Source organism: Rhizobium sp. ZPR4, from assembly GCF_040215725.1.
GTDB lineage: Bacteria > Pseudomonadota > Alphaproteobacteria > Rhizobiales > Rhizobiaceae > Rhizobium > Rhizobium rhizogenes_D.
The window spans coordinates 340,682-564,359 of sequence record NZ_CP157967.1 but is presented as its reverse complement, the minus strand read 5'-3'; the positions used below and the strand labels follow the sequence as shown (position 1 = coordinate 564,359).

The window sequence follows — 223,678 nt, the reverse complement described above, 5'->3', positions numbered from 1 at the left end:
GCCTCCACCCGCGGCAACGAGGACTGCCATATCATCCTGCGCGGCGGCAAAGAGCCCAACTATGATGCCGCAAGCGTGCAGTCGACAGCGGAACAGTCCCTCAAGGTCGGGCTTGAGCCGCGCATCATCATCGACGCCAGCCATGCCAACAGCAGCAAGAATCCGGAAAATCAGCCGCTCGTCGTCACCTCAGTCGCAGAGCAGGTTGCAGCCGGCGACCGGCGGATCAAGGGCATGATGATGGAGAGCAATCTGGTGGCTGGCCGCCAGGATCTCGTGCCCGGCAAGCCGCTGGTCTATGGCCAGAGCATCACCGATGGCTGCATCGACTGGCCGACCTCGGTCCGCACGCTGGAAGATCTGGCAAAGGCTATCCGGGCACGGCGTCAGGCGCGCTAACACCGTCTCCCATTCGGGAAACAGGTTCGGGTCAAATACGTCGGTAGTGCGCGAGGCTCAGATAGTTTTTTCTCGGCCCGCGCACATGCCACATCTCGGCCCAGGCATCGGGCGAGCGAAAGAACAGGCGGCCCCGGTAGAGATCGGGACTGCAATGATGGGTGACGCGCTGCGAGGCGCCTTCACCGATGCGAATGAATTCCGAAAGATTGGGGAAATGCACGACGAGATCGTCGTCTGCGTGATCGAGTCGATAGGTGCGGCTGCTTCTCAGCGTCGCGTGGTCGCTTCGCGTATCGCCGTATTCCTCGAACTGGACAGGCGTAACAAACGCCTGTCCTTCGAATGTGATCAGGGAACGGTTGAAGCGATCGATGATCCGCCGCTTCACCTCCCATGCGCCGAGGAAAAGACTCAGCCGGCCGATGGCGGCCGATTCTTTCATCAGGAGGCCGCGCGCTGCACTGCGTCGGCCTGCCGGCGGGGCAGTTTCCAGCCCGGCCGGACGAAGTGGCAGGTATAGCCGTTCGGATAGCGCTCCAGATAATCCTGGTGCTCCGGCTCGGCTTGCCAGAAGTCGCCGACCGGTGTGACCTCGGTGACGACCTTGCCGGGCCACAGGCCGGAAGCGTCGACATCGGCGATCGTATCCAAGGCGACCTGCTTCTGCTCTTCGCTGGTGTAGAAGATCGCCGAGCGATAGCTCAAGCCGACATCGTTGCCCTGGCGGTTGCGCGTGCTCGGATCGTGGATCTGGAGGAAGAATTCCAGCAGATCGCGAAAGCTGATCTTCTGCGGGTCGAAAATGATCTCGATCGCCTCGGCATGGGTGCCATGGTTGCGATAGGTGGCGTTGCGGACATCGCCGCCGCTATAGCCAACGCGCGTCGAGATAACGCCGTTATAGCGACGGATGAGATCCTGCATGCCCCAGAAGCAACCGCCGGCGAGAACTGCACGTTCCGTTGTCATCTTACATCCTCCACTTGATCGATGTAGGCACCATAGCCCTCTGCTTCCATGCGGTCACGCGGCACGAAGCGAAGCGAGGCGGAATTGATGCAATAGCGCAGGCCGCCGCGATCGATCGGGCCGTCCGGGAAGACATGGCCCAGATGGCTGTCGCCACCGGCCGAGCGCACTTCGACGCGCACCATGCCGTGCGACATGTCGGTCAATTCGCTGACATTGGCGGGCTCGATCGGTTTCGTAAAGCTCGGCCAGCCGCAGCCGGAATCGAACTTGTCGGCGGAGGCAAAAAGCGGCTCGCCCGAGACGATGTCGACATAGATGCCGGACTGCTTGTTGTAGAGATATTCGCCGGAGCCGGGACGTTCCGTGCCGCTCTGCTGCGTCACGCGATACTGCTCAGGGGTGAGCTTGGCTACTGCCTCTGCCGTCTTGCTGTATTTGCCCATTGTTGTTCTCCTTGCCCCTTGGCACGCCTTCCGAGCTTGGCCTGACGTCCTCACTGAGGACTCGGGAAGGCCGGATGAAGCTCGATCAGCGCTAAGGGAGTGGTTGCAGGGCCAATATAGGCATCGCGCGATCGATTTGCCATATCGATCACGACTGCGTGACGCTCTGCCCTTCCCGCGCCTTACCCATGCATCTCGCTCGAACCGGTATAAATAGCGGCAAGCGCCTCGATGCCGGCCTGATCGTCACCATCGAAGCGGCCGGGAAGCGGGCTGTCGAGATCGATGACGCCGAAGACCTTTCCATCGCGAAAGAGCGGCACGACCAGCTCCGACCGCGAGGCGGCATCGCAAGCAATGTGTCCGGAAAAGGCGTGCACATCCTCGACGAGGACCGACTGGGCCCTTTCGACCGCCGTGCCGCAGACGCCGCGGCCGACGGCAATGCGCACGCAGGCCGGCTTGCCCTGGAATGGCCCGAGCACAAGCTCGCTATCCTGCCGCAAAAAGTAGAAGCCAGCCCAGTTGAGATCCGGCAGCATCTGGAAGATCAGCGCGGACGTATTCGCCGCATTGGCAATCGGATCATGCTCGCCATCAAGCAGGGCTTTCAATTGATCGGCCAGTTCGCGATAGAATTCGGGCTTGCTGTCATATCGGATCGCTTTTTCTACGAACATGGGCTTACCCTTTCGAAGTTCCTGTCTTGCGGAGATATCAGTCCTTGTCGTCAGGCGGGCAAGGCCAGCTGGAAGGCGCTTTCAGCCAGGAGGGCAATATGGTCGTGTTGTCCCCGCAGGCCAGGTTGATCTGCGCCTGCTGCAGACCGCTTGCCTTCGACAGATCAAGGCCCTCGATGCGCGTCAGATACATGAAAGCGCCACTGAAGGAGGTTGCCCCGTCCATCACCGCGCCATTCAAGGTCGCCCGCGAGAGATTGGCGAAGGAGAAATTCGCACCCGTCAGCACGGCCTTGTCGAAATCGGCACGGCCGAGTTCCGCCTTCTGGAAATCGGCGTTCTTCAGCTGTGCGCCGGCAAATTCGGCGCGCTGCAATTCGGCATTGGCGAAAGACACGCCATTGGCGGAGGCATTACTGAAATCGGAGCGGTATGCCTCGATCTTTGCGAAGTTGGCGCCGTCGGCCTTGGCATTCTTCAGCCAGGCACGCACCAGAGTCGCTTTCTCGAGATTGGCCGAGGTCAGATTGGTGTCGCTGAGATCGGTGCTATCGAAATGGGCGCCGGCAAGGTTGGCACCGTGGAGGTCGCTACTCTGCAGCATGATATTGGTCTTGCTGCAGCCGCTCCAGTCGAGCCCGGGTCCGGCGACATTGCCACAATCGGCCGCACGCAGGGCATTGCTGCTGGAGCCCAGAAGAAATGCGGCGCTCAACGCCAGCACGCCAAAGCCGGTGGTGATCCCCAATCTCTTCCCAACGGCACTACCGCGCAAAACGCCGCTACGCCGCCCTATGATCGTCTCCCCAGCCAATCTGGCCACCCCGTCAACAAGATCCATTCCGTTACTCCACTCCAGCGCCTGCCAGCCGAACTCCTCCATGAGTCGGAGGCACGTCCCTCTTCCTTGTATATGGTGCTTCGGGCGACAAAAAGAGCCGGTTTTGTAAAAGCATATTTGAAGCGTGGTTTAGATCTTGGTCGATGTGGATCGGGAATGGCTTAGCGGCGTCGGAACGGCTTCTGCAAAGCCACAAATGCTCGGCCTTGAGCCGCCGACAATTGAGGCGGAAACGCCGCCATCGCATAGCGACGAAACACGGCCGAGCCTTGCGCAAATCTGGCAAATAGCGTTTTTCGGTGGGGGGCTTTTCGGGAAAAAGATCAGTGTTTTAAGCTGGTCGGAGTGGAGTGATTCGAACACTCGACCCCCACGTCCCGAACGTGGTGCGCTACCAGACTGCGCTACACTCCGTGACCAGCGGCGCTTCTATAGACCAGCCATTTTTGATGCACAAGCACCAATTTCAAAAAACCTTTTGATTTTTGACGAAAAAATTACAGTCGTATCTGCCTGTAAAATTGGCAGGAAACAGCTGTCGAAAATGCCGGCGTGCAAAAGACGCAACAGATCAAGTAAAATCCCGCTTGTACACGCGGATGGGAATTTTCTTTTGCCGGCTTTGGCGCTAAAGCCCTAAGCGGGACAGGTGGAAACGTCGTGGGACAGCACGGCTTTTCCGCAACCTTATGCGTGACAGAAGCTCAAGGACGACACGATGAATATCCGCATGATCACCGCGGCTGGACTGTTGCTGGCATTGGCCGGTTGCAGCACCACGACGACAACAACGACAGCAGCCCTTCCGCTGCTTGCGAAGAACCCGGTTCAGGATCGCTGGCAGGGCCAGTCCGCAGGCCGCTTCTTCGCCGCCTACGGCCCGCCGATCTCAGATCGCGACGAAAGCGGCAATCGCGTCTATACTTGGCGCGGCGGCTACAAGAACGTCACCGTCGTCACCAAGGACGGCAAGAAGAGCGGCAAGCGCTCCCTCAGCTGCAAGGCCGACATCGTCACCAACCAGAGCTACGAAATCCGCTCGGTTAAAATCCTCGGCGACCAGCCTGGTGTCAGCGGCCCGTCCTACTGCGCCGAGCTTCTGGCTCCGCCGGAAAAGGCGAGCTGATAACAAAGCTTCATCACGGAACAATATGAGCGGGCGGCCTGCAAAGGCCGCCTGTTGCGTTTGCGGGCGTTAGCCGTTGGCATCGGCGAGCTCGGCGCAGCTTTTCGGTCGCGGCACATCGCCAGCGGGTATGAAAGTCTTGTCGATGGCATAAAGCCTGGCAAAGGACGTTTCGGCGGCAAGTTTCACACCTTGCGGAACCACGCCGCCAAAACGGTCCTCGACATCGGCGTTGACGAGCAGAATGAAGTCGAAGCGATGCCGCCAATCCTTGAGGTAGGGCGCAATGCCGCTGAAGGCCGAAATCTCGTCAGGGCAATCCAGCAGGCTTATGGGGAACAGATTGCCTTCCGGCACGGCGATGTCGCTCCAGGGCGGCAACACGGTCAGCGGCTGCTTACCCCTGGCGGTGAAGATCGTCGGCACGAAGGCATGGGCGTAAGGGACCGCAAGCGTGGGCAAATGCCGGAAAGTGTCCTGGTTCCAGGCGAAGTAGCGATGATCCGCCGTGCCGCGCTCGCTCTGCTGCCGCATGACCGGCAGGACGGCTGCACCTTCGGGCACCGCCGCCAGGACAGTGCTGACATCAGCGGCATCGGCCTGACCCTGCCACCAATTGACACCGATCCAGGCCGTTCTGCCCAAGACGACCGTCGAGAGCACGAGCATGACCAGAAAAGCTTGCCGGCGTGGCACGCGAGGCAAGGGACAGATCATCACCATGGCAGCGAGCGCCATCATGATCGGAAAACGCCAGCTGATCCAGCCCGTCCCGAGCATATGACGCGGCACGACGCAGGACAGAAGCAGCAGGCCGGCGGCCGTCACCGCCATGCCGGCATGCGCGCTCAGACGGCGCGTGAGAGCCGCATAGATTCCAACGAATATCAACGGGATCAGGAACAGCATGTCCGCCGACAGCCCATAGCTCCAGAATGCCGACATCAGGTTGGCTACGAGCAGAATGGGTGAATCGTTCCAGGATGCATCCAGACTGCCGCCTCCATCGGGCAAGACAGGCTGATAGAGAAAAAGACAGATCGCCGGCAGGGCGCAGGCCAGCATCGCAAGCAGAAGCCTGCCGCATAAGCGCAGGAAATCGCGAGGTGACCTCAATGCTGCCGTCGTCGGCGAGAATTCGAGACCGCAGACGAGCGCCATGTAGAAGCCGAGCGAAAAGAGGTGCATAACGGTGAGCAGCAGGCCCGCCAGCAGACGCCAGCAGAACAGCGCGCCCGGATTGCGGGACTGCAGAGCATGATCGGCGGTCGCAAAGAACAGCGCCATGCCGAGCCCGATCTGAAAATTGATGAAGCCGCCAATCAGCGTCGCACACCAGGCGAAATACAATATGCCGATCTGCCAGTAATGGCCGCCGCCATGCAAGCGCCGGTGTAAAGCGATCGCCCCGAGTGGCGGCAGTACGATCGCCAGGAAAAGAAGGCCGCGAGCCAGCAGTGAAACGCCGATCAACGGCCCCAGCCAATATGCGGCAAGATCAATGCCGACATTGGTGAACGTTCTGTTCCAGTCAATCGCATAGATCTCATGAAACGGCGGCGTGTTGATGCCGCCGGCCAGCAACCACATGCGCGCATAATGGTTTGGGTAATCGAGGATCGGCGGAAACTTGAAGATGGTGACGAAAACGGCGACCAGGATGAGGAAGGCAGCGATGGCGATGCCCGGCCTCTGCCTGACGATGGCGGCATTCGCATCAACCGCGTCGTGCGCGGAAACAATATCGGAAACGACGACGCCCTCGGTCGACGATGAAGTCGCGGAAGCTTGCGGCATCAGCGGGCCGCCCTCACCTGCTTCGCGCTACCAGCCCCATCCCCGAGATTATGCAGGGCGTCATCAAGCGCGCGGCGTTTGCCTGCTGCGTCCATATCGGAAAAGCCGCTGGGAATATCGAGGGAGCGCCCGCTCTGTAGCAGGCTTTCGATCATGAAGATCGGCCGCCGCTTGTTCTCCTGCACCAGACGGCCGACATATTCGCCGATGATGCCGATGCAGATGAGCTGGATGGCGCTGAAGGCAGTGATAGCCGCCATGATGCTGGACCAGCCGACGATCGTCTCCCCCGCAAACCAACGGACGAGCGTATAGACGAGCAGCAAGGCCGCAGAGCCGGCACTCGCAAGGCCAAGCCAGGTGCTGATCCGCAGCGGTACGGTTGAAAAGCTGGTGATGGCGTCGATCGCGAAATTGATCATCTTACGCAGCGGATATTTGGTGGTGCCGGCAAAACGCGCATCGCGCTCGTAGGGGAGCGCCACCTGCCGCCCGCCGATCCAGCTCACCATACCGCGGATGAAACGATCCCGCTCCGGCATCGCCAGCAGGATATCGACGACACGTCGGCGCATCAGCCTGAAATCGCCGACATCGCGCGGGATCGCCACCGAGGCGAGCCGCGACAGCAGCCGATAGAAGAGCGAGGCGGAGGCGAGCTTGAACCAGCTTTCCCCCTGTCGGCGCATGCGCTGGCCATAGACGACATCCGCACCACGATCCATGATCGGCATCATCATCAGCAACAGTTCCGGCGGGTCCTGAAGATCGGCATCGATCAACAGCACCCGCTCGCCGCGCGAGGCGGCAAGGCCGGCGGTGGCGGCAAGCTGGTGTCCGTGGTTGCGCATGAGGCGCACGCCGAGTACCTGCGGCACCTTCGCAGCAAGCGAGGCGATGACCTCCCAGGTGCCATCTGTGGACCCATCATCCACCAGGACGATCTCGAAGGCTTCGCCGGCGATGCCCCGCGCCGTTGCCTCCGCGCGCCGGCAAAATTCGCTGAGCCCCTCCTCCTCATTGTGGCAAGGGGCAACGATGGAAAGCAGCAGTTCCTGGGGTTTCTGGTTCATGATCGTCCGCATCGAGATGACGGCGGTCAGAGTGCAGGAAAAAGGTCAAACAAGCTTTAAGGATGGGCGAATGGCGGCACACCCAATCTCGCGCAACGGTTTCACGAAGAATTGAAATCACCACTGTCGACGGGCCGCTCTCAGCGGGCATCACGGGGCGACGACGGCCTCGCCTCAATCGTTCGAAGAAGGCGCCTCTATCGATGCCGAAGGCCTCTCGGCCAGCATCATCAATCATCGTCCATCCGCAGGGAAATCCTCGTTTCAGGCGAAACACAAATACTTTAGCATCTTCAAAAATGTTTCGGTTCAACCCTTGACCCGGAAAGATTGTCGTTGAATATGCGTCCTGGGAGATGCTTGCAGTCTAAGGTTACGCGCCATCTAAATTGTTGCGGCGGCCCAAACCCATGATCTCCCGTCAGAAGGAGAGCCCCCTTGAAAAACAAAGCACTTATCGTATTGGTCGCCACAGTGGCTTCCGGTCTTGCAACCACCATTTGCGGAACTTCCATTGCCATCGCGCAGGATGCAGCAACCAGCATCGTGGTCGGAGCCGATACCACTTTCCCGCCCTTTGAAACCGAGAAGGACGGCGTCGTTACGGGATTCGACATTGACATGATCAATGCGATCGCCAAGGCCGAAAATATGACGGTCACTCTGAAGACCCTGCCGTTCAACGGGCTCATCCCAAGCCTGCAGGCAGGCTCGATCGATGCTGCGGTCGCCGGCATCACGATCAAGACCAGCCGGTTGCAGAACGCCAATTTCAGCGATGCATATTACAAGTCCGGCCTGTCGGTTCTGGTGAAGGCGGACTCCAGCATCAAGAGCTTCGACGATCTGAAGGGTCATGTCGTTGCCACGAAGAAGGCAACGTCTTCGGTCGATTACCTGACAGGCCACGGCTTCTCATCCGATTACATCAAGCAGTTCCAGAGCATCGACGCTGCCTATCAGGCACTTATGACCGGCGGTGCGGACGCGGTGATCTTCGACAACCCCGTCAATATCGACTTCAAGGCCAAGCACAGCGGCGTGCAGACCGTCGGCCCGCTGCTGACGGGCGAATATTACGGCATCGCCATCAGCAAGACGAAGCCCGATCTCGCTGCCAAGATCAATGACGGCCTCGCCAAGATCCGCAAGAGCGGCGAGTATCATCAGCTGTTCGTGAAGTATTTTGGCGGCGATACGAGCGGCGAAGTCAATGACGTGATCGACCCGGCGAAGGTCGCGCTTTCGGAATAAGATCGGCCGAAGATATTTTAGGCTTCCCGAAAGTTACGTGATTGATCCGCAGGCTGCGCGGCGCATAGTTGCGTTGCGCAGCAGCATCAATTCTCCAGTAAATAAAAGAAACAAACAAGGCACGGTTCATGGACGCCATCTGGCAAAATTTACCTGTGATCCTCAACGGTCTGCTCCTGACGATCGAATATTCGATCGTCGCAATTATCCTGATGGTCATCATCGGACTGGTTGCGGCGCTCATGCGTCTTTCGAAGGTTGCGCCGCTGCGATGGATCGCCACAGCCTATGTCGAGATTTTCCGATCGACGCCTCTGTTGGTCCAACTCTTCTTCATAGTGCTCGGACTGCCGGCAATTCTGCCTGTCAATGCGTGGTTCGGGCAGCTCACCTACCCTATCCTCGCAGCCGCCCTCACCCTCAGCCTGAACGAGGGCGCCTACGTCACCGAGATTGTACGCGCCGGCATTCTCGGCGTTGATCGCGGGCAGAAAGAGGCAGCGGCAAGCATTGCGATGACCGGCTTTCAGACGATGCGCTACATCGTTCTGCCGCAGGCCTTCAAGCGCATGATTCCGCCATTGGTCAACCAGGCGGCCCAGACGATCAAGGATACCTCGCTGCTGGCCCCGGTCGGCATTGCCGAACTGGTCTACAAGGGTGAAATCGTGATCGCCGAAACCTTCGCATCTTTCACGATATGGGGTTTCGTCGCGGTGCTATATTTCATCATGATCTTCTCCTTGTCGAAGTGCTCGTCCTATATCGAGAGGAGGCTTCAAGTTGATAAGCGTTAAAGAGCTTCACAAGTCCTTCGGGCACCATGAGATCCTGAAAGGCATCACCACGCATGTGGAGAACAACGAAGTCGTCGTCGTCATCGGACCGTCGGGAAGCGGCAAGAGCACCTTCCTGCGCTGCCTGAACGGGCTGGAAACGCCAACCAGCGGCGATATCGAAATCGCCGGAATGATGCTGACCGACCCCAAGACCAACATCCACAAGCTGCGCCAGCATGTCGGCATGGTCTTCCAGCAATTCAATCTCTTCAGGCATCTGACGATCCTGGAGAACATCACGATCGGCCCGCGCAAGGTCAAAAAGGTCGCGCCTGAAGAGGCCGATCGCGTGGCGCACGAACTGCTGGCGAAAGTCGGCCTGCGCGGCAAGGAAGCGAACTATCCCGACGAGCTTTCCGGCGGTCAGCAGCAGCGTGTCGCGATCGCCCGCGCGCTGGCGATGGGGCCTGACGTCATGCTCTTCGACGAGCCGACCTCGGCGCTCGACCCCGAAATGGTGGGCGAAGTGCTGCAGGTCATGAACGATCTGGCGCGCGAAGGCATGACGATGGTCGTAGTCACCCACGAAATGGGCTTTGCCCGCGAGGTAGGCCACCGCGTGATCTTCATGGATCACGGCCAGATCTTGGAAGAAGGCGCCCCCAAGGAGCTCTTCTCAAATCCCCAGATGGATCGAACCAAGAATTTTCTGGCGAAGATCCTTTGAACAGGGGGCCCGCTTTATGGCGGGCCTTTTTTGTTTTGATTGATGGAAAGCTCTCGACCAGAAGGATGGCGTGACAAGGTTGAGCAGCAGTCGAAGTGTTATGATTGCAGAGCAGACTGCAGACGCGACCCGTATCTTACCTTGATGCAAGGCGTCTCCGAGCCGATCCAAGCGGCATCATTTATGGCGCGCGTCTCGTAACAACCCAACGAGCGCTACCATCAATAAAATACCAAGGACAAATCCCGCGCTGCCTCCCCAGATCGCTCCGTGCCTTCCACCTGCAAGCGCGCCGATAGCACCTCCGATTAGAAGCAGGAGAAATGGCGGCAAACAACCCATTACAATGCATCCCGACTAAAGGCAGGTCTCACCCGGAATAACTCCAACATTATTTCAGTCAGTGGATATGGCTGGGGCGCCAGGATTCGAACCTGGGAATGCCGGTACCAAAAACCGGTGCCTTACCGCTTGGCGACGCCCCAACAGAGGAAATGGCCTGCTATACCAGCCAAATCGGCGTCTGATTAGCAAAGGTCGCTTGCCGCTACAATGACTAAGTGATGCGCGAATGCATATTTCTGTGTGCTTTCCGGGCGGCTATGATAGGTCTTGCTGCACTGCATTTGAAATCAGGAGGTCCGATGAGCCAGTTTCGCGCCCGCCCGCCGGCAGTGCCCACCGTACTTCTCGATGATGCCGTCTGCCGCATCACACGCTGGGATTTCGAGCCGGGCGCCGATACCGGACATCATGTCCATGGTCTTGGCTATGTCGTGGTACCGATGACGGATTGCCAGTTTCTGCTGGAAGAGCCTGGCGGCAGCCGCCGTGTCGATATCGCCAAGGGCGCCGCCTATCGGCGCGAGGCCGGTGTCGAGCACAATGTCGTCAATGCCGGCTCCGAGCCGATGTCCTTTATCGAAATCGAATACAAGCAATCATGAGCACGCCTGACTTCGATCTTGCCTTCGAACCCGGCTATGGCCGCGCCGTTCCCGTTGCGCCCGGCATCGAGCGGATGACGGTCAACAATCCCAGTGCCTTCACCTTTCACGGCACCAACAGCTATATCGTCGGCGGCTCGTCTGTCGCGGTCATCGATCCCGGCCCGGAGAACGAGGCCCATTTCACCGCCCTGATGGCGGCGCTGGAGGGGCGCGAAGTCACGCATATCTTCGTCAGCCATACCCATCGCGATCACTCGCCGCTCGCCAAGCGGCTGAAGGAGGCAACGGGGGCGCTGACCGTCGGCGAAGGGCCGCATCGGGCCGCTCGGCCGCTCCATCAGGGCGAGATTAATCCGTTCGCCGAAAGCTCCGACATGGAGTTTCAGCCTGACATCGTGCTTGCCGATGGTCAAAGCGTCTCGGGAGACGGATGGCAGATGACGGCGCTCTTGACGCCGGGTCATACGGCAAACCATGCCTGCTTCGCGCTCGATGGCACCGGCATTGTCTTCTCCGCCGATCATGTCATGGCCTGGGCGACCTCGATCGTCGCGCCGCCGGATGGCTCCATGGCGGATTATATGGCCTCGCTGGAGCGGCTTCTTACCCGCGACGACCGGCTGTTCCTGCCCGGCCATGGCGGTCCGGTGAAGGAGCCGGCGTCCTTCATGCGCGGCCTCAGAACCCACCGCCGCATGCGCGAGCGTGCCGTGCTGGAGCGCATCAAGGCCGGCGACCGGCTGATCCCGGACATGGTGCAAGCCATCTATCGCGACACGGACCCACGCCTGCATGGGGCGGCCGCGCTTTCTGTGCTGGCGCATCTGGAGGATCTGGTCGAGAAGGGTCAGGTGGAGACCGATGGACCGCCGGCGCTGCTGGGGACCTATCGACCGGCTTGAGCCACCTCAGCTTCCAGCGATACCCAGCAATTCCGCATCCAGCGCCTTCAGATAGCTATCCGCCAGATCGGCGCTGACGCCGAGATCATCCTGGCCGTAGCGGGAAGCAACGCGAATATCGACAAGCGTTGTTTCCGCCTCTTCGCGAATACGGATCAGTATGTCGCATGGCAGGCCAAAAATGCGAGTTCGCATTTCGCCCTGCAGAATGACGTCGGTATTCTGGCGAATGAGTTCCGCCACTCCGTCGCGGAGGGGGCGCGGCGTCGGCACAGGAACGATGGCGGGCACATCGCCGACGGCACTGTCATCCTGCGCCGGATTAGCCGTCTGCGGACGTGTGCGGCGTTTTGGCTTCACGTTGCCGTTCGGATCGGCGACATCGGCGCCTTCGGCCTTGACGATGGTGATGTGATAATCATGCGCGACTTTACGCACTGCCTCGAGAACACGATCGGCAGCGCCTTCGTAGCGGCGGCTGATCAAAGCGGGATAAGCATCGAACTGCGCCTCGCGTTCCTGCTGCGTCACCAGATGGCGCGGCGGCAGCCACAGCTGCCGCGCATCCGGTGTTGCCAGCCATTCCGGCGGGTCGTTGAGATCGGTCGAAATCTCGTAGATATGCGGCCGGGTCCAGTAGCGTTCGGCGCCGAAGCCGAAAATGGCGAGCGGCAGGGCGGCATAGACGAGCGCCTTGACGGCGGAGACACCACCAATGGCAGCGCTCTGCCAGAGCTGAGCAAGGCCGACCAGCGCGAGCAGAACCGCCAGGATGGCGCAGCCGGCGGAAATCAGGAGCAGCAGCACAAAATAAGGCGTTTCCAGCGGCGCGAAGCGGTGGCCGATCAGCGTCACCCCGCAGAGCACCAAGGCAAACGAAGCGATCAGACGCGCGGCGCGGGCGGCATGAGAAACTGGACGGTCGAAGCGAATGGTCATCAAGGGCTCGTCGGCGCGTCGGGTCGGAAGCCGGATGCACCGAATCCCAAAATACGACCTATGTTTAGATCAAGAAACGGCGAAAATAAATCGAATGTCACGGCACCAACATGCAATGTTCTCTCAAGGCTCAAACCAGTAACGCCTAGACCAAAAATGTGAGCGCTTGCTTAAATTCCTAAAAAAGGCCATTCTTTAGCGTTTTATCGAGGCTTTGAAAGGACTTGATGAGATGGAACCGATGCTTTCTCAAGACGTCGCTGCCAAGGCGCTGCCGGGCGCGGCGATTGCCGGAGCCGATACGGGCGATCCCATTCTGCCGTTGGAGCTCCTGGAGCTGGAGCTCTCACTCGAAGGTTTTTCCGGCGGGGAACCGGGCTTTTGCGAGGCCGTGCGGCATGCCGCCTCGGCGGTGCACGGCGACTTCCTATTCGATCTCCCCGCGGCAGGACTGATCTCCGATTGCCGCAGACTGGCTGTCATCCGGATTCCCGAAGGCGATGCGACGATGCGCACACTCTTTGCCGCGCTGGACGAAGACGGCGCGGAAATCCGTTTGCTGCAGCCGGATGAAGAGACCGACCACCTGTTGCGCTTTGCCGATGCCTTCGTCGATCTCTTGCAAAGGCTGCCGGCAAAGCCGAAGGAAGCAGCATAAGCAACCCGGCCTGCGGCGGTAATACGCCTTTCGCGCCATCACGCGCAGCGCTATAATTCGTGCCTGCACATCTGCATCAGGACACCAAGTCATGCGTATCGCTGCTTCCGCCTTCTCTCTTCTCGCTATTACGCTTGTGCTCTCCTCCTGCCAGACAGCCGAGGAGATACGCGCGGCCGACCAGGCCAGATGCAGCGGCTATGGTTTTAGGCCAGGCACCCAGAACTTCGCCAATTGCCTCATGAACCAGGACCTCAGCCGGCGCGCCGACCAACGGGCTTTCATGGAAAGCAACGATGATTTCTTCTGGGGTCCGACGGTCGTTGTCGGCGGTCCCGGATATTACTATCATCGCGGCTACTGGCGCCGCTGATACCAGTGCCGGTAACGAGCTCAATTCCACTTTAGAGAATCAGGCTCGCCCCTTGATCGCCGCCTGAGCCGCGGCAAGCCGCGCAATCGGCACGCGGAAGGGGGAACAGGACACATAGTCCAACCCGATATCCTCGCAGAAATGGATCGAGGCGGGATCGCCGCCATGCTCACCGCAGATGCCGAGCTTCATGTCGTTGCGGGTGCGGCGGCCGCGCTCCGACGCAATGCGGATGAGCTCGCCGACCCCGTCGAAATCCAAGGATATGAAGGGATCGTGCTCGATGATGCCCTTGCGCTGGTATGTCGGGATGAAGGCGGCCGCGTCATCGCGCGACATGCCGAATGTCGTCTGCGTCAGGTCGTTCGTTCCGAAGGAGAAGAATTCCGCAGCCTCGGCGATGATGTGGGCGCGCAAGGCCGCGCGCGGCAGCTCGATCATCGTGCCGACGAGATAGTCGATCTTCATCATGGCTTCCGTCATGACGGCGCGCGCCACCTCGTCGATGCGGGCCTTGACGTAGTCCAACTCCGAGCGCAGGCCAACGAGCGGCACCATGATCTCGGGCACGACAGCTGCTCCGGTCTCACGTGCAGCGAGGACCGCTGCCTCGAAAATCGCGCGGGCCTGCATCTCGACGATCTCCGGATAGGAAATCGCCAGACGACAGCCGCGATGACCGAGCATGGGGTTGAACTCATGCAGCGCATCTACCCGCTGGCGCAGCATGGCCGGTTCCATGCCCATGATCCCCGCCACTTCAGCGATCTCTTCATCCGTCTTCGGCAGGAATTCGTGCAATGGCGGATCGAGCAGGCGGATAGTCACCGGCAGGCCGTGCATGATGGTGAACAGGCCGGTGAAATCGAGCCGCTGCATCGGCATAAGCTTGGCAAGGGCGGCACGGCGCCCCTCTTCGTCTTCGGCGAGAATCATCTCGCGCATCACATGGATGCGATCGCCTTCGAAGAACATGTGCTCTGTGCGGCAAAGGCCGATGCCCTCGGCGCCGAAGGAGCGGGCCGCACGCGCATCCGCCGGCGTATCGGCATTGGTGCGTACCGTCATGCGCCTGGAACGGTCGGCCCAGGCCATGATGCGCCCGAAATCGCCCGACAGCTCCGGCTGGATCATCGGCACCTCGCCCTTCAGCACCTGGCCGGCCGAGCCGTCGATCGTGACGATATCGCCCTTCTTCAACGTGACGCCGATGCCGATCAGCTTCTCGTTGCGCATGTCGATGCGCATGGTGCCGGCGCCGACGACGCATGGGATGCCCATGCCGCGAGCGACCACAGCCGCATGGCTGGTCATACCGCCGCGCGTGGTGAGGATCGCTTCAGCGGCGTGCATGCCGTGAATGTCTTCCGGGCTCGTCTCTATACGCACGAGGATCGCCTTGCGGCCTTCCTCCTCGGCAATGATCGCCTCTTCCGCGGTGAAGACAATCTCGCCGGTTGCAGCACCCGGCGATGCAGGCAGGCCGGAGCCGATAAGTTCGCGGCGGGCGCGCGGGTCGATCGTCGGATGCAGCAGCTGGTCCAGCGTCGACGGTTCGATGCGGGAGACAGCTTCGTCCTCGGTAATCAGCCCCTCGTCGACCATATCGACGGCGATCTTCATCGCCGCCTTGGTGGTTCGCTTGGCATTGCGGGTCTGCAGCATCCAGAGCTTGCCGCGCTCGATGGTGAATTCCAGGTCCTGGACATCGCGGTAGTGCGCTTCCAGCTGTGCGCAGATGCCCCGGAACTCGGCAAAGGCCTCGGGCATCAGCTTTTCCATCGACGGCTTGTCATAGCCGGAGGCTATGCGGGCGACTTCGGTAATGCTTTGCGGCGTGCGGATGCCGGCAACGACATCCTCGCCTTGCGCATTGACGAGAAATTCGCCGTAAAGCTCCTTCTCGCCGGTCGATGGGTTGCGGGTGAAGGCGACACCAGTCGCTGACGAATTGCCGAGATTGCCGAAAACCATCGCCTGAATATTGACGGCAGTGCCCCAGGCCTCGGGAATGTTGTGCAATTGACGGTAGGTGACGGCGCGGGCGTTCATCCAGCTCGCAAAAACGGCGCTGACGGCACCCCAGAGCTGAACCTCCGGCTCCTGCGGAAAGGCTTCGCCCAACTCCTCTTCGATGACAGTCTTATAGATCGAAACGACGTGCTGCCATTCGACGGCGGTGAGATCAGTATCGAACTCATGGCCAAAACGGGCCTTCTCATCCTCGAGGATTTCTTCGAAGACTTCATTGTCGAGACCCATGACGACATCGGCATACATCTGGATGAAGCGGCGGTAGCTGTCCCAGGCGAAACGGGCGTCGCCGGCATCATGGCCGAGCGCCTGTACGGTGGCGTCGTTAAGGCCGAGATTGAGGACGGTATCCATCATGCCCGGCATCGAGGCGCGGCCGCCGGAACGCACGGACACCAGCAGCGGTCGTTCGGTATCGCCGAACTTGCGGCCGGTGATGGCTTCCATCCGCTGCAGCCCGCGCATGACCTGCGGCTTCAGCTCGTCGGGGACCTTACGGCCGTTCTTGTAATAGAAGGTGCAGACATCGCTGACGATCGTCAGGCCCGGCGGAACCGGCAGGCCGAGATTGCACATTTCAGCAAGATTTGCGCCCTTGCCGCCGAGCCGCTCAAAATCGCCGGCGCCCCCCTCGGCCTTGCCGTCGCCGAATGTATAGACCCAATTCGTCATTGTCTCCGTCCAACTCCTCCGGTTGAACTTAATTCATTGAGGCACAAATGAAAATCGACAAATATGGCAAAATGTTGCGCCGCACAATAAATAAGATCCGAAGGCTCCCGATTTCAATCGATTGATCGAAACCAGGAGCTTCCGGGTCAATTCAGAGCGGCTTGACGGCTAGAGCGGTTCAGCTTTTCACGCAATTCCGGACGGGAAAACCGCCGCGCACTTTTCCTGGAATTGCTCTAAGCTTTCGGCTCGCGCTGGGCCAGGATCTTGTCGATCCGCATGCCGTCGAGATCGACGATTTCGAAATGCCAGCCGCCGAAATTGAAGCTTTCACCGACTTCGGGCAGATGGCCGAGCTGGTAGAGAGCGAAGCCCGCGAGCGTGTGGAAATTGACTTCCTCCTCGCTGAAGCGCAGCCCGAGCCGCGCAAAGGCGTCATAGACCGGCATCATGCCTTCCATCAGCAGCGATCCATCGGCGCGCTCGACGACATCGGGCGTGTCGTTGTCCATGTCGGGCAGATCGCCGGCGATGGCTTCCAGCAGATCCGTCTGCGTGACGATGCCTTCCAGGCTGCCATATTCATCGATGACCATGGCGAGGCGGACCGGCGCGCGCTTGAAGTTTTCCAGCACCTTGAAGACTGCCGTGGATTCGTGAACGACCAGCGGCTGGCGGATGACGGCCATCGGGTTCAGCGGCTCGCCGTTCAGAAGTTGATCGAGCAGATCCTTCTTCAGGATCATACCGATCGGCTCGTCGATCGAACCGCGTCCGACGAGAAGCTGCTCGAAGCGGCTTTCGCGGATGGTCTTCTGCATTTCCTCCGGCGGGTCTTCGGCGTCTATCCACTCGACCTCCAGCCGCGGCGTCATGATATCTGAGACATCGCGGTCGCCGATATTGAAGACGCGTTCGACCAGATCCTGCTGCGCCTGTTCCAAGAGGCCTGCTTCCTGGCTTTCAGCGATCAACAGCTTGATTTCAGAGGGCGAATGCAGCGAGCCTTCGCCAGCACCCGGGCGCAGCCCGAAAAGACGGAGCACAAGATTGCCGAGACCGTTGAGTACAGTGATTGCCGGGCGCAGCAGGAAGAGAAACAGTCCGAGCGGCCGCACGACGCCGAGCGCGGTGCCTTCGCTGCGCTGCAGGGCAAGGCTCTTCGGTGCAAGCTCGCCAAGCACGATATGAAGCGCGGTGATGATGATGAAGGAAATAGCGACAGCGATCGCATGTGAACTGGCCGCAGCCCATGCTCCGGGAAGAAAATCGAGAAGCGGCTCGAGCAGATGAGCAAGTGCGGGTTCGCCGACCCAGCCAAGCGCGAGGGAGGAGATGGTGATACCGAGCTGCGTGGCCGCCAGATTGGCATCGAGATTGTCGACCGCCTTCTGCAGCGCCTTGGAATTCATCCGCCCTTCGGCAACGAGCTCCGTCACGCGGCTGCGGCGGACGGAAACCAGGGAGAACTCGGCCGCAACGAAAAAGCCGTTGGCGGCGACGAGCAGCAATACGGCGAGTATTCCGAGGACATCGAAAATACCGCCAGTCGAGTCAGACATACGTCCCTTCCGGGCGGATCAGCGCCCATGTTGTTGATCGAAAAACAAAACTAGCACGCTTTGGTGAAGTGCGGCAGCTGACGCAACAATTTCTTGTCGAAACGGGAACAGTTTTCACAATCCTTGCGCGGAATTACTCTCAGGCGATTTCGCGCAGCCGCTCGGCGGTCTGCAGATCGACCGAGACGAGCTGCGAGACGCCCTGCTCCGCCATGGTGACGCCGAAGAGGCGATTCATGCGAGCCATGGTGATCGGATTGTGGGTGATAACCACGAAGCGCGTCTCGGTCGAGGCCGCCATCTCGTCCATGAGGTTGCAATAGCGCTCGACGTTGTGGTCATCGAGCGGCGCATCCACTTCGTCCAGAACGCAGATCGGCGCGGGATTGGTGAGGAATACCGCAAAGATCAGCGCCATGGCCGTCAGCGCCTGCTCGCCGCCCGAAAGCAACGTCATGGTCTGCGGCTTCTTGCCCGGTGGCCGGGCAAGGATTTCCAGACCGGCTTCCAGCGGATCGTCCGACTCGATGAGCTGCAACTCGGCTGTGCCGCCGCCGAAAAGATGGGTGAACAGGCGCTGGAACTGCGCATTGACGATGTCGAAGGCGACGATCAGACGTTCGCGGCCTTCGCGGTTGAGGCTCTGGATAGCACCGCGCAGCTTCCGGATGGCGTCGATGACGTCATCACGCTCCTTGATCAACGCCTGCAGCCGCTCCGTCAGCTCCTTGCTCTCTTCCTCGGCGCGCAGGTTAACGGCACCGAGACGCTCGCGCTCGATCTTCAGCCGCTCCAGCTCACGCTCGACCTCGCGGAGGTCAGGCACGTTCTGGGTGGCTGACAGTCCGGTCAGACGCATCGCCTCATGTGGCTCGACATTCAAGGACTGGCGAATGCGTAGTTCGCTTTCCTGACGGCGTTCGCGGGCAGACACCAGCCGCTCCTCAACACGGCCGCGCTTCTCGCGGCTTTCCGCCAGTTCGGAGAGTGCAGTCGCCGCATGACGATCGGCCTCGCGCTGCACGACTTCGGCTTCGGCAAGGCGATCAGCGGCTCGGCGGCGGGCATCCTCGGCCTTCTGGAGCTCGCTCATCAAGGCGCGGCGCTTGTCGTCGAATTCGTCCGGAGCGAGATCGAGTTCGGCCGCTTCCTCGCGCGCTTCCTCTTCGCGGTCGCGCAGCGTCTGAATGTGTTCCTCGGCGCTGGTAGCACGCTGGCGCCAGGTGTCACGCTCCTGCCGGATCGCGAGGAGACGGCGCTGACGCGCCTCGTTCTCACGGTTCAGACCTTCATGGCGGGCGCGGGCTTCGGCCAGAACGCCGCGATCCGTCGCGACTTCGGCCTGCTGGTCACGCAGCTTCAGATCGATGGCGTCGAGATTCGGCGCATCTTCCAGTTCGATACGGGCATTTTCATCCTGCATGGCCACATCTTCCAGCTGCTCCTGCAGCCGGCTGACGGCCTCGACGATGACGTCGCGGCGGCGGATGAGATCGCCGGAAGCGCGCTCTGCGGCAGCGAGCGCTTCCCGCGCCTCGGCCAGATGCCGGGCGGCAAGCCGGCTGGCGTCGCGGGCGGTCGCCAAACGCCCCTCTTCACCTCTGATCGCTTCGGCAGCTGCCGCAAGGCGCTCTTCTGCCTCGACAAGCACATCGCGGGCAAGCTCGGCTTCAGCTTCCAGCTCGGAAAGGCGGTTCTTCTGGGCGAGCCGCAGGGCGGCGGCACTCGGCGCATCTGCGCCGGTGACATGACCGTCCCAGCGGAACACGGCGCCATCCCTTGTCACCAGCCGCTGTCCCGGCTTTAGTTCCGGCATGAGCCGCAACGCGTCTTCGGCTGAAACGATGCCGATCTGGCGAAGGCGCCGCGTCAACGCGGCCGGCGCGCCGACATGGGTAATCAGAGGGGCGACGCCCTCCGGCAAGGCTGGATCGTTGGCGCCACTGCCATTGTCGGACCAGTAGACCGGCGCCTCGGAATTCAGCGAGGATTCCAGATCGTCGCCAAGCGCGGCACCTAGCGCCGTCTCGAAGCCGCGGTCGACGCGCAGCTCCTCGGCCACGGGCGAAAAGGCACCGGAGGTATCGCCCGCCGCCAACATTTTGGAAATAGTGCGCGCTTCGGTTTCGAGCGCATTCAGACGTGCCCGCGCCTGCTCGACCGGCCCGCGCGACAGCGCCTCGGTTTCGCGCGCCTTGGCGAGAACGGTTTCAACGCGCTGAATCTCGCCTTCAGCATCCGCAACAACATTTTCGGCCGTCTCGACCATGTCGCGCTTTTCGCCGGGGTCGGGCAGATCGGCCATCTTCTCATCGATGGCGGCAAGCTCGCCATTCGCTTCGCTGGCCTGGCGCTCGAGCCGCATCTTGCGATCGGCGAGATCGCGGATGGCACGCTCCAGCTGGTTGCGGGCGGCGGCGGCTTCGGCGCGCTCCGCCGTCAGAGTGGTAAAGATCCGCTCGCTGTCGGCGAGCTTGGCAGCGGCCTCCTCGAAGGCGACACGCGTCTCCTCGGCAAGCCTGCCGGAATCGGCGAGGATGTCTGCCAGATCGGCCTCTTCGGCATCGAGCTTGGCAAGGATGGAGGCATTGTCGGTGACAAGGCGCTGCTCGCGGCTGATATCTTCGGCGAGCTGTGCCAGACGGCGGATCAACTCATCGCGGCGGCGCAGGATGCGATTGACATCCTCTTCCAGCTGCGAGCGGGCGATCTGCAGACGCTGCAGGGCGGCGGCGGCCTTCGCCTCGTCGTCGCGCAGCTCCGGCAGCTTGAAGCTGGCGATGCCCTGGGCCTTTGCCGCCTCCATCTGGTTCTGCGCCTTTTCGGCGACGAGCACGGTTGCCTGGTTGAGCGCGCTGTCGGCCTCAGCTTCGGCCTCCTTCGCCTGCACCCAACGAATATGCAGCAGCATGGCCTCGCGGGCGCGGATATCGGCAGACAGCATCTTGAAGCGGTTGGCCTGCCGCGCCTGACGCTTCAGGCTTTCGATCTGGCTTTCGAGCTGCGACGTCACATCGTCAAGCCGTTCGAGATTGCTTTCGGCGGCGCGCAGGCGCAACTCCGCCTCATGCCGGCGCGAATGCAGGCCGGAGATGCCGGCTGCCTCTTCCAAGAGCTGGCGGCGCGCCTGGGGCTTTGCCTGGATCAGCTCGCCGATGCGTCCCTGCCCAACCATGGAGGGCGAGCGGGCACCGGTGGAGGCATCGGCAAACAGCAGCTGCACATCCTTGGCGCGCGCTTCCTTGCCATTGATGCGATAGACCGAGCCTTGTTCGCGCTCGATGCGGCGCGTGACCTGGATCTCGTCGCTGTCATTGAAGGCGGCTGGTGCTGTGCGATCGCTATTGTCGAGATAGAGGCCGACTTCGGCGGTGTTGCGGGCCGGGCGATTCCCCGAACCGGAGAAGATCACGTCGTCCATGCCGGAGGCACGCATGTTCTTGTAGGAATTCTCGCCCATCACCCAGCGCAGCGCTTCGACAAGATTGGACTTGCCGCAGCCGTTCGGACCGACGACGCCGGTCAGGCCGCGCTCGATGACGAATTCTCCCGGCTCCACGAAAGATTTGAAACCGACGAGTCTAAGCTTGTTGAACTTCATAAGCTGATCTCCACCCTCGCCTTGAGGAGGAGGTAATAGAAAACAGGCGCACGACCTCGGCCGCCCGCCTGTGATCGAAAAAGGCGCGGATCAGAGCAGGCTGTCGATAAGCTTCGACATGGCAGCAACAGACATGTCCCCTGCATAGCGCTTGCCATTGATCAGGAAGGTCGGCGTGGCATTGACACCGAAATCCTTGGCTGCGCGTTCCCGTACAGAGTTGACATCATCCAGAAGCTTCTGGTTCGTCAAGCACTTCGTGAAGCTATCCTCAGTAAAACCAGCAAGTTTCGACATCTGCAGCAGTGCAGCGCGGCCGTCGACGTCAGGCGAAGCCCAGGCGATCTGCTGCTTGAACAGCATTTCGACCATCGGCATGTACTGTTCCTGCGGAGCGCAACGGGCCAGCATGAAGGCGGCAGCGGCGCGCGGATCGAACGGGAATTCGCGGATGATGAAGAGAACCTTGCCCGTATCGACGTATTTCTGCTTGATCGTGTCAAAGGTCGTAACCGCGAAATGCGCGCAGTGCGGGCAGGTCAGCGACATGTATTCGACGATCTTGACGGGCGCGTCTTGCTTGCCGAGTGCGATTTCCGGCAGCGGGCCGGGCTTCAGCACCTCGTTCATGTCGACATTGCCGTCGGATGGCGGCACTTCGTCTTCAGCGGACGCGGCGGATGCGGTGTCGGCAAAGGTAGAGAACGCCACGGAAAGGGCTGCAAAGGCGGAGCCGCCCAGCAGATGGCGTTTGGTCAAGAGCATGTCGGACATCGGCATAGAGTCACCCGTCGTTGAAAGAGGTCTTCGAATGTTTCATGCGATATAACGGCTGCTTGCCGCTAACAAGGCACGGTTGGCCAACTTTCTTCAAAGAATTGTGACCTGGCAAAGACAGACAACTTAAATTCTGCCGATAATTCACAAAACCTGCGGTTTGGTCTGGCCCTATCGCCGCTTCCAGGCCATGGCCGTGCCCAGGCGCTGAACGGCGGCCCTGATCTTCTCATCCTCGATGCCGTCCATCATATCAGCCAGCTTGCGCGCCGCCTCGCCCTTCAAGGGCGGCGGCGTACGGGAACGTCTGGACGCGACCGAGACGGGCTTCTGCACGATACGGATCTGATTGACGGCATAGAAGCCAAAGAAGCTGTTGATGCGCTGGATGAGCTCGCCCTGCGCATGGGTCAGGAAGAGCGCACGGGCGCCCTCGCAGGCGATCGTCAGCACGCCCGGCTGATAGCGGTCGTCCATGCCGGAGCCGGTTCGCTTGGCCCAGGCGATCTTTTCGGGCCGCGTGCAATCGGCAAAGTCCTCGCCGGCGATCTCGTCCCAACATCCGAGCAGCGTCGTATTGATGCCGGCGCGCTTCGCCAGCACCGGATCGACGATGCCGTTGGTCAGCTCGGAAATCTGCTTCTCGCCTTTTCGGGGATAACTCATCTCAATCGGCTTCCGGTGCGTGCTTTGTGCATCGCGGACCTTGATCGCCCGACGCAGCTTGGCCAAGTATAGAGTACTTCCCCTCGACGCGGCAAATCATGACCTCGACTTTAGAATCTCCCACGGCAGCATCCCTGCTTGCCTGGTACGACCGACACCATCGCGACCTGCCTTGGCGAGTCTCGCCACCCATGGCCGCGCGCGGCATCAAGCCTGATCCCTATCGCATCTGGCTGTCGGAAGTGATGCTGCAGCAGACGACCGTGCCGGCAGTCAAATCCTATTTCGCGAAATTCCTGGAGCGCTGGCCGACGGTCAACGATCTCGCCGCGGCGGCAAATGACGACGTCATGGCGGCCTGGGCCGGGCTCGGCTACTACGCCCGCGCCCGCAACCTGAAGAAATGCGCCGAGGCGGTGGCTGCAGATCATGGCGGCAGCTTTCCCGATACCGAAGATGGGCTGCGGGCGCTTCCCGGTATCGGCGATTACACGTCCGCTGCCGTCGCTGCCATCGCTTTCAATCGCCAGGCGGCCGTGATGGACGGCAATGTGGAACGCGTCATTTCTCGCCTCTATGCGATTTCGACGCCCCTGCCCGGCGCAAAGCCGCAGATGAAACAGAAGGTCGCCCTCTTGACGCCTGCGGACCGGCCGGGCGATTTCGCCCAGGCAATGATGGATCTCGGCGCGACGATCTGCACGCCGAAACGCCCCGTCTGTTCGCTCTGTCCCTTCAACGGTGCCTGTCAGGCGCTGGCCGGGCATGATCCCGAGCGTTTTCCGGTCAAGGCCACCAAGAAGGAGAAGCCGGTGCGCCAGGGGGCGGCCTTCGTTGCCGTCAATGACGAGGGCGAGATTTTCCTGCGCCGCCGTGTCGAGAGTGGCCTGCTGGGCGGCATGACGGAAGTGCCGACGACGAGCTGGACAGCGCGTATCGACGGCGAGACCGGCAGCGAGGCGGCTCCCTTCCCGGCCGACTGGCAGCCGGCAGGCATGGTGACGCATGTTTTCACCCATTTCGAACTGCGGCTGTCGATCTGGCGCGCGAAATCCGTCTCACACGCGGACAACCATGACGGATGGTGGGCGCCGGTTACAAATCTTGAAGAGCAGGCTCTGCCGACAGTCATGAAAAAAGCGATCGCTCAGGCTATTCCCAGTGCGTTCACAAAAATGCCTTTAGAGCAAAAATCAGGAATTCATTCATGACGACGGAAATTCGGCACATCGTTTTCGATATCGGCAAGGTTCTGCTTCACTACGATCCGAGCCTCCCCTACAGCCGCATCATTCCTGACGATGCCGAGCGCGAATGGTTTTTCACCAATGTGTGCACCAGCGACTGGAACATCGAGCAGGATCGCGGCCGCACCTGGGGTGATGCCGAGGCATTGCTGATTGCCAACCATCCGGAGCGTGAAGAACAGATCCGCGCTTTCCGCAGATATTGGCACGAGATGGTGCCGCATGCCTATGACGATAGCGTCGCGATCTTCGAAGGATTGATCGCTGAGGGACGCGACGTCACCATGCTGACCAACTTCGCCTCCGACACTTTTCGCGAGGCGCAAGAACGCTATCCCTTCCTCAAGAAGCCTCGCGGCGTGACGGTTTCCGGTGATATCGGCCTGATCAAGCCGGATGTCGCGATCTACGACACCCATGCCAAAAGCTTCGATCTCGATCCTGCCACGACGATCTTCATCGACGATTCCTATCCGAATGTCGAAGGCGCGCGCGCTGCCGGCTGGCATGCAGTTCACTTCACCGGCGCCGAGAAGCTGCGCAGCGATCTCGCCGCCTACGGCATAAAGGTTTGAGCCGATGATCTTCGATCCCGCAGAACGTATCGAGCTGTTTCACGACGCCATCAATCGTATCAACTATGAAGAGATCGAGAATTTCTTCGCCGAGAATGCCACCTATGTTTCCAACGGTGTCGGCGACCTCGCCGGCCGCGATGCGATCATGGAAGCCTTCCGCGGTTATTTCGATACCTATCCGGACCAGACCGCATCCAACTCCCTGGTGGAAACGCTGACGCCGCTGTCGGGCCGGGCCGTCTGGTCCGTGCGCGCCACCAACAGCAAGACGGGCAAGCCGCTCATTCGTGAAGGCGAGGAAACGATCACCTTCAACGAAGATGGCCGCGTCGTACGCGTCGACGTCACCGACTATCAGGACTTCTAAGATCCGAAGCTGAAAACACCCAGGGCCTTACCGTACAATATGTCCGGTAAGGCCCTGGGTGTCTCGCCTTCTTCCCAACTGGAGGTACACGACGGAAGAAGACGGATATGTCGATCCGACGGGCGTCCGACAGCCGTGGGGCGGCTTTGAAACCGGACCCGTTCAGCGGTTGAGACTACTCAACCTTCGCCAGATCGCTGCGGATGATGGCTCTGAGTTCATCGATCGGACGCAGGGAACGGCCGTCGTCGATATGCCAGAACATCCACCCATTGCATGCATCAAGGCCCTGAACTTTCGCTCCAAGGCGATGAATGGAGCCAGCCTCGCCACCCGAGGCAACCGTGCCATCGGCGCGGACGATGGCGCTATAGCGGCGCTTCGCATCGGTCAGCACCTGGCCGGGCTTGATGAGGCCGCTTTCGATGAGCGTATTGAAGGCGACGCGCACTTCGGCCTTCTTGCCGGTCATGACGGTCAGTTCCGCCTTACCGAGCGGCTCGACGGCGGCGATGCGGGCGCTTGCGGCGTCAATGTAATCCTGCTCGCGCTCGATGCCGACGAAGTGGCGGCCGAGACGCTTGGCAACGGCGCCGGTCGTGCCCGACCCGAAGAAGGGATCGAGAATGATGTCGCCGGGCTTGGACGAGGCCATGATGACGCGCGCCAATAGCGCTTCCGGCTTCTGCGTCGGATGCACCTTCTTGCCGTCATCGCCCTTCAGCCGCTCATTGCCGTTGCAGATCGGGAACAGCCAGTCCGAGCGCATCTGCACGTCGTCATTGGCGGCCTTCATGGCGTCGTAGTTGAAGGTGTAGCCCTTCGCCTTGGCGTTCGGGCTCGCCCAGATCATCGTCTCATGCGCGTTCTGGAAGCGGCGGCCTTTGAAATTCGGCATCGGGTTGGTCTTGCGCCAGACGATGTCGTTGAGGATCCAGAAATTCAGATCCTGCATGGTCGCGCCGACGCGGAAGATGTTGTGATAGGAGCCGATGACCCATATCGTGCCCGTCGGCTTCAGCACGCGGCGGCAGGCGAGCAGCCAGGCGCGGGTGAAGGCATCATAGGCTTCGAAGGATGCAAACTGATCCCACTCGTCATCGACGGCGTCGACCAGCGATTGGTCCGGACGATGCAGCGTGCCGCCGAGCTGAAGATTGTACGGCGGATCGGCGAAGATGACGTCGACGGATTGATTGGGCAGTGCCTCAAGAGCGGCCACGCAATCGCCCTTGATGATCGTGTCGATCCAGGACCCCGGAACTGCTGAAGTCCTGAGGTCGGCAAGCGGGAAAACTGACGCCATTTGATACTCGCTGTTACACTTACTCGGTGCTCTTAACTGAGTGTTATGGTTACCTAACTTGGTTACCAAAGGCTAAAGCGGCGTCATATTTTCCGCATTCCCGACGAAACCACCGGGAATGCAGGGCTCACGGATTAGCGACATGGCGGTGAGTTACCTCACATGTCGTGAACCGCGTGGCTATCATCAGGCACTTCGGCCCGTTCCATCATCCCGTAGTCGCGAAGCACCTGCGCGACACGCAAGCGATAATCGGCAAAGACCGTCTTCCGCCCCGCTTTCTGCGCGACGCGGTGTGCTTCGCGGTTTCGCCATTCGCGAACGGCGGCCTCGTCCCGCCAGAAGGACAGAGAGAGGATCTTGCCCGGTTGACTGAGGCTTTCGAAACGCTCGATGGAGACGAAACCGTCGATCGTTTCGAGTTCGGAGCGCAGCCTTGCGGCGATGTCGAGATAGTGCTGACGTTCGTCGGGATGGGGAATGACTTCGAAAATAACTGCGATCATGGCGATATCCTCGGAGCATGCGGCAGAGAGACATTTTTCAGGAAAATGCGGTCTTCCTGCAAGATGAAACGCTCGCGGCGGGCAAAATCGAGATTGGCCTGTGCCAGAGGGTCAGCGGCAAGGTTCTTGCGATAGGCTTCGTAGGCGGCGAGGTTGTCGATGTTGTAGACGCCATAGGCCGTCGTCAGCGACCCCTCATGCGGCGCAAAATAACCGATGAGATCGGCGCCGTTGCGCGGGATGATCTGGCCCCAGGCCTTGCCATATTCCGCGAAGGCTTCCTGCTTGAACGGATCGATCTGATAGCGGATGAAACAGGTGATCATTGGCTTTCTCCTTTGCTGATGCGGAGGTTTTCGCACATTGCGGGACGGAGATGGTTCGGTTACGATCGAAGTATGAAAGAAGGTCCAGACATAGCCCAGATCGGCTCGCTGATCGGCGATCCCGCGCGAGCGAATATCTTGACGGCGCTGATGGGCGGCCGCGCATTGACGGCAACGGAACTGGCGGCCGCGGCCGGTGTGACGCTGCAGACCGCGAGCGCCCATCTTTCCAAGCTCGAAGCGGGCGGCCTGCTGGCGCAACGCAAGCAGGGCCGCCATCGCTATTTCACGCTGGCGGACGATCGCGTCGGCAAGCTGCTTGAGGGCATCATGGGCTTTGCCGCAAGCCGCGGTCATCTGCGCCATCGTCCCGGCCCGAAAGAGCCGGCCCTGCGCAAGGCGCGTATCTGCTACGACCATCTTGCCGGCGATTACGGCGTACGGATGCTCGACAGCCTGATAGAGGCGGGATCGATTTCTGTCATGGGAGAAGGCCTGAGCCTGACGACCGATGGCGAGAAGCATCTGGGATCGATCGGCATCGATGTTTCCGGCCTTCGCTCCAGCCGACGTCCGCTTTGCCGCTCCTGCCTGGACTGGAGCGAGCGACGGGCGCATCTGGCCGGCAGCCTTGGCAAGGCGCTGCTTTCGAACTTCTTCGACAAGGGTTGGGCGCGGCGAACCGAAAACAGCCGCTCGATCTTCTTTACGCCCGAAGGCGAGCGCCGGTTTCTGGCGCTCTTTCCGCTCGAGTTGAGTGACGACATCACACAACCCGAGCCGGATGACAGACCTTAGAGCGGTTCAGCTCTTCGCGGAATCTCTGAACCGCTCTATCTCTTTGTTTTCACGCAATTCCGAACGGAAAACCGCTGCGCACTTTTCCTGGAATTGCTCTAGGCTGCCTTAATCAGGACACCACTGAAATTGCTCTTAGCAATGCGGCTGCAGAGGTCACCCCACTCGCAGCCGAGGCAGGCGTGACGGATTTCACCGCTGGCGAAATTTCGGCGGAGCTTGGAAAGCAGCCTGGCATCCGGCACCAACACGGTTCCCGGGCCGATCTCCTCGCCGAGCAATGCCATGATATCCGCAAGGGCAGCCGCATCCCGCTCGATGACCGAAGCCTTGAAGCAGTGCGGCTCCTCCCCATTCAGGAGCGGCGCGCAGATGTCGTCGGAGCCGGAAACCAGTTTGATCTCCTCCCCTTCCGACAGCCGCTCGGCGATGCGGCGATAGTTGTCGGTGAAGGCCGAGGTATAACCTTCACCGACGAAAGTCAGCATACAGAGCAGATGGTGGGCGCGAAGCCTGACGGTCAATTCAGACGCGCCTTGCCGCTATAGACCTGAACGGTCTTCAGCACCGTAGCCGCAAGCGCGGACTTGAGCACGGCGCCGAGGATGAAGGGTGCCACGCCAAGCAGCCAGCCCTTCTCTGCGCCGATCAGCGCTGCAAGCCATGCGCCACCGATCGCGAGGCAGAGAATGTTGGCCGAGAGATGGGCGAGGAAGCTGCGCACGACGCGGTTGCCGCTCCAGCCGCGCTCGGCAAGAAAGCCGACAAGGGCTGAAATGATCGGGAAGGATGCCAGATAGCCGGCTGTCGGCCCCATGAACGGCACAATGCCGCCTGCCCCGCCGGCCAGCACCGGAAAACCGATCGCAGCTTCGCCCAGCCAGGCAAGAACAGTGAGCGCACCAAGGCGCCAGCCGTAGAGCGCACCGATCATGGTGATCGCGAATGTCTGCATGGTGATCGGCACCGGCACCATCGGCACGGCGATTTGCGATGCCAGTGCCAGGATCAGCGTTCCCGCAAGAACGAACACAGCCTTGATAACAAGCGAACGCTGCCCGAGGCGGAGCGGATCGAAAGCGACTTCATCATGATGTTGCAACAGGGACATGGGCTCTCCTTTTAAAATTATAGATAATTTTTGAGTCTCATCTATTTTATGAGAGAGATCGCGAAATCAGGCAAGTGGCAAGCGCCCGATATTTCGACCAAGCGCAAAACTCCATTGAAAAATAAGCGCAATAAAAGCCCGGGAAACGCTGCGAATTGCAGCGGGTGCTGATCGCGGCGCGACGGTTCCTGAGCGAAAAGCCCGTCAAAGAGCGCAGCCCTTAGGCGCGCTCAACCATTCACCTCAAAATTATCTATAATTTTTAGCCGACAATTGCGAAGGCGTCGCGGGTCGATCCCGAAGGCGTGCGCACCGGCGCGCGGCCGATCCATTGCACATGCTTCTGCAGGATCGCGGCGGCCTCTTCGGCGCGCCCCTGGCGCAGCGCCGCCAGGATGGCACGATGGTCATGATCCGTGCGCTTCTCCCAACCGGATTGCCAGGCAGAGAAGAGAAAACGGGCGCTTGCGGCATGCAGGTCGTCAATCGCGGCGAGCAACCGCGCCATGCCGCAAGGCGCCAGGATCAGGCGGTGGAAGCGCCGATTCGCCTCCTCCCAGGCATGAACGTCGCCGGCAGCATCGCCATCGCGCGTCGCCTGTTCGGCCTCGTCCAGAATGGCCGCCGTCAGATGCGGGGCCGCGTGCTTGAGCGCGAGCCCCTCGAGGGCTGCGCGCATTTCCGCAACCTCACGAACTTCCTTGAGATCGAAGGAGGCGACGCGTACGCCGCGGCGCGGCAGGCTGATCGCCAGCCCCTGCGCCTCCAGCCGCCGGAACGCCTCGCGCACGGGCACATGGCTGGTACCGAACTCCTCGGCAATGTGATCCTGCCGCAGACGCGCATCGGGCGCGATCTCGCCGCGGATGATGCGGTCGGCAAGCACCCGGCTGATGCGGCTGGCAATGGTGTCGTCGCGATCCTTGGCCATGGCCGATCCTTAAAGGCGGCCCTATCCGATGTCGAGGCCCGATGGCGATCGACAAGCAACGGTCATCACCTCTTTTGCGTATTTCGACCCTTTCGCTCACTGCAGCGCAGCCATGCCTGCCAATTGGTTGAGCTTTGTCGACATATCGTGTAAAGCCCGGCGGTCATTTTTCAGAGCATGTCCCGAAACACCAATGGTTTCCTGGAGCGTGCCGAACCCAGCCACATCAAAGGCAGTAATTTCATGAGCAATGGCTTCGACCTCATCATCTTCGACTGCGACGGCGTTCTGGTCGATTCGGAAATCATCGCGGCCGAGGTCGAATCGAAGCTGCTGACCGATGCTGGCTACCCGATCAGCACCGAGGAAATGGGTGAGCGCTTCGCCGGCATGACCTGGCGCAACATCCTGTTCGAAGTCGAGCGCGAGGCGAGCATTCCGCTTTCCGCATCGCTGCTCGACAAATCCGAGAAGCTGCTTGACCTGAAGCTTGCCAGTGATGTTCAGGCTATCCCGGGCGTGCCGCAGGCGCTGTCACGGCTGCCGATGCCGCGCTGCATCTGCTCGAATTCCAGCGCCGCCCGTCTCGAGATGATGCTGACGAAGGTCGGCTATATCAAGCTGTTTGCGCCGCATATCTACTCCGCCAAGGACCTCGGCGCCGACCGCGTGAAGCCGAAACCGGACATCTTCCTGCATGGCGCCAAGCAGATGAATGTCAGCCCGGCCAACACGATCGTCGTCGAGGATTCGGTTCACGGCGTCCAGGCGGCGCGGGCTGCCGGCATGCGCGTCATCGGCTTCACCGGCGCATCGCACAGCTATCCCTCGCATGCCGACAGGCTGACCGATGCCGGTGCCGAAACCGTCGTTAGCCGCATGGCCGACCTGCCTGGCGTCGTCATGGCACTCGCCGAATGGGATGGCGTCCTCTAGGACGGATTGAAACACAGACCAAAAGAAAAGGCCCCGCAAATCGGCGGGGCCTTTTCTTTTCAGCTCATCGCAGACGCCTGCGCCGCTTGGGTACAGGCCGCAATCAAAAGTTTAGTGACGCTTCTTGCGTACCGGCTTCGCACCCTTCACAGGCTTCTGCGGACCTTGATCGAAGCCGATCTGGACGATGGTGAAGCCGCCGGAGCCGCCGGCAACCTGGATATCGTCATCGGTGAAGAGGAACTGCGCCGTGGTCTCGCCCGGCGGGATTTCCGCCGTGTACATAATGGTCTTGCTATAGAGCGCGTTGTCGTTGTCCATGACGGCAACATGGATCGGCAGGGTCACCTTGCCGGCGCTGCCCATCGGCCCGGCAACCAGGCGTCCCTGCGCCACGACGTGAATGCCGAGGCTGGTGCCGTCGGACGTGCACTGGCGGGTCGCCTGTGCCAGCGAGGCCTGATACATCAACTGGCTGGCATCGTCCTTGGCGCCCTTGGCGTAGGTGCGATAGACCGAATCCTCATCGCGGATGACAGCCTGCGGGCATTTACCGGCGACATAGGTCTGACCGCCCGTGGGCGCGGCAGTCGTGGCTCCGGTTTGCGGCGCGACGGTTACGTCCGTTGCCGGCTGTTTTTCACTGTTGCCGCCGATACCGAGAGTGCTGCAGCTCGTCAGCAATGCCAGAAGCGAGGCGGAGAAAAGACGACGCGAAACCTTGCCAAACACTATACTTCCACCCTCTCCATATATTTCACATTATCGGCCCACAGCCTGTCAAACGGGCCTTTTATGACACTTGGCGATGGTCTATACCAGCGACGCAGCGAAAAATCGATTGGGTAGACACCGTTTTGGCTCACTTTTCGAGATCGACAGATTGCCATAAACGGCCTCCGCCCGGCGCTGATCCCACGCGCCTTGCGCAAACGCGAAAACCACGCGGCTGATCCGACGCAAAAAGACAGGCCGCCGTCGTTTCGTTCCACTACCCTATCAATCGATCACTCAGGCAATTTTGCGACCAAAGGAATTCTAGACCGTGGACTACATTTCAACGCGGGGAGAAGCCCCTGCCCTTGGCTTCTGCGACGCCCTCCTGGCCGGCCTTGCTCGCGACGGCGGGCTCTATGTTCCCCATGAATGGCCTGTCCTGACGAAAAAGGAAATCCGCGGCTTTCGCGGCAAGAGCTATCAGGATGTCGCCTTCGCTGTGCTTTCGCCCTTCACCAATGGCGAGATCCCGGCCGATGTCTTCCGCGGCATGATCGACGATGCCTATGCCACCTTCCGGCACCCCGCAGTGGCGCCGCTGGTGCAGACCGGGCCGAACAGCTTCGTCATGGAGCTCTTCCACGGTACGACGCTCGCCTTCAAGGATGTCGCCATGCAGCTGCTTGCCCGGTTGATGGACTATGCGCTGGAAAAGCGCGGACAGCGGGCGACCATCGTCGGCGCGACCTCGGGCGATACCGGCGGTGCGGCGATCGACGCCTTTGCCGGCCGCGAGCGCACCGATATCTTCATTCTCTTCCCGCATGGAAAAGTCTCGCCGGTGCAGCAGCGGCAGATGACGACTTCGACGGCGGCGAACGTGCACGCGCTGGCGGTCAAGGGTAATTTCGACGATTGCCAGAACCTCGTTAAAGCCATGTTCAACGACGCCGCCTTCCGCGACAAGGTCAAGCTTTCCGGCGTCAATTCGATCAACTGGGCGCGAATCATGGCGCAGGTGGTCTATTATTTCACCACTGCCGTCGCGCTCGGTGGTCCGGACCGGAAGATTTCCTTCACGGTGCCAACGGGCAATTTCGGCGATATTTTCGCCGGCTACGTCGCCAAGCGCATGGGCCTGCCGATCGAGCGGCTCATCATCGCCACCAACGAGAACGATATCCTCGCACGCATGCTGAAGACCGGCCGCTATGAGATGCGCTCGGTCAAGGCCACGACCTCGCCGTCGATGGATATCCAGATCTCCTCCAACTTCGAGCGGCTGCTGTTCGAGGCCAATGGCCGCGATGCCTCCAAGGTGCGCGCCGCAATGGAAAGCCTGAAGCAGTCGAACGGATTTTCGATCAGCGAGGAGGCCCTGAAGCTCATCAAGAAGGACTTTCGCGCCGGCCGTGCCAGCGAAAAGCAGGTAGCCGAAACCATCCGCAAAACCCTTGCCGATACGGGCTATCTGCTCGACCCGCATACGGCGATCGGCGTTTTCATCGCTGGAAAGAACGAGCGTCCGACGAGCCCGATGGTGACGCTTGCGACCGCCCACCCGGCAAAATTCCCCGCCGCAGTAAAATCCGCATCCGGTATTGACCCGGCGCTTCCGACGTGGCTTGCTGGTCTGATGACCAGGGAGGAGCGTTTCGACATTCTCGATCCGGAACTTAAAGCCGTTGAAAGCTTTATCGGCAAGCATACCCGGACCGGCGAATAACAGACGCGGAAAGACAGGCGATGACAGTGGAGTGCACCCGGCTAGCGTCCGGGCTGACAGTAGCGACCCAATCGATGCCACACCTCGAAAGCGTGGCACTCGGCGTTTGGATCAAGTCGGGTTCGCGTAACGAGACCGAAGCAGAACACGGCATCGCCCATCTGCTCGAGCATATGGCGTTTAAGGGCACGGCGCGGCGCAGCGCCCGGGAGATCGCCGAGGAAATCGAGAATGTTGGCGGCGAAGTCAACGCAGCCACCTCGACCGAAACCACCTCCTATTATGCCCGTGTGCTGAAGGACCACGTGCCGCTCGCCGTCGATATCCTGGCCGATATCCTGACGGAATCCGCCTTCGACGACGAAGAGCTGGCGCGCGAAAAGCAGGTCATCCTGCAGGAAATCAATGCCGCGAACGACACGCCCGACGATGTTGTCTTCGACAAGTTTTCCGAAGTCGCCTATCGCGGCCAGACGCTCGGCCGCGCCATTCTCGGCACGCCGGAAACCGTTCTCTCCTTCTCGCCGGAACAGATCCGCCATTATCTCAGCCGCAACTATACGACCGACCGCATGTTCGTCGTGGCGGCCGGTGCAGTCGATCATGAAAGCTTCGTGCGGCAGGTCGAGGAGCGCTTCTCCAGCCTGCCGACCAAACCGTCCGCTCCGCCCGTTATCGAGCCTGCCCGCTACATCGGCGGCAACATTCGCGAAACGCGCGACCTGATGGACGCGCAGATCCTGCTCGGCTTCGAAGGCCGCGCCTATCACACGCGCGATTTCTACTGCTCGCAGATTCTCGCCAACATCCTCGGCGGTGGCATGTCCTCGCGCCTGTTCCAGGAAGTGCGCGAGTTCCGCGGCCTCTGTTATTCGGTTTACGCTTTCCATTGGGGCTTCTCCGACACCGGCATTTTCGGCATCCATGCCGCAACCGGTGGCGAGAACCTGCCGGAGCTGCTGCCCGTCATCGTCGACGAGTTGCACAAGTCGTCGCATGACATCCAGCAGCAGGAAATCGAGCGCGCCCGGGCGCAGATTCGCGCACAGCTGCTGATGGGTCAGGAAAGCCCGGCTGCTCGCGCCGGACAGGTCGCGCGTCAGATGATGCTTTATGGCCGCCCCATTCCGAACCAGGAGATGCTGGAGCGCCTGGAAGGCATCACGATCGAGCGCCTGACGGATCTTGCCGGCCGGCTGTTCTTCGATACAGTACCGACGCTTTCGGCGATCGGACCGCTGGAGCAGCTCGCGCCGATGGAAGACATCGTCACCTCGCTGTCGTCGCCGGCACCTGCTTCCAAAAGCGCAAGCGGCTAAGGGCACGCCGCGGGCCTATGGGTTCAATTCTCGGGGGAGTGCTTGGCGGCATGCAAAAATCTGTCTTTCGGTTTCTCTCACGTCATCCGGACGCGGTTGAACTCGAAAACGACACATATTTGCTGCGCCTGCCGCGCTATTCCGATTTCAATCAGTGGCACAAGCTTCGGGCGGAGAGCCGCCGTTTTCTTGAACCATGGGAACCGACCTGGCGGCATGATGAGCTGACAGAAGGCGCCTATCGGGCGCGCATCATTCGCGGAAAACAGGAATACAGCTCCGGCCAGGCCATACCGCTCTTCATTTTTCTCAGGGAAAACATGACGCTGGTTGGCGGCATCACGATCGGCTATATTCGCCGAGGTGCTGCACAGAGCTGCATGATCGGATATTGGATGGGCGAACGCTATTCCGGTCAGGGCCACATGTTCGCCGCACTTCAGTTGGTTATACCCTATATCTTTTCCGGACTTGAGTTGCACCGAATTGAAGCAGCCTGTATTCCGGATAACGAGCGTAGCATGCGGCTTTTGGAAAAAGCCGGTTTCCAGCGGGAAGGTCATTTGCGCGGTTATCTTAAAATCAACGGTCAGTGGCGCGACCATGTGATGTTTTCAAGGTTGGCATCAGATACCAACCTGAACCGAAGCTTAGACCAGCGATGATCGCCGGATTCATGCAGACGTGGCCGATGACCCGGCGGCTATCCGCGCTGATCGCAACGCTCACGGCCACCATGATGCTGTTGATCGCCGGAATGGCGCACGCAGCCGAGCCCGTGAAGATTTCGCGCGACGATACCGCGCTCGACCTGACGGCGACGACGGAAATCTACACCAATCAGGGCGAGGCCTTTCAGGTTTCGACCGCCGCCGGCGCGGATGGCATCCGCCGCCGCATCGAGGTTCGCTCTTCCTCTCCGAACCATCAGGGTGACTGGGCGGTTTTCGCGCTCGCCAACGTCTCCGAGGAACAGCTGGAGCGCGTCATCGTCGCCCCGCATTTCCGCCTCGTGAATTCGAAGGTCTTCTGGCCCGATCTTGGCTCGCAGCGCATCGTCGCGATCACGCCGAGCGAAGGTTTCGCGCTCGATCGTCAGCCGAGCGACGAGGCAGACGTCTTCCGCATCACGCTGAATCCCGGCGCCGTCGTCACCTTCGTTGCCGAGCTTTCGTCACCGAACCTGCCGCAGCTCTATCTCTGGGAACCCAACGCCTACAAGGATACGGTCAACGCCTTCACGCTCTATCGCGGCATCGTGCTTGGCATTGCCGGTCTGCTGGCGGTGTTCCTGACCATCCTTTTCGTGGTCAAGGGCACCTCGATGCTGCCGGCGACGGCGGCACTCGCCTGGGCGGTGCTCGGCTATATCTGCGTCGATTTCGGCTTCCTCGGCAAGCTCATCAGCATAACCTCAAGCGATCAGCGAGTATGGCGCGCCTGTGCGGAGGTGGCGCTCGCGTCGAGTTTGGTGATCTTCCTGTTCACCTATCTCAACCTCAATCGCTGGCATGCCCATCTCGGCTATGTCACGCTTGCCTGGGTGCTCGGCCTGGCGCTGCTCTTCGGCGTGGCGATCTACGATCCGTCGATCGCGGCTGGCATTGCGCGACTGTCGCTGGCGCTGACGGCCACAGCGGGCCTGCTGCTCATCATCTATCTCGGCTTCAGCCGGTATGACCGTGCCATCCTGCTCGTGCCCGCCTGGGCGCTGATCCTCGTCTGGCTGTTCGGGGCCTGGATGACGGTCATGGGCAAGCTCGACAACGACATCATCCAGCCGGCGCTCGGCGGCGGCCTCGTGCTCATCGTCCTGCTGATCGGCTTCACGGTCATGCAGCACGCCTTTGCCGGCGGTGCCTTCCAGCAGGGCCTGTTCTCGGATCTGGAGCGGCAGTCCCTGGCGCTGACAGGCTCCGGCGACACTGTCTGGGACTGGGACGTAGCACGCGACCGTGTGGTGACGACGCCTGATATTTCGATGAAGCTCGGCCTTTCGCCCGGCAGCATGCATGGGGCTGCTCGCAACTGGCTGCCGCGGCTGCATCCCGACGATCGTGACCGCTTCCGCGCAACGCTCGACGTGCTCCTGGAGCATCGGCGCGGCCGGCTGAACCATGAATTCCGCATTCGCGCGGAAGACGGCCATTTCCACTGGCTATCGATCCGCGCCCGGCCGGTGCTCGGCTCCAATGGCGAGATCATTCGCTGCGTCGGCACGATCGTCGACATCACCGAGCAGAAGAATTCGGTCGAACGGCTGCTGCACGACGCCGTCCATGACAATCTCACCGGATTGCCGAACCGCCAGGTCTTTCTCGATCGCCTGCAGGCCGTTCTGACGCTGGCTTCCGACGGAAATCAATTGCGGCCGACGGTGATGGTCATCGACATCGACCGCTACAAGCTCGTCAACGATACGCTTGGCTTCGCGGCGGGTGACAATATTCTCATCGCGCTGACCCGGCGCCTTCGCCGCCTGATGAAGCCGCAGGATACGCTGGCGCGTCTTTCGGGCGACCAGTTCGGCCTTATCCTCGTCTCCGAGCGCGATCCCGCCAAAGTCGCGGACTTTGCCGATGCGATCAGCAAGGCGATCATGGTGCCAATCAATTTCGCTAATCGCGAGATCATTCTGACGGCTTCAGTCGGCCTGACGTCGTGGGTCGACCAGCAGGAAAATGCAGCCGGCATGCTGAGCGATGCGGAACTTGCCATGTACCGCGCCAAGCGCGCCGGCGGCAATCGCGTCGAGCCCTTCCAGCCGGCGTTCCGCAGCTTCGGCACCGACCGGCTGCAGCTCGAAACCGATCTGCGCCGCGCCGTCGAACGCAAGGAACTCTCGCTCGTCTATCAGCCGATCGTTCGGCTTGAGGATGCAGAGATTGCAGGCTTTGAGGCGCTGATGCGCTGGGAGCATCCAAAACGTGGCAATATTCCGCCATCGGAATTCATCCCGATTGCAGAGGCCTCCGATATCATCGGTCCACTTGGCATGTTTGCGCTGGAGCAAGCGACGAACGATCTGAAGGCATGGCAACGACAGACCGGCGACCTGCCGCTGTTCGTCTCCATCAATCTTTCCAGCGTGCAGTTGCTCAACAACGAGCTTTATGACGATATCCGCGCCCTGCTCGCCAAGACCCATTGCGACCCGGGCCGCATCAAGCTGGAGCTGACGGAATCGCAGGTGATGGAGAATCCGGAACAGGCACGCCTCGTACTCGACAAGCTGCGAGATGCCGGCATCGGTCTGGCGCTCGATGATTTCGGTACCGGCTATTCGTCGCTCGCCTATCTCACCCGCTTCCCCTTCGACACGATCAAGCTCGACAAGGCCATGGTCCGCGACGACAGCGACAAGAAGGCCGTTCTGCTGCGCTCGGTCATCTCCATGGCGCGCGAACTCAATATGCGCGTCGTCGCCGAGGGCATCGAGTCGGAAGAGGACGCCCTGGAGCTCGCCAAGATCGGCTGCAGCTACGGGCAAAGCTTCATCTTCGGGCCGCCGATGGGATCAGATTCGGTGATACGTCTGCTGAAGGAACGCTTTCCGTTGACGAAGCGCGCCTGAGTTCCGATCAGGCGCTGTCGATCAATTCCCTTATATAGTCGAGCTTTGCGACCACCGGCGGCGAGAGGACGAAGGGATAGGAGTCCGGCTGCCCCATGCTGCGCTGGATGGAATTGATCGCCACGCTCAAAGGGATCCATGCGCTGACGAGCCGCTCGGCGCTCTCTGCCTTGTAAGGATTGAAATCCACCTCGGCCGCCATGTCGTGATAGCGATGGGGATCAATCGCCAGACCGAAGGAGCGCGCCGTTTCCAGCGTATCGACGATATGCAGATAGTGCGCGAAGCACTCTGCAAAATCCTCCCAGGGGTGGGAGCTGGCATAGGCACTGATGAAGCTTTCCTGCCAGTTCGCTGGCGGACCATTATCATAATGGGCTTGAAGGGCAGCGCCGTAGTCGGCGCGCTCGTCGCCAAAGACGGCGCGAAAGGCATCGAACTGCCCGCGGTCGCGGACGAGCTTGTTCCAGATGAAATGACCGGTCTCGTGGCGGAAGTGACCGAGCAAGGTGCGATAGGGCTCGTTCATGGAGGTCCGCGCCTGCTCGCGTGTCACGTCATCCGCCTCGGCGGCACGGATGGCGATCAACCCCTCCTCATGACCAGTCATGGCTGGGACAACGGTGCCACCTTGCACTTCATCTTCAAGGAAGTCGAATACAAGCCCGCCTTGCTGGTCCTCTGTCCGGTTAGGATGGGGCAGGTTCAAGCGCAAAAGCGAATAGAACAGATGCCGCTGCGCCTGGCCGATGCGTCGCCAGCGATCTATGCCCTGCTCCGTGTCGGTGTTCGGCACGAGGCGATTGTGCCGGCATGCGACGCAATAGGGCTGCTGATCCTCGGCATCGATGAGCCAGTTGCAGATATCGAGCTCGGCATTGGCGCAGAAGCGCAGGTGCCTGGTTGGCTCGGAAACCAGATGCCAATGCGGGCTCTCATCGGGTTCCAGCGCATGGATCGCCATAAGATCCGCGGCGAAGCCGAGCTGATGTCCGCAACGGACACATTGCCTGTTGTCGAAATGCACTGGCTGGCCGCAATGATCGCAGGTGAAAAGCCGCATGCCCCCTCGCAAAGGATGATTGCCCCATACTCAATATTAAAGAGCCTGCCACGTTTCCGTAACAGGCTCTTCCTCCCAACATCGCTGCTTCAACGTCGATTCAACGGAGCGGCGACCATGGATTCGTGGATACGGGCGACCGGTCACATCCGGTCGACTGCGCCCTTGACCTTATCCTTGGCCTTGCCAACGGCTGTTTGAACCTTGCCCTTGGCTTCCTGGGCAGCGCCCTTGGCGCGCATTTCCTTGTCATTGGTTGCCTTGCCGGCCATCTGCTTGGCCTTGCCGGCCATTTCGTTCACCTTACCGGACACCTTGTCGGTCGTGCTGCTCATGTCTGACGCCTCCTTGGCTGCGACGGCGGAATTGCCATCGCTCTGCTAGGAAAACGTCACGTACGCTATTTCGTTCCAAAATAACGCAAATCGGCTCAGCTATGGCCGGCATGCGGCGACAGCATGACCGGATTGATGCCCATGAGCGCCAACGCACGATCATACTTGTTCTCAAGGCTGCGATCGAAGATCAATTCTTCGTTTGCGGGGCAATTCAGCCAGCCATTGTTGCCGATCTCTGCTTCGAGCTGGCCGGCACCCCAGCCGGCATAGCCGAGCAGCATCGTAGCACGCTTCGGGCCGCTCCCCTTGGAAATGGCCCTGACGATATCGAGCGTCGCCGTCAGGCTGATATCATCGCTGACCGGGATGCTGCTGTCGCTGATGTAGTCATCGGAATGCAGGACGAAGCCACGACCACTTTCGACCGGACCGCCAGTCTGGATCGGAAAATCGCGGGCCATCTGCGGAAGCACGATGGCATCGTCGTCCTTGATCATATCGAGATGCAAAAGGACGTCGGTGAATGTCAGCTTCTGGGCTCGGTTAATGACGAAGCCCATGGCACCGGCATCGGAATGGGCGCAGATATAAACCACAGTCCGATGGAAGTTCCGATCCTCCATGCCGGGCATGGCGATCAGGAACTGACCGTCGAGAAAACCTCTTTCGCGTCTATTCTTCAGCGTCGATAGGGACATCGTGCCTCCTGACCGCAGTTCGCAACTGCACCGCCTCATACCAAGATGGGGCAATGTCATAAATCAATCAACTGAAAATGATCATTTGTCTTCTCGGTCGTGCTGGCTCCTCGCGCTCCAATCCGCTAAATCCTTGTTTCATGATTGAAATAAAGACCACCGCCCGCCTGTCGGCCCTCGTCGCCACTCTCCTGCTCACCATCACAACGGCCCATGCCGCAACGAGCGATTGGGTGGACAACGAGGGCGGCAGAATGCGCCTGATTGCCTTGGCTCCGGACGCCGAAGGGCACGTCCGCGCTGCCTTGCAGATCGAACCGGAACCGGGTTGGATCACCTATTGGCGCGAGCCGGGCCAGGGTGGAATTCCGCCGCAGGTGACGCCGGCGCCCGGCAGCGGCGTAACCGTGGAAAACACCGGCTATCCGACACCGAAGCCGATCAGCGTCGGTCCCATCAGGGAAATCGGTTACGATGCGCCCGTCACATTCCCGCTTGATCTTCGCGTCGCCGGCAAGGCACCGGCGAATCTCGATCTGACGGTCTTTATCGGTCTCTGCAAGGATATCTGCATTCCGTTCCAGGCCGACCTTTCGCTGCCGCTGCCGGCAAACGAACAGCCGACATCGCACGAGCTGGCGGTACTCGATGCCGCGAAGGCCCAGCTACCGCAGGCCCCCTCCCCGGATTTCACCGTCCAAAGCCATAGGATCTCCGCCGACGCCAAGAGCCTTTCGCTGCAGCTGACGCTGCCGGAAGCAAGCGGGAAGGCGCCAGACATCTATGTCACGGGTCCGTCGGGCTATGTGTTCTTTCAGCAAGCGAATGCAAAGCGGGACGGGACTACCTTCTCGGCTGATATAGAGATCGGCAAACTGCCGAAGAATTATGACCCGAAGGGCAAGAACTGGAGCATCCTTATCGTCGACGGCGATCGGGCGATGGAAACCACTCTTGCGCTCGAATAGGCCGGATCTATAGTTCCCCGAACCGTCTTCATACCATCGGCGGCCCTTCGAACGGCCCCGGAACCACGACCCAAGGAGAGAGCCATGACCATCGCAATCGGCGACAAGCTGCCTGCCGCCACCTTCAAGGAAAAGACCGCCGACGGCCCGGTTGAGATCAGCACCGAGCAGCTGTTTGCCGGCAAGCGCGTCGTACTCTTCGCCGTGCCCGGCGCGTTTACGCCCACCTGCTCGCTCAATCACCTGCCGGGCTTTCTCGAAAACCGCGACACCATTCTCGGCAAGGGCGTCGATGACATCGCCGTCGTCGCGATCAACGACTGGCACGTCATGGGCGCCTGGGCGCAATCGTCCGGCGGTATGGGCAAGATCCATTTCCTCGCCGACTGGGACGGCGCCTTCACCAAGGCACTCGGTCTCGACGTCGACCTCTCAGCCGGTGGACTTGGTATCCGCTCCAAGCGTTATTCCATGCTGGTGGAAGACGGCGTGGTGAAGACGCTGAACATCGAAGAAAGCCCAGGCCAGGCAACGGTTTCGGGTGCTGCGGCGATGATCGAGCAGCTCTGAGATTGTTCAAATGGAAAATGCAGAGCGCCTCATGGGCGCTCTTTCCTTATTCTTCTTCGTTGAAATGGGCATCGAAATCGCGATGCCCTTCGAGCACATTCAAAACCTCGAAAACATCATCGATATAGCGGAAGAAGATCACATAGCCGCGAAATGCAAAGCTGCGCATATCGTCTCCGAGCTCTGGCCGCAGGCGACCCATTTGACCCGGCAAAGCCGCGAGATGCGCGCATTTGCGACGTAGCTGCCCGGTAAACTGCACAGCAAGTTTTTGGCTGGCGCTTTGCCGGGTTATAAATACGAAAATATCAAGAATGCTGTCCTGCGCTGCGGCTGTATAACGAAGCCGGGGCACTCAATAGCCTTCCGCTGACAGTTCCACAGCCTTGGCTTCCAAAGCAGCCCCCAGTTCCTCGTCAGATATGTCGCCGCCACGAGCGATCGATACCTCCAGAGTGCGCCGCAAGGCTGCTATTTTCGCCTCACGCTCCTCCACGAGCCGGAGACCTTCTCGAACAACTTCGCTGGCAGAGCTATAGCGGCCCTCTTCCACCGTTTTCTCAACGAATTTTTCCCAGCGCTCACCGATAGAAACATTCATATGTGTCGCCTCCCGCTGCCTCAGCGAACTGCCGAATAACAGATAATGCACTATATATAGCATCAATGGTGGAGAGCGCCAATTGCTGGTGCTCAACTGCCATCAATTCACTTACCGCCTCTTTTTCGCCGCATTTCATCGGCTACTACGTGTAATGTTATTACATAATTGAAAGCCTCTGGATGCCTTTTGACCGTGATCCTTTCGCGTCGTCCCTCATGGGGCGTTCAGCTCTGATGCGTCTTGCCTATGTGGTCGTTGGCATAGCGATACTCTGGGCAGCGATCGGCTGGGCGGTGGCGCTGGCATGAGCGATATCATCCGCCTCGACAATCTCACCGTCACCTATGAGCGTCATCCGGCCGTGCACCATATCTCGGGCGGCTTTGCTGCCGGCAGCCTGACGGCGATTGCCGGGCCGAACGGAGCGGGAAAATCGACCTTGCTCAAGGCAATCGTCGGCGAATTGCGGCCGGCGGAGGGATCGATCGATCGTGGCGCGCTATCGCGCAACGATTTCGGCTATCTGCCGCAAGCGGCCGATATCAATCGCCGCTTTCCGATTTCCGTCGCCGACACCGTCATGCTCGGTGCGTGGAAAAATGCAGGCGCTTTTGGTCAGTTCTCCCGGAAAGATGCGAAGCGAGCGCACGAGGCGCTTGGCATCGTCGGCCTTTCCGGCTTCGAGAACAGGCATATCGGCGCGCTTTCGGCCGGGCAGTTCCAGCGTGTACTCTTCGCAAGGCTGCTGCTGCAGGATGCCCACGTCATTCTCCTGGATGAACCCTTCACCGCGATCGATCAGCGCACGACGCGCGATCTTCTCGACCTCGTGCTGCGATGGAACCGGGAAGGACGCACGGTCATCGCCGTGCTGCACGATTTCGAGCAGGTGCGAAGCTATTTCCCCGAAACGCTGCTGATCGCCCGCGAACTCGTGGGATGGGGCCGGACGGAGGATGTCATGAGCGCAACCAATCTCATCAAGGCGCGCGCCATGGCCGAGCGCTGGGATGAGGAGGCCGGGGCATGCCTACCGGAAGACGAGCATGACAAGGGTGAGTTGGTGAAGCGGGAGCCGGCCGAATGACCGCCTACGATATATTCCTCGCGCCTTTTGCGGATTATGGCTTCATGCGTCGCGCGCTGGTCGCCTGCGTCTGCCTCGGCCTTGGCTCCGGGCCGATCGGCGTCTTCCTGATGCTCAGGCGCATGAGCCTGATGGGCGACGCTATGAGCCATGCCGTCCTGCCCGGAGCGGCCATCGGCTATCTCATTGCCGGATCCCTATCGCTCACCGAGATGGGGCTTGGCGGCCTTGTCGCCGGCCTCTCCGTGGCGCTGCTCTCCGGTCTCGTCAGCCGCGCGACCGTGCTGCAGGAGGATGCGAGCTTTGCCAGTTTCTACCTCACCTCGCTGGCGCTCGGCGTGCTCATCGTGTCGCTGCGCGGCTCAAATATCGACCTGCTGCATGTGCTCTTCGGCACCATCCTTGCGATCGACGCGCCCGCCCTCTACCAGATCGGCGCCATCACAACCGCAACACTGCTGGCGCTTGCCGTCATCTACCGGCCGCTCGTGATGGAATGCTTCGATCCGGGTTTCCTGCGTGCCGTCGGCGGTCGCGGACCGCTCTATCACTTCCTGTTCCTGCTGCTGGTCGTCCTCAACCTCGTCGCAAGCTTCCAGGCGCTCGGCACGCTGATGGCCGTCGGCCTGATGATGCTGCCGGCGGCCGTGGCGCAGCTCTGGTCGCGCAGCCTGCCCGCCATGATGGCGATCGCCACGGGCACCGCAATGGCTTCCGGCTATATCGGCCTCATCGCCTCGTATCACCTCGAATTCGCCTCAGGCCCGACGATCATCATCACCGCCAGCCTGATCTACGGCTTCTCCATTCTCTTCGCACCCTCGGGCCTTGCCCGACGGTTCTTCCCCCGTCCCCATCTCCGGGGCTAATCCAAACAAGGAGACTCGCATGAACAAACAGAGACTGCTCCTCTCCGCCGCTGCGGCAGCCTTCGTCGCCTTCGGCATCGCCCGTCCGGCCTCCGCCGAGACGCTCGATGTCGTCGCGTCCTTCACGGTGCTTGCCGATGTCGTCAAGCATGTCGGCGGCGACCATGTGAAAGTGTCGAGCCTCGTCGGCCCGAACGGCGATCCCCATGAATTCGAGCCCTCGCCGGCCGATGCCAAGACGCTGAACGCCGCCAAGGTCGTCTTCGTCAGCGGCGAAGGCCTGGAAGGCTGGATGGACCGGCTGATCAGCGCCTCCGGCTACAAGGGAACGCCTGTTGTCGCTTCCGAGGGTATCAACACCCGCACGATGGTCGACGACGGCAAGACGGTCACCGATCCGCATGTGTGGAACAGCCCGGTCAACGTGAAAATCTGGGTCGCCAATATCGAAAAGGCTTTGTCCGCTGCCGATCCGGCCGACGCCGCCGATTTCAAGGCCAATGCCGAACGCTATACGAAGGTTCTGACCGAGCTCGACACCTATGCGCACGGCAAATTCGACAAGATCCCGGATGATCGCCGCAAGGTGCTGACAAGCCACGACGCCTTCGGCTATTTCGGCCGCGAATACAAGGTCAGCTTCCTGTCGCCGCTCGGCGTCTCCACGGAAACGGAAGCTTCGGCCGCCAACGTCGCCAAGCTGATCGAGCAGATCAAGACCGAGCATGTGAAGACCTATTTCTTCGAAAACTCGAACGATCCCCGCCTCGTCAAGCAGGTCGCCAAGGCAACCGGCGCCGAGCCCGGCGGCGAGCTTTATGTCGAGGCTCTCTCCAAGTCCAACGGGCCGGCTTCGACTTACGAAAAAATGTTCCGTTATAACGTTGACCAGCTCGCCGCAGCGATGGCGAAGTCGAGCTGACCATGGAATGAGTGTGGTCGCAGGCATGGATTGCCGGCGATCCCACCGCTTAAATGTTGAAGTCGAAGACCATCAGGCCGGCCAGACCGCCGTCCGTGGACGAAACGATACGCTCGCCGACGGCGACGTGATCGGGATGCACCAGATAAGCATCGCGCGCTTCCGCACTCTCGAACGTGACGACAAATCCATCGGCGAAGCCGCCATGCAAGCCCTCCGGCGAGACATTCGGCCCGTGTTTCACATCGACAATGCCGGGAATGACCTTCTGCAGTGCGACCACCGAGTCGAAGAGAGCCCTCTTCTCTTCCGATGTCATGGCGGATTTGAGCCGAAGGAAAACGCAATGCAGGATCATAGGTGAGCCTCCTTTGGAGCCTTTCCGCTTTTCTTTGAATGCGAAAATGCTCTGTCCATTTGTTTTTACGCAATTCCGGCCGGAAAACCGCTACGCACTTTTCCTGGAATTGCTCCAAAATCGCGGCCAGCATAAAGGGAAAGGGCAGCGGGGCAAGGCGCTGCGGCAGTGATTTCAGACCTCTGTGCCGCAACGGCTGCGGCGCGACCTCATTCAACCCAGCAGATGAGCTTTGGCTGTCGCAGTGATCTCGCGTGTCAGTTCGGCAAGCCGGTCGGCCGCGAAACGGTTCACTTGCCAATATAATGGAATGTCCAACGGCGTGCCCGGGATCAGCTCGACCAGACGCCCGGTCTCCAGATGCTCCCGTATCAGCTGGATGGGATTCATCCCCCATCCCATGCCTGAAAGACTGGCGTCAACGAAGCCTTGGGTCGAAGGCAGCCAGTGGCTCGGATAGGCGAAGTCCTCACCGAATGTCTGGCGTATCCACCGGCTTTGAAGCCTGTCCTTCTGATTGAAGGTCAAGGCCGGCGCGTTCCGGATCGCTTCAGGGGTAACGCCCCTTGCAAAATGCCGGGCCATGAAATCGGGGCTTGCCGTCGCATGATACCGGAGCGCGCCGAGGGATGTGCGCCGGCATCCCTGGATCGGCTTCTCCAGGCCGGTGACGGCTGCAATGACCCGCCCGCGCTGCAGCCATTCGGCGGTATGATCCTGATCATCGATGGCGATATTCAGCAGATAGGGGGAGCGTTTGGCAAAACCCGATATGGCCTGCACGAACCACGTCCCGAGGCTATCGGCATTCGTGGCTATGTGAAGCGTGACCCTTTGTTTTGGTTCACCCGGATCGACGAGGGCCGGCAGGTGCCCGAACAGCTCGTCTTCGAGCATGCCGACATTCTCCATATGGCGGCAGAGCCATTCGCCCTTCTCCGTCGCGGTGCAGGGACTGCCCCTGACGATCAGGACGATGCCGAGGCGTTCTTCGAGCTGTTTCACCCGCTGCGAGACGGCCGAAGGCGTGACGTTGAGAATGGTGGCCGCCTTTTCGAAGCTACCTGTCTGGACGACGATGGAAACGGCACGGAGAGCGGAATAGTCAAGCATGGATTAGTTTCTCTTAATCAAGATTAGCAACATTAATTAGCCTACATCCACTTATGTCGATACCGGAAATGCTCATTGGTTTTGGAGCATTTCGGCAGGCATGAATTTTTCGATCTATATGACGGGCCTGATGATGGGGCTCAGCCTGATTGTCGCGATCGGCGCGCAGAACGCTTTCGTCCTGCGTCAAGGTCTTCGCAACGAGCATGTGTTCGCAGTCTGCCTTGCTTGTGCGCTTTCCGATGCCGCGCTCATCGTCCTCGGGGTGACGAGCTTCCGCCAGATCTCCGCGCTATTGCCCTGGCTCGATCCAGTGATGCGCTATGCGGGAGCGGCGTTCCTCGTCTGGTATGGAGCCAAGAGCCTCTATTCCGCCTTTCGTTCATCCGCGGTGCTTGCTGCCGGAGAGACGAAATCATCCAGTTTTCGGCAGACACTTGCCATGTGCCTGGCGCTCACCTGGCTCAATCCGCATGTCTATCTCGACACGGTCGCTCTGCTTGGCACCATCTCGACCCGGTTTCCGGGACATGAGGTTTCATTTGCGGCGGGTGCCATGACGGGCTCTTTCCTGTTCTTCTTTTCGCTCGGCTTTGGCGCGAGATGGCTGAGGCCGATCTTCGCGAAACCCTCGTCCTGGCGCATTCTGGAAACACTCATCGCCTTTACCATGTGGATGATCGCCACCAAGCTGCTGAGCGGAGTATGAGATTTGCGACGGCTTCATGGATGCGCATTCGCATGAAGCGGCTTGAGAACATCCGATATTCCGATCGAGGACATATGGCTATCATCGGCGGCTGTGCGATGTTAGGCATAGGCGAATTCGGCCCCTGCCTTTCGGGACAACCGGCTTTCTATCCCCGCCATTGTCCGGAGCCTGACAGAGAAGGAAGACAGTCGTGACGCTTTTTACCGGCCTTTCAGCCTTTCCGATTACCCCGACCGATACTTCCGGCCGCCTGGACATTGCAGCGCTCACGCGCCTGCTCGAGCGCATCCGTCTCGCTGGCGCCGACTCCATCGGCTTGCTCGGCAGTACCGGCGGTTACGCTTTTCTTTCACGCGACGAGCGCCGTCGCGCCGTGCAGGCGACAATTGCCAGCGTCGGCGGCAAGATCCCCGTCATTGTCGGGGTTGGGGCGCTGCGAACCGACGAGGCGCAGGCATTGGCGCGCGATGCCAAGGCCGCCGGAGCGGACGGGCTGCTGCTAGCCCCCGTGTCCTATACGCCATTGCTTGAGGAAGAGGTCTACCAGCACTTCGTTGCCGTCGCGGAAGCCGGCGACCTGCCGCTCTGCATCTACAACAATCCCGGCACGACGAAATTCACATTCAGCGATGGACTGATTGCCCGGCTGGCAAAGGTGGCGAATATCGTGGCGGTGAAGATGCCTCTGCCGCAACGGGGCGATTTCAAGGAAGAGATGTCGCGTCTGCGCCAGGAAACGCCAAAGGGCTTCGCCATCGGCTATAGCGGCGATTGGGGAGCGGCGGCCGGGCTGCTGGCCGGTTCGGACGCCTGGTACAGCGTGGTCGCCGGCCTGCTGCCCGCCGAGGCACTGGCGCTCACAAGGGCGGCCCAAGCCGGCGATACCGCCGAGGTCGAACGGCTTGATCAAAAGTTCCAGCCGCTATGGAACCTGTTCAAAGAGTTCGGCAGCTTCCGTGTCATGTATGCGATTGCGGAAGCGCTCGACCTTTGCCGGGTCGATCCACCGCGCCCGATCCTGCCGCTCTCTGCAGCCGAAAAGCCGCGAGTGAAAAGCGCGCTCGATCATATTCTGACTTGACCGCTTCGGCGCGACGCAGCAATTTCCACCCTATCGCAAGCGGATCTACTTCCGCTTGAAAGGCTCCATGCCCTTGCGCGCCAGCTCGTCGGCCCGCTCGTTCTCCGGATGGCCGGCATGACCCTTGACCCAGTGCAGCGTCACTTTGTGCCTGTTATAGGCCTCGTCCAGCGCCTGCCAGAGCTCGGCATTCTTCACCGGTTTCTTGTCCGCGGTCTTCCAGCCGTTCTTCTTCCAGCCGAAGATCCACTTGGTGATGCCATCCTTGACGTAGACACTGTCGGTGTAGAGATCGACTTCGCAAGGGCTCTTCAGGGCTGATAGTGCGGAGATCGCCGCCATCAGCTCCATGCGGTTGTTGGTCGTATCCGCCTCGCCGCCGGACAGTTCCTTTTCCACCTCGCCGTAACGAAGCACCGCGCCCCAGCCGCCGGGACCGGGATTGCCGGAGCAGGCGCCGTCGGTGAAGATATCGACGTGCTTCATGCCTTCAGCCCATATTCGGCTGATGAGGCGATCTGGCGGTGGAAGCGCAGCTTGCGCAGATATTCGATCGGGTCCTTCTTGGTGACCATCGCGCCGGCCGGCGTCGTCAGCCAGTCATAGAGGCGGGTCAGGAAGAAGCGCAGCGCCGAGCCGCGTGCCAGCGTCGGCAAGGCGGCGATTTCCGCCTCGCTCAGCGGCCGCACGCTCTGATACCCCTCGAGCAACGCCATGCCCTTGGTGATGTTGTAGGCGTGATCCTTCTCGAAGCACCAGGCGTTGAGGCAGATCGAGACGTCATAGGCGAGCTGATCGTTGCAGGCGAAATAGAAATCGATCAGGCCGGAGAGCATGTCGCCTAAGAAGAAGACATTGTCCGGAAAAAGATCGGCATGGATGACGCCTTCGGGCAGATCCTTCGGCCAATGCTTTCCGAGGAAATCAAGCTCGCCGCGGATCTCATCCTGCAGGCCGGCTTCGACTTCGTCGGCGCGCGCCTCGGACTTTTCCCAGAGCGCCTGCCAGCCGTCGAGCGACAGTGCGTTCGGGCGGCGGATCTCGAAGCCCTCGCCGGCAATGTGCATGGCGGCCAGCGCCTTGCCAACTTCGCGGCAATGATGCGCCTCCGGCTTGCGCAGCCACATGCCTTCGAGGAAGGAGATCAAAGCCGCCGGGCGGCCGGAGAGATGGCCGAGCAGGGCGCCATCGCGGCGCGGCAGCGGCAGTGGGCAAGACAGGCCGCGGCTTGCCAGGTGCTGCATCAACCCCAGGAAGAACGGCAGATCGCCCTTGTCGACGCGCTTCTCATAGAGCGTCAGGATCAGCGGATCGCGGCTCGTATGCAGCAGGAAGTTCGAATTCTCGACGCCCTCGGCAATGCCCTTGTAGGAGAGCAACTCGCCGACATCATATTCGGTCAGGAACCACTTCAAATCGTCTTCGGTAATATCGGTATAAACGGCCACGAACTATTCCTTGATACACGCTGTCCACCGTCACCATCAGCCCTCGTGGTTCGAGACGGCCCCTTCGACAAGCTCAGGAGGGCCTCCTCACCATGAGGGCTGATCTTTGGCGCTAGGTGGCGAAACTCTTGTCCTCTCACCCTGAGGTGCCTTGTCGATGCAGCGTAGCGCAAGCGGCAAGGCCTCGAAGGGCGAGATGGCCCTCTCATTCGCCGTTGACGAAAGCCATGTCTGCTGTCGTCAGCTCTATACTGCGAAGCTCGCGATTGACGAGGAAATTCTCGGTTTCCTTCACAGTTTCAGCAAGTTCCACCACAGCATTGTAGCGGGCGCGGAAGGCTTCGATGATCTCATTGACGATGACTTCTGGCGCAGATGCACCAGCCGAGAGGCCGACCGTCTCGATATCGCCGATATTGTCCCAGTCGATCTCCGAGGCGCGCTGGACGAGAACGGATTTCTTCGCCCCTGCCCGGAGCGCCACTTCGACGAGGCGTTTGGAGTTGGACGAATTCGGAGCACCGACGACGATGAAAAGATCGCAGCCGGGAGCCGCCTCCTTCACCACTTCCTGGCGGTTGGTGGTGGCATAGCAAATCGAGTCGGCGGCCGGCGCCGTGAGATTGGGGAAGCGCTCCTGCAGCCTTGCAATAACGCCGGCGGTATCGTCGACCGAAAGCGTCGTCTGCGTGACGAAACCGAGATTGTCGGGATCAGCCGGCTCGTAGACGTCGGCATCCTCCACCGTCTCGATCAGCGACACGGTACCCTCGGGCAGCTGGCCCATGGTGCCGATCACTTCCGGGTGACCGGCATGGCCGATCAGCACGACGTGGCGGCCAAGGCGATTATGGCGCATGGCCTGCTTGTGCACCTTCGAGACCAGCGGACAGGTGGCATCGAGATAGAAGAGATTGCGCGCATCGGCATCGGCCGGCACGGATTTCGGCACGCCATGGGCCGAGAAAACGACGGGCTGGGCGCGATGCTCGGCCGGGATTTCATCCAGTTCCTCGACGAAGATGGCGCCCTTGGCCTCCAGCCCCTCGACGACATAGCGGTTGTGAACGATTTCGTGGCGAACATAAACCGGCGCGCCATAGGCCTTCAGCGCCAGAACGACGATCTGGATGGCGCGGTCGACGCCGGCGCAGAAGCCGCGCGGCCCGCAAAGCCGGATGGTCAGGTCAGGTTTGGAAACGGCTATGTTCATATCTCTTCCGAAATGCGCGACAATGGCTGAGCCATAGATAGGGCTCCCCTGCCGCCTGCTCCATTCAGTCCGCATGATTTTATCGAAAACCGCTGCGCACTTTCGGGATCATGCTCTAGCCGAATATTCCATCGAAATGAAGCTATTCTATTGCATGTCTCTATTGTGAGGGTGCGTCCGGATGGCGCTTGCGCCACCAGGATATCGCCACGATTGCCGCCAGCGCCACTGCCAACCCATACCATGTCACCGCATATTGCAGGTGATTGTTCGGCAGATCGATGATGGTAACACCGCCAATGGGCAGGCCTGCCGGATTGGGCGTCTTGTCGGCATCGATGAAGAACGGCAGCACCTTGTCCTTCGGCAGGCCGACACTGGACGCCATGACATCCAGATCCTTCCAGAAGAAGATGTTCTTGCCAAGATCATTGTCCGGCATGCCGTCGGGCCGCTCGGTAAGTTTGGCGCGGGCAAGGCCGATAACGGTCTGTTCGCCGGTCAATTCACCCTGCTTGCGTTTTTCAGGCTCCTTGGCCTCGGTAGGTACGAAGCCTCTGTTGACGAAGACGTAGCGGCCATCGTCCAGCTGCAAAGGCGTATAGATGTGATAGCCGGGATCGCCGTCATAGGTAGCGAGGAAATGCCGCTCCTTATCATTGAGGTAGTGGCCGGTCGCCGTCACGACGCGATATTCGATGTCGCCGCCGGATGTCGCCATCGTCTCGATCGCCGACAAAGGTACGGCGGGTGCGTCCTTGCGAGCGGCGATGTCGGCCAGCAGCCCTTCTTTCCACTGCAATCGCTCCACCTGCCAGGTGCCAAGCCCGAGCAGGATGACCAGCGCAGCGAGAAGAAGCAGTGCCTTGCCTATCTGCCACAAGAGATTGGCGCGGCGCACGGGCACTGCGGACTCAGTCACGGTGTACACGCCCTTCGCTGGCATTGTTGCGATACTGGAGCGCGATCAGAATGCCCTTGCACCAGCGCAGGGATAAAAGCGACAGGATGATCGTCAACGGCGCGAACAGCACTATGTAGACCCACACCGGCGGCGCATAATTGATCTGCATCCACAAGACCGAGCCGATGACGATGAAGCCGACGATCAAGATGACGAAGACAGCCGGGCCGTCACCGGCATCCGCAAAGGCATAGTCGAGATCGCAAGCGGCACAGCGCGGCTTCAGCGACAATAATCCGTTGAAGAGCTTGCCTTGGCCGCAACGGGGGCAACATCCCTGTATACCGACCTTGAACGGATCAACGGGCGCAAAGAGAGCGCTGTCGCTATGGGATGCCTCTTCCGGCGTCTTGTCTTGCTCTGAGGTCAAAGTTCTATCTCGATCGGCTACCATTGCGGGCGATCATGTGAATCCCGCCCCCTGTCATTATAACTAGCCGCGATGCGCGCATCCGTCCAATCGAAAAGCTCCCAAGCCCTCCCCATCAGCCTGAAAAACATGCGAAAAGGATTGAATTCATGGCATTCAGCGAAGGCTCGCCACCCGGCCAGATCGTCATTCTCAACGGTGCGCCGCGATCCGGAAAAAGCAGCATCGTCGAGGCGATACAGGCTGATTTCGAGGGCGTGTGGGTCAATCTCGGTGTCGACGCCTATGTGCGACACATCACGCCCGAACGCTATCGTCCGGGCATCGGTCTACGCCCCGGCGGCGAGCGGCCTGGCCTCGAACCGCTGGTTCCGCGCTTTTATGCCGCACTCTATGCTTCGATCGCCGCACATAGCCGTATGGGACTGAACGTGGTCGCCGAATTCGGCCATCACGACGCCTATTCGCAACCGCTCGGCATCCTGGCCGATTGTGCCCGGTTGCTTGCAGGGCTGCCCGTTTTGTTCGTCGGCGTGCGCTGTCCCCTCGATGTTGTGATGCAGCGGCGATTGGCGGAAGGACCGGAAAGACAAGGCACCTATGTTGCAGTCGGAGCGGATATGCCTGTCCCGGCGCCGGTCATTGCCTGGCAGGAGCATGTGCACCGGCCGGGCATCTACGATCTGGAGGTCGATACATCAGTAAAGAGCTCTAAGGCCTGTGCCGAAGAAATCCGGCAGTTACTTGCCGGAGGCCTGCCTCGTCCGACTGCATTCGAGAGAATTGCCTCAGGGGATTGAGGAAACAAAACAAAAGGCGGACGCCAAGCGCCCGCCTTTTGTTTTCCAGAGATCGATGCCGATCAACCGGCCGCGACCGGCGCACCCCAGCTGCCCCAGATGTAGATGCAGAAGAACAGGAACAGCCAGACGACGTCGACGAAGTGCCAGTACCAGGCGGCCGCTTCGAAGCCGAAATGCTGCTTCGGCGTGAAATCACCGCGGATAGCGCGAACCAGGCAAATCAGCAGGAAGATCGTACCGATCAGGACGTGGAAGCCATGGAAGCCGGTCGCCATGAAGAAGGTCGCACCATAGATCGAGTTCTTGAACTCGAAGGGTGCATGCGCGTACTCATAGGCCTGGACGCAGGAGAACAGCGCGCCGAGGAGAACCGTCAGCGTCAGACCCTGGATCAGCCCCTTGCGGTCACCATGCAGCAGCGCATGGTGCGCCCAGGTGACTGTAGTGCCCGATAGAAGCAGGATGATGGTGTTGTAGATCGGCAGGTGCCAGGGGTCGAGGACCTCAAGGCCCTTCGGCGGAAACTGGCCGCCGAGGAAGGCGGTACGCGATGCCTGGATCGCCTCGTTCGGGAACAGGCTGACATCGAAATAGGCCCAAAACCAGGCGACGAAGAACATCACCTCGGAGGCGATGAACATGATCATGCCGTAGCGCAGATGCAGCGAGACGACGCGGGTATGCGCGCCCTCATGCGCTTCCTTGATCGTATCGGCCCACCAAGCATACATGACGAAGAGAATCACGGCGAGGCCGATGAAGAACAGCCAAGGATGCGCTAGGTTCAGTCCAAATAAGTGAAACGCGCTGCCGTTCAGGTAGCGCATGAAGCCGACGCCTCCCAATGTGAGCACGAAGGCCCCTATGGCCGCGGTAATCGGCCACGGGCTGGGGTCGATAATGTGATAGTCGTGTTTTCTCTGATGCGCCTCGGCCATATCAGCAATCCCCGAATAACTTTTTCCCATATTGCTTCCGGTCAAACCGAGAAGCACTCTCCATCAAAGCTTCTTTTCCACCGGCCGCCCTGCGGCATCGTTGGATGCCACGGGCTTTGTGCCTTCCCGTGGGTAATAGGTATAGGACAATGTCAGCGCATTGATCGTCTTGGTTTCCGGAGCCTTGGCGATCTCGGGATCGACGTAGAAAACCACCGACATCTCGCGCTTCTCACCGGGCGCGAGATCCGTCTCGTTGAAGCAGAAACACTGGACCTTGTTGAAATAGACGCCTGCTTCCAGCGGCGTGACGTTGAAGATCGCCTGGCCGCGCTCCATCTTGTCCGACTTGTTCTCGATCTGGAATTTTACCTCGACCGTCTCGCCGATCTTCGGGCTCACCGACGCCTGCAGCGGCTTGAAATCCCATGGCAGGCCGGGCGCCACATTGGCGTCGAAGGAAACCTGGATCGGCTTGTCGAGAATGACGTTCGACACCTGTTCGACGCGCTGCGTCGTGCCGTTATAGCCCGTCACCTGACAGAACATGCGATAGAGCGGCACGGCAGCGGCGCACATGGCGCTCATGCCGACGACGAAGCTCAGGCACATGGCAACGACCAGCCCGTTGTTACGGCCGCCGTTTCTTGTGCTCTTTGTGACCTCCCCCTCCATGACGCCTCCTCAAACGTGTCCGGAACCGACCTTGATGATGGTGATCACGTAAAACAGCACCACCAGGCCAGCAAGCACCAAGCCGAGCGCGATGTTGCGCCCTCGCCGCGATTTCTTCTGCGCGTCCGTCAGCTTGACGACTTCGATCATAGCCAGCCTCCGGCACTGCCCGACATCAGCACGGCGATGAGCCGGTCGATCAGCAGCGCTGAAAAGATCGCGAAGAGATAGAAAATGGAAAAGCCGAAGAGCTTCTTTGCCGGCACCATCTTCACGTCGCCATCGGCCATGCGCCAGACGGCGATGGAACAGTGCACGAAGATCACGCCGAGTACGGCGGCAACGACGCCGTAGCCGAGGCTTGCAAAGCCCATGAATGTCGGCACGACGCCGACGATGGCGGTGAGCACGGCATAGACGACAATCTGGTTCTTCGTCGTCGGAATACCCGAGACATTCGGCAGCATCGGCACGCCGACGGCCTCGTAATCGCCCATCTTGAAAAGCGCCAGTGCCCAGAAATGGGCCGGAGTCCAGAGGAAGATGATGAGGAAAAGCACAATGCTTTCCATCGGCACCGTGCCCGTCACGCAAGCCCAGCCGATGACGGGCGGAAATGCGCCGGCCGCACCGCCGATAACGATGTTCTGCGGCGTCGAGCGCTTCAGCCACATCGTGTAGACGACGGCATAAAAGAAAATGGTAAAGGCGAGAATACCGGCGGAAAGCCAGTTGATCGCCAGCCCTAGGATCGTCACCGAGAAGCCGGACAGTACCAGACCGAAGGCCAGTGCTTCCGAAGGATTGATGCGGCCTGAGGGTATTGGCCGACGTGCGGTGCGGGTCATCACCGCATCGATGTCGGCGTCATACCACATGTTCAGCGCGCCAGACGCACCTGCGCCGACAGCAATGCAGAGAATGGCGATGAAGCCGAGAACCGGATTGATATGGCCAGGCGCCAGCACGAGACCGGTGAAGGCCGTAAAGACGACCAGCGACATCACGCGCGGCTTCAGAAGCTCGAAATAATCGCGCGCACCCGCTTCCGACAGGCCGGTTTCGCCTTGCTTCGCGAGCGCTTCGTGATTGTCGATGACCGTCATTCTCTCTTCCAATTGTCAGTTGAGCCGGACGCCGCTTGGCACGGCGTCCGGAAATAAGCTTACTTGATACGCGGCAGCTCTTCCCACTGATGGTGCGGCGGCGGCGACGACAGCTGCCATTCCAGCGTGGTTGCGCCATCGCCCCAGGGATTATCGCCTGCGACGCGCTTCTTCATGAAAGCATCTATAACGCCCCAGAAGAAGAAGCAAAGGCCCACGGCTGCGACATAGGAGCCGATGGAGGAGACGAAGTTCCAGCCGGCATAGGCGTCCGGATAGTCGATGTAGCGGCGTGGCATGCCCGCACGACCCAGGAAGTGCTGCGGGAAGAACACCATGTTGACGCCGACGAAGGTGATCCAGAAGTGCCAGTTGCCGATCCGCTCATTGTACATGTAGCCGGTCATCTTCGGGAACCAGTAGTACCAGGCAGCGAAGATGGCGAAGACGGCACCAAGCGACAGAACGTAGTGGAAGTGTGCCACAACGAAGTAGGTCGCGTGCAGTTCGCGGTCGAGGCCGGCATTGGCGAGCTGAACGCCGGTGACGCCACCCAGCGTGAACAGGAAGATGAAGCCAAGCGCCCAGATCATCGGCGTGCGGAACTGGATCGAACCGCCCCACATCGTCGCGATCCACGAGAAGACCTTGACGCCCGTCGGAACGGCGATGACCATCGTCGCGAAGACGAAATAGCGCTGCGTGTCGAGCGACAGGCCGGTCACATACATGTGGTGAGCCCAGACGACGAAGCCGACGGCGCCGATCGCGACCATGGCATAGGCCATGCCGAGATAGCCGAAGATCGGCTTGCGCGAGAAGGTGGAGATGATGTGGCTGATCATGCCGAAGCCGGGCAGGATCAGGATGTAGACTTCCGGATGGCCGAAGAACCAGAAGAGGTGCTGGTAGAGCAGCGGGTCACCGCCGCCTTCCGGCGCGAAGAAGGTCGTGCCGAAGTTGCGATCCGTCAGCACCATGGTGATGGCGCCCGCCAGAACCGGCAGCGACAGGAGCAGCAGGAAGGCGGTGATCAGAACCGACCAGGCAAACAGCGGCATCTTGTGCAGCGTCATGCCAGGAGCGCGCATGTTCAGGATCGTGGTGATGAAGTTGATCGCGCCGAGGATCGACGAGGCGCCTGCAAGGTGCAGCGCGAAGATCACCAGATCGATCGCCGGACCGGGGTGGCCGACCGTACCCGACAAGGGCACATACATCGTCCAGCCGCCGCCCGCGCCGTAAGCGCCCGCCGGACCTTCGACGAACATCGAAAGGATCAGCAGCAGGAAGGCGGGAACGATGAGCCAGAACGAAATGTTGTTCAGGCGCGGGAAGGCCATGTCCGGCGCGCCGATCATGATCGGCACCATCCAGTTGGCGAAGCCGCCGATCATCGCCGGCATGACCATGAAGAAGATCATGATCAGCGCGTGGGCGGTGACGAAGACGTTGTACATCTGCTTGCCGCCGTCGATCGCGGCATCGCCCGAAAAGCCGTAGACCATCGACGCCAGACCGCTGAAGATCTGGATGCCGGGCTCCTGCAATTCCATGCGGATGGCAACGGACAGAAGGAAGCCGATCACGCCCGCGAAGATCGCGAAGATCAGATAGAGCGTGCCGATGTCCTTGTGATTCGTCGAAAACAGCCAGCGGTCCGCGAAGCTTTGTTTGTGGGCGTGATGATCGTCATGCGTGTGAGCGTCGTGAAGATCATGCGAGTGATCGTCGTGTGCCGTGGATCCAGCCATTGTTCCTATCCCCTCTTACTTCGCCGTGTTTTCGGCGACCTTGACGGTCGTCGGTTGGTCGACGGCGGCCATCAGAGCCTTGTTCGCCTTGCCGACATCGGTTGCCGCAGCGGCCAGCCACTGCTTGTACTGATCATCGGAGACGACGCGGATGGCGATCGGCATGAAAGAGTGATCCTTGCCACAGAGCTCGGAACACTGCCCGTAGTACAGGCCTTCTCGGTCGGCATTGAACCAGGTTTCGTTCAGGCGGCCCGGAATGGCGTCGATCCTGACACCGAAGGCGGGCATGGCGAAGGAATGAATGACGTCGGTCGGCGCGGCCGTGACGAGGACGCGCACGTTCTTGCCGACAGGCACGACCATTTCATTGTCGACGGCGAGAAGCCGCGGATATTTCGACTTGTCGTCCTTGCCGGCGGCAGTGCGGTCCTGCTCCTTCAGCATGAAGGAATCGAAGGCGACCGGCGTCGCGCCGCTGCCCTCATACTCATAATTCCACTGCCACTGCGTCGCCGTCGCCTTGACGGTGACGTCTATCTTCTCTGGGAACGTCAGCTGGTCGGTGAGAAGATTGAAGGAGGGAATGGCCAGGAAGAGAAGAATGAGGACCGGTCCGATAGTCCAGATGACCTCGATCAGCGTGTTATGGCTCGTCTTGGACGGAACCGGATTCTTGGACGCCCGGAACTTGACCATGACCACCACTAGGAGGACCAGAACCAACAGCGTGATCGGAATGATAAACCAAAGCGTGTATGCCTCAAACCAGCGGATTTGATGCATGTTGCCGGTTGCCGCCTGCTGCATACCGGTTTCCCAAGGTCTCGGCTGATCGGCGTAGCTAGCTGTCGCAAAAAGCAGACAGATCATAGCCGCCAGAGCCGCGTAAGCTCTCTTAATCACGATGTCTCTCCCTCCAGCGTTTGATCCCAGATCTTCCTCAAACGCAGTATCCCTACAATCCATTGCGCTTCAAACCACAGTTTGGGGTGCTCCGCAACAACTCAAGACATTTGTTAGTGCGGCATTTTTGCGCGAATATCCCCCCATGCTTGTCCCGGACATGGCAAGCATTTCATCATCATACGAAAAATTGCATCGCGGTCCATGGCGCCGCCGGGACAAAATGGAGTAGACGTCGTATTTCCGCCGTAGTCGGTTGGAATCCAGCAGCCGGGGCTTTTCATTTGCCGGCCTGGGCTTCAACAATAGCGGCACTGATTCGAATCTAGAGGTTTCCATGGGTTTTCGTTCCCTCGCCCGGCTTTTGCTTGTTACCGGCAGCGTCGCTGCCGCAGTCGCCGCGCCCGCATGGGCGCAACAGGCACAGCAGACTCAGCCGCCGGCGCAGCAGACCCAACAGTTGCAGCCCCAGCAGCAAGGCCAGCCGCAGCCGCATACGCAGCAGGTTCCGACGAGCCAGGTTCCACAACCGCCAGGTACGGTCCGTTCCAGCCATGGCGCGTGGTCCGTCGTCTGCGACAAGCCGGCCGGTGCTTCGACTGAGCAATGCGCGCTGATGCAGAACGTGATCGCCGAGGATCGTCCGGAAATCGGTCTTTCCGTCGTCGTGTTGAAGACTGCCGACCGCAAGTCCAAGATCCTGCGCGTTCTGGCGCCGCTCGGCGTGCTGCTGCCGAACGGTCTCGGCCTCAATATCGACGGCAAGGATATCGGCCGCGCCTATTTCGTGCGCTGCTTCTCCGATGGCTGCTACGCCGAAGTCGTGCTCGAAGACGAATTGCTGAAGACGCTGCGCAGCGGCGCCACGGCAACCTTCATCGTCTTCCAGTCGCCAGAGGAAGGCATCGGCATTCCGGTCGACTTGAAGGGCTTTGCGGAAGGCTACGACGCCCTTCCCTGATCGGATGGGCCTTGCTCTTGCGCGGTGCGAAGCCTACATCGGCTCTGAACGGAGCACCTGACCCATGAATACCGATCTCCTTACTCTTTTCGATGCCGATGAAGCCAAGCTGCGCGGCATCGTTGCCGAGGCGCTATCGGGCGCCGATGACGGCGAGCTCTTCGTCGAGCATATCCAGGCCGAATCGTTGACATTCGACAATGGCCGGATGAAGGGTGGCAGCTTCAACACCGAACAGGGCTTCGGCCTTCGCGCCGTTGCCGGCGAAGCGGTGGGCTATGCCCATGCGGGCGATCTTTCTGAAGCCGCGCTGAAGCGCGCCGCCGACGCCGTGCGTGCGGTGACATCGGGCTATGCCGGTTCCTATGCGGCTGCGCCCCAGCGCACCAACAAGGTGCTCTATGGCGACGAGAACCCGATCGGCACGCCGAGCTTCGAGGAGAAGGCGAAGCTCCTGCAGCGGATCGACAGCTATCTGCGCGACAAGAACGACAAGGTGCGCCAGGTGACGGCATCCATCGCCGCGAGCTGGCAGGTGGTCGACATTCTTCGCGCCGACGGCCATCGCGTGCGCGATGTCAGGCCGATGACGCGCATCAACATCTCCGTTATCGTCGGTGACGGCGACCGGCAGGAAGCCGGTTCCTTCGGCACGGGCGGGCGCATCGGCTTCGGCGATTTCGTTGCAGCAGACAATTGGCACCACGGCGCCGACGAAGCTCTGCGTCAGGCGCTCGTCAATCTCGAGGCGATCGAGGCACCCGCCGGCACGATGGATGTCGTGCTCGGCTCCGGCTGGCCGGGCGTCATGCTGCATGAAGCCGTCGGCCACGGATTGGAAGGTGATTTCAATCGCAAGAAGACCTCGGCTTTCGCCGGCCTTTTGGGTCAGATGGTCGCCGCGCCGGGCGTCACCGTCGTCGATGACGGTACGATCGAAAACCGCCGTGGTTCCATTACCGTCGACGACGAAGGCACGCCTTCGGCCTATAACGTGCTGATCGAGAACGGCAAGCTGGTCGGCTACATGCAGGATCGGCAGAATGCGCGGCTGATGGGCATGAAGGCGACCGGAAACGGCCGACGCCAAGGCTATGCCCATACGCCCATGCCACGCATGACCAACACCTACATGCTCGGCGGCGACAAGACGCCGGACGAAATCATCGCCTCGGTGAAGAAGGGCATCTATGCCGTCTCCTTCGGCGGCGGCCAGGTGGATATCACCTCCGGCAAGTTCGTCTTCGGCTGCACCGAGGCCTACCTCATCGAGGATGGCAAGATCGGCGCTCCGATCAAGGGGGCGATGCTGATCGGCAACGGCCCGGATGCGATGAAGCGCGTCACCATGATCGGCAACGATATGAAGCTCGATACCGGCATCGGCAATTGCGGCAAGGCGGGCCAATGGGTTCCGGTCGGCGTCGGTCAACCGCATCTGCGCATGGACCAGATCACAGTCGGGGGCACCAAGGCTTAACCGCCCCGCCCACTATTCCTTGGGGCGAAAGAACCACTTTCGCTCGACGGCAGCGGGCAGATCCAGGCCGTTGCGATGCGCGAATAGAAGAATATGGCCGAGTACATCGGCCGTTTCATCGGCAAGTGCCGTCGCCAGATCCGCGTCGCTCATGCCCTTGCGCCGCCCGCGGCCGGTGATCCGGTTCCAGATCTGGACCAACTCGCCCATTTCCTCCTGGAGTTTCAGTACGAACCAATCGTCGTCGCGCTCCATGCCGTTGTCGGCGGCATAGGTCGCCGAAGCCGCTTCGAATTGCTTCATCAGATCTGACAACATCGACATCGTTCCCTTTATGTTCCAGCCATGAATGAACGATTCCCGCAAAAAAGTCGAGCCGGCGGAGATTTGCTCCGCCGGCTCGCTTCGATCCAATTGAGATTATGCTCAGCCCTTGCTCGGCAGCAGCATGCAATCGAAGTCCTTACGCTTCAAAGCAGAGCAGGCCGAACTTGCATCGTCACGGCTGGCAAAGCCGACGAAGCGGGCGCGATAAACCGTGTTGCCGCCCTTGCCAACGGCTTCGGTATAGGGCGAGGCGTTGGCGAGCGCATTGCCGGCCTTGGATTTCGCTTCGGAAAGCAAATCCTTGGCTGCCTGAGCCGTCGGGGTTGCGGCGATCTGCACCTGCCAACTGCCGCCCGCTGCCGGCTTGTTGGCAACGAGGATCTCGTCCATCGCAGCCGGGCGATCCATCGGAACAGTGACGTTCGAAGCCGCGGCAAATGCCATCGGGACGACCTCGGTACGCTTGCGCGCCGGCGCCGGTGTCGTCGTCGCAGTGGTCTGGGCATCGACATCGACGGCGACGTCGTCCGATGCGGAGGCCACTTCAACCTGTTTCGCGGCCCTGCCGCCACCGACACTCGCCAGCAGCCGCGATGATGCGACCGAGTTTGCCTTCGGCACATAGCGATCCAGCAGCGAGGCCATCAGCGCATCGCGGCCGCGCGCGGTGGCACCGCCCATGACGACGCCGATCACGCGGCGATTGCCCTGGCGCACGGCGCTGACGAGGTTGAAACCGGAGGCATTGGTATAGCCGGTCTTGATGCCGTCCATACCTTCATAGCGATACATCAGGTTGTTGTGACCACGAACGCTGTGGCCACGATAGTTGAAGCTCGTCTGCGAGAAGAGCCGGTATTCCTGGGGATAGTTGTTGATGAGCGCGACGGCAAGCGTCGACATATCACGGGCCGTCGTCCACTGCTGCATGTTCGGCAAACCGGAAGCATTCAGGAAGGTGGTGCGGCGCATGCCGATTTCGCGCGCCTTCTGCGTCATCAGCCGGGCGAAGCCGCTTTCGCTGCCGCCGAGCGCTTCCGCCATGGCGGCCGCGGCGTCGTTGGCGGACTTGATGATCATGCCATCAACGGCTTCGCGGACGGTCACCGTGCCGCCGGGCTTGAGGCCCAGCTTGGTCGGGGGCTTGGCAGCGGCGAAACGCGATACCGGGATCCGGGTGTTCCAGCTCAGCTTGCCGCGATGGATCGCCTCGAAGGTCATGTACAAGGTCATCATCTTGGTCAGCGATGCCGGATGGTTGAGGTCATCCGCATTGCTGGATGCCAGCACCTTGCCGGTCTTCGCATCCATGATGAAATACGCGCTGCCCGCGAAGCTCGCCGCAGGAGCGCCCAATAGCAAGACGGCCGCAGACAGAGCCATCAGAAGTCTTTTCATAATTGTCCCCAACCGAAAGAATGCCAACACACCGCATCAATCCCTGTATGATTTTGCGACAAAAAACCTGATACCGGTGCGATATTGAGGCAACAGCCTCGATAGTTCTTCAATTTTGCCTTTCCTGGTAAAATAAGCATTAACGCATTGGAAATTATGACAAAGATTCAGTAAGGTTTAACGGGGATGCGCTACAGCGTTGACATTGGTCAACCGGGTCGAGCCGCATGGAACAGGGCATCAAGGTCCGCCTCAAGCGCACGATGATCTCCAGCGGGCTGGAGGCTGCCGCCATTTTGAAGGGCGCGGGGCTTATGCGCGACGTTGCCGGCCTCGGCACGATATTCACCCTTCATCATGTCCGCCCTGCCCTTCCCCGGCGCTTCGCACCTAATGCGCATCTGGAGGTCTCGCCCGACTTTCTCGACCAGGTGATCGCACGGCTAAAGCAGGACGGTTACGAGTTCATCGCACTCGATGCCCTGCCCTCACGAGCAAAAAGCGCCGCCGGCAAGCCACCCTTCGTCGCCTTCACGCTCGACGACGGCAACCGGGACAATCTCGACCACGCTCTGCCGATCTTTGCACGGCATGATACGCCCTTCACCGTCTTCGTCGCCCAGGGGCTTTCGGAACGCAGCCATAGTTTATGGTGGGAGACGCTGGCCGAGATGCTTGGCCAGCTTGACCGGCTGACATTCGATTTCGGATCGGGAGAAGAGTTTCTGCCGCTCGGCAAGGACAGCCAGAAGCATGCCGCATTTGCCCGCTTCGCCGCCTTTGTCCATAGCCACGAGGAAAGCGAAGCCGTCGGCCGGATCGATGAGCTTGCCCGGCGCCACGGCCTGGAACCGCTCGGCATAGTCCGCGCATCGATCATGGATCGGAACGAATTGCGGCAGCTCGCCAGCCATCCTCTGGCCTCGCTCGGGGCACATACGGTGAGCCATCGGGCGCTCTCAAGGCTCACGGAAGCGGAGGCCGCAGCCGAGATGGCGCTTTCGGCCGATTATGTCGCCGACATCGCCGGAAAGCGGCCAACCACAATCGCCTATCCCTATGGCACGAACGAGGCCGCCTCGGCACGCGAAGGACGGCTTGCGGCGGAACTCGGCTTTTCCGTCGGCGTCACCACGCGCCCCGGCACGATCACGGCGACAAACGGCAATGCGCCGCTATTGCTGCCGCGACTATCGCTGAACGGTCATTACCAGAAGCCGCGCTATGCGTCGGCGCTCGCCTCCGGCATCCCCATGCGGCTGATGGGGCGCCGGGAAACGGCATAGGATTCAACGCATGTCGCGCAAAAGTGTGCAGCGGTTTTGCGACGACGACGTGCGCAACATCCAAAGACCTAAAGTGCGAGAAGCGAATCTGAAAGATCGCGACGAACTTTAGGGATACATCCGCACCTTCTGCCAGGCGCCTTCGGGCATATCGCGGCGAAACTCGATGCGATCGTGCAGGCGGAACTGGCGGTCGTGCCAAAACTCGATGGATAGCGGCCGGATGCGGAAGCCGGACCAGTAAGGCGGGCGCGGAATATCGCCGATGGCATAACGGGCGGTGTATTCGGCAACAGCTTTTTCCAATGCAAAACGACCTTCCAGCGGACGAGACTGCTTCGAGGCCCAGGCGCCGATGCGGCTGCCGCGAGCCCTTGTCTTATAGTACTCGTCGGCTTCCTTGTCGCTCACCACTTCAACCAGGCCGCGCAGTCGCACCTGCCGACGGAGCGACTTCCAGTGGAAGCACATGGCCGCTTTCTTCTGGGAAAGAATTTCTTGGCCTTTCTGGCTCTCGAAATTTGTATAGAATACGAATCCGTCGCTATCGAAACCCTTCAGAAGAACCATGCGGACATTTGGCAAACCATCCTTATCCACCGTTGCCAGCGCTACCGCATTCGGATCGTTTGGTTCGGTGGTCTCGGCTTCGCGCAGCCAGGACGCAAAAAGAGTGAAAGGTTCGTTCTGCTCGGTGAAGTCACCGCTTGTTAACTCGTTTTCCGACATATTAATTCAAATGCTCCGCAATTCCTAATAACCGCTGGCCCCTCTGGCTGGCCAAGATGTTCGGGTGGAAGTCATAGCAAAGTCGACCGTTCATACAAAGCGCAAGCTTGCAAAAGGCGTGACGATGGCTGTCGCCCTAGTCTCCCTTTTCACCCTTGGCGGCTGCGTCGGCGGCGGCATGGACTATCTGAGCTCTGCCAAGGTGGATCGCAGCGTCTCCACCGGCACAGTACCGACGGCTGCAGTGACGACCGACAGCATGTCCGACGAAACCACCGTGCGCAATGCCGTCACCTCGGCGGACCTTCATAAGCTCAACGGCCAGCCCATACCCTGGGCAAACACCTCTACCGGCAGTGCCGGCGTCATCGACGCCATCGTGGAAAGCAACGCCTCCGGCGTGGTCTGCCGTCAATTCCGCACCAGCCGACACTCCTATCAGGGCGTTGCCAATTTCTCCGGCAGGACCTGCCTTGTGGGCCTCGGCGAATGGCAGCTGCTCAGCTTCCAACAGGCGGGCTGACCGCCTTTCTCCCCTTCTCTCCTGCCTTCAAATCAGTCTACGCTGAGAAGCATTCCATTGTAATCGGCGCTACGGTTCCGACTGCAAATCCTAAGCATCGCCCGTTAGCGATCGGCTAACCATGCCTTGAAATGCAGGCCTTCGGCCCCCGTCCGCCGTAACGCCTGATTAGCAACTTTTCCCGCAGGATCGGCTGATCGGCGCATTAGCCTTGCCTCCCATGACAGGAAGCAGGATGGCGAAGCGCTATCAACTGGTTCTTTGCTTGGGGTGCTGCAATGGGGCTGAGCACATCCATGAATGATGGCGGGAAAGATGCGCGATCCTTACAAGGTGTTAGGCGTTAAGAAGGATGCTGGGGCGGACGACATCAAGGCCGCCTGGCGCAGCTTGGCGAAGACCGCCCATCCCGATCACAATCCGGGCGATCCGACGGCGTCGGAGCGCTTTGCTGAAATCGGCCGTGCCTATGAGACGCTGAAGGACCCGCAGAAGCGCAGCCGCTACGATCAGATCACCCAAATGGCCGAGGCAAAGGGCCAAAGCCGGGAACAGACGATCATGCAGCAGCGACAGGCGGCGCGCGAGGCCGCCGAGAGGGCCAAGGCAGCACGCGCCAATGCCGATAAGATCATGGAGGAGCTCGCTAGGGCCAATGCCCGCAAGGCAGCCGCGTCCGCCGCATCCGGCCAGAGGAGTAATGCCGCCGAATCTCCTGAAGATATGGTCGAGCGCATTTTCGGAGTGAAGACCGGCCAGGCACAGCAGGCACAAGCCACCGCCGCGGAAGCCAGCGCGCAGCAGACCGAAAAGCCGCAGGATCAACCCAATACCGCGGCACCGGAAGAGACGCAGATGGAAGAAGAGCAACTGGCAACAGCCTCGGCCGGCTCGCGCTCCGCATTCGGCATCCTCGGCTCCCTGGTGCGACGCATCACGGGCAGCAATGCGCCCGAAAAGCCGCCGGAAAAAACCCCGGAGGTCGCCGCCGAAGCCACGGTAACGCTTGACGACATGCTGAAGAGCCGCTGGATCACCGTTCCGTTGCCCGACAACCGCGAGGCGCGCTTCCAGGCGACGACGGATATCTCCAATGGCCAGGTCCTTCACCTGAAGGGCCAGGGACTGAAGCTCGCCGGAATGCTGCGCGGTGATGTCGCCGTCACCGTTCATCTGTCGACCGACGGACGCTTCACGCTCGACGGCAGCGATGTGCGCACGATATTGCCCGTGACCATCGAGAATGCGGTCCTTGGCTGCGAGACCATGGTAGAAGGATTGAACGGGCCGGTCAGGATCACGGTGCCGGCCTGGTCCGGTTCGGATCAGATCGTGCGCATTTCCGGGGAGGGCCTGCCCGACGGCAATGGCGGAAAGGGTGATCTCATAGTCGAATTACGGTTGATGCTGTGGGAAAAACCCGACGACAAGGTCACGGATCTCATGCGCAGCATGCGTGAAGGGCTTTTCCTGTGAAATTTTGGTGACAACAGCACCCTTTGTTACGATCCCTAACAGTTGATGATCTTTACGATGCTTGAACAGGGGAACGGCCTATGCCATAGGCAGGGTCATTCGAAAGTTCAAGGGAGCAGAATATGGCTCAATCCACTGGCCTCATGGCAGGCAAGCGCGGCGTCATCCTCGGCGTAGCAAACAACCGTTCGATAGCGTGGGGTATTGCCAAGGCCTGTTCGGATGCCGGAGCCGAAATCGCATTGACGTGGCAGGGCGATGCCCTGAAGAAGCGCGTCGAGCCGCTTGCTCAGGAACTCGGCGCCTTCATGGCCGGCCATTGCGACGTGACCGAGCCGGCAACGATCGATGCCGTCATCGACACGCTGGAGGCGAAATGGGGCAAGATCGACTTCGTCGTGCACGCCATTGCGTTTTCCGACAAGGACGAGCTGACCGGCCGTTACCTCGACACCAGCCGCGACAACTTCACGAAGACGATGGACATCTCCGTCTATTCCTTCACGGCAGTTGCACAGCGCGCCGAGCGAATCATGAATGACGGCGGCTCGATGATCACCCTCACCTATTATGGTGCAGAGAAGGTCATGCCGCACTACAACGTCATGGGCGTCGCCAAGGCTGCTCTCGAAGCAAGCGTGCGCTACCTCGCAGTCGACCTCGGCAGCCGCGGCATCCGCGTCAACGCGATCTCGGCAGGCCCGATCAAGACGCTCGCAGCCTCCGGCATCGGCGACTTCCGCTACATCCTGAAGTGGAACGAATATAACGCGCCGCTGAAGCGGACCGTCACGATCGACGAAGTCGGCAATTCCGCGCTCTATCTGCTGTCCGATCTGTCGACGGCCGTTACCGGCGAAATCCATCACGTCGACTCCGGCTACCACACCGTCGGCATGAAGGCGGTAGACGCGCCTGACATTTCCGTCGCAAAGGACTGATCAACAGGAAGCTGACCGTGTCGCCCATCCTCTATGTGATACGTCACGGTCAGACCGACTGGAATGCCGAGCGCCGCCTGCAGGGGCAGAAGGACATCGATCTCAACGCCGTCGGCCGCGAACAGGCGCGGCAGAACGGCATCGATCTCGCCGAAATCCTCGCCTTCGAAAACCGACCCTTCGATTTCGTCGCCAGCCCCTTGCGGCGCACGCGCGAAACCATGGAAATCGCACGCGATGCCATGGGCCTGCCACCCAAGGATTATCGCACGGACGAAAGGCTCGTCGAGCTGTCATTCGGCGCCTGGGAAGGCTTTACACTCAAGGAATTGAAAGCGACGGCGCCGGACCGGCTTGCCGAGCGCAAAGCGAACAAATGGGACTTCATCCCGCCTGGCGATGACGCCGAAAGCTACGAAATCCTCTCCTGGCGCGTCGGCTCATGGCTGGCATCGGTCGATCGCCCCACAGTCTGCGTCACACATGGCGGCGTCATCCGCACACTGTTCCGTCTGATAGGCGATGTCGAAAAGGAAGAGGCGGCGGAAATCCCGATCCATCAGGACCAGATTCTAAAGGTCGATCCGCAGATGAGGATCATCGGCTGGATGTAGACGGTTCCCGACTAGGCGCGGATGGCTGCGTGGTTTGGGAGCGAGCGAAGAAGAACAATCACTTTGAAGGCAAAAAACCTGCCCAAGACCGCCCGCTGTGCGGCGGCACCACTAAAGCGCATCGCGATCCTTCAGATTCGCTTCTAACACTTTAGATCCTCGATTTTATGCATATCGCCATCGCAAAACCGCTGCGCACCTTTGCGCGACATGCTCTAGTTACTGGACGATATCGAGGTCGTTGACGACGCGCTTGCCGTCGACTTCCGTATAGAAGACCACGACCTTCACACCGGCCTGCAAGCCGCTGAAATCGAAATCCTCGGGCACCTGATAGCTCTTGCCATCATCCAGAGTGATGTTGAAATTCTTCGTGTCGACCTTCTTGATGACTGCCTCGACATCCGCGCTTTCGGCAAAGCCCGCGACAGGAGCAAGCAGGCTTGCCGTGGCCAAAAGCGTCGCTACAAAGAAGCGCATCGTCGTCACCCTTCAGGTCAATTTGCTTTTCATTTCTTATTGCGATGTAGAAAACACGTCGAATATGGCGGAAGTTGCCCCCAATAATGGCTTCGCTCGCCCAATTGGTGAATGCATCGTCACAATCCACAGCGCGGATTAATCTTTGTTTACCATGATGATGAAGCGGCAGACGAAAGCTGCGACAGCCGTTTCCGCGCAGCTAGAAAGAAAGATTTTATCTTGCCGGCATCCGGCACTGGAATCAAATAGGTAGAGCATGATGTCGCCCGAAAACCGCTTACACTTTTCGGCGTCATGCTCTATGAGTGGGCCGAAATTGCAAGAGACAAGACGCAGCCTGCACGACAGGCTGCAGCAAACCGGTCGTTTTCCATGTCGCACAATACATTCGGTCACCTTTTCCGCGTCACCACCTGGGGCGAAAGCCATGGCCCGGCGCTCGGCTGCATCGTAGACGGCTGCCCTCCCGGGCTCCGCTTCAAGCTGGAAGACATTCAGACCTGGCTCGACAAGCGCAAGCCGGGGCAATCGCGCTTCGTGACGCAGCGGCGTGAGGACGATCTCGTCAAGGTTCTGTCGGGCGTGATGTTCGATGAGGATGGCGAGACGATGATCTCGACCGGCACGCCGATCTCGATGCTGATCGAGAATACCGACCAGCGCTCGAAGGATTACGGCGAAATCGCTCGGCGCTACCGCCCCGGCCATGCCGACTATACCTATGACGTCAAATACGGCATTCGCGACTATCGTGGCGGCGGTCGCTCGTCGGCCCGCGAAACGGCCGCACGCGTTGCTGCCGGCGGCATCGCCCGCCTCGTGGTACCCGGCGCGACCATCCGCGGCGCGCTGGTGCAGATCGGCAAGCACAAGATCAACCGCGCCAACTGGGACTGGGCTGAAGTGGATCAGAACCCGTTCTTCGCGCCCGATCCTGAGATCGTGCCGGTATGGGAAGAGTATCTCGACGGCATCCGCAAGGCGGGCTCCTCGATCGGCGCCGTCGTCGAAGTCGTGGCCGAAGGCGTGCCGGCTGGTCTCGGTGCCCCGATCTATGGCAAGCTCGATCAGGATATCGCTTCGCTGCTGATGTCGATCAATGCCGTCAAGGGCGTCGAGATCGGTGAGGGCTTCGCCTCTGCCGAGTTGACCGGCGAGGAAAATGCCGATGCGATGCGCATGGGCAATGACGGCAAGCGCATCTTCTTATCCAATCATGCCGGGGGCATCCTGGGCGGCATTTCCACGGGCGAGCCGATCGTCGCACGCTTCGCCATCAAGCCAACCTCCTCGATCCTGACGGAACGCCAGTCGATCGATGCCGATGGCAACAATGTCGATGTGCGTACCAAGGGCCGCCACGATCCATGCGTCGGCATTCGCGCTGTGCCGATCGGCGAGGCGATGGTCGCCTGCGCCGTTGCCGACCATTATCTGAGGGATCGCGGCCAGACCGGCCAGCAGAGGTAGGAACTTCGAAATGTCTTACGACCAGAAGCGCGTTGTCGATGCCATCCGGGCTTTCGAAGCTGGCGAGATCGTCGTCGTCATGGACGATAACGACCGCGAGAACGAAGGCGACCTCATCGTTGCCGCCGTTCACTGCACGCCGGAAAAGATGGCCTTCATCGTCCGGCACACTTCCGGCATCGTCTGCACGCCGATGCCGCGCGAGGAAGCCAAGCGGCTGAACCTCAACGCCATGGTGGCGGAAAATGATTCCGCCCATACGACGGCCTTCACCGTTTCCGTCGATTTCAAGCATGGCACCACAACAGGCATTTCCGCCGACGACCGGACCCTGACGGTTCGAAACCTCGCCAATCCGAATGTCGGCCCCACGGATTTCGTTCGTCCCGGCCATATCTTCCCGCTGGTTGCCCGCGAGGGCGGCGTGCTGATGCGTTCCGGCCATACGGAAGCCGCCGTCGACCTCTGCAAGCTTGCCGGCCTACCGCCGATCGGCGTCATCAGCGAGTTGGTCAATGACGACGGCACGGTGACACGCGGCCAGCAGGTGGTGGAATTCGCCGAGCAAAACGGCCTGAAGCTCGTCTCCGTCGCCGATCTCATCGCCTATCGCCAGCGCAAGGAAACGCTGATCGAGCTCGGCACCAGCTTCGACATCGAAACGCCGTTCGGCAAGGCACGTGCGCATACCTATTCGCTGCCCTGGGACCCGATGCAGCATCTCGCCGTGGTCTTCGGCGATATTCGCGACGGCGTCGATATCCCGGTGCGCCTGCATCCGGAAAACGTCGCCGAGGATTTGTTCGGCAAGCGCCGCCCGGTCGATTTCTACATGAAGAAGATCGCCGAGGAAGGCCGCGGCGTCATCGTCTACCTGCGTGAAGGTTCCGTCGGTGTCGGTCATTTCGACAATGGCCGCAAGGCGCGTCAGGCCGAGCGCGAGAGCCATGCCGAGGCACAGGCGCGAGACAGTGAATGGCTGGAAATCGGCCTCGGCGCGCAAATCCTGAAGGATCTCGGCGTCAGCTCGATCAAGCTGCTCACCAGCCGCGAGCGACATTATGTCGGGCTTGAAGGCTTCGGCATCAAAATCACCACGACAGAAATCTGCTGATCGTTGCCCGGTCCGGAAGCAGAAAGCTGGATGCGAGGTTTATAGCCATTGAAGCTCACCTATCGCAACGATGGGATAGAATTGCGGATCGGCGGTTTACCACCGATCTGGATGCATATGGGGATTGTGATCATTGCTTGTCTGCTCACCTTCCCCCTATGGATCAAGCTTCATGCAGGGGGACTTGCCACTGCCGGAATCATCATTCCCGGAATTATCCTATCTGTATTGGCTCACGAACTTGGACATGCCGGGACGGCCCGTTATCTCGGCTGCAAACCGACACTGATACGCCTGCATGCCGGTGGCGGCGAGGCAATTTTGGAAAGCGGCGATATTACACGAACTGAAGCGCGTTTGATTACGATCGCGGGGCCAGCCGCAAACCTCCTGATCGCGCTTGCGCTTCTGTCGGCATATTATGTTGCCATGCCAGACACGGCAGTACCCTTCGTCCCAACCCCCGAAAGTCCCTGGACTGTGCCGCCGCCCATGGCGGTACCGCCGTTTTGCCGGGCTCTTCAGTGGCTCGGCGTGCTGAATCTCATCTGGTGTGTCGTAAATCTGTTGCCGGCGTTTCCGCTCGATGGCGGACACCTATTCTATGACGTGATTGAATCTCGCCACGGCCCTCATCAAGCCCTTTTTTGGACAGGCCTGCTCGGAACGATTTTCGCGGTGATTGCCAAGATTATATTCATCGCCGGACTTTTAACGGGCTTCGTGATCTGGTCGCCACCCTATCTCAAGCCGAATTTACAGGCTCTCCAGATGGCGCGGCAACGTCAACCAACGACATGAGCGAAAGCTGGCCGTCCTCACCCTCCTCTTGAGGGGGCGGAGCAACGCTCCAGGATGGGGTGATGCCTCCCCGCACTCATAGGTCATCCCCACCCGCGCGTTCCGCTCCACCTCCTCCTCAAAGAGGAGGTGGCGAAAACTCGTAATCCAACAGACCCATCATTATGTCGTCGTACCAGCGGCCGTTGACGTAAGCGGTTTCCCGCTCCCTGCCCTCGACCACAAAGCCGCATTTCTCATAGGCACGGATGGCGCGCTTGTTGTAGGCAAGCACGCGTATTCCGATGCGGTGCAGTCCCATCTCGCCGAAAGCGTGACGCAGCAGGAGAATAATGGCCTCAGTGCCAAAGCCTTTGCCAAGCAAGGCCGGATTGCTGATACCGATCGCCATCGTCGCGCGCTTGTCCTGCGGATTGACGTTGTCCAATCTGATTTCACCGGCAAAGACACCGTTGATTTCGATGACCCAGGCATGCGGGCGATCGGCGAACCGCTGCACCCAACTGACCGCTCCCTCCCGGGTGATGGGCTTGATGTCCTCTTTGTCGACCCCATACATTTCTGCGATCTCGGCATTCGTGCCCAGAGCGAAGCGCGTATCGGCGTCGTCGGAACATGGCGGGCGGAGCCTGACGTTGCGACCCTCGAGAATTGGCGACGACAATGAACCCTCCTTTTTCAAGCGCTCTTCTGCCTATTCGACCCCAGGAGTCATGTTCTTCACCAAAGGCAGAGGTTTGAAACGCTACGCTCAAGCTACTAGAAGTGGTTTTCTATAGCTTACAAGCCTCGAACGGCACTATCACGGCCAGGAAAGCTCGGGGGTGGGGATGTTCCCCGCACTCAGGATCACCCCACCCGCCCCTGTGCGGCGACCTCCCCCCTTGAGGGGGAGGTGACAAAGCTCACGATCGATCCGGCCATGTGAAGCCGAATACGCGAAGCCAGTTGTCATAGGCGAACTTTCGCAGGGCCGGTTCATCGAACCCGCTTTTGCGCATGGCGTCCAGGAGACGCGGCAAGCCGCTTACATCCTTGATTTCACGCGGCATGACGGCACCATCAAAATCCGATCCAAGAGCAACCCTATCCGCTCCAAGGCGAGTAACGAGATAGTCAATCTGACGAACGACGGCCTCGAGCGGAGTATCTTCCTCGAGGTGAGCATCGGCGCGAATGTCATTGACGGCCAGATTTAGACCGACGACCCCGCCGGTGTCGCGGATAGCGTCCAATTGCCGATCGGTGAGGTTTCGGGTCGATGTACATATGGCATGGGCGCAGGCGTGTGTGGCCACAAGCGGGGCTGTGCTCAACGCCGCGACATCCCAAAATCCGCGCTCGTTCAGATGGGAAACGTCGATCATGATTCCGAGTTCATTGCATCTTCTGACCAGATTCTTTCCCAAATCCGTCAGCCCGGGTCCTGTATCGGGCGATCTCGGATAAGCGAACGGAACGCCATAGCCAAAGATGTTCGGGCGGCTCCACACGATCCCCAGAGATCGAAGGCCGGCATTGTAAAGGCTATCCAGATAGCCCAGATCGGGGCCGATGGCGTCGGCGCCTTCCATGTGGAGCACGATTGCAAAGGCGCCATCATATCGCGTCGTCTCGATCTCGCTGACGCTCGTTGCGAGATGTATTTTATCGCCGGAGCGCTCAATCAGCTTCTTTATGGCTGAAAGCTGTCCATCGATCTGCAACCTTGCATGGTCCGGATGCACCGCGTCGGCATAGCGAACCTCATACCCGTCATGGGTGATCGTCAGATCGTCAACCGGTTCGTGCTCCGGTGCGGCAAACATTGCAAACAATCCGCCAGCCAAGCCGCCTTCAAGCGCTCGTGGAAGATCGAGATGTCCGGCCTCCGATCGAGCCAGAAAATCGCGGCCGTCGGATTTATAGTCCAGCATGAACTGGACCGCATCATTATGCCCATCGAAAATCCGAACAGTATCCATGCGATCGCAGTCCCCAAAATCAGAGGCAATTTTGCTTACGCCACAACGCCATTCGCTGCCGATTTCCCGAAAAACGAATGTTGGTCATCCCCGCCACCCTTCGAGAAACACCACCTTCTCGACGCCGGTGAAACGGGCGACGCGCTCCAGCTCCGCTTCCAATTTCTCCAGCCGGCCGGCAGATGCCCTGACGCCCGGTTCCAGCCACAGGCGCTTGATGTCGAGAGTGCCAGCCTTGCGGTCGGCCTTCATGTCGATCCGGCCGATCAGACGGTCTCCCTCCAACAACGGGAAGACGTAATAACCGTATTCGCGCTTCGGTTCGGGCACGAAGATCTCGATGCGGTAGAAGAAGCCGAACAGGCGTTCGGTGCGGTTGCGATCCCGCAAGGTCGGATCGAAGGGGCTGAGGACACGGATGCGCGCCGGCGCTTCGGCATGACTGTCGAGCGTGTCATGGAAATCTTGGAATGCGAAGGAAGGGCGAGGCTTGCCGCCGCCGGCGGGCTCGATCAACACTTCGGTCAGTTCGTCGCGATGCGTTTCGACCCAGCTCTTGGCCTCCTGCGGCGTCACCAGATCCCAGAAGGCCGCGATCTCGCCCGACGTCGCAAAGCCGAGACGCTGCAGCGCGCTGCGGCAGGCCCAGTCGACGAATTCGTCGTGCTCGACTTCCGGCTCATGGAAATGGCTCGGCAGGACGCGTTCGACAAGGTCATAGACCTTCTGGAAATTGGTACGGCCGGCAATGGCGAACTTGCCGGTGCGCCAGAAATATTCGAGCGCCGTCTTGTTCGGGTGCCAGTTCCACCAGCCGCCGGAGACATGATCCTCCGCCTTGACCTCGCGGGCGGTGATGGCGCCATTCTTCAGCACGCGCTCGTAAGTTTCCTCGAATGCCGCCTCGAACCCCTCCCCGCGCCATTTGCGCCAGCGTGCGATGATCGCCTCGTCCTCGCGGCGGAAGCGATGCTTCCAGTAGACGAAGAAGGCGCTCGGCAGGATGGAGGCGTCATGCGTCCAGTTCTCGAACAGCGCGCCGTCTTTTTCCAGAAGTTCCGTCAAATGCTCGCGCCGATAGGTCTGGTTGCGCGAAAACAGGATCTGGTGATGGGCGCGCTCGACCGTCGCGATACTGTCCACCTGCACGAAACCGATGTCGTGGATGAGCTGCAGCAGGCCCGCCTTGGTCAAGGCGCGGTTCGGCGGATTGGCGAGCCCCTGCTTGGCAAGGAACACACGGCGGGCGTCACGATTCGAAAGCAGATTCGTCATGGGTAGATCATAGGCATAAATTCCCATGCTTTCAAAGAGGCCCTGATTTGATAAATCCGGACGATGCGCTATAGGTCCGCGATCACATTATTGCATAGGGAAACCGCTTGGATATCCGCTTCGACAATGCCGGCGTCGATTACGGCAAGCGCACCGCGCTGTTTCCGCTGGATCTTGCTCTTAAAGAGCGCCGCATCGGCGTGATCGGTCTCAACGGCTCCGGCAAGACGACCTTCGCGCGGCTGATCAACGGGCTCGTCAAGCCGACGACCGGACGTGTCGTCGTCGACGGGCTCGATACGGTCGGCGATGCCGGCAAGGTACTCGGAAAGGTCGGTTATATCTTCCAGTCGCCGCAGAACCAGATCATTTTACCCATCGTGCGCGATGACATCGCTTTCGGGCTGAAGGCGCGCGGATATGATAAGGCTGAGATCGAGGTTGCGGTAGAGGGCATTCTCGAGCGATTCGGCGTCAGCCATCTTGGAGGCCGACGCGCGCATGAGCTTTCCGGCGGGGAATTGCAGATGGCGGCGCTCTGCTCGGTGCTCGTGACCGGGCCTGACATTCTCATTCTGGACGAGCCGACGAACCAGCTCGACCTCAAGAACCGGGCGCTTGTGCAGAAGACCATCATGGGGCTACCGGAAAGCGTCATCGTCATCAGCCATGACCTGCCGCTGCTCGAGGATTTCGAGCGGGTGCTGCTGTTCGATCAGGGCCGGCTTGTCGCCGACGCTCCGGCAGCGGAAGCGATCGCGCGCTATAGGGAGATGGCAGGCTGATGCAGACGCTGCATGTCGACGTCGATACCTGGCTGCACCGGCTCTCGCCGCGCATAAAGCTTTTGGTGCTGACCGCATTCGGCGTGTTGCTGTTTCTGACGCAGTCCATCACGCTGCTTGCCTGCGCAAACCTTGTCGGTGCCGCCCTATATCTTCGCAGCGGCCTGCCGGTCGGAGAGGCGCTGAGGCGGCTGCGTCCTATCCTGATCTCGATTGCCGTGCTCGCTGTTTTCGCCGCCCTCGTCGGCCCGCTTCACGCGGCAATCGTCACGGCACTCAGGCTGACGGCGCTGGCGCTGTTTGCCGCCACGGTGACGGCGACGACCTCGATGGCCGCTTTCATCGACGAAATCACTGTTCTTACCATGCCGCTCGAAAAGCTCGGCCTGCTCAAGGCCGCCGATATCGGGCTGGCGATTGGGCTGGTGATCCGTTTCGTCCCCGAGATCCTCGATCGTTACCGCGCGATCCGCGATGCGCATCAAGCGCGCGGGATCAAGGTTCGTCTGACAACCACGCTCGCGCCGCTCATCATCCTGACACTGCGCGATGCGGACAATATTGCGGCTGCGATTGACGCGCGCGGCATTCGGCGGCAATGAACAAAGAGCTTTTTCGGAAGGAACCGCCATGAATACCCGCGATCTCGTGCTTTCGGCTCTTTTTGCCGCCATCATCGTGGCGCTCGGCCTCTTGCCGCCGATCCCGATCGGCATCATTGCCGTGCCGATCACCGCCCAATCGCTGGGCGTCATGCTTGCCGGCGTCGTGCTTGGCGCCAAGCGCGGTACGGTCGCGGTGCTGTTGGTGGTGGTGCTTGTGACGATCGGTCTGCCTGTGCTGTCCGGTGGCCGTGGCGGCCTTGCGGTGTTTGCTGGCCCGACGGCCGGCTTCTTCGTCGGCTGGATTTTCGCAGCCTTCGTCACCGGCTATCTCTCGGAGAGATTGGTGAAACCTGAGCAAAGCAGCCTCATGCAGGGTGTCGGCTTCTTCATCGCCGCCGTCGCTGGCGGTGTCGTGGTGCTCTATGCTTTCGGTATTGCCTGGCTGACAATCAATGTCGGCTTCAACAAGGCATTCGTCGGCTCCATGGGCTTCGTGCCGGGAGACCTCATTAAGGCATTTGTCGCAGCTCTCGTCGGCCGCGCCGTCATGGCCGGCTACCCGCTTCTGCCGCAGCGGAGCTAAAGCTCGGCTCAAGCCAGATATTTGTAGAGCCAGTCGCGCGTGTCTTCCGGCAGCGGCACGGGATCATGCTCGTCGCCGCGCACCGCGAGCCAGAGGATTTCCACCTCCGCCGCCAGTTCATTGCCGGTTTCGACCGCGACGACAAAGCCGATCGACTTGCCGCCGATCTTGTTGACGCTGATCGAGTAGCGGGCAAGGTCGTCATAGTGCAAGGCCCGGTGCAGCGAGCAGGACGCCTTCCTGGCGATATAGATGGGCTCGTCATCGACCAGCGGCCGCGTGCGCCAAAAGTTCGAGAGTGCGGTCTCCGCCTGCGAGATGTAAGAGGCGATAAACATCTGGCCGTGCCGATCGACATCGCGCGGCGGCACCCTTACCTCAATGACATCGGATCGTTCCACTCTCGCCATCACGCAACAACCCTGGCCGGCGCCATACTGACCTTAATGAAAGCTTAACACTGCGCCTCGATAAGTAAACGGACGCCATCCCAAAGTGGTTAAGATGGATTGTTGACATTGTAGTGACATGGTCCATGTCCTGTAATAGGCGTCACGCCTCATTTATAGATTGGTCCCATGAGCACACGTCTTTACGAACACCCGATCTTTCTTGAACACATCGTTCCGCCCGGCCATCCGGAGCGGCCCGACCGGCTGCGCTCGCTGAACATTGCGCTGGAGCATCCGAATTTCGAACGGCTGGACCGGCGAAAGGCTCCAGCCGCCCACGAAGATGCGATTCTTCTTGCGCATCCCGAAGCGCATCTGGATTTCGTGCTGCGCTCGATGCCGGACAGAGGCGACGACGGCGAAATCAACCAGCTCGAAGCCGATACCTATGCCAGCCCGAAGACGCTGCAGGCGATCATGCATGGCGTCGGCGGCGCGATGGCGGCGGTCGACGATGTCTTTTCAGGTGCAGCCGACAATGTCTTCGTCGCGGCCCGTCCGCCCGGCCACCATGCCGAGAAGACCAAGGCCATGGGCTTCTGTTTCTTCAACAATGCCGCGATTGCCGCCCGCCATGCGCAAAAGGCCCATGGCGCCGAGCGTGTCGCTATTGTCGACTGGGACGTGCATCACGGCAACGGCACGCAGGACATCTTCTGGGACGATCCCTCCGTGCTCTTCTGCTCCACCCACCAGATGCCGCTTTACCCGGGCACCGGCAAGAAGGATGAAAGCGGTACGCACAACACCATCGTCAATGCGCCGCTCTCGCCCAATACCGGAGGCGACCATTTTCGCGAGGCCTTCAAGTCACGCGTGCTGCCGGCGCTCAATGACTTCCGTCCGGATCTCATCATCATCTCGGCCGGTTTCGACGCCCATCACCGCGATCCGCTGGCGCAGCTGAACCTGACCGGAGAGGATTTCGACTGGGCGACGGGGCGACTGCTCGAGGTCGCCGACCGAAGCGCCAAGAACCGGGTCGTCAGCCTGCTCGAAGGTGGCTATGATCTGGAAGGCCTCGCCGAGTCGGCGGGGATGCATATTCTACGCATGATGAGAGGTTGACGATGAGCGAGAACGCCAAGACAGATGTTTCGAGCTATTCCTTCGAGAAGGCCGTGGCGGAGCTTGAAAGCATCGTTGCCCGTCTAGAACGCGGCGATGTGGCGCTGGACGAATCCATCGCCATCTACGAGCGCGGCGAAGCGCTGAAGAAACATTGCGAGGCGCTGCTGTCGGCTGCGGAAAACCGCATCGAGAAGATCCGGCTCGACCGGGCCGGTAAGCCGCAGGGCACGGAAGCGCTGGACGGCGCCTGAGATCGGATGGGAAGATTTGAGTTTGCTCGATATTCCCGGTAGGTTGAGTCCCAACCGAAAGGAGAGCCGATATGTCCTTCTTCCCAGGAAACGATCCCCAGGCCGGCGACGCCTTCGCCTGTGACGCGATCGAGAACCTTATCATCCCGCGCACCAGCGATCTTGGCGGCTTTTCCGTGCGGCGTGCGCTTCCGAGCAGCCGGCGGCGGCTGGTGGGGCCGTTCATCTTCTTCGACCGCATGGGTCCCGCAATCTTGCGGCCGGGCCAGGCGCTCGATGTCCGCCCGCATCCGCATATCGGGCTTTCCACCGTCACCTATCTGTTCGACGGTGAAATCCGCCACATGGACAGCCTCGGCACGGCCAAGGTGATCCGTCCCGGCGACATCAACCTGATGACGGCGGGGCGCGGCATCGTGCATTCCGAGCGTACGCCGGAGAACCTGCGAGACCATCCATTCTCCATGTCCGGCCTGCAGACGTGGCTGGCACTTCCCGACGACAAGGAGGAGATCGATCCGTCCTTCGCCCATACGGAGAAGGACGAGCTACCCGCCATCGCCGATGGCGGCGTGACCGGGCGCGTGGTGATCGGCGATTTCGAGGGCCTGAAATCCCCGGTGAAGTCCTTCACCGACACGCTTTATGTCGATCTGCAGCTACAACCGCATAAGACGTTTCCTTTTGGGGCAGCGCATGAGGAGCGTGCGGTCTACATTCTCTCCGGCTCGCTCATCGTTGCCGGCGACCGTTTCGAACAGGATCAGCTTCTCGTTTTCCGCCCCGGCGACGCGATAACGCTGGAAGCCGGCGAAAAAGGCTGTCATCTCATGCTTTTTGGCGGTGCGGCGCTCAATTCGAAGCGCTATATCTGGTGGAATTTCGTCTCGTCCTCAAAGGAGCGTATCGAAAAGGCCAAGGAAGAATGGCGCACAGGCCGCTTCGATATCGTGCCGGGCGACGAGGAAGAGTTCATTCCCCTGCCGGAGGGCTAACGGGTTCATAACACTCCCACATGTTTCTTGTTCGGGAACACCTTGAATTCGGCGTCTTTTGTCGCAATCTGTTTTGACGTAAAGGCGGACAACCGCCCAAGAATAGCAAGAAAGAGGCATCAGCCTTGACACAAATGCCACAGACGCCCCTGCTCGACCGGGTCCAATATCCTTCCGACCTGCGAAAGCTGGAAGACCGGGAATTGCCACAGCTCGCCCGCGAAGTCCGCGACGAGATGATCGATGCGGTGTCGCGTACCGGTGGACATCTCGGCGCCGGCCTCGGCGTCGTCGAATTGACCATCGCCATACACAGCGTCTTCAATACGCCGAGCGACCGCCTGATCTTCGACGTCGGGCATCAGTGTTATCCGCACAAGATCCTGACCGGACGTCGCGACCGCATCCGCACGCTGCGCCAGGAAGGCGGTCTTTCCGGCTTCACGCGGCGGGCCGAAAGCGAATATGATCCCTTCGGCGCCGCGCATTCCTCCACATCCATTTCCGCCGGTCTCGGCATGGCGGTTGCCGCCGAGCTTGACAATACCGACCGCCGCGTCATCGCCGTCATCGGCGACGGCGCCATGTCGGCCGGCATGGCCTATGAAGCCCTGAACAATGCCGGCGCGCTCGATGCGCGGCTGATCGTCATCCTCAACGACAACGACATGTCGATCGCCCCGCCGACCGGGGCGATGAGCGCCTATCTCGCACGCCTTGCTTCCGGCCGCACCTATATGGGCTTTAGGGATTTCGGCAAGAAACTGACCGCCTATCTCGGCAAGAAGGTCGACCGCGCCATCACACGGGCAGTCGAGCACGCACGGGGCTATGTGACCGGCGGCACCATGTTCGAGGAGATGGGCTTCTATCATATCGGCCCGATCGACGGCCATTCCTTCGAGCATCTGCTGCCCGTGCTGCGCAATGTCCGTGACAATGCGCAAGGGCCGGTGCTGATTCATGTGGTGACGCAGAAGGGCAAGGGCTATGCGCCCGCCGAAGCGGCTGCCGACAAATATCATGGCGTCAACAAGTTCGACGTTATTACCGGCGCGCAGACCAAGGTGAAGCCGAATGCGCCGAGCTACACAAGCGTCTTTGCGGACGCTTTGGTGCAGGAAGCGACGCTCGACGACAAGATCGTCGGCATCACCGCCGCCATGCCGAACGGCACCGGCCTCGACAAGCTAAAGGAATTCTTCCCCAAGCGCTGTTTCGACGTCGGCATCGCCGAGCAGCATGCCGTGACCTTCGCCGCTGGCCTCGCCGCCGAAGGCTATAAGCCGTTTGCTGCCCTCTACTCCACCTTCCTGCAGCGCGCTTACGACCAGGTGGTGCACGATGTGGCGATCCAGGGCCTTCCCGTCCGCTTCCCAATCGATCGTGCCGGCTTCGTCGGCGCCGATGGCCCGACGCATGCAGGGTCCTTCGACACCGCTTTCCTGGCAACACTGCCCGGTTTCGTCGTCATGGCCGCGGCCGACGAGGCGGAACTCAAGCATATGGTGCGCACTGCCGCCGCCTATGATCTCGGTCCGATCTCCTTCCGCTATCCGCGTGGGGAAGGCGTCGGCATCGAAATGCCGGAACGTGGCCAGATCCTCGAAATCGGCAAGGGTCGCGTCGTCAAACAGGGCTCGAAGGTCGCGCTACTGTCCTTCGGAACGCGGCTGGCGGATAGCCTGTCCGCCGCCGAGGATCTCGACGCTGCCGGGCTTTCGACGACGGTTGCGGACGCACGCTTTGCCAAGCCGCTCGACCACGACCTTATCCGCCAGCTTGCCGCCCACCACGAGATACTGATCACCATCGAAGAAGGCTCGGTCGGCGGCTTCGGCAGTCAGGTCATGCAGTTCCTTGCCAACGAGGGCCTGCTCGACAGCGGCCTGAAGGTCCGCTCGCTGGTCATGCCCGATATCTGGATGGAACAGGCCAAGCCTGAGGCCATGAACGCCATGGCTGGCCTTGATCGCGCTGGCATCGTGCAGACGGTATTCCGTGCACTTGGCCGCGGCCGCATCGTCGAAGCAGCTGGATAACGCGTAAAAATCAGGCGGTCTTCAAAATCAGGCAGTCTTGGGGCTGCCTAATACCATCAGGCATCGAGCGCATTGAAGACCACTACGCGATCGCGGCCTGCTGCCTTTGCCTGATAGAGCGCAGAGTCGACATTCCTCAACAGCAAGACGCGCGTCGCACCATCATGCGGCGCGAGAGCGGCGCCGATGCTGAGTCTTGCGAAAATCGACACGCCATCCACCGCAAAAGGCGCCCTGAAGGCGGCAAGCAGCCGTTCGGACAGGGACACGAGCGCATTCTTGTCGGGCGAATCCGGGATGAATATCGCGAACTCGTCGCCCCCCATGCGCACGACGATATCGTCTGCTCGGACGACCGAGCGAATGCGTGCCGACGCCTCACACAGAACTTCGTCGCCGACATTGTGACCGAAGCGATCATTGATCGATTTGAAACCGTCCATGTCGAGATAGAGCACGCCGAAATTGCTGCCGGTTGCGATCGCCGTGCTCAACGCGCCATCGACGATGGCTTCGAGCGCCGACCGATTGAAGAAACGGGTCAGCGGATCGGTCATGGCAGCCGCGCGCAGGCCATTCTCGGCTATTCCCATCAGCAAATTGGTTTTCTGCAGCCGCAGGAGCGCACTTGCGATCTGGGCGAACCGCATGAGGCTCTGCTCTTCACTCGAGGAAAATCGCCTTGGCCTCTGATCGAGAATGCAGAAGGCGCCCACGGGCAAACCGTTCTCCAATCGCACCGGCGCACCGGCGTAAAAACGAAAATGGGGATCGTCGAGCACGAAGGGAGCAGCCTTCAGTTCCGGTTCCTCCATAAGATCCGGAAGGACCAGCAGTTCGTCATCGAAAACGACCCGCGTGCAGATCGACATATCGCGCGAGCATTCGGCGATCTTCAGCCCCGCCTGCCCTGCTATGCGCTGCCAGTCCTCATCGATAATGTTGATTGCCGCATAGGGCGTCTCGAACACGCCTCTAGCCAGCTCCGCAAGGGTCGCGAGCTCCGGCGTCGGACTGCTGTGAATCGCATTCAGAGAGCGTACGGCCAAAAGTCTCTGTGTTTCATTGGCCGGAACTCGGACGAGCTGTCCCATTCGAATCTCCCTCGGCGATCACCATGCGGTTTATAGAAATGGCGGTTCGCCGCTCAGGGCAACCCTGCCGCCGATCAAATATTTAACAAATCTTGACCAAAGAATGGTCGGCCGAAAACAGGCAGGGACCCGGAGAGCCTGTCCCTCAAGGGAAAAAGCGTTCAGGCCATGACGGTGCTGCCCCAAAGCCGGACAAGCGGCGGCGAACAATGCCCTTACATAAACTGTGAAAAAACGAAGCGGCCCGCCGAAAAGCGACGGGCCGACACGATTCATGAAGGTGATTCGCCGTGCGCTGCCTTGCGGGAATATCCCGGCAGAGCCGCGATCGGCTGGAGTCAGAACTCTTCCCAGTCGTCCCGCGCGGTGGCGGCCGCAGCAGCGGTTGCCTTGCCGGCGAAAGCCTTGGCAACGGTGCGGCCCAGGGCGCGGGCCGGCGACGCGGCCGGCTTCGAGCGTGCGGTCGCAACCGCCGGCCGGACAGGTGCAGCCTGTGCGGCATCGCCGAGACGGAACTGCTGGAGCAGTTCGTTAAGGGCCGCGGCCTCGCGGGCGAGCGCATGGCTTGCCGCCGTCTGCTCCTCGACCATGGCGGCGTTCTTCTGCGTGCCCTGATCCATGTTGTTGACGGCCGTGTTGATCTCCTGCAGGCCGGTCGACTGTTCGCGGGTCGCAGTCACGATCGCGCCGACATGGCGGTTGATCTCCTGCACTTCCGAGACGATCAGTTCCAGCGCCTTGCCGGTCTCGCCGACCAGCGACACACCTGTATTGACCTGATCGCTCGACGTCGTGATGAGCGACTTGATTTCCTTGGCGGCGTTGGCGGAGCGCTGGGCAAGCTCGCGCACTTCCTGGGCGACGACGGCAAAGCCCTTGCCGGCATCTCCGGCACGCGCGGCTTCGACACCGGCATTCAGCGCCAACAGGTTGGTCTGGAAGGCGATATCATCGATGACGCTGATGATATTGCTGATCTCGCCCGAGGATTTCTCGATCTGCTGCATGGCCGAGACGGCTTTGCGAACCACCTCGCCAGACCGTTCGGCGCCGAGGCGGGCGCGCTCGACAAGATGACCGACATCCTCAGCACGCTTGGCAGAGTCGCGAACCGTGGTCGTGACCTCTTCCAGTGCTGCGGCCGTTTCTTCGACCGCGGCAGCCTGCTGTTCGGTGCGGTGCGCCAGATCGTCGGCAGCCGACCGGATTTCGTCAGCGCCCGCATTGATGGCGCGGGCATTGGAACCGACGGACTGCAGGGCGGCTTCCAGCTTCTCGACTGCATTGTTGAAATCGGCGCGAACGCTGTCGAATTGCGGTGCAAAGCTGTTGTGGAGGCGGGTTGCGACATTGCCCGACGATAGAGCCGACAGGCCGCCGGCGAGCGCTTCCATGGCGAAACGGATTTCACCCTCTTCACGCGCCTTCTGTTCATCATTCATCAGGCGCTGGTGTTCGGCATCGCCACGCATACGCTCGGTCTCACCGGCAAGACGCAGCTTCTCGATGCCGGCTTGCTTGAAGACGAGGACGGCATCCGCCATGCGGCCGATTTCGTCGCCGCGGCCAACTGCCGGGACTTCGACGTCATGCTCGCCATTTGCCAGACGCCCCATTGCAGCCGTCATGCCGACGATCGGGCGCACGATGATCCGCGACAACAGCCATGCCAGCACGGCGGCGGCGAGCGAGGCGAAGATACCGCCCAAGATGAGGGTCAGACGCAGATCGCCATTGGCGCCGTCCTGCATGGCGGCGAGATTGGCAGCCCTGGTACGTGCGGCCTGCTTGATCTTCGCGGCAGCTTCGCGGAAGCCATCAAGCTGACCTTTGGTTTCGTTCTGACCGATCTTGACGATCTGGTCGAGCGGCATCTCGGTTTCCTTGCGCGCCTTGGCCTGCGGCTCTGCGAGCTGATGGAAATAGAGATCGGCAGCCTTCTGCATGTTGTCGATCGCCTGCAGCAGATCCGGAGAATCGGCAGCCGCCTGCTTGGCAGCAGCTATGCTCTTCAGCATCCGCTCGCGATTGTTGAAGATATCGCCATAGGTGCTGTCGCTGCGCAGAAGCAGGAAGCCGCGCAGATTGACGGCCTGCTCCAGCATGGCCTGCAGGGAGTCGTCGATCAGGCTGACGAGCTGCTGCGACTTTGCCTGCTCGACGGCGGCTCCGGCCGACACGTCCTGCTTTGCGTAGACGAAAGCGGAAACACAGGCAAAAATGGCGATCAGGGCCGTAAATGTAATGGCAAGCTTGCCATTCAAAGAGAGTTTTTTCGCAAACATGAGCGAGCGCCTCCTGAGCGCCGGTCCTGGCGAGCATCATTGAGCCATGCCTGGGAGGGAGCACGGCCGACGCTCGAAGAATTCAGGGAGGGCATGATTGGACGCGGAAGCGCAAAGCCTTCATGGCAGGCGGCGACCTGGAAACGGATCACCGCAATCCCCGGCATCAGTAGAGGCTTCGGCTTTAAATTTATTTAATTTGCGCAGGCAGCTCAGCTCGCCGCTAATTCACCGTTGCCGCTGCCAGGATCAGGATATCCAGATCGTGTTCCGGATAGAAATCCTGCGCCGTCATCTGGAACGTCGTCGCGCCGATCTTCTTCACATTGGTTCCGCAGAAGCTGATGTAGTTTTCGGGGCCGCCCTTATCGACCGTCAGCTCGAAATGCTTGATCGGGCCTGACCAGTTGGCGCCGGTCGTCAGCACATAGGAGATCCAGTTTTCGGTATAGCCCCGGCCGCCCTTGTCGGCCACGGCGGCGAGCTTGGTCGCGGTCTTCAGGAAGGTATCGTCGAGGCAATATCTGCCGCGATAGGCCTGCAGCTGCTGCTTCTGATAGTCTTCATCGCCGGCGAAAGTGATGGCGACGGTGCCGCCGACGCTCGGCTTGTAGCGGTGCTGAACAGCGATCTTGGCCTTGGCTGGAAACTTGGTGCGCCACCAATAGGTCGTGTGCAGCGTCCACATCGGCGTCGGATGATGTTTCATGCCCTGGCCGTCATTGTCGTATTCGTCATCGGCGATCAGGCCGCGGGCGGTCCAATCCTCGAGCACATCGACGGGCAGCTTGGCGACGGCATCCGTCGCTGCCTTGCTGAGCGGCAGCAGCGGCACGCCATGCGCCTTCAGCTCCTCCGTCATGTCGACATCGGCCACGGATACGCGCTGCTGCAGGGTCGGGGTGATGGCCTTGCCGTCCTGTGTCACGGTGAAGCCAAGGAAATTGTCGGATTCGACATTTCCGGCATCGACCATACTGTCTATGTCGCCCTTGATATCGGGCATCGGGAAGGCGACGACACTTTCGACATCCTTATCGGAGGTATTTTCGAAGACGTAGTCGACGCGCACTTCGGCCTGCGAAACGAACAGCTTCTCCTCAGCCATGCTGATATCGCCGGTGCGGACATAGGCGAGCCCGCCTGTCCTCAGCTCGGCCATGGTGTCATTCGCAAGAGCCGGAGCGGCGAACATCGCCACTAACGCCGCATAGCCACCGATCTTTCGCATGATGCCCTCGCCCGTTGATGTCGGCGATTATCGCTGGCCGCGATCCGTCGTCAACGCCGATTCCAGCATAAAAGGCTTGCAACATAATGCATTGCCCGGCATGGACAGCCTATGTCCGAACCGCAACGCCTCGACCAGCTCCTCGTCACCCTCTCGCTCTTTGCCAGCCGATCACGGGCGCGCGATGCGATCCAGCGTGGCACGGTGACGGTGAACGGCAAAGTCGTGACCAAACCCGGTGCGCTCTTTACCGAAGAGGCCGATATCAGCATCGATGATCCCGCGCAGGACTACGTTTCGCGCGCGGCTTTGAAGCTGGTGGCGGCGCTCGACCATTTCGGCCTCGACCCACGGGGGCAGAGCTGCCTCGACGTCGGCGCATCGACGGGCGGCTTCACCGAAGTGCTGCTGGAGCGCGGAGCCGCCCATGTGACGGCGATCGACGTCGGCCACGACCAGATGCATCCGCGCATAGCGGCCGATCCACGCGTGACCAATATCGAGGGGCTGAACGCGCGCAACCTGACCGCCGATGATATCGGCGAGCGTTTCACTTTCATCGTCTCCGATGTCTCCTTCATTTCGCTGAAGCTCGCCCTCGCGCCGACGCTCGCGCTTGCCGAACATGGCGCACGGGCAGCCCTGCTCGTGAAACCGCAATTCGAGGCGGGGCGCGATGCGATCGGCAAGGCCGGCCTCTTGAAGGACCCCTCCTCCGCTCCGGCGGTAGCGGCCGAACTCGAACGCTGGTTCACCGAAGACATGGGCTGGCAGAGCCTCGGCCTCATCGCCTCGCCCATCGCCGGCGGCGACGGCAACCAGGAATTTCTTCTCGCAGGGATCAAGCCATGAGCACTGAAACCGTCACCATCCAGAAGCTCGGCGCCCAGGGCGACGGCATCGCGCAGGGTACCGATGGCCCGATCTACGTGCCCTTCACGCTGCCGGGCGAAAGCGTCGCCATCGCGCGGGTGAAAAGCCAGGGCACGCTGATGTCGATCGCGTCTGCCTCGCCGGACCGGCAGGAGCCGCACTGTCGACACTTCGGTCCGCACGGGCTCAACGGCGCCTGCGGCGGCTGTACCTTGCAGCATTATGCCGATGCACCCTATCGCGCCTTCAAGCGCCAGCTGGTCATCGATGCCTTGCGCTCCAAGGGCCTGACGCCCGAGGTTGACGATATCGTCGCCGCGCATCCGGGCGAGCGGCGCAGGGTGGTCTTCGCCGCGCGCAAGACCGAAAAGGATATGCTGATCGGCTTCAACCAGGCCGAAAGCCATCATATCGTCGCCATCGAGGAATGTCCCATCGCCTCGGCCGGCATCATGGCGCGTTTGCCGGCAATCAAGACGATTGCCGCGGCAACGGCCATCAATGCCGAAGCGTTCCGCATCTCGGTGCTGGAGACACAGACCGGCCTCGATCTTGCCGTCGACGGCATCAAGTCGCTTTCGGACAAGCAGCGCCGCAGCACGATCGAAACCGTGCTATCGCTTCGCGGCATCGCCCGCGTCTCGCTGAACGGCGAGATCCTGGTGGAACCCGCAAAGCCGATCATCGATTTCGGCGGCGTTCAGGTTGCACCGCCGCCGGGCGCCTTCACGCAGGCGACCAAACAGGCTGAAGATGCCATGGCCGAGCTGGTGGCCGGCCATGTCGGCAAGGCGAAGCGCATTGCCGATCTCTTTGCCGGCAGCGGCACCTTCTCGCTTCGCCTGGCGCGGATCGGGCGCGTGCATGCGGTCGAAAGCGAAGACAAGCCGCTCGCGGCATTGGATCACGCCGCCCGCAACACGCAGGGACTGAAACCTGTCAGCATCGAACGCCGCGATCTCTTCCGCCGGCCGCTGATGATGCAGGAACTGAAGGTCTACGACGCCGTCGTCTTCGACCCGCCGCGCGCCGGTGCGGAATTCCAGAGCAAGGAACTGGCCCGATCCCAGGTCAAGAAGATCGTCGCCGTCTCGTGCAACCCGCTGACGCTCGCCCGCGATCTCGCTACTCTGGTCGAGGGCGGCTATCGCATTACGCGGGTGACGCCGATCGACCAGTTCCTGTGGACCTCGCATGTCGAGGTGGTCGCGGCGCTGGAGAAGTAGTTCTTCTGACCGCCGGTTCCGTGGCCGACCCTCGTGGTTCGAGGCTGTGCCCTTAGGGCTTCGCACCTCACCATGAGGGCGGAGTGGCTCACGATCGAGATACGCCAGAGGTTAGCCCTCATGGTGAGGAGGCCTGCAAGGCCGTCTCGAACCACGAGGGCGGGTTGGGGTTTTACCGCTTCATAAAGGCTTCGAAGGCGGCTCGAGCCTCGGCGGTTTTCAGCTGGGCGGCAAAATGCTCGGCTTCTTTGTGGATGCGGTCGAGGACGGCATCCGGGGAGCCGCGCATCAGATCGCGTGCAATGCGAAGGGCCTCGGGCGGCTTGGCGGCGAGCTTTGCAGCCAGCGACAGTGTTTCAGCCTCTACGGCTTCCGGCGCAACCACTTTCCAGATTAGGCCGGTTTCCTTGGCTTCGGCAGCGGAAAGGCCTTCGCCGAGGGCAAGCAGGGCGAAGGCGCGTTGATGGCCCATCACGCGTGGGGCAAGCAGGCTTGAGGCAGCCTCGGGAACAAGGGCAAGATCGACGAAGGGTGTCTTGAACAGGCTGCGATCGGAAGCAATCGTCAGATCGCAATGCAGATGGATCGTGGTGCCGATGCCGATCGCCAGGCCATCGACGCCGGAGACGACGGGCTTCTTCGTACTCGCCAGCGCGACGAGGAAATCAATGACTTCGCGCCCCATATTGCCGCTCATGGCGAAGGCGAGGAAATCGGCGAGGTCGTTGCCAGCCGAGAAGCAGCCCTCCGTGCCAAGGAACACATGAACGCGGATATCCGGCGAAGCTTCCGCCGCCTTCACTGCATCAGTCATGGTCTGATACATGGCGCGCGTGATGGCGTTCTTCTTTTCCGGCCGGTTGAAGCGGATGATCTGGACCTGCGGCGCAGTCTCGGGGCGTTCGATCAGGATGTGGTCGGTCATGGCTTTTCCTTAGGCTAATGCGGCGCGGGCGGCTTCGAGGCTGGATGCGCCGGCGATGACCCGATCAGAGAGAGCGGCGGTCTCGGCCAGAAGATTTTCGGCAGCAAAGCGGCAGAGTGCGATGCGCTTGGCCCCCTCGCCGTCTCCTGCATCGGCAAGACCACCCTTGGCTAGATAAGAACCGGCCAGCACAAGACCGAACAGCCGCTGGTAAGGGGTGGCGCCGGCCAGCGCTTCGGCAACGGCGCCCTCCGCCTGCTTCGACAAGAGCCATTCGCTCGTCTTTTCCAGATCGGCAATGGCTGCCTCAAGCCGCGGCGCCGTTTCGCCGAAACCTTCGAGGTTGGATTTAGCGACGCCATCGGCAATCTCACGCAATTCGGCGATGAAGCCGCGCATGTGATCGCCGTTGGCGATCGTCAGCTTGCGCGTCACCAGATCGATGGCCTGGATGCCGTTGGTGCCTTCGTAGATCGGTGCGATGCGCACATCGCGCAGCAGTCGCGCCGCCCCCGTTTCTTCGATGAAGCCCATGCCGCCATGAACCTGGACGCCAAGCGAGGCGGTATCAACGCCGGCATCGGTGGAGAAGGACTTGGCGATCGGCGTCAACAGCGCTGCACGCTCCTGCCAGAAGCGAGCCTGCTGCGGATCGCGATGCGACATGTCGATCGCCTGTGCGCAGGCGTAGCAGATCGCGCGTGAGCCCTGCGTCAGAGCCTTCATCGTCAGCAGCATGCGAGCGACATCGGGATGCTCGATGATCGGGCTCATGCCCGATGCGGCCGTACCCGGCGCGCGGCCCTGCGTGCGCTCCCGGGCATAGGCGATGGCTTTCTGCGTTGCGGCCTCGGCGATCGCTACGCCCTGAATGCCGACGGCCAGCCGGGCATTGTTCATCATCGTGAACATGCAGGCGAGGCCCTTGTTCTCCTCACCCACTAGCCAGCCGACGGCGCCTTTTTCCGCACCATATTTGCCATCGCCGAAGATGAGCGTGCAGGTGGGCGAGCCGTGAATGCCGAGCTTGTGCTCCAGCGAATGGGCGAAATAATCGTTGCGGGCGCCAAGGGAGCCATCCTCGTTCACGAGGAACTTCGGCACGAGAAAGAGCGAAATGCCGCGCGTGCCGGCGGGCGCATCCGGAAGGCGGGCGAGAACGAGATGGATGATGTTCTCGGTCGCCTCGTGGTCGCCCCAGGTGATGAAAATCTTCTGGCCGAAGATGCGATAGGTGCCGTCATCGCCGCGTTCGGCGCGCGAGCGCAAGGCGCCAACATCGGAGCCGGCATGCGGCTCCGTGAGGTTCATGGTTCCCGTCCACTCGCCCGATACCAGTTTCGCCAGATATGTCTTCTTGAGATCTTCGCTACCATGCGCCCGGAGCGCCTCGACGGCACCCATGGTCAAGGTCGGCGCAAGGCCGAAGGCCATCGAGGCGGAATTCCACATTTCCAGCGTCGCGATATTCAGCATATGCGGGAGGCCCTGCCCGCCGAACTCCTCCGGTGCGGTCAGGCCGTTCCAGCCGCCAGCGATCCAGTCGCGATAGAGCTTCTCCCAGCCATCGGGAAGGACCACCTTGCCGTCCACCAGCCTTGCGCCTTGCTTGTCGCCGTTCTCGGCAAGCGGCTCCACCTCATCGCCGGCGAAACGCCCCGCTTCCGACAGGATGGCATCGACGAGATCGGTGCTGAGATCGCCGAGAACACCCTCTTCCATGGCGCGCTCCATGCCGGCGACATGTTTCAGCGTGAACGCGATTTCTTCGACAGGCGCCTTGTACATGATGATTTCCTCCGGATCGGTACTGGCAATGACCCGCCTCACCCGGACCATCGGCCATTTGTGGCTATAGCTAGTTTATTTTTACGTAAACGTCAATTTTCTCAAATTGCAGAGGCATCGATTTCCACCGTTTCGCGAACTCGAACCTGACATGCGTCCTACGCGCGCTGCGCGGCTGTGACATCGCCGCCGATATCCGCGATTATTCCGCGAAAGCACGGACTTGCATAAACAATCGTCATGAACGAAGACTAAGGCAACTGTTCAGACAAAGCGAACGATGCCCCCAATGAACACGCTCACGTCCGCCAATACCATACCAGGCTTTATCTGGGCATATCGTCTCCGTCCCGGCGCAACCAAGCCGGAGCGCCTGCCTGACGATACCGACCGTGCGACGCTCTTCAGTGGCGACGGCTTTCTCTGGCTGCATCTCAATCTCGTGGATGCGCGGGTACCGGCCTTCCTCGAGGATGCGCCTGGACTGAACGAAGCCGCCCGCACAGCGCTGACCACGCATGAGACACATGCAACGATTACGGTCGACGAGCAGATGCTTTTCGGGACCTTGGTCGACTTCCAGCGTGACTTCGCCCACAACACGCACGACATCGGCTGGCTGCATTTCGCGTTCACAGATCGCATGCTCATCACCAGCCGGCTGCAACCGCTTCGCAGCCTGGACAGGACCCGCGTGCTGATCGAGAAGAATGCCGCGCGGTTTACAGGCCCGGTGGATATTTTCGAGCTGATCGTCGTCGAATTCCAACGGACCCTGATCTCCGTCGTCATCGAGATCAGTGAAGAGCTGAATGCCATCGAGGATTTCGTTCACGGCAATACGTCGCGCGACGAGCGCGCCAAGCTTCCGCCGATCCGCAGGACGATCGTGCGCCTGCATCGTCATCTGCGGACCGTTCTCTCGCTGATGCGCCATGCCGCCGCCTCCGACGACGAGGAAATGCCGCTCGGCTTCGAGGATGTCGCGGGTCGGCTGACCGGGCGCCTCGAAGCGGTCGAGCACGACGTCTATGCCCTGCAGGAGCGGGCGAGACTGCTGCACGAAGAGATCGATTCGAAGCTCGCCTCCGAGATCAACCGGCATCTCTACATCCTGTCGATCATGACCGCCTTCCTGCTGCCGCCGACGCTGGTGACCGGCTTCTTCGGCATGAACACATCGGGCCTGCCGCTGGCGGGCGGTGCAAGCGGCACCGGATATGCGGTGGCCTTCATCATCGCCTCCATGCTGCTGGCATGGTGGCTGCTCAGGCGGGTCAACATTCTCTGACATCGGATCATAGAAAAAGCCGCCCGGCGTAAACCGGACGGCTGGCATTTGTCGTTCTGGCACCGTTGCTTAGAAATACGGCGAATAGCACTGACGGCGCGGGCCGGAGTTCGGCTGGAACGTATTGTCGTAGGCGCGGTAGGAACGATAGCGTCCCTCGCACCATTCGACATGGCGCGGATTGATGCCGGCGCTCGGGGCCGGAGCCGGCTCATAATAGCGCGGCTGGCTGGCGATCGCGCCGCCGATCAGCGCACCGGCGCCGAAGGCTGCCAGCGGGAACCAATAGCCGTCGTGATAGCGATAACCATGACGATAGCCGCCGCGATAACCGCGGTAGCCGCCATACCAGCCACGACGATAGTAGCCGTCGTGACGCCATTGAACCTGTTCGACGTTGCCGGGCGCGGCCTGGGCGGGCACGGCCTGATTCACGATCGGTGCGGCGGGCATCTGCATGGCAAAAGACGGTGTGAAGCTCGTCAGGGCGACGGCGGCCGTTACGGCGACTGTCGCGATTTTTGCACGGAAACCAAGCATTTTTATCTCCATTCCCTGGTTCGACTTGGTACTCAAGCCTGTAGGCATTTCATGTCGGGAATGCTTCCCGAGCAAGGTTTCACTGCCTGCTTCGTCGCATATGCGAGTAGACGACAAGAAACGCGGCAGCGCGTTATTTAGTTCCTCAAATCCCTACCGAATTAAGGAGTTATGCGGGGCTCCACGATGAATTTATAGTGATTTCATTCTTAACCCAAGATTAACCAGCAATCCTTACTATTATTTCATGAAAGGATACCGAAAGAGTAACCTCCTCATTTACAGCTTGCTGACGATCCTGACCCTCATGGGGCCGGTCTCCAAGCCTTCGGCCGGTGAAAGCCAGCCCTGGGGCGATCCGAAAAACGCCCTGATTGTCGATGCTTACGAGCTGAACACCATCGACTGGACCGCATTTCTGCAGGACAAGCGCATCGCCGGCTTCATCTCAAAGGCGTCCGACGGACTGCCTGAAAGCTTCAGTTGCACCGGCGACCATGGCGGCGATACGGTGGCCCATTGCAGGACGATGTGGCGCAAATACGCGGTCAGCCGCGAACTGTTTCAAACGCGCCGGATGCTGGCAAAGACGAATGGCCTGCTATGGGGCGCCTATCATCTGGGCCGGCCCGGCAATCCGATCGACCAGGCAAACCATTTTCTCGATTATGCCGATCCGCAGCCGGATGAGCTGATGGTGCTCGACATCGACGGCATGGATGCGACGCAATTCATGTCGCTCGACGATGCGCAGATCTTCGTCGCCCACATTAAGGTCAGGACCGGGCGCTATCCCATGCTCTACGTCAACCACAACACGGCGCGCTATATCGCCGATCACCGCGGCACCTATCCGCTGCTGTCGCGGCTGCCCTTGTGGTATGCGCGCTACAAGCCCGACGTGAAAGGCACCTTCCCGCTCGGCAACTGGGACAATTATGCTATCTGGCAGTTTGTTTCGTCGGACAATTGTTCGGAGAAAAGCTGCCCCTATCGGGTGCCGGGGACACTCACCGATATCGACGTCAATGTCGTGCCGATGACGAAGGTCCAGCTCGCGAAGATCTGGCCGCAGGGCGATCTCCTGCCCGCCAAACCCCTGCCCGCACCGGACCTGACGATCGCGCTTGCGCCGATGTGCAGCGGACCGCGACAGACGCTCGTTTCTCTCATGCCCGATGTCGACCCGGTCGTTACGGCCTCGACCCCGCAAACGAAGCCGGTCGAGATCAACGAGCTGAACTACCAGGATTTCTAGGCAAACCAGCATTCTCGCCGTACGGCTTCAGGCCTCGATCTGAACGTCCGTCTTCGGGCGCGAGCAGCAGGCGAGGATATAGCCCTCGTCGATCTCGTCATCGAGAATGCCGCCATTGTGGCTCATCTCGACTTCGCCCGAGAGTTTCATCACCCGGCATGTGCCGCAGAGGCCGGATTCGCAGGCCGCGCCGATGCGCACGCCGGCACCGCGCGCCGCCTGCAGCACGGTCTGCCCCGCCGCACAGACGACATCCTTGCCGGCCATGGTGAAGCGGATCGTGGTGGCAGCCTCGCCGGAGGCATCGTCGGAAACTTCGGCAAGCGGCGTTGCCGCATTGGCCGGCTGGAAGCTTTCCTGATGGTAGCGCGACATGTCGAAGCCATGAGCTTCCAACATGGAGCGCACGGCATCCATGAAGACCTCAGGGCCGCAGCAGAAGATCGTCCGATCCATGAAATCGGGCGCCAGCAGGCCGATCTTTGCTTTATCGATGCGGCCCTTCAAGCCGGACCAGAGATCGGTGCGGCCACAGCCTTCGACGATGAAGCCGAGATTGAGGTTCGGCATAAAGCGCGCAAGATATTCGAGCTCGGAGCGGAAGATGATATCGGCCGGGCTGCGAGAACAGTTGACGAAGGTGATATCCGACAGCGGTGCGATATCGGACATGTAGCGCGTCATCGACATCATCGGCGTGATGCCGGAGCCGGCGGAAACGAAGAGGTACTTCTCGCCGGGATGGCGGATATGGCTGAAATCGCCGAGCGGGCCGAACGCCTTGATGCGCATGCCGGGCTTCAGGTTCTCGAACATCCAGCGCGTGCCGACGCTGTCCTTCTGCGCCTTCACCGTCACCGCGACAGAGAAGGGCCGCGACGGCGTCGATGATAGCGTATAGGTGCGCATGACGGGCTCCGGAGCCGTCGGCAGCTCCAGCGTCACGAACTGGCCCGGCAGATAGCGGAACCAGTTGTCCTTGTCGGACCCGAATGTGAAGGTCATCACATCGGGTGCTTCGGGTGTCACCGAGAGACATTCGAGCACATGCTGCCTGTCATTCCAGGGCTGCATCTGGTCGAGGTGGCGATGCGAAAGAGAGACGGCCATGTTCATGCTCAGGCAACCGCCGACAGCTTGGCCTGGTCGCCCTGCAGCCGGTTGATCATGAAAGTCGTGTACCATTCGACGAACTGCATGACGCCACCTTCATGGATTTCCGAATAGGGACCTGGTTCATAGGCCGGCGAGCGGATGCCGAAGGCATTTTCCTCGACGATACGGCGGTCCTGGTCGTTGGTTTCGGTCCAGACGTGGGTCAGCTCTTCGAGATTGTAGTCGACGCCTTCCACGGCATCCTTGTGAACAAGCCACTTCGTGGTGACGGCTGTTTCCTCGGCGCTGATCGGCAGGACGCGGAAGGAGATCGCGTGGTCGCCGAGGATGTGGTTCCACGTCGTCGGGTAATGGAACAATAGCATGGTGCCGATGCCGTTGATCGTCACGTCGGGCGAGAGCGGCCGCCTGACGGCATTCTGGCCGGACATGGTGTAGCTTTCCGCACCTTCGATCAGCGGCATGCGGGCCGTGCGGAACTGTCCGTCCGGCGAGAGCTTGAATTCGCTCGGCAGGCCTGCGGCTTCGCAGCGTTGCCAGTGCTCGGCGATGACGGGATCGTTCAGCGCACCCTGTACGCCGGTCACGGTCGGCGCTTCCGGGAAAGTGCGGCAAAGCTCGGGGTGATTGGCCGCGCAATGATAGCATTCGCGGTTGTTTTCCCAGACGAGCTTCCAGTTGCCCTTCTCGATGATGGTGCTCTGGAAGGCGACCTTGGCTTCGCTGATGCGGTGCGGCGCCATATAAGGCTCGATCGAGGCGCGGACCGAGGCGAAATCCGGAGCGTTCTGTGCCAGGCAGATGAAGATGTAGCCGCCGACGCTTTCGCAATGAACCGGCTTCAGCGAATGCTGGCTCTTGTCGAAATCCTCGGCCATCTGACGGGCGAAAAGCAGCGAGCCATCGAGCTCATAGGTCCACTGGTGATAGGGGCAGACGAGTTTTGCCGAGGAGCCGCGCTCGGTCGTGCAGACCCGCGAGCCGCGATGGCGACAGCTATTGTGGAAGGCGCGGATGACCTGATCGCGGCCGCGGACGATGACGACGGGATAGTCGCCGATCTGGACGGTGAAGTAGTTGCCCGCGCGCGGCACTTCGCAATCATGGCCGATGAACAGCCAGTCACGATAGTAGATCGTCTCCATGTCGAGCTTGAAGTAGTCCGGATCGGTGTAGAAGGGTTGCTCCAGGCTCAAGCCTGTCCGGTGGTTCTTCAATTGCCGCAGAACTTTGCTGCCGATGTCCATTTGCCTATCCTTAGCAGTACCAGGAGGCGGGCAAAGGACATGCGTGGCCGGTTGGGAGCGGCCAAAAGCAATGTCCCGACCACCCGCCGCGGTCAGTAAACCTTATGCGCCCAAGGCTGGTTTCCGGGCTCTGGAGCGGCCCTGTTTCCAGAACCCCATGGCACCTTCCCAGGCCGATCGACCCAGTGGCTTTATTCGCCATGCCTCACTCCACCACCGTTGCGGGGGCAGCGCCGGATTTTGACCGGCTTCCCAATTCTCCGTCTCCCTAGCAGACGGCACCTTGAGATTGATGGCATCATAGCTCTCGGCTCCGCCAGCCGCTGCGCTGCAATGCGACATCGGCTCCGAAATTGACGACAGGCGAAACGGAACGCCAAGATGGCTCCGTGAAGAGGCATTATCGAAAGACAATTCAATCGCTTATGCGGCTACATCAAAATGCGGACATGCAGCCCATCCGCACCCGAATGATGACGCTTTATCCTGAATGCGACAGAGCCGTTATCAACGGGGCGCTTGGGTGGCGGAAAGCGCCAGCAGCGCAGCCATGGCGCGCTCCGCATCGGCAGCCGGAACGAAGATGTGATCATGATAATAGCCGGCGACAACATTGGCGCTAATACCCTCATTTCCAAGGGCCGTGGCGAAGGCCGCAGTAAGCCCGACCGCCTCCAGGGACGAGTGAACTTCAAGCGTGATCATGCGCATGGCGGGAGTGGCCGGAAATCCCGCTTTGCGGGCCGCCTCCAGCGAAAGGATCAGCGTCACTCCCTCCTTTTCCCGGAACAGCCCGATCGGGTCTAGATGCCAATGATCGGCCAATACCGGCGCCGGCACACTGCAATAGACGAATTCGCCCTCGGCGAGATTTGGTTTCATGCCGGACAGAAGCTGCTTGAGATCGATAACTCCAGGCATGTTTGTCTGTCTCCCAAAAGGTGCGGCGTCTCAAAATGGTTAAGCCCGGCTCAAGCTATTCCATCTACCATGCCGTCCAGAGACGTCTAAAGCGAGATCCGGCATGGCCAAACTCAGGTATTTCGACGCTGGGAAGCCCGCCGAGCCCGAACCGGCGCCACCGGTATCGACAACGGGCTACAGCGAATTCCTGCGCACGGGCCGCATCAACCGCAACAGGCCGCACTGGCTTGCGGAAGAACGGGACTATATCAGCCATGAGCAGGTGGCGGTGCGCACGGCGCAAAAGCTTAGGGATGCCGGCGAAAAGACACATGACCGGCTCAACAGCTTCCACAAATCAATCCGTTTCCCGAAGCTCATCTTCCATCACACGCTGAAGGACACGCCGCATCTCGGCTACTGCCACGTGACAGCCGCGCGGACGCAGTTCGCGCAATATGAGCAGGTGAACTGGGCTTTCTACATCGCCAACTTCTTTGCCCGGATCGGCCAGGAAGAGAATTTCTTCGAAGACATCAGTCTGAAATATTCGCGGATGTATTTCGCCGTCGCCATCCATCCGGACAAGCAAGCGGAAGACAAGAAGCTGACGATCAATCGCGACATTCGCGGCAACGGCGTGCTCTTCCACACGCACGATCCGCAGATCGCCATCCGTAATGTTCTTTTGCTCGGCGCCCGCAACGAGCAGCTTCGCGACATCATTCGCCAGCTTTGACGATTGATCCCAAAACTCGAAGAGCATAAAAACGGCCTGAACTGCAAGCAGGCAGGCCATGGCACGACACATAGACATTCTCGAACATCCGCAAACGGCAATAGAGGTCGCGACGGCAACCCTTGCCGAGGGTCTACCGATCGGTCTACCGACGGAGACGGTCTACGGGCTTGCCGCTGACGCCACCAATCCAGCCGCCATTACCCGCATCTATGAGACCAAGGGGCGGCCGCGCTTCAATCCGCTGATCTGCCATATGAGCGATCTCGCCATGGCCGAGCGCTATGCGATCTTCGATCCTACCTCTCGGAAGCTGGCGGAAGCCTTCTGGCCTGGCCCGTTGACATTGGTGTTGCCACTCAAGCCCGATAGCGGCATCCACCCGCTGGCCACCGCCGGCCTCGACACGGTCGGCATTCGCGTTCCCAAGGGCTTTGCCGGCGATCTGATCCGCGCCTTCGACAGACCGCTTGCAGCACCAAGCGCCAACACGTCAGGCAAGATCAGCGCCACCAGCGCCGATCATGTCCATGACGATCTCGGTGAACGCATTACCCTCATTCTCGATGCCGGGGCTTCGGTCGTCGGCGTCGAGTCGACTATCGTGAAGGTCGAGGACGGCGAGATGCGCCTGCTGCGGCCCGGCGGGCTGGCGGCAAGCGAGATCGAGCGGGTGGCCGGCAAGGCGCTGAAGCGCAAGAAGAAGGCATCGGCTGCCATCGAGGCGCCCGGCATGATGGCCTCACATTATGCGCCGGGAGCGGCCGTACGGCTTGATGCGACCGAGGTTTCAGAGAACGAGACGCTGATCCGCTTCGGAAAACCCGACATTGCCGGCAGCGAGAATGCCATTGCGGTGCTTGATCTGAGCGCCAGTGGCGATCTCTCCGAAGCGGCAGCAAACCTCTTCGACTTCATGAAGCGCGCCGATGCCACCGGCGCTGCGACCATTGCCTTTTCGCATATTCCAGACGAGGGCCTCGGCGAGGCCATCAACGACCGGCTGCGCCGCGCGGCCGCGCCCAGAGAATAAATCAGCCCGACATCATCAGGCAAAGGACACGCCATGAGCAGCTCCGCCCCCTCTTCCGACCTTCTCGATCGCTTCGCCGCCATCGTCGGCGAAAAACATGCCGTGCAGGACCCGGCCGAAATCGCGCCGCATCTCGTGGAAAATCGCGGCCTCTATCACGGTGCTTCGCCCATGCTGCTGAAGCCCGGCTCGGTGGAAGAGGTGTCCGCGATCCTGAAGCTCGCCAGCGAGACCGGTACGGCCATCGTTCCGCAGACCGGCAATACCGGACTTGTCGGCGGCCAGACGCCGCGCGAGGGCGGCTCCGATATCATCCTGTCGCTGGAGCGCATGAACCGCGTCCGCGATATCGATCCCGTCGGCAACACCATGATCGTCGACGGCGGCTGCATTCTCGCCGATGTCCATAAGGCAGCGGCCGAGCATGGCCGTATGTTTCCGCTTTCGCTCGGCTCCGAAGGCTCCTGCCGCATTGCCGGCAATCTCTCCACCAATGCCGGCGGCACGGCCGTTCTTGCCTATGGCAACATGCGCCAGCTCTGCCTCGGCCTCGAAGTCGTATTGCCGACGGGTGAGATATGGAATGGCCTGCGCCGCCTGAAGAAGGACAATACCGGCTACGATCTGCGCGATCTCTTCATCGGCGCCGAAGGCACTCTCGGCGTCATAACCGGCGCGGTGCTGAAACTCTTTCCGCAGCCGCTCGGCCATCAGGTCGCTTTTGCCGGCCTGCAATCGGTCGATGATGCGCTGACCCTGTTCAAGAATGCCTCAAGTCTCTGCGGCACGGCGCTGACTGGCTTCGAGCTGATGCCGCGCATCGGCGTCGAGTTCACCACGCGGCATATTCCGGGCGTGCGCGATCCGCTTGAGACTGCCCATCCCTGGTATGTGCTGATCGACATCTCCACGTCCGATTCGGCTGAAACGGCCGAGCGGATGATGACGGCGCTGCTCGAACAAGGTTATGGGGACGGCCTGATCCAGGATGCGACCATCGCCAGCTCGGAAGCCCAGCAGAAGGCCATCTGGCATATGCGCGAGAGCATGTCGGATGCGCAGAAGCCGGAAGGCGGCTCAATCAAGCACGATGTTTCCGTGCCGGTGGCGCAGATCCCGCAATTCATGGCCGAGGCCGAGAAGGCCGTCGTTGCCGCCATGCCGGGCGCGCGTGTCTGCGCCTTCGGCCATATGGGCGATGGGAATATCCACTACAACATCTCGCAGCCCGTCGGCGCCGACAAGGCCGAGTTCATCGGCCGCTGGCACGAGATGAACAAGATCGTGCACGGACTGGTGCTGCAGCATGGCGGCTCGATCTCCGCCGAGCACGGCATCGGCCAGCTGAAGCGCGACGAGCTTGCCTCGATCCGCTCGGATATCGAGATGGACCTGATGCGCCGGATCAAGACCGCCTTCGATCCGGCAGGCATCATGAATCCGGGCAAGGTTCTCAAGGTCTGAGATATCAGACGGTCACGACCACCCGCTCCGAGGCGAAGCAGCCGATCTGGCAGGAAATGACCGTGCCCTCGGCATCGATGTCTTCGCCGGCATAGGCAAGGACGGGCGTCAGGCGCGATTGCTGCAAAAGGCGCGCCTCGGCTTCCGTCGGCATGCGCGCCGTGATGTCGGTGGAGCGCCGCCAATAGTCGGTCACGCCGTAATCCTGGAGTGCCGCTGTGAACGAGCCCGTTGCGGCAAACTTCTCCGCCAGACCGGGAAAGCGCTTTGCCGAGCAGCTGCGCATGACGACCGAGACGGGAAGCGCGTCGGCATAGGCAACTACGCACATATCCAGCACCATTTCGCCCGGCTGCAAATTCAGCCTTGCAGCGATATCGGCGGTTGCCGGGACTTCCCTTGCCGAGGCAACCTTGCGCGTGAGGTTAGCGTCCGTCGCAGTCAGATCCTTGCTGAACCGCACCTTGTCGCCCAACTGGAAACGAACGGGCATGTCGGCGCGGACATAGGCACCGCTGCCCCGCGCGACACGCAGCAGTCCCTCCCCCTCCAGTTCGGCGATCGCCCGCCGCATCGTCACCCTGGAGACGCCGAATTGTTCGGACAAGGCGCGTTCGCTTGGCAGGCGGCTACCCGGAGCATGCCGACCCTCATCGATGGCATTTCGCAGTTGCGCGGCAACGGTCGCCCAGCCTCCCGCAGTTTTTACGCCTTCATCCTGTCGATTATTTTCTACCATCACAAATCTGTCGCCTTGAAATTGGTATATACCAATTTATAAAGATCTCGATCGTTTATGGAAGGGTTCGGCATGGGCGACAAGCGCATATATGTGACGGCGGTCAGTAGCAGCGGCGTGCACGGGTTCAGCAAGCAGACCAAGGATCATATTCAGCTGCTGACCGGGCTCGGTGTGGAGGGCGATGCGCATATGGGGGTAACGGTGAAGCACCGTTCCCGTGTCGCGGTCGATCCGACACAGCCCAATCTACGCCAGGTGCATATCATCCATGAAGAGCTGTTCGAGGAGCTGACCGAAAAGGGATTTTCCGTCGCGCCTGGTGATATGGGCGAAAATATCGCGACCAGAGGGATCGACCTGCTTTCCCTGCCTCAAGGCACGCGCCTGCATATCGGCGCGGATGCGATCGTCGAGGTGACGGGCTTGCGCAATCCCTGCAGGCAGATCGACAATTTCCAGAAGGGCCTGCTGCATGCCGTGCTCGACAAGGATGCCGATGGCGGCCTGATTCGCAAGGCGGGCATCATGGGCATTGTCTCGCAGGGCGGCCGTGTGCAGCGCGATGACACCATCCATGTCGAGCTGCCGCCACTGCCGCACATCAAGCTCGAGCGTGTCTGACAAAAAAGAAGCGGCCTTCCATTGGAAAGCCGCTTTCTATCTTGTCACGATGTCGTTCCGATCTGGCTGCCGATCAGATCAATCGAAATCTTCCTGGCTGGAGTTGCCGCCGCCATTGCGGTTGCCGGTGATGATTTCGCGCTTGCCGACGTGGTTGGCCGGGCCGACCAGACCGTCCTTTTCCATGCGCTCGACGAGCGAGGCGGCGCGGTTGTAGCCAATGCCAAGGCGGCGCTGGATGTAGGAGGTCGAGCACTTCTTGTCGCGCATGACCACCTTGATCGCCTGTTCGTAGAGATCGTCGCCATCTTCCGAGGCAATGGCGCCCTTGTCGAACACGGCCGTATCTTCTTCCTCGTCTTCCTCTTCCTCGTCGGCAGTGACCGTGTCGAGATATTCCGGACGGCCCTGCAGCTTCAGATGAGCCACGACCTTTTCGACCTCCTCGTCGGACACGAAGGGGCCGTGGACGCGGGAGATGCGGCCGCCGCCGGCCATATGCAGCATGTCACCCTGGCCGAGGAGCTGTTCGGCACCCTGTTCGCCAAGGATGGTGCGGCTGTCGATCTTCGACGTGACCTGGAAGGAGATGCGCGTCGGGAAGTTCGCCTTGATCGTGCCGGTGATGACGTCGACCGATGGACGCTGCGTTGCCATGATCAGGTGGATACCGGCGGCACGCGCCATCTGCGCCAGACGCTGGATCGCACCTTCGATCTCCTTGCCGGCGACCATCATCAAGTCGGCCATTTCGTCGACGATGACGACGATATAGGGCATCGGCGTCAGGTCCATTTCCTGCTGCTCTTCGATCGGAGCACCGGTGCCCTTGTCGAAGCCGGTCTGGACCATGACGTGGATTGTCTCGCCCTTTTCCTTGGCGGAGGCAACGCGGCTGTTGTAGCCGTCGATGTTACGCACGCCGAGGCGCGACATCTTCTTGTAGCGATCCTCCATTTCGCGAACCGCCCACTTCAGCGCCATCACGGCCTTCTTCGGGTCGGTAACGACGGGGGTCAGAAGATGCGGAATGCCGTCATAGACGGAGAGTTCGAGCATCTTCGGATCGACCATGATCAGGCGGCACTGCTCCGGCGTCATGCGATAGAGCAGCGACAGGATCATGGTGTTGATGGCGACCGACTTGCCCGAGCCGGTGGTGCCGGCGACAAGCAGATGCGGCATCTTGGCGAGTTCGGCGATGACGGGCTCGCCGCCGATCGTCTTGCCGAGGCCGAGCGCAAGCTTATAGCCGCTCTTCTCGAAATCGGGCGAATCGATCATCTCGCGGAAATAGACGGTCTCGCGGTTGACGTTCGGCAGTTCGATGCCGATGACGTTGCGGCCGGGGACGACAGCGACACGAGCCGAGAGCGCCGACATCGAGCGGGCGATGTCGTCTGCGAGGTTGATGACGCGCGAAGATTTGACGCCAGGCGCCGGCTCGAATTCATAGAGCGTGACGACAGGGCCTGGACGGACATGGATGATCTCGCCCTTGACGCCGAAGTCCTCGAGCACGCTTTCCAGCAGGCCGGCATTCTGCTCCAGCGTTTCCTGGGTCATGATGACGCCGGAACGGATGGCGGGCTCCTGCAGCAGTTCGCGCGGCGGCAGTTCGTATTCGCCATCGACGCTGGGAGCGATCGGGCGCCACTCGGGCGGTGTCAGGGACGCAGGACGGCGCGGCGAGATCCGCGACGGCGGCGCGTCGATGAGGCGCTGCGCTGCAGCTTCGACGGCCGGAATGGTCGATGCAGCCTTGGCAACCGGTTCGGCAGGCGCAGGCGCTGCAACCTTCTTCGGCATTGGTGCCAAGACCATGACGGGAGCCGGACGAGTTTCGACAGCAGGAGCAGCTTCAGCGCCGTAAACTGCCGTGACGAAAGCGGGCGGTACGAATGTTTCGGCCGGCTCTGCCACGGTCGGCTGCTCGGCAGTGGCAGCTTCAACAGCGGCGGGCGTCGTCTCGATGACGGGAGCCAGAATGGCCGCCTCCAGTGCAGCAAGCTCGTCCATGGCCGGCGTGCTGAGATCTGCCGCCGGCTGGCTGGAGACAGTTTCGACTGGCGTTGCAATTTCGACCGCCGGAGATAGCGCGCCGACGGGCAGCACCTCGACAGCGGCAGCCGGACGGCGGCACTCGACGACACGGAACTTCGCAATAATCGATTCGGCATCGACTTCCGGCCTCTGCGGCGTCGCCGGCTGCTTCGACTCACCCTTGAGGACAGAGATGAATTCGCCGTCGAACGGCATCGCATCCCAGAAGGCGAAATCGGAAAGATGGACAAGACGCGACTCGACCACAGGCGCGGCTAGGGACTCGGGAACCTTTGACTGAACAGGGGAAGCATCCAGCGCGATCGCGGGAGCCTTCGAAAATGCGGTAGCGATAACGGTCATCTCCAATGCGTCCGGCTCGGTCGCCGGGGAATTCTGAATTACTGTCGGAATGTAGCTTTGCACCACCAGCGGCATGTCTTCGAGCAGCGGCAGATGGAACTCGTCCTGCCGCACGGACGGGACGACAATGGTTGCAGCCGGTGCCGCAGGTGTTTCGACCGCAACAGGCGGCTCCATCACCCGCATCGCGGCGTGCGCGGCGGCAGGCGGTCGAATCTCGGCCTTCGGCTCGACGGGCGGGCGGCGGCTGATGATTTCGTTTTCGCGCGTGCGGGTAAACCGTACGTTCGGCCCCATCAGGAAGGCATTCTGCCAGCCGGGCGATGCGAGATCTTCCGCGGAGATTCCCTGCGGCAGAACGGGCATTTCCTGCTCGCTCGTAACGGCGGCCGACTGCAGCGCCTCCACGACCGGCGGCGGTGCCGCGGCGGTGCGCTTCCTCACCTCTTCGGCAAGGCGCTTTTCCTCGGCGTGGCGCTGCTCTTCAGCCTTACGCTTGGCTTCGCGGGCATTGCGAATCTTCTCTTCCAGGAATGCGCGGCGAGCGGCAATCTGCTCGGCGCGGCGTGCCTCTTCGGCTGCCTGCTCCGGGTCGAGATCGCCCTCCGGCTGGACGCCTTGAGACGCATTGGAAAGTGTCGTTCGGGAAAGACGCATGAGACCTGCAACCCAGTCATTGATATTGCCGTTGGCTTCTCAAATCGAATAGGGCAAGGATGGTTAATAAGTTCCTTCCTGCCGTTGTGGAAAGCAGCCATCCCGCACCTGAAAAACACGTCCGAATATGTTCGCAAACCCTGCAGAAACAAGTGCATGGCAGGCTCCTGCCACACAAGAACGCGGCAGGGAGACACGGTTAAATTTTTTGCGGAACTTCTTACCGCGACGAGGACAGCTGTGCGATGGAAAGCAGCGTGTCGGCGCTGATGCCGGAGCTCGACGACGAGCCCGTGAGAATCGAAAGTGCTGGCGACGTCGAAGTGGTCGTATTGTTCTCCATGTCGTACATCGCGGAGAATCGCTGCAGCAGCTGGTTGACCTTGTCCGGGTCCTGCAGGTCGCTCACATTGACGAACTTTTTCAGCATGCTGGCCTGGGTATCGACATCCATATTGGAGATCGAGCTCGGCAGATTGTAGGTCGTGGTGATGACCTCATAGAGAGCGGAATCGCCCATGATGTCATAGATCGAGTTGATATCGGGCGCCTTGCGCTGGAAGTAGAGCGCCAGACGCACGCCCGGATTGGTCTCGCCTTGCTGATCTTCCAGTGTCTGATGCAGAAAGAGATCATTGGTCGCGGCGAGCGCGCCCTGGTTTTGCGCCGTGCCGAGCTTCGTGTCGGTCAGGTTTCCGTCGGTGCCGAAATTGAACGCCTCGACGATGCTCTTGAACTTCGCGCCATCGGTCGTGTTGATGAAGCTTGTCGAGCTGGACGGATCGGAAGCAAAAGCCTTCTTCAGCGTCGCCGTATCGACGGTCTTCGGATCGATGCCGTTGGCCGTCAGGATGAAATTCGTAAGCTTGCTGTCGGCCAGCAGATCCGTAACGCTGGTCACGTTGACGATGTTGGTGGCGAAATAGGTGCCAGCGGTCTTGGCGTCGCTGGTGGCTTTGGTCAGCTCGGCTCCCGACAGTCCCGCCGTGCTGCGGCTGGAATATTCCGAGATATAGCTGTTGATCTGCGTCTGCGACAAAGACTGCACCGGCGCCTTCAGATTGCCTTTGCTGTCGAAATTGAACGCCTTGGCAAGCGCGGTAAAACGAGAGTCCTTGAGCGAATTGACGTAGCTCTTCGGATCGTAGGGATCGCTTTCGAGAATCTTGGTCAGCTGGGACTTCGTGACTTCGTTCTCGCCGATGCCATAGGCGCGCAACGCCATCTGATAAAGCTCCGGCGCGCTGTCGTTCGAGGTGCTGCTGTCGGTCGTGTTGCTTGCGAAGAAATCCTTGATGGTCTTCACGCTGGCGATGCGGTTCTTGTAGTTGTTGACCGCATCCGTGGTCAGAGTCGACTGCGATGATTGATAGTTGCTCATATAGGCCGTGGAGGCCGCGTCGATCTCGTCCTGGGACTGTGCGGTCTGGCCGGAAGCAAGCGTGCCGTCCGACTGGAAATTGAATTGGGAGACGACGTCGGTCAGGCCAAAGATGGCGGCGGTCGTCGCATCGCCGAACGCATTCTTGAAGACGACGGCTGGCGTCGTCGGATCGATGCCGTAAGCCGTCTTGACGTAATCGAAAAGACGCGTGTCCGACGTCAACTGATCGACTGACGTGATGGAGCCGATATGATTCTTGTAATAAAGATCATTGTCGGTTGCCCCCACGCTTGTCGTGAATGAGGGCACGGTGGAATTGTAGGCGCTCATCACATCGGCCTGCTGGCTGAGGGTCTGCGGCCCTCCGGGATAGTTCGTGGTATAGCCGGCCGTGGTTGCGCTTATCTGACCGGACGTCTGGGCCTGCGAGCCGGATGCGACCGTGCCGTCGCTCTGGAAGTTGAATTCCGCCATGACGGCGGTCAGACCGTTCGAACTTGCGGTGCTGGCATCCTTGGCAGAAGCATTGAACTGGTCTGCCGTGATGTAGGACGGGATATTGAAAGCCGTCTTGACGTATTGGAACAGCTGCGGATTGGACGTCAGCTGATCGACCGAGGTAACGTTGCCGATATTGGCCTCGTAATAGGCCGTGTCGCCGTCCGGCGTCGATGTCTTGATGGTGCCGTCGGCATTGAAATTGAATTCCGCCACCAGGGCCTTGTCGGCGGTGCCGCCATTCAGATTGACGTAGCTGTTGGGGTCGCTGAGATCGCTCGTCAGCATCTGCTTCAGAGACGAATTCGACACATAGGTCGGGTCAATGCCGTAGGCTTGCAGCACATAATTACGCAGGCGGGTGTTGCCGAGAAGGTCATCGACCGTCTTAACCGAGCTGATGTTCTGGCTGTAATAGGTCGTTTCGGTTGCCGCAGACGTCTCTTCATTCGTAAATGATTGCTGGTAAAGCCCGATGAGGTCGTCTTCCTGCGTGCTCGTTTGTGCCGTATTCGTCGTTCCCGTCGAGCTCGTACCGAAATTGAACGCCGCAGCGAACTCCTTGTAGCGCGGATCGGTGAGCTTATTGGCGAAACTGCTGGAGTCGCTGAGGTCGCTGGTGAGGACCTGTTTCATAAAGGCCTTGGCGTAGGTCATGTCCGAAAGCCCGTAGGCTTCCATTGCGTAACTGTATAGCTGATAGTCATTCAGGAAGTCATCGACGTTCGTTACTTTGCCGATATTGGCGTTGTAATAGTCGATCAAGCGCTTGTTTTGCGACTGTTGCGCCACCTGATTGAGTGAGGTCGCCATATCTCTGGTTGCGATCGTATAACCAAGATAAGTGGAAATCATCAGCAGAATCCCAATAGATCTCTAATAAAGGGGACGAATCTGGCTGTGATTATTGCATACAAACCTTACCCGAGACTTACACCCACTCACCTTATGCGTGTACTATATTGACGCACCGCCCTGCCGTGTGTTCACCTTATGGAAACCCTGATGCATTCGACTTTGCTAACCATTTGAGGACGCAAAGTTTTCTTAACCTCGATTTTTAAGCTGTCTGGAAGGGACGGCGCCTAATCTGCCCAACAACGAGAGGACAAAAGTTCTCCGAGAGAAGACCGGAACAACCGGCTCTCAGGTAAAGCAAGGGTAGAAAAATCGATGACTAATACCGTCCTGAAGCCCGACTGGGCTGGAACCACACTGCGGCTTGATCCGGCGCGCTTCCCGCAACAGGTCAGCTATGCCATGCGAGGTGCCGAGGGTGACGTCACCATTACGATCGATGAGCGCGGCGCAGTGCTGCGCAAGATCCTGCCGTCCAGCGGCCTGCCGCTGTCCGTCGCCTTGCCCAAGCGTGCATTCCAGGGTGTAGCCGCCCGCGCCATCGATCACGGCGACGGCGAAGTCACCGTCACGCTGGAACTGCATCACTCCGATCCGGATCTCTGCATCCCCCTTCTCGTCGCTCACGATTTGAGCGACATCGCTGCCGACTGGCGCTCCTGGTCGGAAGCCTTCCGCATTCCCATGCTGATGATCGAAGCCGACGGTGTTGCCCGTCCGCTGGAAGAACATCTCGGCGGCGTCCGCTCGCAGGACAGTCAGCCGCGTCGCCGCCATTCCTACTTTGCAAACCGCCGTCCCCGCTTCCTCGTGCGCCGCACGACCGGCAAGCTCGGCGTCAAGATGAAGATCCAGGGCCGCGAGATCATCGCCAGACATTAAACCGTTATGGCTCGAAAACCGAATATCGCCAGAAACCGGCCGTGGGAGAACCGATCCCGCGGCCGAAATCTTATGGCGTCAGCGAGCGCTCCATGACGATCGTTCGTTCATCGCCGTGGAAACTCTCGCCGACAGCATTGAAGCCGAGCTTTTCGTAGAAACCCTGCGCGGTAATCGACGAGGGGACGGACAGGGTGGCGATGCCGCCTGCCCTCGCCGCCCGTTCGATTGCAGCCATCAGGTTGGCGCCAATGCCGCGTCGTTGCGCAAAAGGAGAGACGAACACCGTGCGCACAACGGCACGGTCAAGGCTCGCGGTCCCGACAAGGCTTTCACCATCAATTGCCACGAAGACCATTCTGCTGCTCATGAGCTTACGCACGCCAGCGGGACTAAAGCTCTCTGCAACGCGCGCGATGATATCCGGGGAATAATCCTGTGCGTTGCTCTCACGAAGTGCGGTAAGGATGACGCCGCTGATCGCCTCGGCGTCCGCCTCCGAGGCCAGACGGATTTCACATGCCATGGCACCCCCCTTTAAATCGGACGCGGCGAATCCCTTCCCTCAGGGAACGAGAAACAGGAACGACAGGAAGAGGCCGGCGAAGATGATCAGCCCGACCCGATTGTTCGATTTGAACAAGGCCAGGCATTGTTCGCCGTCGTTGATGTCAAGCACGGCGATCTGATAGGCGAACATGCCGCCGGCGACGATCAGGCCGAGATAGGCCAGCCAGCTTGTACCCGCAAGCGCAAAGGACAGCAGCATCAGAAGCAGCGTCGCGCCGTAAAGCCCGACCAGCCAGAGACGCGTCCGGTCACCGAAAAGCCGGGCGGTCGACCGGACACCGATCAGCTCGTCATCCTCCTTGTCCTGATGCGCATAGATCGTGTCGTAGCCGATGGTCCAGAGGATGGCTGCGAGATAGAGCACGATCGAGGCAAAGGACAGGCTGCCGAAAAGGCCGGCCCAGCCCATCAGGGCGCCCCAGGAAAAGGCAAGCCCAAGGAAGAACTGCGGCCAGTCCGTGAAGCGCTTGGCAAAGGGATAGAGCGCGACGATGCCGAGCGACAGCACGCCGAGGATGACGGCAAACCAATTGAACTGCAGCAGCACCAGCAGGCCGACCAGAGCCTGCAATGCGATGAACACCTTGGCCTGGAAACGTGTTACGCGGCCCGATGGCAGCGGGCGCGAGCGCGTGCGGGCCACGGACATGTCGATCTCGTGGTCGACCAGATCATTATAGGTGCAGCCAGCGCCGCGCATGGCGACGGCGCCGATGAAATAGAGGAAGAGGTGATAAATTACCACGAAGCCGGGCGAACCATGTCCCATGGCGACAGAGGCATTGGCCGCAAGCGCTACGGACCAGAAGCATGGCCACATCAGGAGCTGCCAGCCGATCGGCCGGTCCCAGCGCGCAAGCTGGGCGTAAGGCCAGAGCGTCGGGGGGAGAACCCGGTAGACCCAGTTGCCGGAAGGCGCGTCGGCGACGCGCCCGTTGATGTCGCCTGTGTTTTGCATAGGCGAGTAGTATTGATATCCGGCCCCCGAGGTCAAGCTGCGGGCATTAGAGTCCGATGATTTCAGGTCGAAACGACCTAAGATCTCAATCCGCTCTAAAATCAAAGAATTAGAGCATGATGTCGTCCGAAAGCCGCTCAAGCACTTTTCGGCATCATGCTCTGGCCTCGCTCGTTACTCAGTTCATCGTGAAATTGAACTTGTAGCTGGCGGAAACACCGATCAGCAGCTGGTTGCGGTCGCCGCGCTCGCGCACGAGGCTGCTGTCGGCGGCCGGGCCGGTGAGCCGGGTATATTCGAGGAAGGTGCTCGTGGTCCAGTTCTGCGTGGCCTTCCAGGTCAGGGCGCCGCCGAAGCCAACGGATTTGACGCCACCGCCGGGCTTGTAGCCGCTGAGGCCGGAGGCAGCCGATTCCCGCGCATTGACGCCGTAATAGGCGTCGAAATAGTCGGTGCTGGCGAGCGTCATGCGCGGACCGGCCGAAGCGCGGAGTTCCGGGGTGATGTCGGTAAAAGCATCGACCGCGGCATCGGCGACGACGCCGCTATGGGCGCGAATACCCTGGCGGACTTCGACGCGGGCGCGTAACCAGTCCGTGGGATAGGCTTCGGCAAAACCGCCGGCCTCGAGACCCCACTTGACCTTCTTCAGCCCCCTCAGCTCGTGGCCATCGCTGCTGTCGCGGCTCGGCACGAATTTGCCGACGATACCGATGCGGAATGCGTCGCTCTCGATGAGGGCAAAGGAGGGATTGTCGTTGCGCGAGGAAAAACGCGGACCTGGACCCTGCCGGCCGATCGAGACCAGCGGCGACCACTGCAGCTTGTTGTGCTTGCCGCCTTCGAACTTCGGCGCGGAGAAACCGGCCGCACCGACGCTTAGGTACCAATCACCCGACCAGAGATGCTGGCCATCACCCGCCTCGGCAGCGCCGGCATAGGCGAGGACTGAGAGGCCGCTAATGAAAAGGAACCTTAACTTTGCTAACACAACGAAACTCCATGATACGCAATACAAAGGGCCATATGGCCCGAGAGTTGCCTCAAATTATGCGGATCGCGTTACCGCTCTCTTAACCACAAGACGCCGAATCCATTGAGAACATCAAATTCAGGTTGCTCCCACCGGATATCATTCGACATGCGCCGATCTATCGCGTTGATTTAATTCCTGTATAGAATACTCAATCGTGGGTAATGGCCGAAGCCTGCCAGACACTCACGATCTCGCAGCCCCCAATTTCAAAAATGAGAAACGAATGAAGACCATATCCCTGATCTCCCTAGGTCTGATCCTCAGTGCCGGCATGGCGCTTTCCGGCTGCGTCGGCACTCCGATCGGCGGGGCGAAGCAAAGCCAGTTTTCGGGAAGAGTTGCGCCCGGCAAGAAAACGAAGATTACGAGTGCTTCCCTCGTGAAGCAGGACTGCACGTTTGCAGGCTTTCCCTATACGGGCGTTGTCAAGGCGCCAGCGCACGGCAAGGTTGACGTCGAGCACGGCCCGGTCGCAGCAAAATTTTCGAAAGACAGCAATGCCTATCTATGCTCGGGCAAGACGGTTCAGGGGAACATTGTCTACTATACGCCGAACCCTGGTTTCTCGGGCATCGATCAATTCACCATGCGCCTTACGGGACTGAACACCGACGGTACGGTGCAGGACGGCACATTCACTGTTCACGTCGGCAAATGACGATCTTGCCTGCAGGTGGAGTATGAACAGAAAGGCCGGATCGTAGGTTTCCACGGTCCGGCCCTGTCAAACGGTGCGATGATAGAGGCTCAGAACGTCACCTTCTCCAAAGGTGCGCGCACTGCCTCGAACTCCTTCAGCTTCGCTTCGCGCTCCGCGATGTAATTGCGATTGTCCGGCACGGCGAACTGGTTCTTGGTGATCTGGAGCTGCATGATGAAGAGCTCATCCCAGCGGAAGCCCATTTCGGAGCCAGCCAGATAGAACTCCCACATGCGGAAGAACTTCTCGTCGTAAAGCGCGACGGCATCGGCCTTGCGCGCCACGAAGCGGTTGCGCCAGTGCCTCAGCGTATAGGCATAGTGCATCGGCAGGGTCTCGACGTCCCTGGTGAGCAAGCCGGCCTTTTCCAGCGGCGGCGTGGTCTCGCCGATCGACGGGATGTATCCGCCCGGGAAAATATACTTCTCGATGAAGGCGTTGGTGGCAAAGCTCGGCTTCGGGCGGGCGATGGAGTGCAGCAGCATGACGCCATTATCGTCAAGCAGCTCCGAAACCTTGCGGAAGAACTTGCCGTAATCGCCGATGCCGACATGCTCGAACATGCCGACCGAGACGATACGGTCGAACTTCTCGCCCGTCAGGTAGCGATAGTCCTGCAGCTCGAAGCGGACGCGATCGGAGAGGCCGCGCTTGGCCGCCCGTTCACGCGATACTTTGAGCTGTTCTTCGCTAAGCGTGATGCCGGTCACATCGAGACCTGGATAGGCTTCGGCGAGATACATGGCCATGCCGCCCCAACCGGAGCCGATCTCCAGCACCTTCTGACCGGGCTCGACCAGCAGCTTGGCGGCGATGTGGCGCTTCTTGGCCAGTTGCGCTTCATAGAGGCTGATGCCGGGCGGATTGAAATAGGCGCAGGAATACTGCCAATCCTCATCGAGGAAGAGATCGAACAGCTTCGCCGACAGATCGTAGTGATGCGCAACATTGTACTTGTTGCGGTTGATCGGCGAGCGGCTCTTGATCTGCTGCCAGGCGATGCGGCCAATCAGCAGCACCGCCATCCGGAGATCGAAAACTTCATTGGTTGTGTTCTGCTTCACCAGCGACAGGAATTCGTAGATATCCCCCTGCTCGAGGATGAAGCGGCCCTCCATATACATTTCGCCGAGCTTAAGCGTCGGATCGCGGGCGATAGCATCTTCTGCCTGCTGATCGGCAAACCGGACGGCAACCGTCTCTCCGGTTCCATCGCCAACCAGATGGGTCTCGCCGGATGCGAGTGTAAGCTGGAGCGAACCTTTACGGATGATTTTCTTGATGAGAGAAAAAAGCGTGGACGCCATGGACGCCTCGAATGTTATGACATGACATTAAGGCAGACTTTAACGCCTCACAGCATTGTGGCAAGCTTACCTTTGGACAGTCATTGGCACTCTGGCAACAACGCTGCCAGAGTGTGACATTCTTGCACGAAGTTCCGCTAAGCCCTTATTTTCGTTTGAGTGCGTCGGCCAATGCCGCCCCGAAACTACCCTGCTGTTCGGCCTTCGGACGGGCATTTGCCTTAACCCCAGCGTTGCGCGCACCACTCTGTTCGCGTGTGTCCCGCCCGGATGGGGCTGCCACAGTGCTGCCATCTTTGCGCATGGACAAGCCGATTCGCTTACGTTTCGCGTCGACTTCGACGACCCTGACCTTGACGACGTCGCCGGCCTTCACGACCTCATGCGGATCCTTGACGAAGCGGTCCGCCAGCTGCGAGACGTGCACCAAACCGTCCTGATGGACGCCTATGTCAACGAAGGCACCAAAGGCGGCGACGTTGGTGACGGTTCCTTCCAGCAGCATTCCGGGCTTGAGGTCGCTGATCTCGTTGACGCCTTCCGCAAAGGTTGCGGTCTTGAAGCTCGGACGCGGATCGCGGCCCGGCTTTTCCAATTCGGCGATGATGTCGCGCACGGTCGGCAGGCCGAACTTGTCGTCGATGAACTGCCTGGGATCGACCGCCTTCAGCGTTGCTGTATCGCCCATCAGCGTGCGCAGGTCGCGGCCACAGGCAGCGACGATCTTCTTGGCGACACCGTAGGCTTCGGGGTGCACGGAGGAAGCGTCGAGCGGCTCCTTGCCGTTCGGGATTCGCAGGAAGCCGGCGCATTGCTCGAAGGTGCGCTGACCGAGACGGGCGACCTTCAGGAGATCACGCCGCGTCTCGAACGCACCTTCGCCATCGCGATGCCTAACGATCGCTTCGGCGATCGACGGCCCGAGGCCGGAGACGCGGGCAAGCAACGGTGCCGAGGCCGTGTTCAGATCGACGCCGACGGCATTCACCGCGTCTTCGACCACCGCATCCAGCGAGCGCGACAGCTTCTGCTGATCGACATCGTGCTGGTACTGGCCGACGCCGATCGACTTCGGCTCGATCTTCACGAGTTCTGCGAGCGGATCCTGCAGGCGGCGGGCGATCGAGACGGCGCCGCGCAGCGAGACGTCGAGGCCGGGGAATTCGAGCGCCGCCGTTTCCGAGGCGGAATAGACCGAGGCGCCGGCTTCGGAAACGATGACCTTGGTCGGCTTAGGCGCCGGCAGTTCGCTGAGCATATCAGCCACCAGCTTTTCGGTCTCGCGGCTCCCTGTGCCATTGCCGATCGCGATCAGCTCGACCTTGTGCTTGCGGATGAGTGCCGCCAGCGTCGCCTGCGTACCGCGCACGTCGTTCTTCGGCGGGAAGGGATAGACCGTGGTGGTTTCCAGGAGCTTGCCGGTGCCATCAACCACGGCAACCTTGACGCCGGTGCGGATGCCCGGGTCGAGACCCATGGTGGCGCGCGAACCGGCGGGCGCTGCGAGCAGCAGATCCTTCAGATTGCGGGCGAAGACATGGATCGCTTCTTCTTCGGCACGTTCGCGCAATTCGCGCATCAAATCGAGCGACAACGACATCGAAAGCTTCACACGCCAGGTCCAGCTCGCGACTTCCGTCAGCCAGCGGTCACCCGGTCGGCTTGCGCCGATGTCGTAGGCCGTGGTGACCATGCGCTCGACCGGCTTGTTCGGCGAGACGGCATCGGTATCGACTTCGATATTCAGCGTCAGCACTTCTTCGTTCCAGCCGCGCAGCATGGCGAGCGCGCGATGGCCGGGAGCCGTCGCCCAGCGTTCCTGATGCTCGAAATAGTCCGAGAACTTGGCGCCGGCCTCCTGCTTGCCGTCGACGACGGCGGCCTTCAGCGTGGCACCAGTCTTCATGTAATTGCGCAGCTTGCCGAGCAGATCGGCGTTTTCGGCAATACCTTCGGCGATGATATCGCGCGCGCCTTCCAGCGCCGTCTTCACGTCGGCAACATCGGCGGTGATGAAGCCTTCGGCAAGCACGGCGGGCTCCTTCGAACGATCGGCAAGAATGGTATCGGCCAAGGGTCCGAGGCCACGCTCCCTGGCGATCTCGGCACGCGTGCGGCGCTTCGGCTTGAAGGGCAGATAAAGGTCTTCCAGCTCGGACTTGGTGGCGACCGTTGCGACCTTGCCCATCAGCTCGTCGGTCATCTTGCCCTGGTTGGTGATGGACTCGATGATGGCGGCGCGGCGCGCTTCCAGTTCGCGCAGATAGACGAGGCGTTCCGATAGCGTGCGAAGCTGGGTATCGTCGAGGCCGCCGGTCACTTCCTTGCGGTAGCGGGCGATGAACGGCACGGTCGCGCCTTCGTCCAAGAGGTCGATGGCGGCCTTGGCCTGATCCGGGCGGGAGTTGATCTCGGCAGCAATGGTAGCAGCAAGGGAACGGATATCGGCGGACATGTGTCTCTCTGAACTGGACAATCGTAAAGGGGACCATAAGCACGATCCCATGGACATAAGAAGCGGTTTCGACGCGGATCATACCGATCCGGCAAGTGAGAGGCGATCTCGCGTCCAAACCGCATTCCGCTTTAGCGATAGAAAAAGGCGTGGCAATGTTACCAGGCAAACCTCCACAGGATTTGACGCTTGACCTTTGGCCCAACCCCGCTTAACCGCGCAAAGGGACGCAACGAAAGGGCAAGCCATGAGAGTTCTGTTGATCGGATCGGGCGGACGCGAGCACGCACTGGCGTGGAAACTGGCACAATCGCCTCTCATGACGGAGTTCTATGCGGCGCCGGGCAATCCCGGCATCGCCGAGCACGCGACGCTTGCGGCGATCGATATCGACAACCATGACGCCGTCGTCACCTTCTGCAAGGACAAGGCCATCGACTTCGTCGTGGTCGGCCCGGAGGCACCTCTCGTTGCCGGTATTGCCGACAGGCTGCGCGCCGCCGGCATCGCCGTCTTCGGCCCTTCTGCAGCGGCCGCCCAGCTCGAGGGGTCCAAGGGTTTCACCAAGGATATTTGCGCCCGCTACGATATTCCCACCGGCGCCTACCAGCGCTTCAATAATGCGCCGAAGGCAAAAGCCTATGTTCGCGCTCAGGGCGCACCGATCGTCGTCAAGGCGGACGGCCTTGCGGCGGGCAAGGGCGTCACCGTCGCCATGACGGTCGACGAGGCACTGGCTGCGATCGACGATTGCTTCGAAGGCGCATTCGGCGAGGCCGGCGCGGAGGTGGTGATCGAAGCCTATCTAGACGGCGAAGAAGCAAGCTTCTTCTGCCTTAGCGACGGCAAGCATGCGCTGGCGCTGGCAACCGCGCAGGATCACAAGCGCGTCGGCGACGGCGACACCGGCCCGAACACCGGCGGCATGGGCGCCTATTCGCCTGCCCCCGTCATGACCGCAAACATGGTCGAACGCACCATGAAGGAGATCATCGAGCCGACGATGCGCGGCATGGCGGAGAGCGGCCATGCCTTCAGCGGCGTCTTCTTTGCCGGACTGATGATCACCGCCAAGGGGCCTGAGCTGATCGAATACAACGTACGTTTCGGCGATCCGGAATGCCAGGTGCTGATGATGCGACTGAAGAGCGACCTGCTGCCGCTGCTCCTTGCCTGCGCCAACGGCACGCTGGATCAGGTGACGGCCGAATGGAGCGACGATCCGGCGCTGACCGTCGTCATGGCCTCGAAAGGCTATCCCGGCTCCTACGCCAAGAACACGCCGATCGCGGCACTGCCGATAGGCGGCGAAGGCGAAAAGGTGTTCCATGCCGGTACAGGCCTGAAGGACGGCACGCTGGTTGCGACCGGCGGCCGCGTGTTGAACATCACGGCAACAGGCAAGACGGTGGGCGAAGCAAAAGAACGGGCCTATGCGCTGGCCGATAAGGTGAAGTGGGATAACGGCTTCTATCGCAATGATATCGGCTGGCGTGCAGTGGAGCGCGAAAAGTAAACATTACTGTGGCTTTACAATCGCAAGTCCATTAAATTTTTACCTAATCTCCTGACGGGATGGAAATAAAGCTACACTAATGTCTTCGTCACTATAGGCGGAGTTCCTGGTTATGCGTTCCTTCTTTCTGACCTTGGCATGCGTGCTGGCAGGCGGCTCCGCCATGGCCTCGTCGATCCAGCCGATCGACGGCACGATGATCGGTGGCAGAGGCAGCATTATCGACAAGAGCTGCGCCGACTGCCCTGCGCTCAAGCCGCCGGTCACGGAAAGGGAATATAACGTGCCGACGCTGGAGCCCGGCACGCAGTCCGTCGTCGTGCGCAATGTCGATGGTCAGAAAAGGGTCGTGCGCACCGAAGCGTGGATGGGCGGTTCGCCTGTTACCTTCGTCAGCAAACCCACGCCCGAGGCGCTCGCGGCCGCCGGTGAAGCCGTCGACGGCATCGACATGACGGCTCAGACGGCAGCCTTGCCGAACTCCTCCATAGCTCGCGAACCTGCACCGCTCGATATCTCCGGTTTCCAGCTTCGCCAATAGTTCCGCAATCCATTCCAAGCCGCGTTTGTTTGCTTGCGGAATGCCGGCACCATTCACTTTTTCGAAATATATCTTCCTAATATTCGAGTGATCTAAATAAATTATCAGGAAATGCTTGGTTCAGCCGCAGTCATTCTCAAGTCAAAATAAGTATTACTTATGACCCGAGCGCATATCTCCGGTTTAAATCAAGAGACAATGCAACCAAACACCTGCAATTAAAGCTTTTTTAGACATAAACAGCGATTTTACTGTTCACCGGACAGCAGCATGTCATTCGAGCGGCGGCAAGCGTATTGGGATTCTCTCAGGCGATCGCACAGGCGGTAGGATACCGCACCGGTATTCGTTTACCTGTGGGAGATGTTATGAAGAATCTCAAGATCGCACATCAATTATTCGCCCTGCTTGGCGTCCTCATGGCCGCCTTCGCAGTGGCCACCTATTTCCAGATCCGGTCGCAAGCCGATTCCATTTATGACGACCGCTTCGACATGCTGCGCACGCAGGTCGAATCCGGTATTTCGGTTTTGAACCAATATTACCAGCGCGAGAAATCCGGCGAGATGACGCATGAGGCCGCTCAGGCTGAGGCCTTCAAGGTCCTGTCGCATGTCAGCTTCGCGCCATCAGGCTATCTCTTCGGTTTCGATTATAATGTGATCCAGCGCATTCATCCGAGCCCGGTCAATATCGGCAAGGACATGTCCTCGCAGGTCGACAAGAACGGCACCCATTTCAGCAAGGAAATGGTGGAGAAGGGCATCAAGGGCGGCGGCCGCACCATCTATTACTGGAACAAGCCCGGCCACCCCGATAGCGACTTTTTCCTGAAGGGCAGCTATTCGGCTGCCTTCGCACCCTGGCAGCTCGTTCTCGGATGCGGCGTCTATATGGATGACCTGGAAGAACAGATCAACGCTACCATGTGGCGTGCCTTGCTCATCTGCGGCATTGTCTTCCTTGTCGGTATCGGTGCCGCCGTCTACTTCATTCGTGGCATCACAAAACCGCTTGCGGATGTCCACTCCGCCCTCAAGGCGGTCGCCGACGAAAACGTGACGATGGCCATTCCGCATGCCGAGATGCGCAACGAAATCGGCCTGATGGCTAAGGCGACTCAGGCGCTGCAGGAAAAAGTCCGTGAGCGGCACGCACTGTCCGACCGCCAGGCCGCGCAGGAACTCGAAATCAGCAATGAGCGTGAGCAGAACCTGCGCCAGCAGCAGGATGAGGCCCGCGAACAGGCTCGCGTCGTCTCTGTCATCGGCAAATCGCTCGAGGATCTCGCCAGCGGCGACCTGACGGTGCGTTGCGGCGATCTCGGCGCCAGCTATGCCGGCCTTCGCAACAACTTCAACGAGGCGCTATCGCATCTCGAAGCCGCCATGGGACGCGTCAACGCCAAGGGCAACGACATCGGCCTCAGCAAGGAAGAGATCCGCCGCGCTTCCAACGAACTCTCGCAGCGCACCGAGCGCCAGGCCGCAAGCCTGGAAGAAACCTCGGCAGCGCTCGACGAGCTCACCGTCGCCGTCCGCCAGACCGCGGAAGGCGCAGACGAAGCCAGCAAGCGCGTTCATGCCGTCAGCGCCGAAGCGTCGCGCAGCGATGCCGTGGTTGCCCAGGCGATTGAGGCGATGAGCGGCATCGAGAAGTCTTCGTCGGAGATCGGCAAGATCATCGGCGTCATCGACGAAATCGCCTTCCAGACCAACCTGCTGGCGCTCAACGCCGGCGTCGAAGCCGCCCGCGCTGGCGAATCCGGCAAGGGTTTTGCCGTCGTCGCCCAGGAAGTGCGTGAACTGGCCCAGCGTTCCGCAGCAGCCGCCAAGGAGATCAAGGACCAGATCGCCCGCTCCTCCGGCCAGGTCGACCAGGGCGTCCGTCTCGTGGGCGAGGCAGGCGAAGCGCTGAAGCGCATCTCCGATCAGATCAAGGCCGCCAACGAAATCGTCTCGAAGATCGCCCATAGCGCCTCCGAGCAGGATACGACGCTGCGCTCGATCTCGTCTTCGATGAACCAGCTCGATGCCGCCACGCAGCAGAACGCCGCCATGGCCGAGGAGACCACCGCATCGGCCGAGACACTTGCCGCCGACACGGAAGATCTTCTCGCCCTCATCCGCGGTTTCCGCGTCAACGACGGCCACCCCACCATGGATCACCGTCGTCGCGCTGCCTGAGCGACATAGGATAGAAACAGGAAACCGCCGGGCTCGCGTCCGGCGGTTTTCTTTTGGGCTGCGATTAGCTGCTTCAGTCTGCGGTTTTCAGACGCTCGACCAGTCTGTCGATATCGCGATCGGAATAAACCTCAATGCCGGCCTGCTTGAGCAGCGCCGCCGTGACGCCATGGCCATTCTGCCTGCCGCCGGAAAATGTGCCGTCATAGATGAAGCCCGAGCCGCAGGATGGGCTGCCGTCGATCAGGAGCGCATAGCGGCAGCCGGTTTCCTCTGCGAGCGCCCGAGCATTTTCCGCTGCCCGACGAAATTCCGCCGTGACGTCGCCGCCGGTGATCTCCATCACCTTTGCGGTGCCGGCAAGCACGTCTTCGCCGATGGCGCCGCCAGCAATCTCCGCCGGCGGTCTTGGAACCGCCATGCCTGCAGACATTTCCGGACAGATCGTCACCAGCAACCCCTGCTCGCGCCAGCGATCGATCGCCGGATGGACAAGCGGTTTGGAACGGCCGTCGTAGCGGACGGCATGGCCCATGAGGCAGGCACTGACGAGGATCTTTCCGGTCATCGCGCCCCCATGCCTTATCCCGCAATCTTCGAGAAGTCGGCGACGGTGCCGGTTGCCTCGCGGATCATACGCAGCAGCGCCAGACGGTTGGCACGGATGGCGGCGTCTTCGTCGTTGACGAGCACGTCTTCAAAGAAGCGGTCGACCGGCGCGCGCAGCTTGGAAAGCGCTGCCATGGCCGAACGGAAGTCTTCCTTTGCGATCGCATCGGAAGCCTCGGCGGAGGCGGCCTTGACGGCGGCAAAGAGGTCCTTTTCCGCATCAAGCTTCAGCAGAGCGTCCGACACGCCATCGGCGACGACGGTGCCCTTCTTCTCCTCGGCGGCCAGAAGCTGGGTGGCGCGCTTGGTGCCGGCGAGCAGGTTCTTGCCATCTTCGGAGGTGATGAAGGCGGTCAGCGCCTCGACGCGGCGAGCGACCATCAGCAGATCGTCGGCCTCCGGCGTCAGCACGGCGTCGATGAGGTCATGGCGGGCGCCGAGATCGCGCAGATAGACCTTGAGGCGATCGTGGAAGAAGGCGAGCAGATCGGCATCCCTGGTGGTCGCGAGCAGAGGCAGGCGCACGCCGCGCTCCAGGAGGATGCGGACGACGCCCAGCGCGGCGCGGCGCAGCGCATAGGGGTCCTTCGAGCCTGTCGGCTTTTCGTCGATGGCCCAGAAGCCGACGAGTGTGTCCAGCTTGTCGGCGAGCGCGACCGTGATCGCGACCTTGTCCTCGGGGACGCGGTCGGACGGACCTTGCGGCTTGTAGTGATCTTCGATCGCCGTTGCCACGGAGGCGTTCTCGCCCTGCAGCGATGCATATTTGCGGCCCATGACGCCCTGCAACTCGGGGAATTCACCGACCGCGTCAGTGCGCAGATCGGCCTTGGCGAGCACGACGGCGCGGTCGACCAGGGCAGCATCAGCGCCGGTGATCTTGGCAAGGTCAGCGGCCAGCGTCCGGATGCGGGCAACACGTTCGCCCTGGCTGCCGAGCTTGGCATGGAAGGTGACGTTCAGCGCGTCGAGCTTGGCCATGCGCTGATCGAGCGGCTTCTTCAGATCGAGGCCGAACTTTTTAGCCGAGGCTTCCAGCGTTTCGAGATCGGGCAGATCGCCCTGGTCGCGCTTCCAGAAGTGCAGCGCGTCGGACAGGCGGGCGCGCACGACCTTGCCGTTGCCGTGGATGATTTCCTTGCCGCCGTCCGTCGCCTGGATATTCGCGACGAGAATGAAGCGGTTGGACAACGTCTCGCCGGCCTGCGGACGCGTGACGAAACACTTTTGATTGGTCTTGATGGTCAGGCGGATGATTTCCGACGGGATCGAGAGATAATCTTCCTCGAAGGAGCCCATCAGCACCTGCGGCCACTCGACGAGGCCGGAGACCTCTTCCAGCAGGCCTTCGTCCTCGACCAGTTCCAGGCCATTGGCAAAAGCGGCATCGCGGGCATCGTGCAGAATGATGTCCTTGCGGCGCTCCGCGTCCAGAACGACGTAGGCCTTTTCCAGGCTCGAGGCATAATCCTCGAAGCGCTTGACCGTGATCGCATCAGGCGCGTGGAAGCGATGGCCGTAGGTGACGTTCGAAGCGACGATGCCGTCGATCTCGAAGGGGATGACGGCGGTCTCTTCATGCTCGGTGCCGAAGGTGCAGACGATCGACTGCAGCGGGCGCACCCAGCGCAGCGAGCCGGGCTTCACCGATGCCTTGCCCCAGCGCATGGATTTCGCCCAGGGGAAGTTCCGGATGATATCAGGCATGACGGCGGCAACGATTTCCTCTGCCGCGCGACCGGGCTTGGAAATGACAGCAACGTAGAAATCGCCCTTCTTCGGGTCGCTCTGCACCTGCGCCTCGGAAATGGAGGAGAGGCCTGCGCCGCGCAGGAAGCCTTCGATCGCCTTCTCGTTGGCATCGGTGCGCGGACCCTTGCGTTCCTCGCGCACATCGGCCGAGCGCGCGGTCAGGCCGCGAATATCGAGCGTGAGGCGCCGCGGCGTCCAATATTCCCTCGCCCCCTCATAGGAAAGACCCGCTTCGACCAGGGCATCGGTCACCAGCTTCTTCAGGTCGCCGGCAGCCTTGCGCTGCATACGGGCGGGAATTTCCTCGGAGCGGAGTTCGAGAAGGAGATCGGGCATGGGAGCTGTCTTTACCTTGAGGCAGAAATGATCCGGGCGGACTTAGCAAGCCCGGCGGCAAAAGTCACCAAGACAAAAGGCGAATTTACCATCCGCCTCCGCCGCCACCGCCTCCACCACCGCCGGAGGAGCCGCCGCCTCCGCCGCCACCGCCAAAGGCGGAGGAGGAGCTCGATGCCGGGGCGGGAATGGTCGAGGCTATAGTCGACGCCATCGAAGAGGAGAAATCGCCGATCGTGCCGCCGATATTGCCCGGACGGAAATCGCCGGAATACCAGATCGGCGCGTAAGCCGCGGCGGCGGCACCCGCGGCCGTGGCGAGCCAGGTCTCGAAGGCGCTCGACCATGGCTTTTCAACGCCAAGAGCGACCGCATAGGGCAGCAGCGTTTCGAAGTGCTGCGGCGACATTTGCGGCGCGCCCTGCATGTTCATGCGGTCGCGTTCAGCGAGTGTCAGATATTGCCTGAGGCCGGCGATGCCATCCATCATCTTGCGCCCGAGCGGCGTCGGCGCACCCATCAGGAAATAGAAGACGACGTTGAGCGCGAAAATGCCGACGATGCCCGCCACCAGCGGCAGCAAGCCCGCCTCCCATAGCGGCACGACCGCGGCGGCAAAACCGTTGACGATAGCGGATACCAGGATGAAGCCGAAGAAGGCGCAGATCAGAACGGAAATAATTCGCTGGCCGAGACTGGCATTATGGCGCCGGAATCTCCGGCCGATGATGCTGGTAAAGATCGTCACGAAGATCGACAGGAAGCCGGGCATGAGGATCAGCGGCACCACATTTTCATGCAGTCGCCCGAAGATGATGATCGAGGCCAGGACGAGGATCGACAGCGCGATACCGGCGATGACATAGAGCGAATTGGCCTTGTAGTATTCGCCGCGATGATCGCGCTCGATCGCGCTGCGGAACTTCGCACCCAGCCGCTGCACCGCCTCGCCGTTTTCCTTGTCGATGACGAGCGGAGAGAATGGTCCGACGGCCTGCATGAGCACCTTGTCGCCGCCGCCGAGATCGCCGCCCGCCTTGCCCGAGGGACGGATGACCACCTTTCCCTTCAGATCGTCCAGAATGACATAGCCGCGCACGGCGAGATCGATCGCCGTGGCCGAGAATGCCGTCCAGCCGGAACTGCCGAAACCCTTGTTGTCGATATAGTTGACCAGCGCCGGCGAGATGCCGTCAGGCGCATCCCAACGTGGCACCATCACGCCGGCTGGAGGATCGCGGCCGACGGCGATCCAGCTGCGCATGTAATAGACGAACAGCAGGATCAGCCCGCCAATGGCGATGGCGGTGTCGAGATGATCGCGCAGGAACCAGCCCCATTGCTGGCTTGAGCTGGGTGGCGTGATCGCTCCCTTTGCGAGCTTGATGGCGATCGTCAGACCTTCGGCGTTCGCCAGCGGCCGTGTCGTTATAAATGTGACGATGTTGCCCTGGGCATTGGCGCTTGCATTTTTTCCACTGGCGCCGAGCGGCCCGGTGAAGAAAGCAAGCTGCTGCGGCTGCACGCCATCCGGCAAGGTGACGGTTGCCTTCGCATTGATGATCGGGAACAGCCAGCCATTGCCTGTCACGTTCCAGTAAAGCTCGTCATGATCGCCGAAATAGCGCATCTGACGATTGGTGTCGTAGGTGAGGCGGAATGTGTGCGGACCTGGGTTGAGGCTTCTGTCGGCGTTGCCGATATAGATGCGCTCGCCGCCGCTGATGCGCTCGCTGTGCCAATCCTCGCGCTGCCCGTCGCGCTCAACGGAGACGACCTTGAAATCCACCTCGATCTCGCGGTCGTTGGCATCGGTCATCGTCAGCGGGAAATCCCGGAAGATGCCGCGGCGGATGTTTTGGCCCTCGGCATTGACGGAGATCGTCTCGACGACGCGCATGGAACCGTCGCGATGGAGGGCGATTGCCTGATCGAAGTTGGTGATGAGCTCGGCTGCCGTCACTGCCGTTGCGCAAAGCAGCAGGCACAGAGCCAGGAAGAACCCGCAAAGCCGTGTCATCACTCCCCCAAAGGATGGCCGCGACGCCGTTGCCGGCGCCGCTTCACGTCAGGAACATGCCTGCGCTCAGCCTCCCTTGGGATGGCGGAGCGTCAGTCTTCGTAAGCGACTCCGAGCGAAGCCAGCACGTTCCAATAGGACGGGAAGGTCTTGGCGACGCAATCGGGGTCGAGAATGGTAATGCCGCCGATCTTCAGGCCGGCGAGCGCAAAGCTCATGGCGATGCGGTGATCGGCGAAGCTGTCGATCTCCGCCGGCAGCACTTTGCCGGCAAGACCCGGATCGGATGCCACGATCAGATCGTCACCCTCTTCCGTGCCGAGGTTCGGAACGATGCGCGACAGGCCGCTCGACAGCGCGCGGATACGGTCGCACTCCTTGACGCGGAGGTTTTCGATGCCGACGAAGCGTACCGGCGTCTCGTTGAAGGCGGCGAGGACGGCAAGCGTCGGGATGGCGTCCTGCATCTGCGAGCCGTCAATGACGGCGGGCAGGTGCGGGAACTTCGAAATCAGGTCATAGGCTTTCGCATCCGGCTGCGAGAACTGCTCTGCCGGCGTGCCGAGATCGATCTTGCCGCCACCAAGCACTTCGGCAGCCCAGAGATAGGTCGCCGCAGAGGCATCCGGCTCGATCAGGAAGTCGGCGGCATGGTAGCCGGTGGGCTCGACACGCCAGGCGACGGGGCTCACGCGCTCAACCCTCGCTCCGAAAGCGCGCATGGCGGCAACGGTCAGGTCGATATAGCCGAGAGCGCCGATATGTTCGCCGAGCAGCTCGACATCGACAGCGCGATCGCCGCCGGCGGCCATCATCAACAGCGCCGAGACATATTGGCTCGAAAGGCCGCCATCGATCTGCACGCGGCTTGCCTCGAAACGGCCGGTGCCGTTGACCGTTATCGGCGGGCAGCCAGTTTCGGCCGAAGCATCGACGCCGAGCGAGCGGAGCGCGTCGACCAGCGGGCCGATCGGCCGCTTGCGCATATGGGCATCGCCGTCGACGATGACCTTGCCGTCGACCAGTGCTGCGGCAGCCGTCAGGAAGCGCGTCGCCGTGCCGGCATTGCCGAGGAAAAGTGGGGCAGCCGGCGCCTGCAGCTTGCCGCTGCCGGTTACGATGAAAGTGGTGTCGTCGGGTTCGTCGATGACAACGCCCATGGCACGCAGCGCCTCGGCCATATAGCGGGTGTCGTCGCTCTTCAGCGCGCCTGTCAGCCGGCTCGTGCCCTTGGCAAGGCCTGCGAGCAGCAGCGCGCGGTTGGTGATCGACTTCGATCCCGGCGGCATGGCGCGTCCGGTCAAAGGCTTGCCCGGCGGGATAATCGTGAGTTTGGCTCTACCCATCATCATTCTCTTTGATCAGTCAGGAAGGCGGCCGATGGCCGGCGGTCGGCTTCCTTTACCGCCTCGCATGAAAAACCGATAGCGGAAATCTCAGAACTTTACCGTGGGAACGGCACGATCCGCTTCGTTTGATATCTCGAAATAGGCCTTCTTCACGAAACCGAAGGGGCCGGCGATGAGGTTGTTCGGGAAAGTCTCGACCTTGACGTTCAGATCGCGTGCGGCACCGTTGTAGTAGCGGCGCGACATCTGGATCTCGTTTTCCGTCGTTTCCAGCGATTGCTGCAGCTCGACGAAGCCGGTGTTGGCCTTCAGGTCGGGATAGGATTCGGACACGACCATCAAGCGGCCGAGCGCTTGGCTGAGAACGCCTTCGGCGGCGGCACGGCCGGCGACATCGCCAGCAGGCACGGCCTGCGCTGCGGCACGCGCCTGGGTCACCTCGACCAGCGTTTTGTTTTCGTGGCCTGCATAGCCTTTGACCGTCTCGACCAGATTGGGGATGAGATCGGCGCGGCGCTTCAACTGCACGTCAATGCCGGACCACGCCTCTTCCGCGATCTGGCGGGCACGAACGAGCCCGTTATAGATGAAGACGACATAGAGCGCGGCCAGAACTATGATCGCGAGAAGAATATACATCTGGAATCCCCTGGGCGACTGCAACCACAGGGACAGTAGGCAGATTTGCTGGCAATGTCACCCGGCTTAACGATCATGCGAGAGCGAGATCAGGTCAGCGTGGCCCGATCTGGGGGAAATCCGCATTGGGATCGCTCGGAAAGCATATCCCGTTATCGCAGCTCTTGGGAGCGCAAGCATCCTGCGCTCTCCGGCCGCGATTCAAGCTTATGCGGCCTGCTGGTTCCAGTTGATGCCACCGGCATCGGTCAGCAGGAAGGCCTCGCCGCAGGCCTTGGCCAGCGTGCGCACGCGCAGGATGTAGCTCTGGCGCTCCGTCACCGAGATGACGCCACGGGCATCGAGCAGGTTGAAGACGTGGCTTGCCTTGATGCACTGGTCGTAGGCCGGGAAAACGCACTTGTGCAGGCGCTGGTTTTCGCTGTCGCCGGGAGCGCCGGCTGCGAGCAATGCCTGGCATTCCTTTTCGGCATCGATGAAATGGCGATGCAGCATCTCGGTATTGGCATATTCGAAATTATGCCGCGAATATTCCTGCTCAGCCTGCAGGAAGACGTCGCCATAGGTGATCTTGTCTTCGCCTTCGAGGCCGTTGAAATTCAGGTCATAGACGCTGTCGACGCCCTGAACGTAGGTCGCAAGGCGCTCCAGACCATAGGTCAGCTCGCCGGCAACCGGCGCGCATTCGATGCCGCAGACCTGCTGGAAATAGGTGAATTGCGAGACTTCCATGCCGTCGCACCAGCATTCCCAGCCGAGACCCCATGCGCCGAGCGTCGGGCTTTCCCAGTCGTCCTCGACGAAGCGGATATCATGCAACAGCGGATCGAGGCCGATCGCTTTCAGCGAGCCGAGATAGAGCTCCTGCAGGTTCGGCGGATTGGGCTTCAGGATGACCTGATACTGATAATAATGCTGCAGGCGGTTCGGGTTTTCACCATAGCGGCCGTCGGACGGACGGCGCGACGGCTGGACATAGGCAGCCCGCCAGGGCTTCGGGCCGAGCGAACGCAGCGTGGTCGCCGGATGGAACGTGCCGGCGCCCACTTCCATGTCGTAGGGCTGCAAAACCGCGCAACCCTTGTCGGCCCAATAATTGTGCAGCGTCAGGATTAGCGCTTGGAAGGAGCGCTTCGGGTTCATGTGGTCGGGCACGTTGGCAGTCATGGGAGCTAATTTCTTCTGCTAGCGAATGGTTGGGCGGACAGGTGCCACGGCGGGGCGAAAGGGTCAAGGCTTTGAAGCACAAACGGCAATGCAGCCAGCCTCACCGGGGCATATGAGTTTTATTCATCCTCGCGCTTCACATGATACTCGCCGGTCTTCGGATCCTTGACCAGCGTTCCCATGGCGCCCGTGCGGCGTTCCGTTTCGGCACGGCGGGATTTTTCGGCAAGCTTCCGGGCATCGCGCACGAAGCGTCGATAGAGCAACCAGATGCCGCCGACAGCGATGATGAAGAAGATAGTCTGGGGCATTACCCAGCGCTCCCGATTACAATCCGTACCGGCTCCACAATGCCCTCTCCTCTGCCGCTTCCGCAAGCCCGGAAGCAAGCCCGGCGCCGAGGCCATTCATGCCGCCAAGCGAAATGCCCGGAGCCTTGCGGCCGAAAAGGCTGCGCGGCGTGGTAATCAACATCGGCTTGACCTTGTCGCCGAAACGCTTCCTCAATTCCTGACGCATGTCGCCGAGGCCATCGATCAAGCCAAGCTCGAGCCCGCGACTGCCGGTCCAGAAGAGGCCTGAGAACACTGTTTCGTCCGCCGAGAGCTTCCCAGTCCGCCGCTCGAGCACCATGTCGATGAAGACCTTGTGGATCTCGAGCTGCAGGCTTTTCAGATATTCGATGTCCTTTTCCTTCTCCGGTTTGAAGGGATCGAGGATCACCTTGTTGTCGCCGGCGGTATAGACGCGGCGCTCGACGCCAATCTTCTTCAAAAGCTCGGGAAAACCGAAACCGCCGGAAACGACGCCGATCGAGCCCACGATGGAAGTCGCATCGGCAATGATCTCATCACCCGCCAGCGCAATCATATAGCCGCCGGATGCTGCGACATCCTCGACGAAGACCAGCACCTTCTTGTTTTTCTCGGCGGCAAGATCGCGAATGCGATTGTAGATCATGCGCGATTGCACCGGAGAACCGCCCGGCGAATTGACGACGATGGCAACGGCCGGCGCCGTCTTCATGCTGAAGGCCTTTTCGAGCGCCTGCGACACGCCTGCAAGATTGAGCGATTGCCGCAGCGGGCCGCCACCGGACGAGATGACGCCGCTCAAACGGACGACGGGCACGATCACCTCCTCCTTGCGGAAGCGCTTCGGAAGCATGCGTCTCAAGAACCCAACCATTCGTCATCCCTGAATCATGATGTTTGCTGCCCCGTGATGTATGCACGGAAACGGCAAACGCAACATTGCGGATCGTATTTCATGCCCTGATCCTTGGGCGACCGAGTGGCTATCGGCGCGGATACGGAGCGCGGCCGTTGTTCATATCATCGACGAAATCGGTGAATTTATGTGTCCCTTCGCCGTGCATGATCAGAGGCGCACGCAGTGCCAGCCTCGCCCTCGATCCCTTGATCGCCGTCACCAGAATGCGCACCGCACTCTCGCCTTCGCGGGGATGGATCGGCGTGATTTCTATACCGCCAAAGCGGCGGCCGCAGGCGACGATGATCTCACCGATCGATTCCGGCCGCGCAATCAGCGATAGCTGACCGCCAGGGATCATGATCGCGCCGGCCGTGCGGATCCATTTCTCAAACAGCCCCTCGGTCATGGCATGCGCCTCGGCCTTCAGCGCATCGGGCGTCAGCCGGTCGCTGGCATCGTTGAAGGGCGGGTTCATGATGACGTGGTGGAAGCTGTCGTCGACAAGGCCTGCCTCGTTGCGATCCTTGCCGGTCAGCGTCACATCGGCTTCGATGACGGAGACACGATCGGCAAATTGGGCATTTTCCGGCAACACAAGGCTCTTGCGGGCGAACTCGGCCATGTCGGACGAGCGCTCGAACAGCACGACTTCCGCCAGGTCGAGTCTCGACGCCACAGCCATTCCGGCTGCTCCCGCACCTGCACCGAGATCCGCCACCCGTATGGAGCGCTCATCTGCGACGAGCGCCGCCAATAGCATGGCATCCATGCCCGAACGGTGCCCCCTGCCCTTCGGCTGGACGACATGAAAGGCGCCGCGATGGAAGGCGTCGATGGTTTCGGAGGGCTTACCGGTCATGGCCGACCTCAGGTCCGCACCGGGCGCAGCTCGTCGCCGAGGCCGGCATCGATGAGGATGCGACGGGCCAGATCGGCCCGCTCTTCCTCGACCAGGAAACGGCGCGGCAACATGCCGAGCGAGCCCTCCAGAATGCTCATGGCCTGATCCGCAACGAAGCAATGAATTCCTGCATCCTTCATCAGGCTCTCGGCAAATGAGAGTAGGACGGGGTCGTTGGTGCGGATCAGCTCGTGCATAAGCCTTAGAATTCCTGTCAAATTTACGCGACGAGACAATTCGCCTCTTGCCGCCTCTTTCGCCCCTTCTTATTGTGCTTTGCAGAAAATGAACAGGAGTCCGGATCGTTGGGCGTCGTGATACCGCTGGAAGAAAGCAAGAATAAACTGGCATCCATCAAGCCCTTGGTGGATCTGACCAAGGCGGATATGGAACGCGTCAATCAGCTCATCCTGTCCAAGGCCGGCTCCGATGTGCAGATGATCCCAGAGGTCGCAGAGCATCTCATCTCGTCGGGCGGCAAGCGCCTGCGGCCGATGCTGACCATCGCCTCCGCCGCTCTTTACAACTACCAGGGCGACAATCACATCAAGCTCGCGACATCAGTCGAATTCCTGCATACGGCCACGCTGCTGCACGACGACGTGGTCGATGAAAGCGATCTGCGTCGCGGCAAGTCCACGGCCCGCATGATCTGGGGCAACCAGGCGAGCGTTCTCGTCGGCGACTTCCTGCTCGGCCAGGCTTTCCGCATGATGGTGGAAGTCGGCTCGCTCGACGCGCTCGACGTACTCTCCTCGGCCGCCTGCGTCATCGCCGAGGGCGAAGTGCTGCAGCTTTCGGTCTCCAAGAACATGGAAACGACCGAGGACGATTATCTCTCTGTCATCCGCGCCAAGACCGCCGCCCTGTTTGCAGCCGCGGCCGAAGTCGGACCGATCGTCGCCAATGCCGGCAAGGCGGAGCGCAATGCGCTGAAATCCTACGGCACCAATCTCGGCCTTGCCTTCCAGCTCGTCGACGATGCGCTCGATTACGGTGGCAAGGCTGCCGATCTCGGCAAGAATGTCGGCGACGATTTCCGCGAAGGCAAGATCACGCTGCCGGTGATCCTCGCCTATCGCCGCGGCACCGAAAAGGAACGCGCCTTCTGGCGTGACGCCATCGAAACCGGCAACAACAGCGACGAGAATCTCGAGAAGGCGCTTGGCCTGATCACGAAATACGGCGCGCTGGCTGACACAATTGCCCGTGCCGTGCATTACGGCACCATCGCGCGTGATGCTCTGGCGCCATTGCCGGAAACGCCCTGGAAGTCGGCACTTCTCGAAGTGATCGATTTCTGCATCGAACGCGTTAATTGATAGCGGCGACCCGAATTTGTTGCAGGGCCGCTTCAAAAAAGCCATCCTGTTGTGAATCAGTTGACACGAATGCGTTGTGCCGCCGGCGATTTCGCCGGCCATTCCCTTGATGAAAGGCTTTCTAATGCGGCAGAGACTTGCCATCCGTTTCCTTTCGGGCGTAGCCTTGGCGGCAATCCTTTCGGTGTCCGCCCTGACTGGCGCGCGCGCGGAGGATAAACCGGCAGCGCCGGAGGCCAGTGCTCCGGTTACTTCTTTCGATCCGGATAGCGTCGATACTTTCGCAGGCGCTTTCCTGGCCGCCCGTACCGCCGATGTCGATCACGACTACGACACCGCCGTCGCGCTCTACAAAAAGGCGCTGATGATCGACCCGAGCAATCCGGAGATACGCCAGCGGCTGATGATCTCGCTGCTGCTGAACGGCAACCTGGAAGAAGGCGTCAAATACGCCAACGAGCTGAAGAGCGACCCTTCCGTCGAACGCGTCACGACAATCGTGCGCGGCATGGACGCCATTCGCCGCCACGAATACCGCACCGCGCAGGAAATCCTCAAATATAACGGTCCGAACGATCTGGACCGGATGATGACCAACCTGCTCGCCGCCTGGGCACGCGCCGGATCCGGCCGTGGCAAGGATGCGATCGCAATGATCGACAAGATGAAGGGACCGGACTGGTTCAACATCTTCAAGAACTATCATGCCGGTGCCATCGCGCTGACGATGGGTGACTTGAAGTCGGCACGCTCTCACCTCAATGACGCGATCCTCGACAAGACGGGCGGCGCGACGGCTCCGGATACGTTCATGCGCGCTGTGATGGCGCTCGCTCGTCTCGAAGCCAAGGCCGGCGACAAGCAGAAGGCCCTGGATGCGATCTCCGTCGGTGACAATCTCGTCAGCAATTACGCGCCACTGAATGCGCTGCGCGACAGCATCAGCAAGGGCGATACGCCGGACCAGCAGGTGACCAACGCCAGCGAAGGCGCGGCCGCCGTGCTCTTCACCATTGGCGCTGCGCTGAACCGTGATGGCGCCGAGGATGTCGTCTCGCTCTACCTGCAGATCGCCAACTCCCTCGACCCGAAGGCAGCCGACACGCTGGTCCTGCTCGGCGGTCTGGCCGAAAAGCAGGAGCAGACCGATCGTGCGATCGCTTTCTACAAGAAAGTGCCCGATAACTCGCCGATGGCCCGCATCTCCGAGCTGCAGCTCGGCCTTGCGCTCGCCCAGTCCGGCAAGGTCGACGACGCACGCAAGCATCTGAAGGCGCTGATCGATTCCGATCCCAATGATGTCCGCAGCTATCTCGCCTATGGCAGCGTCCTTTCGGATGCCAAGGACTTCCAGGCCATGGCCGACAATTACGACAAGGCCGTGCAGATCATCGGCCCTGTGCCGAAGCGCAGCGATTGGGCCGTGTTCTTCCAGCGCGGCATTGCCTATGAGCGACTGAAGAAGTGGCCGGATGCCGAGCCGAACTTCAAGAAGGCCCTGGAGCTCAATCCGGATCAGCCGCAGGTTCTGAACTATCTCGGCTACTCCTGGGTCGACATGAACATGAATCTCGACCAGGGTCTGGACATGATCAAGAAGGCCGTCGATCTGAGGCCGGATGACGGTTACATCGTCGATTCCCTCGGCTGGGCCTATTTCCGCCTTAACCGTTTCGACGACGCCGTGAGCGAACTGGAGCGGGCCGCACAGCTCAAGGCCGGCGATCCGACGATCAACGACCATCTCGGCGATGCCTACTGGCGCGTCAATCGCAAGCTCGAAGCCGTCTATCAATGGAACCGGGCGCTCGCCTCCAAGCCGGAAGAGGCCGATATTCCGAAGATCAAGGAGAAAGTCGAGAAGGGCTTGCCGCCACTCGATAACGATCCGAAGACCGTCGACAAGAGCAAGCAGCCCGACCCAGCACCTGCGCCCTCGCCCGACACGAACGCTCCGGCGCCGGTCGACAAGAAGTCCTAAGATTTCCATGAGCACGATCTTGGCAGCGGGCGCTTTCGACCTTACGGAAGAAGCGCCCGCAAAGATCAATCTTGCACTGCATGTCACCGGCCGCCGTGCCGATGGCTATCATCTGCTCGACATGCTTGTCAGTTTTGCCCGCCATGGCGATCGTCTCGGCTTTCGTCCCGGCGAGCATGACGATTTCAGCCTTTCCGGGCGCTTCGGGCCTCTTCTTTCCGCCGATGCCGAGGCTGGCGACAATCTCGTGCTCAAGGCGCGTGATCTCTTGCGACAGGTAGCCAACGCGGCCGGCTTCGACGCCCCCCCCGCCCATATCCATCTGGAAAAGAACCTGCCGATCGCATCGGGAATCGGTGGCGGCTCGGCGGATGCAGCCGCGACGTTACGCGGGCTGATGCGGCTGTGGCGCCTTAAGCTGCCGGAGGACACGATCAAGACGATCGCCTTGAAGCTCGGTGCCGACGTGCCGATGTGCCTCGCCAGCCAGCCGCTGGTGGCGCGCGGGATCGGCGAGGCAATAGACCTGCTGCCCGGATTTCCGGCCTTTGCCATGATCCTCGGCAATCCGCTTGTCGGCGTCTCGACGTCGGATGTATTCCGTCAGCTGCCCCGCAAGGACAACCCGCCGCTGCTGTTTCCGTCGCAGATGCCGCAAGGGCAAGGCGAATGGATCGACACGATCAAGACCCTGCGCAACGACCTCGAACCACCTGCGCGCTTGATCTGCGGCGAGATTTCGATGCTCTCCGGCCTGATCGAAAGCCAGTCCCCGATCCTGACGCGCATGTCCGGCTCCGGCGCGACGTGCTTCGGCATCTTCAACGATCTCGAACAGGCGACGGCCGCCGCCGCTTCGCTTCACAGACAGAGGCCGGACTGGTATTTCCGGGTAACCGAAACGATCGCGGGAGAGGCATGATGACAGCGTCAGGCAACGAAAGATCCTTCATTCCCGTCGGTATCGCCGTATTGACCGTTTCCGATACCCGCACGCTCGCCGATGACAAATCCGGCGATACGCTGGTTGCGCGGATCGCTGATGCCGGCCACAGGCTCGCTGCCCGCACCATCGTTCCCGACGACAAGGAGCGCATCCGCGCGCAGGTGGAAGTCTGGACGAAAGACGATGCCATCGACGTCGTCATCACCACCGGTGGGACAGGCTTTACCGGCCGCGACGTCACGCCGGAAGCGCTGGAGCCTCTGTTCGAAAAGCGGATGGATGGTTTTTCCGAAGTCTTTCATCGGATCTCCTACGACAAGATCGGTACGGCGACGATCCAGTCACGGGCGACCGGCGGTGTTGCCAACGCCACCTTCATCTTCGTGTTGCCGGGATCTCCCGGTGCCTGCAAGGATGCCTGGGACGGCATCTTGAAGGCACAGCTCGACTACCGGCACATGCCCTGCAATTTCGTGGAGATCATGCCGCGCCTCGACGAGCATCTGAAGCGCGGCGCCGGCTCCAAGTAGATCTTGCGCGCCTGCAGGGCGGCAGGTGGTCGCTATGCCTTCGGCCCCGGCAAGACAGGAATTGATTCCCATTTATCGCCGCTGAGAATGATGCAGCTGCGGCCGGACGCGTCGCTCATCAGCAGCGTCCAGTTGCCGCTCTCGGCCGCGTAGATCTCCATGATCGTATTGGAATCGAGCTTGCCGATGGCGGAAAGCTTTTCCGAAAGATGATCGCCGAGAAAGGCGACGATATCGACGCGCTGAGCGCAGGCAAGCGTTACCTGGGAGGCGGCGACGCGAGGATAGAGGATCGATGTTGCCACGAGGGCCGTTGCAATGAGGCGGGTGAGCATCGTGCGTTTCATAACGCACCTCCTTTCGCCGAAGTCTCGGCGAAAAAGGAGAGTTCCGCTGACCAGTTCCGCCTGATATCGGCATCTTCATGGTCGGCCGCCTGACGCGACACGCGTAAGGTGCCGCCACATGCAAATTATCGCAGCTATTTGCGGGTTTTCAAATGGAATCTCGGACCAGAGCCTATCGCGCCGCCCGCGCCACCCAGGACGGAATAAGCTCGCTTGAAAGCCGCCGACCCTTCTGCCCCTTGGCGAATTCGGCCAGCGGCATGCCCGATCTCGCGACGGCAATGGCCTGGTGCTTGGAAAGCAGCAAACCCAGCTCCAGTGGAGCCGTGCGACGGCCGATTCGCTTCAGAAACGGGCGGCGATAGCCACGCGATGCGGTAAAGCGCGCCGGCACTTTGTTCAGCGAAACATATTCGGCAATCTCATCGATCCAGCCTGCCTGCGGCCGCGCGCCGGGCTCGACCAGCAACAGCCATTCCCCCCTCGCCGACCGCAATATATCCTTGATGTCCCATTGCGAATAAAAGCGGCAGCCGGCAGCATCCGCCACCTTGGATGTGCCGTCCCTGGAACCGTGATCGAGCACGACCACATCGCTGACGAGCCCTTCGACCGCGCCTGCCACCAATGCCGCCAATGTCTGCGCCAGCTCGGGTTCGTGATCCTGGCATTCGATGATGACCGTCAACATTGCCCATTTATAGAGCGGCGCACAATTTATTGCCAGCACCTAACCTTCAGGTCCGAACGTTTAAGAAAAGCATCATACGCCGCCTGAAATTCCCGCAGCCGGCATCGCCAAACACCTCCCGTGAATGAGGTGGAAAGTGGCGTTTCCGGATTTTTGTTCTTGCAATGTTCTCATTTGTCGGATAGGAATTTAATCATCTTAGACGCGGCATGCGATGGCATGAGCCGCCCTGGAGCTACCGATGAACGAGCAGTCCCTTGCAGGGCAGGCCGCTTTCGCGCCTGCCAATACGGCAGATGTTGCCAATGCTTTGATCGCCGATGCCGGTCTCAGGGTCGACGCCGAGCGCCGGCGTGGACGCGGCGCGGGGTTGAACCCGAGCGGTCGGTTCGAGCCGCAGCAGCGCGAAACCTTCGACGATGGCTGGCAGAGCTTCGAAGAGCTGCCGCCCTTCAAGACCGAGGTGCAGGTGGAGAAGCCTCGCACGGCCATTACCCGCAACGAATCTCCCGATATTCCCTTCGATCGCTCCATCAATCCATACCGCGGTTGCGAACATGGCTGCATTTACTGCTTTGCGCGGCCCACGCATGCCTATATGGGCCTGTCGGCGGGGCTGGATTTCGAATCGAAGCTGTTTGCCAAGCCGGATGCGGCCAAGCTTCTGGAGCGCGAGCTGGCAAAGCCCGGCTACAAGCCGCGCGTGATTGCTATCGGCACCAATACCGACCCCTATCAGCCAATCGAGAAGGAATGGCGGATCATGCGCCAGATTCTCGAGGTACTGAACCGGGCGAACCATCCAGTCGCCATCGTCACCAAGTCAGCGCTGATCATGCGCGATATCGACATTCTGAAAGAGATGGCGACCAAGAACCTCGTGCGGGTAGGCCTGTCGGTGACGACGCTCGACCGCAAGCTGGCGCGCACGATGGAGCCGCGTGCTGCGACGCCGCCGCGACGGCTGGAGGCGATCCAGGCCTTGAGCGAAGCGGGCATCCGCACCTCGATCATGGTGGCGCCGATCATCCCCGCACTCAACGATCACGAGATCGAGCGCATTCTCGATGCCGGCAAGGCGGCCGGCGCGCAGGAGGCAAGCTATGTCATTTTGCGGCTGCCGCTGGAGGTGAGCCCGCTGTTCCGCGACTGGCTGCTGCAACATTATCCGGATCGCTATCGCCACGTCATGTCGCTGATCCGCTCGATGCGCGGCGGCAAGGATTACGATGCCGAGTTCGGCAAGCGCATGAAGGGTGCCGGACCGTACGCCTGGCAGATCAGCCGTCGCTTCGAAATGGCGACCCGCCGGCTCGCGCTCACACGCCGTAACATCGCACTGCGCGACGATCTGTTCGTGCCGCCCGATGGCAGCGGCGTGCAGCTGTCGCTGCTCTGATTTTCGATTTTGACCTTCCTTGCGGGGTTTCCCTGAGCCCGCTGGAAAAGCCCCCCGGTTCGCCGCCATGATCCACCGGGGGCTTGCAGGAGATCGGGTGGTGTGCGAGCTTCGCCGCATGTCACGCCGTGCACCACCCGATTCTCCAATGCTCTTCGAGGACGTCCCACTCGTTCCGAGTTTCGAGCTGGAACTGATTGCGCGCCGTGCCGGCCATTGGCCGGTTGCCGGAGCCGATGAGGCAGGCCGAGGCCCGCTCGCAGGACCAGTCGTGGCTGCCGCTGTCATTCTCGACCCCGAACGCATTCCGAATGGTCTGAACGATTCCAAGCAGTTGAGCGCTGCCAAGCGCGAGGAACTGTTCGTCGAGATCCTGGCAACAGCAACAGTCTCCATCGCCTCGTCGAGCGCCGGTCGCATCGACACGACCGATATCCGCAAGGCAAGCCTTGATGCCATGCGGCGCGCGATTTGCGGACTGGCACTGCCGGCAAGCTATGTGCTGACCGATGGACTCGATGTGCCAACCGGTCTTGCCTGCCCGGGCAAGGCCGTGGTCAAGGGCGATGCGCGCTCCTTCTCCATCGCCGCCGCTTCGATCGTCGCGAAAGTGACCCGAGACCGGATGATGGCACGCGCCGGTGTCGTTTTTCCCGCCTATGGGTTTGCTGCCCATGCCGGCTATGGCACGGCACAGCACCGCGCCGGCATCGAGGAGCATGGCCCCTGCTCCCTGCATCGCATGAGCTTCCGCCCCTTGCGCAAAGATGCCGTCTGAACACTCAGAGCATTTCCGCTTTTCTTCGAATCGCGAAAACGCTCTATCCCTTGTTTTGCGCAATTCCAGACGGAAAGCCGCTATACGTTTTTCCGGAAATTGCTTTAGCGCGTCAGTCCAGTGACAAGCTCCGCCGACCATTTTCTGATATAGGCGATGTCTTCCCTATAGATGCGATCGTGCCCATCCTGCAGATTGCGTCGGTATCTCTCGATCCCACGCTCGGCCTCTCGCTCCATGAAGGACAGCAAGGCCTCCAGCCGTTCGACAATGATGTCCGGTAGGCGGGCACGCTCCGCGGCGGGCAGCCCATAGGCATCGACAAAGATGCGGGCGCGACGGATCTGGTCGGCTGGCCTCTCCAGTCCCTCCGCTGCAACGCTCGAGGACAAGGGCGCCCATCGATAGACCGCATAGGCCAGATCCCAGCAACGGGAGCCGGGATGCGCCGCCTCGAAATCGATGATACCAGTCACCTCGCCGTTGTTCAGAACGACGTTGTAGGGCGCGAAATCGCCATGGCAGATGATCTCGCAGGGCGGCCGGGCCGGCAGTTGCCACCTATAGCCGGCCTCAAGGCTCTTTGCGAACAAGGCGGAACAATCATGATAGCGACGCAGCAGCGATGCCGCCGACTGCAGCGCTTTTTCACTGCGCATATCAGTGCGGTCATCGAGATCGCCGGTATCTCCGGGCAGATAGGTTACCCGCTCCCAGGCCTCGTCATATCCAGCCGAAATCGGAGCTGCATCGAAACCATGCCGATGCAGCACAGCCAGCAAGGCGTGCACGCCCGCTGTCCAGGCCGCTGCCGGCCTCACGATAAGATCGCCCTGACGAAACGGTTCGCCGCCTATCACTATCTGCATCCGCCCCTCCCCAAGCTCATGATTTTGCTGCTGGTTGCGGTAATGATCAACCCGGCGGGGCGGAAAACAACAAAAGCCCCGCCGAAGCGGGGCTCTTTTGAATTTCGATCATCCGCAGGCCTAATTCAGCCGCGTCTTCACTTCCTTGACCGCATCGCTGAAGAGACCCGACTGGACGTTGCCATCAGCCTTCTTCGCCAGAACCGATTCAGCAGCAGCAATTGCCAGGTCGACGGCGGCGGAACGGACCGCCTTCATCGCATCGGCTTCGGCCTGCTTGATCTTCTGCTCGGACAGAGCCGTGCGGTTGGCGACGAATTCCTCGGTCTTCTTGCGAGCTTCGTTCGTCAGCATTTCAGCTTCGCGCTCGGCTGCGGCAACGATGTGCGCTGCTTCAGCCTCGGCTTCCTTACGCTTGCGCTGATACTCGGCCAGCAGGTGCTGGGCCTCTTCGCGCAGGCGCTTGGCTTCCGCCAGCTCGTTACGGATCTGATCAGCACGGTCGTCCAGCGACTTTGCCATCATGCCCGGAACCTTCAGGTAAACGATCAGGCCGAGGAAGATGAGAAGGCTGACAAACGCGAAGAAGGTGTTGTCTAAAGCGAATTCCATGGATCACCCCTCCTGCTTGGCGGCAGCTGCTGCAACCGCAGAGGCGACATCGGCCTTGCCGGCGACATTGCCAACCAGCTGCTCGACGACGGCACCAGCCGTCTCCTCGGCAATCGCGCCGACATCGCCAAAGGCTTTCGCCTTGATTTCAGCGATCCGACCTTCTGCGGCCTTGAGCTTCTCAGCCAGGCTTGCCTCGATCGCCTTGCGATCTTCCTCGGCCTTGGCCTTGGCGGCATCGCGGGCACTGGCGCCGATGGAATTCGCCTTGGCGCGCGCAGCGGCCAATTCGCTTTCATAGGTCGCGACGGCGGCGTCGGCTTCAGCCTTCAGACGCGAGGCTTCTTGGATATCCTGGGCGATCCGGTCGTGCCGGCTTTCCAGAATGCTGCCGACGCGCGGAATAACGATCTTCTGCATGGCCACGTAGAAGATGACGAAGGTGATCACCAGCCAAAGCAGCTGTGACGGATACGTCGTATGGTCAAACGGCGGGAATACGCCGCCGTGATGGCCTTCATTCGGCGCACCCGTTTCCGTGTGCACCGCTCCGGCGGCCGGCGGTGCTTCTTCAGCATATGCCGGGGTCACAAACATGCTCACCTCCAGGTGGTCTGCAAATACAAAGAATCACGGCTCGCTGCTCGCGAACCGTGATCTATGACGCCGCTGAGATCAGACGGCGAAGAGCAGGAGGAGAGCGACGAGCAGCGAGAAGATGCCCAGAGCTTCCGTAACGGCGAAGCCGAATACCAGACGGCCGAACTGGCTGTCAGCAGCCGACGGGTTGCGCAGTGCGCCGGACAGGTAGCTGCCGAAGATATTGCCGAGGCCGAGAGCCGTGCCGGCCATACCAAAGCAAGCCAAACCTGCGCCGATGAACTTTGCTGCTTCCGCGTCCATGTTGAACTCCTTTGAAATGGTTGTGCGGTGAATGACTGACGCCGTTAGACGCCAATGTCTTTATCCTTAGTGGCCACCCGGGTGGATTGCGTCGTTGAGGTACATGCAAGTCAGCACCGCAAAGACGTAAGCCTGGAGGAAGGCGACAAGGAACTCGAGACCGGTGAGGGCGACGGTCATGATAAGGGGAAGAACAGCCCCGCCGATGCCAAGCGCGCCGAGTGCTCCGAGCGAGGCGACGAAGCCTGCGAACACCTTAAGCGTGATATGACCGGCCAGCATGTTGGCGAAAAGACGAACGGAGAGCGAAACCGGGCGGGACAAGAAGGAGATGATTTCGATCGCCACCACCAGCGGCAGAAGAACGCCCGGAACACCCTGCGGGACGAAGATCTTGAAGAAGCCGAAGCCATGCTTGATCAAGCCGTAGAAAATAACGGTAAAGATGACGAGCAGTGCAAGCGCCAGCGTCACGATGATCTGGCTGGTGACGGTGTAGAAGTAAGGAACGAGGCCGAGCAGGTTCGCCGTCAGGACGAACATGAAGAGAGAGAAGACAAGCGGGAAGAACTTCATTCCCTTCGTCCCCGCCCCCTCTTTCAGCATCGAGGCAATGAACTCATAGGCCATTTCCGCCACCGACTGCGAGCGCGTCGGGATGACGCCGCGCGGCGCGCTGGCAAAATAAAGGAAGCCTGCGGAAATCACTGCGGAGGCAACCATGAACAGCGAGGCGTTGGTGAACGAAAAATCAATTCCGCCGATATCGATCGGGATAATCTTGAAGATCAGGAACTGATGGGTAGGATCGTTTGCCACCGCTTGTTCTCTTTCATTTTTCCGCTCCACCGAGCGGATGCTTCTCATCTGGAAACAGCGCCGCAGCGTTGCTTCCGCTCATTTCTTGTCAGGCCCACGCCCTTCCGGCATCGGTGTCGCCACCTTGCCTGCGGAGCGCAGCACGTTCAGCACGCCAGCACAAAATCCGAGAAGCAGCAAGATAATCATGCCCCACGGCGTCGTACCGAGAAAACGGTCCAAGACATAGCCCAGAACAGCGCCAACGATGATTGCGGCTATGAACTCACTGGAAAGCTTCATCGCCTGAGCATAGCCCTTACGGCTCTCCTCGGCGCGAACCTCCCCGCGTTCATCCTCTCTCACCGCAGCACGCTTGTTCGCCAACTCGGCTCCCAGCTGCGCCCGCCGCTGTTCCAGACCTTCGTCGCGGTCATCCGTCATGGTGGCATCCTCCCCATTTTCGTTGCGCGTAATCCCATTACCCCGGTCAACGCGTAAACGAACAGCAGGTTTCGCCACCTTTCGGCCCGTTTTGAAGTCGCGCGCAACATAGTTTTAGGAAAAAGCATAGTCAAGGCGTAGACGTCATCTGTCCAGCCATAAATTAGCCCAATTAAATCATGATCTTAGGCTGAAAGAGCCATATTGATTGAAAACTGAGCCGAAGAATCCTCTTCAGCCCCTGCTTTCTTGTGGCTTTTTTGCCAGGGGAAGCGACCCTGCCCGCGGCGTCAATCAGCCGGAACCGGCCGCCTCAGCTCCAGCCGCCGCCATAGGTCCTATAGAAGATGTGCATGCCTATGCGGCCAACCTTCACCATTTCAGCCGCCCATTTCGGCCGGACGTAGACAGCATGATAATGGGTGGCGGAACCGACTTCCGGCAGCCAGATCTTACCGGCAGTGACGGCCATAGCGACCTGGCGGGCGATGCGCCAGTGTTCGGGAGAATTGACGCGCTCCTTGACATTGTCGCAGGCAAAGGAGAACTGGCAGGCATTGTGCCAATCCTCGTTCTGATAGACGACACCGCAGATGGTCTTCGGATAGGCGGGATTGCGGACACGGTTGAGGATGACCTGGGCGACGGCGGCCTGCCCCTTCACGGATTCGCCGCGCGCCTCGAAATAGATGCCGGTCGCAAGGCATTGCTGCTCGTCGGATGAGAAGACCGATGGCGGCAAGACATTGGCGGCCCAGGCATGATCCTTCGGGCCAATCTGCGGCACGAAGCGGCCCTCGCCGTCCTGATCCTTGGCGAGAATGGAATCGAAGGGCGAGACACGGGCATAGTCCGGCGCCGGCGAGGCATAGGCCGCTGCCAGAACATCGGCATTCTGATTGGTGACCAGATTGGCGAGATCGGCCGGCACGCTATCGTCCAGCTTCGGCGGCTCTTTCTTGTAGAAGGCCGTGGCGATCTGGATTTCCTTGCCGCCGAGCTTCGGCTTCAGGAATGCGGTGCGCTCGCCGGTCGCGGATTCCGGCCGAAACAACATGCTCTGGCGCTGCAGCACGGAGCCTGCGGAAAAATCCTTCGGCGGCTGCATCGGTTCGACGGCCACCACTCTGCCCTTCTTATCCTGCCGATTGATGCGATCCTCATCCGGCCGGGGATCGCTGCCCTTCTGTTCGGACTGGAACGCGACCCGGCGCCCGTCCGGCAACACGAGGCCACCATCTCCAATGGCGGCGGAGGCCTTGACGTCACCGAAGGCCAGTTCCGCCTGATGGGTGGAGCCGGCTGGCGAGTCAGTCATCACCATGCGCCAATTGGCGCCTTCCCTATCGATCCCAGCAAGCAGGCCGGCAAGATCGCCATAGGCTGCTGTCGATGGAAAAATAAGCCAGGCGCAAAGCCCGAAGACGGCTGGAGAGGTCCAGTTTTGTGGCAGGAACCGCAATTTGCGGCTGGCATAACGCGAGCGAGACAACACCGGACTCCAAACGGCACTCGAAACTAGGAGCCGGAATAATCTCCCATTAACCTTGATGGATGGTTAATTCGGGCGATTCTATGGTTACGAATGCGATGATCCGCAAAACATGAAAGGCCCGGCGGATATCCGCCAGGCCTTTTTGAAGGAGCGGCAAGAATATCCGCGTCAGATGATGACGTGCGAGCCGAGTTCCACAACGCGGTTGGCCGGCAGGCGGAAATAGTCCGACGGATCGGTCGCGGCGTTGGCGAGCGCGATATAGAGCCTGTCCTGCCAGTGCGGCATACCGGATTTCGCATCCGGCACCAGCTTGCGCCGGCCGAGATAGAAGGAGGTCGACATGATGTCGAACTTCAGGCCCGTCTTGCGCAGCGTCGCCAATGCCTGGGAAACGTTTTGCGATTCCATGAAGCCGAAGCGCAGCTCGACGCGCGAAAAGCGGTCGGAGACCTTTTCGACGGTATAGCGATCCTCCTGGGCGACGCGCGGCTTGTTGACGGTGCGGATCGTCAGGATGACGTTCTTGTCGTGCAGGACGTGATTGTGCTTCAGATTGTGCAGCAGCGCGGCAGGTGCAGATTCCGGATCGCTGGTCAGGAAGATCGCCGTACCGGGCACATGCGCGGGCGAATGATCGCTCTTGCGCTCGATGGAGCTGACGAAGGAGGACAGCGGGATATCGGTGTGCCGCGTCTTTTCCATCAGGATCGAGGTGCCGCGGCGCCAGGTCCACATGATGACGGTGAAGGCCGTCGCGATCATGACCGGAACATAGCCGCCGTCATGGATCTTCAAGAGGTTGGCGCCGAGGAAGACGAATTCCAGCAGCAAGAGCGGCGTGAGCACGGCAACCGCCATCGGCAGCGTCCAGTTCCAGCGGACACGGACGAATTCAAACGCCATGATCGAGGTGACGACCATCGCGCCGGTCACCGAAATACCATAGGCAGTTGCCAGCGCGTCCGAGGTCTTGAAGGCCAGGACGAGGAAGATGACGCCGAAGAACAAGACTGTGTTGACCGATGGCAGGAAGATCTGCCCGGTATTGGTCTCGGAGGTAAAGAGAATTTCCATGCGCGGCAGGAAGCCGAGGTGAATCGCCTGACGCGTGAGCGAGAAAGCACCCGTGATGACGGCCTGGCTGGCGATGATCGTCGCCATGGTGGCGAGAATGACCACCGGCAGGATCGCCCAGTGCGGATACATCAGGAAGAACGGGTCCGACATGGCCATGGGATCGCGCAGCACCAGAGCGCCCTGGCCGAAATAGTTCAAGGTCAGCGACGGAAACACCAGCACGAACCAGGCCCACTGGATCGGACGGCGGCCGAAATGGCCAAGGTCGGCATAGAGCGCTTCCGCGCCCGTCACGGTCAGGAATACCGCGCCGAGAACCACGACGCCAAGAAAGCCTTCCCGCAGGAGGAAGCTCACCGCATACCAGGGATTGAGCGCCGCCAGAATGCTGTAGTCATCGGAAATGTGCATGATGCCGGCAACGCCCATGACGATGAACCAAAGCGCCGTGATCGGGCCGAAGAAGCGGGCGACCGCGCCGGTGCCATGTGACTGGATGGCAAAAAGCAGCGCCAGGATCGCGACCGATATGGGCACGATATAATCCGACAGTTGCGGCGTGACGAGCTTCAGACCTTCGACAGCTGAAAGGACCGAAAGCGCCGGCGTAATCATCGCGTCGCCGAGGAAGAGGGCCGCACCCAAAAGGCCCAGCAGCATCAGAATGGCGGTGTGGCCGTTCGCCGTCTTCATCAACAGCGCGAGAAGCGACAAGGTGCCGCCTTCGCCGTCGTTGTCTGCGCGGAGCAGAAAAAGGACATATTTGATCGTGACGATGATCGTCAGCGTCCAGAACATCAGCGAGACAACGCTGATGACTTCGCCGCGCGTCAGACCGTCAGCGGCCACCGGCTTCAGTGCTTCGCGAAAGGCATAGAGCGGGCTCGTACCGATATCGCCATAAACCACGCCAATCGAACCGAGCGCGAGGTATGCGAGCTTACGAGCGTTCATTTTCCCGTCGGGAGAATGATGGGTTTCGTTAGACATTCAGGATCACTAGACTCTCAGAGCCAGCCTTTCCAGCGAAAAAAGAAAAACGGAACGATGGCGGAAACCACCATCAACAACAACGATGTCGGGTAGCCGTAGGCAAAATGCAGTTCGGGCATGTGCTCGAAATTCATGCCATAGACGGACGCCACGAGTGTCGGCGGCAGGAACACCACGGAAGCGATCGAGAAGATCTTGATGATGGCGTTCTGCTCAATATTGATCAGCCCGAGCGATGCATCCAGCAGGAAGGTGATGTTTCCCGCGACGAAGGAGGCGTGCTCCGACAGTGACTGTACATCCCGCGAGACATTGCGACACAGTTCCCTGGCCTCCTGGTCCTGCTGCATGGCGGGTATGGCATGAAGAAAGGTCAAGAGCCGGGACAGCGAACTCAGGCTGTCACGTACCTTGCTGAGCGTACGGTGATAGCCTGCGATGTCCTTGAGCTTTTCTTCGAGATAGTTGCCCGGGCGGCGGATCTTCTTTACGCGATCGCCGAACACGTGCACCGACAATATATCGATACCCGCAACGGTCTGTTCAAGGACCTCGGCGGTACGGTCGACGATGGTTTCGAGAAGCTTGGCAAGAAGCGCGATACCCGTACGGCGCTCCTGCGGAATGCGCTGCAGCGCCGCGATGAAGAGTGCGAAGGACTTCGGCTGCGCATAGCGGATGGTGACCAGCCGATGCCCCGTCAGGATGAAGGCGACATCGGTGAGCATCGGCAGATTGGTATCGGCCTTCCACAACAGCGACGCCGTGAGAAAGACGGAGCCGTTTTCGACATAGAGGCGGCTCGACGGCTCGATGTCCTTCATGTCCTCGCGCGTGGGAACCTCGAGCCCAAGCAGGCGCTCGATATTGGCTTCTTCCTCACGCGTGGGATCGACCATATCGATCCAGATGGCATTGTCAGGCAAGCGGTCGGCGGCCGAGAGATCGGGGAGCTGAAGTGGCTTGGAATCTGAGCAATAGGCAGTTATCAACTGCTCGCTCCCGCAGCAGCGGAGACGACGCTAAGGTCGAGGCACGTTGCGCGCACTCGCTGCGATCCCACCAATGGCCAATGAAAAAAGCTCATAAAACCCCGGTCGTATCCCGCCGGTCTGGCCGGGAATCCGTGTCCATGTTCCATTGCGCTGCTGTACCAATCCTTCGCCCGTCCTGGCGAAGCCGCCTGCTCGGACGAAATAAAACCACCATGCGGCGGAGGGCGGTCATCGGAAATGCTCGACCAGTTCCACGCCGGCGGCGCATATGCAGCAAAGCTCGCAAAGAATCAAGTCACAACCTCTTCATTGCGCGATTTCACCGCAGTTTGGCTAAACTTGCGAAGTCATAGCACAGGATGCCGACAAGACAATCCGTCACTATACGGAAAGCCCGGATGTCTTTGTGAATTATTCAAATACGATCGATGGCGCCGCGCGCTGTGGTGCGCTGGCCACTTGCTTCCAGACCTTGGCAGCGATCTCGCGATATATGCCGGCTACCACCCCGTTCGGCTCGGCGGCGACAAGCGGCGTGCCAGCATCCGAAGTCTCGCGGATGCCCATGGTCAGCGGCACTTCACCGAGGAAAGGCACGCCGATGCGCTCGGCTTCCTTGCGCGCGCCACCATGGCCGAAAATATCATAGCGTGCACCGGTATCCGGCGCGATGAAATAGCTCATGTTCTCGACGATGCCGAGGACGGGAACCTCGACCTTGCGGAACATGTTGAGGCCCTTGCGCGCATCGATCAGCGCCAGGTCCTGCGGCGTCGAGACGATGACAGCGCCGGCAAGCGGCACCTGCTGCGCCATGGTCAGCTGCACGTCGCCAGTGCCGGGCGGCATGTCCACCACGAGCACGTCGAGGTCGCCCCAGGCAACCTCACGCAGCATCTGCAGCAGCGCCGATTGCACCATCGGCCCGCGCCAGATCATCGCGGTCTCCTCTTCGACGAGGAAGCCCATCGACATGACCTTGAGGCCGTAATTCTCCATGGGATTGATGATGCGCCCGTCGATCTGCGTCGGGCGTCCGGAAATCTTCAGGAGGCGCGGCATCGAGGGGCCGTAGATATCGGCATCCAGAATGCCGACGCGCAGGCCGTTGGCCAAGAGGCCTAGCGCGAGATTAACTGCGGTGGTCGATTTGCCGACGCCACCCTTGCCGGAGGCGACCGCAATGATGGCCTTGACGCCCGGAACGCCGATCTTGGCGGCGCGAGGCGGCTGTTGCGGCGCGTGCTGATGAGGATGTGAATGGCCGTGCGGGGCAGCTTGTGCGGGCGCAGGCCGGGGCGCCGGAGCACCGGCCTTCTTGTCGGCCGTCAGGGCGACGAGGGCGCCCTTGACACCGGGCATATCCTTGATGACCCGCTCGGCCGCAAGACGCATCGGCTCCAGATCCTTGGCACGTTCGGCTGGAACGGTGATGGAGAAATAGACCTTGCCATCGGAAATGAAGACATCCGACACCATGCCGAGCTCGACGATATTGTGCTCCAGGTCGGGGCCGCGAACCGTCTTCAACGTTTCCAGCACCTGTTCCTTGGTGATATCAGCCATTTCATCCTCACTGCAGAATCCTTTTCGGCAGCGCTGCATCGGGCGGGCGCTTTCCGAAATCATTCTGGTTTAGATAGTAGAGAGGCGGGACTTCGCCAAACGAAATTCGGGACGCCGTCGATAAAATGCGTCTTCGTTGCGGCCGGCAGGTCCGCCGGGTCCATGAAGAACCCTTACCAGCCGCAACGCTCTCCCAGTTCGGGAAGACATGATCGTCGGCCGACATAGAACACCCGTCTGAAAGGAATAGGGCGAAGGCGCGAAAATCGTCCCACGAGCGCGCCCGAACTTGCTAAGCGTGTTAAATAAGCAACAACCGCCGCCGATCCCTTCGCCGGGAGAAGCTAGGGCGATGGGCATCGGCGACGGTCGTTTGATCCGCGCACGTTTCATCGGCGCTGTTATCAAAGTCCCCTCTGGACCTCTACCCATTTAGAAGCAGGAAGCGTGCCAGTTTTCAACAAATCCGTAAAACTAAAATATTTCAATCACTTATTCCAAACCACACCTGAATCGGCATGGTAGATCATCGCTATTGGCTTCGTCATATTTTATTCGCAGCGCACAAAATTCATTCACACGCTGCTCGAATCTCGATCATCGCATCGAGACGACGATGTCATTATTTGATCAAGCCGACGCGCAAGGCCTTGGCGACGGCCTGCGTACGGTTGACGGTATCGAGCTTCTTGGTGGCACGATTGAGGTAATGATTGACCGTATGTTCGGACAGAGACAGGATTTCGGCGATTTCGGCGCTGGTCTTTCCGGCTGCCGTCCAGTTCAGGCAATCGATCTCCCGGTCGGTCAGGGCATCGACAACGCGAACATCAAGATTGCGGATTTCGGCAAGCCGGTCGAAAACGTGAACTGCGATATAGAAAAGGTCCTTGATCTCTTCCACCGAAAATAGCTCGCGGTCACCGGCCAGACAAATAGCGCCGCGAAGACCGGAGGCATCGTGGGTCGGGAAATAAACGAAGCGCGTCATGCGGAAACGTTCAAACAGAGCCACCACGAGCTGCGACTTGCTCTCTTCGCGGTTGGGGCTTGTCGCCACTTCATAAACAAAGGGTAGCGTGGAACGGCGCAGACGTTGCAGCGCGGGGCTGGTCGACAACAGATTTTCCTGATCGTAGATCGACAACAATTCCGCCGGCCAGTTGTTGATGACTGAATTGCTTTGCAAGTCCGAGGACGTAATAGGCGGCAGATTGAGAACCATGAAGGCGCGGCAACGATAGGCCTCCGTCAGCCCCTTCATGAAACGGAACACATCGAACTGCGTCTTAAGCCTGCTGATTTCCTCGATAAAGTCCTCGCCACGAGGGGACATGCCCGCCTGTATCAATGCCGCCATCATCAGTCTTCTTTATGTAAAAGAGGGAAAAAATACGAAACTTCCGTCTCTTGCCCCTCACGATTATCATACGGCAGCCGATATCAGCCGCTCGGCAAAATATAGTTTTTCAAAACCGTGACTGCATCAACGCCCGTTACTATTATGTCCGCTCAACACCTCGCCAAATCCTGTATGATTCCAATAATCACTTGGGGATAATGGCAGTTCTTCCGCATATCTCAACAGTAAAATTCAAGATAAACGGGCAATTTCGCTAAGGTCAGGCGCGAACAGCATTAAATCCGTAAGTTTCGGACAGCCTTTGCGCGAAATTTATGGAGTCAGCGCTTAGGCCCCATCCGGTTGCGCATGTCCGTCCTAATCGAATCAGCAGTGGCAACCACCAAAGGCGCCCATGCCTGCAACTTTTCCAGTGTGACACGATAGGCCGGGCCGGTCACCGAGACGCCGGCCAGCATATGACCGTCATCGGAACGGATCGGGGCAGCAACGCAGCAAATGCCGCTTTCATGCTCCTCCAGATCGAAGGCATAGCCTCGCGCCCTGATTTCCGAAACATCGGAGAGCAGCTCTAAGGCATTGCGAAACGTATGCTCTGTATAGGGGCGATATTCGAGGCTTGAGATTCTCGCTTCAAGCTCGGCATCATCGAGCGCGGAGAGTGCTGCCTTGCCAACACCGGTACAATAGGCCGGAGATGCATTGCCGACCTGCGAATACATGCGTATGGATTGCCGACCCTCGACCTTGTCGAGATAGATGACCTCCGTGCCGCGCAGGACGCCAAGATGGACGGTTTCACCGGTCACCTCCTGCAACCCATGCAGATGTGGCTCGGCAACCGCGCGAAACTCGTTGCGCGCCCAGCTGCGCGAGGCAAGCGTCAAGAGCCGCAACCCGATCAGATAGCGACCGTCGCGGTCGACCTCCAGAAGCCCTTCCTCGACAAGATGCGACAATTGACGGTGCAATGTGCCGCGCGGCTGATCGGAGAGCGAGAGGATGTCGGTAAAGCGCATCGGTCCATCGGCGAGCGCGACAAGATCGAGCAGGGAGACGAGCTTTCCCAGCGTTCCGGTTTCCCGGTCGCGACGCGTTTTATTTTTGCTGTCCCCTGAACCCAGATCGACGCTCATTCATTTATCTCTGGCAGAGCCGCACTATCCTTGACAGCGTGAGAGGGTAGATCAATAATTCCATATAGTCAAATTATGTTCCGAATAATGGAACTTTCGATTGATCCGGGAGGAAACCACTTGACAGATACTCAGGCGCAATTTCCCGATCTGAAAGATCGCACCGTCCTCGTCACCGGCGGCGGCTCAGGCATCGGCGCAAGCCTCGTGGAAGCCTTCGCGAAACAGGGTGCAAAGGTCGCCTTCATCGATATCGCCGAGGAACCCAGCAAGGCATTGGCGGCCAAGCTTTCAGGCCAATCGGCGCATCCAGTTTCCTTCTACCACGCCGACCTGCGCGATGTCGGCGCGAGCAAAAGCACGGTTGCAGCGATCGAGTCCGATCTCGGCGCGATCCGCGTCCTCGTCAACAATGCGGCCTGGGACGACCGGCACGACATCGACACCATGACCGAGGACTATTGGGACAACAGCCAGGCGATCAACCTGAAACAGGTATTCTTCGTCTCGCAGTCGGCGGCACCCGGGATGCGGGCTGCCGGCGGTGGGGCGATCATCAACTTCTCCTCGATCGTCTTCAAGATGAATCCGCCGCAGCTCGCCTCCTACGCAACCGCGAAGTCCGGCATCATCGGGCTGACCAAGAGCTTTGCCGGTCGCTTCGGCCCCGAGAATATCCGCGTCAACGCCGTTCTGCCGGGCATGATCGTCACCCAGCGACAGCTCGACCTCTGGCTGACCGAGGACGGCATGGCCAAGACGATAGACCGGCAATGCCTGAAGCGCGTGCTGAGCGCTGACGATCTCGTCGGGCCGGTGCTCTTTCTGGCCTCGGACTGCTCCGGTGCCATGACCGGACAAGCCATCACCGTCGATGGCGGTATTTTCTAACCTTAAGATTTCTGACGTAAGACTTGGAGCATTTCTCATGACTAAGCCCGCATATGTCGCGGTGGACTGGGGTACCAGCAGTTTCCGGCTGTGGCTGATCGGCGAAGACGGCAGCATTCTCGCAGAGCGCCGCAGCGGCGAAGGCATGACCACGGCGGCCCAGACCGGCTTTGCCAAGGTTTTGCAGTCGCATCTCGACGCCGTATCCGCGCCGGCCGCCATTCCCGTCATCGTCTGCGGCATGGCCGGAGCACGCCAGGGCTGGGTGGAAGCCGGCTATATCGACACGCCGACCTCGCTTGCCGCAATCCTCACCGGCGCTGTTTCCGTGCCCGGACAATTCCGCGACGTGCGCATCCTGCCGGGTCTGGCACAGCGCAGCCAGCAGGTGCCCGACGTCATGCGTGGCGAGGAGACGCAATTGCTCGGCGCGATTGCTGCCGATGCCAAGGGCGAACAGCTCGTCTGCATGCCGGGAACGCATTCGAAATGGGTGCGTGTTCTCGACGGCCAGGTTGCGGGCTTCTCAACCTTCATGACCGGCGAACTTTTCGACGTCATCACCAAGCACAGCATCCTCTCGCATGCCGTTGCCGGCGCTGCCGACATGCCGGCCGATACGAAAGCATTCGAAGCCGCCCTCAAGATGGCAGCGGACAAGCCGGCGCTCGTCACCAACCTGCTGTTCACCGCCCGCTCCGGCCAGCTCCTGAACGGGCTTACGGCCGCCGGCGCGCAGGCGCTGATCTCCGGCACCCTGATCGGTACGGAAATCGCCGGTGCACTCGCTTCGGCAGGGCAGAACGCGGCCATCACGCTCGTCGCCTCCGGCCGCCTCCAGGCTCTCTATGAAGACGCATTCCGCGCCCTATCCCTCACCTACAAGACCATCGATGCCGATGCCGCCGTCCGTCGCGGACTTTCCGCTGCGGCCGAAGCGATCTGGTTCAATAAAGAAAGCAAAAGCTGATGACGACCCGCATCCCCTTCCCGCCCATGAAGCGCCCGCTCATCGCCATTCTTCGCGGCATCAAGCCGGAGGAAACGGCCGATATCGTCGGCGCGCTGATCGAGACAGGTTTCACGGCGATCGAAATCCCGCTGAATTCGCCGGAACCGTTCCGCTCCATCGAAATCGCCGCCAAGATGGCACCGACCGATTGCCTGATCGGCGCCGGCACGGTGCTGACGGTGGAAGACGTCGACAGGCTGGATGGCGCCGGCGGCAAGCTGCTGGTGACGCCGAATGTCGAGCCTGCGGTCATCAGCCGTGCTCGTGACAAGGGCATGGTGACGATGCCGGGCGTCTTCACCGCCACGGAAGCGCTTTCTGCCGCGCGCGCCGGCGCCACCGGTCTCAAATTCTTCCCCGCCGGCGTGCTCGGTGCATCCGGCATTACCGCCATTCGCGCTGTTCTGCCGCCCGAGCTGGTCATTGCCGCAGTCGGCGGCGTTTCGGACAAGAATTTCGCTGACTACACCAAGGCCGGTATCCTGGCATTCGGTCTCGGCACCAGTCTTTACAAGCCGGGAATGACCGCCGCAGAGGTTGTCGAACGCGCCAAGACCACCATTTATGCCTATGATGCAGCCATAGGAGCCTGATCTATGACCGATATTCATGATTTCCAGGGCAATATTCTCTGCAACACCTCCTCCGTCCTGGGAGAAGGCCCGACCTACGACCCCGATACGGACACCGTCTGGTGGTTTAACATCCTCGGCAAGGAACTGCACGAACTGCACCTGCCGACCGGCAAGAAACAGGTTCACGAGCTGCCGATGATGGCGAGCGTGCTGGCCCGCGTCGATGCAGAACGACAGATGATCGCCACCGAACAAGGTCTGTTCCTACGCGATATCGCGACCGGCGAGCTGAGCTTCTATGCGGCCATCGAGGCCGATAAGCCGGAAAACCGATCCAATGACGGCCGCACACATGTTTCCGGATCGCTCTGGATCGGCACCATGGGCAAGCGCGCGGAAATGCAGGCGGGCGCGATCTATCATGTCGCCGGCGGCAAGGTCACCAAGATCTTCGACCAGATCAGTATCCCGAATTCCATCTGCTTCTCGCCAGATGGTACGATCGGCTATTTCACCGATACCCGCGTCAGCCAGCTCATGCGCGTGCTCGTCGATCCCGAGACGGGACTTCCGACGGGAGAACCGATCGTCATGGTCGACAGCATGGAAGATCCGGGCGGCCTAGACGGTTCGGTCTGCGATGCGGACGGCTATATCTGGAATGCGCGCTGGGGCTCCGGCTTCGTTGACAAATACAGCCCGGACGGACTGCGCATCGAGCGCTATCGCGTGCCCGCGATGCAGCCCTCCTGCCCGGCCTTTATCGGCAAGAATGCAGACCGGCTGGCCGTGACGACCGCCTGGGAAGGGCTGGACGAGGAAGCCCGCTCCATGCAGCCTCAGGCCGGCGCGCTTCTGGAACTCGGCCCGACCGTCAGAGGCGTTTTCGACCCGCCATACAAGCTTTGATTGAGGCCCGCCTTCAGCCGCTCGGCGCTGAAGGCGGTATTGTTTCGACCGACAATGCAGGACCGAAAGATGGCTCGACCGGGCGCAAAATTGAAACCTGCATTGAACCGCCCTGTCATCCCATCAATCTTTCTGGTTGTCCTTTGAAGCGGTAATTTGCTGATTTTACAGCATATTCCTTTTGCTTCCGAGCTGAGTGATGCGATTTTCTGCAACTTTTGACGGAACCAAAACCTACCTGAGCCATTGCCTTTAAGACCGGTACGATAACGGTCGGCACCACAAAGGTTCCACTCGCGCTGGTAAGCATGCGCGTTGATTAAGCATGCCCATCAGAATGAAAGGTAGGTTCACGATGACTGGGAAACTCTTCACTTCTGTCGCCGCAGGCGCAATCTTTGCTACGGCGTCCGTACTTTCACCCATGGCTTTTGCCCAAGCGCAACAGCCATCGAATGGGGGTAGCGGCAACAATGCACCGGTGACGCAGTCCGCGCCGGCAACGCCGGATGCCACCAAGCCGGACAGCTCGTCGACACAGAAAAGCGCTCAGGCCCCTGCCCCGGCAACGGGGACAGACCAAGCCGGTGGCTATCTGACCGTGCAGTCCGCTGACCAGATCAGCGCGAGGACCTATATGGGCCAGTCGGTCTATAACGGTCAGAACGAAAGCATCGGTAGCATCAACGACCTGATCCTGCAAAAGCAGGGCGGTGTCGTCGCCGCAGTCGTCGGCGTCGGCGGTTTCCTTGGCATGGGCCAGAAAAACGTCGCCGTTCCGTTCGATAAGATCAACGCCACCCAGAATGCCCAGGATGGCACCATCAAGCTGACGACCACCGAAACGGCCGATGCCCTGAAATCCGCACCGGAATTCAAGACGCTTTCGATGCAGGCCTCCGAAAAGGCGGCCAGCTCGTCAGGCTCGTCGACCATGCCAGGGACGGATAGCACGACCACGTCGTCGACCAACAAGTAAATATTGGCGACAAGAAAACATCGGCCAGATGAAATGCGGAAGCGGCGGCCCTCATCGGCCGCCGCTTTCTTCGAATGTCTGGCTCAGGCGATTTCGCGTTCGTTGGCGAGATCGAAATAATGGGTCTGCAGGTAACGAAGCGTCGCAGTGCTGTCGACCGGTTTTCCGAAATAATAGCCTTGGCCCATGGCGCAGCCGAGCGCCTTCAGCTTCGCGGCTTCGGCATGTTCTTCTATGCCCTCCGCGACCACCCGCAGTTCAAGCCCCTCGCACATGGCAAGAACAGCCTTGATGATATGTTCGGACGCCCTGTCCGAATTCATGCGTGAGACGAAAGCCCGATCGATCTTGACCTTGTCGAAGATGAATTCGCGCAGGCGCCCCAGGCTGGATTGGCCGGTGCCGAAATCGTCGAGAGAGATGCGCACTCCAACCGCGCGAAGATCGGCGATGATGCGATGGGCCGTATCGGCCGAGCTCATGACCGCGGTTTCAGTGATCTCAAGTTCGAGGCGATGCGGGTCCAGGCCGGCGCGCGTCAGGATGGCGAGGATGCTGCTGCTGGTGCCGGGGTCCATCAGCTGTGCGGAGGACAGGTTGAAGGACAGAAACAGCTCGCGCGGCCACGAGAGTGCTGCCTCCGCCGCCTTTCGTAGCAGCGTTTCGGACAACGCATCGATGAAGCCTCGTTCCTCGGCAAGCGGCACGAAGACAGCCGGTGAGACGAAGCCGAGATCCGGATCGTTCCAGCGCGCCAGGGCCTCGAAACCGAGAACCATGTTGTTGGCAAGCGAGACGATCGGCTGGAAATGCACGTCGATGGAGTCGGAAATGATGGCATTGCGCAGCGCTTGCTCGAGCTGCGTCGCCCGTTTCATTTCCTGCGCGATCTCTCTGGAATAGACCGTGATCTGACCGCGACCGCGACGCTTGGAGCGATAGAGTGCCGTATCCGCATTTTTCAGGAGATCGTCGAATTCTTCTCCGGCGAAAGGGTGGATGGCAAAGCCGAAGGAGGCGGAAAGGCGGACATTGCGGTCGCCGAGATCATAGGGCGCCGACAGCACTTCGCGGATCATCTGCCCGAATTTCTCGGCACCGACGCGTTCGAAGACAAGCGGCAGCACAAAAGCGAATTCATCGCCGTCATGACGCGTCACCATCGCGCCGTCGGGTATGCAGGCCTTGAGGCGATGGGCAACCTGGCAGAGGATTTCATCGCCAGCTTCGACGCCGAACAGGTCGTTGATCGGCTTGAAGGCATCGAGATTGACAATCCCGATCGTAAAGGGTGCGGGATCGCCGGCACGCTCGAGCGAAAGCGCGCGCGCACGCTCGCGCATGCGATAGCGATTACCCAATCCAGTGAGCGGATCGGTATAAGCGATTGCCTGCGGCTCCTGACTGACTGGTCCCGGCAGCATCTCAGTCGATTTCATATTTGGTTCCGACCTTTTCTCCACCCGGGGGAAAAGCATGCCGAGGAAGTCTTAACAAAGGATGCCAAGACGACAGTCATTCGGCGCCGGCGATAAGTTGCCGTCGGAGGTGATATCATTGTAACATTTATCTATTTTGCGCCTTCAGGGCACCGCGCATATGCTTCTGGAATACCGTCTCGATGATATCGGGACTAACGGGCTTCAGGATGACGTCATCCATGCCGACCTCCGCGCATTCCTTGCGGTCACGCTCGAAAGCCTGTGTCAGCACGCCGATGATCGGCGTATGGGAGCCGCTGCCCTTTTCCGCTCCACGGATCAGCCGGGTGGATTCAAAGCCATTCAGCCCCGGCAACGAAATGTCCATCAGGATCAATTCCGGACGATGCTCCTGCCACAGGCGTACCGCCTCATCGCCGCTTGCGGCGATCACATAGCTGTATCCCAACCCCTCGAGGATCTGCGAGAAGACGATCTGGTTGATGTCATTGTCCTCGGCGACCAGGATCTGCGCGCGGCCTTCCTCGCCGTTCACACGCCGCCATTCGGGCGTAAGCCCTGACTCCGTGATCTCGCCAAGCTCGCCGCGGATGTTGCGATTGAAATGACGCGCAATCAGGAAGGCAAGCTCGGTTGCAAGCTGCGATCCGTTCAACGACAGCGCGGCGAGGTTCTGCCGTTCGGCCAGCTCGATCCCGCGCTTGCCGAGCTGATTGTCGACGATGACGAGGTCGATCTTGACGCCGTGCTCGCTTGCCACGTCCAGAAATGCCGCCTCTTCATTCTCGTTGTGAACGACACACGCTTCGAAGCCGTATTTCTCGAGCATCTTCAGGGCCGCGGTTTCAGCAGCGAAATCAGGCGTGACCACGAGCACCTTGCGGCCGCTGAAATTCTCCGGAACGAAGGTTTCCATGGCGGCCGGACGGCGCGAAATAGTCTGCAGCGCGACCATCGGAACATAGGCGCGGCGATAGGAGCGATCGCTGTTTTCCCGGATGCTCGATGCCAGCGCGAATTCGTCGAAATCGGCGCCATCCTTGGGCAGGTCCTGCATGGTGCAGACCAGGAAATAGCGCCCCGGCTTGCCGATACGCTGCTTGCGGGTGACGATGTCGCGTTCGACGCCGTCGCGGGCGATTTGGCGCTGCCGCGAGATCGACATCTCGCCGGTTTCGATCACATGCCGGTCGCTCTCATGGAAGCGGTTGGCAAGGTCGGTGGAGAAGATATCGATGCTCTTGCGACCGCGCACTTCATCTGCCGCCGTCTGGTACTTGTCGCAGAACGCCCGGTTGACGGCGACGTAGACGAGGTTCTGGTCCTTGACGAAAACCGGAAAGGGCAGATTGTCGAGAATATCCTCGGTCAGCTGCACACGTTCCATGTCGATGCGCCACTGCTCCTCGCGTTTCTTGACTTCCGAAACGTCGGAGATGATGCAGAAACCGATACCCGACGACAGCCGCCGATTGAGGATGCGCACCCAGCGGTCGTCGGTGAAATGCTCGGTCGTCTCGAAGCGCTCGCGCCAATGGGTGGCTATGCGCTGCGATATCCAATCGTCGCGATTGGCGGCCGTTTTGGTCTGGTGGCGCTGATAGCGCACGCCCGTATCGAAGACGGCGCTCAGAAAGTCGCGCAGCCGCGTGGAGGGTTGCAGGAATTCCGGCTCAATCGGGAAAAAATTCAGAACCTGACGGCTGGCGAACAGCAGGAGGTCGTTCTTGTCATAGGCGAAAAAGGCGCTGGAGAGACCATCGCAAAAGGCGTCGAAGAACATCGTCTGCAGACTGCCGCCGAAAGGCGCATCAGCCGTCATCATTGCCAAAGCTGCCTTTTCAATCTCGGCAGTCATTCGTCGGATTCCTACGCTCAACCAGTTTCACAACACGGCAAATCGACAGGGCGGCATTCGCTCTGCAAGACGGATTCATGGAAATTGCATGCTGGCCTTGGTACTTGAAGCAGATGGCGCCTGGCTCCATTTTGACTGATGGCCACCAACCTGCCATCAAGAGCCGTCAGCATGCACGAAACGCGCCACTTGCGGTCATTTCAAGTTCTGTCTCGCAACCTGTCATCATTCCCTTAAACATTGATTAAATTTCTTAACAAAGCACGGGTGGGAAACGGGTGGGTAAGCGCGTGCCGATCGCCTTTCCTCTTCCCACACTGCCGCGAATCCACGAGAATGCAGCCATGGCCATCAAGCAACTTTCCGAGACCCTGATCAATCAGATCGCTGCCGGCGAAGTCATCGAGCGCCCGGCGAGCGCCGCCAAGGAGTTGATCGAAAACGCGCTCGATGCCGGTGCGACCCGTATCGAGATCGCGACCGCCGGCGGCGGCAAGGCACTGCTGAGGGTGAGCGATAACGGCTCCGGCATGGAAGAGGCGGATCTGGAGCTTGCAGTCCGGCGCCACTGCACCTCGAAGATCTCGGAGACACTGGAGGATATCCGCACCCTCGGCTTCCGCGGCGAGGCCCTGCCCTCCATCGGCTCGGTGGCGAAGCTTTCGATTGCCAGCCGCAGGGTGGGTGCGGCCGGCGGCGCCGAGATCGCGGTTGCCGGCGGCAAGGTTCTGCATCTGCGCCCAGCGGCCGCCAATCCCGGCACGATCGTCGAGGTGCGCGACCTGTTCTTTGCGACACCCGCCCGCCTGAAGTTCCTGAAAACCGAGAAGGCCGAGGCAGCCGCGATTACCGAAATCGTCAAGCGCATGGCGATCGCCTTTCCGCGCGTGCGTTTCGTGCTCTCGGGCAGCGACCGCTCGACGCTCGAATTTCCCGCGACCGGCGATGATCATCTCGCCCGCATGGCGCAGATCCTCGGTGCCGATTTCAAGGACAATGCCATCGCGCTCGATGCCGTGCGCGAGGATGTCAGCCTCACAGGCTTTGCCGGCGTGCCGACCTTCAATCGCGGCAACTCCGCGCATCAATATGCCTTCGTCAACGGCCGACCAGTGCAGGACAAGCTGATCCTGTCGGCTATCCGCGGCGCCTATGCCGAGACCATTCCCTCCGGACGCTATCCCGTCGCCGTCCTGTCCCTGACACTCGATCCGGCGCTGGTCGACGTCAATGTGCATCCAGCGAAATCCGATGTGCGCTTCCGCGATCCCGGCCTCGTACGCGGCCTGATCGTCGGCGCTGTCCGCGAAGCTCTGGCACGTGAGGGCGATCGAGCCGCTACGACCGGCGCGGACGGCATGCTGCGGGCATTTACCGCCGGCCGTTCCGGCTTTCAGCCGGGTTGGCGGCCCTCACCGGCTCCAACCTCATGGACGGCGGAAACATCGCCGTCTCGCCCCTACGAGCGAAGTGCGGCAGCGGCAAGCTACGGCTTTGCCGAGAGGCCGCAAGCCGCCTTCGAGGGACTTGCCATGCCCACCGCTCGCGCCGAGCCGGCACCATCAGCAGAGCCGATGCGGGCCGAGGAGCCGGCCCGCTTTCCCCTAGGCGCCGCCCGCGCGCAACTGCACGAGAACTATATCGTCGCCCAGACGGAGAACGGGCTCGTCATCGTCGATCAGCACGCCGCACACGAACGGCTGGTGTTCGAGGCCATGCGCAAGGCCCTGCATTCGAAGCGCCTGCCCTCGCAGGTCCTACTCATTCCGGAGATCATCGACCTGCCGGAAGAGGATTGCGACCGGCTGATGGTGTTTGCCGAAGAACTCGGCGAACTCGGGCTTGCGATCGAACGGTTCGGGCCTGGCGCTGTCGCCGTAAGGGAAACGCCGGCGATGCTCGGCGAGGTCGATGCACAGGGCCTCGTCCGGCAGCTCGCCGACGAGATCGCCGAATGGGATACGGCCTCTGGCCTTACCGCCAAGCTGGAATATGTCGCGGCAACCATGGCCTGCCACGGCTCGGTGCGCTCAGGCCGGCGCCTGCGGCCGGAAGAGATGAATGCGCTTTTGCGGCAGATGGAGGCAACGCCCGGCTCCGGACAGTGCAATCACGGCAGACCGACGTATATAGAGCTGAAGCTTACGGACATCGAACGGCTCTTCGGGCGCAGCTGACGCCTACCGTCTTCGACAAGGAACTTTTCCGGGAAATAGTCTGGAAAAGTCGCGTCTGCTGCATAATTTTGTCCTTAGGTCGAAATCGATTTAAGGATAAAATTGTGCAGCAGCTTTAAGGTGCTGTAGCGGCCTTTGCGCATCGTATTTGACGCGCGGCGCTGTAGTGCGGTATGGCAAACGGATGACACAGATCAAGGACGGCGTCAGATGAATCTTTTCGAAGGACATGGAAACCGCGAGGCGAAGATTCGCTATCTCGACGGCGATTTCCAGATCCTGATGCCGGGCTCCTATGTCGTTTGCGCGATGACCGGCAAGCACATCGCGCTCGATGAGCTGCGCTACTGGAGCGTCGCCCGCCAGGAGCCCTATGCCGACGTCATCACTTCGCTCGAAGCTGAAAAGCGCGCCGGCGCTCTTCCCAATCAGAAGCGCTGATTTTCCACGCTAAATAACCGGACCTGGCTTTAAGCTGCTTTGCTGTCGTGCTTTTCCCGCAAGCGGCGCTCACGCGCGGCTGCAATGGCCCTGTCGATAATCAGGGCCGGAGCCTGCGGATCGTCAAAGACCATATCGATCTCGATCACCCTGCAGCGCTGCAGCAATTCGTCGGCGCGGCCATGATGGCCGACGAGGCGGACATAGTCCTTCGACGTGGTGACGATCTCCAGTCCCTCGCGCGAGGCGATGTCGAGCATGTCGGCGACTTCATCCTCGCCGGGATGTTCATGGTCCCCGAAGCTGCGCCGCACAGCGATATCAGCCCCCAGCGTCTCGACAGTGCGGAAGAACTTGGCCGGATCGGCGATGCCGGCGAAGGCAAGCACCTTGCGGCTGCGCAGATCCTCCTGCCCGCGCACTCTGACGCCAGCAGAAAAGAAGGGCTTCCCCGCCCTTGCCGCAAGGCGAACGACGCGATCGGCGGCCGTGCCCTCACCGACCTTCAATAGCCCGGAGGCATAGAGAAGCTGCGTGCGCAACGGTGCACGCACCGGGCCGCCCGGAACGAGATGACCGTTGCCGATACCCCTGCCGGCATCGATCACCACGAGAGCGTAGTCGATGGCGAGTTGCGCGCTCTGGAACCCGTCATCCATGATGATGAGGTCGGCGCCCTCGCGCACGAGCCTTTCGGCACCGTCGGCCCGGCGACGGGCAATGACCGTCAGTGCCTCGCGGGCCAGCAATAGCGGCTCATCGCCGACGGCCGTGGCATGGTGATGGGCGGGATCGACGACCGTCGTGACATCGAGCGAGCCGCCATAACCCCGGCTCAGGAAACCTGGCTTCAGCCCCTTGGCCTTGGCAGCCTGGGCGAGCGCCAACGCGGTCGGCGTCTTGCCCGCGCCGCCGACCGTGAAATTGCCGACGCAGATGACCGGCACCCGTACGGAAGCGCGTTTGCCATGCACCATGCGATGTCCGGAGATACGGCCATACAGGAAGGAAAAGGGTGAGAGCCCCCAGGCACGCCAATCCGGCTTTCGCCACCAGAAAGGTGGGGCTTCCGATACCATGCGTCTAATCCAGCCCTGTTCTCGTGCCTGCGACCAACCGGCAAGAAAGGCCAGATTGCGTGAAAAAGCAAGCCATTGCCAGGATCAGGCCGATTGCGCCACAGGCATGAGCAGGCCTTCCAGCTCGGTAATGTCGTTGAGGCAATAGTCGGATGCGGCCGTCAGCGTCTCGCGCGAGCCGGTCCCCGTCAGCACGCCGACCGTCAGGCCGACGCCGGCGTTGCGGCCCATATGGAGGTCGTGATTGTTGTCTCCGACGACGGCGACCTGTGCCGGCGAAAGGCCTGTCGCGGCGTAAAAGCCAAGCACCATGCCCGGCTCCGGCTTGGTGCCGAAGCCGCTGTCATAGCCGGCGATATAATCGAGATAGTCGATGAAGCCGAAGCGGCGGGCCGTCTGGCGGATGGAACGCTCATTGTCGCTGGAGGCGACGCCGAGCTTGTAACCGCGCTCATGCAGGCGCTGGAAGAAGGCGGCGAGATCGGTGACCGGCGAGGAAAAATCGGCAGCATGCGCGAAGAGTGCGTCAAGCTTTTCCACCAGCTCCGCAACGTCAACTTTCGAGCCAGCGGCCACCAGCCCCTCGGAAATCTGCCTGGTATTGCCTGCGGCAAGCAGGCTGTCGGGCACGATATGGCCGGTGATCGGGTCCATGCCGCAGGCGGACAGAAGGTGATCGGCGAGAATCGGATCGTCCTGGGCGGCGATCCTGGCAAGCTCACGATTAACCGGCAGCCAGCTTTGGTCATAGTCGAGCAGCGTGCCGTCCTTGTCGAAAAGAATGCCCGCAATCGCTCCCAGCTTGGCCGCCGTCATGCCCTTCCCTTCTTATCCGTTCGCCATCGTCTTCGGCATCAGCCGCGCCTTGACCGACAGCGGATTGATATAGGGCTCCAGCCCCTTGACCGTCGCGGCAAGCGCGCCGCGCATTTCATGCACGGCAGCAAAACCGGCATCGATCATGCCGCGCCGTGCCGTGTCGTTGGTCAGCAGATAATGGACGCCGCGCGCCAGCATTTCCGTGTCACGCACCATGCGCGCGCTGCCGCGGCGGGCGAGCAATTGATAGGAATCGCGGAAATTCTGGACATGGCCGCCGGTCAAGATCGCGCAACCGAGCATGGCCGGCTCAAGCGGATTCTGGCCGCCCTCGTTGAACAGCGATTTGCCCATGAAGGCGACTTCGGTCATCCGCAGATAAAGCCCCATCTCGCCGATCGTATCGCCGAGGAAGACATCGACATCCGGCGTGAGGATATCGTTGCGGGTGCGGCGCGCCACTTTCAGGCCCTGCTCCAGGAGCATCGCCTCGATCGCGTCGCTGCGTTCAGGGTGGCGCGGCACGATGATGGTGAGCTGGCCGTTATGCTGCTTGAGCATCGAATGGACGGAAGCCGCAGCACCCTCCTCGCCCTCGAACGTGGAAACGGCGGCCCAAGTCCTGCGGTCGCCGATCTGCTTCATGTAACCGGCAAGCGTCGGCGCATCGTAGGATGGCGCGTCCGTATCCACCTTGAGATTGCCTGATTTCAGAACCTGCAAGGCGCCAAGATCGCGAAAGCGTTCGGCGTCAAGATCGGACTGAGCCACGACCAGCGCCAGATTTTCAAACAGCGCCTCGGCGAGCGAGGGATGTTGGCTCCAGCGCGCAAAGGAGCGGTCCGACATGCGGGCATTGACGAGAATCTGCGGGATTCGCTTGCGGCCAAGCTCCATGATCGTCGTCGGCCAGATCTCGGATTCGGCAAAAATGGCGCAATCGGGCTGCCAATATTCGAGGAAGCGCTTGATGGCGGGCTTGAGATCGAGCGGCACATATTGATGGATGACCTCTTCGCCAAGGCGCTGATGCGCGACCTTGGCCGAGGTCATCGTGCCCGTCGTCAGAATGACGTGAATATCGCGGCGACGGATTTCGCGGATCAACGGAATGACGGCCGATGTTTCGCCAACGCTTGCGGCGTGGAACCAGACCAGCGGTCCCTGCGGACGGTTGGCGCTCGCATAACCCGAGCGCTCCAGCTTACGGGAGCTGTCTTCCTTGCCCTTCGCCGCGCGAACGGCGAGATAAGGCCCGATGAACGGATAGACGGCGAGGCCACCAAAACGATAGGCGCTCAAGGCAAGACGCGCCCTGAGGCTACTCATTTCGATCGCCTCCTATCCCAGCTGATCACCATCAATGCCAAACCCTGATTATCAACCGGCCGAATAAACAGCCGAATTTTCGTTCTTATTGTGTCAAAGATACTGCTTCATGACCGGATTTAAAGCGGTAACGCCTCACCGGACGGAGATATCAAATGCAAATTTCGGTGCGAAGCGGCTTCAGGATGCCGCTTTTTCCTGCGGATCGAGCAGGCGATGCAGATGGACGATGAAATAACGCATATGGGCGTTGTCGACGGTCTGCTGCGCCTTGGACTTCCACGCCGTCAGCGCGCTCGCATAATCGGGATACATGCCGACGATATCGAGCTCATTGAGATTGCGGAACTGGACCTCTTCGAGGTTTTCCAATTCACCGCCGAAGACAAGGTGCAGGAGCTGCTTTTTGCCGCTGGTATCAGTCATTTTCGTCTCTTTCTGCTGTCGTCCCCCTCCGCCCTTCATCTGCGGGATTTTGACCGAAAGGTCAACCGTCTCGTCGATGCGAAAGCTGGCGGAGAAACTCCGGTAATTGCGATGCCGATGCACCGCAAAGTTCGTCATGTGATACTTCGGCGCGATTGTAGCGCAGCGCATTGCCCGAGAGGTCCACAAGGGCGCCGCCGGCGCGCTCCAGAATAAGATCGGCGGCGGCCAGATCCCAGTCGTGGGAGTTGCGCTTGACGATGGTTCCTTCGAGGCGCCCGTCCGCCACCATGGCGAGACGATAGGCAAGCGACGGCACATGCTTGACCCGCTCGACCGTCTTGCGGAAATCCGGATCGAAACCCTTCAGCATGTCCTCGCCGGTCGCCAGACGATGAACATCATCGCCAACCCTCTGGGAAACGCTGATGGGCTTGCCGTTCTTCAAGGCCTGCCCGCCGGCCGTCGCCACGAAGAGCTCGTCCAGTGCCGGCGCATAGAGAACACCCGCCACAGGCCGGCCGTCGGTGACGATGGCGACGCTGACACACCAGAGATCCAGGCCTGAAAGAAAGCCCCTGGTGCCGTCGATCGGGTCGACGACGAAGACGGTCGCGTGCTTTAGCCGCTCGGCATCGTCGTCAGTTTCCTCGGAGAGCCAGCCATAGTCAGGTCTGGCCGAACGTAGGGCGGCGGCAAGGCTTTCATTGGCGGCAAAATCGGCGGCGCTGACCGGGGATTGGCCGTTGTTCTTCCACCAGACTTCCGGCGATTGCCGGAAGAAACCGAGAGCGATCTTGCCGGCCTCGAGCGCGGCACCCACGATCAGGTCCACATCGCTCAAACGGCCGGCCTTCTGGCTATCGATCATTCCATAGTTCCAATCTCCGCTCGTTTCTCAGCGGCCAGCCAATGTCATGCCTTCGATCGCAAGCGTCGGAGCGGCGATGCCGAAATCGCGATCGATATCGTTTGCCGGCGTGACGCGCATGAACATGTCCTTCAGATTGGAGGCGATGGTCACCTCCGAAACCGGGAAGGTCAACTCGCCGTTTTCGATCCAGAAGCCGGTGGCACCGCGGCTGTATTCACCGGTGATCATATTGACGCCCTGGCCGATCAACTCGGTGACATAGAAGCCGGTTCCGACATTGCGGATCAGTTCCTCGGGCGAGATATCGCCCGGCTCCAGCGCCAGATTGGTGGATGCGGGCGATACGGACGTGCCGCCGCGCACGCCGCGGCCGTTGGTCTTGAGGCCACCGCCGATTTCCCGCGCCGTCGCGGTCGACAGGAACCAGGATTTCAGCACGCCGTCCTCGATCATAACCAGCCGCTTGCCGGACACGCCTTCGCCGTCGAAGGGGCGCGAGGACGGGCCGCGCACGATCAGCGGATCGTCCGTGATCGAAAGGCCGGCCTTCAGCACCTGCTGACCCATCTTGTCGCGCAGGAAGCTTGTCTTGCGGGCGACGGAAGCGCCGTTGATGGCGCCGGCGATGTGGCCGACGAAGCCGCGCGCCACGCGCGGATCGAAGACGACTGTAACGTTCTTGTTCGTCGGAACCTGGCGCGGATTGACGCGCTTGACCACGCGCTCGCCAGCACGGCGGCCGATCTCCTCTGCCGCATCGAGATCAGCAAAATAGAGGCGACTGTCGAAATCATAGTCGCGCTCCATGCCGGTGCCTTCTCCGGCGATGACGCTGACGGAGCGCCCGAAGCGCGAACCCATATAGTGGCCGGCAAAACCATGCGAGGTGACGAGCACGAGGCCACCCATGCCTGCCGAGGCGCCGGCGCCTGAGGAATTGGTGACGCCGGGAACGGCAAGCGCTGCCGCTTCGGTCGCAAGAGCTGCTTCACGAAGCTCCTCTGTGGAAACCTCGGTCGGGTCGAACAGTTCGAGATCCGGATAGCTCTTGGCGAGATCGGCCTCATCGGCAAGACAGGCAAAGGGATCTTCGGGCGACACCTTGGCCATGGCCACGGCACGCTCCGCAAGCGCGCTGAGATCGAAGCCGGGATTGGCCGAAACGCTGGCGACGCGATTTCCGACGAAGACTCGCAAGGAGAAGTCGTCGCTTTCGGAGGATTCCGTGCCTTCGACCTTGCCGAGACGCACGCTGACGGAATGGGCTCGCGACCGCACCACGACCGCATCGGCCGCATCCGCACCGGCTTTCCGGGCGAGGTCGATCAGTTGGCTGGCACGGGAAAGCAGAGTGGCGGAATCGATTTCTGAGGTCATGACTTGGCCTTTCCTTCGCGTTCCATTTATTGTGCACTACATGAAGCATCAAGGGGCGGCAAAGCCGATTCTTGTTCTAATCCCTTCACGCATGGTTGTTTATCATGACCGCGCGTCGCAACACCGCCTGCCCCACGGAAAGAAACAGACGATGTCCGCCCCCAATACGCTTTTCACCGAAACCCTGCTGCTGCTCGGAGGTGCCGTCGTCACGGCGCCGATTTTCAAGAAACTGGGTCTCGGCACGGTGCTCGGCTATCTCGCCGCCGGCGTGGTGATCGGCCCGATCCTGCACAGCATCGGCGACAGCGAGGCCGTGCTGGCCGTTGCCGAACTCGGCGTCGTCTTCCTGCTCTTCATCATTGGCCTGGAGCTGAAGCCGTCCCGTCTATGGCAGATGCGGCGCGATATTTTCGGCCTCGGCACGGCACAGGTGGTCCTCAGCGGACTGGCGCTGATGGTCGCCTCCTATCTCGGCGGCATTGCAGGCTGGAAAGGCAGCATCGTCATCGGCTTCGGCCTGGCGCTCTCCTCGACCGCCTTTGCCATGCAGATCCTCGAACAGCAGGGCGACGTCAACACGAAATACGGCCAGCGCTCCTTCTCGATGCTGCTGCTGCAGGATCTCGCCATCGTGCCGTTGCTGGCGCTGATCACCGTTCTCGACGGTGCCAAGGAAACCGCCAATCCCCTGCCGAGCCTGGCAATTGCCGTCGGTGCAGTGGCGGCGATGATCATCGCCGGCCGCTATCTGCTGACGCCGCTGTTCCAAGTAATTGCGCGCACCGGCGCCCGCGAAGCGATGATTGCCGCCGCCCTCTTCGTCGTCATGGGATCGGCAACGCTGATGCAGCTTGCCGGCCTCTCCATGGCAATGGGTGCCTTCCTTTCCGGCGTGATGCTGGCGGAGTCCTCCTATCGTCATGAGTTGGAAGCGGATATCGAGCCCTTCCGCGGCGTGCTGCTCGCCATTTTCTTCATCGCCGTCGGCCTGTCGCTGAAACTCGACGTGATCCTCGACAATTGGGTGCTGATCGTGCTCGCCGTGCCTGTCATGATGGTCATCAAGGCGATCGTGATCTATGTGCTCTGCCGCATCGCGGGCTCGCCGCACAATGATGCTGTCCGCATTGCCGGCCTGCTGCCGCAGGGTGGCGAATTCGGCTTCGTGCTCTTCAGCGCCGCGAGCGCCAGTGGAGGACTTTTCTCCGCCAACACGGCATCGACGCTGATCGCCATCGTAACCCTGTCCATGGCGCTGACACCACTGAGTTCGGCACTGGCGAAGCGGCTGGTCAAGGGCGACACGCAGGAGGAGCTGGACGAGGATTTCGAGGGCGCCGGCTCCGATGTGCTGATGATCGGCTTTTCGCGTTTCGGCCAGATCGCCGCGCAGATCCTGCTCGCCAGCGGCCGCGACGTGACCGTCATCGATTTCTCCGCCGACCGCATCCGCCAGGCATCAAGCTTCGGTTTCCGCATCTACTTCGGCGACGGCACCCGCAAGGACGTGCTGCGCTCCGCCGGCATCGACCGCGCCAAGATCGTCGTCGTCAGCACGCATCTGCGCGATGTAACCGACAAGATCGTCGAGCTCGTGCAGACGGATTATCCGCATGCACGCATCTTCGTCCGCTCCTATGATCGCGTTCACTCGATCGAATTGCGCCACAAGGGTGTGGATTACGAGCTGCGCGAAACGCTGGAATCCGGTCTGCTCTTCGGCCGCCGCACCCTGGAAGCACTGGGGGTCAGCGAGGCCGAAGCCTATGAGATCGGCGAGGATATCCGCAAACGCGACGAGCAACGGCTCGTGCTGCAGGTGAGCGAGGGCCTGCAGGCCGGCCGCGACATGCTCTATTCGCGCCCGGTCAAGCCGGAACCGCTGGTCAAGCCGAAGCGGGCGGCCGACACCTACAGCGACGCCGACGATCTCGTTGCCCTGCCGCAGGAAGAGCCGGAGCGGGTTTAGCCCTTAAACCCCACATGCGCCCGGCGGCAGATCGTTTCGATCCGACATTTCGCAGATCCGGAATGTCTGTGTGATGAGGTTGGCATATCGTTAACGCGCCCAAAGGGAGAGAGCCATGGGCAAGTTCGACAGCAGGGTCGATAGCGTCTTTGCCGATATAGATGTGCACAGCGATCCGGGAGCTGCACTTCTCGTCATCGACCACGGCGAGATTCTCTGCTGCAGGTGTTATGGCCTTGCCGATCTGGACACCGGGCGACCGATCACGACGGACACATCGTTTTACTTGGCCTCGCTCTCCAAACAGTTCACCGGCATGGCGATCATGCTGCTGGCCGAACAAGGAAAGCTGGATTTCAACGATCGCCTGCACGCCTACCTCCCGCAGTTGCCTGCATGGGGCGCGGACATCACTATTCGGCATCTGCTGCACCACACATCCGGCCTGCCGCATTACATCCAGTTCTTCAGCTCCAGCGAACAGATATCCGAATTCACCCGCGATCTGACTGATGTTACCAACACGGCGGTACTCGAGCGGACCACGGGCCTGGCGGCACCGGAATTTCCTCCCGGCACGCAATATGCCTATAGCGGGGTCGGCTATACGCTGTTGGCACTCATCGTCGGGATCGTCTCCGGACAATCCTTTGCCGACTTTCTGAAGGCCGAAGTTTTCGATCCGCTCGGGATGAAGCACACCGTCGTCTACGACGAATCCCGGCCCTTCCGCCACAGGCTGGCGCACGGCTACTGGAAAGAACAGGGCCAGTTCGAGCGCTGCGACTACCCCATGCTGACGGCCGGCGATGGCGGTCTTTTCTCGACGCTCGATGATCTGTTTCTTTGGGATCAAGCCCTGAATACCGAGCGCCTCGTATCGAAGGCCATGCTGGAGCGTGCCTTTACCTCCGGCGCGACCAGCGGCGGCACGGCCGTCGGCTATGGCTTCGGGTGGATTACGAATGTCTTTCCTTACCTGAGCGCTGCCGAGCGCAAGCAACTGGACTTGCTCGGCGGCGCCGATTTACGCCATGTCGTGCATGGCGGCAGCTGGTCCACCTATTACAATTACATCATCCGCCTTCTCGACAGTCAGCGGACGATCATCGTCCTGAGCAATCGCGGGCCTATTGCTCCCGCGTCGGCTCCAAGAGGCCACATGGGCTTCGACGGGCCGCGTGTCCGGGCGCATCGGGTCGCTGAAATAGTCTTCGGCGATTGAATTGCAAAACGCCTAATTCTTCGCCGTCATCACGCGGTCGAGGGCGAATTTCAGTTCATCCTTGATGCCAGCTGACATGGCGAGAATATCGCGCGCCTTCAGGAAATCGAGGACGCCGGTGCGACCGACGGCGGGACGCAGGAAGATTTGCGGTGCCTGCAGGCGCAGCTTCAAGGCAATATTGGACTGCATGGTGAGCTGACCGGCACCGAACAGGCTCTCGATGCGGTTCGGAATATGCCTGCCGCCACCCTCCGGGCCACCCACGACGTCGATGCCGATGATGATATCGGCAAGCCCGGCCAGATGCTCGTAGGGAACCGGGTTCATGATGCCGCCATCGATCATCACGCGATCCCCAAGTCTCACCGGCATGAAAACGGCGGGAATGGCGGCCGAGGCGGCGAGCACCGGAAAAAGCTCACCCTTCTCAATCACCACTTCGGCCTGCTGATAGTAATCGGTCGCCACCACCTTCAGCGGTACGTGCAATTCTGAAAAATTTTCGGGGAAGGCGGCTGGCAGGAAGGTGCGGAGAATGCGTTCGAGATTGAATTGACCGAAGCGGATGCTGCGCATGCTGACCGGCCGCAGGCTCCAGATCTTGTTGAGAACGGCCGGACGGTTGCCGACCGTTGCAAGCGTATGGTCGCGGATTTCAGCGCCGCTCATGCCGACCGCCATGGCCGCACCCATGATGGAGCCGATGGAGGCACCGGCGATCGCAACCGGGCGGATGCCGAGCTCGTCCAGCGCCTCTATGATATGAATATGGGCGAGACCACGCGCACCGCCGCAGCCGAAGGCGACTGCGACGCTCGGCGTGCCGGAAGCGGCGAGCGGATAGTCGCTGCCGACGAAATCAGCATAATCGCCCATATCCTTCTCCTTCCTCCGTTATGCCGCCTGCGGCTGATAACGGAAGAAATGCATCTTGCTGTCGCCGAAGGTTCGCTCCTCCAGAAACAGAAAATCCGACGGCGCGGCGACGATCACGTCGGCACGCTCCTCAAGGATCGCCAAAGCGCCCGGCACCAGCCAGCCACCGGCAGCAGCGGCCGCGAAAGCCTTCTCGCCCAGCCCCTTGCCATAGGGCGGGTCGGCGAAGAGAAAATCGAAGGGTTCGAGATTGCCGACGCTGCCGAGATCCGTCGCGTCGCGCCGCAGCATGCGCGTGCGGCCATGCAGGCCGAGCGCATCGATGTTTTCCCAGAGAAGACCCCTGCCCTCGACGCTGCTTTCGACGAAGAGCACGTGACGGCAGCCGCGCGAGGCCGCCTCCAATCCGACGGCACCGGTGCCGGCAAAGACGTCCATCATCCGGGTGCCGTCGACGACTTCCGGATAGGCGTGGCTCAGGATGTTGAACAGGCTTTCGCGCGTGCGATCCGCCGTCGGACGAATGTCGCTCGACTTCGGCGTTGCAAGCGAGCGACCGCGAAACTCACCGCCGACGATCCTCACCGCGCGTCAGCCCCTGCCGCCCTTGGGGCCGCCTTTGCCGGGGCCACCCCGACCGGAGCCGCCGCGAGGACCGCCCGAGGGACGACCCGCGCCACCCGGCTTGCCGCCAAAACCACGCGAGCCACCAGGCTTCCCGCCCGGCTTGCCACCAAAGGATTTGCCGCCGCCCGGCTTCTTGCCGAAAGGCTTGCCGGCCGGCCGGTCGCCGAAGGAACGTTCGCCCTGAGGCCGATCACCGAAGGGCCGGTCGCCACGGGACGGACGATCCCCAAACGAGCGCTCGCCGCGGGGGCGTTCCGAGCGCTGCTCGCCGCCGAAAGACTTGCCGCGCGGACGCTCGTCTCCCTCGGCACGCGGACGCCGGTCACCACGGGGCTTGTCGCCGAAGGGACGATCACTGCGGGGTCTGTCGCTGAACGTGCGCTCGCCACGCGGCGGGCGATCTCCGAAAGCACGTTCGGAGCGGGCTTCCCCCTGGAACGACTTCGTGCGCGGACGATCTCCGCCCTCGGAGCGCGAGCCACGCTCTCCGCGAGGACGGTCGCCAAACGGACGATCCCCACGAGCGGGACGGTCACCCTGCGGGCGGTCGCCGCGCGTGCGCTTGCGATCGAAACCTTCGTCATCGCCACGCGACCGGCGCGGAGCTTCCTCGCTCGAACGAATCCACTCACCATCGCCCTCGTCGACGCGATTGATGCGAACGCGCGGGCCTTCGTCCGGACGGTCGAAGCCGCCACGCTGCGGGCGTTCAGGCTCGCCGCGCCGGGAGGCGGTCTTTGCATTCTTTGCGGCCTTTGCGGCTGCCTTTTCGCCAAGCGGGCGGGCGCCGGGCGCCATCCAGACATTGGCGCTGCGGCGCGGGCCGAGCGGCTGGCGCTTCTGACGGTCATCGTCCTTGTGACCACTATCGCGGCCGCCTTCGCGACGATCGTCGCGCTTGGCATCGCGTTTGGTGTCAAGGCGGCTGAGCGCACGCTCGCGCTTGTCCTCGGGACGCTCGCGACGCGGGCGCTCTTCCTTGCCCGCGCGAACCGGGGCCGTCCGAGCCGGCTTGTCATCCGCCTCTTCGGGTTCGGCGACGGCCGGGGCATTATAGAGCGGCGCATCGAAATTCGCCTTGGCATCCTCGACGAGGCGCGGACCGAGCTGGTCGCGCAGCGTGCGACCGCGCACCTCAAGCACATGGCCTTCCGGCAGCTCGCCGAGCTGGAACGGGCCATAGGAGATGCGGATCAGGCGGTTGACCTCGAGGCCGAGTGCGCCGAGAACGTTCTTGATTTCGCGGTTCTTGCCTTCGCGCAGGCCCATGGTGATCCAGACGTTGGACCCCTGGGTGCGATCGAGCGTCGCGTCGATAGAGCCGTAAAGCACGCCGTCAACGGCAATGCCTTCCTTCAGCTTGTCCAACGCTTCCTGATCGATCTCGCCGTGGGCGCGGACGCGATAGCGGCGCAGCCAGCCGGTGGTCGGCAGTTCCAGAACGCGAGCAAGGCCGCCGTCATTGGTCAGCAGCAGCAAACCTTCGGTGTTGATATCGAGACGGCCGATCGACATGACACGCGGCAGCTCTTCCGGCAGATTGTCGAAAACCGTCGGGCGCCCCTCAGGATCGGCATTGGTGGTCACCAGGCCCGCCGGCTTGTGATAGAGCCACAGGCGCGTACGCTCGATCCCGCGGATCGGCACGCCGTCAACCTCGATCTTGTCGGTAAGGGTCACGTTGACCACGGGCGTGTCGAGCAACACGCCGTTCAGCTTGACGCGACCATCCAGGATCATGCGCTCGATATCGCGGCGCGAGGCCACGCCGGCGCGCGCCATCACCTTGGAAATGCGCTCGGCCTTTCCATCCTCGACTGCGCTCTCATCCACAGCTTTGACAGCCGCGGCCTTCACAGGCTTCGCGCCATCGCGTTTCATCGTCTTCTTGTCGCCAGCAAAGGGTTTAGACCCAGGCCGCTTGGGCTTGTCATTCATCGTCATTTGTTGTTTGCCTGAATTTTTAACGCGTGTTCCTATCAGGTCACGCCCTTGCGGTTAAGTGGAAAAACTTGAATGGCGGCTACAAATCGATACATGGAGCTTGCTTTAGCCGAAGCGCGCCGTGCCGGAGAGCGCGGCGAAGTGCCAATCGGTGCCGTTGTCGTGCTCGACAACAAGGTTATCGCCACGGCCGGCAACCGGACACGTGAGCTCAGCGACGTCACCGCACACGCCGAAATCGTCGCCATCCGCCTGGCCTGCGAGGAGCTGGGCCAAGAGCGTCTTGCAGGCGCCGATCTCTACGTGACGCTGGAGCCCTGCACCATGTGCGCCGCGGCCATTTCGTTCGCGCGCATCCGCCGTCTCTACTATGGCGCCGAAGATCCGAAGGGCGGCGGTATCGACAATGGCGTGCGCTTCTATCGCCAGCCGACCTGCCATCATGCACCGGAAGTCTATTCCGGCCTCGGCGAAACAGTCTCCGCCGAGATCCTCAGAGGTTTCTTTCAAGCGAAACGTTCCGAAGACTGAAAAGCGGCGGTTTAGAGCCGCCGCTTTGAAAACTTCTTACTGGAAGGGCTTCCACCAGCTGCTATTGCTGGTCTGCTGCGCAGCCTCGGCATCCTTCTTGCGCTTCTTTTCCTTCTTCGACTCGGGCTCGCCGAGGTCGTTGAGGGCAGCCTGGTCGGCAACCTGACGATATCCCTGCGGCGGATCGATCAGATAGCGGCGCTGGTCATACGTGCCGGCCTGATCCTGGCGCGCTGCGCGATAGGCGGCCGTCTGCTGGGCTTCGCTCATGTGATTCTTGCTGCTGTCGGCCTGAGCCAGCGGCGAGCGATAATTCACGTCGTTCTTCTTCTCGTCGGCTTCCGCGGCGAGACGCTTGCGGGCATCTTCGGGCGATTCAAGCCAAGCCGGGTTGTCCTTGCTAGCCAGCGACTGCTGCGGCGCGGTCAAAGTGTCCTTGTCGCCACCAACAACCAGACCGGGGCGGTTCGGATATTTCACACCCTTGTCCTTCGGCGTTGCGGCCGAAACGGAGGCGATATCGCCGAGATCGTCCAGGAGCTGCACGCCGGCCGTCTTGTCGGTGCCGTAAGTCGGGCTGCTCAGGCAACCGGACATGGCGCCGCAGCCAACCACAAGTGCCGCCAAGCTGACGCCGACACGAACCTTATGCATCGCTCTCATGAAAACCCTTCCCAGCCATGCCGGAATAAACGTAACGGAACCCCATTTTACGGCAACTGCCGTAAAAATCGGGCCATTTTCAGGCAGCTTTTACCGGATGAACGCCGCAAAGGCAATTCACCCGGCAATTTTCTTCAGTTGACAGCGGCGAGTTCGCGCAGCGCCGCAGCGTCACGTGCCGAGACATCCGGGTATTCCGGATCGGAGCCGACATCCGTGGTGATGCGCCAGGAACGGGCGCACTTTTGGCCTTCGGCGAGCTTCGGTACGACGCTGACCTTGGCATCGTCATCCAGGCGGAAAGCATCCGCTGGCCCTTGTTCACCCAGAATGGTGATATCAGACGTGATGCAGATTTCCGAGAAATCCTGTCCTTCGAGCACCTTCAGCAACTCCGGATCGGCGACGTAGACGACCGGAGCAGCCTCGAGCGAAGAGCCGATGCGCTTGTCCTTGCGTTCGATTTCGAGTGCGCCGGTGACGACGCTACGCACGGCACGGATCTTCTTCCACTTCTCGGCCAAGGCATCGTTCTTCCATTCAGCGGGAATGGTGACGAACTGCTCGAGATGAACCGAGACCGCCGACGGATTGCGCGACAGCCATGCCTCTTCCGTGGTGAAGGGCAGCATCGGCGCCAGCCACGTCACCATGCAGTCGAAGATCGTGCGGATGACGGCGAGCGAGGCACGGCGGCGCAGGCTCGACGGCGCATCGCAGTAGAGCGCATCCTTGCGGACATCGAAATAGAAGGCCGAAAGCTCGACATTGGCGAAATCGATCAGGGCGCGGGCAATTCGCTTGAAATCGAAGGCGTCGTAGCTTTCTCGCACCAGCTCATCGAGCTCGGCGAGACGGTGCAGCATCAGCTGCTCGAGCTCCGGCATGTCGGCATAGGCGATCACTTCGCCCTTGTCATGTGCCAACGTGCCCAGCATCCAGCGGATGGTGTTGCGCAGCTTGCGATAGGCATCGACATTGGTCTGGATGATGGCCTTGCCGACGCGCAGGTCTTCCGAATAGTCCGACGTCATGACCCAGAGGCGGAGGATGTCGGCGCCGGCATCTTTCATCACCTCCTGCGGCGAGGTAACGTTGCCCTTGGACTTCGACATCTTTTCGCCCTTCTCGTCCATGGTGAAGCCATGGGTGAGGACGGCATCGTAAGGAGCGCGGCCGCGCGTCGCAGCACTTTCGAGCAGCGACGAATGGAACCAGCCGCGATGCTGGTCGGAGCCTTCCAGATAGAGGTCGGCCGGCCACTTGAGATCCGGACGATCTTCGAGCGTGAAGGTGTGGGTCGAACCGGAATCGAACCAGACATCGAGGATGTCCATGACCTGCGTCCAGGGCTCATTCGCCTTCTCACCGAGGAAGCGCTCACGCGCTCCTTCCGCGAACCAGGCATCGGCGCCTTCCTGCTCGAAAGCCTCGAGGATGCGGGCGTTCACGCGATCGTCCTGCAGGATATTGCCCTGCTCGTCGACGAAGATCGCGATCGGCACACCCCAGGCGCGCTGACGCGACAGAACCCAATCCGGGCGCTGCTCGATCATGGCGCGCAAGCGGTTCTGGCCGGCAGCCGGCACGAAGCGGGTATCGTCGATGGCCTTCAGCGCACGCGAACGCAGCGTCGAACCATCCGCGAAGTCCTTGTCCATATAGACGAACCATTGCGGCGTGTTGCGGAAGATGACCGGCTTCTTCGAGCGCCAGGAATGCGGATAGGAATGCTTCAGCCTGCCGCGTGCAAACAGCGTGTTCGTCTCGATCAGCGCCTTGATGACGAGATCGTTGGCGTTGCCCTTCTTGCCGTTGTCGTCCATGACGCGACCACCTTCGAAGCCGGGGGCATCGGCGGTGTAGAAGCCGGCGTCATCGACCGGGAACGGGATGGCGGACGAGATGCCGCGCTTTTCGAGGTCGCGCGCATGCGACATCCAGGCGTCAAAGTCCTCGCGACCGTGGCTGGGTGCGGTGTGCACGAAGCCCGTACCGGCATCGTCGGTGACATGATCGCCATCGAGCAGCGGCACCTTGAAGTCGTAACCGAGCGAGGCGAGCGGATGCGCGCAGGTGAGTGTGGCCAGATCGGCAGCGGTCACATCGCTGAGGCGCTTGTACTGCAGCTTTGCCTTGGCGAAGGATTCCTCGGCGAGCTTGTCGGCGAAAACAAGCTTTTCGCCCGGGCGCGGGCCGAAATCATTGGCGGCTTCCGTGACTTCATAGAGGCCATAGGATACGCGCGAGGAATAGGCGATCGCGCGGTTGCCGGGGATCGTCCAGGGCGTGGTCGTCCAGATGACGACGAAAGCACCGGCGAGATGCGCTGGGCCTTCGGTGACCGGGAACTTCACCCAGATCATGTCGCTTTCTACATCGGCATATTCGACTTCAGCTTCGGCAAGCGCCGTGCGCTCGACCACCGACCACATGACCGGCTTGGAGCCGCGGTACAGCTGACCCGTGCGGGCAATCTTCAACAGCTCGCCGGCGATGCGGGATTCCGCATGGAAGTTCATGGTCAGATAGGGATTGTCGAAATCGCCCGTGATGCCGAGGCGCTTGAACTCCTCAGACTGGATCTTGATCCAGCCGGCGGCAAAGTCGCGGCATTCCTGGCGAAACTCGTTCACCGGAACCTCGTCCTTGTTCTTGCCCTTCTCGCGATACTTTTCCTCGATCTTCCATTCGATCGGCAGGCCGTGGCAATCCCAACCAGGAACATAGTTGCTGTCATAGCCGCGCATCTGGAACGAACGGGTGATGACGTCCTTGAGGATCTTGTTCAGCGCGTGGCCGATATGGATGTGGCCGTTGGCATAGGGAGGGCCATCATGGAGAACGAACTTCTCGCGGCCGGCGGCGGAAGCGCGCAGCTTTTTGTAGAGGTTCATCTCCTCCCAGCGCTTCACCAGCTCCGGCTCCTTCTGCGGCAGCCCGGCGCGCATCGGAAAATCTGTTTCCGGCAGATAAAGGGTCTTGGAGTAATCCATCTTTTCAGCGGTATCGGTCATAGTCGTGACAATTGCCTCGGTGTCTCGGGCGTCTTGCGCCTCAGCTGGCGCAGCCATATGGGGATTTTTCGGCGGCGGAAAGCGTCTCTTGAGCGAAACGCCAAGAACCCGGACCTTCCGGCTGCTTACAGCGCGCGGAAGGCCGGGCCAATAATTCGTATCGATAGGCTCAGCCGAAAATGGGTCATGATCGCCGGTTCATAGGCGTTTTTTCCAAGGAAAGGAAGAGGAAACAGTTGCAGCGATCCATAGAAAAGCCGCGGACGTTTCCGCCCGCGGCTGACAGGACATTGCTTCGATCAGGCGCGTGCCGTCGCCCGCGCCGGCATGACGGCGTTGAGGATCACCGAGACGACGATGTTTGCAGCGAGCGCCAGCAGGCCCGTATAGACGGTGAAGCTCGTATCCCCGAGAGCAACCGCATGCAGCGGCTTCCAGCCGGCATCCCAGACGAGATAGGTTCCGCCAAAGAAGCCGACGGCCCAACCGGCAAGCAGAGCCGGCGCGCGGAACCACTTGGTGTAGAGGCCGAAGACCAGGGCCGGCAGCGTCTGCAATATCCAGATGCCGCCCAAAAGCTGCAGATCGAGCGCGAACTGCGTCGGCAGGAAAATGATAACCAGCAGCGCGCCGACCTTGACGACGAGTGAGGTCATCTTGGCAACCTTCGCCTCGCCGGCATCGGAAACCTGCGGATCGACATAGGCCTTCCAGAAGTTACGTGTGAAGAGGTTGGCAGCGCCAATGCTCATCACGGCCGCGGGAACCAGCGCGCCGATGGCGATGGCCGCGAAGGCGAAGCCCGCAAACCAGCTCGAGAACAGGGTCTGGAAGAGAGCCGGCACCACGTCATTGGCGCTGTCCAGCTTCAGATTTGCCGCGTGGCCCATATAGCCGAGGAGTGCCAGCAGGCCGAGCAGCAGCGTATAGGCCGGCAGCAGCACCGCATTCTTGCGGATGGTATTGCCGCTATTGGACGCGAAGATGCCGGTCAGCGTATGCGGATACATGAAGGCCGCAAGTGCCGAACCGAGTGCCAATGTCGCATAAGCGACGTACTGGTTGCCGCCGAGCAGAAGACTGCCTGCCCCCTTAGCCTTGAAATCCGCATCGGCGGCGGCAAAGACATTGGCATAGCCGCCAAGCTTGGCAGGGATGAGAGCGATGGCCGCGATCACCACGATATAGATCATGATGTCCTTGACGAAAGCGATCAGCGCCGGGGCGCGAAGGCCGGCCGAATAGGTATAGAGCGCCAGAATGATGAAGGCGACAGCGAGCGGCAATTCGCCGTGGAGCCCCAGGGCCTTAAACACCGCTGTCATACCGACGAGCTGCAGGGCGATATAGGGCATCGTCGCGATGACGCCTGTCAGAGCGACCGCCAGTTCCAGCGCCCGCGAGCCATATTGACCGTGGACGATATCGCCAGCCGTGACGTAGCCGTGATCCTTCGCCCGCCTCCAAAGAAGCGGCATGACCATGAAAACGAAGGGATAGACGACGATCGTATAGGGCAGCGCGAAGAAGCCATAGGCGCCGACGGTGTAGACCAGCGCCGGGACGGCGATGACAGTATAGGCCGTATAAAAGTCGCCGCCGACGAGGAACCAGGTGATCCAGGTGCCGAAGGTACGGCCGCCGAGGCCCCATTCGTCGATATGAGCAAGGGTCTTCGGCCGGCGCCAACGGGCAGCGACGAAACCCATGACCGTGACGAGCGCCAGGAAGAAGATGAAGACGGAGAGCGCGGTCGGATCGATATCAGTCATCATGGCGCATGCTCCGATAGGCGATCCATGTCAGGACAGCAGTGATCGGCACCCAGGCCAGCTGATACCAGTAGAAGAAAGGGAAACCCAACAGCACCGGATCGTGGCTGTTGTAGAAAGGAACCCAAAGCAAGCCTATGTAGGGAATGACGAGCAACCAGCAGGCCGCCGTCCCAAAGCGTTTGTCCATGTCCGATACCTCTCACGCGGTGTCTGCGCGCCACCTTGTTGTAGTTGTCAGAGTGGAAGGGGTGCATCGGTCCACGATTGCAATGTGCGCCCAAGGGCCCAAGCCGATGAGCTTTGGCTATGCAGAGCCAGACCAACGAATATGAATTCCTCCCAACGGCCCGCCTGCGGGCAGCCGCTGATAAAGTCCTACGGCGAGTCTGCCGGCCGAACAAGATATTAGCCGATGCGAAATCGCCGAACCTACCCAGAAGTGGGTAGACGGGCGTTACAATGCCGTGGTTGCGATGCCGTGGTCGAGGGCGTAGCGGATCAGGCCGGCCGTCGTTGCGATACCGAGCTTCTTCTTCAAATTCTTGCGATGCGTTTCCGCCGTCGCAGGGGTGATTTCAAGCTCCTCGGCAATCTCGCGATTGCTCTTGCCTGTAACGATCAAGCCCAGAATGTGACGCTCACGCGGCGTCAGAGGGTCGGCCTCCTTTTGTATCGTGTCCTCCACCAATATGTCGCGAACGCCGGACGAAAAATAAGTTCCACCGGCCGCTACGGTTTCGATAGCGCAGACGACTTCGTCGGTCGAAACGTCCTTGAGAATATATCCGACTGCACCGCGCATGATCGACGAAGAGATGTATTCGCGGCTGTCATGCATGGAAAGCATCACGATGCGCGTCTCCGGAAGTTCCCGGCGAAAGAGCTCGATCGCATCAATGCCGCTAAGCTTCGGCATATTGATATCCATCAGGGTCACTTGTGGCAGCGTCCGCCGACCGACCTCCAGGCCGATCTGTGCAAGGCTTGCCGTCCCAACCACCTCTATGTGGTCGAAAGTCTCCAGCACGGCTTTCAGTCCGTCCAGCACCACGGGGTGATTGTCGATCAGCAGAACGCTGATCCTGTTTCTTTTCATGCCGCATCCACCTTTGCTCTTGGCGAGGCATTGGCCGATTTCGGCAGCATCGCGATAAGCGTCGTGCCACCGGCCGTACTTTGAACGAGAAGCAGACCACGGAAATGCGCCATCCGTTCCTGCATGTTTCTCAGCCCAAGCCCGCCCTTGCCGTCGCCGGCGCCCTCAAAACCAATACCATTGTCCGAAATTCTCAAGCGCGCACGCCCCCGATCGCTCCAAAGTTTGATCGTAAGACGCGTCGCACCGGAATGACGTTCGACGTTGTTCAAGGCCTCCTGAGCGACACGATAGAGCGCTGTGCTGGCTTCAGGCTTTAGCAGGCTGGTGAAGTCGGAAGCCTCGATCTCGGTTGCGATCCCGGTCCGCTCACCGAAATTGTTCGCGAGTGCGGTCAGTGCGGCCGTCAAGCCGAGATCATCAAGCACGCGGGGGCGCAGATCATGCGAAAGTCGCCTGATGTCCTTGATCGCGCTGTTAAGGGTATCGATACCCTTCTCGATCGTCGTGGCGGCATCATCGACCTGGTTTCGCACCTTGCGGTTGGCGAGATCCATGACGTAGCGCACGCCGAGGAGATTCTGCGATACGCCGTCGTGCAATTCGCGGGCAAGACGGGCGCGTTCCTCCTCCTGCGTATCGATCACTCTTTGCGTCAGCTCCTTGAGCCGGCCATCGGCCATGCGTCGCTCACGGAAAGTCAGCAGCATGCAGGTCGTGAAAACGACCAGAACGGCGGGAACGGCTATCAACGTGACGACGATGAAGGTTCCTTTTATGTTTGCCCGCATGGCGGCATTGGCGGCCGCAGTCTGAGTGAAAATATCGTCCAGATAGACACCAGTTCCGACGACCCAGTGCCATTTATCAAGGCCGACCACGAATGAGAGCTTATCGGCGACGCGGCCGGTAGAGGGCTTCTCCCATTTGTACTGGTGCAGGCCCCCGCCGGCTTTTGCCGTCTTGATGAGTTCTGCGATGACCCTGTCCCCATCCGGATCGGTCAAATCGAGCCAATTGCGCCCGTTTCGAAACCCCTCGCGCGGATGAACGATGTTGTTCCCATCGTAATCGTAGACAAAAAAGTATCCGTCCGGACCATAGTCAAGGGACGTCAGGATCTCGGCTACCTTATCCTTCGCAGCCTGATCGTCCGGCGCGGCGTCCCGATAGATCGCCTGAATGGCCGAAACGGCGAGGTCTGTCAGGTTAACGATTTCCGTTTCCTTTGCCCTCAGCATGTTCTGTTCGAAGGTCTCGATATTGTTCTTGGTAAGGTTGGTCGACTGCCAGGTAATGAAGGCCGTGATTGCCAGGATCGAGATAACGAGAGGCGCGAGCGCGAGCGCAATAATCTGGTTGCGTAATGTCAACGATTGCTCCTCCCAAGAACCGGCGCGGAACAATGGCTCTTGTCGGACACGAATTCAACAGCTTGTCGGCGGTGCCGATGTACACCCGCAATCGGAGAGCTTCCCTCGAAACGGCAAGGCGCCGTGTTCGAACAGCAGCCACTTGGGAAATATCAATTGAAGGCGATGATGCGATCCAGGTCGCTGAACGGCTGGACGCCGGCAAGCAGGGCGCGCGCCTCGTCTTCATCCTTACGGATCTGTGCGACCAGCGGGTCGAGACCGTCGAACTTCAGTTCGGGGCGGAGATAGCCGAAGAAGGACACCGAACAGACCTGACCGTATAGATCGCCGCTGAAATCGAAGACGAAAGTCTCGAGCAGCGGCGCACCATTATCGGTCACCGTCGGACGCCGGCCGTAACTGGCAACGCCATCGCGGATGATGCCATCGGCCGTTCGGAAACGAACTGCATAAATGCCCGCTCTCAGCGATATCTCGGCCGGGAGCTGCATGTTTGCCGTCGGGAAGCCAAGCGTGCGACCGAGCTTCTCACCGCCAATGACAGGCGCCTGAACGGTATAGCGATAACCAAGCAGTCCGGCGGCCTGAGCGACATCTCCCTCGGCCAGCAGCGTGCGAATGCGGCTCGACGAGATGACCTCGGTGTTTTCGTCGCGGAAGGCATCGATCAGCGTCACACCGAAGCCGTTATGGCTGCCGGCATTCATCAGGAAGGCTGGACCGCCCTGGCGATCATGACCGAAATGGAAATCAAAACCGGTGACGACCTCCGAGGCATGCAGCCAGTCGATCAGGATCGAATGGACGAATTCATCCGCTGAACGCTGCGAGAAGGCGCGATCGAAAGGATATTCGATGACGGCGTTGAAGCCGAGCGCTTCCAAAAGACGGGCTCGAAGCGGCGCCGGCGTCAGACGAAAAACCGGCTGATCGGGCTTGAAGACGGTGCGCGGATGCGGCTCGAAGGTCAGCACCAGAGCCGGCACGCCGCGCTCCCTGGCGATCTCCAACGCGCGCGTCAGCACAGACTGATGGCCGCGATGCACGCCGTCGAAATTGCCGATGGCGACCACGCCGCCCTTCAAGGCGTCGGGAAGCGGCTCGCGGGTCTCGTTGCGATGGAAAACGGTCATCGACTGCCACTCTCCTCAGACAAGGCGCGACATCCACCACTTCGGCGAGGCTTGCTCGCGCGCCAGGAAGGCGCCGAGAGCGGCCTCATCCGTGTGTCCCTCGACGACATATTCGCGGGCGTGGATGCCATGGCTGATATAAAGAAGATCGAGACCGTAATCGAGTGCGCCGCGCACGTCGGTCGGCATGCCGTCGCCGATCGCCACCACGCGCGACAGCGGAAACTCGCTCTTGACCTCGCGGGCGGCGGCAATCGCCGCGTCATAGATCGGCTGGTGCGGCTTGCCGGCGATGCGCGTCCGGCCACCGAGACGCTCGTAATAGGCAGCCATGGCGCCGGCGCAGGGGATCATGCGATGGCCGCGCTCGACGACGAGATCGGGGTTGGCACAGATGAGCGGCACATTGCGAGCGGACCAGGCCGTCAGCATATCGGTGTAGTCGTCAGGCGTTTCGGTCTCGTCGTCGAAGAAGCCGGTGCAGACGATGCTTTCAGCCTCGCCGGCGTCGACACGCTGAACGTCAAGGCCTTCGAGGATGCCGGTGTCACGCTCCGGACCGAGCAGGAACACCTTCTTCGGTCCCTCCGCGATCAGCTTGCGGGTGACATCGCCCGAGGTGATGATGCGATCATAGACGCTATCGGGAACACCGATTGCTCTCAGCTGCTCGACGACCTTCGGAGCGACGCGCGGAGAATTGGTGATGAGGACGACCGCAAGACCTTCGCCTCGGGCGGCTTCGAGCGCGACGGAGGCTTCCTTATAGGCGGTGACGCCGTTATGGAGCACGCCCCAGACATCGCAGAGCGCAACATCATAAAGTCCGCCGATGTCGCGAAAGCTCTCGATCCGTTTGCCCATGCCGTCCTCACATCAAATAAATCACGGGCTGACATCGCAAACCGGCCGGCAAATTACAAGAGCGGCGCGCAAGGTTTTTGCGGCGCACAAGGCCCCGGAAGCCGGAATAGGCAAGGTCTGCAAGCGGCAAAATGAACCTGGCGAGGTAGAGAGGTGATGACCCAGAAACGGCGTAATCGTGCCCCTCCTCACGAGATCAAAATGAAGGAGTCTTTGCAACGACATGCCACGCTGCGACGCCATGGGCGTTAATCATCCCCCAAACAAGCCGATGCCCGCCGCAAAAAATTCACAGTGCTGTTCTTGACTCGTCTGGAAGCCATCCCTAAATCACCGTCGCTAGCACTCGCAGAGGATGAGTGCTAACAAAGTCCATACGGATCCCCCGCTGATCCGTGAATGTCATTTGATCGAGGGATTAGACAATGGCAAGCACCAATTTCCGCCCCCTTCATGACCGCGTCGTCGTTCGTCGCGTCGAGTCGGAAGAAAAGACCAAGGGTGGCATCATCATTCCCGATACCGCCAAGGAAAAGCCGCAGGAAGGCGAAATCGTCGCCGTCGGTTCCGGCGCTCGTGACGAGTCCGGCAAGGTCGTAGCACTCGACGTCAAGGTTGGCGATCGCGTTCTGTTCGGCAAGTGGTCGGGCACCGAAGTCAAGCTCAATGGCGAAGACCTTCTCATCATGAAGGAAGCCGACATCATGGGCATCATCGGCTAATTTAGCCGGTTCCCTTTTCCGATAAAGCTGACGGGCGACAAGCCCGGAAAACGCGAATTCAGGAGTTCCAAACATGGCAGCTAAAGAAGTAAAATTCGGCCGCAGCGCCCGCGAAAAGATGCTTCGTGGCGTCGATATCCTCGCTGACGCAGTAAAGGTCACGCTCGGCCCGAAGGGTCGTAACGTCGTTATCGACAAGTCCTTCGGCGCTCCGCGCATCACCAAGGACGGCGTTTCCGTCGCCAAGGAAATCGAACTCGAAGACAAGTTCGAAAACATGGGCGCCCAGATGGTCCGCGAAGTTGCTTCGAAGACCAACGACGTCGCCGGTGACGGCACCACCACTGCAACCGTTCTCGCCCAGGCCATCGTTCGCGAAGGCGCCAAGGCTGTTGCAGCCGGCATGAACCCGATGGACCTGAAGCGCGGCATCGACCTCGCGGTTGCAGAAGTCGTCAAGGATCTCCAGGCCAAGGCCAAGAAGATCAACACCTCGGAAGAAGTTGCCCAGGTCGGCACGATCTCCGCAAACGGCGAAAAGCAGATCGGTCTCGATATTGCTGAAGCCATGCAGAAGGTCGGCAACGAAGGCGTCATCACGGTTGAAGAAGCCAAGACCGCCGAAACCGAACTCGAAGTCGTCGAGGGCATGCAGTTCGACCGCGGCTACCTCAGCCCCTACTTCGTAACCAACCCGGAAAAGATGATCGCCGACCTCGAAGACGCGTTCATCCTGCTCCACGAGAAGAAGCTCTCGAACCTGCAGGCCATGCTTCCGGTTCTCGAAGCCGTCGTTCAGACCGGCAAGCCGCTCCTCATCATCGCTGAAGACGTCGAAGGCGAAGCTCTTGCGACCCTCGTCGTCAACAAGCTGCGCGGCGGCCTGAAGATCGCTGCTGTCAAGGCTCCTGGCTTCGGCGACCGCCGCAAGGCCATGCTGGAAGACATCGCCATCCTGACGGGCGGCACTGTCATCTCCGAAGACCTCGGCATCAAGCTCGAGTCCGTCACCCTCGACATGCTCGGCCGTTCCAAGAAGGTTTCGATCTCCAAGGAAAACACCACGATCGTCGACGGCGCTGGCGCCAAGTCCGACATCGAAGGCCGCGTTGCCCAGATCAAGGCTCAGATCGAAGAAACCACCTCCGACTACGACCGCGAAAAGCTGCAGGAACGTCTTGCCAAGCTCGCTGGCGGCGTTGCCGTGATCCGCGTTGGCGGCTCGACGGAAGTCGAAGTGAAGGAAAAGAAGGACCGCATCGACGACGCTCTCAACGCGACGCGCGCTGCTGTTCAGGAAGGCATCGTACCGGGCGGCGGTATCGCTCTCCTGCGTTCTTCTACGAAGATCACCGCCAAGGGTGAAAACCAGGATCAGGAAGCTGGCGTCAACATCGTTCGCCGCGCCCTGCAGTCGCTGGTTCGCCAGATCGCTGAAAACGCTGGTGACGAAGCTTCGATCGTTGTCGGCAAGGTTCTCGAAAAGAACGAAGACAACTACGGCTACAACGCCCAGACGTCTGAATTCGGCGACATGATCTCCATGGGCATCGTCGACCCGGTCAAGGTTGTTCGTACGGCTCTGCAGAACGCAGCTTCGGTTGCTTCGCTGCTGATCACCACCGAAGCCATGATCGCTGAACTGCCGAAGAAGGATGCCCCTGCTGGCATGCCGGGCGGCATGGGCGGCATGGGTGGAATGGACATGATGTGATAGGCCAACGGCCTGTCGCGATTGTTTAATCCGACCTCCGGAATTGATGAAGGGCGGCCCTCGGGTCGCCCTTTTTAATTGCGCCTGAATTGTACAAATACAATTCCGGCAAGGTTCTATCGTGTTGCAAATTTTGCAACTTGCCCATTGCTGTTTTCGAAAAAGCCCCTATAACTCGCAGCGCAGTGATTTTGGAGAGTTAGCTGCAATACACGCAATTTTTACTTCTTTTGGACAGGCTTAACCTGCGGCTTGGTATGTTCATGACCTTGGGCGCTGGCGCTGTCCGGATTTATTACTTGAAATGACTTCATAGACTGGAGCGCCATCCCGAAGAGCATTGTCGACAGCGGATCAGCGGAGGCAGTCTCCGCCATGAGCAGCGACGCAAAATGCGGGGAGACCTTCCATCCGGAGAGATATGGAATTGAAGTGAAGCGCGCGGGGGGACCATGCGCTCATGTGGGGATCATCTTGTTCAAGATTGCCAAGGCCAATTTTTCCGCACCATTTGCTCCCGGCTCGCTGGAGTTCGAAGGCCATGACCCCGATCTTCTGGCGCAGTTCTGTGTTTCCGAGGGATGGACGGGCGATCTTTCAAGCGGAATCATCAAACTTGGGCAGTGGAGCACGATGCTGCACGGGCTGAGCTCTTCGGAATGCGGCCTGCTAAGCCTCATGCATTGCTATGATCCGCACGATCGAGCGCGTATCCTCGATCTCTTCGAGCAGGCGGCAACGGCCAACTCCTCCTTCTGTTATTCCACCACGACCCTCGGCACCGGCAGTCATCGCCAGCCGGTCTTCTGCGTCGGCGAATCCGTTGCTGCCGACAAGCAACATGCCGGCAGCATGGTCGGCGTCTTCCTGTTTCCACGCTTCAAGCTGGAACCGGGCAGCCAACTCGCCACCCGGCAGTAAACGGCTGTCGGCTATGGTCAGGCGAGTCCGCCTGGCCAGCACCGGGTTCAACCTAATCAATCCCGCTTGGGAATACTCAGGCCACGCTGGCTTGCCGGGCGCGCAAGGGCGCGGTCCAGCCAGGCCATGACCGAGGGGAAGCTTTCGAATTCCAGAACTTCGCGGCCGCCATAGAAGACGTCGACGCCGCGAACCCAGGGGAACGTGGTGATGTCGGCAATGGTGTATTCGTCGCCCATGATCCACTCACGGTCTTTCAGGCGCTCTTCCAGCACACCGAGGAGACGCTTGGCCTCGTCGCGATAGCGCTCGACCGGATAGGAGTTATTGGCCACCTTCTCAGCGGCGAATTTGAAGAAGTGGCCGAACTGACCGAACATCGGGCCGACGCCGGCCATCTGGAAGAAGACCCACTCCAGCGTCTCGTAGCGCCTGGCCGCATCACTCGGCATGAGCTTGCCGGTCTTCTCCGCCAGATAGACCAGGATAGCGCCGGATTCGAACAGACCGATCGGCTTGCCGTCGGGACCATTGGGATCGATGATCGCAGGAATGCGGCCGTTCGGATTCAGCGACAGGAATTCCGGGGATTTCTGGTCATTCGTGCCGAAGGAGATGAGATGCGGCTCATAGGCCAGACCGAGCTCCTCCAGCGCGATCGAGACTTTGACGCCATTCGGCGTAGGCAGGGAATAGAGCTGGATGATGTCCGGATTGCTGGCAGGCCAGCGCTTCGTGATCGGGAAGGACGACAGATCGGCCATGGGCTAGCTCCTGAAAACCATGATTTGACAACTGATTTGGCGCCACCATAGCCGATATGACTGGTATGGGAAGAGCGATCTAGGCGGATCATTGTTCAATGATTGTGAACTAATTGTGCGCAGTTGTTTATCTTTTCAACCGATTAAAAATCGCGAATATCTCACTCCAGAAATTCTCGCCACCCGGCCCGAACCGAATTGACTGGAGATCGTCATGTCCAATACCAACAACATCATCATTCTTGTGGCGCGCATTCTGCTCGCCTTCATGTTCATCTTTGCCGGCTTCGGCAAGCTGACCGATCCAGCTGGCACAGCTGGCATGATCGCCGGCGCCGGCATGCCGGCTGCAACGCTGCTCACCTATCTTGCCGGCACGTTTGAATTCGTCACCGGCGTCTGCGTGCTGATCGGCTTCCAGGTCCGCATCGTCGGCTGGCTGCTCGCCGCCTTCTGCGTCTTCACCGGCATCGTGTTTCATCTGCCGACCGTCAATGTTCCGGACTTCCCGGCTGCCGCCAACGGCTGGATCAACGGCCTGAACTTCGTGAACTTCCTGAAGAACGTCACGCTGGCCGGCGCCTACATCATGCTCGCCACCAACGGCGCAGGCGTCTACTCGGTCGACGCACGCCGTGGTGCCTACGCAGCCGCCTAAGCGTTACATATCTCCCGAGACAAAAGGCCCGCCGGAATTCCGGCGGGCCTTTTTACGTCAAATCGTCGAGAAATCAGAGTGCGCTGCGCACTGCCGATATGATGCGCTCAACCATCGGGTCGCCTTCATGGCTCGGCTTGCGGGCGCGCACCAGACAAGCCTCCGAACGCAGGATGATCCCGTCCGACAGAACCTTCAGATGGTTTGCTCTAAGAGTCGAACCGGTGGAGGTGATGTCGACGATGATGTCGGCAGAGCCGGCAGCAGGCGCGCCTTCCGTAGCACCGAGACTTTCGACGATGCGGTAGAGCTGGATGCCGTGCTGGCTGGAGAAGAACTGCTGCGTCAGCCGCCAATATTTCGTCGCGACCGTCAGCCTGTGGCCATGACGCGCACGGAAATCGGCGGCGACATCGCCAAGGTCAGCCATGGTATCGACATCGAGCCAGATCTCCGGCACGGCAACGACCACATCGGCGTGGCCGAAGCCAAGTCTTGCGCAGAACTCGACGCGGCGATCGGCCTCTGCCATGCCTTCGCGCACGAGGTCTTCGCCGGTAATGCCGAAATCGACGCTGCCATTGCCGATCTCTCGCGAGATTTCCGAGGCAGACAGGAAGGCGATCTCGACGCCATCCCAACCTTCGACACGGCCGCGATAGGAGCGATCGTTACCGACGGCGACGATCGGCATGCCGGCGCGCTCGAAAACGGCCGAGCAATCGTCCTTCATGCGGCCCTTGGAGGGAAGCGCTATCGTGATGGTCATCAGGCTGCCCTCGCGGTTTCGATGCGGTCGAGCCAGAGCGCGAAGCCGACGGCCGGGATATGATCCTTGGCGCCGAGCAGGGTCATCAGCCGGTCGAAGCGGCCGCCACCGGCAAGCACCGCGCTCGATCCTGCCACCATCACTTCAAAGACAAGGCCGGTATAGTAGTCGAGAGGACGGCCGAAGGCAGCGCGATAGTCGATCTTCGAGACATCGACACCGGCATCGGCCAATGCCGCGACACGCGCCTCGAAATTCTTCAGAGCCGCGCCAAGCTTCAAGCCTGCTGCATCGGCAAAACCGGCCAGCGCCGCGGAAGCATCCGCCAGCGGCACGCTCAGAGACAGAAACTCTTCCAGCACGCGAAAGGCAGCATCGTCGAGCCGTGTTTCCGACAGCACCAGCTTCTCGCGAAGGCGGCGGGCGATCTCCTGCGGCGAGCGGCTGGCATTGGTGGAATAGCCGGTTGCCTGCATGGTGGCGTCGATATGCCTGACCAGCCCCTGCTCGTCGCCGCGAGAGAGGAAATCCAGCACATGCGCATCGAGCCCGGTGACGGGCTGCGGACTTGCAAGATGCGCCAGCAGGGTTTCGAGCTGCATCATGTTGCCAAAGGCGTGGATCAGCCGCTTCTGCCAGCCGGACGGCAGCCCGAGCGCCTGCACCACGGCCTCGAACACGGCCTGATCACCCAGCGTCACCGAGAGCGGCTTGCCTGGAACGAGCCGGTTCAGGATACCGATGGCATCGCCGATGGCGCGAGCATCGGCACTGGCCGTATCACGATCACCCAGATCCTCGATACCGGCCTGATAGAATTCATGGCCGCCTTCGCGGCGCTGACGAAAGATCTCGCCGAGATAGGAATAGCGCTTCGGCGTGCCGGTGGCTGTTTCGATATGGCGCAGGCAGACCGGAATGGTGAATTCCGGACGCAGGCAAAGGCTGGCGCCGGTCTCGCTTTCGGTCATGAAGATGCGCCGGCGAAGATCCTCGCCGGCCATATCGAGAAAGGGTTCGGCCGGCTGGATGATGGGTGTGTCCACCCTCTCCGTCCGGCGACCGGCAAACTCATCCAGCAGATCGCCGGCAAAATCCGGAAGATTGATCAGGGGCATCAGCCCACCCTCTTCCGGTCTTCCGCCTGTGCCGCGAGCATCGCCTTGACCTTCTCGATCAGCTCGGCTTCCGGCACGGTTTCCTGCGCCACGCGGGCTTCGCGCCAGCTGGCATTGTCCTCGATCTCGCCGGAGAGGCGCTTGCCCTCGATCAGATCCTTGAGCTGGACGACACCCTGGGCACGCTCATCGCCGCCCTGGATGATGGCGATCGGGCAGCCACGGCGGTCAGCATATTTCAGCTGGTTGCCGAACTTCTTCCAGTTGCCCTGGAACATTTCGGCGCGGATGCCGGCAGCGCGAAGCTGCTGCGTGAAGCGCTGGTAACGCCCCATGGCCTCAACATCGCCATCCATGACGGTGACGAGCACTGGCTCGATCACCTCGTCCATGCCAAGCTTGCCGAGATTCTTCAGCGCCGTCATCAGACGCGAGACGCCGATGGAGAAGCCGGTGGCCGGCACCGGCTGACCCATGAAGCGCGAGACGAGCCCATCATAACGACCGCCGCCGCCGACCGAACCGAAGACGACCTTTTCGCCCTTCTCGTTGGTGACGTCGAAGGTAAGCTCGGCCTCGTAGACCGGACCGGTATAATATTCGAGGCCGCGCACGACGGACGGATCGATCTTGATACGATCCGATTGATAGCCGGCGCTAGTGACGAGGCTGCCGATGAAATTCAGCTCTTCGACACCTTCGCCGCCATTGGACGTGCCGGCGACGAGCTCGGCAAGCTGAGCCGCACTTTCGGCATAGTCCTTGATGCCGACGAAGAAGAGCACCTTCTCGGTCTGATCGCTGTTTAGGCCGGCGCCCTTGGTGAAGTCGCCGGATTCATCCTTGCGGCCGGGACCAAGCAGCAGCGCCACGCCTTCGGGGCCGAACTTGTCGAGCTTGTCGATGGCACGCAGCACATTCAGTCGCTGGGCGGCCTTGTCATCACCGCCGAGGCCAATGGCTTCCAGCACGCCGTCGAGAACCTTGCGGTTGTTGATGCGCACAACATAGTCACCGCGCTTGATACCCAGCGCCTCCAGCGTGTCGGCCATCATCATGCACATCTCGGCATCCGCCTGCACGCCCGGCGCGCCGACGGTATCGGCATCGAACTGCATAAACTGGCGGAAGCGGCCCGGGCCTGGCTTTTCGTTGCGGAACACATAGCCGGCGCGATAGGTGCGGTAAGGAAGCTGGATCTCGTTGAAATTCTCGGCGACATGACGGGCAAGCGGCGCCGTCAGATCGTAGCGCAGCGACATCCACTGCTCGTCGTCATCCTGAAGCGAGAACACGCCCTCGTTCGGCCGGTCGCTATCGGGCAGGAACTTGCCGAGCGCATCGGTATATTCGAACAGCGGCGTTTCGATAGGATCGAAACCATAATGCTCGTAGACTGCCCGTATCTTGGAGGTCATCTCGTTGACGGCGCGAATGTCGGTGGCCGAACGATCGACAAAGCCACGCGGCAGGCGGGCCTTGAGCTTCTGCGGTTTCTTTTGTTTGTCGCTCATCTCTAGGGTAATCCGGTATGGTAACAGTCGCGGTTAACTAGCGGATTGGGCTGAATGCGGCAAGGATTGTTGTATGTTGTCGGCCGACAAAACGGACAAAACCAGACAAGGTGACATAGATACCATGCCACGCGCGATCGTTTTGAAATGCACGGATGATACCGCCGCGCCGGTTCTGGATCTCTGGCGGGAGGCAAGCAGGTTCGAAACCACCCCGTCGATGCAGGCGCTGAACTATCCGCCGCACCTGACGTTTGCTGTCTACGAGAACGTCGCTGTTTCCTCGCTTGTCGCCGCCGCTCAAAAGACCTTCGCAAACTTACCGCCACTATCGATCGAGTTTTCGGGGATCGACCATTTTCCGAACGAGATGCTGGTGCTTTGGGCACGTCCTTCAGACGATCGTGTTCTGAGGCAGATACACCGGGCCATTCACGACGAGATCGATCCTGCGCTTTGCCACGAGCACTCCCGCCCGGATCGCTGGCAGCCGCATTGCACCATTGCGATGAAGATCCCTGCAAGCGCGGCAGAACAGGCTCTGACATGGGCGGCGGCAACGCCCGCCCAATTTACGCTCACTTTCGATGCGGTGGATTGCGTAAGCTTCCCGCCCGTCGAAATCTTGAGAGAAGTCAAACTGCTGCCTTGATCGGCTTTCAGTGTCCAGACGATGCAATTTGCGCTTGCCTTCGCGGTCGGCGTGGCTAGGTTCGTGTTCATGCGCTTCTTTGCGATCCTGACGATGGTAGTTGCCTGGCTGTTCTATGGTGCCATGCCGGCGCTGGCGAACTGTCCCATCTGCGATTCCGGATCTGCAATGCCTGTCGTATCAAGCGTGAGCATGCATGAAGGCATGGCCGGTATGCCTGGCATGACGGGCGATGGTGACATGGCACAGCATCAGGAAAAGAAGCCGGAGAACCCTTGCGCCGGCGGCATGACGCATGTTGCATCCTGCGCCGCCTGCCTTGCCTTGACGCCGGCTCTTGTGGCGGAAGGCGGCAAGCATGCCGTCTCCTATCCGGCACCCGCGCCCGGCCAGCGTCTTGCCGACTCTCGGCCGCAGCCGACGCCGCCCCCTCCCCGTTTCGCCTGACGATCATCTGCTTTCATTCAACGAGCGGCTGTCCGCTCAAAATCACATACCGTCCAGAAACGGAGAGAATACCTATGTCTACGTCTAAATCGCTGATCCTCGCCGGCGCATTCGCCTTTGCCATCGCCCTTCCTGCCCTTGCCGACGACATGCAGGGCATGGATATGAGCAAGCCGATGGGCGACCAGGGCGCCTCCAGCAAGGCTTACAACGATGCCATGGGCAAGATGCACAAGGACATGATGATCCACTACAGCGGCGACGCCGATGCCGATTTTGTCCGCGGCATGATCCCGCATCATCAAGGCGCGATCGACATGGCGAAGATCGAACTGAAATACGGAAAAGATCCCGAACTGCGCAAACTGGCGCAAGGCGTCATCACCGCGCAGGAAGCCGAGATCAAGGAAATGAACGCCTGGCTGAAGAAGCACGGCAAATAAGTCAACTCATCACGGGAGGCGGCATCCGTGCCGCCTCTTTACTGTCCGGGAAGCGGACGACGGAATACGCCATCCAGCCAATCGGAAACTGTACGGATGCGAACAAGCTGACGAAGCTCGGCATGGATGAGCAGCCATATTTCCCGCTGCGGCGGATTACTGTCGCTGCTATCGACGCGACAAAGACCGCCGGCATTTCCCGCCAGGATATTCGGCAAGAGTGCGCGTCCTAGTCCCGCAGCGGCAGCCTGAAGCAAAGCTTCGGCGTCGTTGACGGCAAGCGGGCTGGAACGGCCTGACTTTTCCGCCTGCGCGGCAATCCAGCCCGCGTGCGGCAGATGCGCCATGGCCTCCTCATAGACGATCCAGGGTAAATCCTCCGCCTGCCTTTCCTGCCCAACGGCAACGTAGACGGCATAGTCCAGCGTCGCTATCCGCCTGGCGACGACCCTTCCATTGGCCAGATCGGCGGGTCTGGCAAGGCGCAGCGCCATGTCCGCCTCGCGCCTGGTCAGGTTGAAATTTCTGGAATCGCCGATGAGTTCCAATTGCAGGCCGGAATGCTGAGCCAGCAGGCTGGGCAGCGAGGGGATCAACAGCCGACTGATGAAGGATGGCGCCGCGGTAAGCCGTACCTTACCGAGTGCCATCGGATCTGCCGCATCCAACGCACCCGACAGCGCCATGATTTCGGCCTCGATCGTCTCGGCCTTCGCCACAGCGATCTCGCCCGTCGGCGTCGGCGACAGGGCGCCGCCTTTATCGCGCGAGAACAGTATCGTGCCGAGGCGGATCTCCAGGATGCGCAGGCGGCGCCCGACCGTTGTCGCATCCGTCCCGAGCGCCCTGCCCGCTGCAGCAAAGGACCCACCCCGCGCAAGCGCCAGAACGTGACGCAGATCGTTCCAATCGATATCCTGCAATTTTGCAGCTCCTGACGGCAAACTTACCGCGTGCATCGGCATTATTGCAGCTTTAGACTGGGAATATCCAGCAAGGAGATGACAATGACCCTGTTCGCAGTTCTGTTCGAGGACGATCAGCAAAACGCCGCCGCGATCCGCAAGGAATATCTGCCGCGCCACTTCGCCTTTCTGGAGGCGAATGCCGTGTCCATCCGAACGGCCGGACCGCTCAGCCGGGAGGGTGATGCTTTTGCCGGCGGCCTATGGCTCGTCGAAGCGGAGAACGCCGCCGACGTTGATCGGCTGGTGAAGGAAGACCCATTCTGGTCGGCGGGCCTGCGCCAGTCCGTGCGGGTCTTCAGATGGAACCAGGTATTTGCCGAGGGCACCCTCCTCTAGCCGAAGCACCGTCACGCGCTCAGTCCATGATTCCGGGCAGGCGCGCGGCAAGCAGGTCGATGATCACGCGCATCTTCAGCGAAAGCTGCGGCACCTGCGGCCAGACGGCATAGACGTTGACGGGCCGGCTGGAGACATTGAGCACCGGCATGAGTTTGCCCACGTGTACATAGTTCCGTACCAGCCAGCAGGGTAGCCAGGTAATGCCCATTCCGGCGGCGGCGGCATCCGCAATGACCTCCAGATCATCGAACCGCAACCGCGTTTGCGGAAAATAGTCGAGGGCCGCGCCGTCATCCTGCAGGAAGGTCCATCTCTTCGCCTCGCCCGATCTCGCATAGACGACGAGATCATGGTCGGCGAGATCGGCAACGGTCTGCGGCATCCCTCTTGCAGCCAGATAGGCTGGCGAAGCGCATAGCGTCATGTGATGGAAGGCGATCTTGCGCGCGGCAAGTCCGGCCTCGTCTCGCAGCACGCCGTTGCGAATGGCAAGATCGAATCCCTCGTCAAAAAGGTCGACCACACGATCGCTGAAGGAGAGATCCAGTTCGAGCTTCGGGTGCATGCGGGCCAATTCCAGCAGCAGCGGCGTAAGGCAGCGGCGACCGAAGAGAACCGGCATGGAGATGCGCAGGCGTCCGGTGACCTCGCGCTTGCCCGATTCCAGCATGGCCTCGCCGGATTGTATCTCGTCCAGCGCCCGCCGGCAGCGCTCGTAAAAGGCTTGGCCCTCATCCGTCAGGCTCTGCATGCGGGTGGTGCGGTGAAACAGGCGCACATTCAGCCGCCGCTCCAATTTGGCGATGGTTTTGCCGATCGCCGAGCGAGACAGGTTCATGCGCGCCGCCGCTGCCGAAAAGCCGCCGGCCTCGACTGCTTCCACGAATTCCGGAATGCCGTTGAGCATGTCATTCATAACGATTGCTTCCTAAAAGGAACCAGTTAGCAGAAATAATATCGCCACTGGCGAATGAAAAGCAACGATATGCTCCGTCCATTGCTTCCAATTCCTCTCAGGAGATCATGATGACCAAGACCATGAAGCGCTGGACTCTCGATACGGTCGCCATCGGCGCTCCCTTGAACCTCACGGAGACGGCGGTACCTAAGCCCGCGCGCGGCGAAGTGCTTGTGCGGGTCAAAGCCGTTTCGCTGAACTACCGCGACAAGCTCGTGCGCGAGACCGGCATGGGCCTGCCGCTGCAATTTCCCTTCGTGCCGGCGTCCGATATGGCAGGCGTGATCGAAGCGGTGGGAGACGACGTGACCAGATTTGCCGTGGGCGATCGGGTCATTTCCACCTTCCATCCCGGCTGGATCGACGGCAAGCCGCTCGGCGATGCCCGCACACCTCCCTACAAGACGCTCGGCGGCTTCTATCCCGGCGTGCTCTCGGAATATATCGCCATGCCGGAAGGCTGGCTCGTCTCGGCGCCTCAGAGCCTCGATTATGCCGAGGCAAGCACTTTGCCCTGCGCTGGCCTGACGGCATGGTTCGCGCTGGTGGAACGCGGCAAGATCAAGCCCGGCGACAGTGTGCTGGTGCAGGGAACCGGCGGCGTGGCGCTGTTCGGCCTGCAGATCGCCGCCGCTCAGGGCGCCGAGGTCTTCGTGACCTCATCGGGGCCGGAGAAGCTCGCACGGGCAAAGGCTCTCGGCGCCCACCACGGGATCGACCGAAACAAAAGCGATTGGGTGGAAGAAGTCTATCGCCTCACCAACGATCAGGGCGTCGACCATATCATCGAAATCGCCGGCGGGCCGAACTTCGGCCAATCGCTGAAGGCGGTGGCGCCTCACGGCCGGATTTCCGTCATCGGCGTCCTTGAGGGTTTTGACATCTCCGGTCCAGCGGCACCGTTGCTGCTGAAGTCCCCCACCGTGCAGGGCATCGGCGTCGGCCATCGCCGCTCGCTCGAAGACTTCGTGCGTGCGGTCGACAGCATCGGCCTGAAGCCCGTCATCGATCATCGCTATGCGCTCGGGGAGGTACCGGCCGCCTTCGATCATCTCGATCGCGGCCCCTTCGGCAAGATCGTCATCGAGCTTTGATACCAGCCGGGCCGCAGCGGATGGCAGCGGCCCGGCCTCTGCAAGATATCAAGCCTTCGGCTCGAACGGCTGCGGCACGCGCTGGGCGCCCTGGCGTGCAAGCATCCAGCCGGGATATTCGGGCGCAAGCGCGCTGACTTCGTCGAGCTTTGCGATATCGCCGGCATCGAGCTTCAGCTTGACGGCGGCCAGATTCTGATCGAGCTGATCGAGACGCTTGGCACCGATGATGATGCTGGTGACAAAGGGCTTCGCCAATATCCAGGCAAGCGCCACCGTGGCGACGCTGGAGCCATGCTTCTCCGCCACTTCGCGCATGGCGGCGACGCAGGCCCAGGCGCGGTCCTTGTCAACGGGCGGAAAATCGAAGCTCGCACGTCGTCCCTCGCCATTGCCGGGAGCACCCGGACCATATTTGCCCGAAAGCAGACCACCCGCCAGCGGCGACCAGACCATCAGCCCAAGCTTTTCTTCCGACATCAGCGGCACGATCTCGCGCTCCAGATCGCGGCCGGCGATGGAATAATAGGCCTGCACCGTCTCGAAGCGGGCAAAACCGCGGCGTTCGGAAATGCCGAGCGCCTTAGCGATGCGCCAGGCCTGCCAGTTGGATACGCCGACATAGCGGACCAGGCCACGCGAAACGAGATCGTCCAACGCCCGCAACGTCTCATCGATCGGGGTCACCGTATCCGTGGCATGGATCTGATAGAGATCGATGTGATCGGTCTGCAGACGGTCAAGGCTTGCCTGCACCGAGTCCATGATGTGGCCGCGCGAAGCGCCGCGGTCGTTCGGCTTGTCGCCCATGACGCCGTAGACCTTGGTGGCGATGACGACGTCCTTGCGGGGAACCTCGAGGTTTTTCAGGGCCTGACCGAGCAGCTTTTCGGAGTTGCCGAAGGAATACACATCGGCGGTGTCGATGAAGTTGACGCCGGCGGCCAGCGAGCCTTCGACGATCTTGTCTGCCAATGCCTGATCGACGTCGGCGATCGAACCCCAGAGGCTGTTGCCGGGATTGGCCTCACCGAAGGTCATCGTGCCCAGGCAAAGCTCTGACACGAACAGACCGGTATTGCCGAGTTGGTTGTAACGCATAGGAGAAAATTCCCTTGTGGTCAGCCGGAAGACACTTCCGGCCGGTGAATGCTTATCTTTTAGCTATAGATTGGCCTCGGCATGGCAGCCGCTATCGGCGCTGCCCTGGGGAGGTCATAAGACAGTCGTCGAGGCCGGGCTCTGGCACCGCAGCGATCGAGACAACAAGCACATAATGCACCGGAAACCGATTTCAACGCGAGACCTCGGATCGATCACGATGCGGTTACCAGCACTTGCTCTTGCGTCCGACCGGGCGCGGATTAGACTCCAGCCTTCATATCATGCGCAGAACGGACATACCGATGACGCAACGCCCTTTGACCACGATCGGCTTCGATGCCGATGACACGCTCTGGCAGAACGAACAGTTCTACCGGCTGACGGAGCTGCAGTTTACCGACCTTCTCGCCGATCATGCCGCAAGCGACGTCATCTCCGCACGTCTATTGGAGGCAGAGAAGCGCAATCTTCGCCACTACGGCTTCGGCATAAAAGGCTTTACCCTCTCGATGATCGAGACGGCCATCGAGATCACCGAGGGTGAAGTGCCATCGAATGTCATTGCGCAGATTCTCGATATCGGCCGTGATCTTCTCGCCCATCCCGTCGAAACCCTGCCGCATGTGCGCCAGACGCTGGAGGCCCTGTCGGGAAAATATCTGCTGGTGCTGATTACCAAGGGCGATCTTTTCGATCAGGAACGCAAGCTTGCGCAATCCGGGCTCGGCGACCTTTTCGATGCCGTCGAAATCGTCTCGGACAAGAACGCGTCGACCTATCGCCGCATCTTTTCCAAGGTGGGCGACGGGCCTGAGCGGGCGATGATGATCGGCAATTCGCTGAAATCGGACATCGTGCCGGCGCTTGCCGCCGGCAGCTACGGTGTCTTCGTGCCGCACGAGCTTACATGGTCGTTCGAGCATGTGGAGGAGCCGACCGAAGCGCCACGCTTCCGCAAGATCGGCCATCTCGGCGAGCTGCATGGCGTGATCGAAGCGTTGCTGTAACCCTTACTGTCCCTGTTTCGAACGTGGCGGAAACAGCATCGGGCCTTGATCCTTCTGCTGGTCGGCAGGCTGCTGCGTGGCCGGCGGATTGGGATCGATGAGGATTTCGTAAGGTGCCCCGAGGCCGCGCCGACGGGTGACGCGCGAATAATAAGGCTTTATCAGCCAGGTCGTATCCTCATTGACGGTGACGTCGGCGGTATTGCCATCTTCGTCCGTGCCGAAGAAGGATTCATCCTCGCTCGACGAGAGGTCGAAGATCGCCATATAGGCGTATTTGCTCTTTGAGCTAAAGGTGATCCGCACATGCTGGCCCTTCTTCAGTGGCAGCATATAGACCTTGCCCTTGCCGAATTTCGTCCAGCCAGTCAGCTTCTCGAGGACGGCCGGCAAGGCGATTTTTTCAAGCTTTTCGCCGCGATCGAGCTGCGGCAGCTGCTGTTGCTGGGTGTCGCTTTGAGCATAGGCGGCTGCGGCACCTAACAGCGCAAATATCGTCAGCGAAAGACCGAAAAGCGGAGCTCTCACGGCCGCACCAATGCGCATCGCATCGCCTCCACCTCTTTCCGGCAATAGCAGCCTTCGATGTGATCGTTGACGAGACCCATAGCCTGCATGAAGGCATAAACTGTGGTTGGACCGACAAAGGTCCAGCCACGTTTCTTCAAATCCTTCGAGATCCGCACGGAAGCGGGCGTCGTCGGATTGGCCCGGAGATGGGCAAGGTCGAAAAGCTCGGGGCGCTCGGCAGCACCCGGCTCATGGCTCCAGAAATAGCGGGCGAGCGAGCCGAATTCGTCACGCAACTCGATGGCGCGGCGGGCATTGTTGATGGTGGAGACGATCTTGCCGCGGTGACGGATGATGCCGGCATCGGCAAGGCAGCGCTCGATATCGGCATCATCGAACCTGGCGACCTTCTCGAAATCGAAGCCGGCAAAAGCGGCGCGGAAGTTCTCTCGCTTGCGCAGGATCGTCAGCCAGGAAAGGCCCGACTGGAAGCCTTCCAGGCAGATCTTCTCGAAGAGCCTGATGTCGTTGACGACCGGGCGGCCCCATTCCTCGTCGTGATAGCGCTGATATTCCGGCAGATTGCCGTGCCAGAAGCAGCGGTCCTTGCCGTCTTCGCCGGTGATGATGCCCGTTTCGGTCATTTTCGCGATTCGTCCCCTATTTCAGCGCGCGCTACCGGAAACCGGTATGCAACTATCGGATAAATTGAGATCAATCAAATGCTTAAATTCATAGGCTGACTTCGACGACCGCGCATTCCGATTCATGATTTACCACTTGCAAACCATCTTTCCAAACCAGGCGGTAACCCTGACAAAGCTTTATCGGCTTCGCGGCATTTTGATGAATAGATGTTTACCATTCGCTCGCGTGCAAGTGGCACCATGATTTCGACCGGGTGCTTTCGCGCCTATCTTCGGCCCATGTGTAGAGAGTTTGTCCGATGATGAAACATGCCGTTCTGTGTGCCGCCGGCGCCCTGAGCCTGCTTGCCTCCACCGCCTTTGCCGACGATCGTTATCAGTCGCGCCCGCCCGTCATCGTCAGTCCCGATCTGACCGCCCCCTGGGTGATGCAGCTTGGCGGCGGCAACGTGCAGCCGGTGGTCTATCCTCGCCCGATGGCCCGCCGCGCCGCCGATCCCACGATGCAGCAGCAGGCCAATCCGCAGGTACGCCAGGTCGTGCAGCCGCGCGGGCTGTTTGCGCGCCCGGCCGTGCAGCAGGTCGCCATGACCCGCCCGCAATATCCGGCGGTCCGCGGCCAGATCGATCCGCAATTCCTGCCGCAGATCGTCGACTACCAGACCAAGGAAAAGCCCGGCAGCATCATCATCGATACCAATAACCGCTTTCTCTATCTGGTGATGGATGGCGGCAAGGCCCGGCGCTACGGCGTCGGCGTTGGCAAGCCCGGCTTCGAATGGGCCGGCGCCCATACCGTGACCCGCAAGCAGGAATGGCCGGACTGGACGCCGCCCGCCGAAATGATCTCCCGCGAAGCGGCCAAGGGCCACTATCTGCCGGCACATATGGAAGGCGGCGAAGGCAATCCGCTCGGCGCACGCGCCATGTATCTCGGCTCCACGCTCTATCGCATCCACGGCACCAACGCACCCTGGACAATCGGCAATGCCGTCTCCTCAGGCTGCATCCGCCTTCGCAACGAAGACGTCATCGATCTTTACAACCGCGTGAAAGTCGGCACCCGCGTCACCGTCATGTAGTCTCGAACGACCTCGGGACCTGTGCGGCGATACTGTCCTATCGAAGGGGCAGTCTTCGCCGCGCTGGAAAGCCCCCACTATAGTTCAGACTATAGTCTGATCCTCGACAGAAGAGAGGGGTGTTCTTCCAGGCCAGCCTCCTCATCTGGCATTTTGATCTTGATCCCTTCGTCGGTTCCGGTAGTTTCCTACCGAATTCAACGAGGGGAATGCCATTATGAAAGCAGCATTGTCGATCGTGACGACAGGTGTCGTTGCGGCGTGTCTTCTTGCAGCATCGAACGCAGCGGCCTTTACCGCCTCCGCACCCTATGCGGCGCCTGCTAGCCGCGCCGATGTTGTCCAGGTCGCGATGGAGCCGCAGGGCCAGGTGAAGCCGCAATTCCAGCGGCGCATGGTGCGGCTGGCGACGAACGAGGAGCCGGGCACCATCATTATCGACACCAACAACAAGTATCTCTACCTCGTCGAAGGCGATAATCGCGCAAGACGCTATGGTATCGGCGTCGGCCGCGACGGCTTTGGCTGGTCGGGTGTCGTCAAGGTCGGCCGCAAGGCGGAGTGGCCGGGCTGGACGCCGCCGCCGGAAATGATCGTCCGTGAAGCCAAGAAGGGCCACAAGCTGCCTGCCTACCAGGAGGGCGGCGAGGACAATCCGCTCGGCGCGCGCGCCATGTATCTCTATCGCAACGGCAACGATACCGCCTTCCGCATCCACGGCACCAACCAGCCCTGGAGCATCGGCCTCAACATGTCGTCGGGCTGCATTCGCATGATGAACAAGGACGTGATCGATCTCTATGATCGTGTTCCCGTCGGCACCAAGGTCATCGTCGTCGGCCCCGGCAACAAGCAGGGCGAAGTCAGCTATCAGGATCGCGGCGTCGATGTACTGAGAACCCTGTTCGGCGGCTGATCGGGGGGTAGTTCCTACCCCTGATTCGAACACCGACTCACGGGCGTTCCAGACCATGGCATGACACCGATCATGCAGGTCAGGGGCGCCCGTTTCGCTTGCGAGGTGTCATCTTTCTCCAGGCCTGGCTGAGCTACTGTTGCGCCAGTGTTACAGCCTGAAACTTATCGCGCCGGCGTGCCGCAAAACGGCCCATTCCCTTCAGTTTAGCGTCAGTTTTCCCGCCTAAGCCGTGCTTGTTCACCCATGACTGCAATAGAAGTGTCATGGAAGCACGCTTAGATGGCAGCACTTTCGCATCCGGGGATTTCATATGCATCGTGCATTTCGCATCAAGCAGCCGGCGCTCGCCGCGCTTGCGACTTCCGCATTCATATTTGCCGCAAGCTCTGCCTCCGCAGAGATGCAATTTTCCGCTTACGGCGGCATACAGGCTGCAACAGGCAGCAATGTGACCACATCGGATGGCGCTGATTTCGACCCCAACTGGTCCGGCAAATCCTTCAAGATGCCGCCCTATTTCGGCTTCCGCGGCATCTGGTGGCTTGACCAGTTCGACAAGCCGAACTGGGGCGTGTCGCTCGATTATACCCATGCGAAGGTCTACGGCGATCTCGGCAACACGCCCGGCTGGTCGCATTTCGAGTTCACCGACGGCCTGAACATGCTGACGCTGAATGCGCTCTATCGTTTCCAGGACCCCAGCCGCAACTGGACGCCCTATGTCGGTCTCGGCGCCGGCATCAACGTGCCGCACGTCGAAGTCACGCGCGCCTCGGGCACGACTTTCGACTACCAGTTCGGCGGTGCTTCGCTGCAGGCGCAGGCCGGCGTCAGCTATCAGTTCGCCAAGCACTGGTCGACCTTCGTCGAATACAAGGGCAACTACAACTTCATCGACAATGTCTCGATCGACAGCGGCGACACCCTGAAGACCAGGGTCTTCACGCACGCGCTCAACTTCGGCGTCTCGTTCAACTTCTGAAGATCATTCGCCCGGTATTCGCAATCGATCCCCCAAACCGGTACAGGCTTGGGGGATTGTGTGCTATCATCAGGCACATGAGCTTCTTCTACTATCGTTGCGACTGGATTCATCCGGAAAGCGAGGAGCCGGTCATCGTCTATTATGAAGTCGATGTCGGTGGCGATGTTCCACGGCTCATCGACGTATTTGCCGATGGCCGCCGACATTGTATGTCGGTTGCCGATATTTCCCTGCGCGGACGTGAGATTCAACACCTGACCAGCCTAGTGGAAGGCTCGTTTTACGACGGTATCGCCGGACTGGTGGACGGCATCTTCTTCGAAGAAGGCCAGGAGCGCATCAGCATGACGCGCATCGCCGCCGACAAATTCGAGGTTGAATGGCAGGCGCACCGCCTGCCCGCCCCGGACAGGCTGCATTAGGACTGCCGAGTCTTTCTTCGAATCGCGAAAACGCTCTATCCTTTTGTTTTTACGCAATTCCAGGCGGAAAACCGCTATGCATTTTCCCGGAATTGCTTTAGGCTGCCGCTGGCTGCAGGCCCTTCAGCTTGGCCGGCATATCCCCGCCATAGGCCCAATCCAGCAATTCCACCGTATGAAGGATGGGAATGCCCGTTCCCGTGGCGATCTGCGTGATGCAGCCGATATTGCCTGTGGCGATGATATCGGCCCTCGTCGCTTCGAGATTCCGCACCTTGCGCGCCTTCAGCTCGGCCGAAATCTCCGGCTGCATGATGTTGTAGGTGCCAGCAGAGCCGCAGCACAAATGCCCTTCCGCCGGCTCCCGCACGGTGAAGCCGGCCGCCTTCAACAAGAGCTTCGGCGCCATGGTGATCTTCTGCCCATGCTGCATGGAGCAGGCGGAATGATAGGCGACAGCAATGCCGCGCGGCATATGCGAGGGAAGGTCGAGGCTTGCGAGATACTCGGTGATGTCCCTTGCGAGTGCTGAAACCCTCGCCGCCTTTTCGGCATAGGCCGGATCGAGGCGTAGCATATGCCCGTAATCCTTGATCGTCGTGCCGCAGCCCGACGCCGTGATGATAATGGCATCGAGCCCACCTGCTTCGATCTCACGCATCCAGACATCGACATTGGCGCGGGCGGCGGCAAGCGCCTGCTCCTCGCGGCCCATATGGTGGACCAGCGAGCCGCAGCAAACCTCGCCTTCCGGCGCCACGACCTCGACGCCGAGGCGGGTCAAAAGGCGGATGGTCGCCGCATTGATTTCCGGATCGAGCACCGGCTGGGCGCAGCCAGTCAAGATCGCGACGCGACCGCGCCGCTCCGCCTGCGGTGCGTGCACCCCCGGCTTGGCAAAGGGCGACGGCGCGGGAATGCTGCGCGGCGCAAGATCGAGCATGGCGGCGAAAGCCTTCAAGGCCGGAACGCGTCTCAACAGACCCTTGAACGGCCGGCCGAGGTTTGCAAGCTGCAAGGCCAGCCGGAAACGGCCGGGATAGGGCAGCACGGCAGCCAGCACGTTGCGGGTCAGCCGGTCCATCAGCGGACGCTTGTAGGTGTTCTCGACATGGACGCGCGCATGGTCGATCAGATGCATGTAATCGACGCCGGACGGACAGGTCGTCGTGCAGGCAAGGCAGGACAGACAGCGGTCGATATGCGTCACCACCTCGGCATCGGCAGGCCGGCCATTTTCCAGCATATCCTTGATGAGGTAGATGCGGCCGCGCGGGCTGTCGAGCTCATTGCCGAGCGTCACATAGGTCGGACAGGTGGCGGTGCAGAAGCCGCAATGCACGCATTTGCGCAGGATCGCCTCGGACTCGGCCACATGCGGATCGGCAAGCTGTTCGGGAGTGAAATTGGTTTGCATCGGGCAGCCCCCGTCACGCCATTTTGCCGGGGTTGAAAATCCCGGCCGGATCGAATTTTTCCTTCACGCGCGCCGAAAGCAACGCTACGGCCTCCGGCTGCGGCTGGAAAGCAGCCGTCATCGCGCGGTGAGCCGGTGTGGCGCGCATCAAGGTCGCGTGTCCGCCGCCGAGCGCGTGGATGTAGCGTCGCAGCATGTCGCCTTCCGGCTCGGCTTCCATGCGCATCCAGACAAGCCCGCCTTGCCAATCGTAATAGGCGTCCACGCCCTCCTCCAGGCGAAGGGCGGCAACGAGCTGGTGGCCCGTACCGGGCGCGACCGAGACCCGCCAGACGGGACGCGAAGTGCCATCCGCATAGGGCTTCACATTGCGGATGTCGCGCCAGAGCCTGCGGCTATCTTCCTCTTCGAGGCGTTTCACCGACCCGAGCCGGCCCATCGCGGCAGCGAGCTTCTCCCCCCTGGCTGCGACGGAGCCCGGAAGACCCTCGATGCGCAGCACCGTCGCCTCCCCTTGCGGCAGCTTGCCATCGAGAAAGGACCAGGCGACGGTGAGCGGCAAATGGGCAGCACCCGATACTTCGAGCGGCAGGGCCATGGCTGCGGCCATTGCATTGGCAGCTTCCGCATCGTTCAGGCCGGAAACGACGATCGTCTCTTCCGTCTTCGGTTTCGGCGGCACACGGAACGTCACCTCGGTCAGCAGGCCGAGCGTTCCGTGCGAGCCGGCCATCAGCTTGACCAGATCGAGGCCGGTGACGTTCTTCATCACCCGCCCGCCAGCTTTGACGATCTCCCCCCGGCCATTGACGAAGCGAACGCCAAGCAGGCTGTCGCGCGCCGCACCGCTGACGAAACGGCGCGGACCGGAGACATTGGCTGCGAAAATGCCGCCGATCGTCGGCTCGCCTTCCGTTGCCATCAGCGGCCGGTGGTCCATCGGCTCGAAGGCCATCATCTGACCGCTCTCGGCAAGGGCCGCTTCGATCTCGGCAACCGGCGTGCCGGCGCGGGCGGTCATCACCATCTCGCCCGGATTGTAGGCGACGATGCCGGCAAGGCCGCGCGATGACAGAACGGCATCGGACGCGACCGCATTGCCGAAGCCGGACCGCGTGTTGCCGCCGACGATCGCAAGAGCTGCACCGCGTACCGTATGATCACTGATGATGGAGGCCGCTTCCTCCTCAGTCCTTGGATGAAACTCGGTCATGCGGCGTTGCGTCCATCGAGCGGGAAGACCTTGGAGGGGTTGAGTATCCAGCCGGGATCGAAGGCTGATCGAACCGACATCATCTGGGCGAGATCGACATCGGCATATTGATGGCGCATCAGGTCGCGTTTCTCGATGCCGACGCCGTGCTCGCCGGTGAGACAGCCGCCAGCGTCGACGCAGAGCCGCAGGATATCATTGCCGGCCGCTTCTGCGTTGGCGGCATCCTCAGGGTCGTTGGCGTTGAAGAGGATCAGCGGGTGCATATTGCCATCGCCGGCGTGGAAGACGTTTGCGACGCGCAGACCATAGCTATCGATGATCTCAGCGGTCTTCTTCAGCACATAGGAGAGCTGGCTGAGCGGTACGGTGCCGTCCATGCAGATGTAATCGGCGATGCGGCCGGTGGCGCCGAAAGCGGATTTCCGGCCTTTCCAGATCAGGGCTGCCTCGGTTGCCGACTGGCATTCGCGCACGGTCTTGACCTTGTGATTGCGGGCGATTGCGACGATGCTTGCTAGCATATCATCCATTTCCGCTTCCGAGCCCTCGACCTCGACGATCAGCAAAGCCTCGACATCAAGCGGATAGCCGGCCTTGGCGAAGGCCTCGCAGATCTCGATCGCCGGCTTGTCCATGAATTCGATGGCGACGGGTACGATGCCGGCGGCAATGACATCGGCGACGCAGGCGCCCGCTTCCTCCGAACTGTCGAAACCGAAGAGCACCGGCCGGGCGCCCTCCGGCTTGGCAAGCAACCGCACCGTCGCCTCGGTGACGATGCCGAGCTGGCCTTCCGAGCCGCAGACGAGGCCGAGAAGATCATAGCCTGCCGCATCCAGCGCCTTACCGCCCAGATCGATGACGGTGCCGTCGGTCAGGACAAGCTTGACGCCGAGCAGATTGTTGGTCGTGACGCCGTATTTCAGACAGTGCGCGCCGCCGGAATTCATGCCGATATTGCCGCCGATGGTGCAGGCAAGCTGCGAGCTCGGGTCCGGCGCATAGAAGAAGCCGTCGGCCGAAACGCTTTCGGAAACATGCAGGTTCGTCACCCCTGCCTGAACGGTCGCGGTGCGGTTGGCATAATCGATATCGAGGATCCGGTTCATCTTGGAGAGGCCGAGAACGACGGCATCCTCCTGCGGGATGGCACCGCCGGACAGCGATGTGCCGGCGCCGCGCGGAACGACGGGAATGCCGTAGCGATGGCAGTATTTCATCACGGCCGCAACTTCCGCCGTCGAGCGCGGCAGGGCGACGGCGAGCGGCAGGCGGCGATAGGATACGAAGGCATCGGTTTCGAAGGGCACGAGCTCACGCTGCTCGTGGATCAGACATTCCGGCGGCAAAAGGTCGGTCAGATCGGCAACGATCGCGCTGCGGCGGGCCAGAACATCCGCACGCGGCTCCAGAAATGAAATGGCCTCGGCCATGCCGTCCTCCCCCTGCATCCCCTCGCGGATACAGCCTCCTTTTAACCCATTACAGGCTTAGCGCTTTCCCAAGTTTGGAGCAAATGATAAGCACTTATTCCAAAACAGGAAATAATTCTGCATGACCAATTTAGGAGATCTCGAAATCTTCGCCAGCGTCGTCGCGACCGGCAGCATGTCCCTGACCGGCCGCGCGCTCGGTTTCTCGCCCGCCGTCATTTCCAAGCGCATCAAGCGCCTGGAAGACCGGCTCGGCACTCGGCTCCTGCAGCGTACCACGCGACAGATTTCGCTGACGGAGGCAGGACAAGGGTTTTATGACCGCGTGCTTGCCATCCTCGCCGGGCTGGAAGAAGCGGAAGCCTACATTGCCGGGCGCTCCTCGCAGATGCACGGCACGCTGAAGATTTCCGCGCCGACCTCCTTCGGCCGGCTGCATATCGCGCCGCATCTGAACTCCTTCATGCAGGCCCATCCAGAACTCGCGCTCAATCTCGTGCTCAGCGACGAATTCGTCGATATCGTCGGCGGCGGCTTCGATCTTGCCATCCGCATTGCCGAACTGACCGATTCAAGCCTTGTCGCGCGCAGGCTCGCGCCGGTGCGCCGCGTGCTCTGCGCCTCGCCTGCCTATATCGACACCCATGGCCTGCCGCAGGATATCGACGATCTACGCCGGCATATCTGCCTGCCGGCGCACAATCTCGATCCGTGGCGGTTGGAAGGACCGAAAGGCAGCCTGATCTTCCGGCCCGAGGGCAGGCTCATTACCAATTCCAGCGAGGTCGTGCGCGAAGCCGTCATCGCCGGTCTCGGCATTGCGCTGCGCTCCACCTGGGATATCGGTGGGGAATTGCGCGACGGCCGTCTCGTGCAGGTGCTGCCAGCCTATGAAGGCTCGCACAATGTCACTCTGTCGGCCGTTTACCCCAGCCGGCAGTTCCTGCCGGCGAAAGTTCGCGTCTTCATCGACTTTCTGGCGGAACTTTACGGCCCCGTTCCCTATTGGGAGCGATGAGCGCTCTTTCGAGGCCCGAGGAGACTATCATGTCCGCGCCTGAAACCATCCGTTCCGATCTTGCCCCCAACTCGAAGACGCGCTTCACCGTGACGCTCGGCGATATCACCAAGCTCTCGGTCGATGCCATCGTCAACGCCGCCAACAGCAGCCTGCTCGGCGGCGGTGGCGTGGATGGCGCGATCCATCGCGCCGCCGGGCCGGACCTCGTCGCGGAATGCAGGCTGTTGAACGGCTGCAAGACCGGGCAGGCAAAGATGACGGGCGGATATCGCCTGCTGGCAAAGCATGTGATCCATACGGTCGGCCCGGTTTGGAATGGCGGCGACCATGGCGAGGAGGAGCTGCTTGCCGGCTGCTATCGCAACAGCCTTGGCCTTGCCCGGCAGCACGGCCTGAAGACCATCGCCTTTCCCGCCATTTCGACAGGCATCTACCGCTTTCCCGCCGAGCCGGCGGCAGGGATCGCGATTCGTACCACCCTTACCGAAAGCAAGGATGGCGCCTTTGACGAGATCATGTTCTGCTGCTTCGGCGCCGAGATGGCAGCGCTCTATGATCGGTTGCTGCCGCAGGCGTTGGCCGAAACCTGACGCTTAGCGCGGTTCAGCTTCTCACGGAAACTCTGAACCGCTATCTCTTTGTTTTCACGCAATTCCGGACGGAAAACCGCTACGCACTTTTCCTGGAACTGCTCTAGCGCGCCAGGTCGAGATAGGCGGAGGCGACCAAAGCGTCGATATCAGAGGGAACGGGAATGACGCAGGCTTCCTTCCCAAGGCCACCCTTGGCGACCCGTTCCAGGCATCGCGCCTACAAGGCAAAGCCGAGATCCATGGATTCGACGGTATTTCCCAGCGGACGCGGACCGGCCAGATTGGCCATGTGCCCACCGCCCAGAATGTGAAAGACGCGGCCATCGCGCATGCGGAGAGTCTCGATCTGCTCTGCCTCATAACGGTCGACGCCGATAACATCGGGGCTGCTGCGGAAGCCCTCGACATCGATTTCATGTGGAAAATGGCCGCCATTCATCAGGATCGCGCCGTCCTTGATCAAAGGCAGATCGGCAATGGTGATGATGCCTGGATAGCCTGTCACGGTGACCAGGACATCAGCGGAACGGATCGCTGCGTCACGCAACGGCGTTGAAAAGCCGTCGAGATGCGCTTCAAGCGTGGTGACCGGATTGATGTCGACAACGCTGACGGCCGAAAAGGCGTTGCGGAAACACGCCGCCGTACCCTTACCGCAAGCGCCGTAACCGAAGACGGTGACGCGCTTGCCGTTGGTGGAGCGGTTGGTGAAGCGCAGATAGCTCTCGAACATGCTCTGCCCGACGGCATGCCGGTTTTCGGCGAATTGCTTGATCGGACTGTCGTTGATGACGAGGATCGGCATGTTGAGCTTGTCGCGCATCGGCATGAGACGGGTTCGGCCAGACGTGGTTTCCTCGGTGCCGCCGAGCAGGTTGGCATAGGGCTTGTCGGCCGCGCGGGCAAAGAGATCGCCGCCATTGTCAAGCAGCAGGTCCGGCTTTTCCGCCAGGATCGCATCGAGGCTCGTGCCATGCTCCTCGGCATTCCGCGTCTGTGTCGCAAAGACCTTGATCCCTTGACCGCGCAGATAGTCCACCGTCTCAGGCTGGGTGCTGTTGAGATTGCCGGTGCAGACGAGATCGGCGCCGCCGGCCCGTAGCGTCATCAGCAGCGCGATCGTTTTCGGCTCGAGATGAATGCCCGTGCCGATGATGAGACCAGCAAAGGGCCTCGTGTCGCGGAATTCCGCGGCCGTTGCAGCCAGGAGCCGGCAGCTGCGCGCCACCCAGTCGATACGGGAAAGAGAGGAAGACTGGTCCATAATGCACTCCTGGCTGCTTGTTCGATGCAAGGATCTGGCATGATGGCAAAGGGCGTGTCGATGGACATTGCAATGCGTTGCATGGCAGAAAATCTGCCATGTGCATCCTATCGAGCGGGCACTTCGCTAAGCCTGCTCGGCGCCGGCTCCACTCAGCCAATCCGCCAGACGGACAAGCGCCGGGTCCTTCACATCGCTGCTGCGAATGCTGAGGCTGTAGCCTGCCGGCCTGCGGATGAAGCCGAAGGGGGCGACCAGAGTACCGCGATCGATATCCTCGCCGATGGCGGTGCGTGGCGCGATGGCGACCCCGAGGCCAGAGCGGGCGGCACCGATCGCAAGCAGCAGGTCCTCGAATTCGCGATTGCCGGCAAAGCCGACGGGCGCATAGCCACTTTCGGCAAACCAATCCTCCCACAGGCTGGGAGCGGAGCGGCTCGCAAGGGCAACGGCTCCGGCAAGCGTGGAAACGCCATTGGCAAGCCCGAGACGATCGACAACATCGGAGGTGGCAACCGGCCCGAACTCATCCTCCATGAAGCGGATAGCCGTGATATCGCGCATCGGCCTATATTCACCGCCCATGATGACCGCTTCCAGATCGGCACGCTTGGCAAGCGGCTCCACCGTCGCCATCGGCACGATGTCGATATCGATATCCTGAAGGGCCGCCTGCAGTGCGGCGACACGCGGCATCAGCCACCAGACGGCAAAGGCCGAGGGAACACCGAGCCGGATCGACCGCCGGCCGCCAACGGAAAGTTCGACGGAGGCCCGCGTCAGGATGCCGAAGGCAACGCCGACCGAATCGGCAAATGCCCTGCCCTTCACCGTCAGCACCAGCCTGCCGTTCTGCCGATCGAACAGAGGTACGCCAAAATGAGCCTCCAGCAGATTAAGCTGCTGCCTGACTGCCCCGCGCACGACGCCAAGCTCATCGGCTGCCTTCAGGATGCTGCCGCAGCGCGCAACCGCGTCGAAGGCACGCAGCGCGTTCAAGGGCGGCAGGCGTCGAGGCGGGATGCGTCCGGACATAATAAGTTTTTTCTTTCTTTCCAAAACGATAGCGGCCACATCCAAGCAATTGCGCCATCTGCGGCACGAAAATGCTGTTGAATGTCGTTTTCAACACAATCGCTGGCGAATATCAGAAGGCAAATCTTTGCATTTTTATCTACGCAACACTCAATAATTTTGTGGGGAAATACCATATAGCCTTATATGGCGCGCAAATTTTTTCCACACCATGATAATATAGATTCCAGCCTTCACTCCAACTCTCAAAGGTGAACCGACAATTGGCCTTTCTCAGCCGCATAGCAAATGATGTGCAACTCATGTTTCGGCGTCCGCCGCGACAACAATATGCTGCGCTTTGTTATCGGGTTAAAAAGAAGACCGGTCATCTTGAGATGTTGTTGCTGACCAGCCGCGACACCGGCCGCTGGGTCATTCCAAAGGGATGGCCGATGCCCGGCAAGCTCTCCCATGAAGTCGCTGCCCGCGAAGCGTATGAAGAAGCGGGCGTGCGCGGCGTGGTGGAAACCGAGCCGCTCGGCTCGTTCGGCTACGACAAGGTGCTGAAGGACGGCATTCAGGTGCCATGCCGGGTGCAGGTCTACGCCCTCGAAGTCAGCGAACTCGTCAAGAACTTCAAGGAAAAGGGCGAGCGCTCCATGGAGTGGGTCTCCTGCGAGGAAGCCGCCGAACGCGTTCGCGAACCGGAGCTGCACGATCTCATTCTCGCCTTCGCGCGACGGATGACGGCCGTTCCGGCGGTTTCGCAGGCAAAGTAAGCCACATTACTCACAAAAAACTGTGCCAGTATGCGTGGTGGATATTGCGTGCCTTATCGGGCAGCGCAATACGAGAGTTTTGATCCAGAGAATTGCATGCCCGACCGACCGGCCACACCTGTAAAAAGGACGCTCGACAAGGACCTCGACAAATTCACCTATGTCGAGGACGCGACCCATCATGTCACGAGGCGTCTGGTGGCGCCGGGCATCGGGCTGATCTTCCTCGGTCTCGCCATGGTCTTCGCCGGCATCTACGTGCTGGACCAGCCAAGCGCAACGCTGATCTTCGCCGCCGTCGCACTTGCCGGTTATATGGCCATGAACATCGGCGCCAAGGACGTCGCCAACAATGTCGGTGCCGCCGTCGGCGCACGTGCGATCACCATGACGCAGGCCCTCGTCATGGCTGCCATCTTCGAGATCCTCGGCGCGACGATCGCCGGCGGCCCAGTCATCAACACGATTTCGACGCATATCGTCGATACCAACCGCATCATCAGCATCGGCAAGCTTGCCTGGCTGATGATGGCGGCCCTGCTTGCCGCAGCGCTCTGGATCAATTTCGCCACCTGGCGGAAGGCTCCCGTTTCGACGACGCATACGATCGTTGGAGCCGTCGTTGGCGCAGGTGCAGCCGCCGTCGGCCCGGAACTCGTGAACTGGAATGTACTGGCGGCCATCTCCGCAGGCTGGGTAATAACGCCGTTTCTCGGCGGCACAATCGCCGCCGGCATCCTCTACTTCATCGAGACATGCATCATTTATCGCGATGACAAGATCGCCGCCGCCAAATACTGGATTCCCATCCTGATCGGGCTCATGGCCGGTGCTTTCTCAGGTTATCTCGTGGTTCAGCTCGAACCCAAAGGCGTGATACCCAATATCCTCAATCTTGCGATCGGCATGGGAGTCGGCATCATCGCCTGGCTCGGCGCGCGGCCGCTGGTAGCGGCGCAATCGGTCGGGCTGGAAAACAAGAACAGCTCGTTACGCAAACTTTTCCGATTGCCGCTGATCTGTTCCGCAGCCCTGATGTCCTTCGCACATGGCGCTAACGACGTCGCCAACGCCATCGGGCCGCTGGCCGCGATCGTGCGCGATATCGGACTTGGCGGCTCGCTTAACGTGCTGGCCGAGACGACCACTCAGAAAGCCCCGTTCTGGGTCGTCATGATCGGCGGCTGCGGGATTTCCGTCGGCGTTCTGCTCTACGGACCGCGCCTGATCCGCCTGCTTGGCGAACAGATCACCAAGCTCAATCCGATGCGAGCCTATTGCGTGGCGGTCTCTGCTGCACTCACCGTCATCGTCGCCGCCTGGTTCGGCTTTCCGGTGAGCTCGACCCATATCGCCGTCGGCGCGGTTTTCGGGGTCGGCTTCTTCCGCGAGTGGTCAACCAGCCGCTCCAGGCGGCGTTTCGCCTATATGCGCAAGCGGGCTGAAGCGGCCGGTATTCCCTGGCACGAGCCGGAGGCCACGGATGAGCGCAATCCCGACGAGGTTCATCGTCGCCGACTCGTGCGCCGCTCGCATTTCATGACCATCATCGCCGCATGGGCGATCACCGTGCCGGTCGCTGCCCTGCTTGCCGCCGTCGTATATTGGGTTATGGTCGCGCTCTTCATTTAGGGCGGTTCGGCTTCTCGCCGGATCTTCGAGCCGCTCCATCTTATTGTTCCAAATAATTCCGGGGGTAATCCATGCGCGCCAATTTCCGCATGCAACGGCTGTACGTGACGTCAGACATCAAGGCCGGTATCGCCATCGAGGTCGACCAGGATCAGTTCAACTATCTCGCCAACGTGCTGCGCATGGAGGATGGTGCCGAGCTTCTTGTCTTCAACGGCCGTGACGGCGAGTGGAAAGTCGGCGTCTCCTTCCCCTCCCGCAAGCGCATTCTGCTGACACCGATCGAGGAAACGCGGCCCCAGCCTGCCCCGTCCGATCTGCATTATCTCTTCGCGCCCTTAAAGGTTGGGCGCCTCGACTACCTCGTGCAGAAGGCCGTCGAAATGGGCGCAGGTCTATTGCAGCCGGTCATGACCCAGCATGTGCAGGGCAAGATCACCAACCTCGACAAGGTCAAGGCCAATGTCATCGAGGCGGCGGAGCAATGCGGCATTCTCGGCATTCCCGATGTCGCCGAACCCGTGAAGCTCGCCGATCTGCTCGCCCGCTGGCCGCGCGAGCGGCGCATCATCTATTGCGACGAGGGCGATGCCGGCCAGAATCCGCTGCCGCTGCTGACACAGGTGAAGGAGAAACATCTGGCGCTGCTCGTCGGCCCCGAGGGCGGCTTTTCCGAGGAGGAGCGCGCGCTGCTGCGCAGCCTCGATTTCGTCACCGCCATTCCGCTCGGCCCACGCATCCTGCGTGCCGACACGGCGGCTGTGGCCGCCATGGCGGTGATCCAGGCCGCGATCGGCGACTGGAACTGAGCCTTCACTCCAATACGGCGACGACGGTTGCCACGATCAGGAGGATCGCCAGCGAGATGTTGACGATCCGCGAGATCTTCGGATCTTGAAGGAAACGGGATAGGGAAGCACCAACGAGAAGCCAGACCATATGGATGGCGACGATCATCGCCGTGAGCAGCACGACCTTTACGGTAGCGTCGAGCAGTCTCTGGTCCTGAAACAGGCTGACGCCGGCAAAGACGGCTGCAATCGCCAGATAGGCCTTGGGATTGGCGACGGCGAGCAGGAAACCGCCGGAGAAAGCCGGAGCCGCAAGCTGATCGTCACGACGAGATAGCGGCGGCGCCGTGGCGATCTTGAAGGCGAGATAGAGGATATAGACGGCGGAGACCACGGTCAGCACCAAGGCGCCGTGCGGCACTGACAGCAGGATTGCAACGATGCCAGCCGCCACCGCCAGCAGGACCGCCACGGTGCCTGCGATGAGGCCGGAGACATAGGCAAGCGATCGCCGGAAGCCATAAGCCGCGCCCATTGCCGTCGCACTGATCGTGGATGGACCTGGGCTTCCCATGATGACCAGCGAAGCCAGCAGCAGCGTCAGTATGGAATAGTAAAGGGCATTCGGACCGTTCATCGATATGCTCCGCTTGATATCAGTGGAAGCAAACTATCGGCGTGAATAGCGAGACGTCTTGAACGCTTGTGCAAATATGGCGGTGACTTGCACGGCTGTGATGCACTTGCGAGACATAAAATCCTATTTTTTTGAACGACCCTTGAAAGAAATTCACTTGCACCGTACCTCAATCCGCGTCAATCACCCTCCTATTGACCTGCGGCTGGCGCGGGTTCTCCTCCGAGATCTAAGGTAATACCATGGCGCGCGATACCACCGACCAGACTCCGCTCTCCTCGGTCTCGGAAATGACGGCCTATCTGGCGGCCGGCAACAAGCCGAAGGAGAAATTCCGCATCGGCACCGAGCACGAGAAATTCGTGTTCTTCCGCGCCGACAATAGCCCGGTTCCCTATTTCGGCGAGGCCAGCATTTCCGCGCTCCTCACGGGGCTGCAGAAGAAGAGCGGCTGGGACCCGATCATGGATGGCGACAACATCATCGGCCTCGGCGAACCCTCCGGCATGGGCGCGATCTCGATCGAGCCGGGCGGCCAGTTCGAACTCTCCGGCGCGCCACTCGAAACCATCCACCAGACCTGCAAGGAATCGAACAACCACCTGGCAACGGTGCGCGAGATCGCCGAGCCGATGGGCATCCGCTTCCTCGGCGTCGGCGGCAGCCCGAAGTGGACGCTTGCCGAGACGCCGCGCATGCCGAAATCGCGCTACGAGATCATGACCCGCTACATGCCGAAAGTCGGCACCAAGGGTCTCGACATGATGTACCGCACCTGCACGATCCAGGTGAACCTCGACTTCTCGTCGGAAGCGGACATGCGCCGCAAGATGCGCGTGTCGATGAAGCTGCAGTCGCTGGCAACGGCGCTCTTCGCCTCCTCTCCCTTCACCGATGGCAAGCCGAACGGGCTTTCCTCCTGGCGCGGCGAAATCTGGAAAGATACGGACAACCGCCGTGGCGGCCTGCTCGATTTCACCTTCCGCGACGACTTCGGCTTTGAAGACTATGTGAAGTGGGCACTCGACGTTCCCATGTATTTCGTCGTTCGCGACGGCCGCTATCACGACTGTACGCATGTCACCTTCCGCCAGTTCATGGACGGCGCGCTGAAGGGCGAAATCGCCGATTGGGAACCGACGATGGGTGACTGGACGAACCATCTCTCGACGCTGTTCCCCGATGTCCGCCTCAAGCGTTTCCTCGAAATGCGCGGCGCGGACGGCGGCCCCTGGCGCCGCATCTGTGCGCTGCCGGCCTTCTGGGTCGGCCTGCTCTATGACGATGAGGCGCTGACGGCGGCCGACGAGCTGACCAAGAACTGGAGCTTCGACGAGGTCAATGCTCTGCGTGACGTCGTGCCGGTTGAGGGCCTAAAGGCATCGATCAAGGGCCACGGCCTCATGGATGTGGCGCGCGAAGTGATCGGCATTTCCCGGCTTGGCCTGAAGAACCGCGGTCGCCTGAATGGCGACGGGCAGGACGAAACCGTCTTCCTCGCGCCGCTCGACGAGGTGCTCGCCAAGAAGGGCACGCTCGCAGATGATCTGCTGATGCTCTATAACGGCCGCTGGAACCAGTCTATCGAGCCGATCTTCGAGGAATATCAATACTGATAGCGAACGGCCTGCCGCCGAAACCTGATACTGCGGCGGCAGAAACCGGTATGCGCTCTCTTTTTTCCGCTATAGTATCAACACAAAGCGCCGCCTGATTCCGAAGCGGCCTCATAGCGGGGAAAGGGACTTCGATGCTGCCACTCTTCGACATGATGATGCAGGCACAGAATGGCGCCGCCACGGAGGCCATGGCCAGGCAGTTCAATCTTGCGCAGGAGCAGGCGACGAAGGCGATGGCCGCGCTGATGCCGGCATTCTCCTCCGGCTTCAAACGCAGCGCGACCGATCCCTATAATTTCGTCGGGGTGATGCAGGATATCTCGTCCGGCAATTACGCCAAATATTTCGAGGATATGACCAAGGCTTTCACGCCCGAAGGCATTGCCGACGGTAACGCTGTGCTCGGACGGCTGTTCGGCTCCAAGGACGTCTCGCGCGCGATCGCGGCGCAGGCGGCGCAAATGACCGGCATCGGCCAGGAAATCTACAAGCGCATGCTGCCCGCCATGGCCGATACGCTGATGGGCGGCCTGTTCAAGGAAACCAGCGGCCAGATCTCACAGATGGCCAATCCTTTCCTCAACACCGATATGGGCGAGATGATGCAGGGCTGGCTGCAGAGCATCGGCTTTGCCCCGAAGCAGCAGCCGACGCCGCAGGCGAGCATCTTCGACAATCCCTTCACCCAGGCGATGGAGTTGATGTTCGGCGCCGATGCCATCAAACGCGAGAAGCCGGCGCCAACGAACCCGTTCCTCGACAATCCCTTCGCAAAGGCTTTTCAGGACATGATGCGCAACTTCCCGATGCCGGCCGAACCGCCGAAGGAAGAGCCGAAGGCGAAGCCCACCGCCGGCGTCGATATGGCTGCCTATACCGAGATGTTCAACGCCATGTTCGACAGCGGTCTCGAAGTGCAGAAGACCTATCAGAAGAACATGGAAGCGATCTTCGACAGTTATTTGAAGAGCGAGGACAAGCCAGCACCGAAAAAGGGGTGACGGTCGGCAAGAGCACATCCATTTTAATTCGGGGTCATGGCCACATGCTGCTTCGGCTGATCAATTCGTGATCCGATTTGATTGTGGAGGCATTTCCTGCAACGTCTTGAGTATTGCATTTGTGCCGGTCCCGTTGGCGCACATTCCGGTAGCGGCCTCGCCGAAGTCTACAAGGCTGTGATATTTGGGGGGCGTCGCCTTTCTTAGCGCCAGCATCCATGCTGTGTGTCCGCGTGACTTTAGCTGGTCGAAATAGAGCTTTTGGGTCGGAAAGGGAATGTTTGTCTCGCGCGGATCTGCGAGCACGAATATCCGACGATCGGGCTGTTTGGGGATTTGATCCAGCGCATCGATTGGATCGAAAAACACCTCTGTTTTCAATCGGTTTTTGAACCCTCGCTCCTTCAGTCGTTCCCGGTACGCGGCAGCGGCGGAGGATAGAACGACACATTGAAGATCATTACGTCGCGCAAGAAACTCCGCGGCAAGTGTGCCTCCCCCGCTGTGCCCTGCTAACGCCCAGTTGCCAATGTGATAGCGGGCTTTCAACGCGTCGATCTGAGCGGCCATCAACTTCGCTTCTAGAGGCGTGTGTCTGATCGTGTAATGCTTGCCTGCGCTGCCGTAAGTACCCGGCCGGGCGAGGAATATCCAAGGCACACCATAGCGGTCGGATAGCGACTTCGACTGTGCAATCATGCTGGCGACGCCGATCCCCTTTTGATGAGCGACACCTTTCGGACCGCCCATGACATCACCGGGCATCCATGCGGCGACCACCGGGTTCTCGCCATTCTGATTGAGGCCAGCCGCATAATATCTGAGGCAATATCCTTGGCCGTCGACGGTTACCCAAATGCCCGTCTGCCGAGCCTCCATTTCCAGGCACGTTGAATGATCTATTTGAATTCCGGCGATGACCTTGGCCGGGTCAAACATTTCATTGTCTGGTTTTGACTGTGCGGCAGCGATGATCGGAATAAATGGCACGGCTACTGCCAAAAGCATGCGCAGAGCGGTCTTAACGCTATCCATTTTTCAATTTTCACCTTTGCTTGGTTGCAGACCGAAAAATCGCTTTCATGGGTATCCAAAATATTAGAACGCGTCCATTGAACGCGGAATCGGATGAGGATACCGTTTTCAGCGGATTTCTGCTTCCATCGTTCCGGTTGGTGATTTGGTTGGAGGTAGTATTGAACCGCGCTTCAGCGGTCATCTTTGCAACTATAGCGAACCCGAGCAAAATGGAGTGCTCCAGTCCCTTTCAATTCCTGACCATTGTTCGTAATTCCGCACAACCCGTGCGCATTGAACCCAGTTATCATACACTGGGACTGAGCCTATTTCTGCTTTCATCTTGAAAAGGAGATAGACATGTCCAGCATCGATCAATCCGGAAGCTTCACCCTTGGGGACCGCAAGGTCAAACGGCTGGGCTACGGCGCCATGCAGCTCGCGGGCCCCGGCGTGTTCGGGCCGCCGAAGGACCACGGCACTGCTCTCGCAGTCCTGCGTGAAGCCATCGCCTTGGGCGTCGACCACATCGACACCAGCGATTTCTACGGTCCGCATGTCACCAACCAGCTGATCCGGGAAGCGCTCCATCCCTATCGCGACGATCTCGTCATCGTCACCAAGATCGGTGCGCGGCGCGGCGCGGATGCCTCCTGGCTGCCGGCCTTTTCGCGCGAAGAGCTGACGCAGGCGGTTCATGACAATCTGCGTAATCTGGGGCTGGATGTGCTCGACGTCGTCAACCTCCGTATCATGCTCGACGTGCACGGTCCGGCCGAAGGGTCGATCGAAGCACCACTGACAATCCTCGCCGATATCCAGCGGCAAGGCCTGGTGCGTCACATCGGGCTCAGCAACGTCACCGCCAATCAAATTGCCGAGGGTCGCAAGATCACAGAGATCGTCTGCGTGCAGAACCAATATAATCTTGCTCATCGCGCAGACGACGCCCTGATCGACGCACTTGTCAGCGATGGCATTGCCTATGTACCCTTCTTCCCGCTCGGCGGCTTCTCGCCGCTGCAATCCTCGGCGCTCTCCGATGTCGCTACGCGTCTGGAAGCCACGCCGATGCAGGTGGCGCTCGCCTGGCTGCTGCATCGTGCGCCGAATATCCTGCTCATCCCGGGCACCTCGTCGCTTGCCCACCTCAAGCAGAATATCGCCGCAGCCGAGCTGAAACTGCCGGAAGATGCCATCGCCGAACTCGATCGTATCGCCAGCGCCAGCCACGCCTAACGCGCCCTTACCTATCCGAGGCGGCTCGAGCAGGCAGCTCGAGCCGCCGCGCTATCCCGACATTCTCCAGAAACACCTCATCGTGGCTGACAACCAGGAGCGCGCCGTCGTAAGCCCGCAGCCCCGCTTCGACGGCGGAAATGGAATCGAGATCAAGGTGGTTGGTCGGTTCGTCGAGGATCAGCAGCGATGGCGGTACCGAGCCGCCGAGCACGCAGGCTAGTCCGGCGCGCAGAAGCTGGCCGCCGCTGAGGCTCGAGACGACCTGCAGCGCGGCATCGGCCCTGAACATGAAGCGGGCCAGAGCAGCGCGGCAGGCATTCTCGTCCGCAGCCGGGTTGATCCTGCGGAAATTATCACGGATCGATAGCGACGGGTCGAGAAGACTGACCCTTTGGTCCAGCAGGGCGGAATGGACGACCCGCATCGTTCCGTTCCACGGTTTCAGCGCGCCGGAAATCAAAGCCAGCAGCGTTGTCTTTCCTGAACCGTTCGGCCCAGTGACGGCAACACGCTCTGGCCCGGTCATGACGAAATCGAAGTCATGAAAGATCGGCCGCTCGGGATCATAGCCGGCGCTGACACCTTCCATTCTCAGGACGATCCTGTTTGCCGGCAATCCCGATGTCGGCAGCTTCACGGTCAGGGGCTGCAGGATCTCGATCTTTTCACGGGCGGCGGCGGCATCCTGCAGGGCCTGGCCACGACGCCGTTCGGCAAGTCGCGTATTCTCGGCGCTCGTCATCTCGGCCCGCTCCTTCAAGCCGCCGAGCATGATGCGCGGGATACCGCCCTTGGCCGCCATCTTCCGACCTGCCTTGTCCCGCCTCGCCTGCCGCTCGACGGCTGCCTGGGCGCTTCTCTCCACGTCGGCGACACGCTTCTCCGCCTCGGCAAAATCATGCTCGGCTGCGGAAAGCTCCAGCGCCTTGCGATCGCGATATTGGCTCCAGTTGCCGCCATAGCGCGAGGCGCCGAGCGATGTCAGCTCGACGATCGCGTCCATGGTGTCGAGAAGCTCGCGGTCGTGGCTGATGACGATGGCGCCTGCCCTCCAGCCCGCAAGCAGATCGATGACAGCTGCGCGGCCGTCGCGATCGAGATTGTTGGTGGGTTCGTCGAGGATCAGGAAATCGGGATCGTCGACGATGAGGGCGGCAAGACCACAGCGGGTGCGCTGTCCGCCGGAAAGAGTTACCAAAAGCGTTTCCGGGGTGACATCGAGCCCGACGCGATCAAGGGCTGCGGCGATGCGTGCCTCAAGCGTCCAGTCGGCCGAGGCGAGTTCGTCATTGGTCGCCTCGCCGGCTTCCGCACGCTTCAACACCGCAAGGGCCTCGGCCGCGCCGAAGAGATCGGCAACGGTTTCGTCCGCCTCGACCTGCACGCTTTGGCGCAAGATCCCCAACCGGCCATTGAAGGAGATGCTGCCGGAGTGCGGCTGCAACTCACCGGAGACGAGCTTGATCAACGTCGTCTTGCCGACGCCGTTTCGTCCGACAAGGCCGGTGCGCTCGGCGCCAAAGCTCAGATCGAGATTGGAAAGAAGCGGCCGGCCGTCAGGCGTGGACCACGAAAGATTGGAGAGAACGATGGATATGGGCATGAGCAAGAATTCCCCCGATGGCAAGGCTGAACGGCATTGCGGTCGAGGTGGAATCCATTGCTGCACACATCCTGTTGGTATCAACGATCCCCATAAACTAGACGGGCAGCGTCCTCAGTTCAAGTCCTGCGAGTGGAGATGCAGGCATTTCACGCACCGGCATCGATAGCATCAAGGAAGCTGAGCACCCGCTTCCAGGTGAGATCGGCGGCCTTCGCATCATAATCGGGCAGGCTGGCATCGGTATAGAGATGGCCGCCACCGCCCGGATATCGGAAGATCTCTGCCGCAATGCCGGACTTGGTGACGGCCTGCCGCCAGCTTGCAACATCTTCCTCCGGTTCAAACTGATCGGGATCGGCCAGATGAAGCTGCAAGGGCAGGCCCTTGCGCGCATTATCGGCGATGGAGGCGATGCCATGCAGGAACAGGATGCCGGCGGTCTTTTCCCGTTTGGGCCAAAGGCTTGCAGCCACTGCGGCGCCCATCGAGAAACCGGCAAGGACGGTCGAGGCGGGCAGACCGGCCAGCGCCCATTCCGCGCGCTCGCAGATCGTCGGCCAGCCGATTTCGTCCTTGAATTCGAAGCCCTCCTCGATCGACCGGGCGATCAGTCCGTCATAGAGATCCGGCGCGAAGGCCTTGTGTCCGGCCGCCTGCACGCGCTCGACCGCTTCATGCTCAAGTGAGCGCAGACCATAGACTGAGTGGAAGAAGATTACCGTTGCCATCGTCGAATCCCCATTATTCGCGTCAGATCATAAGATAAGGCCATGGCGGCTGGAGGCAACTTGCCCGCGCATGTTTCATCGCCGAAACAGCGCCCAGAAAGAAAAAACCCGGTGTTGGCCCTTGGGCCGAACACCGGGAAAGAGGCAGGGCTTATTGGCTATCACCCTGCGGGGAAACTATTGTCCGTCATCAGCC

Annotated in this window: 219 protein-coding genes, 2 tRNA genes, 1 pseudogene and 1 riboswitch (2 of these 223 cut by a window edge); of the genes and pseudogenes, 94 read left to right on the top strand and 128 right to left on the bottom strand. The window is 60.6% G+C overall.

Annotated elements, in window-relative coordinates; genetic code table 11:
• Positions 1-399, top strand: partial view of a 3-deoxy-7-phosphoheptulonate synthase gene (locus ABOK31_RS02755; RefSeq protein ID WP_349957706.1) — the 3' end only. It extends 660 nt beyond the left edge of the window; only the last 399 of its 1,059 coding nucleotides appear in the window; the start codon falls outside the window, past its left edge; its stop codon occupies positions 397-399.
• Between the two features lie 31 nt (positions 400-430).
• Here the strand turns inward: ABOK31_RS02755 and ABOK31_RS02750 are convergent, their stop codons facing one another.
• From ABOK31_RS02750 to ABOK31_RS02725, 6 genes are all read right to left on the bottom strand, one after another.
• The gene (locus ABOK31_RS02750) at positions 431-844 is read right to left on the bottom strand and encodes a DUF6314 family protein (RefSeq protein WP_349957705.1); all 414 of its coding nucleotides are present in this window, start codon (positions 842-844) and stop codon (positions 431-433) included.
• Complete coding sequence (gene msrA / locus ABOK31_RS02745) at positions 844-1,371, bottom strand: peptide-methionine (S)-S-oxide reductase MsrA (protein ID WP_349957704.1); 528 nt, start codon at positions 1,369-1,371, stop codon at positions 844-846. Before msrA ends, ABOK31_RS02750 begins: the two co-directional genes overlap by 1 nt.
• Positions 1,368-1,817: a peptide-methionine (R)-S-oxide reductase MsrB gene (gene msrB / locus ABOK31_RS02740; RefSeq protein ID WP_047627622.1), complete on the bottom strand. Its 450-nt coding sequence runs from the start codon at positions 1,815-1,817 to the stop codon at positions 1,368-1,370. The genes msrA and msrB overlap by 4 nt, the downstream gene beginning before the upstream one ends.
• 182 nt (positions 1,818-1,999) lie before the next feature.
• Positions 2,000-2,497 (bottom strand): GAF domain-containing protein, encoded by a 498-nt coding sequence (locus ABOK31_RS02735; RefSeq protein WP_349957703.1) that lies wholly within the window; start codon positions 2,495-2,497, stop codon positions 2,000-2,002.
• Positions 2,498-2,534: 37 nt separating this feature from the next.
• Positions 2,535-3,245 (bottom strand): pentapeptide repeat-containing protein, encoded by a 711-nt coding sequence (locus tag ABOK31_RS02730; RefSeq protein WP_174174956.1) that lies wholly within the window; start codon positions 3,243-3,245, stop codon positions 2,535-2,537.
• A 430-nt stretch (positions 3,246-3,675) separates the two neighbouring features.
• Positions 3,676-3,752: transfer RNA gene (locus ABOK31_RS02725), tRNA-Pro, on the bottom strand.
• A 304-nt stretch (positions 3,753-4,056) separates the two neighbouring features.
• Between ABOK31_RS02725 and ABOK31_RS02720 the strand changes: the two genes are divergently transcribed.
• Positions 4,057-4,464 (top strand): hypothetical protein, encoded by a 408-nt coding sequence (locus ABOK31_RS02720; protein WP_349957702.1) that lies wholly within the window; start codon positions 4,057-4,059, stop codon positions 4,462-4,464.
• A 69-nt stretch (positions 4,465-4,533) separates the two neighbouring features.
• Here the strand turns inward: ABOK31_RS02720 and ABOK31_RS02715 are convergent, their stop codons facing one another.
• Genes ABOK31_RS02715 through ABOK31_RS02705 form a run of 3 tightly spaced genes read right to left on the bottom strand, consistent with a single transcriptional unit; the run spans position 4,534 to position 7,647 of the window.
• The gene (locus ABOK31_RS02715; protein ID WP_349957701.1) at positions 4,534-6,261 is read right to left on the bottom strand and encodes a hypothetical protein; all 1,728 of its coding nucleotides are present in this window, start codon (positions 6,259-6,261) and stop codon (positions 4,534-4,536) included.
• A complete protein-coding gene (locus ABOK31_RS02710; protein WP_349957700.1) occupies positions 6,261-7,334 on the bottom strand; it encodes a glycosyltransferase in 1,074 nt (357 codons plus the stop codon). Before ABOK31_RS02710 ends, ABOK31_RS02715 begins: the two co-directional genes overlap by 1 nt.
• Positions 7,279-7,647 (bottom strand): hypothetical protein, encoded by a 369-nt coding sequence (locus tag ABOK31_RS02705; protein WP_349957699.1) that lies wholly within the window; start codon positions 7,645-7,647, stop codon positions 7,279-7,281. The genes ABOK31_RS02710 and ABOK31_RS02705 overlap by 56 nt, the downstream gene beginning before the upstream one ends.
• A gap of 125 nt (positions 7,648-7,772) precedes the next feature.
• Here ABOK31_RS02705 and ABOK31_RS02700 point away from each other — a divergent pair, with 125 nt between their 5' ends.
• From ABOK31_RS02700 to ABOK31_RS02690, 3 genes are all read left to right on the top strand, one after another.
• Positions 7,773-8,588, top strand: coding sequence for a transporter substrate-binding domain-containing protein (locus ABOK31_RS02700; protein WP_174173851.1), 816 nt, complete (start codon positions 7,773-7,775; stop codon positions 8,586-8,588).
• A 128-nt stretch (positions 8,589-8,716) separates the two neighbouring features.
• Positions 8,717-9,385 (top strand): amino acid ABC transporter permease, encoded by a 669-nt coding sequence (locus tag ABOK31_RS02695; protein ID WP_174173850.1) that lies wholly within the window; start codon positions 8,717-8,719, stop codon positions 9,383-9,385.
• Complete coding sequence (locus tag ABOK31_RS02690) at positions 9,372-10,094, top strand: amino acid ABC transporter ATP-binding protein (RefSeq protein WP_349957698.1); 723 nt, start codon at positions 9,372-9,374, stop codon at positions 10,092-10,094. Before ABOK31_RS02695 ends, ABOK31_RS02690 begins: the two co-directional genes overlap by 14 nt.
• A gap of 410 nt (positions 10,095-10,504) precedes the next feature.
• Here ABOK31_RS02690 and ABOK31_RS02685 read toward each other — a convergent pair.
• Positions 10,505-10,579: transfer RNA gene (locus tag ABOK31_RS02685), tRNA-Gln, on the bottom strand.
• Between the two features lie 159 nt (positions 10,580-10,738).
• Here ABOK31_RS02685 and ABOK31_RS02680 point away from each other — a divergent pair.
• Together ABOK31_RS02680 and ABOK31_RS02675 are read left to right on the top strand one after the other, a co-directional pair.
• Complete coding sequence (locus tag ABOK31_RS02680) at positions 10,739-11,041, top strand: cupin domain-containing protein (protein ID WP_092709865.1); 303 nt, start codon at positions 10,739-10,741, stop codon at positions 11,039-11,041.
• A complete protein-coding gene (locus tag ABOK31_RS02675) occupies positions 11,038-11,946 on the top strand; it encodes an MBL fold metallo-hydrolase (protein WP_349957697.1) in 909 nt (302 codons plus the stop codon). Before ABOK31_RS02680 ends, ABOK31_RS02675 begins: the two co-directional genes overlap by 4 nt.
• A 6-nt stretch (positions 11,947-11,952) precedes the next feature.
• Here the strand turns inward: ABOK31_RS02675 and ABOK31_RS02670 are convergent, their stop codons facing one another.
• On the bottom strand, positions 11,953-12,885 hold the full coding sequence (locus ABOK31_RS02670) for a DUF1499 domain-containing protein (RefSeq protein WP_349957696.1): 933 nt from the start codon (positions 12,883-12,885) through the stop codon (positions 11,953-11,955).
• Positions 12,886-13,126: 241 nt separating this feature from the next.
• Between ABOK31_RS02670 and ABOK31_RS02665 the strand changes: the two genes are divergently transcribed.
• Positions 13,127-13,543 carry a hypothetical protein gene (locus ABOK31_RS02665; RefSeq protein ID WP_174173845.1) on the top strand — a complete coding sequence of 139 codons (417 nt, stop codon included), beginning with the start codon at positions 13,127-13,129 and terminating at the stop codon, positions 13,541-13,543.
• Positions 13,544-13,634: 91 nt separating this feature from the next.
• On the top strand, positions 13,635-13,916 hold the full coding sequence (locus ABOK31_RS02660; RefSeq protein ID WP_349957694.1) for a hypothetical protein: 282 nt from the start codon (positions 13,635-13,637) through the stop codon (positions 13,914-13,916).
• A 39-nt stretch (positions 13,917-13,955) separates the two neighbouring features.
• Here ABOK31_RS02660 and ppdK read toward each other — a convergent pair whose 3' ends face one another.
• From ppdK to ABOK31_RS02635, 5 genes are all read right to left on the bottom strand, one after another.
• A complete protein-coding gene (gene ppdK, locus ABOK31_RS02655) occupies positions 13,956-16,622 on the bottom strand; it encodes a pyruvate, phosphate dikinase (protein WP_349957692.1) in 2,667 nt (888 codons plus the stop codon).
• A 236-nt stretch (positions 16,623-16,858) separates the two neighbouring features.
• On the bottom strand, positions 16,859-18,184 hold the full coding sequence (locus tag ABOK31_RS02650; protein WP_349957691.1) for a hemolysin family protein: 1,326 nt from the start codon (positions 18,182-18,184) through the stop codon (positions 16,859-16,861).
• 139 nt (positions 18,185-18,323) lie between these two features.
• On the bottom strand, positions 18,324-21,785 hold the full coding sequence (locus ABOK31_RS02645) for a chromosome segregation SMC family protein (protein ID WP_349957689.1): 3,462 nt from the start codon (positions 21,783-21,785) through the stop codon (positions 18,324-18,326).
• Between the two features lie 90 nt (positions 21,786-21,875).
• Positions 21,876-22,565, bottom strand: coding sequence for a DsbA family protein (locus tag ABOK31_RS02640; protein WP_174173841.1), 690 nt, complete (start codon positions 22,563-22,565; stop codon positions 21,876-21,878).
• 168 nt (positions 22,566-22,733) lie between these two features.
• Positions 22,734-23,228, bottom strand: a complete 495-nt coding sequence (locus ABOK31_RS02635) for a DUF721 domain-containing protein (RefSeq protein WP_174173840.1) — start codon at positions 23,226-23,228, stop codon at positions 22,734-22,736.
• A gap of 95 nt (positions 23,229-23,323) precedes the next feature.
• Between ABOK31_RS02635 and mutY the strand changes: the two genes are divergently transcribed.
• From mutY to ABOK31_RS02620, 3 genes are read left to right on the top strand one after another with little or no spacing between them, the layout of a single operon-like run.
• Positions 23,324-24,439 (top strand): A/G-specific adenine glycosylase, encoded by a 1,116-nt coding sequence (gene mutY / locus ABOK31_RS02630; RefSeq protein WP_349958831.1) that lies wholly within the window; start codon positions 23,324-23,326, stop codon positions 24,437-24,439.
• Complete coding sequence (locus ABOK31_RS02625; RefSeq protein ID WP_349957688.1) at positions 24,436-25,050, top strand: HAD family phosphatase; 615 nt, start codon at positions 24,436-24,438, stop codon at positions 25,048-25,050. Before mutY ends, ABOK31_RS02625 begins: the two co-directional genes overlap by 4 nt.
• Before the next feature lie 4 nt (positions 25,051-25,054).
• The gene (locus tag ABOK31_RS02620; protein WP_174173838.1) at positions 25,055-25,420 is read left to right on the top strand and encodes a nuclear transport factor 2 family protein; all 366 of its coding nucleotides are present in this window, start codon (positions 25,055-25,057) and stop codon (positions 25,418-25,420) included.
• A gap of 175 nt (positions 25,421-25,595) precedes the next feature.
• Here ABOK31_RS02620 and ABOK31_RS02615 read toward each other — a convergent pair whose 3' ends face one another.
• From ABOK31_RS02615 to ABOK31_RS02605, 3 genes are all read right to left on the bottom strand, one after another.
• Entirely contained in the window at positions 25,596-26,726 is a 1,131-nt protein-coding gene (locus tag ABOK31_RS02615; protein WP_174173837.1) for a site-specific DNA-methyltransferase, read from the bottom strand.
• A gap of 158 nt (positions 26,727-26,884) precedes the next feature.
• Positions 26,885-27,232: an antibiotic biosynthesis monooxygenase gene (locus ABOK31_RS02610; protein WP_349957687.1), complete on the bottom strand. Its 348-nt coding sequence runs from the start codon at positions 27,230-27,232 to the stop codon at positions 26,885-26,887.
• The gene (locus ABOK31_RS02605) at positions 27,229-27,558 is read right to left on the bottom strand and encodes an NIPSNAP family protein (protein WP_174173835.1); all 330 of its coding nucleotides are present in this window, start codon (positions 27,556-27,558) and stop codon (positions 27,229-27,231) included. The genes ABOK31_RS02610 and ABOK31_RS02605 overlap by 4 nt, the downstream gene beginning before the upstream one ends.
• 72 nt (positions 27,559-27,630) lie before the next feature.
• Between ABOK31_RS02605 and ABOK31_RS02600 the strand changes: the two genes are divergently transcribed.
• Entirely contained in the window at positions 27,631-28,356 is a 726-nt protein-coding gene (locus ABOK31_RS02600) for a helix-turn-helix transcriptional regulator (protein WP_174173834.1), read from the top strand.
• 98 nt (positions 28,357-28,454) lie between these two features.
• Here ABOK31_RS02600 and ABOK31_RS02595 read toward each other — a convergent pair whose 3' ends face one another.
• The 3 genes from ABOK31_RS02595 to ABOK31_RS02585 all read right to left on the bottom strand — a co-directional run bounded on the left by ABOK31_RS02595 (position 28,455) and on the right by ABOK31_RS02585 (position 30,398).
• The gene (locus ABOK31_RS02595) at positions 28,455-28,880 is read right to left on the bottom strand and encodes a DUF1284 domain-containing protein (protein ID WP_349957684.1); all 426 of its coding nucleotides are present in this window, start codon (positions 28,878-28,880) and stop codon (positions 28,455-28,457) included.
• Positions 28,877-29,467, bottom strand: coding sequence for a biotin transporter BioY (locus tag ABOK31_RS02590; protein WP_349957683.1), 591 nt, complete (start codon positions 29,465-29,467; stop codon positions 28,877-28,879). The genes ABOK31_RS02595 and ABOK31_RS02590 overlap by 4 nt, the downstream gene beginning before the upstream one ends.
• Positions 29,468-29,729: 262 nt before the next feature.
• The gene (locus tag ABOK31_RS02585; RefSeq protein ID WP_349957682.1) at positions 29,730-30,398 is read right to left on the bottom strand and encodes a GntR family transcriptional regulator; all 669 of its coding nucleotides are present in this window, start codon (positions 30,396-30,398) and stop codon (positions 29,730-29,732) included.
• A 243-nt stretch (positions 30,399-30,641) separates the two neighbouring features.
• On the opposite strand from ABOK31_RS02585, the gene ABOK31_RS02580 reads away from it, so the two are divergent.
• The gene (locus ABOK31_RS02580) at positions 30,642-31,334 is read left to right on the top strand and encodes an HAD-IA family hydrolase (RefSeq protein WP_349957681.1); all 693 of its coding nucleotides are present in this window, start codon (positions 30,642-30,644) and stop codon (positions 31,332-31,334) included.
• Positions 31,335-31,445: 111 nt separating this feature from the next.
• Here ABOK31_RS02580 and ABOK31_RS02575 read toward each other — a convergent pair whose 3' ends face one another.
• Positions 31,446-32,066, bottom strand: a complete 621-nt coding sequence (locus ABOK31_RS02575; protein ID WP_349957679.1) for a hypothetical protein — start codon at positions 32,064-32,066, stop codon at positions 31,446-31,448.
• A 313-nt stretch (positions 32,067-32,379) separates the two neighbouring features.
• Here ABOK31_RS02575 and thrC point away from each other — a divergent pair, with 313 nt between their 5' ends.
• The 4 genes from thrC to ABOK31_RS02555 are packed head-to-tail and all read left to right on the top strand — an operon-like array spanning position 32,380 to position 38,670.
• Positions 32,380-33,777: a threonine synthase gene (gene thrC, locus ABOK31_RS02570; protein ID WP_349957678.1), complete on the top strand. Its 1,398-nt coding sequence runs from the start codon at positions 32,380-32,382 to the stop codon at positions 33,775-33,777.
• 20 nt (positions 33,778-33,797) lie between these two features.
• Positions 33,798-35,096, top strand: a complete 1,299-nt coding sequence (locus tag ABOK31_RS02565) for a pitrilysin family protein (RefSeq protein ID WP_349957676.1) — start codon at positions 33,798-33,800, stop codon at positions 35,094-35,096.
• Positions 35,097-35,146: 50 nt separating this feature from the next.
• Complete coding sequence (locus ABOK31_RS02560) at positions 35,147-35,761, top strand: GNAT family protein (protein ID WP_174173826.1); 615 nt, start codon at positions 35,147-35,149, stop codon at positions 35,759-35,761.
• A 26-nt stretch (positions 35,762-35,787) separates the two neighbouring features.
• On the top strand, positions 35,788-38,670 hold the full coding sequence (locus tag ABOK31_RS02555; RefSeq protein ID WP_234910567.1) for an EAL domain-containing protein: 2,883 nt from the start codon (positions 35,788-35,790) through the stop codon (positions 38,668-38,670).
• Between the two features lie 7 nt (positions 38,671-38,677).
• Here ABOK31_RS02555 and ABOK31_RS02550 read toward each other — a convergent pair whose 3' ends face one another.
• The 3 genes from ABOK31_RS02550 to ABOK31_RS02540 form a co-directional block, all read right to left on the bottom strand.
• Positions 38,678-39,733, bottom strand: a complete 1,056-nt coding sequence (locus ABOK31_RS02550; RefSeq protein WP_349957675.1) for a putative zinc-binding metallopeptidase — start codon at positions 39,731-39,733, stop codon at positions 38,678-38,680.
• Between the two features lie 143 nt (positions 39,734-39,876).
• Positions 39,877-40,068 (bottom strand): CsbD family protein, encoded by a 192-nt coding sequence (locus ABOK31_RS02545; RefSeq protein WP_174173823.1) that lies wholly within the window; start codon positions 40,066-40,068, stop codon positions 39,877-39,879.
• Positions 40,069-40,163: 95 nt separating this feature from the next.
• On the bottom strand, positions 40,164-40,769 hold the full coding sequence (locus ABOK31_RS02540; RefSeq protein WP_174173822.1) for a YqgE/AlgH family protein: 606 nt from the start codon (positions 40,767-40,769) through the stop codon (positions 40,164-40,166).
• A gap of 140 nt (positions 40,770-40,909) precedes the next feature.
• Between ABOK31_RS02540 and ABOK31_RS02535 the strand changes: the two genes are divergently transcribed.
• Both ABOK31_RS02535 and ABOK31_RS02530 read left to right on the top strand, forming a co-directional pair.
• Positions 40,910-41,737, top strand: a complete 828-nt coding sequence (locus ABOK31_RS02535) for a protein-disulfide reductase DsbD domain-containing protein (protein ID WP_174173821.1) — start codon at positions 40,910-40,912, stop codon at positions 41,735-41,737.
• Positions 41,738-41,821: 84 nt separating this feature from the next.
• The gene (locus tag ABOK31_RS02530) at positions 41,822-42,307 is read left to right on the top strand and encodes a peroxiredoxin (RefSeq protein ID WP_349957672.1); all 486 of its coding nucleotides are present in this window, start codon (positions 41,822-41,824) and stop codon (positions 42,305-42,307) included.
• Between the two features lie 46 nt (positions 42,308-42,353).
• Here the strand turns inward: ABOK31_RS02530 and ABOK31_RS02525 are convergent, their stop codons facing one another.
• Complete coding sequence (locus tag ABOK31_RS02525; protein ID WP_174173819.1) at positions 42,354-42,662, bottom strand: type II toxin-antitoxin system RelE/ParE family toxin; 309 nt, start codon at positions 42,660-42,662, stop codon at positions 42,354-42,356.
• Positions 42,663-42,908 (bottom strand): type II toxin-antitoxin system ParD family antitoxin, encoded by a 246-nt coding sequence (locus ABOK31_RS02520; protein ID WP_174173818.1) that lies wholly within the window; start codon positions 42,906-42,908, stop codon positions 42,663-42,665.
• A 307-nt stretch (positions 42,909-43,215) separates the two neighbouring features.
• On the opposite strand from ABOK31_RS02520, the gene ABOK31_RS02515 reads away from it, so the two are divergent.
• From ABOK31_RS02515 to ABOK31_RS02505, 3 genes are read left to right on the top strand one after another with little or no spacing between them, the layout of a single operon-like run.
• Positions 43,216-43,998: an ABC transporter ATP-binding protein gene (locus ABOK31_RS02515; protein WP_349957670.1), complete on the top strand. Its 783-nt coding sequence runs from the start codon at positions 43,216-43,218 to the stop codon at positions 43,996-43,998.
• The gene (locus ABOK31_RS02510; protein WP_349957668.1) at positions 43,995-44,867 is read left to right on the top strand and encodes a metal ABC transporter permease; all 873 of its coding nucleotides are present in this window, start codon (positions 43,995-43,997) and stop codon (positions 44,865-44,867) included. The genes ABOK31_RS02515 and ABOK31_RS02510 overlap by 4 nt, the downstream gene beginning before the upstream one ends.
• Before the next feature lie 19 nt (positions 44,868-44,886).
• Positions 44,887-45,789, top strand: a complete 903-nt coding sequence (locus ABOK31_RS02505) for a zinc ABC transporter substrate-binding protein (protein ID WP_174173815.1) — start codon at positions 44,887-44,889, stop codon at positions 45,787-45,789.
• A gap of 49 nt (positions 45,790-45,838) precedes the next feature.
• Here the strand turns inward: ABOK31_RS02505 and ABOK31_RS02500 are convergent, their stop codons facing one another.
• On the bottom strand, positions 45,839-46,147 hold the full coding sequence (locus ABOK31_RS02500) for a Dabb family protein (RefSeq protein ID WP_174173814.1): 309 nt from the start codon (positions 46,145-46,147) through the stop codon (positions 45,839-45,841).
• Positions 46,148-46,360: 213 nt separating this feature from the next.
• Positions 46,361-47,260 (bottom strand): LysR family transcriptional regulator ArgP, encoded by a 900-nt coding sequence (locus tag ABOK31_RS02495; RefSeq protein ID WP_349957667.1) that lies wholly within the window; start codon positions 47,258-47,260, stop codon positions 46,361-46,363.
• 100 nt (positions 47,261-47,360) lie between these two features.
• Here ABOK31_RS02495 and ABOK31_RS02490 point away from each other — a divergent pair, with 100 nt between their 5' ends.
• Together ABOK31_RS02490 and ABOK31_RS02485 are read left to right on the top strand one after the other, a co-directional pair.
• Positions 47,361-47,969, top strand: coding sequence for a LysE/ArgO family amino acid transporter (locus ABOK31_RS02490; RefSeq protein ID WP_349957665.1), 609 nt, complete (start codon positions 47,361-47,363; stop codon positions 47,967-47,969).
• Between the two features lie 193 nt (positions 47,970-48,162).
• Complete coding sequence (locus ABOK31_RS02485) at positions 48,163-49,053, top strand: dihydrodipicolinate synthase family protein (protein WP_349957664.1); 891 nt, start codon at positions 48,163-48,165, stop codon at positions 49,051-49,053.
• A 45-nt stretch (positions 49,054-49,098) separates the two neighbouring features.
• Here the strand turns inward: ABOK31_RS02485 and rnhA are convergent, their stop codons facing one another.
• The 5 genes from rnhA to ABOK31_RS02460 all read right to left on the bottom strand — a co-directional run bounded on the left by rnhA (position 49,099) and on the right by ABOK31_RS02460 (position 53,048).
• On the bottom strand, positions 49,099-49,539 hold the full coding sequence (gene rnhA / locus ABOK31_RS02480) for a ribonuclease HI (RefSeq protein ID WP_174173810.1): 441 nt from the start codon (positions 49,537-49,539) through the stop codon (positions 49,099-49,101).
• Entirely contained in the window at positions 49,536-50,501 is a 966-nt protein-coding gene (locus ABOK31_RS02475; RefSeq protein ID WP_174173809.1) for a homoserine kinase, read from the bottom strand. The genes rnhA and ABOK31_RS02475 overlap by 4 nt, the downstream gene beginning before the upstream one ends.
• A gap of 205 nt (positions 50,502-50,706) precedes the next feature.
• Complete coding sequence (gene ispH / locus ABOK31_RS02470) at positions 50,707-51,714, bottom strand: 4-hydroxy-3-methylbut-2-enyl diphosphate reductase (protein ID WP_174173808.1); 1,008 nt, start codon at positions 51,712-51,714, stop codon at positions 50,707-50,709.
• Positions 51,715-51,874: 160 nt separating this feature from the next.
• Complete coding sequence (locus ABOK31_RS02465; protein ID WP_174173807.1) at positions 51,875-52,636, bottom strand: SURF1 family protein; 762 nt, start codon at positions 52,634-52,636, stop codon at positions 51,875-51,877.
• Positions 52,629-53,048 carry a DUF983 domain-containing protein gene (locus tag ABOK31_RS02460; protein WP_174173806.1) on the bottom strand — a complete coding sequence of 140 codons (420 nt, stop codon included), beginning with the start codon at positions 53,046-53,048 and terminating at the stop codon, positions 52,629-52,631. Before ABOK31_RS02460 ends, ABOK31_RS02465 begins: the two co-directional genes overlap by 8 nt.
• Before the next feature lie 149 nt (positions 53,049-53,197).
• Here ABOK31_RS02460 and ABOK31_RS02455 point away from each other — a divergent pair, with 149 nt between their 5' ends.
• Positions 53,198-53,848: a chloramphenicol phosphotransferase gene (locus ABOK31_RS02455; RefSeq protein ID WP_349957660.1), complete on the top strand. Its 651-nt coding sequence runs from the start codon at positions 53,198-53,200 to the stop codon at positions 53,846-53,848.
• A gap of 62 nt (positions 53,849-53,910) precedes the next feature.
• Here the strand turns inward: ABOK31_RS02455 and ABOK31_RS02450 are convergent, their stop codons facing one another.
• The 6 genes from ABOK31_RS02450 to coxB form a co-directional block, all read right to left on the bottom strand.
• The gene (locus tag ABOK31_RS02450) at positions 53,911-54,789 is read right to left on the bottom strand and encodes a cytochrome c oxidase subunit 3 (RefSeq protein ID WP_349957659.1); all 879 of its coding nucleotides are present in this window, start codon (positions 54,787-54,789) and stop codon (positions 53,911-53,913) included.
• A gap of 63 nt (positions 54,790-54,852) precedes the next feature.
• Entirely contained in the window at positions 54,853-55,464 is a 612-nt protein-coding gene (locus tag ABOK31_RS02445; protein WP_349957658.1) for a cytochrome c oxidase assembly protein, read from the bottom strand.
• A 9-nt stretch (positions 55,465-55,473) separates the two neighbouring features.
• Positions 55,474-55,614, bottom strand: a complete 141-nt coding sequence (locus ABOK31_RS02440; RefSeq protein ID WP_349959060.1) for a hypothetical protein — start codon at positions 55,612-55,614, stop codon at positions 55,474-55,476.
• A complete protein-coding gene (locus ABOK31_RS02435) occupies positions 55,611-56,570 on the bottom strand; it encodes a heme o synthase (protein WP_349957657.1) in 960 nt (319 codons plus the stop codon). The genes ABOK31_RS02440 and ABOK31_RS02435 overlap by 4 nt, the downstream gene beginning before the upstream one ends.
• Before the next feature lie 59 nt (positions 56,571-56,629).
• Positions 56,630-58,324, bottom strand: coding sequence for a cytochrome c oxidase subunit I (gene ctaD / locus ABOK31_RS02430; protein WP_349957655.1), 1,695 nt, complete (start codon positions 58,322-58,324; stop codon positions 56,630-56,632).
• 15 nt (positions 58,325-58,339) lie between these two features.
• Entirely contained in the window at positions 58,340-59,230 is an 891-nt protein-coding gene (gene coxB / locus ABOK31_RS02425; RefSeq protein ID WP_349957654.1) for a cytochrome c oxidase subunit II, read from the bottom strand.
• A 337-nt stretch (positions 59,231-59,567) separates the two neighbouring features.
• Here coxB and ABOK31_RS02420 point away from each other — a divergent pair, with 337 nt between their 5' ends.
• Positions 59,568-60,191, top strand: coding sequence for an invasion associated locus B family protein (locus ABOK31_RS02420; RefSeq protein ID WP_112797330.1), 624 nt, complete (start codon positions 59,568-59,570; stop codon positions 60,189-60,191).
• Positions 60,192-60,255: 64 nt separating this feature from the next.
• Positions 60,256-61,671 (top strand): metalloprotease TldD, encoded by a 1,416-nt coding sequence (tldD, locus tag ABOK31_RS02415; RefSeq protein WP_174173800.1) that lies wholly within the window; start codon positions 60,256-60,258, stop codon positions 61,669-61,671.
• A 12-nt stretch (positions 61,672-61,683) separates the two neighbouring features.
• On the opposite strand, the gene ABOK31_RS02410 is transcribed toward tldD, so the two are convergent.
• Together ABOK31_RS02410 and ABOK31_RS02405 are read right to left on the bottom strand one after the other, a co-directional pair.
• Positions 61,684-61,989: a pyrophosphatase gene (locus tag ABOK31_RS02410; protein ID WP_349957652.1), complete on the bottom strand. Its 306-nt coding sequence runs from the start codon at positions 61,987-61,989 to the stop codon at positions 61,684-61,686.
• A 108-nt stretch (positions 61,990-62,097) separates the two neighbouring features.
• A complete protein-coding gene (locus tag ABOK31_RS02405) occupies positions 62,098-63,396 on the bottom strand; it encodes a D-alanyl-D-alanine carboxypeptidase family protein (protein ID WP_349957650.1) in 1,299 nt (432 codons plus the stop codon).
• Between the two features lie 227 nt (positions 63,397-63,623).
• Here ABOK31_RS02405 and ABOK31_RS02400 point away from each other — a divergent pair, with 227 nt between their 5' ends.
• Complete coding sequence (locus tag ABOK31_RS02400) at positions 63,624-64,682, top strand: polysaccharide deacetylase family protein (RefSeq protein ID WP_349957649.1); 1,059 nt, start codon at positions 63,624-63,626, stop codon at positions 64,680-64,682.
• 108 nt (positions 64,683-64,790) lie between these two features.
• Here ABOK31_RS02400 and pdxH read toward each other — a convergent pair whose 3' ends face one another.
• Entirely contained in the window at positions 64,791-65,411 is a 621-nt protein-coding gene (gene pdxH / locus ABOK31_RS02395) for a pyridoxamine 5'-phosphate oxidase (protein WP_174173796.1), read from the bottom strand.
• Positions 65,412-65,475: 64 nt separating this feature from the next.
• On the opposite strand from pdxH, the gene ABOK31_RS02390 reads away from it, so the two are divergent.
• The 4 genes from ABOK31_RS02390 to ABOK31_RS02375 all read left to right on the top strand — a co-directional run bounded on the left by ABOK31_RS02390 (position 65,476) and on the right by ABOK31_RS02375 (position 68,965).
• On the top strand, positions 65,476-65,934 hold the full coding sequence (locus tag ABOK31_RS02390) for an RT0821/Lpp0805 family surface protein (RefSeq protein WP_349957646.1): 459 nt from the start codon (positions 65,476-65,478) through the stop codon (positions 65,932-65,934).
• Between the two features lie 315 nt (positions 65,935-66,249).
• On the top strand, positions 66,250-67,410 hold the full coding sequence (locus ABOK31_RS02385) for a DnaJ domain-containing protein (protein ID WP_174173795.1): 1,161 nt from the start codon (positions 66,250-66,252) through the stop codon (positions 67,408-67,410).
• A 122-nt stretch (positions 67,411-67,532) separates the two neighbouring features.
• Positions 67,533-68,351, top strand: coding sequence for an enoyl-ACP reductase FabI (gene fabI, locus ABOK31_RS02380; RefSeq protein WP_075855547.1), 819 nt, complete (start codon positions 67,533-67,535; stop codon positions 68,349-68,351).
• Between the two features lie 17 nt (positions 68,352-68,368).
• Positions 68,369-68,965, top strand: coding sequence for a histidine phosphatase family protein (locus ABOK31_RS02375; protein ID WP_349957643.1), 597 nt, complete (start codon positions 68,369-68,371; stop codon positions 68,963-68,965).
• A gap of 219 nt (positions 68,966-69,184) precedes the next feature.
• Here ABOK31_RS02375 and ABOK31_RS02370 read toward each other — a convergent pair whose 3' ends face one another.
• The gene (locus ABOK31_RS02370; protein WP_092709712.1) at positions 69,185-69,445 is read right to left on the bottom strand and encodes a DUF1344 domain-containing protein; all 261 of its coding nucleotides are present in this window, start codon (positions 69,443-69,445) and stop codon (positions 69,185-69,187) included.
• 375 nt (positions 69,446-69,820) lie between these two features.
• On the opposite strand from ABOK31_RS02370, the gene aroC reads away from it, so the two are divergent.
• The 3 genes from aroC to ABOK31_RS02355 are packed head-to-tail and all read left to right on the top strand — an operon-like array spanning position 69,821 to position 72,833.
• Positions 69,821-70,918 carry a chorismate synthase gene (gene aroC / locus ABOK31_RS02365; RefSeq protein WP_349957641.1) on the top strand — a complete coding sequence of 366 codons (1,098 nt, stop codon included), beginning with the start codon at positions 69,821-69,823 and terminating at the stop codon, positions 70,916-70,918.
• A gap of 10 nt (positions 70,919-70,928) precedes the next feature.
• On the top strand, positions 70,929-72,032 hold the full coding sequence (gene ribB / locus ABOK31_RS02360) for a 3,4-dihydroxy-2-butanone-4-phosphate synthase (RefSeq protein ID WP_174173792.1): 1,104 nt from the start codon (positions 70,929-70,931) through the stop codon (positions 72,030-72,032).
• A 48-nt stretch (positions 72,033-72,080) separates the two neighbouring features.
• Positions 72,081-72,833 carry a site-2 protease family protein gene (locus tag ABOK31_RS02355; protein ID WP_349957638.1) on the top strand — a complete coding sequence of 251 codons (753 nt, stop codon included), beginning with the start codon at positions 72,081-72,083 and terminating at the stop codon, positions 72,831-72,833.
• Positions 72,834-72,951: 118 nt separating this feature from the next.
• On the opposite strand, the gene ABOK31_RS02350 is transcribed toward ABOK31_RS02355, so the two are convergent.
• The 3 genes from ABOK31_RS02350 to ABOK31_RS02340 all read right to left on the bottom strand — a co-directional run bounded on the left by ABOK31_RS02350 (position 72,952) and on the right by ABOK31_RS02340 (position 76,072).
• Positions 72,952-73,497 (bottom strand): GNAT family protein, encoded by a 546-nt coding sequence (locus ABOK31_RS02350; protein WP_349957636.1) that lies wholly within the window; start codon positions 73,495-73,497, stop codon positions 72,952-72,954.
• A gap of 241 nt (positions 73,498-73,738) precedes the next feature.
• The gene (locus ABOK31_RS02345; RefSeq protein ID WP_349957635.1) at positions 73,739-74,797 is read right to left on the bottom strand and encodes a dipeptidase; all 1,059 of its coding nucleotides are present in this window, start codon (positions 74,795-74,797) and stop codon (positions 73,739-73,741) included.
• An 84-nt stretch (positions 74,798-74,881) separates the two neighbouring features.
• Positions 74,882-76,072, bottom strand: a complete 1,191-nt coding sequence (locus ABOK31_RS02340; RefSeq protein WP_349957634.1) for a winged helix-turn-helix domain-containing protein — start codon at positions 76,070-76,072, stop codon at positions 74,882-74,884.
• A gap of 107 nt (positions 76,073-76,179) precedes the next feature.
• Between ABOK31_RS02340 and ABOK31_RS02335 the strand changes: the two genes are divergently transcribed.
• From ABOK31_RS02335 to ABOK31_RS02325, 3 genes are read left to right on the top strand one after another with little or no spacing between them, the layout of a single operon-like run.
• On the top strand, positions 76,180-76,857 hold the full coding sequence (locus ABOK31_RS02335) for an ABC transporter ATP-binding protein (RefSeq protein WP_349957633.1): 678 nt from the start codon (positions 76,180-76,182) through the stop codon (positions 76,855-76,857).
• Complete coding sequence (locus tag ABOK31_RS02330; RefSeq protein WP_349957632.1) at positions 76,857-77,459, top strand: energy-coupling factor transporter transmembrane protein EcfT; 603 nt, start codon at positions 76,857-76,859, stop codon at positions 77,457-77,459. Before ABOK31_RS02335 ends, ABOK31_RS02330 begins: the two co-directional genes overlap by 1 nt.
• A 28-nt stretch (positions 77,460-77,487) precedes the next feature.
• On the top strand, positions 77,488-78,045 hold the full coding sequence (locus ABOK31_RS02325) for a biotin transporter BioY (RefSeq protein WP_349957631.1): 558 nt from the start codon (positions 77,488-77,490) through the stop codon (positions 78,043-78,045).
• 8 nt (positions 78,046-78,053) lie between these two features.
• Here ABOK31_RS02325 and ABOK31_RS02320 read toward each other — a convergent pair whose 3' ends face one another.
• Positions 78,054-78,455: a thioesterase family protein gene (locus tag ABOK31_RS02320; RefSeq protein ID WP_174179082.1), complete on the bottom strand. Its 402-nt coding sequence runs from the start codon at positions 78,453-78,455 to the stop codon at positions 78,054-78,056.
• Positions 78,456-78,623: 168 nt separating this feature from the next.
• On the opposite strand from ABOK31_RS02320, the gene ABOK31_RS02315 reads away from it, so the two are divergent.
• The 4 genes from ABOK31_RS02315 to dxs all read left to right on the top strand — a co-directional run bounded on the left by ABOK31_RS02315 (position 78,624) and on the right by dxs (position 82,856).
• Positions 78,624-79,565 (top strand): histone deacetylase family protein, encoded by a 942-nt coding sequence (locus tag ABOK31_RS02315; RefSeq protein WP_349957630.1) that lies wholly within the window; start codon positions 78,624-78,626, stop codon positions 79,563-79,565.
• A gap of 2 nt (positions 79,566-79,567) precedes the next feature.
• Positions 79,568-79,819: an exodeoxyribonuclease VII small subunit gene (locus ABOK31_RS02310; protein WP_174179086.1), complete on the top strand. Its 252-nt coding sequence runs from the start codon at positions 79,568-79,570 to the stop codon at positions 79,817-79,819.
• Between the two features lie 71 nt (positions 79,820-79,890).
• The gene (locus tag ABOK31_RS02305; protein WP_174179088.1) at positions 79,891-80,814 is read left to right on the top strand and encodes a pirin family protein; all 924 of its coding nucleotides are present in this window, start codon (positions 79,891-79,893) and stop codon (positions 80,812-80,814) included.
• Positions 80,815-80,939: 125 nt separating this feature from the next.
• Positions 80,940-82,856: a 1-deoxy-D-xylulose-5-phosphate synthase gene (dxs, locus tag ABOK31_RS02300; protein ID WP_349957628.1), complete on the top strand. Its 1,917-nt coding sequence runs from the start codon at positions 80,940-80,942 to the stop codon at positions 82,854-82,856.
• A 56-nt stretch (positions 82,857-82,912) separates the two neighbouring features.
• On the opposite strand, the gene ABOK31_RS02295 is transcribed toward dxs, so the two are convergent.
• The 3 genes from ABOK31_RS02295 to ABOK31_RS02285 all read right to left on the bottom strand — a co-directional run bounded on the left by ABOK31_RS02295 (position 82,913) and on the right by ABOK31_RS02285 (position 87,466).
• Complete coding sequence (locus tag ABOK31_RS02295; protein WP_349957627.1) at positions 82,913-83,950, bottom strand: sensor domain-containing diguanylate cyclase; 1,038 nt, start codon at positions 83,948-83,950, stop codon at positions 82,913-82,915.
• Positions 83,951-84,288: 338 nt separating this feature from the next.
• A complete protein-coding gene (locus ABOK31_RS02290; RefSeq protein WP_349957626.1) occupies positions 84,289-86,235 on the bottom strand; it encodes a methyl-accepting chemotaxis protein in 1,947 nt (648 codons plus the stop codon).
• A 223-nt stretch (positions 86,236-86,458) separates the two neighbouring features.
• The gene (locus ABOK31_RS02285; RefSeq protein ID WP_349957624.1) at positions 86,459-87,466 is read right to left on the bottom strand and encodes a DUF4424 domain-containing protein; all 1,008 of its coding nucleotides are present in this window, start codon (positions 87,464-87,466) and stop codon (positions 86,459-86,461) included.
• 111 nt (positions 87,467-87,577) lie between these two features.
• Here ABOK31_RS02285 and ABOK31_RS02280 point away from each other — a divergent pair, with 111 nt between their 5' ends.
• Positions 87,578-88,318, top strand: a complete 741-nt coding sequence (locus ABOK31_RS02280; RefSeq protein WP_349957623.1) for a TlyA family RNA methyltransferase — start codon at positions 87,578-87,580, stop codon at positions 88,316-88,318.
• Positions 88,315-89,565 (top strand): class I SAM-dependent RNA methyltransferase, encoded by a 1,251-nt coding sequence (locus tag ABOK31_RS02275; RefSeq protein WP_349957622.1) that lies wholly within the window; start codon positions 88,315-88,317, stop codon positions 89,563-89,565. The genes ABOK31_RS02280 and ABOK31_RS02275 overlap by 4 nt, the downstream gene beginning before the upstream one ends.
• A gap of 172 nt (positions 89,566-89,737) precedes the next feature.
• Here the strand turns inward: ABOK31_RS02275 and ABOK31_RS02270 are convergent, their stop codons facing one another.
• A complete protein-coding gene (locus ABOK31_RS02270; protein ID WP_349957621.1) occupies positions 89,738-90,490 on the bottom strand; it encodes a crotonase/enoyl-CoA hydratase family protein in 753 nt (250 codons plus the stop codon).
• Positions 90,491-90,499: 9 nt separating this feature from the next.
• The gene (locus ABOK31_RS02265; RefSeq protein WP_349957620.1) at positions 90,500-92,278 is read right to left on the bottom strand and encodes an acyl-CoA dehydrogenase; all 1,779 of its coding nucleotides are present in this window, start codon (positions 92,276-92,278) and stop codon (positions 90,500-90,502) included.
• A gap of 289 nt (positions 92,279-92,567) precedes the next feature.
• On the opposite strand from ABOK31_RS02265, the gene ABOK31_RS02260 reads away from it, so the two are divergent.
• Positions 92,568-93,569: a transporter gene (locus tag ABOK31_RS02260; RefSeq protein WP_349957618.1), complete on the top strand. Its 1,002-nt coding sequence runs from the start codon at positions 92,568-92,570 to the stop codon at positions 93,567-93,569.
• A 69-nt stretch (positions 93,570-93,638) separates the two neighbouring features.
• On the opposite strand, the gene ABOK31_RS02255 is transcribed toward ABOK31_RS02260, so the two are convergent.
• The gene (locus ABOK31_RS02255; RefSeq protein ID WP_349957617.1) at positions 93,639-94,109 is read right to left on the bottom strand and encodes a BA14K family protein; all 471 of its coding nucleotides are present in this window, start codon (positions 94,107-94,109) and stop codon (positions 93,639-93,641) included.
• A 247-nt stretch (positions 94,110-94,356) separates the two neighbouring features.
• Between ABOK31_RS02255 and ABOK31_RS02250 the strand changes: the two genes are divergently transcribed.
• Positions 94,357-95,367: a GH25 family lysozyme gene (locus ABOK31_RS02250; protein ID WP_174179107.1), complete on the top strand. Its 1,011-nt coding sequence runs from the start codon at positions 94,357-94,359 to the stop codon at positions 95,365-95,367.
• Positions 95,368-95,394: 27 nt separating this feature from the next.
• Here ABOK31_RS02250 and ABOK31_RS02245 read toward each other — a convergent pair whose 3' ends face one another.
• From ABOK31_RS02245 to ABOK31_RS02235, 3 genes are all read right to left on the bottom strand, one after another.
• The gene (locus tag ABOK31_RS02245) at positions 95,395-96,483 is read right to left on the bottom strand and encodes a hybrid-cluster NAD(P)-dependent oxidoreductase (protein WP_349957616.1); all 1,089 of its coding nucleotides are present in this window, start codon (positions 96,481-96,483) and stop codon (positions 95,395-95,397) included.
• Between the two features lie 2 nt (positions 96,484-96,485).
• Positions 96,486-97,730, bottom strand: coding sequence for an aromatic ring-hydroxylating dioxygenase subunit alpha (locus ABOK31_RS02240; RefSeq protein ID WP_174179109.1), 1,245 nt, complete (start codon positions 97,728-97,730; stop codon positions 96,486-96,488).
• Between the two features lie 96 nt (positions 97,731-97,826).
• Positions 97,827-98,031: riboswitch (cobalamin riboswitch) on the bottom strand.
• A 206-nt stretch (positions 98,032-98,237) separates the two neighbouring features.
• Positions 98,238-98,651, bottom strand: a complete 414-nt coding sequence (locus tag ABOK31_RS02235; protein WP_349957615.1) for an ACT domain-containing protein — start codon at positions 98,649-98,651, stop codon at positions 98,238-98,240.
• A 103-nt stretch (positions 98,652-98,754) separates the two neighbouring features.
• On the opposite strand from ABOK31_RS02235, the gene ABOK31_RS02230 reads away from it, so the two are divergent.
• The 3 genes from ABOK31_RS02230 to ABOK31_RS02220 are packed head-to-tail and all read left to right on the top strand — an operon-like array spanning position 98,755 to position 101,869.
• On the top strand, positions 98,755-99,372 hold the full coding sequence (locus ABOK31_RS02230) for a DUF6656 family protein (RefSeq protein WP_349957614.1): 618 nt from the start codon (positions 98,755-98,757) through the stop codon (positions 99,370-99,372).
• 58 nt (positions 99,373-99,430) lie between these two features.
• Positions 99,431-100,405: an L-threonylcarbamoyladenylate synthase gene (locus tag ABOK31_RS02225; RefSeq protein ID WP_349957613.1), complete on the top strand. Its 975-nt coding sequence runs from the start codon at positions 99,431-99,433 to the stop codon at positions 100,403-100,405.
• Between the two features lie 33 nt (positions 100,406-100,438).
• Positions 100,439-101,869, top strand: coding sequence for an FAD-binding oxidoreductase (locus tag ABOK31_RS02220; RefSeq protein ID WP_349957611.1), 1,431 nt, complete (start codon positions 100,439-100,441; stop codon positions 101,867-101,869).
• Between the two features lie 4 nt (positions 101,870-101,873).
• On the opposite strand, the gene phnF is transcribed toward ABOK31_RS02220, so the two are convergent.
• Positions 101,874-102,608 carry a phosphonate metabolism transcriptional regulator PhnF gene (gene phnF / locus ABOK31_RS02215; protein WP_349957609.1) on the bottom strand — a complete coding sequence of 245 codons (735 nt, stop codon included), beginning with the start codon at positions 102,606-102,608 and terminating at the stop codon, positions 101,874-101,876.
• Between the two features lie 72 nt (positions 102,609-102,680).
• On the opposite strand from phnF, the gene ABOK31_RS02210 reads away from it, so the two are divergent.
• Positions 102,681-103,232: an MOSC domain-containing protein gene (locus tag ABOK31_RS02210; RefSeq protein ID WP_174179117.1), complete on the top strand. Its 552-nt coding sequence runs from the start codon at positions 102,681-102,683 to the stop codon at positions 103,230-103,232.
• Between the two features lie 78 nt (positions 103,233-103,310).
• Here the strand turns inward: ABOK31_RS02210 and ABOK31_RS02205 are convergent, their stop codons facing one another.
• Positions 103,311-106,295 carry a DNA translocase FtsK gene (locus ABOK31_RS02205; protein WP_349957607.1) on the bottom strand — a complete coding sequence of 995 codons (2,985 nt, stop codon included), beginning with the start codon at positions 106,293-106,295 and terminating at the stop codon, positions 103,311-103,313.
• Positions 106,296-106,515: 220 nt separating this feature from the next.
• On the bottom strand, positions 106,516-109,032 hold the full coding sequence (locus ABOK31_RS02200) for a DUF1217 domain-containing protein (RefSeq protein ID WP_349957605.1): 2,517 nt from the start codon (positions 109,030-109,032) through the stop codon (positions 106,516-106,518).
• 318 nt (positions 109,033-109,350) lie between these two features.
• Here ABOK31_RS02200 and ABOK31_RS02195 point away from each other — a divergent pair, with 318 nt between their 5' ends.
• Positions 109,351-109,917 (top strand): DUF6101 family protein, encoded by a 567-nt coding sequence (locus tag ABOK31_RS02195; protein WP_092709621.1) that lies wholly within the window; start codon positions 109,351-109,353, stop codon positions 109,915-109,917.
• Positions 109,918-109,987: 70 nt separating this feature from the next.
• Here ABOK31_RS02195 and ABOK31_RS02190 read toward each other — a convergent pair whose 3' ends face one another.
• From ABOK31_RS02190 to ABOK31_RS02180, 3 genes are all read right to left on the bottom strand, one after another.
• Entirely contained in the window at positions 109,988-110,443 is a 456-nt protein-coding gene (locus ABOK31_RS02190; protein WP_174179123.1) for a GNAT family N-acetyltransferase, read from the bottom strand.
• Positions 110,444-110,482: 39 nt separating this feature from the next.
• A complete protein-coding gene (gene ubiA / locus ABOK31_RS02185; protein ID WP_349957602.1) occupies positions 110,483-111,445 on the bottom strand; it encodes a 4-hydroxybenzoate octaprenyltransferase in 963 nt (320 codons plus the stop codon).
• A 178-nt stretch (positions 111,446-111,623) separates the two neighbouring features.
• Positions 111,624-112,409 (bottom strand): MipA/OmpV family protein, encoded by a 786-nt coding sequence (locus ABOK31_RS02180; RefSeq protein WP_349959058.1) that lies wholly within the window; start codon positions 112,407-112,409, stop codon positions 111,624-111,626.
• A gap of 295 nt (positions 112,410-112,704) precedes the next feature.
• Between ABOK31_RS02180 and ABOK31_RS02175 the strand changes: the two genes are divergently transcribed.
• Positions 112,705-113,139: a hypothetical protein gene (locus tag ABOK31_RS02175; RefSeq protein ID WP_349957601.1), complete on the top strand. Its 435-nt coding sequence runs from the start codon at positions 112,705-112,707 to the stop codon at positions 113,137-113,139.
• Between the two features lie 89 nt (positions 113,140-113,228).
• Here the strand turns inward: ABOK31_RS02175 and ABOK31_RS02170 are convergent, their stop codons facing one another.
• Together ABOK31_RS02170 and ABOK31_RS02165 are read right to left on the bottom strand one after the other, a co-directional pair.
• A complete protein-coding gene (locus ABOK31_RS02170) occupies positions 113,229-114,488 on the bottom strand; it encodes a cyclopropane-fatty-acyl-phospholipid synthase family protein (protein ID WP_349957599.1) in 1,260 nt (419 codons plus the stop codon).
• Between the two features lie 145 nt (positions 114,489-114,633).
• Positions 114,634-116,943: a Tex family protein gene (locus tag ABOK31_RS02165; protein WP_349957598.1), complete on the bottom strand. Its 2,310-nt coding sequence runs from the start codon at positions 116,941-116,943 to the stop codon at positions 114,634-114,636.
• A gap of 247 nt (positions 116,944-117,190) precedes the next feature.
• Between ABOK31_RS02165 and purD the strand changes: the two genes are divergently transcribed.
• The 3 genes from purD to ABOK31_RS02150 all read left to right on the top strand — a co-directional run bounded on the left by purD (position 117,191) and on the right by ABOK31_RS02150 (position 121,186).
• The gene (gene purD / locus ABOK31_RS02160; RefSeq protein WP_349957597.1) at positions 117,191-118,459 is read left to right on the top strand and encodes a phosphoribosylamine--glycine ligase; all 1,269 of its coding nucleotides are present in this window, start codon (positions 117,191-117,193) and stop codon (positions 118,457-118,459) included.
• Positions 118,460-118,571: 112 nt separating this feature from the next.
• The gene (locus ABOK31_RS02155) at positions 118,572-119,000 is read left to right on the top strand and encodes a plant virulence effector HPE1-like domain-containing protein (protein WP_174179136.1); all 429 of its coding nucleotides are present in this window, start codon (positions 118,572-118,574) and stop codon (positions 118,998-119,000) included.
• Positions 119,001-119,368: 368 nt separating this feature from the next.
• The gene (locus tag ABOK31_RS02150; protein WP_349957595.1) at positions 119,369-121,186 is read left to right on the top strand and encodes a methyl-accepting chemotaxis protein; all 1,818 of its coding nucleotides are present in this window, start codon (positions 119,369-119,371) and stop codon (positions 121,184-121,186) included.
• Positions 121,187-121,259: 73 nt separating this feature from the next.
• On the opposite strand, the gene ABOK31_RS02145 is transcribed toward ABOK31_RS02150, so the two are convergent.
• The 10 genes from ABOK31_RS02145 to ABOK31_RS02100 form a co-directional block, all read right to left on the bottom strand.
• Complete coding sequence (locus tag ABOK31_RS02145) at positions 121,260-121,754, bottom strand: DUF523 domain-containing protein (protein ID WP_174179140.1); 495 nt, start codon at positions 121,752-121,754, stop codon at positions 121,260-121,262.
• 14 nt (positions 121,755-121,768) lie between these two features.
• A complete protein-coding gene (gene glyS, locus ABOK31_RS02140) occupies positions 121,769-123,883 on the bottom strand; it encodes a glycine--tRNA ligase subunit beta (RefSeq protein ID WP_349957594.1) in 2,115 nt (704 codons plus the stop codon).
• An 85-nt stretch (positions 123,884-123,968) separates the two neighbouring features.
• Positions 123,969-125,903: a DUF2207 domain-containing protein gene (locus tag ABOK31_RS02135; RefSeq protein WP_349957592.1), complete on the bottom strand. Its 1,935-nt coding sequence runs from the start codon at positions 125,901-125,903 to the stop codon at positions 123,969-123,971.
• Positions 125,904-125,995: 92 nt separating this feature from the next.
• Positions 125,996-127,252 (bottom strand): 3-phosphoshikimate 1-carboxyvinyltransferase, encoded by a 1,257-nt coding sequence (locus ABOK31_RS02130; RefSeq protein WP_174179412.1) that lies wholly within the window; start codon positions 127,250-127,252, stop codon positions 125,996-125,998.
• An 87-nt stretch (positions 127,253-127,339) separates the two neighbouring features.
• Positions 127,340-127,891 carry a LemA family protein gene (locus tag ABOK31_RS02125; protein WP_174179146.1) on the bottom strand — a complete coding sequence of 184 codons (552 nt, stop codon included), beginning with the start codon at positions 127,889-127,891 and terminating at the stop codon, positions 127,340-127,342.
• A gap of 207 nt (positions 127,892-128,098) precedes the next feature.
• Positions 128,099-129,058, bottom strand: a complete 960-nt coding sequence (locus ABOK31_RS02120) for a glycine--tRNA ligase subunit alpha (RefSeq protein WP_015338989.1) — start codon at positions 129,056-129,058, stop codon at positions 128,099-128,101.
• 119 nt (positions 129,059-129,177) lie between these two features.
• Positions 129,178-129,369, bottom strand: a complete 192-nt coding sequence (locus tag ABOK31_RS02115; RefSeq protein ID WP_174179148.1) for a hypothetical protein — start codon at positions 129,367-129,369, stop codon at positions 129,178-129,180.
• A gap of 16 nt (positions 129,370-129,385) precedes the next feature.
• Positions 129,386-130,246, bottom strand: a complete 861-nt coding sequence (locus tag ABOK31_RS02110) for a S49 family peptidase (protein WP_174179150.1) — start codon at positions 130,244-130,246, stop codon at positions 129,386-129,388.
• Positions 130,247-130,355: 109 nt separating this feature from the next.
• The gene (locus tag ABOK31_RS02105; protein ID WP_174179152.1) at positions 130,356-131,132 is read right to left on the bottom strand and encodes a methyltransferase; all 777 of its coding nucleotides are present in this window, start codon (positions 131,130-131,132) and stop codon (positions 130,356-130,358) included.
• A gap of 8 nt (positions 131,133-131,140) precedes the next feature.
• A complete protein-coding gene (locus ABOK31_RS02100) occupies positions 131,141-131,371 on the bottom strand; it encodes a DUF2007 domain-containing protein (RefSeq protein ID WP_112422761.1) in 231 nt (76 codons plus the stop codon).
• A gap of 108 nt (positions 131,372-131,479) precedes the next feature.
• On the opposite strand from ABOK31_RS02100, the gene ABOK31_RS02095 reads away from it, so the two are divergent.
• The 4 genes from ABOK31_RS02095 (at position 131,480) to moaB (ending at position 135,953) form a co-directional block, all read left to right on the top strand.
• Positions 131,480-132,496: a polyprenyl synthetase family protein gene (locus ABOK31_RS02095; protein WP_174179154.1), complete on the top strand. Its 1,017-nt coding sequence runs from the start codon at positions 131,480-131,482 to the stop codon at positions 132,494-132,496.
• A gap of 124 nt (positions 132,497-132,620) precedes the next feature.
• Positions 132,621-134,477 (top strand): tetratricopeptide repeat protein, encoded by a 1,857-nt coding sequence (locus ABOK31_RS02090; RefSeq protein WP_349957591.1) that lies wholly within the window; start codon positions 132,621-132,623, stop codon positions 134,475-134,477.
• 7 nt (positions 134,478-134,484) lie between these two features.
• Positions 134,485-135,399 carry a 4-(cytidine 5'-diphospho)-2-C-methyl-D-erythritol kinase gene (locus ABOK31_RS02085; protein ID WP_349957590.1) on the top strand — a complete coding sequence of 305 codons (915 nt, stop codon included), beginning with the start codon at positions 134,485-134,487 and terminating at the stop codon, positions 135,397-135,399.
• Positions 135,399-135,953 (top strand): molybdenum cofactor biosynthesis protein B, encoded by a 555-nt coding sequence (gene moaB / locus ABOK31_RS02080; RefSeq protein WP_349959056.1) that lies wholly within the window; start codon positions 135,399-135,401, stop codon positions 135,951-135,953. Before ABOK31_RS02085 ends, moaB begins: the two co-directional genes overlap by 1 nt.
• A 32-nt stretch (positions 135,954-135,985) precedes the next feature.
• Here the strand turns inward: moaB and ABOK31_RS02075 are convergent, their stop codons facing one another.
• Positions 135,986-136,300 carry a hypothetical protein gene (locus ABOK31_RS02075; protein ID WP_349957589.1) on the bottom strand — a complete coding sequence of 105 codons (315 nt, stop codon included), beginning with the start codon at positions 136,298-136,300 and terminating at the stop codon, positions 135,986-135,988.
• 172 nt (positions 136,301-136,472) lie between these two features.
• Positions 136,473-136,991 carry a glycosyltransferase gene (locus tag ABOK31_RS02070; protein ID WP_174179164.1) on the bottom strand — a complete coding sequence of 173 codons (519 nt, stop codon included), beginning with the start codon at positions 136,989-136,991 and terminating at the stop codon, positions 136,473-136,475.
• 241 nt (positions 136,992-137,232) lie between these two features.
• Between ABOK31_RS02070 and ABOK31_RS02065 the strand changes: the two genes are divergently transcribed.
• Positions 137,233-138,390, top strand: a complete 1,158-nt coding sequence (locus tag ABOK31_RS02065) for a PA0069 family radical SAM protein (RefSeq protein ID WP_174179166.1) — start codon at positions 137,233-137,235, stop codon at positions 138,388-138,390.
• 118 nt (positions 138,391-138,508) lie between these two features.
• Complete coding sequence (locus ABOK31_RS02060; protein ID WP_174179414.1) at positions 138,509-139,168, top strand: ribonuclease HII; 660 nt, start codon at positions 138,509-138,511, stop codon at positions 139,166-139,168.
• A 104-nt stretch (positions 139,169-139,272) separates the two neighbouring features.
• Here ABOK31_RS02060 and ABOK31_RS02055 read toward each other — a convergent pair whose 3' ends face one another.
• The 12 genes from ABOK31_RS02055 to ABOK31_RS02000 form a co-directional block, all read right to left on the bottom strand.
• Complete coding sequence (locus tag ABOK31_RS02055) at positions 139,273-140,037, bottom strand: phosphotransferase (protein ID WP_349957587.1); 765 nt, start codon at positions 140,035-140,037, stop codon at positions 139,273-139,275.
• Between the two features lie 120 nt (positions 140,038-140,157).
• Positions 140,158-140,649 carry a F0F1 ATP synthase subunit B gene (locus ABOK31_RS02050; RefSeq protein ID WP_174179170.1) on the bottom strand — a complete coding sequence of 164 codons (492 nt, stop codon included), beginning with the start codon at positions 140,647-140,649 and terminating at the stop codon, positions 140,158-140,160.
• A gap of 3 nt (positions 140,650-140,652) precedes the next feature.
• Positions 140,653-141,246, bottom strand: a complete 594-nt coding sequence (locus ABOK31_RS02045; protein WP_349957585.1) for a F0F1 ATP synthase subunit B — start codon at positions 141,244-141,246, stop codon at positions 140,653-140,655.
• Between the two features lie 78 nt (positions 141,247-141,324).
• Entirely contained in the window at positions 141,325-141,552 is a 228-nt protein-coding gene (locus ABOK31_RS02040) for a F0F1 ATP synthase subunit C (protein WP_015338972.1), read from the bottom strand.
• A gap of 66 nt (positions 141,553-141,618) precedes the next feature.
• A complete protein-coding gene (locus ABOK31_RS02035) occupies positions 141,619-142,371 on the bottom strand; it encodes a F0F1 ATP synthase subunit A (protein ID WP_069612427.1) in 753 nt (250 codons plus the stop codon).
• A 78-nt stretch (positions 142,372-142,449) separates the two neighbouring features.
• A complete protein-coding gene (locus ABOK31_RS02030; protein ID WP_174179174.1) occupies positions 142,450-142,794 on the bottom strand; it encodes an AtpZ/AtpI family protein in 345 nt (114 codons plus the stop codon).
• A gap of 313 nt (positions 142,795-143,107) precedes the next feature.
• Entirely contained in the window at positions 143,108-144,286 is a 1,179-nt protein-coding gene (locus tag ABOK31_RS02025) for a cell wall hydrolase (RefSeq protein ID WP_174179176.1), read from the bottom strand.
• Positions 144,287-144,457: 171 nt separating this feature from the next.
• Positions 144,458-146,359: a potassium transporter Kup gene (locus tag ABOK31_RS02020; RefSeq protein WP_174179178.1), complete on the bottom strand. Its 1,902-nt coding sequence runs from the start codon at positions 146,357-146,359 to the stop codon at positions 144,458-144,460.
• Positions 146,360-146,376: 17 nt separating this feature from the next.
• Positions 146,377-147,354 (bottom strand): magnesium transporter CorA family protein, encoded by a 978-nt coding sequence (locus tag ABOK31_RS02015; protein ID WP_174179180.1) that lies wholly within the window; start codon positions 147,352-147,354, stop codon positions 146,377-146,379.
• A 414-nt stretch (positions 147,355-147,768) separates the two neighbouring features.
• Positions 147,769-148,923: an iron-sulfur cluster carrier protein ApbC gene (gene apbC / locus ABOK31_RS02010; protein ID WP_349957584.1), complete on the bottom strand. Its 1,155-nt coding sequence runs from the start codon at positions 148,921-148,923 to the stop codon at positions 147,769-147,771.
• Between the two features lie 622 nt (positions 148,924-149,545).
• A complete protein-coding gene (locus ABOK31_RS02005; RefSeq protein ID WP_174179184.1) occupies positions 149,546-150,283 on the bottom strand; it encodes a LuxR family transcriptional regulator in 738 nt (245 codons plus the stop codon).
• Positions 150,284-150,606: 323 nt separating this feature from the next.
• Positions 150,607-151,422 carry an IclR family transcriptional regulator gene (locus ABOK31_RS02000; protein WP_174179186.1) on the bottom strand — a complete coding sequence of 272 codons (816 nt, stop codon included), beginning with the start codon at positions 151,420-151,422 and terminating at the stop codon, positions 150,607-150,609.
• Positions 151,423-151,542: 120 nt separating this feature from the next.
• Between ABOK31_RS02000 and ABOK31_RS01995 the strand changes: the two genes are divergently transcribed.
• From ABOK31_RS01995 to ABOK31_RS01975, 5 genes are all read left to right on the top strand, one after another.
• Positions 151,543-152,313: an SDR family oxidoreductase gene (locus tag ABOK31_RS01995; protein WP_349957582.1), complete on the top strand. Its 771-nt coding sequence runs from the start codon at positions 151,543-151,545 to the stop codon at positions 152,311-152,313.
• Between the two features lie 37 nt (positions 152,314-152,350).
• Positions 152,351-153,283 carry a 2-dehydro-3-deoxygalactonokinase gene (locus ABOK31_RS01990; protein WP_349957581.1) on the top strand — a complete coding sequence of 311 codons (933 nt, stop codon included), beginning with the start codon at positions 152,351-152,353 and terminating at the stop codon, positions 153,281-153,283.
• The gene (locus tag ABOK31_RS01985) at positions 153,283-153,918 is read left to right on the top strand and encodes a 2-dehydro-3-deoxy-6-phosphogalactonate aldolase (RefSeq protein ID WP_349957579.1); all 636 of its coding nucleotides are present in this window, start codon (positions 153,283-153,285) and stop codon (positions 153,916-153,918) included. The genes ABOK31_RS01990 and ABOK31_RS01985 overlap by 1 nt, the downstream gene beginning before the upstream one ends.
• A 3-nt stretch (positions 153,919-153,921) precedes the next feature.
• Positions 153,922-154,809 carry an SMP-30/gluconolactonase/LRE family protein gene (locus tag ABOK31_RS01980; RefSeq protein ID WP_174179194.1) on the top strand — a complete coding sequence of 296 codons (888 nt, stop codon included), beginning with the start codon at positions 153,922-153,924 and terminating at the stop codon, positions 154,807-154,809.
• Between the two features lie 355 nt (positions 154,810-155,164).
• Positions 155,165-155,788 carry a PRC-barrel domain-containing protein gene (locus tag ABOK31_RS01975; protein ID WP_174179196.1) on the top strand — a complete coding sequence of 208 codons (624 nt, stop codon included), beginning with the start codon at positions 155,165-155,167 and terminating at the stop codon, positions 155,786-155,788.
• A gap of 83 nt (positions 155,789-155,871) precedes the next feature.
• Here the strand turns inward: ABOK31_RS01975 and ABOK31_RS01970 are convergent, their stop codons facing one another.
• Positions 155,872-157,227, bottom strand: a complete 1,356-nt coding sequence (locus tag ABOK31_RS01970) for an EAL domain-containing protein (RefSeq protein WP_174179198.1) — start codon at positions 157,225-157,227, stop codon at positions 155,872-155,874.
• 127 nt (positions 157,228-157,354) lie between these two features.
• Positions 157,355-159,055, bottom strand: coding sequence for a response regulator (locus tag ABOK31_RS01965; protein ID WP_349959053.1), 1,701 nt, complete (start codon positions 159,053-159,055; stop codon positions 157,355-157,357).
• 377 nt (positions 159,056-159,432) lie between these two features.
• On the opposite strand from ABOK31_RS01965, the gene mutL reads away from it, so the two are divergent.
• Positions 159,433-161,265 carry a DNA mismatch repair endonuclease MutL gene (gene mutL, locus ABOK31_RS01960; protein ID WP_349957578.1) on the top strand — a complete coding sequence of 611 codons (1,833 nt, stop codon included), beginning with the start codon at positions 159,433-159,435 and terminating at the stop codon, positions 161,263-161,265.
• 210 nt (positions 161,266-161,475) lie between these two features.
• Positions 161,476-161,706 (top strand): DUF2093 domain-containing protein, encoded by a 231-nt coding sequence (locus tag ABOK31_RS01955; protein ID WP_015338954.1) that lies wholly within the window; start codon positions 161,476-161,478, stop codon positions 161,704-161,706.
• A 29-nt stretch (positions 161,707-161,735) separates the two neighbouring features.
• Here the strand turns inward: ABOK31_RS01955 and lpxK are convergent, their stop codons facing one another.
• The 6 genes from lpxK to ABOK31_RS01925 all read right to left on the bottom strand — a co-directional run bounded on the left by lpxK (position 161,736) and on the right by ABOK31_RS01925 (position 167,610).
• Positions 161,736-162,785, bottom strand: coding sequence for a tetraacyldisaccharide 4'-kinase (lpxK, locus tag ABOK31_RS01950; RefSeq protein WP_349957577.1), 1,050 nt, complete (start codon positions 162,783-162,785; stop codon positions 161,736-161,738).
• Between the two features lie 84 nt (positions 162,786-162,869).
• Positions 162,870-163,601: an HAD family hydrolase gene (locus tag ABOK31_RS01945; RefSeq protein ID WP_349957576.1), complete on the bottom strand. Its 732-nt coding sequence runs from the start codon at positions 163,599-163,601 to the stop codon at positions 162,870-162,872.
• Positions 163,602-163,613: 12 nt separating this feature from the next.
• Positions 163,614-164,933, bottom strand: coding sequence for a lipid IV(A) 3-deoxy-D-manno-octulosonic acid transferase (waaA, locus tag ABOK31_RS01940; RefSeq protein WP_349957575.1), 1,320 nt, complete (start codon positions 164,931-164,933; stop codon positions 163,614-163,616).
• A 180-nt stretch (positions 164,934-165,113) separates the two neighbouring features.
• Positions 165,114-165,359, bottom strand: a complete 246-nt coding sequence (locus ABOK31_RS01935) for a DUF4170 domain-containing protein (protein WP_034508466.1) — start codon at positions 165,357-165,359, stop codon at positions 165,114-165,116.
• 61 nt (positions 165,360-165,420) lie between these two features.
• Entirely contained in the window at positions 165,421-166,230 is an 810-nt protein-coding gene (locus tag ABOK31_RS01930; RefSeq protein ID WP_349957574.1) for a 3'(2'),5'-bisphosphate nucleotidase CysQ, read from the bottom strand.
• A 27-nt stretch (positions 166,231-166,257) separates the two neighbouring features.
• Positions 166,258-167,610 (bottom strand): TldD/PmbA family protein, encoded by a 1,353-nt coding sequence (locus ABOK31_RS01925; RefSeq protein WP_174179211.1) that lies wholly within the window; start codon positions 167,608-167,610, stop codon positions 166,258-166,260.
• A gap of 151 nt (positions 167,611-167,761) precedes the next feature.
• Here ABOK31_RS01925 and ABOK31_RS01920 point away from each other — a divergent pair, with 151 nt between their 5' ends.
• Entirely contained in the window at positions 167,762-169,582 is a 1,821-nt protein-coding gene (locus ABOK31_RS01920) for a monovalent cation:proton antiporter-2 (CPA2) family protein (protein WP_349957572.1), read from the top strand.
• Positions 169,583-169,697: 115 nt separating this feature from the next.
• Positions 169,698-170,807 carry a serine hydrolase domain-containing protein gene (locus ABOK31_RS01915; RefSeq protein ID WP_349957571.1) on the top strand — a complete coding sequence of 370 codons (1,110 nt, stop codon included), beginning with the start codon at positions 169,698-169,700 and terminating at the stop codon, positions 170,805-170,807.
• 12 nt (positions 170,808-170,819) lie between these two features.
• Here the strand turns inward: ABOK31_RS01915 and ABOK31_RS01910 are convergent, their stop codons facing one another.
• From ABOK31_RS01910 to ABOK31_RS01900, 3 genes are read right to left on the bottom strand one after another with little or no spacing between them, the layout of a single operon-like run.
• Positions 170,820-171,686, bottom strand: a complete 867-nt coding sequence (locus tag ABOK31_RS01910; protein WP_349957569.1) for a patatin-like phospholipase family protein — start codon at positions 171,684-171,686, stop codon at positions 170,820-170,822.
• An 18-nt stretch (positions 171,687-171,704) separates the two neighbouring features.
• On the bottom strand, positions 171,705-172,271 hold the full coding sequence (gene rsmD / locus ABOK31_RS01905) for a 16S rRNA (guanine(966)-N(2))-methyltransferase RsmD (RefSeq protein ID WP_349957567.1): 567 nt from the start codon (positions 172,269-172,271) through the stop codon (positions 171,705-171,707).
• Between the two features lie 6 nt (positions 172,272-172,277).
• Complete coding sequence (locus tag ABOK31_RS01900) at positions 172,278-174,257, bottom strand: pseudouridine synthase (protein WP_349957566.1); 1,980 nt, start codon at positions 174,255-174,257, stop codon at positions 172,278-172,280.
• 93 nt (positions 174,258-174,350) lie between these two features.
• Between ABOK31_RS01900 and ABOK31_RS01895 the strand changes: the two genes are divergently transcribed.
• Positions 174,351-174,788, top strand: a complete 438-nt coding sequence (locus tag ABOK31_RS01895; protein ID WP_174179416.1) for a nucleoside deaminase — start codon at positions 174,351-174,353, stop codon at positions 174,786-174,788.
• A 36-nt stretch (positions 174,789-174,824) separates the two neighbouring features.
• Here ABOK31_RS01895 and ABOK31_RS01890 read toward each other — a convergent pair whose 3' ends face one another.
• The 8 genes from ABOK31_RS01890 to ABOK31_RS01855 all read right to left on the bottom strand — a co-directional run bounded on the left by ABOK31_RS01890 (position 174,825) and on the right by ABOK31_RS01855 (position 184,712).
• Positions 174,825-175,451 (bottom strand): hypothetical protein, encoded by a 627-nt coding sequence (locus ABOK31_RS01890; protein ID WP_174179221.1) that lies wholly within the window; start codon positions 175,449-175,451, stop codon positions 174,825-174,827.
• Between the two features lie 134 nt (positions 175,452-175,585).
• Complete coding sequence (gene ileS, locus ABOK31_RS01885; RefSeq protein ID WP_349959051.1) at positions 175,586-178,468, bottom strand: isoleucine--tRNA ligase; 2,883 nt, start codon at positions 178,466-178,468, stop codon at positions 175,586-175,588.
• 299 nt (positions 178,469-178,767) lie between these two features.
• Positions 178,768-180,243 (bottom strand): sodium:solute symporter family protein, encoded by a 1,476-nt coding sequence (locus tag ABOK31_RS01880; RefSeq protein ID WP_174179223.1) that lies wholly within the window; start codon positions 180,241-180,243, stop codon positions 178,768-178,770.
• Positions 180,233-180,430 (bottom strand): DUF3311 domain-containing protein, encoded by a 198-nt coding sequence (locus tag ABOK31_RS01875; RefSeq protein ID WP_034508488.1) that lies wholly within the window; start codon positions 180,428-180,430, stop codon positions 180,233-180,235. The genes ABOK31_RS01880 and ABOK31_RS01875 overlap by 11 nt, the downstream gene beginning before the upstream one ends.
• 267 nt (positions 180,431-180,697) lie before the next feature.
• Positions 180,698-181,339, bottom strand: coding sequence for a response regulator transcription factor (locus tag ABOK31_RS01870; protein ID WP_174179225.1), 642 nt, complete (start codon positions 181,337-181,339; stop codon positions 180,698-180,700).
• Positions 181,336-182,712 carry a cache domain-containing protein gene (locus ABOK31_RS01865; protein WP_349957564.1) on the bottom strand — a complete coding sequence of 459 codons (1,377 nt, stop codon included), beginning with the start codon at positions 182,710-182,712 and terminating at the stop codon, positions 181,336-181,338. The genes ABOK31_RS01870 and ABOK31_RS01865 overlap by 4 nt, the downstream gene beginning before the upstream one ends.
• A gap of 152 nt (positions 182,713-182,864) precedes the next feature.
• On the bottom strand, positions 182,865-183,848 hold the full coding sequence (locus tag ABOK31_RS01860) for a bifunctional riboflavin kinase/FAD synthetase (RefSeq protein ID WP_349957563.1): 984 nt from the start codon (positions 183,846-183,848) through the stop codon (positions 182,865-182,867).
• Positions 183,849-183,863: 15 nt separating this feature from the next.
• Positions 183,864-184,712 carry a TIGR01459 family HAD-type hydrolase gene (locus tag ABOK31_RS01855; RefSeq protein WP_349957562.1) on the bottom strand — a complete coding sequence of 283 codons (849 nt, stop codon included), beginning with the start codon at positions 184,710-184,712 and terminating at the stop codon, positions 183,864-183,866.
• 425 nt (positions 184,713-185,137) lie between these two features.
• Here ABOK31_RS01855 and groES point away from each other — a divergent pair, with 425 nt between their 5' ends.
• The 3 genes from groES to ABOK31_RS01840 all read left to right on the top strand — a co-directional run bounded on the left by groES (position 185,138) and on the right by ABOK31_RS01840 (position 188,069).
• Positions 185,138-185,434, top strand: coding sequence for a co-chaperone GroES (gene groES / locus ABOK31_RS01850; protein WP_004109735.1), 297 nt, complete (start codon positions 185,138-185,140; stop codon positions 185,432-185,434).
• 73 nt (positions 185,435-185,507) lie between these two features.
• On the top strand, positions 185,508-187,148 hold the full coding sequence (groL, locus tag ABOK31_RS01845) for a chaperonin GroEL (protein WP_349957561.1): 1,641 nt from the start codon (positions 185,508-185,510) through the stop codon (positions 187,146-187,148).
• Between the two features lie 474 nt (positions 187,149-187,622).
• Positions 187,623-188,069, top strand: coding sequence for a hypothetical protein (locus tag ABOK31_RS01840; protein ID WP_178133083.1), 447 nt, complete (start codon positions 187,623-187,625; stop codon positions 188,067-188,069).
• A gap of 56 nt (positions 188,070-188,125) precedes the next feature.
• On the opposite strand, the gene ABOK31_RS01835 is transcribed toward ABOK31_RS01840, so the two are convergent.
• Positions 188,126-188,833, bottom strand: a complete 708-nt coding sequence (locus tag ABOK31_RS01835; protein ID WP_349957559.1) for a glutathione binding-like protein — start codon at positions 188,831-188,833, stop codon at positions 188,126-188,128.
• 214 nt (positions 188,834-189,047) lie between these two features.
• Here ABOK31_RS01835 and ABOK31_RS01830 point away from each other — a divergent pair, with 214 nt between their 5' ends.
• The gene (locus ABOK31_RS01830; protein WP_174179235.1) at positions 189,048-189,491 is read left to right on the top strand and encodes a DoxX family protein; all 444 of its coding nucleotides are present in this window, start codon (positions 189,048-189,050) and stop codon (positions 189,489-189,491) included.
• Between the two features lie 73 nt (positions 189,492-189,564).
• On the opposite strand, the gene hisG is transcribed toward ABOK31_RS01830, so the two are convergent.
• The 3 genes from hisG to hisS are packed head-to-tail and all read right to left on the bottom strand — an operon-like array spanning position 189,565 to position 192,892.
• Positions 189,565-190,260 (bottom strand): ATP phosphoribosyltransferase, encoded by a 696-nt coding sequence (hisG, locus tag ABOK31_RS01825; protein WP_174179236.1) that lies wholly within the window; start codon positions 190,258-190,260, stop codon positions 189,565-189,567.
• Entirely contained in the window at positions 190,260-191,378 is a 1,119-nt protein-coding gene (locus ABOK31_RS01820) for an ATP phosphoribosyltransferase regulatory subunit (protein ID WP_349957558.1), read from the bottom strand. The genes hisG and ABOK31_RS01820 overlap by 1 nt, the downstream gene beginning before the upstream one ends.
• A complete protein-coding gene (gene hisS, locus ABOK31_RS01815; protein WP_349957557.1) occupies positions 191,378-192,892 on the bottom strand; it encodes a histidine--tRNA ligase in 1,515 nt (504 codons plus the stop codon). The genes ABOK31_RS01820 and hisS overlap by 1 nt, the downstream gene beginning before the upstream one ends.
• A 124-nt stretch (positions 192,893-193,016) precedes the next feature.
• Between hisS and ABOK31_RS01810 the strand changes: the two genes are divergently transcribed.
• From ABOK31_RS01810 to ABOK31_RS01800, 3 genes are all read left to right on the top strand, one after another.
• The gene (locus tag ABOK31_RS01810; RefSeq protein ID WP_349957555.1) at positions 193,017-193,544 is read left to right on the top strand and encodes a 2'-5' RNA ligase family protein; all 528 of its coding nucleotides are present in this window, start codon (positions 193,017-193,019) and stop codon (positions 193,542-193,544) included.
• A 21-nt stretch (positions 193,545-193,565) separates the two neighbouring features.
• A complete protein-coding gene (locus ABOK31_RS01805; protein ID WP_349957554.1) occupies positions 193,566-193,991 on the top strand; it encodes a hypothetical protein in 426 nt (141 codons plus the stop codon).
• 74 nt (positions 193,992-194,065) lie between these two features.
• Complete coding sequence (locus ABOK31_RS01800) at positions 194,066-194,434, top strand: DUF305 domain-containing protein (RefSeq protein WP_174179240.1); 369 nt, start codon at positions 194,066-194,068, stop codon at positions 194,432-194,434.
• 38 nt (positions 194,435-194,472) lie between these two features.
• Here the strand turns inward: ABOK31_RS01800 and ABOK31_RS01795 are convergent, their stop codons facing one another.
• Complete coding sequence (locus ABOK31_RS01795; protein WP_349957552.1) at positions 194,473-195,357, bottom strand: LysR family transcriptional regulator; 885 nt, start codon at positions 195,355-195,357, stop codon at positions 194,473-194,475.
• Positions 195,358-195,441: 84 nt separating this feature from the next.
• Here ABOK31_RS01795 and ABOK31_RS01790 point away from each other — a divergent pair, with 84 nt between their 5' ends.
• On the top strand, positions 195,442-195,738 hold the full coding sequence (locus tag ABOK31_RS01790) for a YciI family protein (RefSeq protein ID WP_349957551.1): 297 nt from the start codon (positions 195,442-195,444) through the stop codon (positions 195,736-195,738).
• A 19-nt stretch (positions 195,739-195,757) separates the two neighbouring features.
• Here ABOK31_RS01790 and ABOK31_RS01785 read toward each other — a convergent pair whose 3' ends face one another.
• Positions 195,758-196,657, bottom strand: coding sequence for a LysR family transcriptional regulator (locus tag ABOK31_RS01785; protein ID WP_349957550.1), 900 nt, complete (start codon positions 196,655-196,657; stop codon positions 195,758-195,760).
• A 110-nt stretch (positions 196,658-196,767) separates the two neighbouring features.
• Here ABOK31_RS01785 and ABOK31_RS01780 point away from each other — a divergent pair, with 110 nt between their 5' ends.
• Positions 196,768-197,793, top strand: coding sequence for an NAD(P)-dependent alcohol dehydrogenase (locus ABOK31_RS01780; protein WP_349959050.1), 1,026 nt, complete (start codon positions 196,768-196,770; stop codon positions 197,791-197,793).
• 48 nt (positions 197,794-197,841) lie between these two features.
• On the opposite strand, the gene ABOK31_RS01775 is transcribed toward ABOK31_RS01780, so the two are convergent.
• On the bottom strand, positions 197,842-198,894 hold the full coding sequence (locus ABOK31_RS01775; protein ID WP_349957549.1) for an aldo/keto reductase: 1,053 nt from the start codon (positions 198,892-198,894) through the stop codon (positions 197,842-197,844).
• Between the two features lie 305 nt (positions 198,895-199,199).
• On the opposite strand from ABOK31_RS01775, the gene ABOK31_RS01770 reads away from it, so the two are divergent.
• Positions 199,200-199,904, top strand: coding sequence for an HAD family hydrolase (locus ABOK31_RS01770; RefSeq protein ID WP_174179249.1), 705 nt, complete (start codon positions 199,200-199,202; stop codon positions 199,902-199,904).
• Positions 199,905-199,907: 3 nt separating this feature from the next.
• Here the strand turns inward: ABOK31_RS01770 and ABOK31_RS01765 are convergent, their stop codons facing one another.
• Complete coding sequence (locus tag ABOK31_RS01765) at positions 199,908-200,450, bottom strand: hypothetical protein (protein ID WP_349957548.1); 543 nt, start codon at positions 200,448-200,450, stop codon at positions 199,908-199,910.
• Positions 200,429-201,058 (bottom strand): DNA-3-methyladenine glycosylase I, encoded by a 630-nt coding sequence (locus ABOK31_RS01760; RefSeq protein ID WP_174179253.1) that lies wholly within the window; start codon positions 201,056-201,058, stop codon positions 200,429-200,431. The genes ABOK31_RS01765 and ABOK31_RS01760 overlap by 22 nt, the downstream gene beginning before the upstream one ends.
• 302 nt (positions 201,059-201,360) lie before the next feature.
• Between ABOK31_RS01760 and ABOK31_RS01755 the strand changes: the two genes are divergently transcribed.
• The 4 genes from ABOK31_RS01755 to ABOK31_RS01740 all read left to right on the top strand — a co-directional run bounded on the left by ABOK31_RS01755 (position 201,361) and on the right by ABOK31_RS01740 (position 204,469).
• The gene (locus ABOK31_RS01755) at positions 201,361-202,143 is read left to right on the top strand and encodes a L,D-transpeptidase (protein ID WP_174179255.1); all 783 of its coding nucleotides are present in this window, start codon (positions 201,361-201,363) and stop codon (positions 202,141-202,143) included.
• A gap of 217 nt (positions 202,144-202,360) precedes the next feature.
• Positions 202,361-203,059, top strand: coding sequence for a L,D-transpeptidase family protein (locus ABOK31_RS01750; RefSeq protein ID WP_234910325.1), 699 nt, complete (start codon positions 202,361-202,363; stop codon positions 203,057-203,059).
• A 313-nt stretch (positions 203,060-203,372) separates the two neighbouring features.
• Positions 203,373-204,044, top strand: coding sequence for a porin family protein (locus ABOK31_RS01745; protein ID WP_174179257.1), 672 nt, complete (start codon positions 203,373-203,375; stop codon positions 204,042-204,044).
• A gap of 77 nt (positions 204,045-204,121) precedes the next feature.
• On the top strand, positions 204,122-204,469 hold the full coding sequence (locus tag ABOK31_RS01740; RefSeq protein ID WP_174179258.1) for a hypothetical protein: 348 nt from the start codon (positions 204,122-204,124) through the stop codon (positions 204,467-204,469).
• A 97-nt stretch (positions 204,470-204,566) separates the two neighbouring features.
• On the opposite strand, the gene glcF is transcribed toward ABOK31_RS01740, so the two are convergent.
• The 3 genes from glcF to ABOK31_RS01725 are packed head-to-tail and all read right to left on the bottom strand — an operon-like array spanning position 204,567 to position 208,535.
• Positions 204,567-205,886, bottom strand: a complete 1,320-nt coding sequence (gene glcF, locus ABOK31_RS01735) for a glycolate oxidase subunit GlcF (protein WP_349957547.1) — start codon at positions 205,884-205,886, stop codon at positions 204,567-204,569.
• Between the two features lie 13 nt (positions 205,887-205,899).
• The gene (gene glcE / locus ABOK31_RS01730) at positions 205,900-207,099 is read right to left on the bottom strand and encodes a glycolate oxidase subunit GlcE (protein WP_349957546.1); all 1,200 of its coding nucleotides are present in this window, start codon (positions 207,097-207,099) and stop codon (positions 205,900-205,902) included.
• Entirely contained in the window at positions 207,096-208,535 is a 1,440-nt protein-coding gene (locus tag ABOK31_RS01725; RefSeq protein WP_349957544.1) for an FAD-linked oxidase C-terminal domain-containing protein, read from the bottom strand. The genes glcE and ABOK31_RS01725 overlap by 4 nt, the downstream gene beginning before the upstream one ends.
• 121 nt (positions 208,536-208,656) lie before the next feature.
• Here ABOK31_RS01725 and ABOK31_RS01720 point away from each other — a divergent pair, with 121 nt between their 5' ends.
• On the top strand, positions 208,657-209,553 hold the full coding sequence (locus tag ABOK31_RS01720) for a LysR family transcriptional regulator (protein ID WP_174179266.1): 897 nt from the start codon (positions 208,657-208,659) through the stop codon (positions 209,551-209,553).
• A 29-nt stretch (positions 209,554-209,582) separates the two neighbouring features.
• A complete protein-coding gene (locus ABOK31_RS01715; RefSeq protein WP_349957542.1) occupies positions 209,583-210,146 on the top strand; it encodes an O-acetyl-ADP-ribose deacetylase in 564 nt (187 codons plus the stop codon).
• A gap of 103 nt (positions 210,147-210,249) precedes the next feature.
• Here ABOK31_RS01715 and ABOK31_RS01710 read toward each other — a convergent pair.
• Positions 210,250-211,413 (bottom strand): annotated as a pseudogene (locus tag ABOK31_RS01710) (adenosylhomocysteinase).
• A gap of 126 nt (positions 211,414-211,539) precedes the next feature.
• Positions 211,540-212,448 (bottom strand): LysR substrate-binding domain-containing protein, encoded by a 909-nt coding sequence (locus ABOK31_RS01705; RefSeq protein ID WP_174179272.1) that lies wholly within the window; start codon positions 212,446-212,448, stop codon positions 211,540-211,542.
• A gap of 263 nt (positions 212,449-212,711) precedes the next feature.
• Between ABOK31_RS01705 and ABOK31_RS01700 the strand changes: the two genes are divergently transcribed.
• The 3 genes from ABOK31_RS01700 (at position 212,712) to ABOK31_RS01690 (ending at position 215,650) form a co-directional block, all read left to right on the top strand.
• Positions 212,712-213,209 carry an NUDIX hydrolase gene (locus tag ABOK31_RS01700; protein WP_174179274.1) on the top strand — a complete coding sequence of 166 codons (498 nt, stop codon included), beginning with the start codon at positions 212,712-212,714 and terminating at the stop codon, positions 213,207-213,209.
• Between the two features lie 96 nt (positions 213,210-213,305).
• Complete coding sequence (locus ABOK31_RS01695) at positions 213,306-214,841, top strand: inorganic phosphate transporter (protein ID WP_174179276.1); 1,536 nt, start codon at positions 213,306-213,308, stop codon at positions 214,839-214,841.
• A gap of 71 nt (positions 214,842-214,912) precedes the next feature.
• Positions 214,913-215,650 carry a 16S rRNA (uracil(1498)-N(3))-methyltransferase gene (locus tag ABOK31_RS01690; RefSeq protein WP_349957541.1) on the top strand — a complete coding sequence of 246 codons (738 nt, stop codon included), beginning with the start codon at positions 214,913-214,915 and terminating at the stop codon, positions 215,648-215,650.
• 4 nt (positions 215,651-215,654) lie between these two features.
• Here the strand turns inward: ABOK31_RS01690 and ABOK31_RS01685 are convergent, their stop codons facing one another.
• A complete protein-coding gene (locus ABOK31_RS01685; RefSeq protein WP_174179280.1) occupies positions 215,655-216,269 on the bottom strand; it encodes a LysE family translocator in 615 nt (204 codons plus the stop codon).
• 242 nt (positions 216,270-216,511) lie between these two features.
• Here ABOK31_RS01685 and ABOK31_RS01680 point away from each other — a divergent pair, with 242 nt between their 5' ends.
• Together ABOK31_RS01680 and ABOK31_RS01675 are read left to right on the top strand one after the other, a co-directional pair.
• On the top strand, positions 216,512-217,885 hold the full coding sequence (locus ABOK31_RS01680) for a glutamate--cysteine ligase (RefSeq protein ID WP_349957540.1): 1,374 nt from the start codon (positions 216,512-216,514) through the stop codon (positions 217,883-217,885).
• 134 nt (positions 217,886-218,019) lie between these two features.
• A complete protein-coding gene (locus ABOK31_RS01675; protein ID WP_349957539.1) occupies positions 218,020-218,889 on the top strand; it encodes a DUF937 domain-containing protein in 870 nt (289 codons plus the stop codon).
• Positions 218,890-218,949: 60 nt separating this feature from the next.
• Here ABOK31_RS01675 and ABOK31_RS01670 read toward each other — a convergent pair whose 3' ends face one another.
• Positions 218,950-219,924: an alpha/beta hydrolase gene (locus tag ABOK31_RS01670; RefSeq protein WP_349957538.1), complete on the bottom strand. Its 975-nt coding sequence runs from the start codon at positions 219,922-219,924 to the stop codon at positions 218,950-218,952.
• Between the two features lie 342 nt (positions 219,925-220,266).
• On the opposite strand from ABOK31_RS01670, the gene ABOK31_RS01665 reads away from it, so the two are divergent.
• On the top strand, positions 220,267-221,145 hold the full coding sequence (locus tag ABOK31_RS01665) for an aldo/keto reductase family oxidoreductase (protein ID WP_349957537.1): 879 nt from the start codon (positions 220,267-220,269) through the stop codon (positions 221,143-221,145).
• Positions 221,146-221,152: 7 nt separating this feature from the next.
• On the opposite strand, the gene ABOK31_RS01660 is transcribed toward ABOK31_RS01665, so the two are convergent.
• From ABOK31_RS01660 to ABOK31_RS01650, 3 genes are all read right to left on the bottom strand, one after another.
• The gene (locus tag ABOK31_RS01660) at positions 221,153-222,751 is read right to left on the bottom strand and encodes an ABC-F family ATP-binding cassette domain-containing protein (protein WP_349957536.1); all 1,599 of its coding nucleotides are present in this window, start codon (positions 222,749-222,751) and stop codon (positions 221,153-221,155) included.
• A gap of 149 nt (positions 222,752-222,900) precedes the next feature.
• Positions 222,901-223,482 carry a dienelactone hydrolase family protein gene (locus tag ABOK31_RS01655; RefSeq protein WP_174179294.1) on the bottom strand — a complete coding sequence of 194 codons (582 nt, stop codon included), beginning with the start codon at positions 223,480-223,482 and terminating at the stop codon, positions 222,901-222,903.
• Between the two features lie 190 nt (positions 223,483-223,672).
• Positions 223,673-223,678: the end of a DUF1127 domain-containing protein gene (locus tag ABOK31_RS01650; protein ID WP_174179296.1), read on the bottom strand. It continues 294 nt past the right edge of the window; the window shows 6 of its 300 coding nt (coding positions 295-300); the start codon falls outside the window, past its right edge — the gene reads right to left on this strand; its stop codon occupies positions 223,673-223,675.

What these genes read in the sequence shown, in the direction of transcription:
- ABOK31_RS02750 (WP_349957705.1), bottom strand. Translation starts at nt 844, where the DNA reads ATGAAAGAATCGGCCGCCATCGGCCGGCTGAGTCTTTTCCTCGGCGCA.
- msrA (WP_349957704.1), bottom strand. Translation starts at nt 1,371, where the DNA reads ATGACAACGGAACGTGCAGTTCTCGCCGGCGGTTGCTTCTGGGGCATG.
- msrB (WP_047627622.1), bottom strand. Translation starts at nt 1,817, where the DNA reads ATGGGCAAATACAGCAAGACGGCAGAGGCAGTAGCCAAGCTCACCCCT.
- ABOK31_RS02735 (WP_349957703.1), bottom strand. Translation starts at nt 2,497, where the DNA reads ATGTTCGTAGAAAAAGCGATCCGATATGACAGCAAGCCCGAATTCTAT.
- ABOK31_RS02720 (WP_349957702.1), top strand. Translation starts at nt 4,057, where the DNA reads ATGAATATCCGCATGATCACCGCGGCTGGACTGTTGCTGGCATTGGCC.
- ABOK31_RS02715 (WP_349957701.1), bottom strand. Translation starts at nt 6,261, where the DNA reads ATGCCGCAAGCTTCCGCGACTTCATCGTCGACCGAGGGCGTCGTCGTT.
- ABOK31_RS02710 (WP_349957700.1), bottom strand. Translation starts at nt 7,334, where the DNA reads ATGAACCAGAAACCCCAGGAACTGCTGCTTTCCATCGTTGCCCCTTGC.
- ABOK31_RS02695 (WP_174173850.1), top strand. Translation starts at nt 8,717, where the DNA reads ATGGACGCCATCTGGCAAAATTTACCTGTGATCCTCAACGGTCTGCTC.
- ABOK31_RS02680 (WP_092709865.1), top strand. Translation starts at nt 10,739, where the DNA reads ATGAGCCAGTTTCGCGCCCGCCCGCCGGCAGTGCCCACCGTACTTCTC.
- ABOK31_RS02675 (WP_349957697.1), top strand. Translation starts at nt 11,038, where the DNA reads ATGAGCACGCCTGACTTCGATCTTGCCTTCGAACCCGGCTATGGCCGC.
- ABOK31_RS02670 (WP_349957696.1), bottom strand. Translation starts at nt 12,885, where the DNA reads ATGACCATTCGCTTCGACCGTCCAGTTTCTCATGCCGCCCGCGCCGCG.
- ABOK31_RS02665 (WP_174173845.1), top strand. Translation starts at nt 13,127, where the DNA reads ATGCTTTCTCAAGACGTCGCTGCCAAGGCGCTGCCGGGCGCGGCGATT.
- ABOK31_RS02660 (WP_349957694.1), top strand. Translation starts at nt 13,635, where the DNA reads ATGCGTATCGCTGCTTCCGCCTTCTCTCTTCTCGCTATTACGCTTGTG.
- ppdK (WP_349957692.1), bottom strand. Translation starts at nt 16,622, where the DNA reads ATGACGAATTGGGTCTATACATTCGGCGACGGCAAGGCCGAGGGGGGC.
- ABOK31_RS02650 (WP_349957691.1), bottom strand. Translation starts at nt 18,184, where the DNA reads ATGTCTGACTCGACTGGCGGTATTTTCGATGTCCTCGGAATACTCGCC.
- ABOK31_RS02645 (WP_349957689.1), bottom strand. Translation starts at nt 21,785, where the DNA reads ATGAAGTTCAACAAGCTTAGACTCGTCGGTTTCAAATCTTTCGTGGAG.
- ABOK31_RS02640 (WP_174173841.1), bottom strand. Translation starts at nt 22,565, where the DNA reads ATGCCGATGTCCGACATGCTCTTGACCAAACGCCATCTGCTGGGCGGC.
- ABOK31_RS02635 (WP_174173840.1), bottom strand. Translation starts at nt 23,228, where the DNA reads ATGAGTTATCCCCGAAAAGGCGAGAAGCAGATTTCCGAGCTGACCAAC.
- ABOK31_RS02625 (WP_349957688.1), top strand. Translation starts at nt 24,436, where the DNA reads ATGACGACGGAAATTCGGCACATCGTTTTCGATATCGGCAAGGTTCTG.
- ABOK31_RS02620 (WP_174173838.1), top strand. Translation starts at nt 25,055, where the DNA reads ATGATCTTCGATCCCGCAGAACGTATCGAGCTGTTTCACGACGCCATC.
- ABOK31_RS02615 (WP_174173837.1), bottom strand. Translation starts at nt 26,726, where the DNA reads ATGGCGTCAGTTTTCCCGCTTGCCGACCTCAGGACTTCAGCAGTTCCG.
- ABOK31_RS02610 (WP_349957687.1), bottom strand. Translation starts at nt 27,232, where the DNA reads ATGATCGCAGTTATTTTCGAAGTCATTCCCCATCCCGACGAACGTCAG.
- ABOK31_RS02605 (WP_174173835.1), bottom strand. Translation starts at nt 27,558, where the DNA reads ATGATCACCTGTTTCATCCGCTATCAGATCGATCCGTTCAAGCAGGAA.
- ABOK31_RS02600 (WP_174173834.1), top strand. Translation starts at nt 27,631, where the DNA reads ATGAAAGAAGGTCCAGACATAGCCCAGATCGGCTCGCTGATCGGCGAT.
- ABOK31_RS02590 (WP_349957683.1), bottom strand. Translation starts at nt 29,467, where the DNA reads ATGTCCCTGTTGCAACATCATGATGAAGTCGCTTTCGATCCGCTCCGC.
- ABOK31_RS02585 (WP_349957682.1), bottom strand. Translation starts at nt 30,398, where the DNA reads ATGGCCAAGGATCGCGACGACACCATTGCCAGCCGCATCAGCCGGGTG.
- ABOK31_RS02580 (WP_349957681.1), top strand. Translation starts at nt 30,642, where the DNA reads ATGAGCAATGGCTTCGACCTCATCATCTTCGACTGCGACGGCGTTCTG.
- ABOK31_RS02565 (WP_349957676.1), top strand. Translation starts at nt 33,798, where the DNA reads ATGACAGTGGAGTGCACCCGGCTAGCGTCCGGGCTGACAGTAGCGACC.
- ABOK31_RS02560 (WP_174173826.1), top strand. Translation starts at nt 35,147, where the DNA reads ATGCAAAAATCTGTCTTTCGGTTTCTCTCACGTCATCCGGACGCGGTT.
- ABOK31_RS02555 (WP_234910567.1), top strand. Translation starts at nt 35,788, where the DNA reads ATGACCCGGCGGCTATCCGCGCTGATCGCAACGCTCACGGCCACCATG.
- ABOK31_RS02550 (WP_349957675.1), bottom strand. Translation starts at nt 39,733, where the DNA reads ATGCGGCTTTTCACCTGCGATCATTGCGGCCAGCCAGTGCATTTCGAC.
- ABOK31_RS02545 (WP_174173823.1), bottom strand. Translation starts at nt 40,068, where the DNA reads ATGAGCAGCACGACCGACAAGGTGTCCGGTAAGGTGAACGAAATGGCC.
- ABOK31_RS02540 (WP_174173822.1), bottom strand. Translation starts at nt 40,769, where the DNA reads ATGTCCCTATCGACGCTGAAGAATAGACGCGAAAGAGGTTTTCTCGAC.
- ABOK31_RS02535 (WP_174173821.1), top strand. Translation starts at nt 40,910, where the DNA reads ATGATTGAAATAAAGACCACCGCCCGCCTGTCGGCCCTCGTCGCCACT.
- ABOK31_RS02530 (WP_349957672.1), top strand. Translation starts at nt 41,822, where the DNA reads ATGACCATCGCAATCGGCGACAAGCTGCCTGCCGCCACCTTCAAGGAA.
- ABOK31_RS02520 (WP_174173818.1), bottom strand. Translation starts at nt 42,908, where the DNA reads ATGAATGTTTCTATCGGTGAGCGCTGGGAAAAATTCGTTGAGAAAACG.
- ABOK31_RS02515 (WP_349957670.1), top strand. Translation starts at nt 43,216, where the DNA reads ATGAGCGATATCATCCGCCTCGACAATCTCACCGTCACCTATGAGCGT.
- ABOK31_RS02510 (WP_349957668.1), top strand. Translation starts at nt 43,995, where the DNA reads ATGACCGCCTACGATATATTCCTCGCGCCTTTTGCGGATTATGGCTTC.
- ABOK31_RS02505 (WP_174173815.1), top strand. Translation starts at nt 44,887, where the DNA reads ATGAACAAACAGAGACTGCTCCTCTCCGCCGCTGCGGCAGCCTTCGTC.
- ABOK31_RS02500 (WP_174173814.1), bottom strand. Translation starts at nt 46,147, where the DNA reads ATGATCCTGCATTGCGTTTTCCTTCGGCTCAAATCCGCCATGACATCG.
- ABOK31_RS02495 (WP_349957667.1), bottom strand. Translation starts at nt 47,260, where the DNA reads ATGCTTGACTATTCCGCTCTCCGTGCCGTTTCCATCGTCGTCCAGACA.
- ABOK31_RS02490 (WP_349957665.1), top strand. Translation starts at nt 47,361, where the DNA reads ATGAATTTTTCGATCTATATGACGGGCCTGATGATGGGGCTCAGCCTG.
- rnhA (WP_174173810.1), bottom strand. Translation starts at nt 49,539, where the DNA reads ATGAAGCACGTCGATATCTTCACCGACGGCGCCTGCTCCGGCAATCCC.
- ispH (WP_174173808.1), bottom strand. Translation starts at nt 51,714, where the DNA reads ATGAACATAGCCGTTTCCAAACCTGACCTGACCATCCGGCTTTGCGGG.
- ABOK31_RS02455 (WP_349957660.1), top strand. Translation starts at nt 53,198, where the DNA reads ATGGCATTCAGCGAAGGCTCGCCACCCGGCCAGATCGTCATTCTCAAC.
- ABOK31_RS02450 (WP_349957659.1), bottom strand. Translation starts at nt 54,789, where the DNA reads ATGGCCGAGGCGCATCAGAGAAAACACGACTATCACATTATCGACCCC.
- ABOK31_RS02445 (WP_349957658.1), bottom strand. Translation starts at nt 55,464, where the DNA reads ATGGAGGGGGAGGTCACAAAGAGCACAAGAAACGGCGGCCGTAACAAC.
- ABOK31_RS02440 (WP_349959060.1), bottom strand. Translation starts at nt 55,614, where the DNA reads ATGATCGAAGTCGTCAAGCTGACGGACGCGCAGAAGAAATCGCGGCGA.
- ABOK31_RS02435 (WP_349957657.1), bottom strand. Translation starts at nt 56,570, where the DNA reads ATGACGGTCATCGACAATCACGAAGCGCTCGCGAAGCAAGGCGAAACC.
- ctaD (WP_349957655.1), bottom strand. Translation starts at nt 58,324, where the DNA reads ATGGCTGGATCCACGGCACACGACGATCACTCGCATGATCTTCACGAC.
- ABOK31_RS02420 (WP_112797330.1), top strand. Translation starts at nt 59,568, where the DNA reads ATGGGTTTTCGTTCCCTCGCCCGGCTTTTGCTTGTTACCGGCAGCGTC.
- tldD (WP_174173800.1), top strand. Translation starts at nt 60,256, where the DNA reads ATGAATACCGATCTCCTTACTCTTTTCGATGCCGATGAAGCCAAGCTG.
- ABOK31_RS02410 (WP_349957652.1), bottom strand. Translation starts at nt 61,989, where the DNA reads ATGTTGTCAGATCTGATGAAGCAATTCGAAGCGGCTTCGGCGACCTAT.
- ABOK31_RS02405 (WP_349957650.1), bottom strand. Translation starts at nt 63,396, where the DNA reads ATGAAAAGACTTCTGATGGCTCTGTCTGCGGCCGTCTTGCTATTGGGC.
- ABOK31_RS02400 (WP_349957649.1), top strand. Translation starts at nt 63,624, where the DNA reads ATGGAACAGGGCATCAAGGTCCGCCTCAAGCGCACGATGATCTCCAGC.
- pdxH (WP_174173796.1), bottom strand. Translation starts at nt 65,411, where the DNA reads ATGTCGGAAAACGAGTTAACAAGCGGTGACTTCACCGAGCAGAACGAA.
- ABOK31_RS02385 (WP_174173795.1), top strand. Translation starts at nt 66,250, where the DNA reads ATGCGCGATCCTTACAAGGTGTTAGGCGTTAAGAAGGATGCTGGGGCG.
- fabI (WP_075855547.1), top strand. Translation starts at nt 67,533, where the DNA reads ATGGCTCAATCCACTGGCCTCATGGCAGGCAAGCGCGGCGTCATCCTC.
- ABOK31_RS02370 (WP_092709712.1), bottom strand. Translation starts at nt 69,445, where the DNA reads ATGCGCTTCTTTGTAGCGACGCTTTTGGCCACGGCAAGCCTGCTTGCT.
- aroC (WP_349957641.1), top strand. Translation starts at nt 69,821, where the DNA reads ATGTCGCACAATACATTCGGTCACCTTTTCCGCGTCACCACCTGGGGC.
- ribB (WP_174173792.1), top strand. Translation starts at nt 70,929, where the DNA reads ATGTCTTACGACCAGAAGCGCGTTGTCGATGCCATCCGGGCTTTCGAA.
- ABOK31_RS02345 (WP_349957635.1), bottom strand. Translation starts at nt 74,797, where the DNA reads ATGGATACTGTTCGGATTTTCGATGGGCATAATGATGCGGTCCAGTTC.
- ABOK31_RS02340 (WP_349957634.1), bottom strand. Translation starts at nt 76,072, where the DNA reads ATGACGAATCTGCTTTCGAATCGTGACGCCCGCCGTGTGTTCCTTGCC.
- ABOK31_RS02330 (WP_349957632.1), top strand. Translation starts at nt 76,857, where the DNA reads ATGCAGACGCTGCATGTCGACGTCGATACCTGGCTGCACCGGCTCTCG.
- ABOK31_RS02325 (WP_349957631.1), top strand. Translation starts at nt 77,488, where the DNA reads ATGAATACCCGCGATCTCGTGCTTTCGGCTCTTTTTGCCGCCATCATC.
- ABOK31_RS02320 (WP_174179082.1), bottom strand. Translation starts at nt 78,455, where the DNA reads ATGGCGAGAGTGGAACGATCCGATGTCATTGAGGTAAGGGTGCCGCCG.
- ABOK31_RS02315 (WP_349957630.1), top strand. Translation starts at nt 78,624, where the DNA reads ATGAGCACACGTCTTTACGAACACCCGATCTTTCTTGAACACATCGTT.
- ABOK31_RS02310 (WP_174179086.1), top strand. Translation starts at nt 79,568, where the DNA reads ATGAGCGAGAACGCCAAGACAGATGTTTCGAGCTATTCCTTCGAGAAG.
- ABOK31_RS02305 (WP_174179088.1), top strand. Translation starts at nt 79,891, where the DNA reads ATGTCCTTCTTCCCAGGAAACGATCCCCAGGCCGGCGACGCCTTCGCC.
- ABOK31_RS02295 (WP_349957627.1), bottom strand. Translation starts at nt 83,950, where the DNA reads ATGGGACAGCTCGTCCGAGTTCCGGCCAATGAAACACAGAGACTTTTG.
- ABOK31_RS02290 (WP_349957626.1), bottom strand. Translation starts at nt 86,235, where the DNA reads ATGTTTGCGAAAAAACTCTCTTTGAATGGCAAGCTTGCCATTACATTT.
- ABOK31_RS02285 (WP_349957624.1), bottom strand. Translation starts at nt 87,466, where the DNA reads ATGCGAAAGATCGGTGGCTATGCGGCGTTAGTGGCGATGTTCGCCGCT.
- ABOK31_RS02280 (WP_349957623.1), top strand. Translation starts at nt 87,578, where the DNA reads ATGTCCGAACCGCAACGCCTCGACCAGCTCCTCGTCACCCTCTCGCTC.
- ABOK31_RS02275 (WP_349957622.1), top strand. Translation starts at nt 88,315, where the DNA reads ATGAGCACTGAAACCGTCACCATCCAGAAGCTCGGCGCCCAGGGCGAC.
- ABOK31_RS02270 (WP_349957621.1), bottom strand. Translation starts at nt 90,490, where the DNA reads ATGACCGACCACATCCTGATCGAACGCCCCGAGACTGCGCCGCAGGTC.
- ABOK31_RS02265 (WP_349957620.1), bottom strand. Translation starts at nt 92,278, where the DNA reads ATGTACAAGGCGCCTGTCGAAGAAATCGCGTTCACGCTGAAACATGTC.
- ABOK31_RS02260 (WP_349957618.1), top strand. Translation starts at nt 92,568, where the DNA reads ATGAACACGCTCACGTCCGCCAATACCATACCAGGCTTTATCTGGGCA.
- ABOK31_RS02255 (WP_349957617.1), bottom strand. Translation starts at nt 94,109, where the DNA reads ATGCTTGGTTTCCGTGCAAAAATCGCGACAGTCGCCGTAACGGCCGCC.
- ABOK31_RS02250 (WP_174179107.1), top strand. Translation starts at nt 94,357, where the DNA reads ATGAAAGGATACCGAAAGAGTAACCTCCTCATTTACAGCTTGCTGACG.
- ABOK31_RS02245 (WP_349957616.1), bottom strand. Translation starts at nt 96,483, where the DNA reads ATGAACATGGCCGTCTCTCTTTCGCATCGCCACCTCGACCAGATGCAG.
- ABOK31_RS02240 (WP_174179109.1), bottom strand. Translation starts at nt 97,730, where the DNA reads ATGGACATCGGCAGCAAAGTTCTGCGGCAATTGAAGAACCACCGGACA.
- ABOK31_RS02235 (WP_349957615.1), bottom strand. Translation starts at nt 98,651, where the DNA reads ATGCCTGGAGTTATCGATCTCAAGCAGCTTCTGTCCGGCATGAAACCA.
- ABOK31_RS02230 (WP_349957614.1), top strand. Translation starts at nt 98,755, where the DNA reads ATGGCCAAACTCAGGTATTTCGACGCTGGGAAGCCCGCCGAGCCCGAA.
- ABOK31_RS02225 (WP_349957613.1), top strand. Translation starts at nt 99,431, where the DNA reads ATGGCACGACACATAGACATTCTCGAACATCCGCAAACGGCAATAGAG.
- ABOK31_RS02220 (WP_349957611.1), top strand. Translation starts at nt 100,439, where the DNA reads ATGAGCAGCTCCGCCCCCTCTTCCGACCTTCTCGATCGCTTCGCCGCC.
- phnF (WP_349957609.1), bottom strand. Translation starts at nt 102,608, where the DNA reads ATGGTAGAAAATAATCGACAGGATGAAGGCGTAAAAACTGCGGGAGGC.
- ABOK31_RS02210 (WP_174179117.1), top strand. Translation starts at nt 102,681, where the DNA reads ATGGGCGACAAGCGCATATATGTGACGGCGGTCAGTAGCAGCGGCGTG.
- ABOK31_RS02205 (WP_349957607.1), bottom strand. Translation starts at nt 106,295, where the DNA reads ATGCGTCTTTCCCGAACGACACTTTCCAATGCGTCTCAAGGCGTCCAG.
- ABOK31_RS02200 (WP_349957605.1), bottom strand. Translation starts at nt 109,032, where the DNA reads ATGATTTCCACTTATCTTGGTTATACGATCGCAACCAGAGATATGGCG.
- ABOK31_RS02195 (WP_092709621.1), top strand. Translation starts at nt 109,351, where the DNA reads ATGACTAATACCGTCCTGAAGCCCGACTGGGCTGGAACCACACTGCGG.
- ABOK31_RS02190 (WP_174179123.1), bottom strand. Translation starts at nt 110,443, where the DNA reads ATGGCATGTGAAATCCGTCTGGCCTCGGAGGCGGACGCCGAGGCGATC.
- ubiA (WP_349957602.1), bottom strand. Translation starts at nt 111,445, where the DNA reads ATGCAAAACACAGGCGACATCAACGGGCGCGTCGCCGACGCGCCTTCC.
- ABOK31_RS02175 (WP_349957601.1), top strand. Translation starts at nt 112,705, where the DNA reads ATGAAGACCATATCCCTGATCTCCCTAGGTCTGATCCTCAGTGCCGGC.
- ABOK31_RS02170 (WP_349957599.1), bottom strand. Translation starts at nt 114,488, where the DNA reads ATGGCGTCCACGCTTTTTTCTCTCATCAAGAAAATCATCCGTAAAGGT.
- ABOK31_RS02165 (WP_349957598.1), bottom strand. Translation starts at nt 116,943, where the DNA reads ATGTCCGCCGATATCCGTTCCCTTGCTGCTACCATTGCTGCCGAGATC.
- purD (WP_349957597.1), top strand. Translation starts at nt 117,191, where the DNA reads ATGAGAGTTCTGTTGATCGGATCGGGCGGACGCGAGCACGCACTGGCG.
- ABOK31_RS02155 (WP_174179136.1), top strand. Translation starts at nt 118,572, where the DNA reads ATGCGTTCCTTCTTTCTGACCTTGGCATGCGTGCTGGCAGGCGGCTCC.
- ABOK31_RS02150 (WP_349957595.1), top strand. Translation starts at nt 119,369, where the DNA reads ATGAAGAATCTCAAGATCGCACATCAATTATTCGCCCTGCTTGGCGTC.
- ABOK31_RS02145 (WP_174179140.1), bottom strand. Translation starts at nt 121,754, where the DNA reads ATGACCGGAAAGATCCTCGTCAGTGCCTGCCTCATGGGCCATGCCGTC.
- glyS (WP_349957594.1), bottom strand. Translation starts at nt 123,883, where the DNA reads ATGCCCGATCTCCTTCTCGAACTCCGCTCCGAGGAAATTCCCGCCCGT.
- ABOK31_RS02135 (WP_349957592.1), bottom strand. Translation starts at nt 125,903, where the DNA reads ATGACACGGCTTTGCGGGTTCTTCCTGGCTCTGTGCCTGCTGCTTTGC.
- ABOK31_RS02130 (WP_174179412.1), bottom strand. Translation starts at nt 127,252, where the DNA reads ATGATGGGTAGAGCCAAACTCACGATTATCCCGCCGGGCAAGCCTTTG.
- ABOK31_RS02125 (WP_174179146.1), bottom strand. Translation starts at nt 127,891, where the DNA reads ATGTATATTCTTCTCGCGATCATAGTTCTGGCCGCGCTCTATGTCGTC.
- ABOK31_RS02120 (WP_015338989.1), bottom strand. Translation starts at nt 129,058, where the DNA reads ATGACTGCCAACGTGCCCGACCACATGAACCCGAAGCGCTCCTTCCAA.
- ABOK31_RS02115 (WP_174179148.1), bottom strand. Translation starts at nt 129,369, where the DNA reads ATGCCCCAGACTATCTTCTTCATCATCGCTGTCGGCGGCATCTGGTTG.
- ABOK31_RS02110 (WP_174179150.1), bottom strand. Translation starts at nt 130,246, where the DNA reads ATGGTTGGGTTCTTGAGACGCATGCTTCCGAAGCGCTTCCGCAAGGAG.
- ABOK31_RS02105 (WP_174179152.1), bottom strand. Translation starts at nt 131,132, where the DNA reads ATGACCGGTAAGCCCTCCGAAACCATCGACGCCTTCCATCGCGGCGCC.
- ABOK31_RS02100 (WP_112422761.1), bottom strand. Translation starts at nt 131,371, where the DNA reads ATGCACGAGCTGATCCGCACCAACGACCCCGTCCTACTCTCATTTGCC.
- ABOK31_RS02090 (WP_349957591.1), top strand. Translation starts at nt 132,621, where the DNA reads ATGCGGCAGAGACTTGCCATCCGTTTCCTTTCGGGCGTAGCCTTGGCG.
- ABOK31_RS02085 (WP_349957590.1), top strand. Translation starts at nt 134,485, where the DNA reads ATGAGCACGATCTTGGCAGCGGGCGCTTTCGACCTTACGGAAGAAGCG.
- moaB (WP_349959056.1), top strand. Translation starts at nt 135,399, where the DNA reads ATGACAGCGTCAGGCAACGAAAGATCCTTCATTCCCGTCGGTATCGCC.
- ABOK31_RS02075 (WP_349957589.1), bottom strand. Translation starts at nt 136,300, where the DNA reads ATGAAACGCACGATGCTCACCCGCCTCATTGCAACGGCCCTCGTGGCA.
- ABOK31_RS02070 (WP_174179164.1), bottom strand. Translation starts at nt 136,991, where the DNA reads ATGTTGACGGTCATCATCGAATGCCAGGATCACGAACCCGAGCTGGCG.
- ABOK31_RS02065 (WP_174179166.1), top strand. Translation starts at nt 137,233, where the DNA reads ATGAACGAGCAGTCCCTTGCAGGGCAGGCCGCTTTCGCGCCTGCCAAT.
- ABOK31_RS02060 (WP_174179414.1), top strand. Translation starts at nt 138,509, where the DNA reads ATGTCACGCCGTGCACCACCCGATTCTCCAATGCTCTTCGAGGACGTC.
- ABOK31_RS02055 (WP_349957587.1), bottom strand. Translation starts at nt 140,037, where the DNA reads ATGCAGATAGTGATAGGCGGCGAACCGTTTCGTCAGGGCGATCTTATC.
- ABOK31_RS02050 (WP_174179170.1), bottom strand. Translation starts at nt 140,649, where the DNA reads ATGGAATTCGCTTTAGACAACACCTTCTTCGCGTTTGTCAGCCTTCTC.
- ABOK31_RS02045 (WP_349957585.1), bottom strand. Translation starts at nt 141,246, where the DNA reads ATGTTTGTGACCCCGGCATATGCTGAAGAAGCACCGCCGGCCGCCGGA.
- ABOK31_RS02040 (WP_015338972.1), bottom strand. Translation starts at nt 141,552, where the DNA reads ATGGACGCGGAAGCAGCAAAGTTCATCGGCGCAGGTTTGGCTTGCTTT.
- ABOK31_RS02030 (WP_174179174.1), bottom strand. Translation starts at nt 142,794, where the DNA reads ATGACGGATGACCGCGACGAAGGTCTGGAACAGCGGCGGGCGCAGCTG.
- ABOK31_RS02020 (WP_174179178.1), bottom strand. Translation starts at nt 146,359, where the DNA reads ATGTCTAACGAAACCCATCATTCTCCCGACGGGAAAATGAACGCTCGT.
- apbC (WP_349957584.1), bottom strand. Translation starts at nt 148,923, where the DNA reads ATGGCTGATATCACCAAGGAACAGGTGCTGGAAACGTTGAAGACGGTT.
- ABOK31_RS02005 (WP_174179184.1), bottom strand. Translation starts at nt 150,283, where the DNA reads ATGGCGGCATTGATACAGGCGGGCATGTCCCCTCGTGGCGAGGACTTT.
- ABOK31_RS02000 (WP_174179186.1), bottom strand. Translation starts at nt 151,422, where the DNA reads ATGAGCGTCGATCTGGGTTCAGGGGACAGCAAAAATAAAACGCGTCGC.
- ABOK31_RS01990 (WP_349957581.1), top strand. Translation starts at nt 152,351, where the DNA reads ATGACTAAGCCCGCATATGTCGCGGTGGACTGGGGTACCAGCAGTTTC.
- ABOK31_RS01985 (WP_349957579.1), top strand. Translation starts at nt 153,283, where the DNA reads ATGACGACCCGCATCCCCTTCCCGCCCATGAAGCGCCCGCTCATCGCC.
- ABOK31_RS01980 (WP_174179194.1), top strand. Translation starts at nt 153,922, where the DNA reads ATGACCGATATTCATGATTTCCAGGGCAATATTCTCTGCAACACCTCC.
- ABOK31_RS01975 (WP_174179196.1), top strand. Translation starts at nt 155,165, where the DNA reads ATGACTGGGAAACTCTTCACTTCTGTCGCCGCAGGCGCAATCTTTGCT.
- ABOK31_RS01970 (WP_174179198.1), bottom strand. Translation starts at nt 157,227, where the DNA reads ATGAAATCGACTGAGATGCTGCCGGGACCAGTCAGTCAGGAGCCGCAG.
- ABOK31_RS01965 (WP_349959053.1), bottom strand. Translation starts at nt 159,055, where the DNA reads ATGATGACGGCTGATGCGCCTTTCGGCGGCAGTCTGCAGACGATGTTC.
- mutL (WP_349957578.1), top strand. Translation starts at nt 159,433, where the DNA reads ATGGCCATCAAGCAACTTTCCGAGACCCTGATCAATCAGATCGCTGCC.
- ABOK31_RS01955 (WP_015338954.1), top strand. Translation starts at nt 161,476, where the DNA reads ATGAATCTTTTCGAAGGACATGGAAACCGCGAGGCGAAGATTCGCTAT.
- lpxK (WP_349957577.1), bottom strand. Translation starts at nt 162,785, where the DNA reads ATGGTATCGGAAGCCCCACCTTTCTGGTGGCGAAAGCCGGATTGGCGT.
- ABOK31_RS01945 (WP_349957576.1), bottom strand. Translation starts at nt 163,601, where the DNA reads ATGACGGCGGCCAAGCTGGGAGCGATTGCGGGCATTCTTTTCGACAAG.
- waaA (WP_349957575.1), bottom strand. Translation starts at nt 164,933, where the DNA reads ATGAGTAGCCTCAGGGCGCGTCTTGCCTTGAGCGCCTATCGTTTTGGT.
- ABOK31_RS01935 (WP_034508466.1), bottom strand. Translation starts at nt 165,359, where the DNA reads ATGACTGATACCAGCGGCAAAAAGCAGCTCCTGCACCTTGTCTTCGGC.
- ABOK31_RS01930 (WP_349957574.1), bottom strand. Translation starts at nt 166,230, where the DNA reads ATGATCGATAGCCAGAAGGCCGGCCGTTTGAGCGATGTGGACCTGATC.
- ABOK31_RS01925 (WP_174179211.1), bottom strand. Translation starts at nt 167,610, where the DNA reads ATGACCTCAGAAATCGATTCCGCCACTCTGCTTTCCCGTGCCAGCCAA.
- ABOK31_RS01920 (WP_349957572.1), top strand. Translation starts at nt 167,762, where the DNA reads ATGTCCGCCCCCAATACGCTTTTCACCGAAACCCTGCTGCTGCTCGGA.
- ABOK31_RS01915 (WP_349957571.1), top strand. Translation starts at nt 169,698, where the DNA reads ATGGGCAAGTTCGACAGCAGGGTCGATAGCGTCTTTGCCGATATAGAT.
- ABOK31_RS01910 (WP_349957569.1), bottom strand. Translation starts at nt 171,686, where the DNA reads ATGGGCGATTATGCTGATTTCGTCGGCAGCGACTATCCGCTCGCCGCT.
- ABOK31_RS01900 (WP_349957566.1), bottom strand. Translation starts at nt 174,257, where the DNA reads ATGACGATGAATGACAAGCCCAAGCGGCCTGGGTCTAAACCCTTTGCT.
- ABOK31_RS01895 (WP_174179416.1), top strand. Translation starts at nt 174,351, where the DNA reads ATGGAGCTTGCTTTAGCCGAAGCGCGCCGTGCCGGAGAGCGCGGCGAA.
- ABOK31_RS01890 (WP_174179221.1), bottom strand. Translation starts at nt 175,451, where the DNA reads ATGAGAGCGATGCATAAGGTTCGTGTCGGCGTCAGCTTGGCGGCACTT.
- ileS (WP_349959051.1), bottom strand. Translation starts at nt 178,468, where the DNA reads ATGACCGATACCGCTGAAAAGATGGATTACTCCAAGACCCTTTATCTG.
- ABOK31_RS01880 (WP_174179223.1), bottom strand. Translation starts at nt 180,243, where the DNA reads ATGATGACTGATATCGATCCGACCGCGCTCTCCGTCTTCATCTTCTTC.
- ABOK31_RS01875 (WP_034508488.1), bottom strand. Translation starts at nt 180,430, where the DNA reads ATGGACAAACGCTTTGGGACGGCGGCCTGCTGGTTGCTCGTCATTCCC.
- ABOK31_RS01870 (WP_174179225.1), bottom strand. Translation starts at nt 181,339, where the DNA reads ATGAAAAGAAACAGGATCAGCGTTCTGCTGATCGACAATCACCCCGTG.
- ABOK31_RS01860 (WP_349957563.1), bottom strand. Translation starts at nt 183,848, where the DNA reads ATGACCGTTTTCCATCGCAACGAGACCCGCGAGCCGCTTCCCGACGCC.
- ABOK31_RS01855 (WP_349957562.1), bottom strand. Translation starts at nt 184,712, where the DNA reads ATGGGCAAACGGATCGAGAGCTTTCGCGACATCGGCGGACTTTATGAT.
- groES (WP_004109735.1), top strand. Translation starts at nt 185,138, where the DNA reads ATGGCAAGCACCAATTTCCGCCCCCTTCATGACCGCGTCGTCGTTCGT.
- groL (WP_349957561.1), top strand. Translation starts at nt 185,508, where the DNA reads ATGGCAGCTAAAGAAGTAAAATTCGGCCGCAGCGCCCGCGAAAAGATG.
- ABOK31_RS01835 (WP_349957559.1), bottom strand. Translation starts at nt 188,833, where the DNA reads ATGGCCGATCTGTCGTCCTTCCCGATCACGAAGCGCTGGCCTGCCAGC.
- ABOK31_RS01830 (WP_174179235.1), top strand. Translation starts at nt 189,048, where the DNA reads ATGTCCAATACCAACAACATCATCATTCTTGTGGCGCGCATTCTGCTC.
- hisG (WP_174179236.1), bottom strand. Translation starts at nt 190,260, where the DNA reads ATGACCATCACGATAGCGCTTCCCTCCAAGGGCCGCATGAAGGACGAT.
- ABOK31_RS01820 (WP_349957558.1), bottom strand. Translation starts at nt 191,378, where the DNA reads ATGCCCCTGATCAATCTTCCGGATTTTGCCGGCGATCTGCTGGATGAG.
- hisS (WP_349957557.1), bottom strand. Translation starts at nt 192,892, where the DNA reads ATGAGCGACAAACAAAAGAAACCGCAGAAGCTCAAGGCCCGCCTGCCG.
- ABOK31_RS01810 (WP_349957555.1), top strand. Translation starts at nt 193,017, where the DNA reads ATGCCACGCGCGATCGTTTTGAAATGCACGGATGATACCGCCGCGCCG.
- ABOK31_RS01805 (WP_349957554.1), top strand. Translation starts at nt 193,566, where the DNA reads ATGCAATTTGCGCTTGCCTTCGCGGTCGGCGTGGCTAGGTTCGTGTTC.
- ABOK31_RS01800 (WP_174179240.1), top strand. Translation starts at nt 194,066, where the DNA reads ATGTCTACGTCTAAATCGCTGATCCTCGCCGGCGCATTCGCCTTTGCC.
- ABOK31_RS01790 (WP_349957551.1), top strand. Translation starts at nt 195,442, where the DNA reads ATGACCCTGTTCGCAGTTCTGTTCGAGGACGATCAGCAAAACGCCGCC.
- ABOK31_RS01785 (WP_349957550.1), bottom strand. Translation starts at nt 196,657, where the DNA reads ATGAATGACATGCTCAACGGCATTCCGGAATTCGTGGAAGCAGTCGAG.
- ABOK31_RS01780 (WP_349959050.1), top strand. Translation starts at nt 196,768, where the DNA reads ATGACCAAGACCATGAAGCGCTGGACTCTCGATACGGTCGCCATCGGC.
- ABOK31_RS01775 (WP_349957549.1), bottom strand. Translation starts at nt 198,894, where the DNA reads ATGCGTTACAACCAACTCGGCAATACCGGTCTGTTCGTGTCAGAGCTT.
- ABOK31_RS01770 (WP_174179249.1), top strand. Translation starts at nt 199,200, where the DNA reads ATGACGCAACGCCCTTTGACCACGATCGGCTTCGATGCCGATGACACG.
- ABOK31_RS01765 (WP_349957548.1), bottom strand. Translation starts at nt 200,450, where the DNA reads ATGCGCATTGGTGCGGCCGTGAGAGCTCCGCTTTTCGGTCTTTCGCTG.
- ABOK31_RS01760 (WP_174179253.1), bottom strand. Translation starts at nt 201,058, where the DNA reads ATGACCGAAACGGGCATCATCACCGGCGAAGACGGCAAGGACCGCTGC.
- ABOK31_RS01755 (WP_174179255.1), top strand. Translation starts at nt 201,361, where the DNA reads ATGATGAAACATGCCGTTCTGTGTGCCGCCGGCGCCCTGAGCCTGCTT.
- ABOK31_RS01750 (WP_234910325.1), top strand. Translation starts at nt 202,361, where the DNA reads ATGAAAGCAGCATTGTCGATCGTGACGACAGGTGTCGTTGCGGCGTGT.
- ABOK31_RS01745 (WP_174179257.1), top strand. Translation starts at nt 203,373, where the DNA reads ATGCATCGTGCATTTCGCATCAAGCAGCCGGCGCTCGCCGCGCTTGCG.
- ABOK31_RS01740 (WP_174179258.1), top strand. Translation starts at nt 204,122, where the DNA reads ATGAGCTTCTTCTACTATCGTTGCGACTGGATTCATCCGGAAAGCGAG.
- glcF (WP_349957547.1), bottom strand. Translation starts at nt 205,886, where the DNA reads ATGCAAACCAATTTCACTCCCGAACAGCTTGCCGATCCGCATGTGGCC.
- glcE (WP_349957546.1), bottom strand. Translation starts at nt 207,099, where the DNA reads ATGACCGAGTTTCATCCAAGGACTGAGGAGGAAGCGGCCTCCATCATC.
- ABOK31_RS01725 (WP_349957544.1), bottom strand. Translation starts at nt 208,535, where the DNA reads ATGGCCGAGGCCATTTCATTTCTGGAGCCGCGTGCGGATGTTCTGGCC.
- ABOK31_RS01720 (WP_174179266.1), top strand. Translation starts at nt 208,657, where the DNA reads ATGACCAATTTAGGAGATCTCGAAATCTTCGCCAGCGTCGTCGCGACC.
- ABOK31_RS01715 (WP_349957542.1), top strand. Translation starts at nt 209,583, where the DNA reads ATGTCCGCGCCTGAAACCATCCGTTCCGATCTTGCCCCCAACTCGAAG.
- ABOK31_RS01705 (WP_174179272.1), bottom strand. Translation starts at nt 212,448, where the DNA reads ATGTCCGGACGCATCCCGCCTCGACGCCTGCCGCCCTTGAACGCGCTG.
- ABOK31_RS01695 (WP_174179276.1), top strand. Translation starts at nt 213,306, where the DNA reads ATGCCCGACCGACCGGCCACACCTGTAAAAAGGACGCTCGACAAGGAC.
- ABOK31_RS01690 (WP_349957541.1), top strand. Translation starts at nt 214,913, where the DNA reads ATGCGCGCCAATTTCCGCATGCAACGGCTGTACGTGACGTCAGACATC.
- ABOK31_RS01685 (WP_174179280.1), bottom strand. Translation starts at nt 216,269, where the DNA reads ATGAACGGTCCGAATGCCCTTTACTATTCCATACTGACGCTGCTGCTG.
- ABOK31_RS01680 (WP_349957540.1), top strand. Translation starts at nt 216,512, where the DNA reads ATGGCGCGCGATACCACCGACCAGACTCCGCTCTCCTCGGTCTCGGAA.
- ABOK31_RS01675 (WP_349957539.1), top strand. Translation starts at nt 218,020, where the DNA reads ATGCTGCCACTCTTCGACATGATGATGCAGGCACAGAATGGCGCCGCC.
- ABOK31_RS01670 (WP_349957538.1), bottom strand. Translation starts at nt 219,924, where the DNA reads ATGGATAGCGTTAAGACCGCTCTGCGCATGCTTTTGGCAGTAGCCGTG.
- ABOK31_RS01665 (WP_349957537.1), top strand. Translation starts at nt 220,267, where the DNA reads ATGTCCAGCATCGATCAATCCGGAAGCTTCACCCTTGGGGACCGCAAG.
- ABOK31_RS01660 (WP_349957536.1), bottom strand. Translation starts at nt 222,751, where the DNA reads ATGCCCATATCCATCGTTCTCTCCAATCTTTCGTGGTCCACGCCTGAC.
- ABOK31_RS01655 (WP_174179294.1), bottom strand. Translation starts at nt 223,482, where the DNA reads ATGGCAACGGTAATCTTCTTCCACTCAGTCTATGGTCTGCGCTCACTT.